The organism is Parasphingorhabdus marina DSM 22363, assembly GCF_900128895.1.
GTDB lineage: Bacteria > Pseudomonadota > Alphaproteobacteria > Sphingomonadales > Sphingomonadaceae > Parasphingorhabdus > Parasphingorhabdus marina.
Genome location: NZ_FSQW01000002.1, coordinates 969,939 through 1,198,129, shown reverse-complemented (window position 1 = coordinate 1,198,129; position 228,191 = coordinate 969,939). Strand labels below are relative to the sequence as shown.

The 228,191-nt window shown below is 58.0% G+C and carries 223 protein-coding genes, 2 tRNA genes and 1 riboswitch (3 of these 226 running past the window's edge); of the genes, 132 read left to right on the top strand and 93 right to left on the bottom strand.

Features of this window, described 5'->3' with window-relative positions:
- On the bottom strand, nt 1-4 hold the 5' portion of the coding sequence (locus BUQ90_RS15470) for an ImmA/IrrE family metallo-endopeptidase (protein WP_074206012.1). The gene continues 512 nt to the left of window position 1, outside the view; only the first 4 of its 516 coding nucleotides appear in the window; it begins with the start codon at nt 2-4; its stop codon lies off the left edge, out of view.
- Nucleotides 1-416: the 5' portion of a helix-turn-helix domain-containing protein gene (locus BUQ90_RS15465; RefSeq protein ID WP_074206011.1), read on the bottom strand. 7 nt of this gene lie to the left of the window's left edge; 416 of the gene's 423 nt are visible here — the first part of the coding sequence; it begins with the start codon at nt 414-416; its stop codon lies off the left edge, out of view. Before BUQ90_RS15465 ends, BUQ90_RS15470 begins: the two co-directional genes overlap by 11 nt.
- Nucleotides 417-1,393: 977 nt before the next feature.
- Here BUQ90_RS15465 and BUQ90_RS17630 point away from each other — a divergent pair.
- Entirely contained in the window at nt 1,394-1,573 is a 180-nt protein-coding gene (locus BUQ90_RS17630) for a hypothetical protein (protein WP_143182886.1), read from the top strand.
- Nucleotides 1,574-1,712: 139 nt separating this feature from the next.
- Nucleotides 1,713-2,117 (top strand): hypothetical protein, encoded by a 405-nt coding sequence (locus BUQ90_RS15450; protein ID WP_143182885.1) that lies wholly within the window; start codon nt 1,713-1,715, stop codon nt 2,115-2,117.
- A 160-nt stretch (nt 2,118-2,277) separates the two neighbouring features.
- Here the strand turns inward: BUQ90_RS15450 and BUQ90_RS15445 are convergent, their stop codons facing one another.
- Entirely contained in the window at nt 2,278-2,898 is a 621-nt protein-coding gene (locus BUQ90_RS15445; RefSeq protein WP_084192734.1) for a PEPxxWA-CTERM sorting domain-containing protein, read from the bottom strand.
- A gap of 482 nt (nt 2,899-3,380) precedes the next feature.
- Between BUQ90_RS15445 and BUQ90_RS15440 the strand changes: the two genes are divergently transcribed.
- Nucleotides 3,381-3,878: a hypothetical protein gene (locus tag BUQ90_RS15440; RefSeq protein WP_143182884.1), complete on the top strand. Its 498-nt coding sequence runs from the start codon at nt 3,381-3,383 to the stop codon at nt 3,876-3,878.
- A gap of 105 nt (nt 3,879-3,983) precedes the next feature.
- Here the strand turns inward: BUQ90_RS15440 and BUQ90_RS15435 are convergent, their stop codons facing one another.
- Complete coding sequence (locus BUQ90_RS15435) at nt 3,984-4,610, bottom strand: PEPxxWA-CTERM sorting domain-containing protein (protein ID WP_074206005.1); 627 nt, start codon at nt 4,608-4,610, stop codon at nt 3,984-3,986.
- A gap of 278 nt (nt 4,611-4,888) precedes the next feature.
- On the opposite strand from BUQ90_RS15435, the gene BUQ90_RS15430 reads away from it, so the two are divergent.
- From BUQ90_RS15430 to BUQ90_RS15415, 4 genes are all read left to right on the top strand, one after another.
- The gene (locus tag BUQ90_RS15430; protein WP_074206004.1) at nt 4,889-5,530 is read left to right on the top strand and encodes a hypothetical protein; all 642 of its coding nucleotides are present in this window, start codon (nt 4,889-4,891) and stop codon (nt 5,528-5,530) included.
- Between the two features lie 45 nt (nt 5,531-5,575).
- Nucleotides 5,576-6,406: a CPBP family intramembrane glutamic endopeptidase gene (locus tag BUQ90_RS15425; protein WP_159437121.1), complete on the top strand. Its 831-nt coding sequence runs from the start codon at nt 5,576-5,578 to the stop codon at nt 6,404-6,406.
- A gap of 71 nt (nt 6,407-6,477) precedes the next feature.
- Nucleotides 6,478-6,963, top strand: coding sequence for a GNAT family N-acetyltransferase (locus BUQ90_RS15420; RefSeq protein ID WP_074206002.1), 486 nt, complete (start codon nt 6,478-6,480; stop codon nt 6,961-6,963).
- Between the two features lie 331 nt (nt 6,964-7,294).
- On the top strand, nt 7,295-7,915 hold the full coding sequence (locus tag BUQ90_RS15415) for a PEPxxWA-CTERM sorting domain-containing protein (RefSeq protein WP_074206001.1): 621 nt from the start codon (nt 7,295-7,297) through the stop codon (nt 7,913-7,915).
- Between the two features lie 91 nt (nt 7,916-8,006).
- Here BUQ90_RS15415 and BUQ90_RS15410 read toward each other — a convergent pair whose 3' ends face one another.
- Nucleotides 8,007-8,510, bottom strand: coding sequence for a hypothetical protein (locus BUQ90_RS15410; protein ID WP_074206000.1), 504 nt, complete (start codon nt 8,508-8,510; stop codon nt 8,007-8,009).
- Nucleotides 8,511-8,771: 261 nt separating this feature from the next.
- On the opposite strand from BUQ90_RS15410, the gene BUQ90_RS15405 reads away from it, so the two are divergent.
- Entirely contained in the window at nt 8,772-9,287 is a 516-nt protein-coding gene (locus BUQ90_RS15405; protein ID WP_204244804.1) for a protein tyrosine phosphatase family protein, read from the top strand.
- 22 nt (nt 9,288-9,309) lie between these two features.
- Here BUQ90_RS15405 and BUQ90_RS15400 read toward each other — a convergent pair whose 3' ends face one another.
- Nucleotides 9,310-9,717 (bottom strand): hypothetical protein, encoded by a 408-nt coding sequence (locus BUQ90_RS15400; RefSeq protein ID WP_074205999.1) that lies wholly within the window; start codon nt 9,715-9,717, stop codon nt 9,310-9,312.
- Between the two features lie 109 nt (nt 9,718-9,826).
- On the opposite strand from BUQ90_RS15400, the gene BUQ90_RS15395 reads away from it, so the two are divergent.
- From BUQ90_RS15395 to BUQ90_RS15385, 3 genes are all read left to right on the top strand, one after another.
- Nucleotides 9,827-10,738, top strand: coding sequence for a sulfotransferase domain-containing protein (locus BUQ90_RS15395; protein ID WP_239447451.1), 912 nt, complete (start codon nt 9,827-9,829; stop codon nt 10,736-10,738).
- A gap of 138 nt (nt 10,739-10,876) precedes the next feature.
- Nucleotides 10,877-11,263: a glycine zipper 2TM domain-containing protein gene (locus BUQ90_RS15390; RefSeq protein WP_074205997.1), complete on the top strand. Its 387-nt coding sequence runs from the start codon at nt 10,877-10,879 to the stop codon at nt 11,261-11,263.
- Nucleotides 11,264-11,608: 345 nt separating this feature from the next.
- Nucleotides 11,609-11,983: a hypothetical protein gene (locus BUQ90_RS15385; protein WP_074205996.1), complete on the top strand. Its 375-nt coding sequence runs from the start codon at nt 11,609-11,611 to the stop codon at nt 11,981-11,983.
- Between the two features lie 180 nt (nt 11,984-12,163).
- Here the strand turns inward: BUQ90_RS15385 and BUQ90_RS17935 are convergent, their stop codons facing one another.
- The 3 genes from BUQ90_RS17935 to BUQ90_RS15370 all read right to left on the bottom strand — a co-directional run bounded on the left by BUQ90_RS17935 (nt 12,164) and on the right by BUQ90_RS15370 (nt 13,730).
- Complete coding sequence (locus BUQ90_RS17935; RefSeq protein ID WP_275425818.1) at nt 12,164-12,286, bottom strand: hypothetical protein; 123 nt, start codon at nt 12,284-12,286, stop codon at nt 12,164-12,166.
- Between the two features lie 249 nt (nt 12,287-12,535).
- On the bottom strand, nt 12,536-12,928 hold the full coding sequence (locus BUQ90_RS15375) for a hypothetical protein (protein ID WP_074205994.1): 393 nt from the start codon (nt 12,926-12,928) through the stop codon (nt 12,536-12,538).
- Nucleotides 12,929-12,953: 25 nt separating this feature from the next.
- Entirely contained in the window at nt 12,954-13,730 is a 777-nt protein-coding gene (locus BUQ90_RS15370) for an SDR family NAD(P)-dependent oxidoreductase (protein WP_074205993.1), read from the bottom strand.
- A gap of 273 nt (nt 13,731-14,003) precedes the next feature.
- On the opposite strand from BUQ90_RS15370, the gene BUQ90_RS15365 reads away from it, so the two are divergent.
- A complete protein-coding gene (locus BUQ90_RS15365) occupies nt 14,004-14,411 on the top strand; it encodes a glycine zipper 2TM domain-containing protein (protein ID WP_074205992.1) in 408 nt (135 codons plus the stop codon).
- Nucleotides 14,412-14,538: 127 nt separating this feature from the next.
- Here BUQ90_RS15365 and BUQ90_RS15360 read toward each other — a convergent pair whose 3' ends face one another.
- The 17 genes from BUQ90_RS15360 to BUQ90_RS15280 form a co-directional block, all read right to left on the bottom strand.
- The gene (locus tag BUQ90_RS15360; RefSeq protein ID WP_074205991.1) at nt 14,539-18,708 is read right to left on the bottom strand and encodes a hypothetical protein; all 4,170 of its coding nucleotides are present in this window, start codon (nt 18,706-18,708) and stop codon (nt 14,539-14,541) included.
- Nucleotide 18,709: 1 nt separating this feature from the next.
- Nucleotides 18,710-20,506 (bottom strand): hypothetical protein, encoded by a 1,797-nt coding sequence (locus BUQ90_RS15355; protein WP_420812026.1) that lies wholly within the window; start codon nt 20,504-20,506, stop codon nt 18,710-18,712.
- Between the two features lie 302 nt (nt 20,507-20,808).
- The gene (locus BUQ90_RS15350; RefSeq protein ID WP_074205990.1) at nt 20,809-22,809 is read right to left on the bottom strand and encodes a heme-binding protein; all 2,001 of its coding nucleotides are present in this window, start codon (nt 22,807-22,809) and stop codon (nt 20,809-20,811) included.
- Complete coding sequence (locus BUQ90_RS15345) at nt 22,806-24,221, bottom strand: multiheme c-type cytochrome (RefSeq protein ID WP_084192816.1); 1,416 nt, start codon at nt 24,219-24,221, stop codon at nt 22,806-22,808. Before BUQ90_RS15345 ends, BUQ90_RS15350 begins: the two co-directional genes overlap by 4 nt.
- Before the next feature lie 257 nt (nt 24,222-24,478).
- Nucleotides 24,479-25,918 carry an aldehyde dehydrogenase family protein gene (locus tag BUQ90_RS15340; protein WP_074205989.1) on the bottom strand — a complete coding sequence of 480 codons (1,440 nt, stop codon included), beginning with the start codon at nt 25,916-25,918 and terminating at the stop codon, nt 24,479-24,481.
- Between the two features lie 11 nt (nt 25,919-25,929).
- On the bottom strand, nt 25,930-27,576 hold the full coding sequence (locus tag BUQ90_RS15335; protein WP_074205988.1) for an acetolactate synthase large subunit: 1,647 nt from the start codon (nt 27,574-27,576) through the stop codon (nt 25,930-25,932).
- 170 nt (nt 27,577-27,746) lie between these two features.
- On the bottom strand, nt 27,747-28,694 hold the full coding sequence (locus BUQ90_RS15330; protein ID WP_074205987.1) for a D-2-hydroxyacid dehydrogenase: 948 nt from the start codon (nt 28,692-28,694) through the stop codon (nt 27,747-27,749).
- Nucleotides 28,691-30,154 carry a cysteine--tRNA ligase gene (gene cysS / locus BUQ90_RS15325; protein WP_074205986.1) on the bottom strand — a complete coding sequence of 488 codons (1,464 nt, stop codon included), beginning with the start codon at nt 30,152-30,154 and terminating at the stop codon, nt 28,691-28,693. Before cysS ends, BUQ90_RS15330 begins: the two co-directional genes overlap by 4 nt.
- Before the next feature lie 45 nt (nt 30,155-30,199).
- Entirely contained in the window at nt 30,200-38,143 is a 7,944-nt protein-coding gene (locus tag BUQ90_RS15320; RefSeq protein WP_074205985.1) for a hypothetical protein, read from the bottom strand.
- A gap of 46 nt (nt 38,144-38,189) precedes the next feature.
- A complete protein-coding gene (locus BUQ90_RS15315; protein ID WP_239447448.1) occupies nt 38,190-39,980 on the bottom strand; it encodes a ShlB/FhaC/HecB family hemolysin secretion/activation protein in 1,791 nt (596 codons plus the stop codon).
- Between the two features lie 106 nt (nt 39,981-40,086).
- Entirely contained in the window at nt 40,087-40,845 is a 759-nt protein-coding gene (locus BUQ90_RS15310; RefSeq protein ID WP_143182883.1) for a hypothetical protein, read from the bottom strand.
- A 25-nt stretch (nt 40,846-40,870) separates the two neighbouring features.
- Nucleotides 40,871-42,943, bottom strand: coding sequence for an adenylate/guanylate cyclase domain-containing protein (locus BUQ90_RS15305; RefSeq protein WP_084192733.1), 2,073 nt, complete (start codon nt 42,941-42,943; stop codon nt 40,871-40,873).
- The gene (locus tag BUQ90_RS15300) at nt 42,943-46,065 is read right to left on the bottom strand and encodes a CHAT domain-containing protein (protein ID WP_074205982.1); all 3,123 of its coding nucleotides are present in this window, start codon (nt 46,063-46,065) and stop codon (nt 42,943-42,945) included. Before BUQ90_RS15300 ends, BUQ90_RS15305 begins: the two co-directional genes overlap by 1 nt.
- 218 nt (nt 46,066-46,283) lie before the next feature.
- A complete protein-coding gene (locus tag BUQ90_RS15295; RefSeq protein ID WP_074205981.1) occupies nt 46,284-46,955 on the bottom strand; it encodes a nitroreductase in 672 nt (223 codons plus the stop codon).
- Nucleotides 46,956-47,384, bottom strand: coding sequence for a GNAT family N-acetyltransferase (locus BUQ90_RS15290; protein WP_084192732.1), 429 nt, complete (start codon nt 47,382-47,384; stop codon nt 46,956-46,958). It abuts the gene before it with no gap.
- A complete protein-coding gene (gene cobT / locus BUQ90_RS15285; protein ID WP_074206477.1) occupies nt 47,381-49,222 on the bottom strand; it encodes a cobaltochelatase subunit CobT in 1,842 nt (613 codons plus the stop codon). The genes BUQ90_RS15290 and cobT overlap by 4 nt, the downstream gene beginning before the upstream one ends.
- Before the next feature lie 102 nt (nt 49,223-49,324).
- Entirely contained in the window at nt 49,325-51,310 is a 1,986-nt protein-coding gene (locus BUQ90_RS15280) for a transglycosylase domain-containing protein (RefSeq protein ID WP_239447474.1), read from the bottom strand.
- A gap of 250 nt (nt 51,311-51,560) precedes the next feature.
- Here BUQ90_RS15280 and BUQ90_RS15275 point away from each other — a divergent pair, with 250 nt between their 5' ends.
- A complete protein-coding gene (locus tag BUQ90_RS15275; protein WP_074205979.1) occupies nt 51,561-51,806 on the top strand; it encodes an HP1242/YdcH family protein in 246 nt (81 codons plus the stop codon).
- A gap of 41 nt (nt 51,807-51,847) precedes the next feature.
- On the top strand, nt 51,848-52,180 hold the full coding sequence (locus BUQ90_RS15270) for a TraR/DksA family transcriptional regulator (RefSeq protein WP_074205978.1): 333 nt from the start codon (nt 51,848-51,850) through the stop codon (nt 52,178-52,180).
- Here BUQ90_RS15270 and cobS read toward each other — a convergent pair whose 3' ends face one another.
- Nucleotides 52,181-53,170 carry a cobaltochelatase subunit CobS gene (gene cobS / locus BUQ90_RS15265; protein ID WP_074205977.1) on the bottom strand — a complete coding sequence of 330 codons (990 nt, stop codon included), beginning with the start codon at nt 53,168-53,170 and terminating at the stop codon, nt 52,181-52,183.
- A gap of 54 nt (nt 53,171-53,224) precedes the next feature.
- The gene (locus tag BUQ90_RS15260) at nt 53,225-53,827 is read right to left on the bottom strand and encodes a J domain-containing protein (protein ID WP_074205976.1); all 603 of its coding nucleotides are present in this window, start codon (nt 53,825-53,827) and stop codon (nt 53,225-53,227) included.
- Between the two features lie 67 nt (nt 53,828-53,894).
- Here BUQ90_RS15260 and BUQ90_RS15255 point away from each other — a divergent pair, with 67 nt between their 5' ends.
- Together BUQ90_RS15255 and BUQ90_RS15250 are read left to right on the top strand one after the other, a co-directional pair.
- Entirely contained in the window at nt 53,895-54,179 is a 285-nt protein-coding gene (locus BUQ90_RS15255) for a BolA family protein (protein ID WP_074205975.1), read from the top strand.
- The gene (locus BUQ90_RS15250; RefSeq protein ID WP_204244803.1) at nt 54,176-54,556 is read left to right on the top strand and encodes a cupin domain-containing protein; all 381 of its coding nucleotides are present in this window, start codon (nt 54,176-54,178) and stop codon (nt 54,554-54,556) included. The genes BUQ90_RS15255 and BUQ90_RS15250 overlap by 4 nt, the downstream gene beginning before the upstream one ends.
- On the opposite strand, the gene BUQ90_RS15245 is transcribed toward BUQ90_RS15250, so the two are convergent.
- Nucleotides 54,553-55,029 carry a hypothetical protein gene (locus tag BUQ90_RS15245; RefSeq protein ID WP_143182882.1) on the bottom strand — a complete coding sequence of 159 codons (477 nt, stop codon included), beginning with the start codon at nt 55,027-55,029 and terminating at the stop codon, nt 54,553-54,555. The genes BUQ90_RS15250 and BUQ90_RS15245 overlap by 4 nt on opposite strands.
- Nucleotides 55,030-55,065: 36 nt before the next feature.
- Nucleotides 55,066-56,115 (bottom strand): DUF2332 domain-containing protein, encoded by a 1,050-nt coding sequence (locus BUQ90_RS15240; RefSeq protein WP_074205973.1) that lies wholly within the window; start codon nt 56,113-56,115, stop codon nt 55,066-55,068.
- A 52-nt stretch (nt 56,116-56,167) separates the two neighbouring features.
- Here BUQ90_RS15240 and hisG point away from each other — a divergent pair, with 52 nt between their 5' ends.
- The 11 genes from hisG (at nt 56,168) to BUQ90_RS15185 (ending at nt 66,345) form a co-directional block, all read left to right on the top strand.
- A complete protein-coding gene (hisG, locus tag BUQ90_RS15235; protein ID WP_074205972.1) occupies nt 56,168-56,818 on the top strand; it encodes an ATP phosphoribosyltransferase in 651 nt (216 codons plus the stop codon).
- A complete protein-coding gene (gene hisD / locus BUQ90_RS15230; protein WP_074205971.1) occupies nt 56,818-58,110 on the top strand; it encodes a histidinol dehydrogenase in 1,293 nt (430 codons plus the stop codon). The genes hisG and hisD overlap by 1 nt, the downstream gene beginning before the upstream one ends.
- A 142-nt stretch (nt 58,111-58,252) precedes the next feature.
- Nucleotides 58,253-58,780, top strand: a complete 528-nt coding sequence (locus BUQ90_RS15225; protein ID WP_074205970.1) for a DUF1993 domain-containing protein — start codon at nt 58,253-58,255, stop codon at nt 58,778-58,780.
- Entirely contained in the window at nt 58,777-59,223 is a 447-nt protein-coding gene (gene nusB / locus BUQ90_RS15220; protein ID WP_074205969.1) for a transcription antitermination factor NusB, read from the top strand. The genes BUQ90_RS15225 and nusB overlap by 4 nt, the downstream gene beginning before the upstream one ends.
- 84 nt (nt 59,224-59,307) lie before the next feature.
- Nucleotides 59,308-60,243 (top strand): thiamine-phosphate kinase, encoded by a 936-nt coding sequence (thiL, locus tag BUQ90_RS15215; protein WP_074205968.1) that lies wholly within the window; start codon nt 59,308-59,310, stop codon nt 60,241-60,243.
- Nucleotides 60,244-60,405: 162 nt separating this feature from the next.
- Nucleotides 60,406-62,523 carry a sodium-translocating pyrophosphatase gene (locus tag BUQ90_RS15210; RefSeq protein WP_074205967.1) on the top strand — a complete coding sequence of 706 codons (2,118 nt, stop codon included), beginning with the start codon at nt 60,406-60,408 and terminating at the stop codon, nt 62,521-62,523.
- Between the two features lie 166 nt (nt 62,524-62,689).
- The gene (locus tag BUQ90_RS15205) at nt 62,690-63,907 is read left to right on the top strand and encodes a GNAT family N-acetyltransferase (RefSeq protein WP_084192729.1); all 1,218 of its coding nucleotides are present in this window, start codon (nt 62,690-62,692) and stop codon (nt 63,905-63,907) included.
- A 5-nt stretch (nt 63,908-63,912) separates the two neighbouring features.
- Complete coding sequence (locus tag BUQ90_RS15200) at nt 63,913-64,776, top strand: transcriptional regulator (protein ID WP_074206474.1); 864 nt, start codon at nt 63,913-63,915, stop codon at nt 64,774-64,776.
- Nucleotides 64,777-64,874: 98 nt separating this feature from the next.
- Nucleotides 64,875-65,189 (top strand): putative quinol monooxygenase, encoded by a 315-nt coding sequence (locus tag BUQ90_RS15195; protein ID WP_074205966.1) that lies wholly within the window; start codon nt 64,875-64,877, stop codon nt 65,187-65,189.
- Nucleotides 65,190-65,277: 88 nt separating this feature from the next.
- Nucleotides 65,278-65,676, top strand: a complete 399-nt coding sequence (locus tag BUQ90_RS15190) for an MAPEG family protein (protein WP_074205965.1) — start codon at nt 65,278-65,280, stop codon at nt 65,674-65,676.
- Nucleotides 65,677-65,781: 105 nt separating this feature from the next.
- Nucleotides 65,782-66,345 (top strand): hypothetical protein, encoded by a 564-nt coding sequence (locus tag BUQ90_RS15185; protein ID WP_074205964.1) that lies wholly within the window; start codon nt 65,782-65,784, stop codon nt 66,343-66,345.
- Here the strand turns inward: BUQ90_RS15185 and BUQ90_RS15180 are convergent.
- Nucleotides 66,342-68,879: a TonB-dependent receptor plug domain-containing protein gene (locus tag BUQ90_RS15180; protein ID WP_084192728.1), complete on the bottom strand. Its 2,538-nt coding sequence runs from the start codon at nt 68,877-68,879 to the stop codon at nt 66,342-66,344. The two genes, BUQ90_RS15185 and BUQ90_RS15180, sit on opposite strands and share 4 nt — an antisense overlap.
- 221 nt (nt 68,880-69,100) lie before the next feature.
- Between BUQ90_RS15180 and infA the strand changes: the two genes are divergently transcribed.
- The 6 genes from infA to BUQ90_RS15150 are packed head-to-tail and all read left to right on the top strand — an operon-like array spanning nt 69,101 to nt 74,140.
- Nucleotides 69,101-69,319: a translation initiation factor IF-1 gene (gene infA / locus BUQ90_RS15175; protein ID WP_066742521.1), complete on the top strand. Its 219-nt coding sequence runs from the start codon at nt 69,101-69,103 to the stop codon at nt 69,317-69,319.
- 17 nt (nt 69,320-69,336) lie between these two features.
- The gene (locus BUQ90_RS15170) at nt 69,337-69,906 is read left to right on the top strand and encodes a Maf family protein (RefSeq protein ID WP_074205963.1); all 570 of its coding nucleotides are present in this window, start codon (nt 69,337-69,339) and stop codon (nt 69,904-69,906) included.
- Complete coding sequence (locus BUQ90_RS15165; RefSeq protein WP_084192727.1) at nt 69,899-70,909, top strand: ribonuclease E/G; 1,011 nt, start codon at nt 69,899-69,901, stop codon at nt 70,907-70,909. The genes BUQ90_RS15170 and BUQ90_RS15165 overlap by 8 nt, the downstream gene beginning before the upstream one ends.
- A 46-nt stretch (nt 70,910-70,955) precedes the next feature.
- The gene (gene maiA, locus BUQ90_RS15160; RefSeq protein ID WP_074206471.1) at nt 70,956-71,591 is read left to right on the top strand and encodes a maleylacetoacetate isomerase; all 636 of its coding nucleotides are present in this window, start codon (nt 70,956-70,958) and stop codon (nt 71,589-71,591) included.
- The gene (locus BUQ90_RS15155) at nt 71,588-73,687 is read left to right on the top strand and encodes a TonB-dependent receptor (protein WP_074205962.1); all 2,100 of its coding nucleotides are present in this window, start codon (nt 71,588-71,590) and stop codon (nt 73,685-73,687) included. The genes maiA and BUQ90_RS15155 overlap by 4 nt, the downstream gene beginning before the upstream one ends.
- A 9-nt stretch (nt 73,688-73,696) precedes the next feature.
- Nucleotides 73,697-74,140 carry a MarR family winged helix-turn-helix transcriptional regulator gene (locus BUQ90_RS15150; protein ID WP_074205961.1) on the top strand — a complete coding sequence of 148 codons (444 nt, stop codon included), beginning with the start codon at nt 73,697-73,699 and terminating at the stop codon, nt 74,138-74,140.
- A gap of 53 nt (nt 74,141-74,193) precedes the next feature.
- On the opposite strand, the gene BUQ90_RS15145 is transcribed toward BUQ90_RS15150, so the two are convergent.
- The 7 genes from BUQ90_RS15145 to BUQ90_RS15115 all read right to left on the bottom strand — a co-directional run bounded on the left by BUQ90_RS15145 (nt 74,194) and on the right by BUQ90_RS15115 (nt 81,305).
- Nucleotides 74,194-75,207: a type II secretion system F family protein gene (locus BUQ90_RS15145; RefSeq protein ID WP_074205960.1), complete on the bottom strand. Its 1,014-nt coding sequence runs from the start codon at nt 75,205-75,207 to the stop codon at nt 74,194-74,196.
- A gap of 16 nt (nt 75,208-75,223) precedes the next feature.
- Complete coding sequence (locus BUQ90_RS15140) at nt 75,224-76,195, bottom strand: type II secretion system F family protein (protein ID WP_074205959.1); 972 nt, start codon at nt 76,193-76,195, stop codon at nt 75,224-75,226.
- Between the two features lie 42 nt (nt 76,196-76,237).
- Nucleotides 76,238-77,521, bottom strand: a complete 1,284-nt coding sequence (locus BUQ90_RS15135; RefSeq protein ID WP_074205958.1) for a CpaE/TadZ family protein — start codon at nt 77,519-77,521, stop codon at nt 76,238-76,240.
- Nucleotides 77,521-78,123, bottom strand: coding sequence for a CpaD family pilus assembly protein (locus BUQ90_RS15130; protein ID WP_074205957.1), 603 nt, complete (start codon nt 78,121-78,123; stop codon nt 77,521-77,523). Before BUQ90_RS15130 ends, BUQ90_RS15135 begins: the two co-directional genes overlap by 1 nt.
- 21 nt (nt 78,124-78,144) lie before the next feature.
- Nucleotides 78,145-79,773, bottom strand: coding sequence for a type II and III secretion system protein family protein (locus BUQ90_RS15125; protein ID WP_074205956.1), 1,629 nt, complete (start codon nt 79,771-79,773; stop codon nt 78,145-78,147).
- Complete coding sequence (gene cpaB, locus BUQ90_RS15120; RefSeq protein ID WP_074205955.1) at nt 79,773-80,732, bottom strand: Flp pilus assembly protein CpaB; 960 nt, start codon at nt 80,730-80,732, stop codon at nt 79,773-79,775. Before cpaB ends, BUQ90_RS15125 begins: the two co-directional genes overlap by 1 nt.
- 75 nt (nt 80,733-80,807) lie before the next feature.
- Nucleotides 80,808-81,305 (bottom strand): A24 family peptidase, encoded by a 498-nt coding sequence (locus BUQ90_RS15115; protein WP_074205954.1) that lies wholly within the window; start codon nt 81,303-81,305, stop codon nt 80,808-80,810.
- 60 nt (nt 81,306-81,365) lie between these two features.
- Here BUQ90_RS15115 and BUQ90_RS15110 point away from each other — a divergent pair, with 60 nt between their 5' ends.
- The 3 genes from BUQ90_RS15110 to BUQ90_RS15100 all read left to right on the top strand — a co-directional run bounded on the left by BUQ90_RS15110 (nt 81,366) and on the right by BUQ90_RS15100 (nt 83,715).
- Nucleotides 81,366-82,328 (top strand): alpha/beta fold hydrolase, encoded by a 963-nt coding sequence (locus tag BUQ90_RS15110; protein ID WP_074205953.1) that lies wholly within the window; start codon nt 81,366-81,368, stop codon nt 82,326-82,328.
- Nucleotides 82,325-83,440, top strand: a complete 1,116-nt coding sequence (locus BUQ90_RS15105; protein WP_074205952.1) for an NAD(P)/FAD-dependent oxidoreductase — start codon at nt 82,325-82,327, stop codon at nt 83,438-83,440. Before BUQ90_RS15110 ends, BUQ90_RS15105 begins: the two co-directional genes overlap by 4 nt.
- A gap of 98 nt (nt 83,441-83,538) precedes the next feature.
- A complete protein-coding gene (locus BUQ90_RS15100) occupies nt 83,539-83,715 on the top strand; it encodes a YegP family protein (protein WP_074205951.1) in 177 nt (58 codons plus the stop codon).
- Nucleotides 83,716-83,739: 24 nt separating this feature from the next.
- On the opposite strand, the gene rnhA is transcribed toward BUQ90_RS15100, so the two are convergent.
- Genes rnhA through ispH form a run of 3 tightly spaced genes read right to left on the bottom strand, consistent with a single transcriptional unit; the run spans nt 83,740 to nt 86,110 of the window.
- On the bottom strand, nt 83,740-84,195 hold the full coding sequence (gene rnhA, locus BUQ90_RS15095; RefSeq protein ID WP_074205950.1) for a ribonuclease HI: 456 nt from the start codon (nt 84,193-84,195) through the stop codon (nt 83,740-83,742).
- Nucleotides 84,192-85,151 (bottom strand): homoserine kinase, encoded by a 960-nt coding sequence (thrB, locus tag BUQ90_RS15090; RefSeq protein WP_074205949.1) that lies wholly within the window; start codon nt 85,149-85,151, stop codon nt 84,192-84,194. Before thrB ends, rnhA begins: the two co-directional genes overlap by 4 nt.
- Nucleotides 85,151-86,110 carry a 4-hydroxy-3-methylbut-2-enyl diphosphate reductase gene (ispH, locus tag BUQ90_RS15085; RefSeq protein WP_074205948.1) on the bottom strand — a complete coding sequence of 320 codons (960 nt, stop codon included), beginning with the start codon at nt 86,108-86,110 and terminating at the stop codon, nt 85,151-85,153. Before ispH ends, thrB begins: the two co-directional genes overlap by 1 nt.
- A 26-nt stretch (nt 86,111-86,136) precedes the next feature.
- Between ispH and BUQ90_RS15080 the strand changes: the two genes are divergently transcribed.
- The 9 genes from BUQ90_RS15080 to tatC all read left to right on the top strand — a co-directional run bounded on the left by BUQ90_RS15080 (nt 86,137) and on the right by tatC (nt 93,528).
- Complete coding sequence (locus BUQ90_RS15080) at nt 86,137-86,928, top strand: hypothetical protein (RefSeq protein ID WP_338044544.1); 792 nt, start codon at nt 86,137-86,139, stop codon at nt 86,926-86,928.
- 75 nt (nt 86,929-87,003) lie between these two features.
- Nucleotides 87,004-88,725, top strand: a complete 1,722-nt coding sequence (gene argS, locus BUQ90_RS15075; protein WP_074205947.1) for an arginine--tRNA ligase — start codon at nt 87,004-87,006, stop codon at nt 88,723-88,725.
- A gap of 70 nt (nt 88,726-88,795) precedes the next feature.
- Nucleotides 88,796-89,425, top strand: coding sequence for an SPOR domain-containing protein (locus BUQ90_RS15070; protein WP_074205946.1), 630 nt, complete (start codon nt 88,796-88,798; stop codon nt 89,423-89,425).
- Between the two features lie 124 nt (nt 89,426-89,549).
- Nucleotides 89,550-90,557 (top strand): beta-N-acetylhexosaminidase, encoded by a 1,008-nt coding sequence (gene nagZ / locus BUQ90_RS15065; protein WP_074205945.1) that lies wholly within the window; start codon nt 89,550-89,552, stop codon nt 90,555-90,557.
- Nucleotides 90,554-91,342 (top strand): segregation and condensation protein A, encoded by a 789-nt coding sequence (locus BUQ90_RS15060; protein WP_074205944.1) that lies wholly within the window; start codon nt 90,554-90,556, stop codon nt 91,340-91,342. Before nagZ ends, BUQ90_RS15060 begins: the two co-directional genes overlap by 4 nt.
- Nucleotides 91,343-91,355: 13 nt before the next feature.
- Nucleotides 91,356-92,087 (top strand): SMC-Scp complex subunit ScpB, encoded by a 732-nt coding sequence (scpB, locus tag BUQ90_RS15055; RefSeq protein WP_084192814.1) that lies wholly within the window; start codon nt 91,356-91,358, stop codon nt 92,085-92,087.
- Between the two features lie 28 nt (nt 92,088-92,115).
- Nucleotides 92,116-92,337, top strand: a complete 222-nt coding sequence (locus BUQ90_RS15050; RefSeq protein ID WP_074205943.1) for a twin-arginine translocase TatA/TatE family subunit — start codon at nt 92,116-92,118, stop codon at nt 92,335-92,337.
- Nucleotides 92,338-92,371: 34 nt separating this feature from the next.
- Entirely contained in the window at nt 92,372-92,752 is a 381-nt protein-coding gene (gene tatB, locus BUQ90_RS15045; RefSeq protein ID WP_074205942.1) for a Sec-independent protein translocase protein TatB, read from the top strand.
- A complete protein-coding gene (gene tatC / locus BUQ90_RS15040) occupies nt 92,749-93,528 on the top strand; it encodes a twin-arginine translocase subunit TatC (protein ID WP_074205941.1) in 780 nt (259 codons plus the stop codon). Before tatB ends, tatC begins: the two co-directional genes overlap by 4 nt.
- A gap of 12 nt (nt 93,529-93,540) precedes the next feature.
- Here the strand turns inward: tatC and BUQ90_RS15035 are convergent, their stop codons facing one another.
- The 3 genes from BUQ90_RS15035 to BUQ90_RS15025 all read right to left on the bottom strand — a co-directional run bounded on the left by BUQ90_RS15035 (nt 93,541) and on the right by BUQ90_RS15025 (nt 96,066).
- A complete protein-coding gene (locus BUQ90_RS15035) occupies nt 93,541-93,666 on the bottom strand; it encodes an entericidin A/B family lipoprotein (protein WP_074205940.1) in 126 nt (41 codons plus the stop codon).
- Between the two features lie 83 nt (nt 93,667-93,749).
- On the bottom strand, nt 93,750-93,875 hold the full coding sequence (locus tag BUQ90_RS15030; protein ID WP_074205939.1) for an entericidin A/B family lipoprotein: 126 nt from the start codon (nt 93,873-93,875) through the stop codon (nt 93,750-93,752).
- Nucleotides 93,876-93,933: 58 nt separating this feature from the next.
- Entirely contained in the window at nt 93,934-96,066 is a 2,133-nt protein-coding gene (locus BUQ90_RS15025) for a TonB-dependent receptor (protein WP_074205938.1), read from the bottom strand.
- Nucleotides 96,067-96,209: 143 nt separating this feature from the next.
- Here BUQ90_RS15025 and BUQ90_RS15020 point away from each other — a divergent pair, with 143 nt between their 5' ends.
- From BUQ90_RS15020 to BUQ90_RS15010, 3 genes are all read left to right on the top strand, one after another.
- Complete coding sequence (locus BUQ90_RS15020; RefSeq protein ID WP_074205937.1) at nt 96,210-96,674, top strand: VOC family protein; 465 nt, start codon at nt 96,210-96,212, stop codon at nt 96,672-96,674.
- Between the two features lie 71 nt (nt 96,675-96,745).
- On the top strand, nt 96,746-97,924 hold the full coding sequence (purT, locus tag BUQ90_RS15015) for a formate-dependent phosphoribosylglycinamide formyltransferase (protein ID WP_074205936.1): 1,179 nt from the start codon (nt 96,746-96,748) through the stop codon (nt 97,922-97,924).
- 118 nt (nt 97,925-98,042) lie between these two features.
- The gene (locus BUQ90_RS15010) at nt 98,043-98,744 is read left to right on the top strand and encodes a glutathione S-transferase family protein (protein WP_074205935.1); all 702 of its coding nucleotides are present in this window, start codon (nt 98,043-98,045) and stop codon (nt 98,742-98,744) included.
- 25 nt (nt 98,745-98,769) lie between these two features.
- On the opposite strand, the gene BUQ90_RS15005 is transcribed toward BUQ90_RS15010, so the two are convergent.
- Nucleotides 98,770-99,627: a beta-keto acid cleavage family enzyme gene (locus BUQ90_RS15005; protein ID WP_074205934.1), complete on the bottom strand. Its 858-nt coding sequence runs from the start codon at nt 99,625-99,627 to the stop codon at nt 98,770-98,772.
- Nucleotides 99,628-99,814: 187 nt separating this feature from the next.
- Between BUQ90_RS15005 and BUQ90_RS15000 the strand changes: the two genes are divergently transcribed.
- The 23 genes from BUQ90_RS15000 to BUQ90_RS14890 all read left to right on the top strand — a co-directional run bounded on the left by BUQ90_RS15000 (nt 99,815) and on the right by BUQ90_RS14890 (nt 125,341).
- The gene (locus BUQ90_RS15000; RefSeq protein ID WP_239447446.1) at nt 99,815-100,495 is read left to right on the top strand and encodes an OmpW/AlkL family protein; all 681 of its coding nucleotides are present in this window, start codon (nt 99,815-99,817) and stop codon (nt 100,493-100,495) included.
- A gap of 102 nt (nt 100,496-100,597) precedes the next feature.
- Nucleotides 100,598-101,608, top strand: coding sequence for a cysteine synthase A (locus BUQ90_RS14995; protein WP_074206469.1), 1,011 nt, complete (start codon nt 100,598-100,600; stop codon nt 101,606-101,608).
- 17 nt (nt 101,609-101,625) lie between these two features.
- Nucleotides 101,626-101,979: a hypothetical protein gene (locus tag BUQ90_RS14990; RefSeq protein ID WP_074205932.1), complete on the top strand. Its 354-nt coding sequence runs from the start codon at nt 101,626-101,628 to the stop codon at nt 101,977-101,979.
- Between the two features lie 2 nt (nt 101,980-101,981).
- Nucleotides 101,982-102,740, top strand: coding sequence for a Gldg family protein (locus BUQ90_RS14985; protein WP_074205931.1), 759 nt, complete (start codon nt 101,982-101,984; stop codon nt 102,738-102,740).
- Between the two features lie 317 nt (nt 102,741-103,057).
- Nucleotides 103,058-103,552, top strand: coding sequence for a division/cell wall cluster transcriptional repressor MraZ (locus BUQ90_RS14980; RefSeq protein WP_204244802.1), 495 nt, complete (start codon nt 103,058-103,060; stop codon nt 103,550-103,552).
- Complete coding sequence (gene rsmH, locus BUQ90_RS14975) at nt 103,549-104,514, top strand: 16S rRNA (cytosine(1402)-N(4))-methyltransferase RsmH (protein ID WP_074205929.1); 966 nt, start codon at nt 103,549-103,551, stop codon at nt 104,512-104,514. Before BUQ90_RS14980 ends, rsmH begins: the two co-directional genes overlap by 4 nt.
- On the top strand, nt 104,511-105,116 hold the full coding sequence (locus BUQ90_RS14970; RefSeq protein WP_074205928.1) for a hypothetical protein: 606 nt from the start codon (nt 104,511-104,513) through the stop codon (nt 105,114-105,116). The genes rsmH and BUQ90_RS14970 overlap by 4 nt, the downstream gene beginning before the upstream one ends.
- Entirely contained in the window at nt 105,113-106,801 is a 1,689-nt protein-coding gene (locus tag BUQ90_RS14965; RefSeq protein WP_074205927.1) for a peptidoglycan D,D-transpeptidase FtsI family protein, read from the top strand. Before BUQ90_RS14970 ends, BUQ90_RS14965 begins: the two co-directional genes overlap by 4 nt.
- A gap of 3 nt (nt 106,802-106,804) precedes the next feature.
- On the top strand, nt 106,805-108,274 hold the full coding sequence (locus tag BUQ90_RS14960; RefSeq protein ID WP_074205926.1) for a UDP-N-acetylmuramoyl-L-alanyl-D-glutamate--2,6-diaminopimelate ligase: 1,470 nt from the start codon (nt 106,805-106,807) through the stop codon (nt 108,272-108,274).
- The gene (locus tag BUQ90_RS14955; RefSeq protein WP_143182930.1) at nt 108,271-109,677 is read left to right on the top strand and encodes a UDP-N-acetylmuramoyl-tripeptide--D-alanyl-D-alanine ligase; all 1,407 of its coding nucleotides are present in this window, start codon (nt 108,271-108,273) and stop codon (nt 109,675-109,677) included. The genes BUQ90_RS14960 and BUQ90_RS14955 overlap by 4 nt, the downstream gene beginning before the upstream one ends.
- The gene (mraY, locus tag BUQ90_RS14950; RefSeq protein ID WP_074205924.1) at nt 109,677-110,747 is read left to right on the top strand and encodes a phospho-N-acetylmuramoyl-pentapeptide-transferase; all 1,071 of its coding nucleotides are present in this window, start codon (nt 109,677-109,679) and stop codon (nt 110,745-110,747) included. The genes BUQ90_RS14955 and mraY overlap by 1 nt, the downstream gene beginning before the upstream one ends.
- A gap of 9 nt (nt 110,748-110,756) precedes the next feature.
- Complete coding sequence (gene murD, locus BUQ90_RS14945; protein ID WP_074205923.1) at nt 110,757-112,091, top strand: UDP-N-acetylmuramoyl-L-alanine--D-glutamate ligase; 1,335 nt, start codon at nt 110,757-110,759, stop codon at nt 112,089-112,091.
- On the top strand, nt 112,088-113,335 hold the full coding sequence (locus BUQ90_RS14940; protein ID WP_084192726.1) for an FtsW/RodA/SpoVE family cell cycle protein: 1,248 nt from the start codon (nt 112,088-112,090) through the stop codon (nt 113,333-113,335). The genes murD and BUQ90_RS14940 overlap by 4 nt, the downstream gene beginning before the upstream one ends.
- Nucleotides 113,332-114,516 (top strand): undecaprenyldiphospho-muramoylpentapeptide beta-N-acetylglucosaminyltransferase, encoded by a 1,185-nt coding sequence (murG, locus tag BUQ90_RS14935; protein ID WP_074205922.1) that lies wholly within the window; start codon nt 113,332-113,334, stop codon nt 114,514-114,516. Before BUQ90_RS14940 ends, murG begins: the two co-directional genes overlap by 4 nt.
- Nucleotides 114,513-115,919, top strand: a complete 1,407-nt coding sequence (gene murC / locus BUQ90_RS14930; protein ID WP_074205921.1) for a UDP-N-acetylmuramate--L-alanine ligase — start codon at nt 114,513-114,515, stop codon at nt 115,917-115,919. Before murG ends, murC begins: the two co-directional genes overlap by 4 nt.
- Nucleotides 115,916-116,830 carry a UDP-N-acetylmuramate dehydrogenase gene (murB, locus tag BUQ90_RS14925; protein ID WP_074205920.1) on the top strand — a complete coding sequence of 305 codons (915 nt, stop codon included), beginning with the start codon at nt 115,916-115,918 and terminating at the stop codon, nt 116,828-116,830. The genes murC and murB overlap by 4 nt, the downstream gene beginning before the upstream one ends.
- The gene (locus BUQ90_RS14920; protein ID WP_074205919.1) at nt 116,827-117,750 is read left to right on the top strand and encodes a D-alanine--D-alanine ligase; all 924 of its coding nucleotides are present in this window, start codon (nt 116,827-116,829) and stop codon (nt 117,748-117,750) included. Before murB ends, BUQ90_RS14920 begins: the two co-directional genes overlap by 4 nt.
- A gap of 10 nt (nt 117,751-117,760) precedes the next feature.
- Entirely contained in the window at nt 117,761-118,642 is an 882-nt protein-coding gene (locus BUQ90_RS14915) for a cell division protein FtsQ/DivIB (RefSeq protein ID WP_074205918.1), read from the top strand.
- A gap of 56 nt (nt 118,643-118,698) precedes the next feature.
- Nucleotides 118,699-119,958: a cell division protein FtsA gene (gene ftsA / locus BUQ90_RS14910; protein WP_074205917.1), complete on the top strand. Its 1,260-nt coding sequence runs from the start codon at nt 118,699-118,701 to the stop codon at nt 119,956-119,958.
- 104 nt (nt 119,959-120,062) lie between these two features.
- A complete protein-coding gene (gene ftsZ / locus BUQ90_RS14905; RefSeq protein WP_074205916.1) occupies nt 120,063-121,604 on the top strand; it encodes a cell division protein FtsZ in 1,542 nt (513 codons plus the stop codon).
- 141 nt (nt 121,605-121,745) lie between these two features.
- Nucleotides 121,746-123,512 carry an SPOR domain-containing protein gene (locus BUQ90_RS14900; RefSeq protein WP_074205915.1) on the top strand — a complete coding sequence of 589 codons (1,767 nt, stop codon included), beginning with the start codon at nt 121,746-121,748 and terminating at the stop codon, nt 123,510-123,512.
- A gap of 13 nt (nt 123,513-123,525) precedes the next feature.
- On the top strand, nt 123,526-124,689 hold the full coding sequence (locus BUQ90_RS14895; protein ID WP_074205914.1) for a deoxyguanosinetriphosphate triphosphohydrolase: 1,164 nt from the start codon (nt 123,526-123,528) through the stop codon (nt 124,687-124,689).
- A complete protein-coding gene (locus tag BUQ90_RS14890; RefSeq protein WP_074205913.1) occupies nt 124,682-125,341 on the top strand; it encodes an NAD(P)H-binding protein in 660 nt (219 codons plus the stop codon). The genes BUQ90_RS14895 and BUQ90_RS14890 overlap by 8 nt, the downstream gene beginning before the upstream one ends.
- A gap of 33 nt (nt 125,342-125,374) precedes the next feature.
- On the opposite strand, the gene BUQ90_RS14885 is transcribed toward BUQ90_RS14890, so the two are convergent.
- The gene (locus BUQ90_RS14885) at nt 125,375-126,307 is read right to left on the bottom strand and encodes a hypothetical protein (protein ID WP_074205912.1); all 933 of its coding nucleotides are present in this window, start codon (nt 126,305-126,307) and stop codon (nt 125,375-125,377) included.
- Nucleotides 126,308-126,479: 172 nt separating this feature from the next.
- Nucleotides 126,480-126,572: riboswitch (glycine riboswitch) on the top strand.
- Nucleotides 126,573-126,731: 159 nt separating this feature from the next.
- Between BUQ90_RS14885 and gcvT the strand changes: the two genes are divergently transcribed.
- The 7 genes from gcvT to BUQ90_RS14850 all read left to right on the top strand — a co-directional run bounded on the left by gcvT (nt 126,732) and on the right by BUQ90_RS14850 (nt 134,725).
- Nucleotides 126,732-127,874 carry a glycine cleavage system aminomethyltransferase GcvT gene (gene gcvT, locus BUQ90_RS14880; RefSeq protein ID WP_074205911.1) on the top strand — a complete coding sequence of 381 codons (1,143 nt, stop codon included), beginning with the start codon at nt 126,732-126,734 and terminating at the stop codon, nt 127,872-127,874.
- 23 nt (nt 127,875-127,897) lie between these two features.
- Nucleotides 127,898-128,269, top strand: coding sequence for a glycine cleavage system protein GcvH (gene gcvH / locus BUQ90_RS14875; RefSeq protein ID WP_074205910.1), 372 nt, complete (start codon nt 127,898-127,900; stop codon nt 128,267-128,269).
- A 113-nt stretch (nt 128,270-128,382) separates the two neighbouring features.
- Complete coding sequence (gene gcvPA / locus BUQ90_RS14870) at nt 128,383-129,741, top strand: aminomethyl-transferring glycine dehydrogenase subunit GcvPA (RefSeq protein WP_074205909.1); 1,359 nt, start codon at nt 128,383-128,385, stop codon at nt 129,739-129,741.
- Nucleotides 129,738-131,321 carry an aminomethyl-transferring glycine dehydrogenase subunit GcvPB gene (gene gcvPB / locus BUQ90_RS14865; RefSeq protein ID WP_074205908.1) on the top strand — a complete coding sequence of 528 codons (1,584 nt, stop codon included), beginning with the start codon at nt 129,738-129,740 and terminating at the stop codon, nt 131,319-131,321. Before gcvPA ends, gcvPB begins: the two co-directional genes overlap by 4 nt.
- A 130-nt stretch (nt 131,322-131,451) precedes the next feature.
- Nucleotides 131,452-132,432, top strand: a complete 981-nt coding sequence (locus BUQ90_RS14860) for a bile acid:sodium symporter family protein (RefSeq protein WP_074205907.1) — start codon at nt 131,452-131,454, stop codon at nt 132,430-132,432.
- Nucleotides 132,425-133,063 (top strand): DUF938 domain-containing protein, encoded by a 639-nt coding sequence (locus tag BUQ90_RS14855; RefSeq protein WP_074205906.1) that lies wholly within the window; start codon nt 132,425-132,427, stop codon nt 133,061-133,063. The genes BUQ90_RS14860 and BUQ90_RS14855 overlap by 8 nt, the downstream gene beginning before the upstream one ends.
- 81 nt (nt 133,064-133,144) lie before the next feature.
- Nucleotides 133,145-134,725, top strand: a complete 1,581-nt coding sequence (locus BUQ90_RS14850) for a long-chain-fatty-acid--CoA ligase (protein ID WP_074205905.1) — start codon at nt 133,145-133,147, stop codon at nt 134,723-134,725.
- A 65-nt stretch (nt 134,726-134,790) separates the two neighbouring features.
- Here the strand turns inward: BUQ90_RS14850 and BUQ90_RS14845 are convergent, their stop codons facing one another.
- Nucleotides 134,791-135,192 (bottom strand): GFA family protein, encoded by a 402-nt coding sequence (locus BUQ90_RS14845; RefSeq protein WP_074205904.1) that lies wholly within the window; start codon nt 135,190-135,192, stop codon nt 134,791-134,793.
- A 125-nt stretch (nt 135,193-135,317) separates the two neighbouring features.
- On the opposite strand from BUQ90_RS14845, the gene BUQ90_RS14840 reads away from it, so the two are divergent.
- On the top strand, nt 135,318-135,797 hold the full coding sequence (locus BUQ90_RS14840; protein WP_074206467.1) for a winged helix-turn-helix transcriptional regulator: 480 nt from the start codon (nt 135,318-135,320) through the stop codon (nt 135,795-135,797).
- A gap of 19 nt (nt 135,798-135,816) precedes the next feature.
- Here the strand turns inward: BUQ90_RS14840 and BUQ90_RS14835 are convergent, their stop codons facing one another.
- From BUQ90_RS14835 to BUQ90_RS14825, 3 genes are read right to left on the bottom strand one after another with little or no spacing between them, the layout of a single operon-like run.
- Complete coding sequence (locus BUQ90_RS14835) at nt 135,817-136,542, bottom strand: SDR family NAD(P)-dependent oxidoreductase (protein ID WP_074205903.1); 726 nt, start codon at nt 136,540-136,542, stop codon at nt 135,817-135,819.
- On the bottom strand, nt 136,535-136,945 hold the full coding sequence (locus BUQ90_RS14830; protein WP_074205902.1) for a tautomerase family protein: 411 nt from the start codon (nt 136,943-136,945) through the stop codon (nt 136,535-136,537). Before BUQ90_RS14830 ends, BUQ90_RS14835 begins: the two co-directional genes overlap by 8 nt.
- Before the next feature lie 26 nt (nt 136,946-136,971).
- Entirely contained in the window at nt 136,972-137,286 is a 315-nt protein-coding gene (locus tag BUQ90_RS14825; RefSeq protein ID WP_074205901.1) for a hypothetical protein, read from the bottom strand.
- A gap of 125 nt (nt 137,287-137,411) precedes the next feature.
- On the opposite strand from BUQ90_RS14825, the gene BUQ90_RS14820 reads away from it, so the two are divergent.
- Nucleotides 137,412-138,083, top strand: coding sequence for a glutathione S-transferase family protein (locus tag BUQ90_RS14820; RefSeq protein ID WP_074205900.1), 672 nt, complete (start codon nt 137,412-137,414; stop codon nt 138,081-138,083).
- A 63-nt stretch (nt 138,084-138,146) separates the two neighbouring features.
- Here the strand turns inward: BUQ90_RS14820 and BUQ90_RS14815 are convergent, their stop codons facing one another.
- Nucleotides 138,147-140,384, bottom strand: a complete 2,238-nt coding sequence (locus tag BUQ90_RS14815) for a TonB-dependent receptor (RefSeq protein WP_074205899.1) — start codon at nt 140,382-140,384, stop codon at nt 138,147-138,149.
- A gap of 126 nt (nt 140,385-140,510) precedes the next feature.
- Here BUQ90_RS14815 and BUQ90_RS14810 point away from each other — a divergent pair, with 126 nt between their 5' ends.
- On the top strand, nt 140,511-141,059 hold the full coding sequence (locus tag BUQ90_RS14810; protein ID WP_074205898.1) for a hypothetical protein: 549 nt from the start codon (nt 140,511-140,513) through the stop codon (nt 141,057-141,059).
- Complete coding sequence (locus BUQ90_RS14805) at nt 141,056-142,603, top strand: PepSY-associated TM helix domain-containing protein (protein ID WP_074205897.1); 1,548 nt, start codon at nt 141,056-141,058, stop codon at nt 142,601-142,603. The genes BUQ90_RS14810 and BUQ90_RS14805 overlap by 4 nt, the downstream gene beginning before the upstream one ends.
- Nucleotides 142,604-142,611: 8 nt before the next feature.
- Here the strand turns inward: BUQ90_RS14805 and BUQ90_RS14800 are convergent, their stop codons facing one another.
- Nucleotides 142,612-143,196 carry a TetR/AcrR family transcriptional regulator gene (locus BUQ90_RS14800; RefSeq protein ID WP_074205896.1) on the bottom strand — a complete coding sequence of 195 codons (585 nt, stop codon included), beginning with the start codon at nt 143,194-143,196 and terminating at the stop codon, nt 142,612-142,614.
- A 114-nt stretch (nt 143,197-143,310) separates the two neighbouring features.
- Here BUQ90_RS14800 and BUQ90_RS14795 point away from each other — a divergent pair, with 114 nt between their 5' ends.
- The gene (locus BUQ90_RS14795; RefSeq protein ID WP_074205895.1) at nt 143,311-143,628 is read left to right on the top strand and encodes a YciI family protein; all 318 of its coding nucleotides are present in this window, start codon (nt 143,311-143,313) and stop codon (nt 143,626-143,628) included.
- 38 nt (nt 143,629-143,666) lie between these two features.
- On the opposite strand, the gene BUQ90_RS14790 is transcribed toward BUQ90_RS14795, so the two are convergent.
- From BUQ90_RS14790 to BUQ90_RS14780, 3 genes are all read right to left on the bottom strand, one after another.
- The gene (locus BUQ90_RS14790) at nt 143,667-145,223 is read right to left on the bottom strand and encodes a long-chain-fatty-acid--CoA ligase (protein ID WP_074205894.1); all 1,557 of its coding nucleotides are present in this window, start codon (nt 145,221-145,223) and stop codon (nt 143,667-143,669) included.
- Nucleotides 145,224-145,259: 36 nt separating this feature from the next.
- Entirely contained in the window at nt 145,260-146,999 is a 1,740-nt protein-coding gene (locus BUQ90_RS14785) for an amidohydrolase (RefSeq protein WP_084192724.1), read from the bottom strand.
- 84 nt (nt 147,000-147,083) lie between these two features.
- Nucleotides 147,084-148,007, bottom strand: a complete 924-nt coding sequence (locus BUQ90_RS14780; protein ID WP_074205893.1) for a DMT family transporter — start codon at nt 148,005-148,007, stop codon at nt 147,084-147,086.
- A gap of 90 nt (nt 148,008-148,097) precedes the next feature.
- Here BUQ90_RS14780 and BUQ90_RS14775 point away from each other — a divergent pair, with 90 nt between their 5' ends.
- The 7 genes from BUQ90_RS14775 to BUQ90_RS14745 all read left to right on the top strand — a co-directional run bounded on the left by BUQ90_RS14775 (nt 148,098) and on the right by BUQ90_RS14745 (nt 154,986).
- Nucleotides 148,098-149,600, top strand: coding sequence for a CoA-acylating methylmalonate-semialdehyde dehydrogenase (locus BUQ90_RS14775; RefSeq protein ID WP_074205892.1), 1,503 nt, complete (start codon nt 148,098-148,100; stop codon nt 149,598-149,600).
- 160 nt (nt 149,601-149,760) lie between these two features.
- The gene (locus tag BUQ90_RS14770) at nt 149,761-150,759 is read left to right on the top strand and encodes a polysaccharide deacetylase family protein (RefSeq protein ID WP_239447445.1); all 999 of its coding nucleotides are present in this window, start codon (nt 149,761-149,763) and stop codon (nt 150,757-150,759) included.
- Nucleotides 150,760-150,804: 45 nt separating this feature from the next.
- Nucleotides 150,805-151,947: an acyl-CoA dehydrogenase family protein gene (locus BUQ90_RS14765; RefSeq protein WP_074205891.1), complete on the top strand. Its 1,143-nt coding sequence runs from the start codon at nt 150,805-150,807 to the stop codon at nt 151,945-151,947.
- A gap of 10 nt (nt 151,948-151,957) precedes the next feature.
- Nucleotides 151,958-153,001: an enoyl-CoA hydratase/isomerase family protein gene (locus BUQ90_RS14760; RefSeq protein ID WP_074205890.1), complete on the top strand. Its 1,044-nt coding sequence runs from the start codon at nt 151,958-151,960 to the stop codon at nt 152,999-153,001.
- The gene (locus tag BUQ90_RS14755; RefSeq protein WP_074205889.1) at nt 152,998-153,780 is read left to right on the top strand and encodes an enoyl-CoA hydratase-related protein; all 783 of its coding nucleotides are present in this window, start codon (nt 152,998-153,000) and stop codon (nt 153,778-153,780) included. Before BUQ90_RS14760 ends, BUQ90_RS14755 begins: the two co-directional genes overlap by 4 nt.
- Before the next feature lie 120 nt (nt 153,781-153,900).
- Entirely contained in the window at nt 153,901-154,782 is an 882-nt protein-coding gene (mmsB, locus tag BUQ90_RS14750) for a 3-hydroxyisobutyrate dehydrogenase (RefSeq protein WP_204244801.1), read from the top strand.
- Between the two features lie 6 nt (nt 154,783-154,788).
- Nucleotides 154,789-154,986, top strand: a complete 198-nt coding sequence (locus BUQ90_RS14745; protein WP_074205887.1) for a hypothetical protein — start codon at nt 154,789-154,791, stop codon at nt 154,984-154,986.
- Here the strand turns inward: BUQ90_RS14745 and BUQ90_RS14740 are convergent.
- Entirely contained in the window at nt 154,983-155,495 is a 513-nt protein-coding gene (locus BUQ90_RS14740; protein ID WP_074205886.1) for a hypothetical protein, read from the bottom strand. The two genes, BUQ90_RS14745 and BUQ90_RS14740, sit on opposite strands and share 4 nt — an antisense overlap.
- Nucleotides 155,492-155,863, bottom strand: coding sequence for a VOC family protein (locus BUQ90_RS14735; protein ID WP_074205885.1), 372 nt, complete (start codon nt 155,861-155,863; stop codon nt 155,492-155,494). The genes BUQ90_RS14740 and BUQ90_RS14735 overlap by 4 nt, the downstream gene beginning before the upstream one ends.
- A 71-nt stretch (nt 155,864-155,934) precedes the next feature.
- On the opposite strand from BUQ90_RS14735, the gene BUQ90_RS14730 reads away from it, so the two are divergent.
- Nucleotides 155,935-156,474, top strand: a complete 540-nt coding sequence (locus BUQ90_RS14730; protein ID WP_074205884.1) for a winged helix-turn-helix transcriptional regulator — start codon at nt 155,935-155,937, stop codon at nt 156,472-156,474.
- 3 nt (nt 156,475-156,477) lie between these two features.
- On the opposite strand, the gene BUQ90_RS14725 is transcribed toward BUQ90_RS14730, so the two are convergent.
- Nucleotides 156,478-158,019 carry a TadA family conjugal transfer-associated ATPase gene (locus BUQ90_RS14725; protein WP_074205883.1) on the bottom strand — a complete coding sequence of 514 codons (1,542 nt, stop codon included), beginning with the start codon at nt 158,017-158,019 and terminating at the stop codon, nt 156,478-156,480.
- Nucleotides 158,020-158,210: 191 nt separating this feature from the next.
- Between BUQ90_RS14725 and BUQ90_RS14720 the strand changes: the two genes are divergently transcribed.
- Nucleotides 158,211-159,131: a DMT family transporter gene (locus tag BUQ90_RS14720; protein ID WP_074205882.1), complete on the top strand. Its 921-nt coding sequence runs from the start codon at nt 158,211-158,213 to the stop codon at nt 159,129-159,131.
- On the opposite strand, the gene BUQ90_RS14715 is transcribed toward BUQ90_RS14720, so the two are convergent.
- The 5 genes from BUQ90_RS14715 to BUQ90_RS14695 form a co-directional block, all read right to left on the bottom strand.
- Complete coding sequence (locus BUQ90_RS14715) at nt 159,128-159,385, bottom strand: ATP synthase F1 subunit epsilon (protein WP_074205881.1); 258 nt, start codon at nt 159,383-159,385, stop codon at nt 159,128-159,130. The genes BUQ90_RS14720 and BUQ90_RS14715 overlap by 4 nt on opposite strands.
- 129 nt (nt 159,386-159,514) lie before the next feature.
- Complete coding sequence (gene atpD, locus BUQ90_RS14710; protein ID WP_074205880.1) at nt 159,515-160,960, bottom strand: F0F1 ATP synthase subunit beta; 1,446 nt, start codon at nt 160,958-160,960, stop codon at nt 159,515-159,517.
- Between the two features lie 25 nt (nt 160,961-160,985).
- Complete coding sequence (locus tag BUQ90_RS14705) at nt 160,986-161,861, bottom strand: F0F1 ATP synthase subunit gamma (RefSeq protein WP_074205879.1); 876 nt, start codon at nt 161,859-161,861, stop codon at nt 160,986-160,988.
- A gap of 90 nt (nt 161,862-161,951) precedes the next feature.
- Nucleotides 161,952-163,481 carry a F0F1 ATP synthase subunit alpha gene (atpA, locus tag BUQ90_RS14700; protein ID WP_074205878.1) on the bottom strand — a complete coding sequence of 510 codons (1,530 nt, stop codon included), beginning with the start codon at nt 163,479-163,481 and terminating at the stop codon, nt 161,952-161,954.
- 12 nt (nt 163,482-163,493) lie between these two features.
- Nucleotides 163,494-164,048, bottom strand: coding sequence for a F0F1 ATP synthase subunit delta (locus BUQ90_RS14695; protein ID WP_074205877.1), 555 nt, complete (start codon nt 164,046-164,048; stop codon nt 163,494-163,496).
- A 278-nt stretch (nt 164,049-164,326) separates the two neighbouring features.
- Between BUQ90_RS14695 and ada the strand changes: the two genes are divergently transcribed.
- Together ada and BUQ90_RS14685 are read left to right on the top strand one after the other, a co-directional pair.
- Entirely contained in the window at nt 164,327-165,364 is a 1,038-nt protein-coding gene (ada, locus tag BUQ90_RS14690; RefSeq protein WP_074205876.1) for a bifunctional DNA-binding transcriptional regulator/O6-methylguanine-DNA methyltransferase Ada, read from the top strand.
- Complete coding sequence (locus BUQ90_RS14685) at nt 165,361-165,897, top strand: hypothetical protein (protein WP_074205875.1); 537 nt, start codon at nt 165,361-165,363, stop codon at nt 165,895-165,897. Before ada ends, BUQ90_RS14685 begins: the two co-directional genes overlap by 4 nt.
- Before the next feature lies 1 nt (nt 165,898).
- On the opposite strand, the gene BUQ90_RS14680 is transcribed toward BUQ90_RS14685, so the two are convergent.
- Nucleotides 165,899-167,446: a trypsin-like peptidase domain-containing protein gene (locus tag BUQ90_RS14680; protein WP_074206464.1), complete on the bottom strand. Its 1,548-nt coding sequence runs from the start codon at nt 167,444-167,446 to the stop codon at nt 165,899-165,901.
- Nucleotides 167,447-167,502: 56 nt separating this feature from the next.
- Complete coding sequence (locus BUQ90_RS14675) at nt 167,503-169,719, bottom strand: primosomal protein N' (RefSeq protein ID WP_420812023.1); 2,217 nt, start codon at nt 169,717-169,719, stop codon at nt 167,503-167,505.
- 170 nt (nt 169,720-169,889) lie between these two features.
- Here BUQ90_RS14675 and fsa point away from each other — a divergent pair, with 170 nt between their 5' ends.
- A complete protein-coding gene (fsa, locus tag BUQ90_RS14670; RefSeq protein ID WP_074205874.1) occupies nt 169,890-170,543 on the top strand; it encodes a fructose-6-phosphate aldolase in 654 nt (217 codons plus the stop codon).
- A 19-nt stretch (nt 170,544-170,562) separates the two neighbouring features.
- Here fsa and BUQ90_RS14665 read toward each other — a convergent pair whose 3' ends face one another.
- Nucleotides 170,563-171,777: a penicillin-binding protein activator gene (locus BUQ90_RS14665; RefSeq protein WP_338044543.1), complete on the bottom strand. Its 1,215-nt coding sequence runs from the start codon at nt 171,775-171,777 to the stop codon at nt 170,563-170,565.
- Here BUQ90_RS14665 and rsmI point away from each other — a divergent pair, their 5' ends adjacent.
- From rsmI to gshB, 3 genes are all read left to right on the top strand, one after another.
- A complete protein-coding gene (gene rsmI, locus BUQ90_RS14660; protein WP_074205873.1) occupies nt 171,778-172,623 on the top strand; it encodes a 16S rRNA (cytidine(1402)-2'-O)-methyltransferase in 846 nt (281 codons plus the stop codon).
- Nucleotides 172,620-172,973, top strand: coding sequence for a YraN family protein (locus BUQ90_RS14655; protein WP_074206461.1), 354 nt, complete (start codon nt 172,620-172,622; stop codon nt 172,971-172,973). The genes rsmI and BUQ90_RS14655 overlap by 4 nt, the downstream gene beginning before the upstream one ends.
- Nucleotides 172,974-173,044: 71 nt before the next feature.
- On the top strand, nt 173,045-173,995 hold the full coding sequence (gene gshB / locus BUQ90_RS14650) for a glutathione synthase (RefSeq protein ID WP_074205872.1): 951 nt from the start codon (nt 173,045-173,047) through the stop codon (nt 173,993-173,995).
- 4 nt (nt 173,996-173,999) lie between these two features.
- On the opposite strand, the gene BUQ90_RS14645 is transcribed toward gshB, so the two are convergent.
- The 3 genes from BUQ90_RS14645 to hemW form a co-directional block, all read right to left on the bottom strand.
- Nucleotides 174,000-174,842 carry a TauD/TfdA dioxygenase family protein gene (locus tag BUQ90_RS14645; protein ID WP_239447444.1) on the bottom strand — a complete coding sequence of 281 codons (843 nt, stop codon included), beginning with the start codon at nt 174,840-174,842 and terminating at the stop codon, nt 174,000-174,002.
- Between the two features lie 80 nt (nt 174,843-174,922).
- Complete coding sequence (locus BUQ90_RS14640) at nt 174,923-175,840, bottom strand: tyrosine recombinase XerC (protein ID WP_074205870.1); 918 nt, start codon at nt 175,838-175,840, stop codon at nt 174,923-174,925.
- Nucleotides 175,841-175,885: 45 nt separating this feature from the next.
- A complete protein-coding gene (gene hemW, locus BUQ90_RS14635; protein WP_074206460.1) occupies nt 175,886-177,058 on the bottom strand; it encodes a radical SAM family heme chaperone HemW in 1,173 nt (390 codons plus the stop codon).
- On the opposite strand from hemW, the gene BUQ90_RS17625 reads away from it, so the two are divergent.
- Nucleotides 177,059-177,763, top strand: a complete 705-nt coding sequence (locus BUQ90_RS17625; protein WP_143182877.1) for a CAP domain-containing protein — start codon at nt 177,059-177,061, stop codon at nt 177,761-177,763. It begins immediately after the preceding gene.
- 21 nt (nt 177,764-177,784) lie between these two features.
- Here the strand turns inward: BUQ90_RS17625 and rdgB are convergent, their stop codons facing one another.
- Nucleotides 177,785-178,417, bottom strand: a complete 633-nt coding sequence (rdgB, locus tag BUQ90_RS14625) for an RdgB/HAM1 family non-canonical purine NTP pyrophosphatase (RefSeq protein ID WP_074205868.1) — start codon at nt 178,415-178,417, stop codon at nt 177,785-177,787.
- A gap of 102 nt (nt 178,418-178,519) precedes the next feature.
- A complete protein-coding gene (gene rph / locus BUQ90_RS14620; RefSeq protein ID WP_074205867.1) occupies nt 178,520-179,233 on the bottom strand; it encodes a ribonuclease PH in 714 nt (237 codons plus the stop codon).
- A gap of 114 nt (nt 179,234-179,347) precedes the next feature.
- Between rph and BUQ90_RS14615 the strand changes: the two genes are divergently transcribed.
- The 3 genes from BUQ90_RS14615 to grpE are packed head-to-tail and all read left to right on the top strand — an operon-like array spanning nt 179,348 to nt 181,886.
- Nucleotides 179,348-180,130, top strand: a complete 783-nt coding sequence (locus BUQ90_RS14615; protein ID WP_074205866.1) for an alpha/beta fold hydrolase — start codon at nt 179,348-179,350, stop codon at nt 180,128-180,130.
- A 39-nt stretch (nt 180,131-180,169) separates the two neighbouring features.
- Entirely contained in the window at nt 180,170-181,216 is a 1,047-nt protein-coding gene (gene hrcA / locus BUQ90_RS14610) for a heat-inducible transcriptional repressor HrcA (RefSeq protein ID WP_074205865.1), read from the top strand.
- Between the two features lie 58 nt (nt 181,217-181,274).
- Nucleotides 181,275-181,886, top strand: coding sequence for a nucleotide exchange factor GrpE (grpE, locus tag BUQ90_RS14605; protein WP_074205864.1), 612 nt, complete (start codon nt 181,275-181,277; stop codon nt 181,884-181,886).
- Nucleotides 181,887-181,895: 9 nt separating this feature from the next.
- On the opposite strand, the gene BUQ90_RS14600 is transcribed toward grpE, so the two are convergent.
- Together BUQ90_RS14600 and BUQ90_RS14595 are read right to left on the bottom strand one after the other, a co-directional pair.
- Nucleotides 181,896-182,765 carry a DUF1295 domain-containing protein gene (locus BUQ90_RS14600; RefSeq protein WP_074205863.1) on the bottom strand — a complete coding sequence of 290 codons (870 nt, stop codon included), beginning with the start codon at nt 182,763-182,765 and terminating at the stop codon, nt 181,896-181,898.
- Nucleotides 182,766-182,768: 3 nt separating this feature from the next.
- The gene (locus tag BUQ90_RS14595) at nt 182,769-183,998 is read right to left on the bottom strand and encodes an acetyl-CoA acetyltransferase (RefSeq protein WP_074205862.1); all 1,230 of its coding nucleotides are present in this window, start codon (nt 183,996-183,998) and stop codon (nt 182,769-182,771) included.
- A 126-nt stretch (nt 183,999-184,124) separates the two neighbouring features.
- Between BUQ90_RS14595 and BUQ90_RS14590 the strand changes: the two genes are divergently transcribed.
- The gene (locus tag BUQ90_RS14590; protein ID WP_074205861.1) at nt 184,125-185,075 is read left to right on the top strand and encodes an MBL fold metallo-hydrolase; all 951 of its coding nucleotides are present in this window, start codon (nt 184,125-184,127) and stop codon (nt 185,073-185,075) included.
- 89 nt (nt 185,076-185,164) lie between these two features.
- Entirely contained in the window at nt 185,165-185,758 is a 594-nt protein-coding gene (locus BUQ90_RS14585; RefSeq protein WP_143182876.1) for a PadR family transcriptional regulator, read from the top strand.
- Nucleotides 185,759-185,794: 36 nt separating this feature from the next.
- Here BUQ90_RS14585 and BUQ90_RS14580 read toward each other — a convergent pair whose 3' ends face one another.
- Both BUQ90_RS14580 and BUQ90_RS14575 read right to left on the bottom strand, forming a co-directional pair.
- Complete coding sequence (locus BUQ90_RS14580; RefSeq protein WP_074205859.1) at nt 185,795-187,723, bottom strand: sensor histidine kinase; 1,929 nt, start codon at nt 187,721-187,723, stop codon at nt 185,795-185,797.
- A 4-nt stretch (nt 187,724-187,727) separates the two neighbouring features.
- The gene (locus BUQ90_RS14575) at nt 187,728-188,381 is read right to left on the bottom strand and encodes a response regulator (protein WP_074205858.1); all 654 of its coding nucleotides are present in this window, start codon (nt 188,379-188,381) and stop codon (nt 187,728-187,730) included.
- Between the two features lie 188 nt (nt 188,382-188,569).
- Here BUQ90_RS14575 and BUQ90_RS14570 point away from each other — a divergent pair, with 188 nt between their 5' ends.
- On the top strand, nt 188,570-189,373 hold the full coding sequence (locus BUQ90_RS14570) for a nuclear transport factor 2 family protein (RefSeq protein WP_074205857.1): 804 nt from the start codon (nt 188,570-188,572) through the stop codon (nt 189,371-189,373).
- On the opposite strand, the gene BUQ90_RS14565 is transcribed toward BUQ90_RS14570, so the two are convergent.
- Nucleotides 189,370-190,725, bottom strand: a complete 1,356-nt coding sequence (locus BUQ90_RS14565) for a GntP family permease (RefSeq protein WP_074205856.1) — start codon at nt 190,723-190,725, stop codon at nt 189,370-189,372. The genes BUQ90_RS14570 and BUQ90_RS14565 overlap by 4 nt on opposite strands.
- Before the next feature lie 225 nt (nt 190,726-190,950).
- On the opposite strand from BUQ90_RS14565, the gene BUQ90_RS17890 reads away from it, so the two are divergent.
- From BUQ90_RS17890 to BUQ90_RS14550, 3 genes are all read left to right on the top strand, one after another.
- Complete coding sequence (locus BUQ90_RS17890; RefSeq protein ID WP_143182875.1) at nt 190,951-191,622, top strand: PEPxxWA-CTERM sorting domain-containing protein; 672 nt, start codon at nt 190,951-190,953, stop codon at nt 191,620-191,622.
- Nucleotides 191,623-191,741: 119 nt separating this feature from the next.
- Complete coding sequence (locus BUQ90_RS14555) at nt 191,742-193,136, top strand: MATE family efflux transporter (RefSeq protein ID WP_074205854.1); 1,395 nt, start codon at nt 191,742-191,744, stop codon at nt 193,134-193,136.
- Nucleotides 193,137-193,216: 80 nt separating this feature from the next.
- Complete coding sequence (locus tag BUQ90_RS14550) at nt 193,217-193,390, top strand: HP1242/YdcH family protein (protein ID WP_159437120.1); 174 nt, start codon at nt 193,217-193,219, stop codon at nt 193,388-193,390.
- Nucleotides 193,391-193,519: 129 nt separating this feature from the next.
- Here BUQ90_RS14550 and BUQ90_RS14545 read toward each other — a convergent pair whose 3' ends face one another.
- Nucleotides 193,520-193,993: a vgr related protein gene (locus BUQ90_RS14545; protein WP_074205853.1), complete on the bottom strand. Its 474-nt coding sequence runs from the start codon at nt 193,991-193,993 to the stop codon at nt 193,520-193,522.
- A gap of 15 nt (nt 193,994-194,008) precedes the next feature.
- Nucleotides 194,009-194,449: a copper chaperone PCu(A)C gene (locus tag BUQ90_RS14540; RefSeq protein WP_074205852.1), complete on the bottom strand. Its 441-nt coding sequence runs from the start codon at nt 194,447-194,449 to the stop codon at nt 194,009-194,011.
- A gap of 189 nt (nt 194,450-194,638) precedes the next feature.
- On the opposite strand from BUQ90_RS14540, the gene dnaK reads away from it, so the two are divergent.
- On the top strand, nt 194,639-196,585 hold the full coding sequence (dnaK, locus tag BUQ90_RS14535; RefSeq protein ID WP_074205851.1) for a molecular chaperone DnaK: 1,947 nt from the start codon (nt 194,639-194,641) through the stop codon (nt 196,583-196,585).
- A gap of 106 nt (nt 196,586-196,691) precedes the next feature.
- Nucleotides 196,692-197,840, top strand: a complete 1,149-nt coding sequence (gene dnaJ, locus BUQ90_RS14530; RefSeq protein WP_074205850.1) for a molecular chaperone DnaJ — start codon at nt 196,692-196,694, stop codon at nt 197,838-197,840.
- A gap of 32 nt (nt 197,841-197,872) precedes the next feature.
- Here dnaJ and BUQ90_RS14525 read toward each other — a convergent pair whose 3' ends face one another.
- The 3 genes from BUQ90_RS14525 to BUQ90_RS14515 all read right to left on the bottom strand — a co-directional run bounded on the left by BUQ90_RS14525 (nt 197,873) and on the right by BUQ90_RS14515 (nt 200,009).
- Nucleotides 197,873-198,742, bottom strand: coding sequence for a sterol desaturase family protein (locus tag BUQ90_RS14525; protein ID WP_074205849.1), 870 nt, complete (start codon nt 198,740-198,742; stop codon nt 197,873-197,875).
- Entirely contained in the window at nt 198,732-199,298 is a 567-nt protein-coding gene (locus BUQ90_RS14520) for a TetR/AcrR family transcriptional regulator (RefSeq protein WP_074205848.1), read from the bottom strand. The genes BUQ90_RS14525 and BUQ90_RS14520 overlap by 11 nt, the downstream gene beginning before the upstream one ends.
- Nucleotides 199,299-199,406: 108 nt before the next feature.
- Nucleotides 199,407-200,009 (bottom strand): 1-acyl-sn-glycerol-3-phosphate acyltransferase, encoded by a 603-nt coding sequence (locus BUQ90_RS14515; RefSeq protein WP_084192717.1) that lies wholly within the window; start codon nt 200,007-200,009, stop codon nt 199,407-199,409.
- 261 nt (nt 200,010-200,270) lie between these two features.
- Between BUQ90_RS14515 and BUQ90_RS14510 the strand changes: the two genes are divergently transcribed.
- From BUQ90_RS14510 to BUQ90_RS14500, 3 genes are all read left to right on the top strand, one after another.
- Nucleotides 200,271-200,909: a glutathione S-transferase family protein gene (locus BUQ90_RS14510; RefSeq protein ID WP_074205846.1), complete on the top strand. Its 639-nt coding sequence runs from the start codon at nt 200,271-200,273 to the stop codon at nt 200,907-200,909.
- A gap of 178 nt (nt 200,910-201,087) precedes the next feature.
- Nucleotides 201,088-201,696 (top strand): DUF6445 family protein, encoded by a 609-nt coding sequence (locus BUQ90_RS14505; protein WP_239447443.1) that lies wholly within the window; start codon nt 201,088-201,090, stop codon nt 201,694-201,696.
- 40 nt (nt 201,697-201,736) lie between these two features.
- Nucleotides 201,737-202,684 (top strand): MBL fold metallo-hydrolase, encoded by a 948-nt coding sequence (locus BUQ90_RS14500; RefSeq protein ID WP_239447442.1) that lies wholly within the window; start codon nt 201,737-201,739, stop codon nt 202,682-202,684.
- 23 nt (nt 202,685-202,707) lie between these two features.
- Here the strand turns inward: BUQ90_RS14500 and BUQ90_RS14495 are convergent, their stop codons facing one another.
- Nucleotides 202,708-205,065, bottom strand: a complete 2,358-nt coding sequence (locus tag BUQ90_RS14495; RefSeq protein ID WP_074205845.1) for a patatin-like protein — start codon at nt 205,063-205,065, stop codon at nt 202,708-202,710.
- A gap of 91 nt (nt 205,066-205,156) precedes the next feature.
- Between BUQ90_RS14495 and radA the strand changes: the two genes are divergently transcribed.
- From radA to BUQ90_RS14475, 4 genes are read left to right on the top strand one after another with little or no spacing between them, the layout of a single operon-like run.
- Complete coding sequence (gene radA / locus BUQ90_RS14490) at nt 205,157-206,521, top strand: DNA repair protein RadA (protein ID WP_074205844.1); 1,365 nt, start codon at nt 205,157-205,159, stop codon at nt 206,519-206,521.
- Nucleotides 206,522-206,530: 9 nt separating this feature from the next.
- Nucleotides 206,531-207,043, top strand: coding sequence for a CvpA family protein (locus BUQ90_RS14485; protein ID WP_074205843.1), 513 nt, complete (start codon nt 206,531-206,533; stop codon nt 207,041-207,043).
- On the top strand, nt 207,040-207,480 hold the full coding sequence (locus tag BUQ90_RS14480; RefSeq protein ID WP_074205842.1) for an iron-sulfur cluster assembly scaffold protein: 441 nt from the start codon (nt 207,040-207,042) through the stop codon (nt 207,478-207,480). The genes BUQ90_RS14485 and BUQ90_RS14480 overlap by 4 nt, the downstream gene beginning before the upstream one ends.
- A gap of 3 nt (nt 207,481-207,483) precedes the next feature.
- On the top strand, nt 207,484-209,256 hold the full coding sequence (locus tag BUQ90_RS14475; protein WP_074205841.1) for a monovalent cation:proton antiporter-2 (CPA2) family protein: 1,773 nt from the start codon (nt 207,484-207,486) through the stop codon (nt 209,254-209,256).
- A gap of 9 nt (nt 209,257-209,265) precedes the next feature.
- Here the strand turns inward: BUQ90_RS14475 and aroB are convergent, their stop codons facing one another.
- Nucleotides 209,266-210,366, bottom strand: coding sequence for a 3-dehydroquinate synthase (gene aroB / locus BUQ90_RS14470; RefSeq protein WP_074205840.1), 1,101 nt, complete (start codon nt 210,364-210,366; stop codon nt 209,266-209,268).
- Nucleotides 210,363-210,926 (bottom strand): shikimate kinase, encoded by a 564-nt coding sequence (locus tag BUQ90_RS14465; protein ID WP_084192716.1) that lies wholly within the window; start codon nt 210,924-210,926, stop codon nt 210,363-210,365. The genes aroB and BUQ90_RS14465 overlap by 4 nt, the downstream gene beginning before the upstream one ends.
- A 101-nt stretch (nt 210,927-211,027) precedes the next feature.
- Here BUQ90_RS14465 and BUQ90_RS17715 point away from each other — a divergent pair, with 101 nt between their 5' ends.
- The 5 genes from BUQ90_RS17715 (at nt 211,028) to BUQ90_RS14440 (ending at nt 216,595) form a co-directional block, all read left to right on the top strand.
- The gene (locus BUQ90_RS17715) at nt 211,028-211,165 is read left to right on the top strand and encodes a hypothetical protein (RefSeq protein WP_159437119.1); all 138 of its coding nucleotides are present in this window, start codon (nt 211,028-211,030) and stop codon (nt 211,163-211,165) included.
- Nucleotides 211,165-213,027, top strand: coding sequence for a hypothetical protein (locus BUQ90_RS14455; RefSeq protein ID WP_074205838.1), 1,863 nt, complete (start codon nt 211,165-211,167; stop codon nt 213,025-213,027). The genes BUQ90_RS17715 and BUQ90_RS14455 overlap by 1 nt, the downstream gene beginning before the upstream one ends.
- Before the next feature lie 51 nt (nt 213,028-213,078).
- Entirely contained in the window at nt 213,079-213,978 is a 900-nt protein-coding gene (locus BUQ90_RS14450; RefSeq protein ID WP_074205837.1) for a tyrosine recombinase, read from the top strand.
- 31 nt (nt 213,979-214,009) lie between these two features.
- The gene (locus BUQ90_RS14445) at nt 214,010-214,957 is read left to right on the top strand and encodes an acetyl-CoA carboxylase carboxyltransferase subunit alpha (RefSeq protein ID WP_074205836.1); all 948 of its coding nucleotides are present in this window, start codon (nt 214,010-214,012) and stop codon (nt 214,955-214,957) included.
- Between the two features lie 129 nt (nt 214,958-215,086).
- Nucleotides 215,087-216,595, top strand: coding sequence for a M48 family metalloprotease (locus tag BUQ90_RS14440; protein ID WP_074205835.1), 1,509 nt, complete (start codon nt 215,087-215,089; stop codon nt 216,593-216,595).
- An 82-nt stretch (nt 216,596-216,677) separates the two neighbouring features.
- Here the strand turns inward: BUQ90_RS14440 and BUQ90_RS14435 are convergent, their stop codons facing one another.
- Nucleotides 216,678-216,842, bottom strand: a complete 165-nt coding sequence (locus BUQ90_RS14435; protein ID WP_074205834.1) for a Flp family type IVb pilin — start codon at nt 216,840-216,842, stop codon at nt 216,678-216,680.
- 112 nt (nt 216,843-216,954) lie between these two features.
- A complete protein-coding gene (locus BUQ90_RS14430) occupies nt 216,955-217,131 on the bottom strand; it encodes a Flp family type IVb pilin (protein WP_074205833.1) in 177 nt (58 codons plus the stop codon).
- 92 nt (nt 217,132-217,223) lie between these two features.
- Between BUQ90_RS14430 and BUQ90_RS14425 the strand changes: the two genes are divergently transcribed.
- Complete coding sequence (locus BUQ90_RS14425; protein ID WP_074205832.1) at nt 217,224-217,646, top strand: (deoxy)nucleoside triphosphate pyrophosphohydrolase; 423 nt, start codon at nt 217,224-217,226, stop codon at nt 217,644-217,646.
- Between the two features lie 7 nt (nt 217,647-217,653).
- Here BUQ90_RS14425 and BUQ90_RS14420 read toward each other — a convergent pair whose 3' ends face one another.
- Entirely contained in the window at nt 217,654-218,514 is an 861-nt protein-coding gene (locus BUQ90_RS14420) for a methyltransferase domain-containing protein (protein ID WP_074205831.1), read from the bottom strand.
- Between the two features lie 40 nt (nt 218,515-218,554).
- On the opposite strand from BUQ90_RS14420, the gene BUQ90_RS14415 reads away from it, so the two are divergent.
- From BUQ90_RS14415 to BUQ90_RS14395, 5 genes are all read left to right on the top strand, one after another.
- On the top strand, nt 218,555-219,289 hold the full coding sequence (locus tag BUQ90_RS14415; protein WP_074205830.1) for a ComF family protein: 735 nt from the start codon (nt 218,555-218,557) through the stop codon (nt 219,287-219,289).
- A gap of 77 nt (nt 219,290-219,366) precedes the next feature.
- On the top strand, nt 219,367-219,624 hold the full coding sequence (gene grxC / locus BUQ90_RS14410) for a glutaredoxin 3 (RefSeq protein WP_074205829.1): 258 nt from the start codon (nt 219,367-219,369) through the stop codon (nt 219,622-219,624).
- 5 nt (nt 219,625-219,629) lie between these two features.
- Entirely contained in the window at nt 219,630-220,463 is an 834-nt protein-coding gene (locus tag BUQ90_RS14405) for a carbon-nitrogen hydrolase family protein (protein ID WP_074205828.1), read from the top strand.
- Nucleotides 220,460-220,954: a DUF1178 family protein gene (locus tag BUQ90_RS14400; protein WP_074205827.1), complete on the top strand. Its 495-nt coding sequence runs from the start codon at nt 220,460-220,462 to the stop codon at nt 220,952-220,954. The genes BUQ90_RS14405 and BUQ90_RS14400 overlap by 4 nt, the downstream gene beginning before the upstream one ends.
- Nucleotides 220,955-220,998: 44 nt before the next feature.
- A tRNA-Arg gene (locus BUQ90_RS14395) sits at nt 220,999-221,075 on the top strand.
- Nucleotides 221,076-221,088: 13 nt separating this feature from the next.
- Here the strand turns inward: BUQ90_RS14395 and BUQ90_RS17615 are convergent.
- From BUQ90_RS17615 to BUQ90_RS14365, 5 genes are all read right to left on the bottom strand, one after another.
- Nucleotides 221,089-221,715: a DUF6969 family protein gene (locus tag BUQ90_RS17615; RefSeq protein WP_143182874.1), complete on the bottom strand. Its 627-nt coding sequence runs from the start codon at nt 221,713-221,715 to the stop codon at nt 221,089-221,091.
- Complete coding sequence (locus BUQ90_RS14380; protein ID WP_159437118.1) at nt 221,700-221,939, bottom strand: hypothetical protein; 240 nt, start codon at nt 221,937-221,939, stop codon at nt 221,700-221,702. Before BUQ90_RS14380 ends, BUQ90_RS17615 begins: the two co-directional genes overlap by 16 nt.
- Before the next feature lie 265 nt (nt 221,940-222,204).
- Nucleotides 222,205-222,618, bottom strand: coding sequence for a holin family protein (locus BUQ90_RS14375; RefSeq protein ID WP_074206456.1), 414 nt, complete (start codon nt 222,616-222,618; stop codon nt 222,205-222,207).
- Nucleotides 222,619-222,693: 75 nt separating this feature from the next.
- Nucleotides 222,694-223,233, bottom strand: coding sequence for a glycoside hydrolase family 108 protein (locus BUQ90_RS14370; RefSeq protein WP_074205823.1), 540 nt, complete (start codon nt 223,231-223,233; stop codon nt 222,694-222,696).
- A gap of 138 nt (nt 223,234-223,371) precedes the next feature.
- A tRNA-Pro gene (locus BUQ90_RS14365) sits at nt 223,372-223,448 on the bottom strand.
- A 293-nt stretch (nt 223,449-223,741) separates the two neighbouring features.
- Between BUQ90_RS14365 and yajC the strand changes: the two genes are divergently transcribed.
- From yajC to BUQ90_RS14345, 4 genes are read left to right on the top strand one after another with little or no spacing between them, the layout of a single operon-like run.
- On the top strand, nt 223,742-224,071 hold the full coding sequence (yajC, locus tag BUQ90_RS14360) for a preprotein translocase subunit YajC (protein ID WP_074205822.1): 330 nt from the start codon (nt 223,742-223,744) through the stop codon (nt 224,069-224,071).
- Between the two features lie 56 nt (nt 224,072-224,127).
- A complete protein-coding gene (gene secD / locus BUQ90_RS14355; protein ID WP_074205821.1) occupies nt 224,128-225,732 on the top strand; it encodes a protein translocase subunit SecD in 1,605 nt (534 codons plus the stop codon).
- Between the two features lie 12 nt (nt 225,733-225,744).
- The gene (gene secF, locus BUQ90_RS14350; protein WP_074206455.1) at nt 225,745-226,728 is read left to right on the top strand and encodes a protein translocase subunit SecF; all 984 of its coding nucleotides are present in this window, start codon (nt 225,745-225,747) and stop codon (nt 226,726-226,728) included.
- Nucleotides 226,729-226,752: 24 nt separating this feature from the next.
- Nucleotides 226,753-227,133: an Mth938-like domain-containing protein gene (locus tag BUQ90_RS14345; protein WP_074205820.1), complete on the top strand. Its 381-nt coding sequence runs from the start codon at nt 226,753-226,755 to the stop codon at nt 227,131-227,133.
- Here the strand turns inward: BUQ90_RS14345 and BUQ90_RS14340 are convergent.
- Nucleotides 227,130-228,191, bottom strand: partial view of a glycosyltransferase gene (locus BUQ90_RS14340; RefSeq protein ID WP_074205819.1) — the 3' portion only. The gene runs 129 nt beyond the window's last position; only the last 1,062 of its 1,191 coding nucleotides appear in the window; its start codon lies off the right edge, out of view; its stop codon occupies nt 227,130-227,132. The genes BUQ90_RS14345 and BUQ90_RS14340 overlap by 4 nt on opposite strands.

The window sequence follows — 228,191 nt, the reverse complement described above, 5'->3', positions numbered from 1 at the left end:
CCATCTTTGATTGTATCTCTTTCTTTTCCAATTGCAGATACGACGCCTGCCAATAATTTCCTCTGCTCGACAGACAATTTTGTGCCTGAAACCTCGAAGCTTATTTTCCCAGTGGGTGCGCTCTCGGCCACGATGCTTACCGGCACGAGCTTGTCCAACGAATCAATCGACAACGCTCGAGCAATTTCGAGCACATGATGCAAATAGGCTCTTTGCCTTCCGGCTTCGATGTTTGCCAGAGATGCGCGGGAAATTCCGATCGCTTCAGAGAGATCTGCCTGCTTCACGCCACGCAATTCTCGCGCATTGGCAATACGCTGACCAAGCAGCTCGTATATCTCATCACCCTGCACAGGGGCCAAATGCCCCGAAAACTGAGCTTTGTCAAGCGAGCCTCTGTAACCTACAATAAACAATCAAAAGTTTGTCAGACAAACGTACATTTTGCAAATTGACATTTGCGGCCAGCTGTTGCAGAAAGAGGTCGGCCGATTCGGCAGCAATATGAAAGGTAAGTAAATGAAAAAACCAGGGAGCAATTCGGGCCGAAACGGCGGAATTTTCCAAGAAACGGGTCCACGCGGAGCCCGGTATGATAACTATGCAACGGTGCGCGACAATGAACGGATGCCTCCGACAACAGAATCGGGCCGCGGATGGACGCAAGTTCGCCGAACACCTGACAGCAAGCGCTAGGGAGAAGAACTATGCCTCACTTTATTGTGAATAAGAATGCGCAATCGAACGGCGATCATGAAGTCCATAACAAGACTGCCGGATGTAATAATATGCCATTGGCATCCAATCAGAAGGATCTAGGTTATCACACTAGTTGTTACGGAGCCGTCGCAGAAGCCAAAAAAACGTATCCTCAATCAAATGGCTGTTACTATTGCGCTAACGCTTGCCATACAGGCTAGCCCAGTACCATTTCGTCATCTCCATAGTGTTACCGGATGACGAAATGGTAATTGGAGGCTGTGCTTACCACCTGACATCTCCGGCCACCCTGCATCGCCTCTTCCCACCATCCAGCCAATCCGCTAGACTTCTCCCTGCGGTAGGCCAATTCCTGCCGTGGGGCTTTAGAACCTCAAAATTACGTTCGCCGGTCGTTGTTATAGCGGCCGGGTGGCCGTCACGCATGTCCAGGGTCCGCCTAAAGGTGGCGGCGCTCTGGACGAACGTACAGGGTTCTAAACACCCGGCTTTGCGACCGTTTCGGATCCGACCCTTGATCGCGCGCATTTGCTCCAAAAGCCGGGCTGCCTCTGGATAGAGATCAGGGGAGGGAGCCGATGGACTCTCGGACGTACGAAAAACTCATTCGCATCGCCTGCGCCGCGATGGTGCTGGCCGGTGCGCTGCTCTGGTGGTGGCTGGAAAGCCACAGATGACCCGCCGCCACAAATACCGCCCGGTCCGGCACCACCCGCGCAACCGTCCCCCGCCGGGTCCGCCCTCCGTCCGCGAACGACTCCTCCGCCTGCTCGTCTTCACCCTGTCCGCCCTGATCTGGTTCCTCCTGATCGCCGGCGTGGTGCAATGGTGGCTGGAGCAGGCGGGCAGTTAATGCCGAAAGCTGGAAAAAGGGGATTTTCTCATGCTTTGTTTCGAAGGGGGGAATTCGTTCGACGCTGGCGAAATCAGAATATGGGTGCGTTTGGTCCCGCATCGCCTTAACAATGTCGCGATACAGACAGGGGGCATGAATGAACGACACGGATTTTGCCGCAAGAGTGGAGCGCATGCCGGATGAGGATCTGGTGAGGATCGCGTTTTCCAAAGACGAAGAAGGGTTCGTTCCCGAGATGATTTCGGCGGCAAGGCAGGAGCTCGCCAACAGGGATGTTTCGCAAACGGACGTGGAGACCGTGATTGATCAGGCGGAACAGGAAAACAGCTATCTGGGAAACGAAAAAGAGGAGCCACTAAGCGATATCGCGTGGGCGGGCTTCTTTTTCTTCGGGAACATCATGATCGTTTCCATACCTTTTGTAGTGATTTTGCTTTTCTCCGGGTATCACAAAAAGGCACGACAGGCCGCTGTCGCTATCGCCGCAGGATTCATGTTTTGGTCCGCCTTGCTGTTTGTCCTGTTGCTCCTGTTCGGATGATCGGTGCAGATACTAACGTATCGATTCTTCACCCTGTCCACCCTGATCACGGGCGTGGTGCAATGGTGGCTGGAATGAGGAGAGGGGGCCGGCTCCCCAAAACAAAAGCCCCGCCGGATCGCTCGGGCGGGGCTCTCGAAATTTTCTGCTATGTGAAAATTCAGGCGTAGCTGACTTTCACATTGGCTTTGCGCGCCGTGTTTTTCTGGCGCCGCATCGCACCGCCAATGGCGCCAAAGCCGAGGATCATGAACGCCCATGTCGCCGGTTCGGGCACCGCGCCGCGCACGTTTCCGATAATGACCGTGATCGTGTCATTCGGAGCATTGTAGAGATAGGTGCCTTCGGTCAGGCCGAGGCTCGCCAGAGTCTCACCGGCAAAGGTGGACGACGACGAGATTGCCGAGTTGCTGGTATATCCGATCGGCACGAATACCCGTGGCGAACCGCTGAATCTGGGGTTGAAGGCGAACATGTCTCCGGACGATGAGGTCGCGTCGGTCAGTGAACCGGGGCCCCAGTTTGCCGGACCAGTGATGCCGGTATAAGCCTGAACAGCTCCATTCGAACCGCCCCCGAAATAGCCGGGCGTCCCGCGCACGGCCAAACGGATCGGAATTGTTCCCAGGTCCGTCAGTCCAGTCAGGTCCAGCGTGCCGGTCGCAGTTCCCACGACGTCCGATCCACTTTCCTGGATGTTGATGATGATCGCTGCATTGGCAGCGCTCGAAAGTGCGAAGGCGGCAGCCGAAAAGGCTATCGCGGACGATAAAATACGCATGTTTATGAAAACCCCATTTCGATATGTCGAACAAAAGGGCCGGGCCCAATTTTGCTCAAGATGATACGAACCCTGCGAAAATGGTTAACATAAACGGTCATGTGATCCAATAGTTTTCTGGCTGTTTTCGGCGGCCCAGGGGCAGATTTTCCGCTCATGCTGGTCTTCACCCTGTCCGCGCTGACCTGGCTCCCCCTGATCGCCGGCGTGGTGCAATGGTGGCTGGAGTAGGGGAGGGGCCTCAACACTTATCCATTCCATCGCATTCTTCGCTCTGGATTGACAGTAATGGACCGGATATTCACGCTCATGGTGTCTTCTTTCCGCTCCGCCAACGCGTGTTGTCGGCGGCGCACCCGGAAACAGACGGCCCTGTCGGCCCGACGCCACCCGCCGGAGAACCGGACATAATCCTGTAGCATCACCGGAATTCAATTTACGATGTCTGCTTAAGCCAGAAATGTCGCTACGGGGGAATGGACGTGAAGAGATTGCACATATGGACAGGCGCGTTTTCGATCGCGCTGTTGGGTCAGGCTGCTTCCGCACAGACTTTGCGCAGTTTTGAACTGCAGGGCCAAAGCGAGACCCGCGCCGTCGCGAAGGTCACGATCCCGCTTGGCGGGCAGCGCAGTTCTGCAGACAATACGCCAAGGCTGGACTTTGCCGTGCAAACGCACCGGTTTCAGCCAGTTAAATCTGATCCAGCGCTTCGATTCCGGGCAAATTGGGATGAGCAGACCAGTCTGCAGCATCAAACCAGCCTGTCTTTCACGCTCGAACCAGCCCCCAGGATGCTGCTGAATGGAAAGCAGCTGGCGAAATTTGGCCCGACCTTGCAGGCTGACCAGGCGGAGGATGAAGGAGGAGGCGGAAACACGGCATTATGGGTCATTGGCGGTCTTGTGGTTGCGGGAGCCGTCCTCGCGGTGGCGGTTACCGCTGATACTATCAACACCATTCAGGAGCTCGATGAATAGCATGTGCACGTGCGCCGGGTGCCCGGACCATCGCCGCCGCCAGAATCAAAAAGCCCCGCCGGATCGCTCGGGCGGGGCTCTCGAAATATTCTGTCAGGCAAAGGCTCAGGCGTAGCTGACTTTCATATTGGCTTTCCGCGCCGTGTTCTTCTGGCGCCGCATGGCCCCGCCAATCGCGCCAAAGCCCAGGATCATGAAGGCCCATGTGGCTGGCTCGGGAACCGCGCCGTTGACCAGCCGGCCTGAAAACAGGACGTCGCCTGCTGCATCAAAGCTCAAGGCACCGCCGGACGTGGCAATGTCGTCAAACTGGCTAAGCGCAAATACACCGCCTGTATTGGACAGGGGACCGAAACTCACCGCAAGATCCTGGTTGAATCCGATATCGAAATCGAACAGATCAATTCCGCCGCCGGCGAAACCAAAGAACACGACATTATTGCCGGTATTCTGACCCAGCCGCGTGGCGATCGAAAATGTTCCGGAACCGAGACCGTCAATATTATAGGAAGCGGATGCCAGCGGATCGATGTTCACGCCTCCTCCGATATCGACGAGATCGTCTGTGTCTCCGGCCAGTGTGAAGGAGAAGTTGGCATCGGTGAAAGTGGTGCCGTCCAGAACTCCGGATCCATTGCCTGAAATCGTATAAATGATCGCGGCGGCAGATGCAGGCGTTGCGAAGGCCAGAGACGCCGATGTTGCAAGCAATGCCAGTGACAGTTTTTTCATATGATATCCCCTCTTTACATATCGCGACAGTACTTGGATTGTAAATCACTGGCGCCGGAATGGTCAGTATTAACAAACTGATAACATCTTCTATCGACAAAACATAGCCATTTCCCGGGTACCGCAGAATGACGGATCCCGTATTGGGACGATCTCGCTGAACGTGGCTGAGCCAGGCCAGCCTCCAGCATCTTCTGTTTGGCATTCCATTGATTTAGTGTATTAATACACCGAGTCGGATATGCGGAAGCTGCGCAACATATACGGGAGGGAAAATCATGTGGAAAATCGTGCGGGTGCTGACCATTGTCCTGATGCTGCCGCTCCTCGTTCTGACCTGGCTGCCAAGCAACCGGGTGCCAATGGACGGCGAATCCTATGCCTGGGGGCTGCCGCTTCTCGGCATGGATCTGTCGGGGCGGTCGATCAATTTCGACTGGCTGGTGGTGTTGCTGTTCACGCTGCTGGCGCTGGCCACACTATGGTTTCTGGTTCGCGGCACCGCGCGCCAGTTCGGCTGGTGGGGCTGTCTCTATTTCGGGCTGTTCTTCCTGTCGGCCATCCTGATGGTGACGGGATCGGAGGAACCGCTGGTAATGCATGGTGATACACTGGGTGTCGAGATTCCTCTGGGCAGTCTGATCATCGGTCATACCGGCCTGTTGTGGCTGATCGCGCTGTCCGTGCTAGTCTGGCACCGGGCACCGGACGAGCGGCCACCGCTGACGCGCACGAACCGGGTGTTGCTGGCGGTGCTGTTTCTGGCCTGGTGTGCAAGTGCCGTCATGCTGCGCCTCGGCGGGAGTGAAAGCCAGCTGGATCAGGCGGGTGTGCTTTTGCTCATCAGCGTCGCGTTATTCCTGCCGGTTGCCCTGTTGCGTTTCAACAGTGCGGAGCCGGCACAGATGGCCACGGCCTGAGATGCACCCACCATTTGCAACCAAATGCCGAGGGAGCGGCCGGCAGTGACATCCATCTGGAAATCGCGAGCCTGGATTGTGATCGAGCCGATCATTCTGCTGCTGGTGTTCGGGCTTCTGGCGCGTGAGATTGTGGCACTTGTCAGCGGCGATCCCGGTGCGGCGGATCGGGCGCTGGCGCAACCTCCGCCGGACTGGGCTGCGCTGGCGTTCCTCGAGGGCCGGTCCCATCTGGTCAAATGGGGGCTGTTGCTTCTCGCCGCCGGGCTACTCGCGCGGGCACGCGGCTTTCGCGTGACCCGGCCATTGGGGAAGCGGGCATCGCCGCTCCCTTTCTGGCAATTGCTGTTGTTCGGGCTCGCCATTGCCATCCCGTTGCATCTGCTCAGCATCCTGCCCCGCTGGTATCACTTTACCATCGCTCCGCTCGGGGACACGCCTGCGATCTGGAACCTGATCTACGGATCGGAATGGACAGCGGAATTCTGGATCTTCATGGCGATCAGCAGTTTTGTCGTTGTTCCTGTCGTCGAGGAACTGTTTTTTCGTGGCTATGTTCTGGGCAGCCTTGGCCAGCGTTTTTCCCCGGTCTGGGCGATTGTCCTCTCCGCACTGATTTTCGCGATTGTTCACACGCAATATGTGCGGCCAGATGGCTTTGCCCTGTTCAACCTGGCTACGGTTTTTCTGGTCGGCGGCGTTTGTGCCTGGTCGGTCTACGCCACAAGGTCACTCATTCCTGCGCTGGTCAGTCATGCGTTCGGCAACCTCCCGCAGCCGCTGGAATGGGCCCCGTTCGAAAGCGCGCTGCTGATCCCGGCGGCGATGGTGCTGATCTGGCTATGGCCCCGGCTGCGGCTGGATCCGTCGGGGTGACACCCGGTTCCCGCCAGATTATCGGCCTGTCCCGTTGCCGGAGCATCCGGATGTGATAATCTGCTCCGGTGATGGTGACGCCCCTCTATGAATTTGGCAAGGCGACGACCGCAGATCTGGAGCTGCTGCTCGAATGGCAGGCGCCGCCGCATGTCAGCGAGTGGTGGGATACGGTGGAGCCTGCCGATGCCCGGGATCTGAATGATCCGCGGGTTGACTGCCGGATCGTTTCGCTTGCCGGACGGCCCTTTGCCTATATGCAGGATTATCGGGTGCATGGCTGGGACAATCACCATTTCCTCGCCCTGCCGGAAGGGACGCGGGGGATTGACCAGTTTATTGGCGAGCCGGACCTGCTCGCCAAGGGGCATGGCTCCGGTTTCATCGCCCAGCGTCTGAAGGCGCTTTTTGAAGACGGCGCACCAGTCGTGGCAACGGATCCCCACCCGGACAATAGCCGGGCCATTGCCGCCTATCGCAAGGCGGGGTTCAGCGAATCAGGTCCGCCGCAGGATACACCCTGGGGCTGGATATTGCCAATGGAGGTCCGGCCATAAACCTGTGAAGATCCGGCCGGTTCCTGTCCGTGCTCATGGGAGGTGGCCGAAAATGTCAATCCAAGCGCAAATCCCGCTGACCCGCCTCCAATAAGGGATAGCGCGTTATGCGCAGGCTCAAACAACCGTCCAGTTCATCCAGTTTTGTCTGGAGCATCACAGGCCCGGCAATTCAGAATCGCCAGGATCTGCAACCGGCCCATGTCCCGATTTGGAACAGAATTTACCGGACGAAACATTGATGCCAAAAGCTTTGATGGTTTATAAAGTCTAAAGGGTCTGTACTTCGGCGCGCAATGATTCGCATCGGAGCTAAAAACAGGGGTTTTTCATGCTTACCAAAAAAATGCTGCTTGGCGCAGCTGTTCTGGCGACAAGCGTCGCTCCAGCCAATGCTGCGATCGTGCTCAGCCAGTCTGATATTGGCGTTCTCGATCCCGGCGAAATCGTCGTTTGTGACGGCGTGTCCGATTGTGGCGGCGCTCTGACCGGCGATTATATCAATTTCTCTTCCACCCAGGGCAATGCCGCGGCCTTGCCCGGAAACAGCTCGTCCCAGATTGCCGTGCTCGGCGGCGACAGTGCCACCCTGCTGGTAAACCGTCTGGTGTCCGCTGTGTCCTTCGACTGGGGTAGCGTCGATACCTACAATACGCTGAATATCTTCACCACTTCGGGCAATTTCACCGTCACCGGCAATGATCTGCCACCGGCAAACGGGAACCGTATTGATCAGGGAACGAACTTCCGTTTCACGGCAACCTTTGATGCTCCGACTTTTCTGCAGTCCCTGGAGTTCGCAAGTTCGTCCAACTCGTTCGAATTTGATAATGTCGGGATTGCTGCGGTTCCCGAGCCGGCGACATGGGCGTTCATGATCCTTGGCTTTGGTGCCATCGGTGGGGCGATGCGGCGTCAGCGCAAGGCCAATGTGAAAGTCAGCTACGCCTGAGAAGCGGTAACAGGAAACAGCAAAGCCCCGTCAGAGCGATCTGGCGGGGCTTTGTTTTTGCGTCCTGCGACAGCTCGGATCGTTTTTGGCTTTAGCGAATCCAGTGGCCGCTGCCCTGTACCGTTCCGCTTCCGTCCTCGTTGAACTTGTAGAACGCGGTAACCAGGCTGGCATGACCATCCACGCTGCCACCTTTGCCTTCGAACATGCCCATGCAGCGCATGGTTGCCGGATCAATGTCGGGATTGCATCCCATGATCACGCTGCCCTTGCCGCCATCACCGTCGTCCATGTCGCAAGTGACATGACGTTCGAAGGGCCGGCGCTCCGGCTGGCTCATCCCCACGCACTGGGCCTTGACCGAGACCATATTGCCATTGGCAGTCTTGATCTTCAGCTCTTCGGACCAGGTTGCGCCGACATAAAGGTTCTTTTTGGGGCCAACGCCGCCAATCAGATCGGCCTTGATCGTTCCGGTAGAGCTGTAAATGGACGGCCCTTCACCGCCTCCGCCGGAATGATTGTCGGCTTGCGCCGTTCCCGAAAGGATCAAGGCGCCAAATGCCGCCGCTGATATCATACCAATTTTCCGCATCTTCTTCTCCTGTTCATGGTGAATGGCGACAGGAGTATCCCGCCGCACAGGTGCGGGGACACGGGACAAACGACAATATTTGCAGAGTCGCGCACTGGTCCTCCCCCTCGAAAACCATGGTCAAAGGCGCGACCCGCACGGTTTCCTCCCACTAGCCAGTCTACTCTTGACTGCGAAATTTGCAAATCGCCGTGCAAACGGAATGGGCAGGTTTGCGGGACACGCCTTTTCATCCGGGCGGCGAGCCGCTAGTTTTTGGTCATGAACCGCAATACGCTCCGCACCATATTCGGCTTTTGTGCTACCATGATCCGCAAGTTCACAGGGCTAAGCCTGCGCGGAAACCGCCCGGAAGCAGTCTATAACTATCGCCAGATCAACGAACAGCTCCATACTTCCGGTCAGCCCACCGAAGGTCAGTTTGTGGCTATCCATGCGGCGGGTTTTGATCGCGTGGTCAATCTTGCTCCGGCGGGAGCGGAGAATGCTTTGCCGGATGAAGCAGCCATATTGGAGCGGCTGGGCATCGATTACATCCACATCCCCGTGCATTTCAAACATCCTGCCGAAGAAGATTTTGCCCGGTTTTCCGCAGTGTTGGCAAAGCAGGGGGACAAACCGATCTGGATCCACTGTGCAGCCAACATGCGCGTTTCCGCCTTCGTCTATCGTTATCGCCGGGACGTTCTGGGTGAGGATGAAGCGACTATTGCGGCGGACTTGCAGGCAATCTGGGAGCCCTTTGGCGAATGGCGGACATTCCTGCGTTGGCGATAGGGATCGCAAATAAGGCAGAACTTTATCGTATAGGGTCCTGACCCGGCTTCATCCACAACGGCATGAATATAATCAGCAGCTGGCCTGCCAGTCCCATCGCTCCCGGCAATGTGGCCAGACTACGGAAGAAGAAACCGGGATCCTCGGTCATCAGAGCGATGGTCATTATCCATTCGCACAGCCACAATGTAATGAGCGCCATTCCGCCGAACATCAGCCGTGTGGAAGTGGCTGCGGAAATAGCGCCGCGCCGGACCCAGAATCTCAGAACGAACCAGGTCAGTGTCAGGATGACGGGGCCTTCGATCAGCACCGCCTGCCACGCAGGCATTTGCGGCACCAGCCACAGGGTCCGGATGATACCGAGTACAAAACCGGCTGCGAATATCGTCAGGCCAGCTAAAAGGCCGGTGACCAGAGTCTTGTTCATGGAATGACGAATAGCATCAAAGTTCGGCGCGGGCCAAAGGCTTTGCCGTTCTGCAACCAGCCTGTCATAATCGGCGGAACAACAAACATCTGGACGCATGGGACGGACAATGAAAACAGATAAGGGCCGGGCCCGGTCACTCGAAGAACTGGGACCGCTGATGGCGCGGATTTTCACGCCCCCGGAAGACCCCGCGTTGAAGCCGCCAAGGCCACAGTCCGGCGATGTGATGATTTCGCCCTATGGCAAGTCGGGCACGACAATGATGCAGCAGATGTTTCACCAGCTGCGCACCGGCGGAGACATGGATTTTGACGATATCAGCAGAGTCGTGCCATGGATCGAGACTGCACCGGTTCTTGGTCTCGACATCAATGCGGACCAGCGCGCCAAGCCCCGCGGTTTCAAAAGCCACCTCCACTACGGGGCCGCGCCATCGGGCATGCGTTATGTCATTCCGCTGAGGGCTGCTGGCCCCGTCTTTCTGTCCGCCTTTCACTTTTTCGAAGGCTGGTTTCTGGAACCGGGATCGGTGTCGCTGGAGGAGTTTTACGGCTTTTGGTCACGCTTGCGTGGGCCTGTCGATGCAGACTACTGGGATCATTTGCTGAGCTGGTGGGACCGGCGGGACGAGCCGGACACGTTATTGCTGTCCTATGATCATGTGGTTGCCGAAAAGCGGCTGGTGATCAGGAAATTCTCGTCATTCTGCGGAATCTCATGCGATGATGCGCTGCTGGATCTGGTCGAGGAGCGAACCAGCCGGTCCTGGATGCTAGCGCACAAGGATCGCTTTGATGATGCGATGATGCGGAAGGTCTCTGAAGAGCGGGGCGGGTTACCGCCTGGCAGCGACTCCGCCAAAATCCGGTCCAGCGATGCGCCTCGTAGATCCCTGCCACCCGAAATTGCGTCACGTCTTGATGCCGAATGGCGAAAGCGGATCACGCCGGTGACCGGCCATGCCGATTTCGCTGCGCTGGAAGCTGATCTGGTGCGCAGTCTGACCCGGGAAACCTGACCCGACCAGGCAGCTTGTCGTCCGCAGAAAACGTTTTGTCGGGTCCGCGCGAAATTGTCAGAAGGTGTCATGTGCCATTCAGTCTCGGGTGGCATTCTGGAGCGACAAGTTGATTCCCACTGATTGCAGGAGACTGACATGACCAAATTCTTCCTTTCCCTGTCTGCAGCAACCTTGATGCTGCCGGCTGCTCCTGCCCTGGCTACCGGAACAGACCAGATCGCGGAGGCGCATTTCACCCAGGTCGGTGACCGGCGCGGCGATCGCATTTATGATGATCGTGGACGCTATATCGAGCCGCGGGCACTTCGTCGCGATGACCGGGTCTGGAAAGGCCGGGACGGCCGTTATTACTGCAAGCGGGACAATGGCACGACCGGCTTGATTATTGGCGGGGCAGTAGGCGCTCTCCTGGGGCGCGAAATTGACGGGGGTCGCGACCGGACCCTGGGAACAATTCTTGGCGCAGCCGGCGGTGCCTTGCTCGGCCGGGAAATTGATCGCGGCGACCTGAAGTGCCGATAATCGGGGAATTCTGGCACTTGGGCACGATGTTCCCGGGTTCCGGTCAGGATTGACCCAGATCAATGATGCGTCCGTTGGACGCGACATATTCTTTCTCCGTTCAGCAAAGGAGAGGAAATATGTCCGAACATCTGATGCAAGGTCCGGTATTGCTGTTTATCGGAATGATGGCCGTCTTCGGGATCGGCCTGATCTATTGCACCATCATGGAGCAGTTTAGCGACGACTGACCAGAGTCCGGTGCGATTTGCGTCCCGGACCTCTGTCCTGTTTCAGCCGATCATGTTACGGCTGATCTTCGGTGCTCGATATGGCGAGGGAACAGTTTCAGGGGAGGGACAAGCGATGAAAGCAACCAAAACGATTTTCTGGGTTGCCGCCATATTTGGAATTGTCGTGCTGGTACCAGGTTTTTTCGGTGAAAGCCAGATTCAGCCGGCCTTGTCTCACCCGGAATTCTATTATGGCTTTCACGGTCTGGCACTGGTTTTCCAGATTATCTTCATCATGATCGCGAGGGATCCGGTGCGGTACCGATCACTGATCCCGATTGCCATCCTGGAAAAGGCGTCCTTTTTTGTGCCGTCTCTTGTCTTGTGGTCGCAGGGTCGACTGGCTGTCGGGGGTCCGTTTGTCGGCGCCATGATCGACGGCCTGTTCCTGCTTCTGTTCATTCTGGCCTGGTGGCTGATGCGCTCTGAGGGCAGGGGTCAGGGATAGATCCCGGACCAGTTGCCGGTCAGAGCGATCAGGCGATCAGACCGCTGTTGCTAACGGCGGGGCCAACACTGGCACCGACAAAGATGGCGGCGGAGAAGAGAGCTGCAATAGCGGCAATGGCGTGGCTCTGGAATTTGGGGGAGAACATGATGTTTTTCCTTTTGGTCTGGGGTTTCGGTATCAGGCGATGAACGACGACACGTTCTGAGCTGCGGGGCCGATGCTGGCACCAACGAAAACGGCGGCGGATACGATAGCGGCAAAAGCGGCGGCGATCTGGTTCTGGATATTTGCATTCAACATTTGGAGTTCCTTTCGTTTAAATCTGGCTTCACAAAGCTTGTTGCGAAGATGCCCAATGCTCTGCACAGGGCGTGCCAGTTTTAAAAAAAGCATATAATACAATAATTTAAGGAGAAATTTTGATTTACAGGATTTTACCCTGAACCGAAATATGGTGAAATATCCTAATATTTGGCTTCTCGGTTTGAGCGCACGGGCTTCATTGGCAATGTCAGCGGCAATGGCTCCGATATGCTTGATCCGCAGCTTTTACTTTGGCAGGCCAATCGTCTCGAGAAAATCCAGAGCTTCTTCTTCGCCGATGTTTCGGGTCCGTCGGACTCTTTCAACTGCTTCCGATACCGATCCCCGATGGAGCGCGGCGCGGACGTCCCGCATCATCAGGTCTTCTTCACTGTAGTCGCTTTCATGTTTGACCGTGCCGCGCCTTGCACCCCGAGACAGATCATCGGTGGACAAACCGGCTGTGTCCGGTTGCGACATTCGTGGTCGCTCGTCAGGCCTGGCCATCTGAACATCGGACTGCAGACCTGGGGGCGGGGCGGTCAGGTCCCCGCGCTGCTGTTTGGGCCAAAGCCGCCAGATCAGCAACAAGGCGACAACAAGTGCCGCAATGAGCAGTTCAACCAGGCCTATCGACATGCATCACATCCTTCCGGATCTGCTGCTAATATTGCGCGGTTCCGCCGTCAACGCTGAGCAGCGCGCCGGTGATGCCGGCTCCGGCATCCGATGCAAGCAGCAGGGCCATGGCGGCCACTTCTTCAACCGTGTTGGGACGTTTCAGGGCACTTTCCTGGGAAAACATGTCGATCATCTCGTCGAACGTCATCCCCATGCCGGCCGCTGTCGCCGGGCCGCTATCCATGATGAGGTCGGTCAGCACAAGTCCCGGACAGATGGCATTGACGGTAATCCCCTGGGTGCCGACTTCTTGTGCCACGGACTTGGTCATCCCGTTAATGCCATGTTTGGCGATTGTGTAGGGTGCGAAGGTCGGCTTGCCCATCTTGCCTTCGGTGGAGCTGATATTGATCACGCGGCCGGATTGCTGCTCGAGCATCGGTTTCAGTGCGCGTCGTGTCGCCCAGAATGTGGCGTAGATATTCCATTTCATCGCCTGATCAAACGACTCGTCACTGAGATCTGCCAGAGGTGCGAGATCTCCGGCTCCACCGGCATTGTTGACCAGAATGTCGACCGTCCCGAACTGATCTACTGTCTGATCGATAAAGCCTTCGACCGACTGTTGGTCCATAACATCCCCGGCAACGAACATGGCGCGATCACCGGCGTCGATTTCTTCCAGGACTTTCGCCCCTTTGTTCGGGTTGCGGGCCATCAACGCGACATTGGCGCCCTCCGCAAGAAATAGCTCGGCAATGCCTCTGCCAATGCCCGCGGTACCACCCGTGATTGCGGCTGTCTTGCCCTTCAATTGCATGCCTGTCTCTCCATTTTCTATTTGTCTGGCAGCTATCGGGCGCAGCTGCTGGCGACAATGATTGAAAAGATTAGGGGTACTGATTTTTGCTAGCAAGCGCCTGTGCTCAAAGCGAAACTTTCAAAGTGTTCATAAAACTACCCCTAAATATGAACCTCAGATAAAACCCGCATTCAGCATCGGGTCAATGCTGGTCGTCTAGAAACATTCTCGTCGGGCATTAATTGAGTCGGGTCCCGCTACATCGCAAGTGAGGCTCATTGGAGTAAGACAATGTTGAACAAGATTTTGGGTACAGTTTCGATTACCGCTGCTGCTGTAGCGGCCATGAGTTTCGCAACACCTGCGGAAGCACGGAGTGGCTATTACCAGGGTTATGGTGACGCCTATTTCGAACGGGTGGGCGATGATCGCCGCTATTATCGGCGCGGCGACTATTATCGTGGTGATCGCTATTATGATCGCCGGGACCGTCGCTACTATCGTGAAAAACGCCGCTATCGCAATGATCGCCGCCGTTACAGAGGCTGTGATCGCGGAACCGGCGGTACGATAATCGGTGCCATTGCAGGTGGACTGCTGGGCAACGAGATCGCCCGCCGCGGCGACAAGACCGAAGGTACCATTATCGGCGGCGCCGTAGGTGCCCTGGCAGGACGCGCCATCGACGGCAACTGCTGACAAAATTCCAGAACCCGTCCCGTTTCCGGACTTCCCCTTTAACCGGAACGGGAAAGAGGTTTCCCCGAGTTGCGTTTCGGGGAACGGGGATCGGCGTCTGTTTCAGACCCGGTCCCCTTTTTTTCGCTTATCGTCGGGCGATTTTTGGCGGGGCCTTGGCGCCGACCCAGTCCGCCATGTCCACCGCATCCTTCACGAAATAGGGCTTGCCCTGCTTGTTGAGATAGAAGCGCTGCATCTCGCTGCGGTTGAACGGACGCGAACCGATACGGCCAAATATCGCCATTTGCCCGCCGGTTTCGTCGACCGCGCGATCGCGGTCCAGCCCTTTGGACAGTGCCAGCGCCGGCTTGGGCGTGCGCGCGAAAGCGATCAGTTCTGGCACCGGCGGCGGTGAAAAGCCGTAATAATTGGGCTGGCTGTCCGGCGAGGTCAGCTGAATGACCTTCAACCCGTTGCGACCATCCGCAACATAGGCGAACAGTGTCGCATTGGTTGATCCGACAATCACGTCTTCGGCATCATTCATCTGTCCGCCAAATGTTTCCTTGCGATAGATAACCGGCGCTTCGGGCCTGGTAATGTTGGCGATCACCAGACCTTCGTTTTTTGCGGCGATATAGGCATAGGTCCTGGCGAGATAGAGTCGCTGGGCGTTGGCGAGCGGGATGGTCCCCGATTCAACCGCAACCGGGTTTTCCATATCGGTGACGTCAAACAGCTTCACGCCATCTGTGTCAGTGACCCAGAGATAACGGAACTGGATTGCGGAAGCCCGCGCATCGGTCATCGGCACAGTCGTGACATGACGGGGTTTCAGCGGGTCGTCGAGATCGATCACAACCAGGCCCGATGCCGCTGCGATGTAAGCATAGTGGCCGGCCAGCGTGATATGCCGGGCTCCGGCAAGAACATTGCCCTCATTCCATGTGGCGGCGCGCTTGAAGAAATTGTTCCGGAACTCGCCATCGGCCAGTGTATTGACATCCACCAGCACGAGACCCTCTTCGCTATCGGTGATCACGGCATAATTGTAGATCGGGTGGAATGGCTGTTCTTCATTTATCTCCCGCAGTTCCTTGGTGTTGCGGGTGGGTGCGATCGGCTGGTTGGTGGCCAGCGCCATGCAGGTCGCATTCTTGGTGTCGACATGCGTGTCGTGCCCCAGAGATGAGAAGGGCGCCTTTACGATCCGTTCGGAAAAGCCCTTGTTGCCGATCGAGGCCACATCGTAGGCGCGGAAGCCGCCCTTGCCCTCGGCGACAAACATGTATTCGCCGCGCAGCTGTAGACAGCGCACCGCATCACCTGTGCCCTGCACGACATTGGCAAATTCCTCGAGCGCCTTGGTCTCACCCGAGAGGTCACCATCCAGCGTCTTTCCGCGCACCCAGTTGATCAGCTCGCGATCATTGTCCTCGACATGCATGCGCCAGTAATCGGGATAGGCATATTTCTGGAGATAGGACCCGATCACCGCCTGCGGTTCATCCCACTCGGTGACGCGCACGGCCTCAAAGCCTTTTTCCAGTCCCACCCAGGCGTGGAGTCCGACAAAATTGACGAAATTCGTGCCTTGCAGCAGCAGCTGGGACATGATCGCATTATTGTCATTCGCTTCGCTCAGGTGACAGTCCGAACATTGCTTGGTTTCCGTTTTGCGAACGGTATGCGGGAAATGCGGGGCAAAGGCCTGAGACGAGTAACCGATGGCCGATATGGGCGGCTGTTGCACATAGATCCGTTCGCGGTTGATATTCGTCGAGGACAAGACCAGCGCCGAAGTGGAACGCACCGGGGCGATGATATTGCCCTTGGTGGTCTGATGGAGCCCGAGCTGGAACATCTGGTCCCGTGCAACCTGGGGATTATAGGTCGCATAATTTCGAGTGGTGCCGCCTTCATAGCGATGACTTTCCGCCTGCCAGTTGGCCTCAATCGGCAGGTGACAGCCACCACAGCTGGTCGTCCAGCTGAGATGGCAGGTGAAACACACCATATTGTCATCCTTGTGCGCGCGATCTTCTGCCGCGATACCGGTTCCGAAGCTGTACTTGCCGGTTTCCGAGGCGGTTTTCGACATCAGCTTTGACCGCGCCGCCTTCATGTTGAAGTCGGGGTGATCACGATCGACGCTGTCCTTGACCAGACTGACGCGCCAGCTGAGCTCGGGATCGACAATTGACCTCTGGATCAGCACCCGATTGCCTTGGGGATCCTGCATCCATTCAAAGCGCCGCTGTCCATCGGCATTGCGGAGCAGTGCCAGGTCCTTGCCTTTCGGACGGGCAGCGAGATTGGAGGTCTTCAGTGTCGGGTAGGCATCGGCGGTGCCGTGACAGTCCTTGCAGCTGATTTCCACCGCATTGGCGACCTCACCATAGATCAGGCCATTGCCATGACTGTCCTGGGCGAAGTGGCAGTCCGCGCATTGCATGCCGACCTCGGCATGGATGCTCATCATGTGCACGGATTTGCCGGGATTGATACCGGGTTTGACGAATTTCTCTTCCTCTTCGCGGCGGAATTTTTCGGGATCATCATTGTCGATAATATCGCCATCCGCGTCGAGCAAATTGCCTTCGCGATCGCGTTTCAGGATCGCCCGGAAATTCCAGCCATGGCCGTGATAGTCGGCAAATTGCGTGTCTTTCAGCTCGCTGTTGAGATCATAGACATTGCGCAGGAAATCGATATCCGCCCACAGCCCCTTGGGTGCTGCACCTTCCGGGTTGCGGTCCAGCACCTTGCGAACTTCCTCGGCGGTCGGAAATTTCTGCGTTTTGTAGATCTTCGCATATTCCTCGTCGCTCATGCCTTCGGGGCGCGGCGTCTTGTTGTCTGGGCCGGGCCACATGTAGGGCGCGTCGGATTCATAGTCCCACATCGTGTAGCCGAGATAACTGTTCAGGAAGATGTTCGGCTGGTGCATGTGACAGTTCATGCACTGGGCGGTGGGAATAGCGCGGGTAAAGGTGTGTTTGATCGGATGACCTTTTTCGCGTTTCGCCGGGTCGATATCGCCGGAATGATCATCGCCGTGGCCGTCATCATTACCGGCGGCCTTGCCTGCATGGTCATCCTTGCCGCCATATTTGCCTTTTTTGCCATGGGCGGCGTCATAGGTTCCATAGCTGCCGGTCCGGTGCTCGCCTTCTTTCAGATTGCGGATGGTGGGATCCACCGTCTGGGTCTGGCCATCACGGCCGTACTTCGCCCAGATCAGACTGTGCCGCGGTTCGCGGTCATTGGCGTAGACGACATGGCACCCGGCGCAACCGGACTGCCGGTAATCGCCGGGCTGGTCGTTGGTGCCCATGAACCACATGAACGGGTCGTTGAGGCGGGTCTTGTGAATGTTCAGTGCCGGAATGGCCACGCGGAGGCCGGTTCCCGGACCGCGATTGGACTGTTTCAGATCCGGTCGTCCGGGTTCTTCGAGGCGCTGGATGATGCCGCCGATATTGGGCAGGCCGATCTCGGGGAACTGCGTGTTGATATTGCGCCCGCCACGCTCGAACACACGGAATATATCGCCCGGCGGGATGGTGTGCCAGGTGGGCAGGGGATATAAAATGGGCAGGGCGCCGCGTTTTTTCTGTTCCTCGGTCACGGTGCCGTGCGGATTGCCCGGGGACTTGATCGTCGCGCCTTCGCCCTTGCGCGTATAGGCTTCGCCGAACACATAATTTTTGAACGGCACGATCCCGTTATTATAGGCAGCACCGCCCCACAGCATCGCGCCTGTGGCCATCAGCGACCGCTCCGACGCCTCGATAATTTCCATATGACAAGCGCCACAGGCCTCGCGGGCAACGCGGTAATCGGAAGGGTTCACAAACCGCACAAATTCCGGTGATTCCTTGTTGAGCAGGGCATAGCTGCGCTTGGGATTGGCCGAGGAAGGCCAGTGCCAGCTTTCCGGATATTTGGGCAGGACATGCGCTTTCTTGAGCGCATCCATATAGGCGAGGCTGTTCTTGCCCCAGCTATTGTCTCCGGTGACTGCGGCATCGCCACCATGGCAGTCCACACACCCCAGTACCACCGCCGGGGTTTCGTGCATGGTCTTCTGGTCGCTGTCGGTATGACAGGACACACAGCCCGAACTCTTTGCTTCGGCCGCATCCCATGTCTGGTTCTGCGGCGCGGGCGGAGTGAAGCTGTAATCGATTTTCTGCGGCTTTTCCTTGCCTGCCGCCATCAGCAGCGAGGCGGGAGCTGCCGTCAGTACCAGAGCTCCCAGTCCCGCGAGAAGCCATTTTTTCTGATGAAGAAGGGTCTGGATCAGCTGCATATCAGAAAGCCAATATTGCGTTGAAGAGGATGGAATAGTGGAAATCGCGTTTGTCACTCTGATCGAACAGATCCTTGAATCCCTTGCCCGGCAGCAATGCGGCGCCCGACAGCCGGAACACGAGATTCTGGTTGGCATTGGGGCGGTAGATCCCGGCCATGGAAAGATCCCAGCCAATATCTTTCGGTATCGACCCTTCCACTCGAAGCGCTTCCAGACTCTCGGTTTTGTGGAACCAGAGATGATTGGCGTTGGCGGACAGCCGGAAGTCCGGCGTCAGATCCGCATCGACGCCGACACCCGCCAGGATCGTACCCGGATTGTTGAAATTGCTCTGGCCCTGTTCCTTGGAGGAACGCAGGGAATTCAGGATGCCATTGCGACCGTTGATGCTGATCACGCGACCGCCGCCTGCGAACGGGATGGTCTGGCGGATCCAGTAGCTGGTATCGGCGCCTGCGAAAATCGGGTTTTCAAAAATCGCATCAAATCCGGCTTCGGTATTGTTATAGGGATTGCCATCCCCGCTGGCGAATAGCCCGGATGCACGGAAGCGCCAGAAATCGACATCATAGCTCGCTTCAGCCGCCGCAAAAAAGGCCTGGATCTTGGCTGGTTCGCTGGTGAAGAAGCTGTTCCGGTCTTCGCCGAATGCCCCGTAAAGCTGCCCGGTGACATTGATGCGCCCGATCCGCCCGTCAACCGCATAGCCGGGATAGACCACGTCATAGGCCCGGCCGCGCAGATCGCCGAGCAGGGCAGGCCGAACCGGGAAACCATTGTCGTCAATCTCGATATCGCTGCGTTCGCGGTTCATGTTGTAGGTCACGCTGAACTGGCTGGTCAGGCCGACAAAGGGCAGATCCTGGCGATAGAGATTGGCAAAGAAAATATAGCTTTCGCGCGGTGTCTGGAAGATGTCGTTGAGACCGCTGTTCGTATCTTTTTCCAGCTGCACGAAGGCGCCAAGATTATATTGCACGCGGTTATTGTCGCGCGTTCCGAACAGGCGGAAGCCCAGCTGATTGTCCTGAAACAGGAAGCCGCGGAAATCCGCCTGCATCGGCTGGATGCCGATCCGGAAGCTGTCAAAGTCGTAGCGGGCCGAGGTGTTGCGGATATGATAGTCGAAAAACGCTTCCTGCACACCGACGAAGAAATCCGTACGATTGGACGACCTGGACGGTTCCACGAACAAGACCCGGCGTTCGGGAACATCGACATGATTGACCTGGGTGGCCAGGGTCAGGCGATATTCAACATCAGGCGGCTTGTAGGCGGTTGAGCCCTTGATCAGCGCTACACCAGTGATGAATGTCTGGGCGAGGACGAGGGAGTTGGAGCGCCCAAAAACGTCGAGGCTATTGGCCCGCTCCGTGGTCTGCACACCAACCGGGATCGGAAAGCTGCGCGGTTCGACGACCGTGTCAGAAATGGCGTTGACCACGAAAAACCAGTCATCGCCCTTCAGGAAGCCGGGTTTCTTGTCGGCCGGAATCGGTTTGTCCCCCTTGAGCACGTTCTGGGCATAGGGGTTGAGTGTGCTGCTGCAATTGGCTCGCAGCGCGCCGAACAGCTTGTAGATCGACTGGTCGCCACCCTTTTGCGGGCAGAGCGACTGCATGATGCGCCAGCGATCCGGAACCGGAAATTCGTCGGTCGGAAAGGCTTCCGGCGGCGGTGCGCTCACCGCACCGGGATTATTCTGCACCACCGGATCCGGCAGTTCTTTTTGTACACCGGGCCGACGCCGGCCATCAATCAGCGCTTCGTCTGCTTCCAGTCCGTCAAAGTCCATTTCGAGCTGGACGGGCTCCGGGCTCGCGGTGTTCGCTGGTGGTTCGGCCCCGTCTTCCGCGGCCGGGGCAGGCGGTGAAGAAGCCTCTTCCTCTTCCGGTTCAGGTCCGCCGACCGCCAGTTCGCCAGCCGGTTCGACCGATTGGACAGGTCTCGCCCATTCAAAGCTCTCCCCGGCGAGCAAGGCGATCAGCGATGCTTCCATCTGCTCGGCCGTCGCCTGCTGCTGTTCCATCTGTTCGGCCTCGCCCGACATCACCGCCAGGATCGGGACAAAGGAAGAGGAGAGCGCAGCCATCGGTCCTACAGCCCCTGACAGACATTCTGGTCATCAGTGTCGAGAAACGGCGCGAACGGGCAATTAATGTAACGCAGCCGCACATTGGCATCGCCGAGGTCGACAACGACATTGTCCGCCCGGATGGACGTCGGCGCGTTGCCGATTCCACCGACCCGCTGGCCGGCATTGTGCAGACCGAGGAAGCTGATCATGTCATCCTGATCAATACCGTCACCCGACACGCCGATGCCGCCAATCAGCTGATCGCCGCGATAGATGGGCACGCTGCCGGGGAAGATCTGGATTCCGTTTTCGAGACGGTTCTGGCCCGGCGCGGCATCGGGCAATGTGGTGCATCTTTGCGGGGTGTCCGCTGCCATCGGATCACCGACAAAGGCGACGTGCGCACCGATATTGCCGATCACGAAATCGAGCTGCAGCCCGTTGTTGAAGGGGCTGAACTCGTCAATCGGCTGGGAAATCGGACCATGCGGCCGGCCGACTTCACCGTCGGGAAAATAGGGGCGGGCAAGATTGCCGCCGGAGCGGTCAGCAAAGGCCACTGTCCCGGTCAAAGCATTGGGATCGTTTAAAAAATTCCGGATCGCCTGGACATAGGGTGCGGCGGCCGGGGTCGCCAGCATCTGGGTGGCTGCCACGCTGTTGGAGAAAAATGTGGCGGTTCGTGCCTTTTGCAGGGACACGTCCGTGCCGAAAATCGGGGCGTCAGGAGACCGGACAATGCCCAATATTTCACCATGGGTATCGACGACCGAAATAGATACTTGTGCACGGCTGTCCAGCGGCTGCCGGATCTGGGCCCGGGCGCGGGTCATGACGATGAACGCCTCTTCCAGAATGGCGCGCACTTCCGGCTCGGTCAGCGGACCCGGGACGCTGGCGGCATCGGTTGCCGCGCGGACCGGAAAGCGGTTGGTGCCCGTTCCGTCGCTCAGCACAAAGGCATCGGTATTGCGGAATTCCGCCAGCGTAGAGGCGCGAATACCGGAGGCTTCAGTGCCATAGGCCGTACCGGCTATGATGGCCGCGTCATTATATCCACGAACTGCGACCAGCGCTCCGGCCGTGCCGTCAATCGCGGCGAAATTGTTTTGCAGCGGTGACAGATCGCCGACATTCATGTCGCTGAACCGCAAGGACGTGCCATCGACGGAGATCCGGTTGGCGGTGATCGAGGCCGGCGGTGCAAATCCCTGAATTCCGGCCAGCGCGATCGCTTCCTCATCATCCTTGTCGATATCGAGAATATTGCTGTCAAAGCCATAGTCGCCATCGCCCATCACGCCGATAGCGCCGACAACCACACCGTTTTTGTAAAGCGGCAGACCACCGGGATCGGCAGACAGACCGAGGGGAGAGCGTTTCGGTCCAATCAGACCGGCCGCGCCGCCTCCGGCCATGAATCGTGCCGAGAGGTCAGAGCAGGGCAGCTGGCTGAACTGCACGCCAAATAGCGGACCGCTTTCCAGTCCTACAGCCGTGGGCGCGGGCGGAAAGTGTTCCTGCACGATCTGACTGGCGGTCCGTGTCGAAAACGCATTGCCCGAGCTCGACAGATAGGCGCCGGTGACCGCCTTGGAAATTGCGGCAATCGTGGCCGGGACCATCGCGCCCTGCAATCCGGCCGGATTGGGGTTCGTCCCCTTGGGTGTCTCGGTACTGGCGGCTGCCATCGGCGCGGCGCCATTCATCTGGAAAACGGCCAGCACATTGCCGACCCTGTCGGTCACCGCGATAATCGAGGGCAGGCCACGTGCGGTGGCTTCACCAACGGCCTGTGCAATCACCGTCTGGACGTCGGTCACGGTCAGCGCTTCCTGCGCCGGAGCCACATATTCGCCGCCATCGCCATAAGTCGGCGGAGTGGGAGTCGGCGTCGGCGTGGGAGGCGAGGGCGACGGCGTACCGCCGAAATTGTTGCTGTCCCCTCCACCGCCACCGCAGGAGGTCAGAATCAGGGCCGCCGCAGAAATGGCAGCTGTCAGTCGCAGGTTCCGGATCATCTGAGCGCCCTTATGGTCCGGACGGCACTTCCCAGAGCGCGGCGGAATTTCAGCGGCTGATAGCTGTTGGGGTCATCAACTGCGGTATAGGCGGTATTGATCTGACCGCGCAGGCTGGTCGCCGCCGCATTGCTGACCTGACCGCTGTTCACCAGCCCGTTGAGCAATGTGTCGATTGCCATCACAGCCTGGACGCTGCCTTCATAATCCGTGAAGCGGGGAGAAATGGCTTCCCCGGCTATGGTTTCCATGATCCGGAAGGTCTGGTCCTTGCCGAAACTGGCGCGGGAAAAACGATCGGCCAGTGTGACCGCCGTCTGCCGAAGACGGGCGGCAGCCTCCAGAGCTGGCTTGCGACCCTTGGCCATCGCGGTATGGAACGCTTTCGACCGGGCATCAAACTGACCGGCAAGATCAGGAGCAGCCACCCGAATCGCGGCGCTCAGCATGATCATGTTCTCGTCATTATAGGGCGGCATGCCTTCCGGGATCGGGCGGCCCGGATTGTTCACCGATGTCGGCCGCGCGGTGGTTTCATCATAGATACGGCGATGACAGCTGTGACAGTCATAGAAGTAGAATTCCGGGAAAATGCCCTCTGTCGCGAGCGCCGGTTTGGAAAACAGGTTCAGCGACCGTTCGAGCGCCATCGACTGTCCGACTGCCCAGAACCGGACGGAATTGGTCCGGCCCTTGCGGCGGACATAGTCGACATCTTCGTCATGGTGTTGCTGCAATGTCGAAAACAGGTCGAGTTCGAAAGATATCCGCGGATGTCCGGCGGCCATGATACGGTGATCGACAAATTGTCCGGACTTGGCGCTGCCAAAGTGGCAATCGAGACAATTGCTGGCGCGCACCTTCGGGTTTTCAAGAGGCGTCAGGCCAAGGGACACATTTTTGGCGTGGTTCGCACCGACCGCATAATGGGCGGAAATCCACTCGGAGGATGCGCCGTGGCAGGCTTCACATCCAACGCCATCTCCCAGCTGAAACCGCGGGCCCTTGCGAGCAGCGGGCGTCGCATGGCAACCCAGGCACTGCTGGGACGACGCGGCATCCTTGATTCCGAGGCGCTTGGCGATCGCGATACTGCGCGGTTCCTTGAGCACCCGGAAAGCCCGGCTGTGGGCGCCACCCGGCGTCGATTCTTCCTGCCAGCGCATGATTTCATCCTGACGGACGATTTCTCCGTCGGCTTCCTGACGGCCATGACAGGTCGTCCCGCCACAGGTTGCAACGCCCAGATATGTGCCTTTGGGAAGCTCCGAAGCGGCTTCAACGGGTTCGGGAGCGGCCAGAGTGGAAGCGAAAAGCGCGACGCCGGCCAGCGCGATGCAAAATGCACCGGCTGCAAGAGCGGGAAGCCTGTTCAGCGTCCAGCCACGAATCCTGTAAAAGTCTATCCCCATCTGCATCGTTGCTCCTCCTGATCCGAAGATCAGGTCCCTCTGACAGCACGACGCGACCCAAGCCGTTCGATATTAACTATGTTCTAACTATCCATGTTTGTTTGCTCAATGCAATCGAAAAAGAGCCGAAATCTGTTGGATTTTAATGGTTTGGAGTCGGATCTGAAGGCATTTGACAGCGGACTGTGATGTAAACGCAACTATCCTGTGACCGCTTTGTCGCGGCTTATTCCGAAAACAGCTATATGTGATTCGCGCTAGTCGAGCTTGCGGCGAATGACGAGATTGCGGATCTCGGTCATGTCTTCCATCGCAAAGCGAATGCCCTCCCGGCCGAGACCACTGTCCTTGACCCCGCCATAAGGCATGTTGTCGACACGATAGGACGGCACGTCATTGACAACCACACCACCGACATCCAGCGTGTCCCAGGCATCGAGCGTCTTGAACAGATCGCGGGTGAAAATCCCGGCCTGCAGACCGAATTTGCTGTCATTCACTTCGTGCAATGCAGCATTGAAGTCACTGAATTTGGACAGCAGCGCCAGCGGGCCAAAGGCTTCTTCGCGATTGGCGTCCGCATCGGACGCGACATTTTCCAGCAAGGTGGCCTCCAGCATATTGCCTTCGCGCTTGCCGCCACAGAGCAGCGTTGCTCCGCCGGCAACTGCATCCTCGATCCAGCCATGCAGACGTTTCGCTTCGCCTTCCGAAATCATCGGGCCGATAAAGGTTTTGGGATCTTTTGGATCGCCGGCGACGAGGGTCGCGGTTTTGCTGACCAGCATGTCCTTGAACCGGTCATAGACCTTTTCATGGATGATGATCCGCTGGACACCGATGCAGCTTTGTCCGGACTGGTAGAAGGCGCCAAATATGATCCGCTCGAGCGCGTCGTCCAGATCTGCATCTTCATCAACAATCACCGCCGCGTTTCCACCCAGCTCCAGGACCACCGGTTTCTTGCCGGCCTTGGCCTTGAGATCCCAGCCGACGCCCGGCGAACCGGTGAAGGAGAGCAGCTTCAGGCGATCATCAACCGTGAACAAATCGGCGCCGTCGCGGCTCGCGGGGAGAATGGAAAAGGCGCCTTTCGGCAGGTCGGTTTCGGCCAGAACCTCACCCATGATCAATGCGCCGAGCGGTGTCTTGGACGCAGGCTTCATGACGAAGGGGCAACCAACAGCAATAGCCGGTGCCACCTTGTGTGCCGCCAGATTGAGCGGAAAATTGAACGGCGAAATGAAACTGCACGGACCGATCGGATAGCGCTTCCACATGCCCTGATAGCCCTTGGCACGCGCAGAGATATCCAGCGGCTGGACTTCGCCATAGTTGCGCACGGCCTCTTCGGCCGCGATCCGGAATGTGTCGATCAGCCGGCCGACTTCGCCTTCGGCATCATTGATCGGCTTGCCGGCCTCGACACATAATGCATAGGCGAGCTCGTCAAAGCGCTCCTTGAACCGGTCGACACAATGCTGAAGAACCGCCTGCCGCTCGAAACTGGCCATTTTTGCCATCGGTTCAGTGGCCTCAACGGCACCCGCAATGGCTTCCTCGATCACATCCGGCGTCGCGAGAGCGGTACGAAACGCCACTTCATTGGTGAACTTGTCCGTGACCTCCAGATCTTCGTTCGGCTGAGCCGCGACATTGTTCAGATAGAGCGGATAGACGTCTTGCAATTTGGTCATGCCATTTCCTCTCAGACCTTGGAGCTGAGGTCCTGGATTTCATGATTGAGAATACGATCATTGTCGGAATAATCGACCGGGCAATCGATCAGGTGCACGCCTTCCGTGCCGAGACAATGGTCGATCGTTTCCTGCAGATGCTTGGCGCTGGTGATACGATAGCCGTTGGCACCGTAGCTTTCGGCATATTTGACGAAGTCCGGGTTGTCATAGGTCAGACCCCAGTCCTCGAAGCCCATATTCGCCTGCTTCCAGCGGATCATGCCATAGCTGCTGTCATTGAGGATCAACACCGTGATGTTGAGCTTCAGACGGACCGCGGTCTCCATTTCCTGGCTGTTCATCATGAAGCCGCCATCGCCGCAGATCGCCATGACCTTGCGGTCGGGATAGACCATCGCCGACGCCATTGCCGAGGGCAGGCCGGCCCCCATGGTCGCGAGCGCGTTGTCGAGAAGTACCGTATTCTGCTGCCGCGCGTTGTAATTGCGGGCGAACCAGATTTTATACACGCCATTGTCGAGGCAGATAATCCCGTCCGCCGGCATCGCATCGCGGACGACCTTGACCATATGTGGCGGATAGATCGGATGGCGCATATCGTTGTCGAGGCTGGCCGTATGTTCGACTTCCGCTTTGCGGGCCTCATACATCTTGTCCCAGCTCCAGCTGCCGGACGGGACAATATCTTCCTTCATCTGCCAGATGGCGTTTCCGATATCACCGATCACTTCGATCTGGGGGAAGTAGACCGGATCGACCTCGGCATTGTTCATCGACACGTGAATCACGTCGGTGCCGCCGTCCTTCATGAAAAACGGCGGTTTTTCGATCACGTCATGACCGACATTGATGATCACGTCAGCTGATTCAATCGCCCGGTGGACAAAATCGCCCGCGGACAGCGCAGCACAGCCCATGAACTCGGGGCGGGTTTCGTCGACAACGCCTTTGCCGAGCTGGGTGGTGACAAAGGGGATGCCGGTTTTCTCAATAAACTGCGTCAGCATCCGGCCCGTTACGGTCCTGTTGGCGCCGCCACCGATCACCAGGATCGGGGATTTGGCCGCCTCAATCTTCTTTGTGGCGGCGCGGACAGCCTTTTCTTCGGCCGTGGGGCGCCGTGTTGTGCTGGGCGTGATCGGACGAGAGTTGGTTTGCTCATCGGCCACATCTTCGGGGAATTCGATATGGGTCGCACCTGGCTTCTCTTCCTCGGCGAGGCGGAAGGCTTCGCGCACCCGGCTCGGAATATTGTCACCGCCGGCCAGCTGGTGGGTAAATTTCGTGATCGGTCCCATCATGTCGACGACGTCGAGAATCTGGAAGCGGCCCTGTTTGGATTTCTTGATCGGCTTCTGACCCGTGACCATCAGGATCGGCATGCCGCCAAGCTGGGCATAGGCGGCTGCAGTGACCAGATTGGTAGCGCCGGGTCCGAGTGTCGCCATGCAGACGCCCGTCTTTCCGGTATGCCGGCCATAGGTGGCGGCCATGAAACCGGCACCCTGTTCGTGGCGTGTCAGGATCAGCTTGATCTTTTTGGAGCGCGACAGGCTGTCGAGCATGTCGAGATTTTCTTCGCCGGGAACGCCGAAGAGATATTCCACGCCTTCATTTTCGAGACATTCTACGAACAGATCGGATGCTTTGGTCATGTGGGTCCTTCCCTGATCCTCATGATCAGTCTGGGTTCGAGTGAACGGTAACGACCCCGGAAAAAGCCTTCTTCCCCTCCAGAAAAAGACTCAGCCCTACCCCTATGCTGTTGGTTGATAAGTCAAATTTGAGTGCGAGTCACGCCTCAATCGAAAAATATCCCGGCCGTCTAGTAACCGCGGTCCGGATCGGCCACGGCGATCATTTCTTCGCCGGACTGATAGCGTTTCAGGTTCTCGACAAAGCGGGCCGCGGCACGCTGAAACATCCGGGTCTGGGCCTGACCGGACAAATGCATGGTGATCATGCAATTGGGCGCGTCCCATAGAGGATGATCCTTGGGCAGCGGTTCGGGGTCAGTCACATCAAGCGCTGCGCCGCCGATGGACTTGCTGTTCAGGGCTTCGAGCAAAGCCTCCTGATCGATCAGCGAACCCCGCGCGACATTGATGAGCCAGGCCGAATCCTTCATCGCGGCAAACTCCTCGACCCCCAGCAGATGCCGGGTTTCGTCGGTTGCCGGGGCCGACACAAAGACCCAGTCAAATTCGCCCAGGCGAGCCCGCCAGTCATCCAGTCCGATCACCAGCGGATCATCGGTTGCTGTTCGCCGGACGGCGGTCACCTCGACATCAAAGCCTGCCAGCTTCTTCGCGATCTGCTGGCCGATGCCACCATAGCCGATGATCAGTGCCTTGCTGTCGTCGATTTCGGTCGTGCCCGGCGGCGTTTCCAGCCAGACATGGTCCCGCTGATTGTCGACAAGAACATCCATCCGTTTTGCGGCCGACAGCATCATCATGACGGCGAATTCCGCAATCGGGGCGCTGTTCAAACCGGCGCCGTTGGTCAGGATCGTGCCCTGCGACTTCAGCTGCTCGAGCGGAAAATGTTCCACACCGGCATAGATGCTGTTGAGCCATTTGAGGCTGGTTGCCGCCGCGATAATCGACGCCATCTTTTCCTTGTCATACATGTCGAACCAGCCGATTTCGGCATGTGGCGCGATTTCCAGCGCTTCTTCCGTACTGGTAAACCATGTGACGTCGAGGTCTCCGCAATGCGGTTCCACCAGAGGACGGACAAGGGAAGCCATTGCGGCGATCGGTTTCGTCATATCACTATTCTCCATTCCCAGCGTAAGGGATCACCATCCATCAGCTCCACTCCCTGTTCCGTCAGTTCATCCCGGACCGCATCGGCTGCAGCGAAATCCTTGTCTGACTTTGCCTGCTGCCGGCGATCCAGAGCGGCTTCGATATCTGTTTCTTCGATTGGGGCGTTCGCGGGCCGCACGCGCAAATCGGCGCGCTGGATCTTTTCCAGATCGAGGCCCAGAACGGCATCCATGTCTGCCAGCAGATTCAACCGCTGAGACGCGTTGACTTTCTTCAGCGAGAGCAGCTCTTCGAGCAAGGGGATGGCCTTAGGACTATTCAGGTCATCGCTCATCGCCGCATCCAGCTGGTCTCGCAATTCGGTGACCTTCGGATGTTCGCGGTCACCGGCTTTGGCGGGATCCATATCAGCGGCGCGTTGGCGCAGATTTTCAACGCCCATGACAATCCGCTTGAGCCGGGTGAGGGCTGCCACGAGATTATCCCAGGTGAATTCCAGCTCGCTGCGATAATGCGCCTGCAGACACATCAGTCGATAGGCGAGGGGGTGAATACCGCGGTCGACCAGCACCTGCAGCCGCAGGAAATCGCCCGAAGATTTCGACATCTTGCCTGCGCGGTCGATCAGAAAGTTGTTGTGCATCCAGATGTTGGCGCCTGAATGCTCCGAGCAGTTGTGCGCCTGGTTCTGGGCAATTTCATTTGGGTGATGGATTTCGCGGTGGTCAATGCCGCCGGTATGAATGTCAAACCGGTTGCCGAGATATTTCATGCTCATCTGTGAACATTCCAGATGCCAGCCGGGCGCACCCTTGCCCCACGGGCTGTCCCACTCCATTTGCCGGTTCTCTCCGGGGGGCGTCTTGCGCCAGATCGCAAAATCCTGCGGGTGACGTTTGCCTTCGACTTCGTCAATCCGCCCTTCGATGTCATCGCTTCTTGCACCGGCGAGGCGGCCATAATCCGGAACGGTGGTGGTATCGAAATAGAGCCCCGTTTCGCATTCGTAGCAATGCTTGTCGGCAATACCTTTTGCAAATTCGATCATTTCTTCCACATGATCCGTGGCGATCGTCCATTTGGCGGGTTGCCGGATGTTCAGCCGGTCGATGTCGGCCCAGTAGGCGTCGGTATAATATCTGGCGATATCCCAGGCGGTCTTGCCGGATGCCGCCGCAGCCTTTTCCATCTTGTCGTCGCCGGCGTCGGCATCGGACGTGAGATGCCCGACATCGGTGATGTTGATGATATGTGTGAGCTTCAGACCCTTCCAGCTCATTGTCCGGCCCAGCAGGTCGGCAAAGATATAGGCCCGCATATTGCCGATATGCTGGTAGTTGTAGACTGTCGGACCACAGGTATAGATGCGCGCTTCGCCATCATGAACCGGCACAAATTCTTCCAGTTGGCGTGTCAGGCTGTTGAACAGGCGCAGCGGATGGGCAGGGTATTCACTCATGCCCACCGCCTAAGGGCTTCCGCGGCAAAAGGTCAACCTGTCAATTCAGTTGCCAGCGGGTGACTGGTCTCCGGAACCAGAAGTTCCGGTTCCGCAGCCTTCGCCACTTTCCCCGGCTTCACACTCTTCTTCGCTTTCTTCCTCGCCGGACAGGCCGCCTATCCAGAGATCATCATTCCCCGCCCCGGTGACCGGTTCGTCAATCAGCGGATCCTCGACAACTTCCTCATTCTCCTTGAGTTCAATCAGATTGGATTCAAACGGATCCGAGTTAAGGTTCGTTTCCTCCGGGGTCACTTCTTCCTCGATGATATCCTGCACCGGATCCTCATCCGTCGGTTCGGGCGTCGGAGTTGGGGTCGGTGTTGGAGTTGGGGTGGGTGTCGGTGTCGGTGTCGGAGTGGGGGTCGGCGTTGGAGTCGGTGTGGGTCCACAACTGCTAGGATCAGCCAATATGCAGCCGTTGATCGTGCTGTCTGGTGCAAATCCGTTGCCGATGCCTACAGCAAGCAGCGCATCCACGCCGGTTGTGGCACCCACCGTACCGTTGATCACGATGATCGGAGCGGTGGCGTTGCGACCGTTGACTGTCACAATTTGTGCCGTGAATCCGCGGCGATCGTCGAAATCGGTGCCGCTGACGGTATTCTGTACAAATGCCGCACGACCGGCTTCGAACACAATTTCGTTGGCGCGGATTAATCCGTCTGTGATGTTCAGTCCGTCGTTGTTGGCGAGACGGCTGTCGATTGCCGCTGTGCCTAAACCGACAATGTCTGTTCGAGCCTGCTGGGTCCCGGCAAAGATATCGTCACCGTTCAGCGTGATCAGTCCCTGATATCCGTTATTGGCGTCAAGAATTTGCACAAGGCCAAGCGGGGCATCAACGAAGAGATCAGCTCCGGCGTCGATGTTGAGACCCGTGCCGCTATTGGCGTTGGTCAGGCTGAGCTGTCCCGCAACGGTGATCGACTGGTCAGCCAGCAAGTTCAAGGTGTTTGAAAGCCCAATATTGGCCGATTGCGGTCCCGAAACATTGTCTGCGACCACCGCGTCGAGATCCAGGACCGTCAGATCAAATCCGGTTTGTCCTGTATCGGCCGCAAAGATGGTCAGATCCCCGCCTGAGGCGATCCGGGCGAATTCCAGATTGTCCAGCGTGTACCCACCGAGATCGGTAACTCCGCCGAGCACCATCTGGGTGGTGCCGTTAGACTCGATCTCGATATTGAAGGTAGCATCTGTCCGTCCCAGCAGACCCTCCAGATTCATGTTGGCGCTGGTTGTGAAAATTTCTGCACCAATCGCTTCGCCCTGAATGTCGATCAGGGAACCAGCCGTGAGGAACAGGCCTTCGGGTCCGTAGGCTTCGCTGTTCAGCGCAATGTTCACAGCAGCATCCACGGTCAACAGGCCAGCTCCGAACGGGTCGCCGATCGAACTTCCACCGGCGAGAGTTGTACCGAGATCTATCGAACCGCCGGTGGATTGCAGGAAGATACTTCCCGTCGCATCTGTTTCGTCCATCAACAGATCACCAGCGGTCACTATATTGATATCGCCATTGCTGGCAGACGCGTCGGTAAACTCGAGGCTGCCGGACGAGGTGATATCGATATCACCACCAAAGGCCTCGACAACACCACCCGAATTCAGATCGCCGATGAGGATGGAGCCATCCGAGAACAGGCTGACATCTGCGCCGGCGGTCAGGACGCTGATATCGATGCTGCCGGGTCCGGACACCGAGACAAAGCTGCCCGCATCCAGATCAAATCCGAATACATTGTCTGCCGCATCAAGGTCGACATCATTACCCGCCGAGATCGAACCGAAATCGATATTGCTGGCAGATGTTGCGAAAACCTGATCATTTGCCGAAATATCGCCCAACAGGATTTCACCACCATCGAGAATGATATTCTCGGCACCGGATGTGCTGTCGATCGAGATCGTTTGTGGCGCCACCAGGTTGATGTCCGTTCCCGGCACCGAAATGCTGCCAAAGATGAAGTCCGCTCCGGCATCATAATTGACATCACCAGTTCCGACCGAAAGGCTGTCAACGATCATGCTGCCCGGCACCGAATAGAATCCTTCCGGCGCACCTCCGCGATCAGCCACGGTGGTCAGTTCACCACCGGTATCGATGGCTGCAGCGTTGATATCCCCTCCGACCGTTATACCAATGTCATTGTCGCTGATCAGAGAGCCGGTTCCCAGCAGACTGCCGGCGGCATCGACGCCAAGCAAATCGCTGTTGAGTTCGGCATCCATCAGATCGATATCACCTTCCGTGCTGTTCACGAACACTTCATCCGACCCGATGAACCGCGAAGGTATCCCATTGGTGCCCATCACAATGTCGCGGCGGGTGCTCACGAGTATGCGGTTGGCAATGATGTCGCCATTTTCAATGATCGCCTGTATCGGGAGGCCGTCCTGCCCGATGGAAACGATATTGTCCGCGGTCAGAACGCCGAGGCACAGATTGCCTTCGAGACATTGCGTGCTGAGCAGGCCGTTATCATCCGACTGCCCAAACATGGCGATATCGGCGTTGGATGGTGCGTCGTTGATGTCGGCGCTGATCGAACCGGCGCTGATCGTGCCTCCCAGGCCATCAATGGCATTGGCTGTCAGCAATACGGCGCTGTCATTCGCTCCCAGGTTACCGGCCGCGACAATGGATGCAATCGGCGTCAGACGCGGGCTGGTGAGCAGCAGATCCAGCTCGCCAGCGCGCAAAATCAGGTTGGAGCCGTCATTGAACGGGTCCAGCGGATTGGGCGCCGCCGCCGGATTGGCACCGGAGACGAGGCTGGCACCGCTTTCAATAATGATATCGTCACCGGTTTGGACGAGAAGCTGGTTATTGGCGGTGACATCGGTACCGGCAACGGCAATGGCATTGCCGCCAGCACGGATTTGAACATCGGTAAAGGAATTGATGTCACCAGTGACGCTGGCGTTGAACGCAGGGTCGAACTGTTCCATGCCCAGATTGTTGAAACTCAGGCCAGCATCAACAAAAATGCCGTCAAAATTCAGCGATCCCGACAGCGGGCCGGTCGTTTCGGCATTGTTGAGGGCTGCATTTTGACCGGCGGACAGATTGATCAGCTCAATTGCCCGCAGATCGTGCGCCGTTGCATTGCCTTCAGCCCGGATATCCAGCACCGAACCGGCCCGGATAATCGCATTGTCCGAGGACAGGAAATCGCGGGCCGCCGTGGCCTGGAACGTGCCCGTCACGTCCAGCGAGATGGTCGGCACCGCGTTATTGACATGGGTAAACAGGATATCCTGGCCACTGGTCAGCATTGCCATGCCGCCAACAGTCATCTGACCGGTGCCGTCAAAGGCATATTCAATATTGTCGGCGACATTGACCGTCAGATTGCCCAGCACCGTTATCGCATCACTATTGCCGCTCACGAAAAAGCCGCCAGTTCCGCCCAGTGTCGAGGTCAACGCTTCTGCAGTCAGGTTCCCGAAGGTGATCATCCCGGCTGGGTCGACTGATGTATCGGTGACTTCGATGCGGCCACCGCCGCCGGTACCGATGGTGATTCCCGCGCCGCCGACACCATTGGCCTGAATGAACGTGTCACTGAGCGTGATGATGCCCGGGCTGCCTTCCTGGACCTCGACGACAGGGTTGCCACCAACACCGTCGCCTCCGGCTCCGTCAAGGCCGAGTTGCATGGTAAAGTCCGTGCCGCCGCTACCCCCGGTTCCGCCGGCCCCGTTGCCGAGCAGATCGATGTCCTGCATTGTGATGGTGCCGCCCTGGGCGAGCAAGGTCGGCGATCCGCCAGTACCCGCGCCGCCGTCGCCGCCATCACCAGCGCTTCCACCGCTGAGCATGTCGACATTACCACCATCGCCGCCGCGTCCGCCTGTACCGCTGCTCGAAAGCTGGAATGTTGATGGCCCGGGTGTCGGTGTGGGGGTGAATTCGACAACACCGCCGGTACGGGCAATCACTTCCGAGCTGCCGCCGGTTCCGTTTCCGCCATTGCCACCGTCACCGGCCGTCCCGCCGATGAAATTGCCATTGCCGCTACCGCCATTTCCGCCGGTCGCATCGCTGTTGATCGTGAAACTGTTGTCGATCGGTACAAAACCATCCGTTCCGGTCACTTCCAGGCGCGCCGAACCGCCAAAGGCATCGCCGCCATTTCCGCCATTGCTGGCGTTGATACCATCACCAAATCCGCCATTTCCTCCGGTTGCAACCGCCAGAATGACCGGATCTCCCAGCTGCACCGAGACATTGTTGACATTCAGTGACGCGATCCCGCCGGTCGCGTCGCCGCCATTGCCCGCGAGCAGGCCTTCGCCGCCATTGCCGCCAATGCCATTTGCCAGAACGGAGTAAGCTGGAAAACCGTTTTCATCCTGATTGAGATTGATCGTTGCGGTGCCACCCGCGCCATCACCGCCGTCACCGCCCTGGTCAGGGGATTCGCCGACGGTGAAGCCGATACTGGCTCTGCCCTGACCCCCGGTTCCGATGGATTGGACCGTAAGCTGGTTGAAGCTGATTGTGCCGGTACTATTGTTGAATATCGCATCTCCACCTGTGCCGTTGCCGCCGCTGCCACCAGGCCCCGCGGGTACAAGCATGCCATTGTCGAAAGTGAGGTCACCGAAACCGCCGCCGCCGCCAAATGCGTCGGTGCTGACCACAACTACTCCAGCATTGATGGTCGAGGTTCCATCCAGGTTGAATATTGCCGTGCCGCCAACAGACACACCGCCATCGCCACCGGCTGATCCATCTCCGTTCCCACCCCGGCCGGCGCCGAACTGACTACCGCCATTGGCTTCAACTGAAAGCGTGTTATTGACGGTCAGCGTGCCTGAAATGGCATTGAACGTGGCGTTGCCGCCAAAGCTGCCGCCGCCGTCGCCACCCGAGGTTCCGTTGTTGAATTCCCCGCGACCTCCATCGCCGCCAAAACCGTTCGAAGTGACATCCAGATCGTTGACGGTCGCGGTGGTTCCGTCGAGGTTGAATATGACGTCGCCGCCAATTCCATCACCGCCTGTTCCGGCCTTGGGCCCGACATTTAAGGCCATCTGAGGCACGGGAGCCACGACAAGAAAGTCAGGCACTGGAGCCATGTCATCGCCCTGGGTGTCGCCACCCGGTCCGCCAAATCCGTCAGCCCCGACAGTGACTCTGTTGGCGTTGAATGTTCCACCGAGCAGATCAAAGGTCGTGGTGCCCCCGATACCATTGCCTCCGTCACCGTCAAAATCTTCAATACCGCTCTCAACATCGAAAAATATGGAACCGTCGGAACTGGTGAAGATGTTGTTGAACGACATTGATCCAGCGGCGCCTTCAACCCGGAATGTGGCCGAGCCACCGGTTCCGGAAGAAACAGATCCGTCTTCGCGTGTGCCCGTTGCTCCCTGGCCGTTGGCATTGACGAAAAGACTGCTGGAGAAACTGATCGCCCCGTTATTGGCGTTGAGAAGTACATTGCCGCCCGTGCCATCGCCCACTGTTCCGGTATTTCCGGAAGCGCTTGCGGAAATGACCCCAAATCCGCCAGAGAAAGTCCCGCCGTTGCGGGAAATAATAGTGACATCACCGGCCGTAAAATCCCGGCCGCGTTCATTGAATTCGAACAGGTCCGGGGCACCGTCCGCCCGGATGTCCAGCGAATCGAAGCTGAAGCTGGCATTGTCGACGGTAATATTGACATCGCCGGCAAAAGTGCTGCTTGTTGGCAATCCGCCGGAAGACTGTGTGTTGAGCTCCAGATCTCCCTGAATCTGCAAGTTGGCGGAATTCGTCACATTCAGATCAATATTCGCACTGTCACCCGGCGCGGTATCTCCGGACGTATTCACGCCGAGAAACAGCCGATTGGTGATGGTCACATCACCGCCGCTTACATTGAAAGCGGCGCTACCGCCGGTGGCCCTTCCGTCGACATCGTCACCGATCGCATCCCTGCTGGTTCCGGAAATCCCTCCGCCATTGGCAAAAATGCTCCTGATATTGTGCGTGCCGCCGGAAACATTGATGGTCAGGTCCCCGCCAAAGCCGTCATTGCTCTGCTGGGTACTGCTACCGCCTTCGATGCCGTTGCCGGTGAAATCGAGGATGATATCGCTGGCGGAAAACTGGCCATCCTGCAGGTCCAGCAGCAGGGTCCCGCCGGTACCGCTGTTCCCGATCGCGGCATCTGAAGTGTTGTTCAGGCCAGAAGCGGAAAGCGTGAGACCGCCGTTGAAATTCATTTGACCAGTCGCACCGGTGAGGGTCAGCGAAATGTCGCCGCCAGTCGAGCTGCCGGCCATGTCAGACCTGATGCCGCCCCTGGCATCGGCAATAAACTCGGCGGAACCGTCAACTGTCAGTTCGGCACCGTCAGATACGGCAATATTGATTGTGCCCCCGGTGGCATCATCTCCGTTACCCGCGATCAGTGGTTCGCTGATGCCAATTCCGCTGGCGTCGGTAGTGAAGCTCCCGTTGACAATCAGCTCGCCGATGGCATCGGCATCGAACGGATTATCTTCTGCCAGGATATTGATCGTGCCGCCGGTCTCGTTGTCGCCCGCCTGAATGTCGAGATTGCCGCGCACGCGCAAGGCCCCGCCATTGGCCGCGCCAACATCGACGCGATCTCCTGCGATAAATCTCGCATCATAATCCTGGAACTGGACCTCGCTGCCGATGGTCAGTGCCGTCGATCCGTCAATCAGTGCGTCGATCGTGTCGGCTGCGATCGCCGTCAGGTCTGCCCGAATGTCGCCGCCCGTAAATTCGATATTGGTGGGAAATGCGCTGACCGGATCATCCGCCAGAATCACCTGTGCGCTTTGCTCGGTCCCGCCAACGGATACATTGTAACCGGCACTCAATATGACTTCGCCATTGACGACACCCGCCGTGGTGGCCGGTTCATATCCGATGTCTCCGCCCACTAGCATGGTGATCGCGTCATTTTTGGGGACCGCGACGAGATAAATGGCCTGGGCATCGCGATTGGCTTCATTGATGCCCGGAGTTCCCATGTCATCTGCAATGGGCGCGGCGGAGGGTCCCGTGGTGATTCCCGTCTCCGTATGCTCTACCCCAACGGAATCGGCGGTGCCAACGGTGATGGCAATGTCAAACAGACCATTGTTGATCGTCAGATCTGCCTGTTCGGCTGCTACATAAGCGGCGGAGCCATTGACACGGATTTCCCCGCCCTGTGTGACTCTCGGGGCAACCAGCGCGAGATAGCTTCCGGAGTTATCGGCAGTGATGTCGACATTTTCCTGAATGGTCACTGCAGACAGGCTATCTGCGGCGCCACGAAATCGGATTTCTCCATTGCTGCCGAACAATCCGCCCGTGGTGTCAATATCATTGGTCGTCAGTATCAGGCTGCCGACGTCAAATGCTGCGGTACCGCCAATCAGAATGCCGCCCGGGCTGTAAAACCAGACATCACCGCCTGTTGCCCCGCCGACGCCCAGCCGGCTCTGAACATCGCCGCTGATCGCCACGCCGCGGAATTGACCCATCAGGTTGGCAGTCGGTACAATGCGATTGAGTACCGTATATCCGCCGACCGGCCCCTCAAAAATCAGACTGGTGCCGTCGGGCAGCAAATTGATCAGATCTGGGTTTGCATTGATGTCCGCGTTGTCGAGTGGTGACCAGTTGATGACGGTTTGCGCACTATTGATGGTCACGGTGTCGACATCCGTCGAGACCGAAACATTTCCCGTGCCCAGAACGAATGTGTCCAGAGCCTGGAATGCCTGGTTGGGATTGTTGCGTGGCGCTATGGCTTGCGCCAGCGCGGGAGCGGTAGCCATCAGACATGCGGCAGCCGACAGTGAGCCGCCAGCAAGCAATTTCAGTTTCCACGAGGAAGAGAACCGACGTGCGAAACCGGCAGCATTGCTGCGACCGGCTTTTTGCGATCTGGCATCGTCCGTCGGATGAACGTTCGTTGCTTTGGTCATTGTCTTGCCTCTAACTGTCTGTGACACATGCATGTGTTTCTTTGTCCTATCGCGTCCAGGGTGCGAGCTGCACCGTCAGCGTCAGCAGCGCACGTGCGCTGTCGCGGCGCGTCTGGAATGGTCCGCGCTTCAGCGGCACGACTGCCATCAGGTCCAGATTGGCCTGGCGCCCGATTGTGGCGCGGATGCCGCCGCCTGCGGAATAAATTCTCTGGGGATCGCCTGGGATATTCCTGTTCCACACGGCCATCCCGTCGAAAAACACATAGGGCTGCCAGGCGATGCCATCGGGAGAATCCGGGACCAGCGAGCCATAGCTCACTTCCGTCTGCAGGCCGTAGCCGCTGTCACCAATGATTGTGCCCGGATCATATCCGCGGCCGGTGGTGTAGTTGCCGCCCGAAATTTCCTCATAGGAAAACAGGGCGTTGGAAGAAAACTGAAACCTTGGCTTCAGCGTGAACGTCAGCAATGGATCGGGCCGATAGTCCAGCCTGGCCTGACCTCTGAGCACGAATGCTGTCGGGTCACCATCGATCCGGTTGGGCGTGACAGCTTGTCCGATGCAATTGACGAAACCGGCGCCACAACCTTCGCTGGCGCCAAGAATGTCAAGTCCCTGGCGGATTTCGAGCGATCCGGCGATGCCCCATTTGGGCTCGAAAGCCGAATAGCCGCCGCGCCCGGAAATACTCCCCGGTTCCACGGAATTGAAATCCACCCGCGCATAAGCGATGCTCAGTTGATCTTCGTTGGTGCGGATACCCAGCTGATCCGTTTTCTGGTCGATCAGTTCAAAACCAATCGTGCCGAAGATATTGTGGGACTGCTTCCGGACGAAAGGATAGGTCGCATAGGCATTGGCCACCAGCGTTTCCGACCGGATGTTGAAATTGCCCGGCAGTTCGGGCCGGGTCCAGGCATAGGTGAAATCACCCCCAAGTTTCAGGCCTTCTCCGCCAACCCGAAACTCATGGCCAATCTGAACGACCTGCTGTTCCTTGAAATCGGCGGTGGAATAGACGCTGATGGTCGTTTCATCCCCCAGACCGGTCAGGCCGTTGAAACGCGCGCGCAACAGGCCGCCGAACCGGCCAACTTCTTCGGAGCCGAAATTCTGGATATTGGCATCAACATAGACAGGGGTGCGTGTGACATTGAACTCGCCAACGACATCACCGGGCTGGCCGCCGGTCTCCGCTGAAACAGGACGGAGCGAAAGACGTACGTCGAGTCCCGGAATATCCCGTGCAAGCAGCAAATAGCGCTCGGCCACTTCGATATTGAAAACCGGTTCGTCGGTCAGCTGCCGGATATATTGCTGCAACAATTTTTCCGATGGACCCGCATTGCCCCGGACCTGTACCGATGTCATCCGCGCCAGCAGCACATCGAACTTCACGGTGCCGCCGGAGATTGTCTGGGGAGGGACCTGGACGGCGGCCAAATATCCGGCTCCGCGCAGGGTTGTCGCCGCGCGGTCACGGATATCGCAAACGATGGCAACGGGAACGTCCTGACCGACATATTGTTCGTAGGAGGAGCGCAATATGCTGGCATCGATTGCGCCGAGACCGGAAAATTCAACATTTTGCAAAGTGAAGCGCACGTCGGAAAATTCGGGATTGGCGAGGGGACAGGGCGAGCGTTCCACGTCTCCGTCAATGGTCACTGCCTGTGCCTGGCTGGCTTCGGCCTGGTCTCTCAGGCTGCGTTGAATTTCCTCTCGCGTGGGCGCGGCAACAGAAGACTGCGCCAGGGCCGGATGGCTGGTTGCGACCAAGGCTATGGCCGAAGCCGTGATGGCTGTTTTTGTCGTTACGCGCATTGGCGACATGTTTATCCCCGTTTGTTTCGGCATTCCTCGCGCGACCCCGATCGGACTGCCTCCATTGTTCACCCTGTCGGCCGGCCCTCAATCCGGCCGACAGGCGATTTCCCTGTTATCCCTGTTCCGGATCCGATCCGCCTCCCAATGTGTCGACGAGCAGGTCGAGCTGGCTCTGACAGTCATTTTCAATCAGCGCCACAGCGGCTTCGTCCAGATTTTCCGGTGTCTTGCCAAGCAATACGAAATTCACTTCAACCGCTTGCGGGACGTTGGATCCGATTACCTGATATTTCGCGCCGCTGCTGAGCGGTGCTTCTGCGGTTGGCCATTTTTTCAGCGGATTGCCCTTGCGCCATTCGACCTCGGTCACATTGCCGCCGGTGGGTTCGACGATGCTCGCCGTTGCGGACCCCGTATAGTCCGGCCGCCAAAGAACGAGCGTATCCGGATTGGCAACACAGAATTTGCCGCCCTTGGTCACGTCGAGAAACCAGAGATTCGGGTTTTTCGGAGCCGCGGTGGCAACTTCCACGCCCGCGCTGCGCACTGCTCCCGTCCGGGCGCGGCTGCTGCCGCGATTGGTGATGAACCGTTCCAGTCGCGCCGTCGTGGTTGCGTTGGCCCGGGTCGTCCGGTTGAGCGAGAATGTCCCCGGTCCGCGAAGGACGCGGGTCCCCGACTTGCTGAGCACGGTGACGGAGTCGAGATTTTTGAGCGTGATCCGGGCATTGTTGGCCAGCTTGGTACCGGCCGGGTAGCTGCTCGCCGAGGGTCCGGTCGAGCGGACCACCATGTTTTGCGCCAAGGCTGCGCTACTCAGGCCGGTTGCCAGCGCAACGGCCAAGGCCGCCTTGCCCAGGAATTTCGACATATTTGCGGACGGAACCGCGCTTTTCTTAACCGAGAGCATAGCTTTCTCCATGTTTTGTCTTTTCAAGTCGTTTTATCAGATTGGCGAGGCCGAGATCTTCGCCATATTGCTTGATCATGGCCCCCAGTGCCTGAACAGCATCATTATCACCTTGCTGGTGGGCTGCTATGACGGCGGTCACTGCTGCGCGATCTTTTTCTTCCCAGTCGGGCACAGGTTCAAACACATCGACCGGCGTCGAGCGGCCGCGCAGGGTGATCCGGCCCATTGGGCGATACCAGTCGAGTCCGGTTTTCTCCATGGCTTCCCGGCTGACCAGTACCTTGGTTTCCAGCGCCTTGTTCGCGGCTTCGAGCCGCGCGGCGGTATTCATCGCATCCCCGAGAGCAGTATATTGAATCCGGCCTTCACCCCCGAAATTGCCGACAATCGCATCGCCATAGTGCATGCCCACCCGGGTGCGACCGATGGGTGGCACCCCTTCCGGGACGTTTTTGCGGAACTCTTCACCTGCTTCATAGAGCGCAAAAGCCGCTTTTGCGGCTCTCTCGCCGTCATCCGCATAGGCAATGGGCGCGCCCCAGAAGGCGACCAGCGCATCGCCAACAAATTTGTCGATCGTTCCGCCATATTCCAGCGCCACGTCACTGAGACGGTCGAGATAGTCATTGAGCAGGGTCGCGACCATTTCCGGCTCGATCGCGTGACTCAATTTGGTGAACCCCTCAAGGTCCGTGAATACCGCAAAGATCTGGCGCTTTTCGCCGTGGAGGGCCAGTTTTTCCGGATCGCGAAGGATTTCGCCGGCAATCGATTTCGGCAGATATTTCCCCAGGGCATTCTGGGCAAAACTGCGCTGTTTGGAATTGATCGTCCGCGCCGCCGATCCGACCGAAGCGTAGCCCAGCAACCATCCCAAACCCCATCCAAAAGCAGGGAGGGTGAGTGTATCTATGCCGATATTGTGGAGCACAAAGGGGAATATGACGAAGAACAGGAACTGACTGATGAGGATCAGGGCAATCTTGATCGAGTTGCCGATCAACACGGCAGACAATCCGCCACATGCGGCGACGATCACAGCGGCAACCCAGAGGGCCCAGGTCGGAATAGCAGCTGGCTGGTCATCATTGAGCAACTGGGCCAGCATGTGGGCATGGACTTCCAGCCCGATCATCTTGGCGTCATCACTCTGGGTGCTGACATCATCCTGGCTGGTGGCGATGGAACTGATGGGTGTTTCGAACCGGTCACGGTCAATGAAATCGCCACCGATCAGGACATATTTGTCCTTGATAAAGCTTGCGAGCATGTCCGCCGTTGCCGGGTCTGCAAAGCTTTCTATCGGGAATTTGTCAAAGACGGGAATTTCGTCATTCACTCCGTTAAAATAGCGGATCGCCCCGGAATAGCTGGCAAAGGCCGGATTGGGTCCGGTCATCGCAATGGCCAGGAATGGCGGCGAACCCTCGGGCGGCGCGTTCCAGCGGCGCTGGACACCGTCGCCGTCCGTATCGAGCCGGATGGTTGTCGGTTTCACGTTGCTGTCGGCAAATTCCGTCAGATAGTCGTCGAGAAACTGCTGCTGGGCAAAGGTGATTTCCGGATTGGTCGCTGCATTGGCATAGGCCAGAAACGTTGGTGTTTGCATTGACCGGAACATGTTGATCAGCAACGGATCGTCATCCTGGGGCATGTCGAACAGGATATCGATCCCGATGGACTTCGCTCCGGCGGCATCGATGGTCTCGAGTGATTGCGCCAGGATCGTGCGGTCGACTGGTGATCGCTGTCCTGTCAGTCTGAGCGTCTCTTCATTGTAGACGATCATGACGATGCGATCGTCTTTCTCGACAACCGGGGCGAAGACCGATGCCCTCAGGTCATAAAGCGCCCGTTCGGCATCCTGGATCAGCGGAGTCTTCCAGCTGAGGCCGGCAATCAGAATGGCGAGGATCAGGAAAAACAGCGTCGACGCGAGGCGGACCGGGCCCAGCTGTGCGAAAATCCGGCGGATTGACTGCACGGCGCTCCGGGCTTCCTTTTCGACATCGCGGCCACCATTGGCCGGGTCCTGTGTGGTCGCTTCACTCACCATTATTTCAAGACATTTTCCCGCACCGGATTGTTGCTGTCTCCGCCAGTGGCCGCCGTCTGCTGGCCGGGAAGAAACGGTCTGGCTCCGTCACCGATGATCGCAAAACCGGACCAGTAATAGGGATGCGATGTGACCGGATCTTCCATCAGCTTGCGCTGGGACGTCCGCAGGGCTGTCGCCACCGACTGACCCTGACCATCTTCAAACAGGCCGCCAATCAGCCGCTCCGTGGCCTGAAAATCATCTGGCGCGGGCCAGTGGCTGGCCAGTACCGAGCGGCTGCCTGCGCCGATAAAGGAGCGGACCAGTCCGTCCAGAGCCGTGCCGCCCCCGCTGCTCACACCGGCTTCCCGTGTGGCCGAGATACTGGCTTTTCCGGCCGTATCGCAGGCCGACAGAATGACAATGTCCGCATCCAGTTTCAGTTCAAAAATCTCGTCAAAGGCCAGCAGCCCATCCGATTCAGACTCGCCGAAGGAGGTCAGCAGAGCGGGTTTGGCCGGGCAGGACGGATTGGGCGCCGTTACCAGGCCATGGGTGGCGAAATGCAATATGCGATATTCCGAGATATCATCCTTTGCGAGGATCCTGTCGTCGGTAAAGGCCTGGCCGGTCAGCAATTCCGACCCCGACTGGCCGATGATCGACCGGGCCTGCCGCAATTCGGCATCGGAAATCGGCTTGTTCCATTCGCTGAGCGACCATTGACAACTGGCATCACTCCCCTCCGCCTCCAGGCGGTCCTGCGCCACGCGCGCATCGGCGAGCACCGGATTGTTCTGACCAAGGCCGAGATATTCCTGCTGCGCCGTCGAAGCGGGCGCCAGCCGTGCATCGGTAAAGGCGCGTGCAGATACCGCTGTGCTGACATTGGTGTTGCTGCCCAGCCAGTTGACTTCGGTGAAATCGAACGGATCGCCATCGGGCTCTCCGGTGCGAGCCAGATATCCGGCGACCGACGCGTCATCGGCGACCAGAAGATTGATGGGCAGGCGCAGCAGTGCGCCGTCAGGCTCGAAAATCAGATGTTCGGTAGCCGCCAGCCTGGCCGCAACCGGCTCAAACAGGTCCTTGTAGAGGTCTCGCGCGGCTTCAATGTCAAAAGGATAGGTGACATATTGTCCGTTTTCGAGCGTGGATATCGAAGCGCGCAGATTGTCCACCTTGCTGTCCAGCTGGCTTTCCCGCAAGCCGACCTGCCAGGCGCGGGCGTCATTCTGGTCCGCATAGAACATGAAGATGTCGCCGCCGACAATTGCCATGCGCATATAGGCCTCGTCCGCCGTCATGTTCGAGCGGAGATCCGCCAGACTGATAAAGCGGCTGGCCACGGCCCGGTATTGCGGAAACTCGGCCAGTGCGACCTGGGTGAGTTGCTGGCTGCGTTCGAGCTGCTCGATTTCTGAAGCCAGATCATTGCGGGCCCGGCGGACCGAAGATGTCTGCTCCACCTTGCCGAGCGAGGAAAAGCGTATCCGCAGCCGTTCGATATTGCGCGCAAGATTGGTCGACTGCCGGAACAGCCGTGCCGCCTCGTCGGTCCCGCCGCTGAGCTCCCGGGCGAGCACCGCGTTGGTTTCAGCTACACCCGGGCGGATCAGGATCTGGGTCGCCTTGAAAAATTCCTCTCCGGCTGCCGGGTCATCTGCCAGCAAACGGAAATAGGGCGCCAGCTGGTTGTTCAGGCCGGTTACGGCGTTGCGTTTGCCCAGCGAGCTGTCGACAACTTCTGCGTAAATCTGCCGGGCCTCGGCCTGACGATCCTGACGCAACAGGAAAGAGGCAAGCCGCGCCTTCGCGCCATTGACCGATTTGGTTTCGGGATACTGGATCGAGAGCAGCTCCAGCCCGTCGCGCAACAGCTGCTCTGCGCGGGCCGCATTGCCATCTGCCTCGGCGATAAGTGCCAGTTCTGACAAGACCTGCACCCGCAAACGGGTGATCGATGTGACGCGACCGTCGCGCACGGCGATCGCCTGATTATAGGCCGTAATCAGATTGTTGCGCGCGGAAGCGCGTTCGCCGCGAATGCGCTGGGCCGTACCTACAAGCTGCAGGGCTTGCGCATCGATGATTTCGGACCGTTCACGATCTGTCAGCTTCAGATCGTCGGTAAAGCCCAGCAGATTGGCGGTGCGGTTGCTGCCATTGATCCGGGTGGAAATAGGGGAGGTGATCTCGAGATTTTCGAGCAGCGCCTTCTCCTGTTCGGCCACGGCATCCACAGGACGCATGATCAGTTCGACCGCCTCGTCAAAACGCCCTTGATTGAGCAGATGCATGCCCTGGAAGTTGCGGCGAAGTCGCTGGTTCACCGGATCACTGGATGATACCGCCAGGGACTGTTCGAACAGCCTTTCCGCCTCGGCAAACTCACCGAGATTGGATTTTTGCAGGGCGCGGTTGATGAGATATTCTTCCGGATCAATATCGTCACCCTTTTGCCCGGCCGTGCGTTGTTGCAAGGTTTCGAAAAATGCGGCAGCCTCCGCATAGTCGCCGCTGAGATTGCGCCGATATCCTTCTGCAAGAGCCTGTTCAGGTTGCAGAGTTGAAGCCTGGACCCGGGCGAAAGCGAACGGATCGGCAATTGAGGTCAGGGCTACATCAACCGAACCTTCGACAATTTCGTCGCTGATGATGGATTTGAGCGCCAGCAGCGTCGCGCTGTCATAGGCGGAAAGGCCTTCCGCCACATAGCTTGTATTGCCCTGCCGGCCTTCAAAAACAGAATAGGACACGGGTTCTGCGGAAAGCTGGCACTGGGTCTGGACGAAACCGTCTTTCTTTACCGGCCCGGATGTCGCGGGACAGACAACCGGCTCCTGACGGTGAGGTGCGATCCGTCCCAGCAATTGTTCGGTCGTGGAGCGGGAAGAATAGACATATCCGACTGGTCGGGCCGAATCCCGGCAGACCACCGCCCAGCTTCGGTCAAACATGGATTCCTTGGCCTTGTTGCTCAGGCTGCGGTCCTGCACCTGGCACAATATTCCGCCACTCTTGCCTATCGGAAAGCTGTCTCTCAAGGTGACCGGCGTGCCCTGGGCATGAGCGATGGTCGAGCTTGCGGCAAGAGCAGCAGCGATGCACAGCAGGCTTGCTTGTTTCAGACGGATCATATTCCCCCCACAGGTTCTAGCCCTGTCTGGCCCCTTGCTCAGACGGACTTTTTTGCGACCCGGAAATAACCCTCAAAACCGACATAAGCGACGATTTCGAGTCTGGTATAGTAGTTTATCGACTCTGGAGGCAACTTGTCGGTGACAATTGTCACTATGCGGGACAGATTCCCGGCAAATCCTGACGAAAACTCTCGGAATCTTGGAGTTTTTTACGGTTAAAAACCGCGAAACTCTACCGCTTCGTCCAGCGCTACCCGTGGAACGGAAAAATTGTTGATCGGCGCGTCCGGATCCCGATATCCGATCGCCATCCCGCAAAAGAAGATATGATCGTCGTCAATATTGAGCAATTCGCGCATATAGGTGCCGTACATGGCCCAGATTTCCTGGGAGCAGCTGTCCAGACCCTCTTCGCGGAGCAACAGCATGACTGTTTGCAGCCACATGCCCATGTCGGACCATTGCGGTGGCCCCATATATTTGCGGGTATAGGTGAACAACTGGACCGGTGCGCCGAAACTGTCCCAGTTTTTGAACATCTGTTCGATCCGGCCCATTTTGTCCTCGCGGGCGAGGCCGATGCTTTCAAACATGTCGCGGCCAACTGCACGGCGCTGGTCTTCATAGCGGCCTTCGAGTTCTGCGGGATAAATGGCATATTCCATGCCTTCTCCCATCGGTGCTTCCTTGGCCTTCGCCTTGATCTTGGCAGTTAGATCAACCAGCGCATCGCCGCCTACGACCAAGGCGTTCCAGGGCTGTGTGTTGCCGCCAGATGGTGCGCGCTGCGCGGTTTCCAGCACGCGTTCAATGATGGCCTTGTCGACCGGTTTGTCGAGAAAGTCCCTCACGGATCGGCGACTGGTGACGGCTTCGGTTACGTTCATTTACTCTTCCCATTCATATACAACTGATACGCGTTCAGTGGGTTCGCTCAGGCTGCGATAAAACGCGTTAGCCTGATCGTCATCGCCTTCGGCGGCAAGCCAAAGCGGAGTCAGCCCGCAAGAGCGCGCGAACGAAACAGCCTCAGCCATCAGCCGCGTCGCTATCCCCCGCCGACGATAGTCGTCGTCAATCCCCAATTCGTTGACAAAAATATGTGGCGACTTGTCCGGGTGAAGGAGAGTGGTTGCAGTCAACATTCCGACCGGCTCCTGACCAAGATAGGCGATCCAGATATGGTCGCGATCGCTTTCGAGGAAAGCCTTCGTCTGCTCCTTGATCGGCGGGTCGTCGAACAAGTCCGCAGCCGAATGGACCAACTCTATATCTTCGGGTCCGAGTTTGCGGATCGAAAGAGCTGTTTCTCTCACTTCTGCCCAGGCCCCTTCTCCTCGTCGAAAAGCCCGGCCAGTTGCTCGACCATTGTGCCACCCAGCTGCTCGGCGTCCATGATGGTCACTGCCCGCTTGTAATAGCGCGTAACGTCATGGCCGATACCGATCGCGACCAGCTGGACCGGTGAGCGGCCTTCAATCCACTCGATGACCTTGCGCAGATGGTTTTCCAGATAGGCGCCGTGATTGACCGACAGCGTACTGTCATCGACCGGAGCGCCATCGGAGATCACCATCAGGATTCGACGTTCTTCTGGCCTTCCAATCAGGCGGTTATGGGCCCAGAGCAGCGCCTCGCCGTCGATATTTTCCTTGAGCAGCCCTTCGCGCATCATCAGGCCGAGATTCTTGCGGGCCCGGCGCCAGGGCTCGTCGGCCTGCTTGTAGATGATATGCCGCAGATCGTTCAGGCGACCCGGATTGGCCGGGCGATCGGCCGCCAGCCAGCTTTCCCGGCACTGGCCGCCCTTCCAGGCGCGGGTCGTGAAGCCCAGGATTTCTGTTTTGACCCCACATCTCTCCAGGGTCCGGGCCATGATGTCAGCGCTGATCGCGGCAATGCTGATCGGGCGGCCGCGCATCGAACCGCTATTGTCGATGAGCAGGGTCACGACCGTATCCCGGAAATCGGTTTCCCGTTCGACCTTGTAAGACAGGCTGTGGGCGGGATTGCTGACCACACGGGCGAGGCGGGCGGCATCGAGCATGCCCTCCTCCTGGTCAAAGTCCCAGCTCCTGTTCTGCTGCGCCATCAGCCGGCGTTGCAACCGGTTAGCCAGTTTTGTCACGGCACCCTGCAGACTGGTGAGCTGCTGGTCGAGAAATGCGCGCAGCCGAACCAGTTCTTCATCGTCGCACAATTCGGTCGCGGCGATGACTTCGTCATATTTTTCTGTCCAGGGGGCATAGTCAAAGCCGGGCGGCAGGTCGGACATCGGCCGGTTGGGCCGGACCGGCATCATGCCTTCGTCGCCGGCATCCCCCATTTCCTCTTCCGCGCCTTCTTCCAGCTCTTCGGCATTCTGCTCGCTCTCGCTGTCCTGCGCATCGTCCTCGGACTGTTCCGAGCGCATGTCCTGCTGACCCTGGTCGCCGGTTGCCTCTTCATCGGCACCGTCATCTTCCTGGTCTTCGCTGTCCTCGTCGCTGTCGTCGTCATTGTCGTCGGCATCGGCCGGATCGTCATCGCTGCTGATCAGATCAAGATGCTCGAGCAACTGGGTGGACAGCCGGGCGAAACTGTCCTGGTCATCCAGCGTCAGATTGAGTCCCTCGAGATCCGCGCCGGCACTGTCCTCAATCCATTCGCGCAGCATGTCGAGACCCTTGACGGTGCCATCCGGCGGGGCCTGCCCGGTCAGCTTTTCGCGGGCGAGCAGGGCGAGTGCAGTGGAAATCGGTACCTCGTCCCGGTTCTGTGCACGGGAAATCGGATCGGAGCGCATGCGCATCTCCAGCGCCGCGTCCAGATTGCCGTTGACGCCTTTCATGTTGCGCGATCCCAGGGCGTCGGTCCTGACCTGTTCCAGCGCATCGAAACAGGCGCGGGCAACCGGCTCCTGCGGTGCGTTTTTCCGGTGGCTTGCTTCGTCATGATAGCGCAGCTTCAGCGCAAAACTGTCGGCAAAACCACGGGCCTCAGCGACCTGATCCGGTGGCAGGTCCCGGGCGGGCATCGGAACCTTGAGATGTTGCCCCGACTGGGACGGCGCTTCTGCCGTATAGGCCAGTTCAACCTCGGGTTCATGTGCCATGGCGCGCGCGGCGCCGCCGAGCACGTCTTTCAGGTCATCAAGTTTGGAACGGTCTGCCATGGAAGGGAAAGCCATAAGCGGAAAGAGAACGGGAATCAAAGCGATAAATTGATCGATTTTGACAGGGCTTCGCCCGCCGGACCAACGGCCTGGCGGATCCGGCTATTCGTCCCGCCGCTGTTCGATGCGGACACGGTCGCCGTCAAAATTGAGATCGACGGGGATCCCGCCCAGTTCGGTCCGCAAGGTCACGCCGTCCTCCCTGCCAATGCGGATTTCCGATTCCCCGAGGTCAATCGGAATATCGGGCAAGTCTGCCGGATCCGGGATGTCCAGTGGCCGGACCGGGCCATCAGGATCCGGTTTGCTTTCGCTCTTTGGTTCGCGGGCGGGTGCTGCGTCCAGTATCGCCTGTCGCATGAAATCGCGCCAGATCCGGGCCGGAATGCCGCCGCCCTGGACGCCTTTGAGCGGGCTGTTGTCATCATTGCCAACCCAGACGCCCACTACCAGATCCCCGGCATAGCCGACAAACAGTGCATCGCGGTTATTCTGGCTGGTGCCGGTCTTGCCGTAATTGGCTATCGACAGCTGCGCATTGCGGCCTGTTCCCTTGTTGACCGCATGGCGCAGCATGTCCTCCATCCGTTCATGGGTGCTGTTGCCATAGCGTCCGGGCCAGTCGAACAGCCAGTCGGACCAGCTTTGCTCTTTCTGGAACGCATAGGGTTTTGCAGGCCAGCTGTTGCCGGCAAGTCCGGCATAGGCAGCGGTCAGTTCCAGCAGTGTCATGGTCGAGGTTCCGAGTGCCAGACTGGGATCATCTTCCGCCAGCGGTGAGGTGACACCCAGGTTGCGGGCCTCACGGATTACAGCCTCATCGCCCAGCTGCCCGAACAGGCGGACAGCAGCGACGTTGCTGGACTTGGCGAAGGCCTCTTTGAGGGAGATTGTTCCGGCATATTTTTCGCCGGCGTTTTTGGGAAGGTATCCGCCCTGTGTGATCGGGCTGTCGTCGACCGGATCATCCGGCATCATGCCCGAACGCAGCGCCGCAAGCCAGACGAACAGCTTGAATGTGGAGCCCGGCTGGCGTCGCGCCTGGGTAACGCGATTGAAGGCCGATTCCTTGTAGTCCCGGCCGCCAATCATCGCGACCACCTCGCCATCCGGTCGCATCGCCACCAGGGCGACCTGCGCCTTGCCGAGCGGCGCCCGGCTGATCACGCGCCGGCCAATGTCCTGTAACCGGGCGTCCAGTGTTGTGGTCAACGTGAGCTTTTCATAACTCATGTCCGTCATCGCCCGCGCCCGCGGCATGGCCCAGTCGGCAAAATAGGTGCCGGTCGGAACAGTGCTCCGTGTCCGGACGTCAAGCACCGGGAGCGGCAGGCGGCTCGCTTCCGCCTCGTTCATATATCCGGCGCCCACCATCGCGGACCGGACCAGTTCAAACCTTTTGGCTGCCCGCTCCGGATTGCGGGTCGGAGCCAGTCGCGATGGCGCCTGCACAAGCCCGGCGAGCATCATCGCCTGTTCCGGTTTCAGGTTTTCCGGTTTGCGATAATAATAATGCAGGGACGCCGCGCGCAGACCGTAGACATTGTCTCCGAAATAGACGTTGGACAGATAGCGTTCGAGAATCTCGTCCTTGGTCAGCCATGTTTCGAGCCAGAACGCAATCAGCATTTCCCGCGCCTTGCGGGTCAGGCTTCGCTCCGGGGTGAGGAAGGTCAGTTTGGCCAGTTGCTGGGTGATCGTACTGCCGCCCTGCTTCATGCCGCTGCCGGTGGCGTTGCTCCACATGGCACGGGCCAGACCGCGCGGATCGACGCCCCAGTGGGAATAGAAACGCCGGTCTTCTATCGCAAGAAACGCCTCAATCACATGATCGGGCAGGGTTTCGGTGTCGACCGGCTCGTCAACGACGGCGCCATTGCGGGCGATCGGCTGGCCATCGGACGTCAGCAGCGTGATTTGCGGCGGGGCAATTGGCTCGAGTGATTTGGACAGCGGTGCCGTGATCGCCAGCCAGGCGATGAGCAGGATGAACAGGAACAGACCAGCAGCCAGTCCCCGGCTGAACCACCACCATTTGCCACGCCGTTTTTTCTGCAGCGCGGGAAAGGCCTCTGGGTCCGGCCACATCGGCTCGCCACTGGGCGGATAATATTCGGTTTGCACCTCTGCCTTCCGGCGAAACGGCCAGTACCATCTTCTGCGGGATGGCGGGGGAGGGGCAGGATCAAGCATGACTTCACTGTATTAGCAATATAATACGGCAATTGCGAGCCAAAAAACCGGGCTTTTGATCTGGCTCAATGCAGCACCAGCCGGAATTGGCAACATGACCGCGAACGGAGAGGCCGTTCCGCAGGAAAAACACAAGGAATAATGCATGTCACACACACCTCACGAACTCGCGGACGAATTTCCCCACGCGGTTGATATTCTGCACGAACTGAAATGCGACAACGGGCATTTTCAGACCTTGTCCGAGCAATATCACCACACAAACCGTGAGATTCACAGGATTGAATCAGGCGTTGATGCCGCCTCGGACGTGCGGATGGAAGATCTCAAAAAGCGGCGGCTTTCCCTGCTTGACCAGATTGGTGAAATGATCACCGCAACATCCGGCTGAAACCTCCAGCCATTCATCCATTTGACTACCGGAGCAAGGAAATGACCGAACAGCAAAACGCCGCTCTGGCGCCCGTGCGACATGCGCTGGTTCAGCGATCCGAGGAACTGCAAAAACGCCTCGGCAGGGTGGAAAACGAATTGTCCGGCCCGCACAGCAAGGGGTTTGCAGAACAGGCAACAGAGCGCGAACAGGATGAAGCCCTGAGCGGTCAGGAGCAGGTTTTTGAACGGGAACTGGCGCAGATCAGGGCCGCGATCGCCCGGATCGATGACGGGACCTATGGTCAGTGCATGCGGTGCGGGGAAGACATCGCGCCGAAACGGCTGGAAGTGCAGCCGGAAGCACCAATCTGCATGGCCTGTGCCGGCTGATCAGGCACCGACCACGCTTTCGGGCAGCTCCTCGCCAAACACGCGCTGATAATATTCGGCGACCAGCATCCGCTCGGCTTCGTCACATTTGTTGAGGAAGCTCAGGCGGAAGGCAAATCCGACATCGTTGAAAATGGCGGCATTCTGGGCCCAGCTGATTACGGTCCGCGGACTCATCACGGTCGAAATATCGCCGTTTACGAAGCCCTGACGCGAGAGATCCGCCACCTTGATCATGTTCTCCACCGTCTTGTCGTCGGTCTCCGGAACCTTGGCGAGAATGACCTTGGCTTCCGTCGCGGCCGGCAAATAGTTGAGGGTGACGACGATGTTCCAGCGGTCCATCTGGCCCTGGTTGATCTGTTGCGTGCCGTGATACAGTCCGCTGGTATCACCCAGACCCACGGTATTGGCGGTCGCAAACAGGCGGAAATTCGGATTGGGACGAATGACCCGGTTCTGGTCGAGCAGGGTCAGCTTGCCTTCTGCTTCGAGGACGCGCTGAATCACGAACATCACGTCCGGCCGGCCGGCATCATATTCGTCGAACACCAGCGCGGTTGGCGTCTGCAGTGCCCAGGGGAGGAGACCTTCCCGGAACTCGGTGACCTGCTGGCCGTCTTTCAGGACGATCGCATCGCGGCCCACCAGATCGATCCGGCTGATATGGGCATCGAGGTTGATCCGGATACAGGGCCAGTTGAGCCGTGCAGCGACCTGTTCGATATGCGTCGACTTGCCGGTGCCGTGGAAACCCTGGACCATCACCCGGCGATTGAAAGCGAAGCCTGCCAGGATTGCCGCCGTGGTGTCCTGATCGAATACATAGGAGGGATCGAGGTCCGGAACCCGCTCGTCCTTTTCGCTGAAGGCCGGGACCTGCATGTCGAGATCCACGCCAAAGATTTCGCGCGCATCGACGGTCTGGTCCGGAGCGTCCAGTACGGTTTCGCCACTGCCGTCGGGGTGGGTATTGGGTATGTCAGTCATGTCTGTCCTTCGTGCACTTCGGCTTCCCCTAGGAAAAGCAAAAAGCCGGAGCCACTATCTAAAATCCGGTGATTCCTTTAGCTGCGTATAGGCCGCGATCACATCTGCCAAGTCTTTCTCGTGACTTCTGTCCCCGCCATTGCGGTCGGGATGATATTTGCGGACCAGTTCGGAATAGCGCCGCCGGATATCACTGCGCCCTGCTTCCTCGCCAAGCCCTAGCGTCCTGAGCGCATCCTGATCCGCCTTGCTGATCGCAGGGCCGGGATTTTTGGGGCGGAACGTGTTGGCTGCAAATCTGGCACCAATGGCATCCAGCGGGTCCGTGAAATCGGCCCATGCCGGTCCTGCCGTCGGTCCGGCGCTGTAGATTCGGCGGTTGCTGTCCCATCCGTGAATCGGGTGCTGTTCGCGAAACACCTGTTCCTGATCCATGCCGGCGAAATAGTCATAGCCCTGATTGAACTCGCGGACATGGTCGAGGCACAGCCAGCGATATTCGCCCGGACCGTCAAAACCATGACGTGCACCATATATGGGCGGTGCCCGAAACTCTCCGCGTTCTTCGCAACCTTCGACCGCACAGGTCTGCCCTTCGGTTTCCACGCGTCCATGGAAACGGTTGGGCTTTTTCCTTTTGGGATCGGTTGAGGGCAAGAGAATATCCGGGCAGGGTTGGGCAGTTACTGTTCGCAAACGGGCGTGAAATTTCTATATAGGCAGGATGGAAACAGAATCAAAAGGGCCGGTGGCCACCGAAATTGAACAACGGCTGCAGGCGGCGTTCTCCCCGGACACGCTCCGGGTCATCAACGACAGTGCGAAACATCGCGGTCATGCCGGTGATGACGGCAGCGGCGAGTCGCACTTTACGGTGGAAATCACCTGTGCGGCCTTTGCTGGCCAGTCCCGGCTGGAACGTCAGCGGATGGTCAACCGGGCGCTGGGTGACCTGATGCGGGACAAGGTGCATGCGATGGCCATCAAGGCGCGGGCGCCCGGCGAATGAGCACGGAAACTCAGATTGAAAAAGTCCGCCTGGCAGATGCCTTTGCCAGTTTTTCGGACCACTGGTCGCCGAAAGTGGCGGGCGACATCAATGATATGCAGGTGAAGCTGGCGAAATTTTCCGGCCAATTCGACTGGCATCATCACGAGGATGAGGATGAGTTGTTTCTGGTGGTGTCGGGAACCATGCGCATGGGATTGCGCTCTGGCGACGTGGACGTCGGGGAAGGGGAATTCATCATCATCCCGCGCGGTGTCGAACATCGGCCCGAGGGACTGAACGGAGAATGTCACGTATTGCTGCTCGAACCAAACACGATCCTCAACACCGGAAATGTGGTGACCGAAAAAACCGTGTTGAAGCCAGACAGGCTCTAGGCGGGCCGCGCTTCGACCAGATCGATGCCAAATTCGCGGCGGATATCCGTGACCGGAACATCCAGATAGCGGTGGTACTCATTCCACGGCCACTTGCGCTTGAGTTTGCGTGCACGGATCGCAATCCGGACAGCCTGCGGCAGCGAAGCAAAGGTCAGGGCCGCCAGTTTGGGCCAGCCAAATTCATCGACCAGTTCCTGTTGTTCCGGCAGATCAAAATATTTGCGCAGGTCGGCAAATTTCGCGTCGGTCCCAAACAGGGTCCAGAAATCGGCCATGGCTTCCTGTCGAATGGAGGTGTCGAGTCCGAACAGGACATGGATGACGTCGTGCTTGTCCAGCAGGTCCCGGGAATCCGGGCCGGCTGCCGCAAATTTTCCATCAATCCCGGCATCTGCCCGGAATCGTTCCAGGGCATCACGCAAGGACAGATTCGGACTGGACTGGTGAGAGGAAAGAAACGCTACTGACATAAATGTATATTAGCGGAATTTAGCCCAAATTGCAAGCTATCCCAGCCATTTCACCCATGCGCCATGGGCATGGGCTTCGCCCAGTTTGACCGGCTCATCATTGCCTGGCCAGTGACGGACGATCAGCTCGTGGCGATAGGTTTCGCGATTGGCCTCCAGAGCCAGCCATGCGAGCGGCCGCTCGGCCGTTGCCTTCTGGCCCGCGGCTTCCATGGCTGCACGGACACGCTGGCGGCCGGCCCTGGGGATATATTGCCAGACGATCGAATGCACCAGCACCCGCGTAACTCCTGCCTCCTGGGGCAGTGTGAGCTGGGCTTCGGCCCAGTCATCGGCGCTGCCGCTGTCCAGCAACGGGGCTCGCTCGCGGATCATGGCAATTCCCGTTTCCATCCGCTCAAACCGCTGCGTATGTTCGGGCCAGATATAGGCCTTCAGGCGCCGCGCCTGCGCCGGATCCGCCAGATCCACGGGCGCAATGTCGCAGCCACGAATGGAGTCGAAGGAGAACGGCACATCAGGCGGCGGCGGGCCTTCCCACTCGGGCTGAAAAGACATGTCCGCGTCCGCTGATCCAACAGAAACACCTGACAAGTCATAGCGATAGCGATCTATCATCAGATTCAATCCGGCGCTGGAACCGATTTCCAGCAACTCGAAACGCGGCGGCAATCCGGCTGCGGTCAGCGCCAGCAGGCCGGCAATATAGGAAGAGGAACGACCCGCTTCATTGGTTTGTGGCGGCGAATTGAGCCAGGGCAGCAGTTGTCCTTCGTCGCTGGCGATGGTGGCGGACACGATTGCCTCTGCCCGGTCGATTGCTGCGCTGTCGCCCTCATATATGGCTGACAGTTCCGCGTGCTCGCCAGCCAAATGCAAGGCATGGAATCCGCCAGCGACGCGCAAGGGCAGGGCGTCGGCCAGCGGATTGCCCTCCCATTCGAGGACACGCTGCCCCAGCTCGGTCGTCATGTCGATGGCGCCGATAATAGCTTCGACCATTCGGCCGGTAATCGGCGCGCCATTGGACCGGCAATATTCGATCTGGTTGGCAAAGGCCGCGCGGACTTGATCTTGATTCGACATATTGCCCTTTCTCCATTGCCCTTTTTGCAGCACAGCATTAGAGCGCGCATCTATGGCCGAACCGCTGATCTTTGCAATCCCCAAGGGGAGAATACTGGACGAAGCCCTGCCGCTGCTCGCCAGCGTCGGGATCACGCCTGCGGGCGAGTTTTTCGACAAGGCGAACCGCTCGCTGATGTTTGCGACCAACCAGGCGCATGTTTCGATCATCCGTGTCCGGGCCTTCGACGTCGCGACGTTCGTCGCTCACGGCGCGGCCCAGATCGGCATTGTCGGTTCGGACGTGATCGAGGAGTTTGACTATAGTGAGCTTTATGCCCCGGTCGACCTCGGCATTGGACGCTGCCGGCTGTCGGTTGCGCAGCCGAAGGATGATGCCGAACAGGTCGGCAATGTCTCGCATCTCCGGGTGGCAACCAAATATCCCAACTTGACCAGCCGCTATTTTGAATCGAAGGGGATTCAGGCGGAATGTGTGAAGCTCAATGGCGCGATGGAACTGGCGCCGTCGCTGGGCCTGTCGCGGCATATCGTCGATCTGGTGGAATCGGGCAGTACGCTGAAAGCCAATAATCTGGTCGAGACGGACCGGATCCTCGATATTTCCGGTCGGCTGGTCGTGAACCGCGCCGCTTACAAGATGCGCAGCGCCGAGCTCACTCCGCTGGTCCAGAAGTTTCGTGAAATGGCCGGGCAAGCCTGATGCCCTTGCGTCTCGCTGCGAATGATGCCGGATTTGACACGGCTTTTGATGCGCTGGTCAATGCCAGACGCGAGAGCGACGCAGATGTGTCAGCCGACGTCACCGCGATCATTCAGGATGTGCGGGACAATGGCGATGAAGCCCTTGCGCGATTGACGCAAAAGTTTGACGGTCATGATCCCGAGTTTACCGGCTGGCAGATCACGCCGCTGGAATGCGAAGCCGCGCTCGAGAATCTTGACCCTAACCTGCGGATTGCCCTGGAGCTCGCCGCGCTGCGGATCCGCGACTATCATGAGGGGCAAAAGCCCGACAATCGCGACTATCGTGATGATGCCGGCGTCCGGATCGGTGCCCGCTGGAACGCCGTGGAGCGTGCAGGCATCTATATCCCCGGTGGCCGGGCGGCATATCCCTCTTCGGTTCTGATGAACGCGATTCCTGCCAAGGTCGCTGGCGTGGACCGGGTAATCATGGTGACGCCAACGCCGGGCGGAGAAGTCAATCCGCTGGTTCTCGCCGCCGCGCAAATCGCGGGCGTGGATGAAATCTGGCGGATCGGCGGGGCGCAGGCCGTGGCTGCGCTGGCCTATGGAACGGACAAAATTGCTCCGGTTGATGTTGTCACCGGCCCCGGTAATGCCTGGGTCGCCGAAGCGAAGCGGCAGGTTTATGGCGTTGTCGGGATCGACATGGTCGCCGGACCGTCCGAAATCGTCGTGGTCGCCGATGGTCAGAACAATCCCGAATGGATCGCGGCGGATTTGCTGTCACAGGCCGAACATGACCCAACCAGCCAGTCCATCCTGTTCACCGATGACGCGGCCTTTGCGGACGCCGTCGCCGAACAGATTGATACACAGCTAGCGGCATTGAAGACTGTCGAGACGGCGAAGGCCAGCTGGCAGGATAACGGCGCAATCATCCTCGTGGACCGCCTCGAAAAGGCGATGCCGCTCGTCGACCGGCTTGCCGCGGAGCATCTCGAGCTGGCCGTGGATGATCCGCAGCGCCTGTTCAACAAGGTCCGGCATGCCGGTTCGGTCTTCCTCGGCCGGCACACGCCGGAAGCAGTGGGGGACTATGTTGCCGGTCCCAATCACGTACTGCCGACCGGTCGCCGGGCGCGTTTCTCTTCCGGATTGTCTGTCACGGATTTCATGAAGCGCACCAGTTTTCTGGAATGCGATGAAAATTCGCTGGCGAAAATCGGACCCGCTGCCGTGGCATTGGCAGAGGCCGAAGGGCTGCCTGCTCATGCAGCAAGCGTGCAGAAACGGCTTGACCCATGACACCCGCGGCGCAGTTTACGCAGGTTTTCGGGCGGGCGGTAACTGGCCAAAAAACCTCTCGACGATCGCCAAGCCCGGCGGCATAGCATGGCGGTTCAAAAATATGCCGGAGTGATGCTCCGGAAGCAGAAAGAAACAATCCATGATGATCTCACTTTATGACGCCGTCATTCCATCACAGCTTCAGATCATTGATGCCGTGCGTGCGCTGGTAGACAAGGCCAGGGCGCATTGTGAAGAGACTGGAACGGCACGGGAAGAAATTATCGGAGCACGCCTGATCGCCGACATGCAGCCATTCTCTTACCAGGTAAAATGCTGCCGCGAACATTCGCTCGGTGCGATCGACGCCGTCAAGGAAGGCGTCTATACACCGAGCCTGGTTGCACCGGCTGACAGCTGGGAGGGCCTTTATGAATATCTCGATGAAGCGCAGGTGGGGCTGGAGGCGATCAGTACCGAGGAAATGGCCAGCTTCGTGGGCAAACCCATGGAATTCCGTTTCAAGCAAACCGTGATGCCATTCACGGCCGAGAATTTCCTGCTCAGCTTTGCCCAGCCAAATTTCTATTTCCATGCGACAACGGCCTACGATCTCCTTCGGGAGCGCGGTTTTGCGATTGGCAAGATGGATTTTGTCGGTCGTCCGAGAATTGCGAACCCGGCATGACCGCAAAATCCTCTTCCCGTTCCGCCGCCCGGCTGGCAGCCGTGCAGGCCTTGTTCCAGCATGACATGGAAAAGACTCCCATCCCGAAACTGCTGAAGGAGTTTCATGATCACCGCCTGGGCGCAGAGATCGAGGATGACCAGTATCAGGAGGCAGAGGTCGCGTTTTTCGATGATCTCGTCACCGGAGTGGACCAAAAACGCGACGAAATAGACGCGCTGATCACCGAAAAGCTGGCATCCGGCTGGTCTATGGGGCGTCTCGACAAAACCATGTTGCAAATTCTGCGCTCTGGCAGTTTTGAATTACTCATGCGGGAGGATGTTTCGACCGCAGTGGTCATCGACGAATATGTCGACGTCGCCCATGCCTTTTTCGACCAGAAGGAAAGCGGCTTCGTCAACGGATTGCTCGATGCAATTGCCAAAAAGGTGCGTGGCTGACATATTTCCCGTGCCTTCCGGCAAGGGGAATGGTTTTGTTGGTATCTGATGTGGGGCACATCCTTTTGTATTTAAGGGGCCCAATTGACTGAACTGGAATTTATTGACCAGCTGAAGAAGCTGGCCACTCATCCTGCTGCACGCGGACTATGTGACGATGCAGCCGTTATTCCCTTTGGCCGCCACAAGCTGGTCATGACCCATGACATGCTGGTCGAAGGTGTCCATTTTCTTCCCGAAGCCGATGCCGCCGATGTGGCGTGGAAGCTGGTTGCGGTCAATCTGTCGGATCTCGCGGCCAAAGGCGCCAAGCCGATGGGCGTGCTGATGGGTTACAGCCGCGGGAACGACGACATCTGGGACGCGGCCTTTGTCCGTGGGCTCAAGGAAGCACTGGCCAGTTTCTCGGTGCCCTTGCTCGGCGGCGATACGGTGTCTTCCGGTGAAAATGGCCGCCGGACCATGGGACTGACCGCTTTTGGCGAGGCACGCGGCCATATCGTACCCGCCCGTTCTGGCGCTGCACCGGGGCACAGTATCTACGTGACCGGGAATATCGGCGATGCCTGGGCCGGACTGCAGCTGGCATCCGGAACGGCACAAGCAGCAGATTTCGAGATTTCCGCTGCGCTTTTGAAAGCGCATAACCGACCTGCACCGCGGCTGGAGGACGGCCGGGCGCTTTCGCCGCTGGTCAGCAGCATGATGGATATCTCCGATGGCCTGCTGCTCGATGCCTCCCGGATCGCCGATGCGAGCAATGTCCGCATGGAGATCGATCTCGGTGAAGTGCCCTTGTCCGAACCATTTGTCGCGGTTTTCGGGGAGAGCGAGGATGCCCGCATGAAAGCCGCCACCGGCGGCGACGATTACCAGCTCCTCCTGACAGCCAGTCCCGAGACGGTATTGCCCACAAAACTGACGAAAATTGGCCAGTGCCGGGCCGGTTCCGGCGTTTCTCTGGTCCAAAAGGGAGAGGAGGTCGGCCTGCCCGCTTCTCTTGGCTTCGTCCACGCCTGACCGTTAGCCCCCTTTTTGCGGACGCGGCAAAGGTGGCCGACCTTGCGGTAAACCGTGAAAATCAGGGGTTGCACCGCTCCCGGTTCCCGCCCTATAGCCTTGCCGGTCGACGTCCCGATCAAACGGGGCGTTTTGTTATAAAAACCAGGGGGAGAGCAGCACATGAATGTTGTCACCATTTCAATATTATGTGGCTTACTGGCCGTTTTATACGGTTTCATTACCAGCCGCCAGGTGCTCGGGGCACCGGCAGGCAACGAAAAAATGCAGGAAATTTCCGGCGCGATTCAGGAAGGGGCACAAGCCTATCTGAACCGCCAATATACCACCATCGGCATTGTCGGTGTCGTGGTTGCTATTGTGGTTGGCCTGTTTCTGGGCGCCATTTCAGCCATTGGTTTTGTGATTGGTGCGGTTCTCTCAGGGGTTGCGGGCTATATCGGAATGAACATTTCGGTCCGGTCCAACGTCCGGACGGCGCAGGGCGCAGCGGAAAGCCTGCAAACCGGCCTGACCGTTGCGTTTCGCGCAGGTGCGGTCACCGGCATGCTGGTCGCTGGCCTGGCGCTTCTCGCTATCTCGATCTTCTACTGGGTCCTGACCGCGCAAATGGGCATGGCTCCCAATGACCGTGTCGTCATTGAAGCGCTAGTTGCTCTGGCCTTCGGCGCTTCGCTGATTTCGATCTTCGCCCGTCTCGGCGGTGGTATCTTCACGAAAGCCGCGGACGTCGGCGCCGACCTGGTCGGCAAGGTCGAAGCTGGTATTCCCGAGGATGACCCACGCAACCCGGCGACGATTGCCGACAATGTCGGCGACAATGTCGGTGACTGTGCCGGCATGGCAGCCGACCTCTTCGAAACCTATGTCGTGACCGTCGGCGCCACCATGGTGCTGCTGGCGCTTCTGGTTGGCGACCTGGTCGGTGCGGAGATGCTCGGTAACCTGATGGCGCTGCCGCTGATCATCGGCGGGGCATGCATCATCACCTCGATCATCGGTACCTATATGGTCCGGCTTGGCGGTGGAACCAACATCATGGGTGCGCTGTACAAGGGCTTCATTACAACCGCCGTGTTGTCGATCCCCGCGCTCTACTATGTGACATTCCGGACGATCGGTGACATGAACACCGTGATCGGTGTGGGTGTCGATGGCACGGGTGGCTTTACCGGCATGGCGCTGTTCTGGTGCATGATGGTGGGTCTGGCTGTGACCGGCCTGATCATCTGGATTACCGAATATTACACGGGTACCAACTATCGTCCGGTCCGTTCGATTGCGAAATCGTCCGAAACCGGTCACGGCACCAACGTGATCCAGGGTCTGGCGATCAGCCTGGAGTCCACGGCGCTGCCGACTCTGGTCATCGTGATCGGTATCATTGTGGCTTACCAGCTGGCCGGCCTGATCGGTCTCGGCTTCGCGGCAACCTCGATGCTCGCTCTGGCAGGCATGGTCGTGGCGCTTGATGCCTATGGCCCGGTCACCGACAATGCCGGCGGTATCGCCGAAATGTCCGGTCTGGATCAGAGTGTTCGTGACAAGACGGACGCGCTTGACGCTGTAGGTAACACCACAAAGGCCGTGACCAAAGGCTATGCCATTGGTTCCGCCGGTCTTGCCGCTCTGGTTCTGTTCAGTGCCTATACCGCCGATCTGGCGATCTTCTTCCCGAACCTCGAAGTCAGCTTCAGTCTGGAGAATCCTTATGTGATTGTCGGCCTGTTGCTCGGCGCGTTGCTGCCCTATCTCTTCGGAGCGATGGGCATGACCGCTGTGGGTCGGGCGGCCGGTGACGTGGTTGTCGACGTCCGGGACCAGTTTGCCAAGGACAAGGGCATCATGGACGGCACATCCCGTCCTGATTATGCCCGGACCGTGGATCTGGTGACCAAGGCGGCGATCAAGGAAATGATCGTTCCTTCACTGCTTCCGGTTCTGGCACCGATCATCGTCTATTTCGCGATCACGATGGTCGCGGGTCAGGCGAATGGTTTTGCCGCTCTTGGTGCCCTGTTGCTTGGCGTGATCGTCGGCGGCTTGTTCGTTGCACTGTCAATGACAGCTGGCGGCGGCGCATGGGACAATGCCAAGAAATATATCGAAGACGGCAATCATGGCGGCAAGGGCAGCGAAGCCCACAAGGCAGCCGTGACCGGCGATACGGTTGGCGATCCCTACAAGGACACCGCTGGCCCGGCCGTGAACCCGATGATCAAGATCACCAATATCGTGGCATTGCTGCTGCTCGCTGCTCTGGCGCACGGCGCAGTGTAATCTGACCGACATACTGGTTTGAACAAACCCCGCCGGAAGCGATTTCGGCGGGGTTTTTCTTTATTTGGCTGTTCCCATACGCCCGCCAATCGGCGTTAATCGGATATTACCCAATTTTTGCTAGCTGTTCTGGCTCGAAGAATTGCATTTTTGGGGCAACAATATCATGGATGCAGGCGGGTTTCAGGGCAGACCAGAAGCGACGGACATGTTTGCGCATGACAATCGCGTCTGCCTGATTTCCTCGGCCAGCGCCGAACTGCGCCCCATTGCAGAAATTGATGCGGCGCTCCGCCCGGCCTGGCAAAAGCTGGCTGAACACGCATCGGAGCCCAATGTTTTTCATGAACCCTGGTTGCTCGAACCGGCACTCCAACATTTTCGCACCAATCCCGATTTGCACATGTTCCTGTTCTGGGCCGGTGTTCCGGACAAGACCGATCTGATCGGTCTGCTTCCTGTGGGCCCCAGCCGTCTGTTTGGCCGCTGGCCGATTCCGCATGTCCAGAACTGGGTGCATCACAATTGCTTTCTGGGAACGCCGCTCGTCCGCAAGGGGTTCGAAAATCAGTTCTGGACCGCTCTGTTTGATCAGCTCGACAAGGTATCCTGGCCCGGGTTTTTTCACATTAATGGCCTGACAATCGGCGGTGCGGTTGATGACGCGATGCGGGCGGTATGTGCGCGTCAGAAGCGGCGCTGCGATCTGGTGCACAGTGAAGTGCGAGCCCTGCTGCAGAGCGATCTCGATCCGGACAGCTATTACGCCAGCACCGTGCGCGCCAAGAAGCGCAAGGAGTTGCGGCGGCAGGAACGACGGTTGGCCGACCAGGGAGACGTTCAGGTGATCCGTCATGAGGATGCAACGGATCTCGAGGCATGGATTGAAGAGTTTCTCGCGCTGGAACGTCGCGGCTGGAAAGGGCGTCAAGGCTCGGCGCTCGACAGCTGGGCGGAAACCCGGCAGTTTTTTGTGGAGACGTTGCAGGGAGCCGCTGCTACCGGTCAACTCCAGCGCCTGGACCTACGGCTTGATGGCAAGCCGCTGGCGATGCTGGTCAATTTTCACTCAGGGGAGGGCAGTTTCTCCTTCAAGACGACATTTGACGAGGATTATGCGCGCTTTTCTCCCGGCGTGCTGCTGCAGCGGGAGAATCTCGGAATTCTGGACAATCCCGCCATATCCTGGATGGACAGCTGTGCGGCGGAGGATCATCCGATGATTGACAGCCTGTGGTCCGGTCGGCGCCATGTCGGACGCTTTTCGGTGGAGCTGAAAGGCCTGTCACGAACCGCCCTGTTCCGCGGTGTGCGACTGGGCGAAGAATTCATGGCCCAGATCAAGGGCCGCAAAACTGGTGATCCGGCGGAGAAAAGACAGTGAACCAGATTTCCTCATCCGACCAGTTCCAGCGGCAGGTATTTGACGAGAAGGCCCGCAGCCAGTTCGCCCGATGCTATCCGGAGCAACCCCATTTGCTGGATCACCATCTGGCAGAACACAGCTTGCTGACGCTGGATGCACTGGCCAGACTGGGCACATCACTGCCCGGGACCAGCGTCGAGTATAATCCGGGCGATCTGCCGGTGGGCATTGCGCCGGAAGATGTTCCAGGCAACGGCATGACGATTGCCGACACCATCCTGATGATCGAAAATTCGGCCAGCTGGGCGGTGCTCAAGAATATCGAGCAGGTCCCGGAATATGAAGGGCTTCTGATGGCGCTGCTGGAGGAGATCCGGCCTCTGCTTGAGGCCCGGACGGGCAAGATGCTCAAGCCACAAGGCTTTATTTTCGTGTCGTCGCCGGGCGCGATGACACCCTATCATTTCGACCCGGAACACAATATCCTGCTGCAGCTGCGTGGTGAGAAGTGGATGACCACCTTTCCGGCTGGCGATCCCCGCTATGCACCCGATGAAGTGCATGAAGGCTATCATCTTGGCGGCCATCGCAATCTCGTCTGGCAGGACGCGTTCGAAGCCGAGGGAACCAGGCACCATCTGACGCCCGGCAACGCGATTTTCGTACCGGTCATGGCCCCGCATTTCGTCCGGGTGGGCGAGACGCACAGCATCTCGCTTTCGATCACCTGGCGCAGCGACTGGAGCTTCGCAGAGGCCGATGCACGGGCATTCAACGGCTGGCTGCGAAAGCGGGGGGGCTCGCCAACTGCTCCGGGGCGTTATCCCGAGCAGAACCGGGCAAAGGCTCTGGCATGGCGCGTGCTACGAAAGCTGGGGGTTGGTTAGGCGCTTTCGGCGGACTAGAGTTCGGATATGGCTCCTTGCGTATTCTGCAAACATGATATGTATGGCCTGACTTCAATGACGCGGGTTGCAACAATCTCATGATCATCATCTCGGCGACCATTTCCACCACCTCAGCCAATCGCGACGCGATCATCGCCCTTTGCAGAGAGCACAGCGCGCGGTCGCGTGCTGAATCGGGCTGTATCAGCCACCATATTCACGCGGATTGCGAAGATTCGTCTCGTCTGTTTTTCCATGAGGAATGGCAAGATGCTAAGGCCGTTGCGGCCCATTTTGCAGTACCGGAATCGCGGGACTTCGTGAAACAGCTGACATCCCTCGTCGGGCATCGGCCCGACATGCAAATCTGCCGGGCGGAGACGATCTCACCGGCCGATCTAGCTAGACCATGATTGCTCGCCTGTCCTTACCCGCGCGGTAATTGGTTCTGTTTCTCTGAAGGTTTAATCCACTCCGAAACACCGGAGGAGAAACCAGATCATGACGTTCGAACTCGCGGTCGCTGGCTGGCTGACCATCATCTACATCGCACTTGTCATGCTGCAGGGCGGGCTGGTACCGGGCCGGCAGGGTTTTGCCTGGGGGCTGGGCAGCAGGGACGAACTGCCTGAAAAATCCATATTCCAGCGCCGCGTTGACCGCACCGTCGCCAATCATGGTCAGGCCATGCTGATGTTCGTCCCGCTCCTCGTTCTTGGTGAACTTGCAGGTATTTCAAATGACATGACCCGGTTTGCAGCCGGGTTGTTCCTGACGGGCCGGCTATTTTTTGCGCCGCTTTATCTGGCTGGCGTGGCCTATTGGCGGTCGGCTGCCTTTGGACTGACCCTGATCGCGATGGTCATGTTCCTTGGTCAGTTGTTGCCGGCGATGATTTGATCGTCTTTGTCGAAAGCCATGGATCCTTGATCGTAGCGCCGTTGCGGGAGAGTTTGCGGCAAAGCATGCTGCAATCAGGAAAAACTGTCTGTTGGGGAGGCAATCATGAAAAACCAGTTACTGATCGCGATGTGCACGGTGGTGCTGGCCAGTCCCGTTCTGGCCAGCGACAAGGAAAAAGGCACGCTGGCCGATGTCGGAATGGACAAGACCGATGGCTGCATGACCGGGCCGACAGCACAATTTGGCCGCTATGTCGGAGACTGGGATATTGCCGACGAAACCCTGTCCCAGGATGGCAAGACCTGGACCAGGGGGCCAGGCGCCCGCTGGCACTTCACCTGTGTCGGAAACGGGACGGCCATTCAGGACTTCTGGATGCCCAATGGCGGTGGATTCGGCACCAATTTGCGCATGTATGACAAGGACAAGGGTGCTTGGGACATTGCCTGGACCAACAAGGGCAATACGGCCATGGCGCATATTTCCGCGGTTCAGAATGCCGACGGTCATATCGTGATGCATTTTGTTGCGCCAAAGCCGAACCCGGCACGCCGGATCACCTTTTTCCCGCCGGATGAAAATGGCTGGAACTGGCAGCTGGAAATATCCACCGATGGCGAGAAGAGCTGGCGCACAGTCTACCGGATCAAGGCAACCCGGCGCTAGAAGCGTTTGCGAAAGCTGATCTCGAAATAGCGGCCTACCGGATCGACAAAGCCGGGCTGATAGCTGAGCGGCACCACGCCGCTGGCGTCGCGAACGGTCTGGATGTCGTCGAACAGATTGTCGATCCGCAGGGCAATCCGGCTGTTTTGCAGAAATTTGACTTTTTCGGTCAAATTGCCGCGATCATTGAGATTGACGAACATCCGCAGATTCAGAGTGGTCAGGTCGGAGAAGCGCAGGTCCGAACCGGTCAGGCCACCATCCACCCGTGTGGAACTGACATGCTCGCCGCGTACCCGAAATCCGATGCCCTTGTTGAACCAGCCACCGGACAGCTCGAACTTGTGCCTGGGAGTCCCGCCATCCGAACCGGTTGCGGAACCGTCCAGCAAGTCCAGTTCCTGCACCCCGGGGCGGATCAGGATACGGTCTTCCAGATTGACCGTGTGATAGAGTGTGACGCGCCAGCGCCCGCCGGGTCTGCGACCTCCGGGCCGTCCGCCGCGCCCGCCCGGACGGGCATTTTGTTGCGGCCGTCCGGCGGAGCGGCTTTCGCTGCCGGGAGGTGGTGTTTCGTCCGCATTGGGTCCCCGTTCCCTGCGTGGCCGACCTCCTGGTCTGTTGCCCCGCCGCTGGCCGAAGCGTTTCGAAAATGTGAATCCGTAACGGATATTGTCGCTACGAACGGTGCTGTAACTCACGGGCCGCCGGTCAATCGCTATCAGTTGCCCGGTGCCGTCACGGGTCACCCGGTCCGGGAAAGCGGCTTCAATTTCCGGCGTGAGCAGCGGAAAGGACGACGCCACATTCGTGCTGTTGGTGCGATTATATTCCGCCAGCAGGGTGAGGTCATCCAGCCATTCCGGCCGATAGTTCGCGGCCAGCTTGATATCTCTCCGCTTCTCGGCAGGCAGCGCGAAATTCCCTCCGGTGGTGATGTCCACCAGGACCGTTTCGCCATTGGTGAAATCAAAGACCGTGACATTTGGCGTGACAATCAGCGGATTGCCGAGCTGGGTGATTTCGGGAGCTGCATCCTCGCCGATCGCGGTGGCACTAAACACCAGGCCATTGAGGGGCTCCCAGTTGAGGCCAAAGCCAAATTCGACCAGGCCGCCAAAATCGGACAGCTCGCTATATCCCAGATTGCCGTTGATCGAGAGTTCGCCAATCGCGTCTTTCACATCGATATTCTCGTCCGCCAGCGGGATATCGATATTGATCCCGGTGCTGAATATGTCGCGGCTCAGTTTGTTGCGCGTTACGATGCCATCCGTGATGTCCCGGCTGTCGAGCGAATTGCGGTCATACCCCCCACGCAATGTGGTTGTAAGGGGGCCAGCAGGCAGCATGAACAGCGTGCCGGAAGCGGTCGCTTGCGTATCAATGTCCCGGCTCACAGATCGCGCGCGATCCGTCCGGCCGGGGCCGAGCAGGGAACCAATGCCGTCGGCAAAGGGATCCACGGTACCGGCATCGACTGCGGCCTGCAGCGCGCCGGTATCCCCGGACTGGTCGGTGTCAGTATCCTCCCGCGTGTAGACATATTCGCCCGTCAACGACCAGCGCCAGTCCGAAACCGTGCCGTTGAGCGCGAAGCCTGCCTGACCGGTATGGGTTTCAACCCTGCGCCTTAAAGCCCCCAGTTCCGGGAAAAAGCGCTCGACGGTTTCATCTGCCGGAGAAACGGCAAAAGGACTGCTTGCCGGAACGGCCAGACTGGCACCGGCGAGCCCCCGCAAGGCTCTTGATTGTTCAAACTTATAGTCCCCGTTCACGGAAAGTGCGGTGCCATTTTCGAAGGTCCGGCTGTAGTTGCCGTTAAACTCCAGCGTCTTTTCTGCCGGAGCGAGCGTACGAAACTGCCCGAGATCGACGGCCGCGCCTGCATCGTCCTGAACAATACCGCGTTCGGCTTCGGTGATCGCCCCGTTTTGCTCATATTCCAGATTGAGATTGATCCGGCTGTTCTTGCCGATGCGGGTCAGATTTGACTCATATTCCTGATAGGTCTGGCCACCGCGTTCGGGCAGGCCGGCCTCGGCCTCGAGACTGAAGCCCGTATAATCCTCCTTGAGGATGAAGTTGATCACCCGCTGATCGGGCCGAAAACCATATTGGACGGCCAGTTCTTCGGGAAAAACCTGGACGTTTTTGATGGCCTCGGGCGGCAGATCGCGAACTTCCCGAAATCCGGAGGTGCGCTGACCATTGATCAGCACGACCGGACGTCCGCTGCCGCGTCCCCGGCTGGAACTGGTCTGGGAGGAAATGGCTTCCAGCAGGTCTTCCACCGAGGACGCCCCGAAACTGTCAATATCCCCGGCATCAAGCTCCAAAACCGGCGGGATGTCGGTGACAACAGAACCGCGCGGAAACTCTGCGATTACGACGATGTCATCATCCGGATTCACGTCATTTCCATCCGACTGCGCCAGGCCGGGTGACGGCAGAAAGGCGAGCGAGGCAAGGCCTGCGGCCTTCAACATCCGCCGGTCGACGATATCGGGAACAACGCTGGTGAATCTTGGCATGGGAATCAGTCAATACTCGGAACAGGTTGGGGCGGGATTGGTGATGCCTCAGGGTGATTTGCGGAACAATCCTTTCCTTGTAACAAATTGTCGCACTGCTCACCCGGAATGGCACGCAGTTCATCAAGTCCTTCCCTTTTTCCCGGTTTCGGTTTATGGCGCGCTGAAATAGTTCAAAAAGGCGGTGTTTCCCGCCGACAGACAAGGATAAACAGGGCCGAATGGCAAAAGAAGAGTTATTGGAAATGAAGGGGATGGTCCGCGAACTGCTCCCCAACGCTATGTTCCGCGTAGAACTGGAAAATGGTCACGAAATACTGGGCCACACTGCCGGCAAAATGCGCAAGAACCGTATCCGTGTGCTGGTGGGCGACGAAGTCCTCGTGGAACTGACACCCTATGACCTGACCAAGGGTCGTATCACCTATCGATTCAAGTAACCGGTTCGGGAGCACGCGTGCGGCTGGTTCTCGCCTCTTCAAGTCCGCGCAGGCGCGAATTGCTCAGCCGGCTCGGAGTCAAGCCGGACAGAATAGTTTCTCCCGATATTGACGAAACCCCGCACAGGGGAGAATTGCCGCGCGACTATGTGGTGCGGATGGCAGAGGAAAAAGCGACAGCGATTACCCGCGAGACAGATGAAATTCTTCTGGCCGGAGACACAACTGTCGCGGTGGGCCGACGCATTTTGGGCCAGGCCGTCGATCAAAGCGAGCAGCGCCGGTTTCTGGAACTGCTCAGCGGACGCCGGCATCATGTCCTGTCCTCTGTCTGTATCATCGACCGCGAGGGAACCGCCCGAACGCGGCTTTCCGACAGTATCGTCAAATTCAAGCGGTTTCACCCGCAGGAAATAGATGCCTATGTCGCGTCGGGCGAAGGCGAGGGCAAGGCGGGCGGTTACGCCATTCAGGGGCAGGCCGAGGCCCTGGTCCTGAAAATCTCGGGTAGCCATAGCGGAATCATGGGCCTGCCGCTCTACGAAACCCGTAATCTTCTGATCGCTTCGGGTTACCCGCTTGTCTGATCCCGATACATTCTGGATTTACGAATCCGGGATCGGCGAAAACCGGGCGATGCTGGTTAGTCAGGGCGTGTGTGCGAAAATCCGGATCGAACGACCAGGTGACGCTGCCCGGTCTGGTGATGTTCTGGATGCAAAATTCCTGCGGCAATGGGTGCCGGGCCAATCCGGAATCGCCGAACTGGATGCTGGCGAGCAATGCTTGCTGAGTCCCTTGCCCGGCGGATTGACCGAGGGCCGCACGGTCCGGATCCGGATCGTCCGGTCGGCCATGCGGGAACAGGCGGGGCAAGCCAAGCGCGCGCTGGCGCGTCCGGCTGAGCCGGGTACCGCGTTGATGCGCGGTCCCGATCTGCTCGAGCAGATCGATACCGACGATGTCGAGATTCGCCAGGTGGCCGCACATGATGCCGATTTGCTCGGCGCGCATGGCTGGCACGAAATTGTTGAGCAGGCCGAAACCGGCCGGGTCGCATTTGCGGGCGGCACATTGCTGGTATCACCGACTCCGGCCATGACCGTCATTGATGTAGACGGCACATTGCCCGCGGCGGAACTGGCGAAGAAATCGGCTGGCGAAGTGGCCCGGCTTCTGTCGCGGCTGGACATAACCGGTTCCGTCGCAATTGATTTTCCGACCCTCGAATCCCGGGCCAGCCGCGCCGAAGCTTTGGCGGAATTCGACCAAAACATGACTGAAAATTGCGAACGCACCGCCATAAACGGGTTCGGGCTGATGCAGGTCGTCAGCAGAAAAACAGGACCGTCCGTTCTGGAACTGCTGCAGTCCAACCGGACAATAAGCGCAGCGTTGCAGTTGCTGCGACTGGCAGAACGAACGGTTGGAACCGGTCTGCTGGTGTTGGAACTCCATCCCGCGGTTGCTACCTGCCTTCGCAGTGAAGATTCATGGCTGTACGAGTTGCAGAAGCGCACCGGTCGACCTGTGGAATTGCGCACAAGAGGGGAACTTCCCATTCATGGAGGTCTCGCCAGTTCCGGCTGACCGAACCGGGCTTGCAATTTCCTTTCCGCCTCTGCACAAGCCGCGGATGACCGATACCATTCTTTATGACTACTGGCGCAGCTCGGCGAGTTACCGGGTACGGATTGTCCTCAATCTCAAAGGCATTTCGCACCAGTTGCGCTCGGTGAATCTGCTGGAAGGCGAGCAGCGCGATGTGGCCTATCAGGCGATCAATCCGCAGGGCCGGGTACCGACACTGTCCATTGATGGCCAGGAAATCACCCAGTCACTGGCGATCATTGATTATCTGGATGCCACGCGCCCGGATCCGGCGATGCTCCCGGCGGAACCGGCAGATCGGGCGCAAACACTGGCACAAGCTCTCATCGTTGCCACCGATATCCACCCGATAAACAATATCAGTGTCGGCAATTATCTGAAAAGTGAATTTGGCGCAGATGGAAAAGCCGTGGTGACGTGGATGCAGCACTGGATGACAACCGGCTTTGCCGCACTGGAACAGCTGGCACCGGCCGATGGCCTGTTTGGGGGAGAACAGCCAAATCTGGCAGATGTATGCCTGATTCCGCAGATGTATAACGCGCGGCGATTTGATACCGACCTGACGGCTTTTCCAAAGCTGGAGCGGATTGATGCGGCCTGCAATCAGATCTCCGCGTTTCAGAACGCGCACCCGGAGGCAGCAAAGTCAGCCGCATGAAAAAACAACTTCTCACATTACCGCTTCTGGCGGCGAGCGCTCCTGTTTTGGCACAAGATGAGACGACCGCCGGAGCCGAAGTTCTGGTTGGGGTGCCGGAGAGCATCATCATTGTCGAAGGCCTGATCAGCACCTTTACCACCGACACATATTCCTCACAGACCATTGTTGTGGACCGCAATCAGCGGCTGGAAAACAGCCTGCGCCCGGTTCCGGGTCTGCAACAGTTTCGCCGATCTGATGCGCGATCAGCCAATCCCACGAGCCAGGGCATCACCTTGCGCGGGCTGGGCGGAAATGCCTCGTCACGGGCCTTGCTGCTGCTGGATGGCGTGCCGCAGGCCGATCCGTTTGGCGGCTGGATTTCATGGCCCGGATATGATGCGCTGCCCATTGCGTCTGCCCGGGTGCAACGTGGAGGTGGTAGCGGTTCCAACGGGCAGGGGGCCTTGGCGGGAACCATTGAACTGGTCAGCGCCGATGTCGGGGACCGGATCGAACTGGGTGCGGCCTATGGCAGCCGAAACAGCGTCGACGCCGACCTGCTTTTTGGCCGGGAGCTGGGCAGGGGACAGTTGACCATTTCTGCGTCCTATGCGCGGGGTGATGGATTTACGCCCATTGTTGCCAGTCAGCGTGGCACGGTTGATCGTCCGGCTGAATATGAGCAGGCAGGGCTGGCCGTGCGTTATGTTGCGCCGGTCAGCTACACAACCGAATTGCAGACCAGTGTGCGGGTTTTTACGGATGATCGCGAACGCGGATTTGCGTTCAGCGAGAATCACAATGACGGCGCGGATGCCAGTATTCGTCTGGTGAACCGGACAACGGGTGACTGGCAATGGTCGGCGCTTGGTTATGTCCAGATCCGCAATTTTGACGTCAGTTTCGGCGGCGTTGCGGCGGACCGGAACAGCGTCAACCGGGTTTTCGAGCAGTTCAATGTCCCTTCGATCGGTCTCGGCGGACGCTTTGAGGTGCGACCACCGGTTGGAGACAATGCGGAACTGCGTATCGGTGGCGACTGGCGCCACACGGAAGGGACAACCAACGAGAATTTCTTTTTTCTCGACAATGATACCCCGCGCCGGAGCCGCAGAGCTGGCGGCAACACCTCGACCTATGGCGCATTTGTCGAGGGCAGCGTCAGAGCCGCCGACAACTTGACGTTGACGGGCGGTAGCCGGATCGACTTCTGGTCAATTGATGACGGCTTCCGGCGAGAAATTGAACTGATCTCGCCCTTTCCGGGGTCTGTGCGAACAGATGCCAGTTTCGCCTCTCGCAGTGGCAGCGAGTTTACGGCGCGCGGGGGGATTGCCTTCAACGCGAACCGTCAAGTGACATTGCGGGGTGCGGCCTATCTCGGCTGGCGCCTACCAACGATCAACGAACTTTTTCGCCCGTTTCGCGTTGGGCCCGATGCCACGGCGGCCAACGAAATGCTGACGCCAGAACGCGTCAAGGGCGCCGAACTGGGGCTCGACTGGAATGACGGACGGACAAAGTTCGGAGTGACGCTGTTCTACAATCAACTGGACGATGCCATCGCCAACGTGACTCTCGACTCCGGGCCAGGCGTCTTTCCCGGCGTTGGTTTCGTTTCCGGCGCAGGTGTCTTCCGGCAACGGCAAAATCTGGATTCCGTGGAGAGCAAGGGAATTGAGATTGATACGCGCTTTGACCTGGGCGCCTTGGTGGAGAAGCTCTCGCTGCAAGCTTCCTGGTCCTATGTTGATGCGGAAGTGAATGCTTCCGGGCTGGCGGCCGCGGTCGATCAGCTGCGCCCGGCACAAATTCCGGAACATGAAGCAAGTGCATCGCTTGACTGGAGCCAGGAAAATGGAACGGCTGCGAGTATCTCCGTGCGTTATACCGGCAGCCGGTTTGAGGATGACCAAAACAGCCGGTCACTGGATGGTGCGTTCACAGTCGATGGCCGGCTGGCCTACGCCGTCACGGAAAAATTGTTGATCGAAGGACGGGTCGAGAACCTGTTTGACACGGAGGTGCAGGCGGCGGTGAGCAGCTCAGGAATTGTCGAACGTGCCTTCCCGCGAACATTTTGGGTTGGACTTCGGGCAAAAATTGAATAAATATTACCCATGGTCACCAATTTAGATGATTTTATTCCATACCAGCTGTCCACTGCGTCCAACGCGGTGAGTGACCTGATCGCGCGCGAGTATAAAAGCCGCTTCGGCCTGAAGATCCCTGAATGGCGTGTCATGGCAGTCCTGGGAAATCGCGGCAATGCCACGCAGCGACAGCTGGTGGAAGCCACCCTGATGGACAAGGTAACGGTGAACCGCGCGGTGAAGACGCTAGTCGACCGGGCTTTGCTCGGGCGCAGTCCGAACAGTGCCGATGGCCGTTCGCATCATCTCATGTTGAGCGATACCGGTCGTGACCTGTACGACCAGATCATGCCTGCTGCCGAGACAATGGAAAAGAAAATCATGTCTGTCCTGTCCGATGGGGAGCAAAAGCAATTGTCTGCCTTTCTCGGGAAAATCAAACAATCTGCTGACGATATCGCTTCCGGATAAAAAAAGAGCGGCTGTTGAAAGCCGCTCCCTTTTTGTTTGATTGCCTGTTTCCGCTAAAGCAGGGCGTCGGAGATCGAGCAGGCTGCCGGCCCGAGGATCACGATAAACAGCACTGGCAGAATGAACAAAATCAGTGGAATAGTCATGATCGCTGGCAGGCGGGCCGCTTTTTCTTCGGCGCGCATCATGCGATCATTCCGGAATTCTGCCGACAGGACACGCAGGGCCGAAGCCAGCGGCGTACCGTATTTTTCAGTCTGGATCATTGTTGTCACGACGCCTTTGACATGCTCGAGAGCAACGCGATAGGCGAGGTTCTCAAACGCCTGGCGACGTTCGGTAAGAAAACCCAGTTCGATGGATGTCAGCGAGAATTCGTCCGCCAGTTCAGGATAGGCATCACCGAGTTCTTTCGAAACCCGCGCAAATGCCGAGTCAACCGTCAGACCGGCTTCCGCACAAATGACCAGAAGGTCAATGGCGTCCGGCAGACCTTTGCGAATGAGATCGGTTCGCTTGGCAATGAGATTACCGACATAGACGTCTGCGCCCTTGTAACCGGCAATGGTGGCACCGGCGAAAACACCGAATTTTTGAATCGGCGAATAGTCCGGAAGATAACCAAGGCCATATATGGCCAGGGCCGCACCCCCGCCGAGCACGATCGGAAGAACGAGCCGGCTGAAAATGACTGCATAGGCCAGATCTTTGGAGCGAATTCCCGCCTGAGCCAGCTTTTGCTGGGCTTCGGACAGCTGGTCATCCTGCAGGACTTTCATCGACTGCAATATGCCGCGCATCCTGTCGGTGGTGTCATTCTGACGGACGATCTTCGCACGCTTCTTGGTAGTCGAGGCCGTGATTCCGGCCTTGAGCTGCTCGCGGCGTTCGTTCAGGGATTTGACCCGTTTGGCCATGGGATCGCGGACCGTGACGGCGGCATAGATTGCAAAGCAGACGGCCATCGTTGCGACGGCGGCCAAAATGGTTGCCACCCAGAGCACATCAATGCCCAGCAACGTTGGTCCACCCGTCGTAGCGGCAGCAGCAATAGCTAAATTTGTCATATTCCCTGCTCCCCGCCTAGATTTCGAAATTGACCATTTTGGCCATGATGAACACACCGATGCTCATCCAGGTGAGTCCGCCAAGTCCCGCGATGATCAACCGTTCTTCATAGAAAAAGCCGGCGATGTAGTTGGGATTAACCGACCAGACGAGGCCGAAAACGATGAATGGCAAGGAACCCACGATATAGGCTGAAGCCTTCGATTCCGAAGACATGGCCTTGATTTTCAGCTTCATTTGTCCGCGCTTGCGCAGAACATCGGCCAGATTGGACAGGGTCTCTGCCAGGTTACCACCGGTCTCGCGCTGGATCGCGATGGTGATGCAGAAAAACTTGAATTCCGGCGTGTCGAGGCGCTTGGCACTTTCCTGGAGTGCATCCTCCATGGTGTTACCGATCTTGATCCGGTCAACCACCTTCTGGAATTCTTCTCCGACCGGCCCCTCGATTTCTTTCGCAACAACGCCGATGGTCTCGGTGACCGGCAAACCGGACCGCAAACCACGCACCAGCAGCTCAATGGCGTCGGGAAAATTGGCAGTAAACCGGTTGACTCGCCGGCTGATCAGAAATCCGACCACCAGATGTGGCAGCCCGATGCCAACTGCCAGTCCGACAAACAGGCACAGCAAAAGGGGTGCACCGTTGACGAACAATCCTGCTGCGGTGAGCAGAAACAGACCCAGACACACATATACAAAGTGCGAGATTTGCCAGTCATTGCCAGTCTTTTCGAGCCGGATGGCCAGCGCTTCCATACGGGTCATGTTGTCGCCAACCGGACGCCGTTGCTTGCGACGCGCACTCAGCGCCTTTTTCATTTGCGCTTCAACCTTGACGTTGGCGCTGTCGGAGTGGCGGAACTTGACCTGATCGAGCCTCTTTGCCTGCGCCTTGGCCTGCGACGGACCGGCAAATGCAAAGATGAGCAGCAGCAGGCACGCCAGGGTTCCTGCTCCGATAATCGCTACCTGCATTATGTCCATTGCTTAGATCCCCAATTTCAAAAAAATGATGGTACAGGCCGCTTATTCAGCGTCCTGTTCCACCGCTTTTTTCTTGGAAGGCAGGAGCGACTTGATGTTCAGTTTGTCCATCAGCGACGCTTTTGCCTGTCCGCCTGTCTCGTCTTCATTGCCGTCAACGGCTCCAAGCACCTGATCAGCCAGTTCCACGATTTTCGCGGAAGCCTTGCTGGACTTGCCAGCTTCGACAAAGGCCTGCCCGAGCTTGGCCGCCTGTGCGGCAGTCTTCGGATCTGCAGGAATGACAATGTCAATCTTGCGTTCGATCGATGCTTCGAAATCCTGTCTGGAAATTTCGAGGCCACCCGACTGCACCTTGTTGGCAACCACGATCACCTTGCTTTGTGCAGCGTGTGATTTCAGCCAGGACAGGAGACGGATAGCGTCTCGTGCGGAAGCAAGCGTCAGCTCCGTCACGATGACGGTGGCATTCACATCACCCAGAAGGTGCGGATAACTGATCAGCATTTCCCGCGGGAGATCGATGACGGTGCATTCAAAAGCTGCCCGAAATTCTTCCTGCAGCTGGAAAAATGCCGTGCCGTCAGTCATCATTGGCGAATTAATCGGTGCCTCGGCGGAAAGCAGAGACAGTTTCTCATTTGCCTTGATCATGGCCCGTTCGATGAACAGCCCGTCAATCCGGCTTGGGTTGTCAATAGCATCGGTCAGTCCCCGGCCCGGTTCGAGGTCCAGCGCAAGCGCACCGGTTCCGAAATGGACGTCGAGGTCAAGAAGTGCCGTGAGACGTTCGCGATCCTGGCTCAGCAACCATGCGAGAGAGGTCGCAATCGTAGAGGCACCTACGCCGCCACGGGTTCCAATGACCGCCGTGGAAACATGGGGCTTCTCGCTTGCTACCTCATCCGTTTTTGGTGCGTTGAGCACGGCATTTGCCTGGCTCAGAACATCACGCAGCTGTTCGGGACTGAATGGCTTGAGCAAATAGTCCTGCAGGCCGCTGACGATAAGATCGCGGTACAACCGAACGTCATTGACCTGGCCCATGGCAACAACAACAGTTCCGGGTTCGCATACTTCAGCCAGCGAGTTGATATCGCTCAGCGGGTCACCTGATTCCGACAGATCGACCAGCAGGATGTTCGGACTTGCAGCGACCGACAGCGATTGCACGGCATTGCGAAGTCCGCCCTTGTGACATTTGTCCACGGGCCAGCCCATTTCTTCGACAACGGGCCGGAGAATATCCAGTGTATCGTCGTCGCATACATAGGCGGAGAACAGGTCCCGGCCGTTAATTGATCCTGGTTTCCAAGGAGCGTTCATTATTGGTCTCCCACTTTACGTTCGCGATAGGCCCGGATGGCTTTGGAAGCCTGGGTCTGATTGACGCCATCAGCCGCATTGCCGCGGACCAGATCTTCCGGATCCGCGATCATGGCAGCCATTGTGCTGTTGATACCGCAGCCGTAATTGGCACTTGTTCTGCCCTGAAAATCGGTATGACTGCGATGGCTCCAGTCGGGACATCCCGGCACGCTTGCCGTGGATCGCGAAACAACAACCCGGACGGTTCCGGCCGGCACATTGCCTTCGGTTACCGGTGCGAGATCATTGATCAGCAGACCATATTCTGCAGCCAGAGCTTCTACGGTGGCCCTGGCACTGGCGCTGGCGCCAAAACTGGGATCGTCAATAGATACGCGATCACCATATCCGAGTTCGAGAGCGTCAAACCAGCCAGCCAGCCGAGCCCTTTCGGACGCCGGGATGGAGCCCGCTCCGTCCATGTTCATGTCCAGCACGAAATGGGATCGTTCAACAACCGGTTGGTGAACGCTGTCAACCGAGCGATTGGCGGTTGTGCTGCCACAAGCCGACACAGAAAGTCCGACGGCGGTGACTAGGGCGATGGAAACAAAACGCATGATATCTTCTCCTGGTCGGACTTAGTTATCGAAGCTGAATCCTGGAGCTGCGCCCCCGGATTTGCCGTTCTTTTTGGCGGTTTTGGTTTTTGCAGGTGCTTCAAGACTGCTGATGGCCGGTCCGCTTTCGACGGGAGGAGCAACGGTCGGCTTCGGCCGGTCTCCGGTGCCCGTCGAGGTATGACGGTTCATGAACACCCGCTCAAAGTCGTTGGCCTGCTTGAACCCGTCTGTCGGCAAGACAATCTGATTCTCGCTGACCGGTTTCACCAGATATGGTGTGACCACGATCATGAGTTCGGTTTCATTTTTCCGATAACCGTCGGATTTGAACAGGTTGCCAATCACCGGAACGTCCGCGAGACCAGGGGTCTTGTCGACAGTCGAGCTGTAGCTGTTCTGCATCAGACCTGCGATCATGAAGCTTTCGCCTGATCCCAGTTCGACGGTGGTTTCCGCTTCCCGGGTGGAAATTGCGGGAATTTCAAAACCGTTGATCCGGACCGCACCAGCCGAAGACAGTTCCGAAACCTTCGGAGCTACACGGATCGAGATCCGGCCATTGGACAATACGGTTGGTGTATAGGAAAGGCTGACACCGAAATCCTGATATGTGACGCTAACTTCGCCAAAACCCGAAGATTGCGGGATCGGGAAACGTCCACCAGCCAGGAATGTTGCGGTTTCCCCGGATATCGTTGTCAGATTTGGCGACGCAAGGGTCGTAACCAGTCCAACGCGTTCGGAGATGTCGAGGGCTGTGGAGATATCAAGCCCAAAAAGACGTCCGGCAGCCTGAATGGTGTTCAAGCCCGAAGACTGATTAAAATTGAACTGCGTTCCGCCCGGCGTTACAAATTGTCCCGTGTTCGGGTTGAACGGCAGCGAAATGGATCCGGTGGGTAATCCGAAAAGACTCGATGCATCCAGATTCGGAAAAGCGCTGGTGTCGAAGTCCGTTATCGTGCCAAAGTTGCGGCCGCGAGACAGACCGAACAGAAAACCGCCGGTATTGTCGCGGGTCAGAACGTTGCCGTTGATTTCCTTGGCCAGCGTCCGGCTGACTTCGGCAAAACGGACCTTGAGGTTGACCTGCATCGGGGTCGCGGTTTTCAGTCGGCTGACCACGCGTGTGTCATCACCCACATAGGCCTGAACGAGGTTTTCTGCTTCTTCCGCGTCATCCGGATCGGCAATTGTACCGGTCAGCAGGACAAAATTATTGGTTGTGCTAACGGCAATGTCAGCGCTTGGCATGGCAAGCGAGAGCATCTGGTCGATGGAAGAGATTTCCGCACCGATCACTGCGATTTCAGCAGAATACACAACCCGGCCAGCGGCGTTTGTGGCATAAAAGCTGGTTTCCCCGCTCCTTTTGCCGAAGATGTACAACTGACGCGGCGAGCGTACCTGAACATCGGCAATTCCATTCTCGGCAATGAAGACATCCTCAACTGCAGCTGGAAGAGTGACCAGCTTGCCGCGGCTGACGGCCAGAGAAATCCGGGAGTTTGGCTCAGTGATCTTTGCGGACTGTGCCTGCACCGGAACCGCGCTGTTGGCAGCGAGGGCCATGGCCAGGGCTGCAGCAATTGCAGCACCAATGGCCTTTTTGGCAGGACGGCCTTGTGTGTTATAATGGATGGTCATTATTTGCCTCCGAACTCAACTTCAGTGACCGCGTTACCGCGTGACACCCGGACGACAGGTCCTTTTGGTTTCTGAGCCTCCGGCAACTGCGGAGGAGTGCGTGATTCAAAGCGAGAGACCTCACCGCCGGTAGAATAGGTTGATTTCTTCGCGGTAGGACGAGCGGCCAGCGACTTGATCAGCGCGGCTTCTTCGTTCGGGTCATCTGTTTCAGGCAGCTTGACCTCACCGGAAGCAATGGCCTGCTCAAGTTCCGCATGGCTGTCCGCCAGCGACCGGAGAGAAACGCTCAGCGTCCCCAGAGTCTGCGCGACAGCAATTTTCTCGGCAATTTTCGGTGTGGCTTCCAGCGTAACCAGCTTGGTTTTTGTTGCTACAGTTTGCCCAGCTTCATTGGTTCTGGAAGTGACCCGGTTATCGGTGGCAAGAACACGAACGTTTCGGATGACCGTTTCGGAAACCTTCATTTCCGGACCTTGTCCCTTAACAGTCTGAGTCAGCATCAGGTCAATACGATCTCCGGGAAACACGAAGCCGGCGACACCGGTCAGACCGGAAACCGGAATGGTGACGGCACGCATGCCTGGCCCAAGAGCCGCTGCAAGGAAGCCGCGGTCGCCCGGGCTGACAATTGCTCCGCGTGTCAGAGGCTGGCCGGCAGTGATGGCATTGCGAACGACAGTACCGTTCAATGCATTCACGTCTGTGCCTTCCTTCTGATAATAGGCCTCTTCAACCAGTTCTTCCGGCCAGGGCTGGAAGCGGAAACTTTCCGGTGTGATGATGGTGCCGACCGGGAGAGCCCGTGTCGCAACAAGTACCTCTTCACCGGCAATCTCTACCTTCTGGGCTTCTGCCTGAGGGGCTGATGCACCGGCAAACATGTTCCGGGCGAGCAAGGCCGTGACCGCAGCCACAACCAGCGCACCGATAAGTAATACTAGTTTCTTCTTGTCCATGACGTCTCACGCCTCCTGAATGCCCCACCTGTTTCGATCATTCGAAAAACGACCAGATGGCGGTAGATTTCTCTTTCAAGTAAAATGGTTAAAATATCGTTCGTATAGTTTTGTCGCTTGATCCCCCCAGATCACGAACAGACCCGCAAATGATATTGCGACTCCGTACGGCACCTTTATTGGACCAGGGGTTTTGTTGATTCTGTTGCGGATCATCATTAACGCGGTGAGGACTCCGCCGGCGATCGACATCACGATCAACATCTGTACGAGAGGGATCCAATGCAGCCAGAGGGCAATGGCTCCCAGCAGTTTGACGTCTCCGCCTCCCATCGCACCAAGCGCGAAGAATCCGGTAAATATGGTAAATATGATGGCAGCGATACCAATTTGTATCAGCATGTCTGGCCACAATTGCATTCCGCTTGCGATCCAGAAAACCGGCGCACCAAGTGCGATCATGATGTTCAATCGGTTGGAAATGGTCCGACTCTTTATGTCAGTGATCGCTGCGGTAATCAGCGCAATTGCCAATCCGACCCAGAGCAAGTAGATGAAATGTTCGCCATTCATGGGACGCGTTCTAGGAAAAATGACTTACCAAATAGTAACCATGATCTGTGGAGCGCGTTTTTGAGCAACAGCGAGGCTCCGGCGTTCGATCGACGCGCCATTCCCGATACTGCTGACGAGTTGACCTGGACCGCGTCAGACGGCTGGCCAATGCGACAACTGGAATGGCAGCAGCCGGAACCGCAGTGTCGCGGATCGGTATTGTTCATGACCGGGCGGGCGGACTTCTACGAGAAATATCTCGAGACTTTCCATGATTTCCATCGTCAGGGCTGGAACATCAGTTCGGTGGACTGGCGGGGGCAGGGTGGTTCCGGGCGGTGCGGACCGCACCCGCATGTCGGGCATATCGAGGATTTTGCCATCTGGGTTGATGACCTGTCGGCCCTGTTTGCCAGCTGGCGTCAGGACCGGCCCGGTCCGCATATCGTAATTGGGCACAGCATGGGCGGCCATCTCGTTATGCGGGCGCTGGCGGAACAGCGTATCCATCCTGATGCGGTGATCCTTAGCGCGCCGATGCTGGCGCCGGTCGGCGGAGGCATGCCGGAATGGACGGCGCAGCTCATTGCCAAAATCATGTGTACCTTTGGCAGAGCCAGAAGACGCGCATGGAAAGTCAGCGAAAAGCCCCTGGAACCGGAAGTTTTGCGGCAAGGCCTGCTGACCCACGATGCCGCGCGATATGCCGACGAGTTTTTCTGGTTTGCGCAGCGACCGGAACTGCGGCTCGGTCCGGCAAGCTGGCGCTGGGTTGAACGTGCCTACAGTTCTGCCCATCACTTGCGGGAACGGAAGAAACTGGAACAGGTGGATATCCCCATTCTGTTCCTCGCAACCGAAGTCGACAGGCTGGTCGATCACGCGACGATCATGCGCGCCGTACATCTCATACCCACGGCGGAGCTCCAGCTTTTTGGTGAAGAATGTGCGCATGAAATCTATCGGGAGAGCGATGCGGTTCGCAATGTGGCGCTAGAGGCGAGCTTCCACTTTCTTGACCGGGTGGCACCCGTTGCATGACCGACTTTGACGTCATCATCATCGGCGCAGGTATCGCCGGTGCCAGCATCGCTTCGGAAATTGGCGGCGAGCGGTCCGTTCTGGTTCTGGAAGCCGAGGATCACCCGGGATATCATTCGACCGGTCGCTCGGCCGCGTTCTGGACGGAAAGCTACGGTGGACCGCAGGTACAGCCCTTGACCACCGCATCATTTGATTTTCTCAAAACGCCGCCCGCTGATTTTTCCGATTCCGGATTTCTGACAAATCGTGGGGCCATCAATATCGCTCGAACGGGACAAGAGGGGCTTGTTGAGGGATTCCTCGCCGAATTTGCGGACAGCGGTGTAGCAATGGTGCGCTGGGATCAGGATGAAATTCGCAAGCGGGCTCCGCACATCGGTGACGACTGGGGGCATGCGATATTCGAACCGGATTGCTGTGACATTGATGTGGCCGGGTTACACGGAGCCTATTTGCGAGATGCGCGGCGCAAAGGCGTGGTCGTGGAATGCAGGGCCAGGGTCCATGCGATTGCTCATAACTCTGATGGCTGGAAGGTTGCCTTCCGGGGAAGCACGGTCTCTGCACCGACAATTGTCAATGCGGCAGGGGCCTGGGCTGACGGCATTGCCGAAATGGCTCAAGTTCAGCCGCTGGGAATCCAGCCCATGCGCCGCACTATGGTCCAGCTGCGTACGGATCCCCCATCGCGGGCCGATGATCCTCTGGTCGTGGCGCTCGACGGCAGTTTTTACTTCAAGCCGGAAACGGGAGGTTCATACTGGCTGAGCCCGCATGACGAAATCCCTGACCGGCCTGGTGATGTGGCACCGGAAGAACTGGACGTTGCGTTGGCCATCGACCGGTTCCAGTCTGCGGTTGATGCCGAGATAAAACAGGTGACCCGCAAATGGGCAGGCCTGAGGAGTTTTGCCCCGGACCGGTTGCCTGTTTACGGCTTCGACCCCGAGCGGCCGGACTTTTTCTGGTTCGCCGGACAGGGCGGTTTCGGCATCCAGACCGCCCCCGCCGCCGCCAGGCTGGCCAGGGCATTGCTGCTGGATGAGCCTGTAGCCGAAGACGATGCCGATATCCCTCGGGCGCTCTACGATCCTGCCAGATTTGCTTAGCAGATCGAGGTTTTACAAATTACCCGTTGCGTCAGTCTGGCGAACAGGCAATAAAAATTTGCCGGCAAAACCGGCGACCCTAGAAGGAGACATATTTCATGGCGCACAAGTTTGAAATCTATAAAGACAAGAAGGGCGAATTCCGGGTTCGCTTCAAGCATAACAGCGAAATCATGTTTTCGACCGAAGGCTATGCGAGCAAGGCCAGCGCCAAAAATGCGATCAAGTCCATTTTGAAAAATGGCCCCAACGCCGAGATTGAAGACAACAGCTAAGGTCAGCGATCACGCTGAAACCTTTCAGGCGCCGCCCCGGATCTGATCGAGGGCGGCGTCACTTGCCAGCTGGTCGGCGCGTTCATTGTCGGCGTCACCCGCATGGCCTTTGACCCAGACCCATTCAATCTGATGCCGTGCGACGGCCTCCTGCAAATCTTGCCAGAGATCTGCATTTTTTACAGGCTTCTTCGCAGCAGTCCGCCACCCGTTTTTCTGCCACCCGTGGATCCACTTGGTGATGCCATCTTTCACGTAGGTGCTGTCGATGGAGAGCCGAACGCGGCACGGGCGCTTCAGCGCGTTTAGCGCCTCGATCGCCGCTCGCAATTCCATCCGGTTGTTGGTCGTTTCCGGCTCGCCGCCGGAAATTTCCTTTTCATGCTCACCATATCTGATAAGTGCGCCCCAGCCGCCCGGTCCGGGGTTGCCCTTGCATGCGCCATCGGTCGCGATTTCGACAAATTGGGCTTCGGTCATGCGGAGAAGACATCCGGATGTTGCTGGTAAAAGGACAACCGGTTCAGAAAGGCCATCGGGTCCTTGCGGGTAACCATCGCTTCCGGTGGGGTGTTGATCCAGTCGTAGGCGCGGGTAAGCAGGAACCGCAATGCCGCTCCGCGTGCAAGCACCGGCAAGGCTTCCCGCTCTTTCTCCGGGATCACCCGGATGGCTTCATAGCCAGCGAGTAATGCGTCAGAAATCCGGGAGTCGAATGTCAGACCGTCATCGGAAAAACACCAGGCCGCGTGGGTAACAGCGATATCATAGGCGGTGAAATCGGTGCAGCTGAAATAGAAATCGATCAGCCCGGTAACTTCGTCTCCCAGCATCAGGACATTGTCGGGAAACAGGTCGGCATGAATTGCCGATATCGCAAGGTTTTGAGGCCAGTGCTCATCAAGAAACTCTAGTTCAGAGTCGACAAGTGCTGCGAGACCCGCATGAATCGCATTCAGTCCTTCAGGACCGCAATCCCTGGCCAGCTTGTGCCAGTCCGGACGCCCCATGTCATTTTGGCGGGTGGGCTCATAGTCGGCCGTCGACAGGTGCATTCTCGCGAGAGCTTTCCCGGTTGCTGCCGCTTGGGCCGGTGTCGGATGGCTGATCGACACGCCCGGCAGGAACTGGATCAGACAGGCGGTTTTTCCGGCGAGTTGTTGAATCTGTCGTCCCTCGCGATCACGGATGGCGGGCGGAACCGGCAGTCCGGCAACAACAAGATCATCCAGAAGCCCGAGAAAGAAGGGCAAGTCATCCGGGTTCACCCGCTTTTCGTACAAAGTCAGAATGAATCTGTCTGTTGTGGTTTCCAGCAGATAGTTGCTGTTCTCAACACCCTCGGCAATGCCCTTGGCCGACACCAGAGAGCCGGCGTCATATCGGGTCAGAAACTGTTCAATGTCTTCCGCGTCAACCCGCGTATAGACTGCCATCAGGCTGCTTCCAGGCCACGCGGGAGTTTGAACACCATCCTCTCGTCAGCTGTGCGGACTTTTTCTTCCGTGATATCGAAAAACTGCTTCAGATAATCCTTCACTTCAAGAACGAGTACTTCCGGTGCAGAGGCTCCGGCGGTGAGCCCGAGGGTGTTGACGCCGTCAAACCAGCTCGTGTCGATTTCATCGGCACGCTGGATCAGATAGGAAGTTGCCCCTTCGCGCTCGGCAACTTCGACAAGTCTCAGGCTGTTGGAACTGTTGGGTGCTCCGATAACCAAAACCAGCTCGCTGGCGCTCGCGATCTGTTTGACCGCTTCCTGCCGGTTGGACGTGGCATAGCAGATATCCTCTCCCTTCGGGCCCACGATGCCCGGAAAACGTTCCTGCAAGCCCTCGACGATTGCACGGGTATCATCGACGGACAGGGTTGTCTGGGTGAGAAATGCCAGCTGGTCGGGGTCGGCGGGATCGAGCGCCTCGACATCATCAAGGGTTTCCACCAGTGTCATGCGCCCTTCCTCGACCTGACCGAATGTTCCGATCACTTCCGGATGGTTAGCATGGCCGACAAATATAATATGTCGGCCGGCTTCCACCTGTCGCTCAGCCTGACGGTGAACTTTTGACACCAGCGGGCAGGTAGCGTCCAGATATTCCAGGCCGCGCTCTTCGGCCTTGTGCGGAACGGCCTTGGGCACGCCATGGGCGGAAAAAACGACCGGAACACCGTCTGGAACTTGATCAAGTTCCTCGACAAAAATGGCACCTTTTTCCCGAAGCTGATCGACGACGTAGCGATTATGAACGATTTCGTGGCGGACATAGACCGGCGCGCCATATTTTTCGATCGCGAGTTCGACGATTTTTATGGCTCTGTCGACGCCCGCACAAAAGCCCCTGGGGGCTGCCACAAGCAAGCTAATCTGCCGCTTTTTGGGATTTGAATCTGTCATGCTTCAAGCCTTAGGGAAAAACGTGGTTGTCGAAAAGCCCATCTGTTCATCTTCTGGACGGTTGCACCATATTAAAGGCCCGGATAAGGGTTGCGGAACCCGAAACCGGCACCCTGTCTCATATGGGTGTCGTGTGGGAAGAATTGCAAGGATCGAGCATGAAACGAAACGGCATTGGCCAGCCTTTATTTGTCGCAGGACTTGCGGCTCTTACTCTCGCTGGCTGCTCCTCGGATGGTGAAATCGATATCAGCTCCGGCGTGGGTGTCTCGGTTGTCCGGTCTGGCTGTCCGGCAGTTGCGGTCCCCAATCATCTTGGCGATGTTACAGTGTTTGATCCTGTGGGAAGCACCGATGCCAGCGCCATTGATGTGGTTGCCAACATTACCAACGTGCGTTCGACCTGCAACAGTGAAGGCGCCAGAATTTACAGCGAAGCGACTTTTGAAGTTCAGGCTTCACGCATGCGGCCAGGCGGTGCCCGGACTGTAACGATACCCTATTTCTCAACCGTGGTTCAGGGCGGCACCGCCGTTGTTGCCAAACGCCTCAACACGGTGACCCTGCAATTTGCAGACGGCCAGTACCGGGCGAGCACCACGGCAAAAGCCGGATCCTATGTTGACGCTGCGGCAGCGCGTTTGCCTGAAGAAGTGATCGAAAGGATCACGCGGCGTCGCAAACCCGGAGACCCGGATGCGGCGCTGGACCCTCTTGCAGATCCGTCGGTCCGGGCAGCGGTCGCTCGTTCGACATTCGAGATGCTGATCGGATTTCAGCTGACCGAAGCCCAATTGCAATATAATGTGACCCGATGAGATCCCGTTTTCATGAAATGTGATTCAGCTTGATTTGATCGGGCTGACAGGCCCTTTGACAAATTGAGTGAAACCATGCTTTTCCATAAATTTCAGAAACATGTGAACGATGCTTTGGACGCTTTGGTTGCTGACGGAGCGCTTCCAGCCGATATTGACCGGTCCAATGTGACCGTGGAGCCGCCGCGCGATCCGGCGCATGGTGACCTTGCCACCAATGCGGCAATGGTGCTGTCCAAAGCCGCAGGCAAAAAGCCGCGCGAGCTTGCAGAGGGCATCACGGGCAAGCTGACCGCGCTGGACGACGTGCACTCTGCCGAAATCGCAGGCCCAGGCTTCATCAATCTGCGGGTCAGTCCGTCTGTTCTGGTCAGCGAATTGCAGAAAATTGCCGAGCTCGGTGACAAATATGGCCAGTCTGAAATCGGCCAGGGTGTCACCGTCAATGTCGAATATGTGTCAGCCAATCCCACCGGCCCGATGCATATGGGCCATTGTCGCGGTGCTGTTGTCGGCGATGCCCTTGCTGACCTGCTGGAAGCCATGGGGCACAAGGTTATCCGTGAATATTATGTCAATGATGCCGGATCTCAGGTCGATACGCTCGCGCGGTCTGCCCATCTTCGGTATCTGGAGGCACTGGGCGAAGATATCGGACAGATTCCGGAGGGTCTTTATCCCGGGGAATATCTCAAACCGGTTGGAGAGGCACTGGCCGGGCGTTTTGGCGACCAGTATCGGAAAGCGCCTGAAAGCGAATGGTTGCTGACTTTCCGCAAGGCCGCCGTCGAAGGCATGATGGACATGATCCGCGCTGATCTGGCGCTGCTCGGAATCCGGCATGATATCTTCTCTTCGGAAGCGGAGCTGCATGCAGCCGGCAAGGCAGATGCCGCCGAAGCGGAATTGCGGTCCCGGGATCTGGTGTATGACGGCGTGCTGGAAAAACCCAAAGGCAAGACTGTTGACGATTGGGAACCTGTGGAACTGCCGCTGTTCCGTTCGACGCAATTTGGTGATGACCAGGACCGCCCGATCAAAAAATCTGACGGACGCTGGACCTATTTCGGTGGCGATCTGGCCTATCATTTTCAGAAGGCGCAAACGGCGGATGAGCTGATAGACATCTGGGGTGCCGACCATTCCGGAACCGTCAAGCGGATCAAGGCGGCTGTCCAGGCGCTGACTGAGGGCAAGACCAGATTTGATGTTAAGCTGGTCCAGATGGTACACCTGTTGCGCGATGGCAAGCCAGAGAAAATGTCCAAGCGTTCCGGTAACTTCGTGACGATAGCCGATATGGTGGAAGAAGTGGGGAAAGACGCAGTGCGCTTCACCATGCTGACCCGCAAGGCCGATGCCCAGATGGATTTTGACTTCGCGAAAGTGACCGAAGCGTCGCGTGATAATCCGGTTTTCTACGTGCAATATGCACATGCCCGTATCCAGTCGACGCTGCGCAAGGCGGCAGAAGAAGGGTTGCATCCGTCGAACGCGCATCTGACAAAGCTGCAGGACGAGGATCTGGATCTGATCAAGCAGGCTGCGCAATTCCCCAGAATTGTCGAATCGGCGGCCTCGAGTCGCGAACCGCACCGAGTCGCATTCTATCTGAATGACCTCGCAGCGGCATTTCACGCCTATTATAATCTGGGCAATGATCGGCCTGAGAGGCGGATCCTGATGGTTAACGACCAGGAAACCACGTCTGCCAGGCTTTTCTTGGTGAAAAATATCGGGCAAACAATTCGTAACGGTTTGGCGCTAATGGGTGTGGATGCTGCCGACAAGATGTAGGCCCGGGACATGAAACCGGAACCGCAAGGCCAGCAAACACCTGATAGTGTGGGGTTACGGGAGTTTTTGAATGTCGCAGGAAAATCATCAAAGCCTGGATCTTGATGACGAAGATCGCTTGCCATGGCTGGAATCAGCTGACGACTATGAGGATGAGGGGGAATATTCCCCCGTTCGGGTCGCGATTTTCGTGCTGTGCGGGCTGCTTCTCATCGGCGGGATTGTAGGCGGCATCTACTGGCTGCAAAACAGGGATGGCGATGGGCTCAGTGGCGATGGCGAGCTGATTGCGGCGCAGGAAGGCGACTATAAGGTCCGTCCTGATGATCCGCAGGCCCGCCAGTTTGAGGGCGAAGGCGATGCCAGCTTCGCTGCGAGCGAAGGCAAGGAAACTCCGGCAAAACTGGGTACGGCGGCTCCTGTCGAGGCACCGGTCAAGAAACCTGAAGCGCCAAATGCGCCAGGCAGCGCCATGATTCAGCTGGGTGCGTTCAGCACAGCCGCGATGGCGGATAGCAGCTGGTCCGGATTTGCGCGGCGCTTTGCCGATGTTGGAGGCCTGCCCAAGAAGATCGTGCGCGGTTCAGTAGAGGGCAGCACAATTTACCGGCTCAATGCCGTGGCCCCCAGCGCGGAGCGGGCACAGCAGATTTGCAACAATCTGAAAGCCGCTGGTGAAAGCTGTCTGGTCGTCCGATAACGGAACAGTGGGGGATTCGCTGTGGATAACGGCGCTTTCCCCTTTACCGGCAGCGAGGTTTTGCCCATTGTAGCCCAGTTATGTTTTACCCAGTTTCTCGGTGTGATCCGGCCATGGTACGCGCATGAAACCCGTCATATTCGGTATGTCGGGCTTGCGTTTGACCGATGATGAAAAGGCGTTTTTCCGGGACAGCGATCCGGCGGGATATATCGTTTTTGGCCGGAATGTCGAAAACAAGGACCAGCTGCGCGCCCTGACCGACGAGCTTCGGGACCTTCATGGTCGGGATGATTTGGCGATCCTGATTGATCAGGAAGGCGGCCGCGTGGCCCGGATGACCGAGCCGGTATGGCCGAGATTCCCGGCCGGCGGCCGGTTTGGGGAGCTTTACGAAAAAGCGCCAGCAACCGCTATCGAGGCCGCCCGGCTCAATGCCCAGGCGATCGCGGAAAGCCTTCGGGAAGTCGGGATTACGGTCAATTGCCTGCCTTTGCTGGATGTCCGCCAGCCGGAAACTGTGGAAGCGATTGGCGACCGGGCGATGGGATCGGATCCAGGTCAGGTCGCTGCTTTGGGCCGGGCGGTAATTGACGGCCAGCAACGCGGCGGCGTTGTCAGTGTGATCAAGCACATGCCGGGTCACGGCCGGGCTGTTGTCGACAGTCACCTCGAATTGCCGAGAGTTTCGGCCTCGCAGGAAGAACTGGAACTCGACATTGCCCCGTTCCGTGCATTGTCCGGTGCGGTCATGGGGATGACGGCGCATATTGTTTACGATGCCTGGGATGCAGAGCATTGCGCCAGTCTGTCCCCGACCGTGATCACCGACATCATCCGCGGGGAGATCGGCTTTGACGGGTTGCTGTTTTCCGATGATCTCGACATGAAAGCACTGAAAGGCGACGTGCCCACCCGGGCGAGAGATGTTGTGGCCGCGGGTTGCGACATTGCGCTGAACTGCTGGGGCCGGATGGATGAAATGGTCGCCATTGCCGATATTCTGGGTGAAATCGGACTGCAAGCGCGCCGCAGGCTGGATGACGCCATGGCGTCACTCGAAAGCGAAGGACACGAGGCGGAACTGGCAGAACTGTTGTCCCGCCGCGATGCATTGATGGCGGCGGCATGACCACGGAAACGACAGAACCGGAAAGCTTTTTCTTTGCTCCCCCCACCGGAGATGCAGAGGACAGTTTGACTCTCAATATCGATGGCTGGGAAGGGCCGCTCGATTTGTTGCTGGCTCTCGCCCGCAACCAGAAAGTGGATCTGCGCGAGATTTCGATCCTCGAACTGGTCCAGCAATATCTCAAATATATCGCTGATGCCCAGTCGCTGAAACTCGAACTCGCGGCGGACTATCTGGTGATGGCGGCCTGGCTGACCTACCTGAAGTCGGGTCTTCTGCTGCCCAAGGATCCGGAAGTCGATCCGTCACCGGAAGAACTCGCGCTCCGCCTGCAAATGCGACTGGAGCGCCTGAATGCCATGCGCGAGGCGGGATCCCGCCTGCTTGCCCGGGACCGGACGGGTCGCGATGTCTTTCTCCGCGGCGCGCCCGAAGGTTTGCGTGTGGTGAAAAACCGGCACTGGCAAGCAGAATATTATGACCTGTTGTCCGCCTACAGCCGGGTCAAGCTGCGCGGTGAGCCGGCGGTGCACATTGTCAAACAGCGCATGGTGATGACGCTTGAGGACGCACTGGCACGGGTTTCACTGATGCTCGGAGAAGCGATTGAATGGACCGATATCAGGGATTTTCTCCCGCCCGGCGCCCCGCCACAACTGCGAAAATCTGCTCTGGCTTCCAGCTTTGTGGCTGCTTTGGAACTGGCCCGGCAAGGCAAATTGCTGATTGACCAGGAAGAGAATTTTGCGCCGTTGAGACTGAAGGCGAATGAAAATGGACAATGATGTGGAAAATGCAATGGATGAAGACCGGAGCCTGATCATCGACGACAGCAACAGCGCGGTCGCTGAGGTTGGAGAAAATCTGCGGGCAGTCGAAGCGACACTATTTGCAGCGGAAACGCCGATGACGATTGCCGACATCAAACTGTATGTTGGCGAGGACATCGATATTCGCGCTACGCTTGAACAGTTGCAGGAAGACTATGCCGGGCGGGGCATTAGCCTGATCCGGACGGGTGACCGCTGGCATTTTCAGACGGCCCAGGACCTGTCCCACTTGCTGCGACGGGAGCGGGCTGAGCTTCGCAAGCTGAGCCGGGCGGGCATGGAAACCCTCGCGATTATCGCCTATCACGAGCCGGTCAGCCGGGCCGAAATTGAAGCTATTCGCGGCGTACAGGTGGCCAAGGGTACGCTGGATGTCCTGATGGAAGCGGGCTGGGTGCGACCGGCCGGACGACGCGAAGTGCCGGGGCGACCGCTGATTTATGCAACAACAGCCGAGTTTCTCACCCATTTCGGCCTGCAGAGCCGCAAGGATCTGCCGGGGATTGATGATCTGAAAGCAGCCGGTTTGCTTGATCCGGTCGATCTCGCGCTGGAAAAAATGGAAATGGAAGCCGGTGAATCCGCGGAAGATACGGATGAGGGTGAAGTGGACTCAGACGCAGAATCGTCTGATACACCTGCTGAAGAAAGTGGGGATGATCCCACGCATTCACTGGAAAATGCGGTCGAAAGCGCCTAAGTAGGGTGCAGAGATCAGGAGATTTGTGATGCAACCGAGTATTTGGCAGATTTTAATCGTGGCGGCCTTGGTGCTGATCCTGTTCGGTCGCGGCCGGATTTCGGAAATGATGGGCGACGTTGGCAAGGGCATTAAATCCTTCAAAAAGGGGATTAATGACGAAGAGGACACGCCAACGGCCAAGCTGGACAGCAAACCCGCCGAAGTGCCCGCTGACAAGAGCCCGACACAAGACAAGACCGCTGGCTGAACCGGTGGTCCGGTGAAGAGGACCGCAAAGGCCCATGTTTGATCTGGCATTTTCCGAAATCGCGATCATCGCGATCGTGGCAGTGGTCGTTATCGGCCCGAAGGAACTGCCGCGTGCGCTGGCAACCGCCGGCAAATGGATGGGCAAGGCACGCGGCGTGATGAACAATTTCCGCACCGGGCTCGATGCGATGGTCCGTGAAGCCGAACTCCAGGAAATGGAAAAAAAGTGGGCCGCGGAAAATGACCGCATCATGCGCGAGCATCCCGCTGGTTCCGACGAGGAACCCAAAATGGAAGCGCTGGACGCACCCGATCATGGTGATTCCGCAGTAGTTGAGACGGCACCGCCAGAAGATGAACCAGCAGCATCCAATTCCGGTGACCCGAATTCAGATGATGCAGCGAAATCATGAACAAGCCGGCCGCTCCCGATATTGATGACAGCAAGGCCCCGCTGATCGAGCACCTCATCGAGTTGCGCCAGCGTCTGTTATGGGCGGTGGTCGCGCTTGTGATCGCATTCGTTTTCAGCTTGTTCTACGCCGACGAGATTTTCGGCATATTGGTCGTACCGCTGACCGATGCCTTTCCGGCTGGTGAAGGCACGCTGATTTACACCAAGCTCTACGAAGCGTTCTTCGTCGAGATCAAGGTCGCCATGTTCGCCGCCTTTTTCCTCGCTTTTCCGATCATTTCCAATCAGCTCTGGGCGTTCGTGGCGCCAGGCCTCTACGCCAGCGAGAAAAAGGCGTTCCTGCCCTTCCTGATCGCCACTCCATTGCTTTTTACGGCTGGTGCAGCGCTGGCCTATTATATCGTGATGCCGACGGCGTTCCGCTTTTTCCTGGGGTTTGAAGGGGAAGTGGGCGGGCTGACACAGGAAGCTCTCCCGGCAATGGGAGACTATCTCTCGCTGGTCATGCAGTTCATTCTGGCATTTGGTGTGTGCTTCCAGCTGCCGGTATTGCTGTTGCTTCTTAACCGGGCAGGCCTTGTCACGCGCCAGCAGCTAAAGGGTTTGCGCCGATACATGGTCGTTGCGGCCTTCGCGCTGGCCGCCATCTTGACACCGCCCGACGTGGTCTCCCAGCTCATGCTGGGGATCCCCTTGATCCTGCTCTATGAAGTTTCTCTGGCGATCATGTGGTTCGGAGATCGCCGGAAATCCGCAACCAAAGAGGCGGACTGAGCCTGCCGGGCTCTAGTTGATGACCTCTTCGCCGGCTTTGCCGACAGATTCAATATCCTGTCCGACCCCTTGCACGGTGTTGCAACCGGCCAGGACCAGTGTTGATGAAATCAGCAGCGACGCAAATAGCTTGCGCATGTATAGTCTCCTCGATCTTTTGTCTCTGTCAGTTCGTTTCGTGCTTCAACGCACGGAACGCCCTCGGGTTGCTACGCGAAGCGTCAGTCGATCGCGCGTTCACCGGCCCGGCCGACAGACTGGATATCCTCGCCGACGCCTTGCACGGTGTTGCAGGCTCCGAGCAGAAAGGCTGAAGTCAGGCTGATAGCAGCCAGAAATTTACGCATGCAGGTCACTCCTGGTTTTCCGTCAGCAGACCGAAAACCAGCGATCTGGTCAATTCGGTCAGAAACTGAACTTTGCACTTACGCGAATATCACGTCCGGCAAGAGGTACAAAGTCTTTCGTGAACGAGGCATGACGACGCGCATTGACGTCGAAGATATTATTGGCGGAAGCCAGCAAGGTCACGCCGCCTTCCCGGCCAAACGGGCGCCATGCCGCCGAGGCGTTGACCATGGTGAAGCCATCGGTTGCGGTTTCGAAAGTGGTCACGCGATCCTGGTCATCGACCCATTCGACTTCCGCCCGGATATCGACATTGCCGCTCTGTGCCTCAAGTCCGCCCAGGAGTCGCAAGGGCGGGATGCGCGGAACGGGGCCGCCGCCATTGTCGATTTTCGCGCGGACATAGTCTGCGACGCCGTCCACAACAAAGTCAAATCCGCCGGATCTCGCGACAACCGCCGAAGCTGACGCCTCGATCCCGTAATAGGTCGCATCCTGCTGGAAAAACTGGAAGACCGGCAAGTCGTCCTCTTCTGCTCCGGTTTCTGTTTCAAAAATGAAATCGTCAAAAAGATTGGCGTAGAGAGTCACGCCCAGATTGACATTGTCGCTGTCCCACCGCGCATAGAGTTCGCCGCCCCAGCTTTTTTCGGTCGTGAAATTCGGATTGCCGATTTCAAAGGCCTGGGTGGCAATATGCGGACCATTGGACAGCAGCTCTTCCGCCGCCGGTGCGCGTTCGGACCGGCTGAGATTGGCGCCGATACGAAGCGCTTCGTCACCCGGAGAATAGGCGAAGCCCAATGCCGCTGAAAAAGCGTCAAAACTGCGGTCGAAATTGACAGAGTTTGCAGTGATGTCCGTTGTTTCAAAACGCAGGGCGCCTTCCACTTCATAGTCACCGAGATCAATTTCCTGGACCGTAAACAGAGCCCAGGACTCGATGTCATTCTGCGGAACGAAGGCTTCTGCCCCAATCGCATTGAAATCCCGGGTCAGAAATTGCGTGCCGATCACGCCGCGCCAGCCGTTGCGTTCGCGCTGCACCAGTTCGGCGCGGGCCTCGATGCCTTCGACCATGAACAAAGTTCCGATTTCATCGCCTTCAAACTCGGTATGTTCATAATTTGAGTAACCGGCCCGAAGATTCAGCGATTCGAAAAAGCCGTCAAAATTGACACCGCCGCGCAGATCCGCCCGGAACTGTTCCATTCCGATGGTGACCGGACCTTCCTCTTCCTCTTCTTCGCCGCCGTCATCATCACCATCTTCCTCACCGTGATGATGTCCGGCTCCCGGGCGTCCGGGTACACCATAGTCGCTGTCATAGTAGCTGACCGAGAAACCCAGATTTCCGCCTTCGTCAATGAAGGCCAGTCCTGCTCCAGCAGTCCAGGTCCGGGTTGCAGTGTTTTCCACGCGGCCACGCTGATTGGCGGCCTCCCGGAATTCTTCCGCTTCTTCCAGCTCACCTTCCGCTTCTTCTTCGGCGGCTTCTTCCAGAAGTTCTGCACGCAATTCCGGTGCAACGGCAAAACCGGGAATGCGGACATCATCGGTGTCGCGGAAGCTGCCATCGACATGCAATACCAGCTTGCTGGTCAGGGGGACATCCACGGAACCGGCAATGCTCCAGTCATCAGCAGCGCTGCCGAAACCGCCAAGCGCATCGATATGGACAGGCTCTTCCGGCACATCGCGTGGAATCCGCTTGTCAATAACATTGACCGCGCCGCCGATGGCGTCCCCGCCAAAGAGCAGCACGGCCGGACCGCGCAGCACTTCGACGCGCTGCGCAGTCAGGGGATCAATGGTCACGGCATGGTCAACAGAGGTGTTTGAAGCGTCCAGTGTCCCAATGCCATCGGTCAGGACCCGGACGCGCGGGCCCTGAAATCCGCGCAATACGGGGCGGGACGAACCTGGCGCGAAACTGGTTGAGGAGACGCCCGGCAATTTGGTCAGCGAGTCGCCAATCTGGCCCCGCAGGTCTTCGGCCAGATCTTCTCCGGACAGCGCGGAAGTGCCGGCCAGAATGTCGAGCTGATCAAGATAGGGAGCGGTGACAACAATCGCTTCACGATTGTGAAAATCATCGCCGCCAGCTTCTTCCTGCGCTGATTGTGCGAGGGCAGGGGAGAGGGGGGTGAGGACAAGAGCCGTACTGGTCAGAAGCCTTGAAACACGCATGGGAAGATTACCTTTTACACTGGAAATATGCAGTGCCAGATAAGAGATATGTTATAATATATCAAACGTTAATCCGGCGCGGTCGCCTTGCGACCTGATTTTTGCTACTCATTGTTGCAACAATATCACTGAGGAGGCCGAACATGGCGGATTGGAAAGAAGACGGATATCACAGTGTCACACCCTATCTCATAGTGGATGACGCGGCCGCGGCGATTGATTTTTACAAGGCAGCATTTGGCGCGGAGGAAGTGATGCGCATGCCGATGGGGGACAAGATCGGCCATGCCGACCTCCTCATAGGTGACAGCCACATCATGCTGGCCGACGAGTTTCCCGACATGGACAAGCTGGGCCCCAACAAGCGGGGCGGGGGCACCTGCAGCCTGATGATCTACGTCGAGAACAGCGATGCCGCTTTTGATCAGGCCGTCGCCGCAGGTGCGACGGCGGTCCGTCCGGTCGAGGACCAGTTTTTCGGGGATCGTTCCGGCTGGGTGAAGGATCCCTTTGGCCACGAATGGACATTGTCGACGCATATCGAGGATGTGAGTCCCGAGGAACTCAACCGGCGCATGGCCGAGATGATGGCGGGCGAGGGGGCCTGACCAGCACCGGGCAGCCGGATCCACGCCAGCTTCGGGGTGACGAATCCCTTTTCGCCCGATAGGGTCGCTGGATGACTTTTCCATGCAAGATACTTCTGCTTGGCTCCGGCGAACTTGGCCGCGAATTTGTGATTTCCGCCAAGCGCCTGGGCGCTTTTGTCATTGCCTGCGATTCCTATGAAAATGCACCGGCAATGCAGGTTGCGGACGCATCCGAAACCTTCTCAATGCTCGACGGAGACCGTTTGCGCGAAGTGATCACAACACACCAGCCGGATTATGTCGTTCCGGAAATCGAAGCGATCCGGACGGAGATCCTCGCAGAGATGGAAGCGGAAGGGGTGCATGTGGTGCCGTCCGCACGCGCGACCCAGCTGACCATGAATCGCGATGCCATTCGCGATGTCGCCGCGCTCGAACTGGGCCTCGCAACATCTGCCTATCACTATGCCGAAACTCTGCACGAGGTACGCGAAGCGGCATCGGATATCGGGTTTCCCCTGGTAATCAAGCCGGTCATGTCATCGTCTGGCAAGGGGCAGAGCAAGGTGGAGAGTGCCGACAAGCTGGACGAAGCCTGGAAGCATGCGGTTGGCATTATGCGCGGCGATCGCCAGCGCGTCATCGTCGAGCAGTTTGTGGACTTTGCCTACGAGATCACCTTGCTGACAATCCGGACTCGGGAAGGCGTTCTTTTCTGTCCACCCATTGGCCACCGTCAGGAACGCGGAGACTATCAGGAAAGCTGGCAACCCGCCGAGATGCAGGAGCAGTCCCTGGCAGACGCACAGAACATGGCGCGCAAAGTGGTCGACAATCTTGGCGGATACGGGCTGTTCGGGGTGGAATTTTTCGTGACGAAACAAGGGGATGTGATCTTCTCTGAACTCAGTCCCCGGCCACATGATACCGGAATGGTTACGCTGATCGGTCAGAACCTGAGCGAGTTTGATCTGCATGCCCGCGCCATCATGGGACTTCCTGTTCCGCATATCGGGCTGACGGCTCCGGCCAGCGCCAGTGCTGTCATTCTTGCCGATCGTGACAGTTCGGAGTTTCGTTTTGCCGGCACGGCTGAGGCACTCGCACTCGGCAAAGAAGGCGCGGAAGTGGATGTCCGGCTGTTCGGGAAACCGGTCACACGAACGTATCGCCGCATGGGGGTTGCACTGGCGACCGGCGAAAACACCGATGACGCCCGGGCGCTTGCGAAATCTGCCGCCGACAAGGTCACAATCCTCCACGACTGATCAGGCTCAACAGAAACTGAAGCGCTGATATCCGCCACTGCGACTTGATCCATCTGCGGGTTAGAGCCTATGCCGGGTCCTTCCCAACTCCTTTCAACAAACCGGAGCAACAATTTCCATGGCGGCAAATCTCATCATCTACGGTTCACCCCTGTCTCCCTTCCAGCGCAAGGTGGAGGCCGTCATGGGTGTCAAGGAGCTCGAATATGAGACAAAGGCCGTCAATCTGGGCAACCTGCCTGACTGGTATAATGAGCTGAACCCGCTGGGCAGTATTCCGACACTTCGCGACACCGACATTGCCGGGGACGGGTCCATGGGTACGATCCCGGACTCTTCGGCCATGTGTGCCTATCTGGAAAAGAAATATGCCAAGCCGGCCCTCTATCCGTCCGACCCGTTCCGGTACGGGCGGGCCCTGTGGATTGAGGAATTTGCCGACACGGCGATGGCGCGGGCCGGCGGACTGGGACTGTTCCGCCCAATCGCATTTGCGTTGTTTTCGGGAAAGGAACCCGATCTTGCAACCGCTCGCAAAACGTGGATCGAAGACCTGCCGCCACTGTTTGATTATCTCGAAGGCCAGCTGGATGGCGGCGAGTGGTTCATCGGAGACCGGCTGACGATTGCCGATATCGCAGTGGCCTGTCAGATGATGCAGACCGACATGCTTGTGGGACCACCGGATGCAGAAAAATGGCCGGCGCTTGTCAACCTGCTGAACCGCATGAAGGCGCATGCGGCCTTCCGGGCAAATCTCGGCGCGTGTGAAAAAATTCTCGGCAAGGTGATGCCGGAAAAATATGATTTGAACGTCTGATCAGGCGCCCGCCGGACCTCCGTGATCAGCTGTGCTGGCGGATTTCGTCAGGCGTGGCGAGCGGACGCTCCGACTGTTCGATCTTCCGCATCATGCGTTCCACCAGTTGCACATTGGTGTCAGCGGACCCCAGCGGCGCATCCTCCAGACCTGTCCGGACATGGCCGCCCATGGCGAGGGCAGGTTCGACAATGTCATCGATATCCGCATCCAGTCCGGAGATCATCCACGGCATGCCGGGAGCCGTTTCCGCCAGGTGCCGGGCATAAAATTCCAGATTGGCGCGGTCAGGCTTGAGTCCGAACAGCAGGCGATCAGAGAACATCAGACGGTAAACCGGCTTTTTCAGTCCTGCAAACCGATCTGCCCAGGCGGAACCCAGCCGGGCAAAACCCGGTTCGTAAATTGCAAAGGCCGGGCGCCAGCCATCCTGTTCCGCCAGACGAAGCCCCTCGCGAATATGCCCGTCGGGATTGGCATAGACGAGACCGTTGCGATCACCTGCGATCTGCGATTCATGGGTAATGTTGACGCTGCCGGGATCGATGACACCCATTTCCAGCAAGCCTCGAGCTGCCAGCTCCCGGATCGGAGCAAACCGGCTTTCGGCATCGCCAGCCAGTGCCAGCGTCGGATATATGATCGCATCGCAGCTTGCGCGAATACCCTCGATGATCCGGCTGTAGATATCGGTGTCCTCGACCGGGCGTCCGTTCTGGTCATAGGCATGCAGATGCACAATCGCAGCACCTGCCGCGACGCAGGCCAGGGCTTCCTCGACAATGTCTTCGGGTCGCACCGGGATATTGGGCTGATGCTTCTGACCCGAGCCGCCATTCAGGGATACTTCAAGCCATATGGGAGAGTTATCGGGCGTTGTCATGGACAAGGCTATCGTCGTTCATGGGGCTATTGGCAAGAGTGCGAGAATGTTTTCAAATAGATAAATTCTATCGAAACAACCTTTTTCTTTATAATATGAATATCATCGCTTGTCTCTAAATCAGATCGACAGATGGCCGCTCCAGTCGGGAGCGATGTCTGATTTGAAACGAGTAAAGGATTTCCAGGTGAAAAAAACACATGCTCTCAAGGGAGGTGCAGCGCTCGCTTTTGCAGCCATGCTCCCCGCCACGGCCTATGCAGAAGCGGGCGACTTTCAGGCGAAGCTGCTCGGAACACTGGTCGCACCAGATGCGTCCATAACAGAGGTCAAGGTTGACAATATCGGTTTGCCAGCTGGCAGCGACACGCGGGCCAATGACAATTTTGTTCCGACGGTCGCAATCGAATATTTCCTGACCGACAATCTTTCGCTCGAGACGATCGCCGGTCTGACGCAGCATGATGTGGATGGCGTCGGCGGTCTTGCCGGGGCCGAAACTGTTTCCGATGCGAAAATCCTGCCGGCCACGCTGACCGTCAAATATCATTTCGGCAATGCGGACGGGTTCAAGCCCTATATCGGGGCGGGCCCGACCTATTTTGTGTTCATCGATGAACAGCCCGGCACCGCGCTGGTCGCTCTGGGAGCGGACCGGTTGCAGCTGAATGACAAGTTCGGTGTTGCGCTCCAGGCGGGCTTTGATCTGGCGATCAATGATTCCGGTCTTGGTCTGAGTGTCGATGCAAAGCGCTATTTTCTGCGGACCGATGCGTCCTGGACGGACGCCACCGGGGCGGAACTGCTGCGGACGCGCCATGAAATCGATCCCTGGGTGATCAGCGCCGGTCTCGCATTCCGCTTCTAGATCGCGGCATTTGGCGCACCCGTCATGCGCTGAAAGAACAACTTGCGGCCTCCCAAGTCTTCTCGTCTTGCCGAGCAGCTTTGGGAGGCCTATCTGAATGCAATGATGATTGTTCCACAGACGCTCGACCTGATCGGAAACACGCCCCTTGTGCGGCTGGACGGACCCAGCAAGGAAGCCGGATGCGATATCTATGGCAAATGTGAATTTGCCAATCCTGGCGCTTCGGTCAAAGACCGGGCTGCTCTTTTCATCGTCAAGGATGCGGAAGAGCGGGGGCTGCTCGAACCCGGCGGCATGATTGTGGAAGGCACTGCAGGCAATACCGGAATCGGCATCGCGCTGGTTGCCAATGCCAAGGGATACCGGACGACGATCGTCATGCCGGAAACCCAAAGCCGGGAAAAAATGGATACGCTGCGGGCGCTGGGTGCCGAACTGATCACGGTCCCGGCGGCGCCTTATTCCAATCCGGGGCACTTTGTGCATACCAGCCGCCGGATCGCCGAAGAAACCGAAGGCGCTGTGTGGGCCAATCAGTTTGACAATGTCGCCAATCGGCGCGCGCATATTGAAACGACCGCGACGGAACTGTGGGAACAGACGGATGGCACGATTGACGGCTTCGTCTGTGCTGCCGGAACCGGCGGCACGATTGCCGGCGTCGGGATGGGATTGAAAGCCCGGAACGAGAATGTGAAAATCGCGCTGGCGGACCCTCATGGCGCGGCGCTCTATCATTTCTACGCGCATGGCGAACTGAAATCGGAAGGCAGCAGTGTTGCCGAAGGTATCGGGCAGGGCCGGATCACCGGAAACCTCGAAGATGCCCCGATTGATACCCAGTACCGGATTTCCGATGAAGAGGGGCTGGAATGGGTGGCCCGACTGCTCCGCGAGGAAGGACTGTGTCTCGGCCTGTCATCAGGGATTAATGTCGCCGGTGCTATTGCTTTGGGCAAGGAATTGGGCCCGGGCAGCAAGATCGCCACGATCCTGTGTGATACCGGTTTCCGTTATTTGTCATCTTTGTATAATGCAGAATGGCTGCGGTCGAAGAACCTCCCGGTGTTCCCGTGGCTGGAAGAGCAGGCGGATCAACTGGTCAGCTGAAGAACGAGGAATTCGGAATGAATGATCGTCAGGATACCATGCAGCGTATTCAGGTCGGCGTGGTTGGCCTTGTCGCCGTCCTGCTGCTGGTCAGTGTCGCCAATTTCGTTCTGCAGCGCGCCAGCGACGAGCGATCAGCCATCGAAGAAATTCAGGCCGAGTCCGCCGGAGCCGTGGGTGAACTGGCCCGCGAGCCCGAAGAGGCAGCGGCACCGGCCGAGCCACTGGCCGAGCTTGGCATAACGCCTGCCCCGGCGCCGGAAGAAGTGGAGGAAACGCCTCTGCTGGCTCCCGCGGGTTCCAGCGGTCAAGTCGTGCCCGATCTCGAACCGGATCCCAAGCTTGAAGCGCCCATGGATCAGGAACCATAAACATGCGGATGCTGACCGCTGGCCTGGTCGTTGCCGTCGCGGCGACGCTGGCCGTCTGGCAGTGGTCGGCGGGATCGGACCAGCAACCGGACTCATCCACTTCACATTCTGAAAACCCGCTCAGGGTTTCGTTGATGACAAGCCTGCCCATCGTCTGGGGTGAGGGCGCCACAATGAATGACATCATCGGTGGAAAGGCCACCCCGGCTCCGGTTTTTGTCCATTGGCAGGACCGCTATGACCTGCAGGCGGTGGATAGCTTCGAAGATCTTGACGCGTTGCAGCCAGATGTTGTCATTCTCGCACAACCTCGCGCCATGGACCCGGCTGACCTTGCGGCACTGGACCAGTGGGTCCGGGGCGGCGGCCGCATGGTCGTTCTCACCGACCCCGCGCTGACGTGGCATTCCCACTTTCCGCTGGGCGACAATCGGCGACCACTGGCCACGGGACTGCTCTCCCCCCTGCTGGAGCACTGGGGCCTTGAACTGCTCGCTCCCGAAGATGATGGCGCCGGCCTGGTGGAATTGCAGATGGAAGGTCTGTCCATCACAACCAGCGGGATAGGCACCTTCCGGTTGCACGACAAGAGCAGTTGCAACCTGAGTGCCGGGAAGATCCTGGCCGAATGCCGGATCGGGGAAGGGCGCGCGATTCTCCTGGCGGACGCGGATTTTCTCAATGCGGAACTTTGGGAATCGGAGTCTGAAAGTGCAGCGGCACAGCTAACGGATCGGCTGATAGCGCAGGTCACCAGATGATGCACAAAAACGACTCCACATATCCATCGAGGTTGTCTGCAAAGCTGACGAGTTCCGGACGGCGAGGCGAGAGGTGGACAACGGTAACCTTTCAAACTGTAGCGGCAAAAATAAAATACAATAAAAACAATGACATAGCAATACATGCCCTAAATTCCCCTTAAATTCCCGTAAAATCCCCTTCCATCCCCGGCTTTCCCCTGTTAACCCTGCTTGGTCATCGGGGAAATTTCCTGTCGGGAATCGGTATTTTCCGGAGCTGCTGAGTATGCACTTCCGGGGTCGGGAAAGCTTTGTCTTCGATGCAGGCGAGGGATTTGGCTGTGTCTGGTGTTTACGCATATTCAGGAACCGGAATATCCGCGATTGACGACAAGGGTCGTCTGTCGATTCCTGCTTTCCTGCGCAAGGACCTGGTGGCCAGCAGCGACGGCCGGACCGTGTGTATCGGCAAGCATGAAAAATGGGATTGCCTTGTCGGATTTGGACTGAGCCGCAAGATCGACATGCTCGCCGAAATTGATCGCGAGGAAAACAATGCCATTGCCCGCGGCGAAGACTATGATCGCGACCTTGCCAGCTTCAAGAAATTTCATTCGATCAAGGATCTGTCCTTTGACGCCAGCGGGCGTTTTGGTTTGCCCGACGGACATCGCGACAAGGGTCATTTGAAAGACAAGGTGATATTCTTCGGAACCGGATTGTCCTTCTGTCTTTGGGATCCGCAGGTTTTGCTGGACACAACCGTAGAGCTTCCGGTTGACCGTGATGAGGTCAAGCAACTGGTGGCTGACCTGGGGAAAAAGAAATGACCCCGGCAACCACCCCTGTCGCGCCATCCCCGCATGTCCCCGTTTTGATGGACGAAGTGCTCGACGCACTGAATATCCGCGTCGGGGAAACCCATGTCGACGGCACGTTCGGCGCCGGTGGATATACCGCAGCCATGCTCAAGGCTGGCGCCAGTGTCCATGCCTTTGATCAGGACCCGGATGCGATCAAGGCCGGAGAAGCACTGGTGAAAGCCAGCGGCGGCAAGCTGCATTTGCATCATGATGTCTATTCGCAGATGGCCAGTGTGCTGAAAGGTGAAGAGATAGACGGTGTTACCCTCGATATCGGTGTGTCCTCAATGCAGCTTGATCAGGCCGGACGCGGTTTCTCCTTCCAGAAGGATGGCCCGCTCGACATGCGCATGGCGCAGGACGGACCCAGTGCCGCCGATTTCCTGAACACGGCGGACGAATCCGAAATCGCCGATGTCATTTATCAATATGGCGAAGAACGCCGGTCGCGCAGAATCGCTGCGGCTATTGTCCGGGCACGTCCGCTGACGCGGACATCTGAGCTGGCACAAGTGGTTCGCAAGGCGCTGGGCTATCGGCCCGGAGACAAGAAAGATCCGGCAACCCGGACCTTCCAGGCCATTCGCATTCATATCAATCGCGAACTGGGCGAGCTGGAAGACGGCCTCGCTGCGGCAGAGCGTCTGCTCAAGCCCGGCGGACGGCTGGCAGTGGTCACATTCCACAGCCTTGAAGATCGCATCGTCAAGAATTTTTTGCGGAACCGGAGTGGCCAGCAGGCGTCCGGATCCCGTCATCTACCCCAGGTTTCAGAAATACGGTCGGCACCCACCTTTCATAAACCAGCCAAAGCGGTGCGTCCGACCGGGGCGGAGCAGGCCTCTAATCCCCGAGCCCGCTCCGCCACCCTTCGTTCCGCGGTGCGTTCCGACGCGCCGCCACAAACAGCGGCAGGTGGTGCGAGATGAAACTGGCAGCCAAAAGACTGGAAGGTATCGGCTGGCTGATGCTTGTCTGTCTGGTTGCCATCCTGCTTTACCCTTTGTCGCTGAGCGTCGCCTCCCTGCGAAGCGATCTGGCACGGACGGACCAGAAGATCGTCTCGGTCAAACGGGAAATCCGCTATCTGGAAACGGAGTTCGGTGCCCGGGCCAATCTTCGGCAACTGGAAGAGTGGAACAAGCTCGAATACGGGTATGTGGCCCCGAAAGCGGCGCAATATCTGGAAGGTGAGCGGGCATTGGCAAATCTGGGTGGCGAGCCCGCGCGCAAACCGGTGAAGATTGCCGTGGTCAACGCGATGGATGAGGTGCAGCCCGCCGGTATTATCGGTTCGGTTTTCGCGACCGCATCGGCGAAAACCCTGCCTGTGGATACGGAGCAGACTCTTGAGATCGAGGTATCCGAAACGCAGGAAGCGACAGACTCTTCTCCGCCAGCCGAGCTGACGCCGAGAAATAACCGCACCGAACGTGTGGCCAGCATCGAAAACAAATTGCTTGATGACGGACTGATCAAGGATCTGACTGTCAAGGCTGATCGGGAACGGACCCGGAGTAACGGGGGATGACCACACTCCTGGCGAGCAGCAGAAAAGTGCAGTTTTCCGGTAAAAACAAGGAGATTTCCGCCAGCGCCCACTTTCGGCTGATGGTTCTCCTGCTGGTATTTCTCGCGGGATTTACAATCGTCACCGGGCGTTTGATCAGCCTGACAATCCTCGAAGATGCGCAGCCGGTCCGGATGTCCAGCGCCACTTACATCCCGCCGCGCGGCGATATTGTTGATCGCAACGGTGTTGCACTGGCCCGGACCATTCGCGGTTATGCCATTCGCGTGGTTCCCGAGCGGATACTGGGCGACAAGCAGCAGCTGGCTCAGCAACTCGCTGCGCTTTTCCCGGATACCAGTGAAGCCGAATTTCTCGAAAAGCTTACGGGTTCACGACCGACCTATTTGCGCCGGCGGGCATTGCCCAATGAAGTGCGGCAGGTTCATGCGATCGGAGAGATCGGCATAGAGTTCCCGCGCGAGAATGAACGGCTCTATCCGCAGCGGGATCTGGCCGCACATATTCTTGGCTATGTCGATGCAGACAACAAGGGCGTCATGGGAATGGAACGCGCGCTGGATGAGCGCCTGACCGACGAGACGCTGCGTGCAGAGCCGAGTGTTCTGTCGATCGACACGCGTGTCCAGGCCGCCCTGGAAAGCGAGTTGTTCACCGCGATGACAGCGCATGAGGCCAAGGGTGCCGCGGGGATCATCATGGATGTCCGGACCGGCGAAGTCATGGCCCTGGCGTCGCTGCCCGTGTTTGATCCGAACAAGATCCGCCGCAACAGCATGAAGCATCAGGTCAATGAAGTTACGCAGAGTGTCTTTGAGCTCGGATCAACCTTCAAACCGCTCACGGTCGCCGCTGCGCTTGATGCCGGAACGGTGACCGATCTTGCCGTCCGCTACAATGCGACCGAGCCGATCAAGGTGGCCGGGTTCACGATCAAGGATGATCACAGCCAGGACCGTTATCTCAATGTGCCGGAGACTCTGGTGCACAGCTCCAATATTGTGACTGCCCGTATTGCCGACAATCTTGGCAAGGAAGGCATGGAAAACATGATCCGGCGGCTCGGATTTGATGAACGGCCGCATATTGAAATTGCCGAACGGGGCCGTCCGCTCTGGCCTCAGCGATGGGGGCGGGTCACCAACATGACCGTGGCATACGGACATGGTATAGCGGTCACGCCGCTGCACCTGGCCAGTGCCTATTCGGCTCTGGTCAATGGCGGTATCTGGCGCCCGGCGACGTTGCTGAAGGTCGAGGCGGGTGACGAGACCGAAGGGCGCCGGGTGTTCAAGGCGGCGACAAGCGCGCGGATGCGGCAGTTGCTTCGGATGATCGTGTCGAGCGGAACCGGACGCAATGCCGATGCTCCGGGATACCGGATTGGCGGCAAAACGGGCTCTGCCGAGAAACCTGCCGACGGCGGCTATAACCGGACATCGCTGGTATCCACGTTCGCCGCCGCTTTCCCGATGGACAATCCGCGATATGTTATCATCGCCATGCTGGACGAGCCCAAGGGGACGGCGGAGACAGGCTTTGCCCGAACCGCTGGCTGGACGGCCGCGCCGATCGTGCGCAAAGTGGTGCCCCGGGTTGGGCCAATGCTGGGTGTTGTTCCGGACGAGCATCGCGACGTCGATGTGTCGGAACTGACCCCCTTGTTATGGACGCCGAAAGGATAGCAGATGGATTTGCGTGCGCTTGTGGCAGGCATTGCGGAAGTTGATCTGACCGGCGATGCCGGCGACTCGCATGTGTCCGGTCTTGCGATCGACAATCGCAAAATTGCACCCGGCAACATATTCGGGGCGTTTCAGGGATCTGCTGCCAATGGAGAAAACTATATTGACGCTGCGATCCAGGCCGGTGCCATAGCGGTAGTGGCCCGGCCGGAGGCGATTGTCGAAGGTGTGGTACACATCAAGGACGACCAGCCGCGACGCCTGTTTGCGTTGCTCGCAGCGCGCTATTTCACGCCTTCGCCTTCCTGTGTTGCGGCGGTCACCGGAACCAACGGCAAGACCTCGACGGCAGAACTGACCCGGCAATTGTGGCGGATGGCCGGTTTGAACAGCGCCTCTATCGGGACACTGGGTGTAACAACGGCTTCGGAGCAAGTGAAAACCGGGCTGACGACACCCGATATCGTCACCTTTCTGTCCAACATGTCCGGTCTGGCGCGCGAAGGCGTCAGCCATGCGATATTTGAAGCCTCCAGCCACGGCCTCGCCCAGTACAGAACCGAAGGCTTGCCAGTGCAGGTGGGAGTTTTCACCAATCTCAGCCGCGATCATCTCGACTATCATGGCGACATGGAGAGCTATTTCGAGGCGAAGATGCGCCTCTTCGACGAGGTGCTCGATGCTGATGGAACGGCGGTGGTCTGGGCCGATGATGATGAATGGTCCAGCAAGGTTTCGCGCCGGGCCATGGATCGGGGGCTGAACCTCTTCACCGTCGGAGAAAAGGGTACGTCGCTTCGTCTCGTCTCGCGGATGCCGACCCAGCTCGGGCAGACGCTGATGGTCAAGGCCAACGGCAATACCCACCGGATCGCGTTGCCACTGATCGGATCCTATCAGGCCGCCAATGCGCTGTGTGCAGCGGGCGTTGTGCTCTCGACTGGCGGGACCCTGGACGATGTATTTGATCACATGCAGCGTCTGCAGCCCGTGCGCGGCCGGCTGGAACGGGCGGTCATTACGGCTGCTGGCGCACCGGTTTACGTCGACTATGCCCATACGCCGGACGGATTGCGGGCGGCGATCGAAGCGTTGCGACCTCATGTCAAGGGGCGGTTGATCACGGTATTTGGCGCCGGTGGGGATCGGGACAAGGGCAAACGCCCGGAAATGGGTGCTGTTGCTGCGGACATGTCGGATGTGGTGCTGATCACCGACGACAATCCACGCAATGAAGACCCGGTAGCGATCCGGGCGGAAATTCTGGCCGGGGCCGGTGATGCGCAGGAGGTTGCGGACCGCCGGGAAGCTATCCTGACTGCCATCACGCTGGCCGGACAGGATGATATCGTCCTGCTCGCAGGCAAAGGGCACGAGCAGGGTCAGATTGTTGGTGACCGGATCATTCCGTTTGACGATGTCGAAGTGGCCCGCGAATGCGCCCGCCAGGCCAGCAACGAGCAGGTGGCCTGATGGCGCTCTGGACATCTTCCGAAATAGCCGATGCCGTCGGCGGAACGATTCACGGAGACTTCCAGGTCAATGGTGTTGCTTTTGATTCCCGGGAAGTTGGCGAGGGTGATTTGTTTATCGCGCTCAAGGGCGAGCAGAGTGACGGTCATCTCTATATCGACAAAGCCATCAAAGCCGGTGCGAGCGGCGTACTGGTGTCTGAAGCAGTTGATGGCCCGCACGTCCGGGTTACCGACACGGCTGTTGCCCTCGACAAACTGGGCATCGGATCCCGCGCCCGAACCGGGGCGAAAATTATTGGCGTCACCGGATCGGTGGGCAAGACGGGCGTCAAGGAAGCGCTGTTCGCTGCCCTGAACCGGTCTTCGCTGGGAAAGGCGCACCGATCCCTTAAAAGTTACAACAATCATGTCGGGGTCCCGCTCAGCCTGTCCCGCATGCCACGAGATTCGCAATTTGGCATTTTCGAAATGGGAATGAACCATAGCGGCGAACTGTCGGCGCTGACCCGACTGGTCCGTCCGCACGCCGCCATCGTGACGACCATTGCGCCAGCGCATATCGGGCATTTTCCCGATGAAGAAGCGATTGCCGATGCGAAGGGCGAGATTTTCGAAGGTCTGGAAAAGGACGGAACAGCAATCGTGCCGTTCGACAACCGGCACTATCAGCGCCTTCGCGACAAGGCCGCCAGCCATTGCGAAAATATCGTGAGTTTCGGATTGCAGGAGGGCGCCGACGTCCGGGCGGTTGACGTGGTACCGGCACCAGGCGGTGGATCATTGGTCACTGCCAAGCTGGGTGATCAAAGTCTGTGCTTCACGATTTCCATGCCGGGCGAACACTGGGTGTCGAATGCTCTTGCGATTCTGGCGGCGGTGCAGGCGGTGGGTGGTGATCTCGCGTCGGCCGGGCTGGCGCTGGCTGAACTGGAAGGGCTGGCGGGACGCGGTCAGCGCCACAATCTGCAGCTCAAGGATGGCGGTTCTGCCCTGCTGATTGACGAGAGCTACAATGCCAATCCGGTTTCAATGAAGGCCACGCTGGTACAAATGGCAGAGGAAGCATGCGAAGGCCGGCGTATCGCAATTCTGGGTGCGATGGGTGAACTTGGTGACCGGTCTCAACATTATCATGAAGCGCTGGCTGATGATATTTTTGCGTCCGGAGTTGCGCAGGTCATACTGGTTGGCGACGAAATGGCGCACACGGCGGCCCGGCTGAAACAGGAAGCTGCGGCATCGCTTGATAATCCGCTGGAAATATCACATGTCGCCAGCGCCGCGGACGCACTGTCCGAAGTCGCTGAAATTCTGGGCGACGGGGATATCCTTCTGGTCAAGGGATCAAATTATCTGGGGCTTGCCAGCACGGTTTCCGGACTGGTGAGCGGGGAGTATTAATGTTTTACCTATTGGCACAATGGCTCGAGTTTGAAGGCATTTTGAATGTCTTTCGTTATTTGAGTTTCCGTTCCGGCGCTGCCGTTGCAACCGCTCTTTTCATCGGTCTGCTGATCGGACCGCGCTTCATCAACATGCTTCGCATGCGTCAGGGCAAGGGGCAGCCGATCCGTGAAGACGGTCCCATCACCCACCTGAAAAAGGCCGGGACGCCGACAATGGGCGGGCTGATGATCCTGATATCGCTAGTCATTTCCCTGCTGCTGTGGATGGATCTGACCAATATTTTCGTCTGGACCTGCATCTTCGTGACCCTGGGTTTCGGTGCGATCGGGTTCATGGATGACTATGACAAAGTCACCAAGGCCAGCCACAAGGGTGTCTCCGGAAAGGTCCGGTTGCTGATGGAATTTGCCATCGCCGCTTTCGCCACCTGGCTGATCGTGCGGGAAGTCGGAACCTCCCTCTATGTCCCGTTCTTCAGCGACATACAGATCAATCTCGGCTGGGCCTATTTCCCGTTTGCCATGTTTGTCATTGTTGGCGCCGGAAATGCGGTCAATCTGACCGATGGCCTCGACGGTCTGGCCACCATGCCGGTCGTCATTGCCAGCGCCACGTTCCTGATCATTGTCTATCTCTCCGGCAATGCGGTTTTTGCAGAATATCTGGGCATTCCGTTTGTCCGGGGCGCGGGAGAACTTGCCATATTCTGCGCCTGTATAATCGGCGCCTGTCTGGCGTTTCTCTGGTTCAATGCCCCACCCGCCGCCGTCTTCATGGGCGACACGGGCAGTCTCGCCCTCGGCGGCGCACTGGGTGCCATTGCCGTGTCCATTCATCACGAAATTGTGCTCGCCATCGTCGGCGGTCTTTTTGTTCTCGAAGCTGTGTCGGTCATCGTGCAGGTCTTCTTCTACAAGCGTACCGGCAGGCGGGTATTCCGGATGGCACCGATCCACCATCATTTTGAGCAGCTTGGCTGGTCAGAATCTACGGTGGTGATCCGGTTCTGGATCATCAGTCTGGTTCTGGCCTTGGCCGGTCTCGCAACACTGAAACTGAGGTAAGCGAAAGGGATGATCACCTCCTCCGTCTTTTCCGGCAAGCGCTATGCCATACTGGGTCTGGCCCGGTCCGGCATGGCGACGCTGGAAGCGCTTTCGGCGAGCGGGGCGGAGTTGCTGGCCTGGGACAATCAGGAAGATCTGCGGAATGCAGTGGCCGACCGGGCGGTGATCGCCGATCCGATGGAGTCCGATCTGGCTGGCTTTGACGGTGTCGTCGTGTCGCCGGGCGTGCCGCTCAACCGGCATCCGATTGTGGCCAAAGCCGCTTCTGACGGTGTTCCCATCATTGGCGACATGGAACTATTTGCACAGGCGAGGGGAGGCCTGCCGCCGCACCGGATCGTCGGTATTACCGGAACGAATGGCAAATCCACCACCACCGCGCTGATTCATCACATCCTGCAGAGCGCCGCACTGCCGACGCAGATGGGCGGGAATATCGGGTTGCCGATCATGAGCCAGAACCCGCTGCCTGCCGGGGGTATCTATGTGCTCGAACTGTCAAGCTACCAGATCGACCTGATGCAAAGCCTCGATTGTGACGTGGCCATGCTGCTCAACATCACTCCCGATCATCTCGACCGTTACGACGGTTTCGATGCTTATGCCGCGGCGAAGGCCCGGCTGTTTGACATGATGAGCCCGGACCATGTCGCCATATTCGCGGGCAAGGATGAAAAATCGCAACTCGCTCTGCGCGAAATCCGGGCCGAGGGCCGGGTAAGACACATTGTGGATAGCAGTCTGTCCGTCCTGGCCGGTCAGGAGAGCTGGCCCTCGCTGCAGGGTCCGCATAATCTGGAAAATGCGCGCGCAGCTGTCGCCGCCGTTGAAGCGCTGGGTATTGACGAGGCGCAGTGGCGGCCCGCCCTCGAGAGCTTTAGGGGTCTGGACCACCGGATGGAACGGACCGCGGAAGCAGATGGCGTCCTGTTTGTGAACGACAGCAAGGCCACCAACCCGGCGTCCAGCGGCCCGGCACTGGGGGCCTATCCCAGGATTCACTGGATACTGGGCGGCCTGCCCAAAAGCGATAATCTGGCGGAGTGCGAGCCGTTTTTCGGCAATGTGGTGCAAGCCTATACCATCGGCGAGGCCGGACCGCTGTTTGACGAACTGCTCCGACCAGTCATGCCCGTCGAGTCCTGCGAGATGATGCTGACCGCGGTGCAGCGCGCAGCGGCTAATGCCCGGCCCGGTGACACGATCCTGCTGTCTCCGGCTTGCGCATCATTCGACCAGTTCAAGGATTTTGAAGCGCGCGGCGAATGTTTCCGCTGTGCTGTCAAATCGGTGATTGAAAAACAACAGATCGGGACCGCAGTGGGGGACAATGCTGCATGACAGAAAACGCATCCAATAGCGCCATGCCAGAACTGGCTGCCGGTTTGCAGAAGAAGCGGTTTCAGCTGCAGTCACGTCTCGGACGCAGCGATCGTTCGCCGCTTTCTGTCTGGTTCTGGGAGCTTGACCGTGTTTTGCTCGCACTGATCGTGTCGCTTATCGCGATCGGGTTGATCGCGGTCGCCGCGGCTTCGCCTGTGTCTGCGCTCAAGCACAGCACCGACAAGGTCACGCTCGATCCGCTCTATTATTTCTATCGCCAGCTTGGCTGGGTGGCTGTTGGCATTCCGATCATGCTGGTTGTTTCCATGTTGCCCAAGGAGCAGGCCCGGCGCTTTGCGATTCTCGCGGCCATCGGCGCGTTCGGGCTGCTGTTTCTGGTGCCGATCATGGGCAATTCGGTCAACGGTGCCCAACGCTGGATCGGCTATGGTTTCGCAACCATCCAGCCCGGAGAGTTTCTCAAGCCCTTCTATGCTGTTTCGGTGGGCTGGTTGCTGTCGTTGCGGGTCAAGGATCCCTCGCTTCCCGTTGTTTCCCTGTCCTTCGTGCTGACCGGCGTCGTGGCGCTATTGCTGATGATGCAGCCCAATCTTGGGCAGACCATTATTTTTTGCGGGATCTGGTTCGTCCTGATGATGATTTCCGGACTGTCTGCGCGGATCATCGGAGGCATCAGCATTCTTGGCGTGGGGGGAATTGTTGCGGCCTATTTTTTATATCCGGTGGCGACACAGCGGATCAACAGCTGGCTGTTCGGTGGCGACGAGTTTGATCAGGTGATGCTCGCCCACAAGACCCTTGTCAGCGGTGGACTACTGGGCACGGGGCCAGGTCTCGGCACCGCGAAATTCAAACTGCCCGAGGCGCATACCGACTATATCTTTTCCGTGATTGGCGAGGAGTTCGGGCTGCTGGCCTGCATGGCCATTGCGCTGGTCTATTTTGCGATCATTGTGCGCGTTTTCCTCCGCCTGCTCGATGAAGAGGATAATTTCATCATTCTCGCCGTGGCCGGTCTCACCGCCCAGTTCGGTGGGCAGGCCCTGATCAACATGGCCGTGAATCTGCAACTTTTCCCCTCAAAGGGCATGACGCTGCCATTCATCAGCTATGGTGGTTCGTCCTTCCTGGCCCTGTCATTCGGAGCGGGACTCCTGCTGGCATTTACGCGCAGAAACCCGTATCTGGATCGTTCGCTTTATGTCAGAGAGTGGACGACAACAGGACAGACGAACAGATGAGTTTTTCGAAACATTTTGTACTCGCCGCAGGAGGCACGGGCGGGCACATGATTCCCGCCTATGCACTGGCGAAGGAACTGGTGCTGCGTGGCCACCGGGTGGCGCTGATTACGGATGAGCGGGGCGAAAAAATCCCTGGCATGGTTGATGACGGTCAGGTGCATGTTTTGCCCGCCGGCCGGATTACCAAGGATCCGCGTGGGTGGCTCAGGGGTGCGCGGGCAATCCTCAAGGGGCGCAGCATGGCGCTTCAGCTGTACCGGACATTTGAACCGTCCGCCGTGGTCGGATTTGGCGGCTATCCGGCATTCCCCGCCTTGCTGGCAGCGAACCGTCTCGACATCCCGACCATCATTCACGAGCAGAATGCGGTGCTCGGGCGTGTCAACCGGCTGGCCGCCCGCTCGGTCAACGCCATTGCGACATCCTATCCGGACATTTTGCGGCTCAAGCCGAAGCATGAGAAAAAGGTTCATCTGGTCGGCAATCCGGTTCGGGAGGAAGTCATCGCGCTGCGCGAGGAGCCTTACCCACCACTGACCGAAGACGGCATTTTCCGGGTGCTGGTTACCGGAGGCAGTCAGGGTGCGACGATCCTTTCCGAAGTCGTGCCCGATGCGATGGCGATGCTGCCAGTCCATCTGCGGCGGCGGCTCCAGGTGACCCAGCAATGCCGGGAAGCGGATATCGAAAAGGTCCGCGAGAAATATGCCGAGCATGACATTCCCGCGGAACTCGCAACCTATTTGCCCGATCTGCCGCAGCGGCTGGGCTGGGCGCATCTGGTGATTTCGCGCGCTGGGGCATCGACAATTGCCGAGCTGACAACCGCCGGGCGACCGGCCATACTGGTCCCGCTCCCGATCGCGACCGACGATCATCAGAGCTACAATGTCAAGGAGATGGTCGCTGCCGGCGGCGCCCGGGCGATAGCGCAGCCGCAATTCACCGCCAAGGAACTGGCGAAACAGATGCAGAAAATGGCTCTCGGTCCTGGCGCGCTGGAAAACGCAGCCCGCTTTGCCCGCAAATGCGGTCGGCCGGATGCTGTCAATGACCTCGCGGATCTGGTCGAGAGTATCGGCACCTCGCCGCTGACCAAACCGCTCAAGGTCAAGGAAGACACCAAGGCGCTTGCGCCCGGTGGCCGGGAAGCCCTTGCGCAGGACAGCGCTGCATGAAGGGTGTCGGGACCGATATCGGGACGATTCATTTCGTCGGGATTGGCGGTATCGGCATGTCCGGCATTGCCGAGGTCATGCACAATCTCGGCTATGAGGTGCAGGGTTCAGACATCGCGGAGAGCGCTGTCGTCGAAAGCCTGCGCGGCAAAGGCATCGACGTGAAAATCGGCCACAAGCCCGAGAATGTCGAGGGCACGTCGGTCATTGTCACGTCCACCGCGGTCAAGCGCGGCAATCCCGAAGTCGAAAAAGCGCTCGCGGATCGCATCCCGCTGGTTCGTCGGGCCGAGATGCTGGCAGAACTGATGCGGCTGAAATCTACCATTGCGATTGCCGGGACACACGGCAAGACCACAACGACGTCAATGGTCGCGGCGATGCTGGACGCAGGCGGCATTGATCCGACGGTGATCAATGGTGGCATCATCAACAATTACGGCTCCAATGCCCGCCTGGGCGACAGCGAGTGGATGGTCGTCGAGGCGGATGAGAGCGATGGCAGCTTCCTGCGGCTCGACGGGACGATTGCGGTGGTCACCAATATCGATCCGGAACATCTCGACCATTATGGCAGTTTCGACAAGATCAAGGACAGCTTTGTCGAATTTATCGAAAACGTCCCCTTTTACGGCGCAGCCATCCTGTGTCTCGATCATCCGGAAGTGCAGGCGATCCTGCCGCGGATCCGGGACCGGCGTCTGATCACCTACGGCTTTTCCGCCCAGGCTGATATCAAGGGCGTCAACGTCACGCCAATCCCGGGCGGAAACCGGTTTGATGTCGTTGTGCGCAACCGTGACGGCGAAACCCGCACTATTGAAGGCATCACCCTGCCGATGCCGGGCCGGCACAATGTCGAGAATGCTATCGCTGCGGTCGCGGTTGGGCTTGAGATGGGCATGAGCGATGATCAGATCGCGCGCGGCTTTGACCAGTTTGGCGGCGTGAAGCGACGCTTTACCAAAGTTGGCGAAGTCGACGGTGCGGTAATCATCGATGACTACGGGCACCACCCGGTCGAAATCCGGGCGGTGCTGTCGGCTGCGAGAGAAGGCGCGGAGGGGCGGATTATTGCGGTTGTGCAACCGCACCGATTCACCCGACTCCGTGACCATATGGAGGAATTCCAGCAGGCCTTTAACGATGCCGACATGGTCTATGTGACGCCGGTCTATGTCGCTGGCGAAGAGCCGATTGAAGGCGTTGACAGCGAAGCTCTTGCCGCAGGGTTGCGTCGTCGCGGGCACCGTGTCGCCGAAACTGTGGCCGATATGGATGATCTGGTCGGCCGTCTGGCCGAAGTTGCGCAGGCCGGCGACATGATCGTCTGTCTGGGCGCGGGCGATATCACCAAATGGGCAGCAGGTCTCGCCGATGCCATCGGGGAGGCGCGATCATGACGGTTGCGACAATGCCCCAGGTTCGTGGCAAGCTGACCGAAAACGCGGCGCTGGCCCCGCTGGTCTGGTTCAAAAGCGGCGGGACGGCCCAGTGGCTGTTCGAGCCAAAAGATCTCGACGATCTGCAACAGTTTCTCCGCGAGCTCGATTCCGGGATCGCGGTCTGGCCTTTGGGGCTAGGGTCCAATCTGATCATCCGCGATGGGGGCATCCAGGGCGTGGTGATCAGATTGGGCAAGGCATTTGCGGGCATCGAAACCGTGTCGAAGGGAACTTTCGATATCGACGATGCCTTGGTCTGTGGCGCCGGCGCGCCCGGCATTTCGGCGGCGAGCATGGCGCGCGATCACGGGATCGCCGGGATGGAATTTCTGCGTGGTATTCCCGGTACCATTGGCGGAGCGGTGCGCATGAATGCGGGCGCCTATGGCCGGGAAGTGGCCGACATTCTGGAAAGCGCGGATGTTGTGCTGCGCAATGGTGAACTTCGTACCCTCGCGCTGGCGGACGTGGGATATAGCTATCGCCATTCGCAACTGCCCGAGGGCGCAATCGTGGTCAGCGCCCGGTTGCGCGGAGAAAGCGGTGATCCGGAAACAATCGGCGCGGAAATGAAGCGCATTGCCGAAGAGCGCGAAGCCTCACAACCGCTCCGCACCAAGACCGGTGGCAGTACGTTCAAAAATCCCGACGGCAAAAAGGCCTGGCAGCTGGTCGATGAAGCCGGTTGTCGTGGTTTGCAGATGGGACAGGCGCAGGTGTCGGAAAAACACTGCAATTTCCTGATCAATCTGGGTGGAGCGACATCATCGGATATCGAGGCCCTCGGCGAAGAAGTGCGCAAGCGCGTGAAGGCCCATAGCGGCGTCGAGCTGCACTGGGAAATCCAGCGCGTGGGAGATGTGGCATGAGTGACAAACTCCATATTGCGGTTCTGATGGGCGGCTGGTCGGCGGAACGCGAAGTGTCGCTGATGAGCGGCAATGGCGTCGCCGCTGCGCTGGAGAAAAACGGGCATCAGGTCACGCGCGTGGACATGGATCGCAATGTTGCGATGGTGCTGAACGAGCTTCGGCCGGATGTTGTGTTCAATGCTCTGCACGGCTGTCCAGGCGAAGACGGTTCGGTTCAGGGGATGCTCGATCTGATGCAGATACCCTACAGCCATAGCGGTCTGGCCACATCGGTCATCGCGATCGACAAGGAACTGACGAAGCAGCAGCTGGTCCCGGCGGGTATCCCGATGCCGGAAGGCAAGATGATCAAATGCGAGGATATTTACCGGGCCGACCCCTTGCCACGACCCTATGTGCTGAAGCCTGTCAATGAAGGCTCATCGGTCGGTGTGGCGATTGTCACGAACGACGGCAATTACGGAAATCCGATCGGCAAGGATGTCGCGGGACCGTGGCAGGAATTTGATGAACTGCTGGCCGAACCCTTCATCCGCGGGCGCGAACTGACGACAGCGGTCGTCGGCGGGCGGGCATTATGCGTGACAGAACTGAAACCGACCCAGGGCTTTTACGACTATGACGCGAAATATACCGAAGGCCTGACCGAGCATATATGTCCGGCGGACATCCCGACGGACATCGAAAGGCTCTGTCTCGAATACGCCTTGCGGGCGCACGACATACTGGGTTGCCGCGGGACATCACGAACGGATTATCGCTGGGATGATGAACGCGGCGAGGAAGGGCTGTATGTTCTCGAAACAAATACCCAGCCCGGAATGACCCCGCTCAGTCTGGTGCCGGAACAGGCACAGCAAGTCGGGATCAGCTATGAAGAACTGGTCGAAATGATCATCAGGGAAGCTCTGCAGTGAGGAAGAGACAATGACGGCATCCAAAGTCAAGCGGACCAACAAGAAGGTCAAGGGCAAACCCCGCAAGTCCGGCAAGTCGAAGGTCCGTCAGGTCTCGATTTTCGACAAGCTGATCCGGGCCATGCCGGTAAGCGAAGCGCAAATCCAGAAAGGTCTGACCTGGGGGCTGGTTGGCGTGTTCATTCTCGGCCTGTTCAGTGTCGGTCACTATGCCGGGATCAATCAGAAAGTGGGTTCGGAAGTGGCGTCTGCCGTCGGTTCCGCAGGTTTTGAGGTGAAGCGGGTCGAAGTCACCGGGATCAACCGGATTGACGAACTGAAGGTTTATGAGATCGCGCTCGCCCAGAAGGACCGGTCGATGGCGGTGGTCGATATAGACCAGGTACGTGATGACCTGCTTGCCAATGGCTGGATCCGTGAAGCGCGGATATCCCGCCGGCTGCCCGAAACGCTGGTCGTGGAAATTCTCGAACGCGAACCGGCAGCCGTCTGGCAGCGCAACGGCCAGTTGTCGCTGATCGATGAAACAGGCTTTCCGCTGCAGGATATTGCACCGGAAGAATTGCCGGATCTGCCGGTCGTGGTGGGCCGCAAGGCCAACAAGCAGGTGCCGGAACTGACAGAACTGCTCGAAGCGGCTCCGGCGCTGCGTCCGATGATCACGGGTGCGACCTGGATCGGCAACCGCCGCTGGAATCTGGAGTTTGACAGCGGTGAAACGCTGGCACTTCCGGAAGGCCGCGATACCGCAGCCGCCGCCTTGCTCAATTTTGCGCGGATGGACGGGGTCAACCGGCTGCTGGGGCGCGGTGTGGTGCATTTTGACCTGCGGGACGAGGAACGGGCCTATTTGCGCATGCCGCCAAAGGCGACATCGGAACCGGAGAGCTGAGCACACAGGCCAGGTGAACAGGGCATGATCGAACAACAGGGGGTAGGCAAAGGAAGATGAGCGCAAGAGTAGAAAAAATATACACGGCACTGGATATCGGATCATCCAAGATCACGGCGATGATTGCCGGCCGGATGGACGATGGCAAACTCGCCGTTCTTGGCACCGGTCAGCGTGCGAGCACGGGGGTCAAGCGCGGATATATTGCCGATACGGAAAAGACCGAGCTGGACGTCCGCGATGCGGTTGAGCAGGCCGAGCGGATTGCCGGGACCAATATCGACGATGTCTGGGTGAGTTTTTCTGCCGGCGGCCTCACCAGCATGCTGACTTCGGTCGAGACGGAGCTGGGCGGACACCGTATCGAACAGGATGATATTGATCATTTGCTCGACGCCGGACGCAAGAGCATCGATCCGCAGGGCAAGATGGTTTTGCATGCCCAGCCGGCCCTGTACACGCTGGATGGGCTAAACGGAGTCAAGAAACCCAAAGGTCTGCATGCTGACCGGCTCGGCGTCGATATCCACGTCATTCTGGCCGATGGATCGCCGGTGCGTAATATCGACATGAGCGTCCGCGGCGCGCATCTTAACGTGAGGTCTATCGTGGCTTCGCCGATCTCCGCCGGCACCGCCTGCCTGTCGAGGGAAGAGCGCGAACTGGGTGTGGCTCTGGTCGAGCTGGGCGCAGAAGTGACCAACATCTCGCTGTTCGCCGGTGACATGCTTGTCGGCCTGCAAACCCTGCCTTACGGGGCTGCCGACATTACCGATGACATCGCTTCGTCGTTTGGCATGCGGCGGGCTCAGGCCGAACGGATCAAATGTTTTTACGGTTCCGCGACGACGAGCCCGCGCGACAATCATGATGTCATCAATATCGACGCCGAAACAAAAACCGAAGAAACCGATGAAGAAGGCCGGATTACCCGTTCCCAGCTGATTGCGGTGATCCGCCAGAGACTTGACCATTTGATGGGGGAAATCGGCCAGTCGCTCAAGGAACTGGGTTTCACCGGACCGGTGGGACGTCAGGTTGTTCTGACCGGAGGCGGAGCGGAACTGAAAGGCATTGCCGATTATGCCCAGTCGGCGCTCGGCCAGACTGTTCGCGTTGGGCGGCCCGTGGGACTGTCGGCTCTCCCCGAAGCTCATAGCGGTCCGGCCTTCGCAGGCCTGGCCGGACTGGTGCTTTATGCGGCGGAAGAACCGGTCGACCTCAGATCGCTTTCACCTGGCTATCAACCTGTGCACAAATATGCCGGGTCTGCGGTAATCGGACGGTTGATGTCAGCTATCCGCGGCAATTTTTGACATTTTACCAAAAAAATTAACTTTTCGGGTGATTCCGGTGACAAAAATGTGCAAAGCGTTACCCAAATGAGACACTACCATATTATGTCTGGGGAGACAGTGACATGAGCATCAATATTGGCCCGCCGGAAGTGGAAGAGCTGAAGCCGCGTATCGCCGTGATCGGTGTCGGTGGAGCTGGCGGAAATGCTATTGCAAACATGATTGCCGCCAAGGTCGAAGGCGTCGATTTTGTCGTGACCAATACCGATGCACAATCCTTGAACAGCTCGCCGGCAGAACGGCGAATCCAGCTGGGACCGGATATCACTCAGGGTCTGGGTGCCGGCTCTCGTCCGGAAGTCGGCCGCGCCGCTGCCGAAGAAACCATTGATGCGGTCGAACAGGCACTCGAAGGTACGCACATGTGCTTCATTGCTGCCGGAATGGGCGGCGGTACTGGTACTGGCGCGGCACCTGTAATTGCCAAGGCCGCGCGCGACCGCGGGATCCTGACTGTAGGTGTGGTCACAAAGCCGTTCACATTCGAAGGCACAAGGCGGATGAAATCTGCAGAAGCCGGGATTGAAGAGCTGCAGAAAAATGTTGATACGCTGATCGTCATCCCCAACCAGAACCTGTTCCTCGTGGCCAATCCCAATACCACGTTCAAGGAAGCCTTCCTGCTCGCCGACGAAGTGCTGCAGCAGGGCGTACGCGGGATTACCGACCTGATGGTCATGCCAGGGCTGATCAATCTCGATTTTGCCGACGTGCGCAGCGTGATGCACGAAATGGGCAAGGCGATGATGGGCACCGGAGAAGCCGAAGGTGACGGGCGCGCTCTGGAAGCTGCGGAAAAGGCGATTGCCAATCCGCTGCTTGACGGTGTGTCCATGCAGGGTGCGAAAGGGGTCATCGTGTCGATTACCGGCGGCGAGGACATGCGCCTGATGGAAGTCGATGAGGCGGCCAATCATATCCGTGAACTGGTCGACCCGGATGCCAACATCATCTGGGGCAGTGCCTTCAACGAAAATCTCGACGGCCGTATTCGGGTTTCCGTCGTGGCCACCGGCATCGATCATGACGGATCCGTGGCTGCTCCGGCACCGAGCTCAAGTTTTGCGATGAGTGCCCCGGCACCAACTGCCGAGCCGGTTGTTCCGTCCTTTGCCGACAATGAAGACGCACCGGCTGCGGAAGAAAGCCCCGAAGAAGAACCACTTGAGTTGGCAGAAACGGTAGCCGACGAAGAGCCTGAAGCGGTTGAAGAGGTTGAAGCTGCCGAAGTTGCCGAAGAGCCGGAAGCGTCTCCGGCGCCGGCTGCAACCTATGACGATGAGGCCGGAGGTGATGCAGAGCCGACAGTGCCTTCATTTGCCTCGCTTACGCCAGGAATGTCTGAAGACAAGGCGCCCGAAGAGGACGAGCTGGTTCTGGGGGACGAAAATACCCAGGCGGTATATGATGATGACGCGGCCGAACCGGCGGCGCCGGAAGCACCGGCTCCCCGTGTAGCCAGTGGCGGCGGGACATTGTTTGAGCGCATGTCCAATCTGACTCGTGGCGGAGCAAAGTCCGAAGACGAGAATGACGATGATGACGGCGAATCAAAGGATCCGCTGGATATCCCGCGTTTCCTGAATCGGCAGAATAATCAGTGAGCTTGCCGGCCCGAATCCGGCGGCGCGAATAGCTGTGTTACGGGGTCGCGGCACTTGTCCATTGATAAGGGCAGCTGGCCTCGCAATTTGTTTCGACTGCTTGAAATTTCGTCTTTCCGACCCTTTATCGGTCATGTGAAAATGAATTGGAAACATGCATCGCTGGCCATTCTTCCCGTTTTGATGGCGGGATTAACGCCAGCGCCAGTCTTCGCGCAGTCTGCTCCAGGCGCCGAACAGACCCGGCTCCAGGACGCCCTTCGGCGCATCGCCCGGAATTCAAATGACTCTTCTGCCCTTGCCGACGCGGGTTTGGCCGCGCTGGATCTCGGGGATACACGCGCTGCGATCGGCTTCCTCGCGAAGGCTGACCAGATTTATCCTCGGAGCGGGCGGGTCAAGGCGGGTCTGGCGCGGGCCTTGCTGAAAGAAAAAAATCCGTTCGGGGCGTTGCGCTATTTTGACGAAGCCATTGCCAACGGTTTTGCGGTCAAGGACATCGCGGCTGATCGTGGTCTTGCCTATGACCTGATTGGCCGCAATGCGGATGCCCAGAAAGATTATGCGATTGCCCTTCAAAATGGCGAAAATGATGAACTGCTGACCCGCTATGCGGTGTCGCTCGGGATCAGTGGTGACCTCGCCGGGTCGGAAGAAAAACTCTACAGTCTGCTGCAGAAAAGTGACCGTACCGCCTGGCGCAACCGCGTGTTTATCCTCGCGATGAACGAGCAGACCAAGGAAGCCAACAAGATCGCGCGGCAAACCATGACCAGGCGCATGGCTGAGGCGCTCAAACCGTTTCTGAAGCGTATGCCGAAACTGACGGCTGCGCAAAAGGCCGCCGCTGTTCATTTTGGACATTTCCCGGCCAGCGAAAATGTCGGAGTGGATGTGGCATCGGTGCGTTTCGCGGCCAACTCTGCGGTACGCGGTGGGGAAGGGGCTGATGCTGGTCTGATCCCGATCGGCAAGCCGCTCGGCGAAGATGCCAAAAAACCGCGGGTTCTGGCAATGCCCGATACATCTTTGCGCAGACGGCCGGGTTCAGTGGGAAATACAGCAACGGTCCCAGAGGCTGAGGATCGGGAGATAACCGTCCTCGAGGGTGCGCAAGAATTACCGCGTCCGGGCTCCCCGATTTCCGCGGACCGTTCCGCCGGAACTCTGATTGACAATCCGGCGCGCGGCAGCACGGAGTCTGCCAGACCCGGTTTTGAAACCGCCGTGACAGTTCCTTCCCAATCCCGTGAACAACCCAAATCTGCAGAAGTGGCAAAATCCCCTCCGGCGCTGGTATCGCAATCCGTCGAACGGAAAGTGGAAATCGCCGGCGTGCAACCGCCCGTCACAGGAAACCAGCCCGCCAGCAGCAGTGCGGAGAGCACTGGCAAAAAGCCCGTGCAACTAGTCAATTTTGATCTGGCGACCGCCGGGACCGGGTCTACCGGCGAAGCAGGTGCTCCCATCGAGCGCAAACCCCTTTCCGACATTATCGGTGCGATCAATATTCCGGAGCGGGAGAAGCAGTCTGCTGTGGTGCCGGTCGATCTGGCACAGATTACGCCGGCAAAACCGCAGTCCGCGGTTGAAAAAGCGGAAGAATCTGAACCTGTGAAGGCTGAACCGGAACATCCACGGCGGTTTTGGGTGCAGCTCGCGACAGGCTCCAACGCCAGCGCTCTCAAATTCGATTATCGCCGCTTCGCCAGGAAAAGTCCGGACCTGTTCAAGGGCAAGGAAGGATGGACATCTCCATGGGGGCGGATGACCAGGCTGGTTGTCGGACCGTTTGAGGATCTCGCAAGCGCGAAGAAATTTGAAGCAGATTTCCGCAAAGGTGGCGGGGACGGTTTTGCGTGGATCAGCGCAGACGGAACCGTGGTCAAACAGCTCGCCGCCAAATGAGCCGGAACCCCTGATGCCCCTTGCCAGCTATGCCTGCATACCTTCGGAAAGCCGGGGCCGCCTGCATGACGAGGGTCGTTCCTCGACGGGTCAGGTTACACGAGGGCCGCGCGATGACTTTCAGCGTGATCGTGACCGCATCATTCATTCGATTTCCTTTCGCCGCCTGCGACACAAGACCCAGGTATTTGTCTCACCTGATGGCGATCATTTTCGTGTCCGGCTGACGCACAGTCTCGAAGTCGCGCAAATCGGACGAACCATTGCGCGTGCCTTGGGCCTCAACGAGGATCTCACCGAGGCTTTGTGTCTGGCGCATGACATTGGCCATCCGCCATTCGGTCATGCCGGAGAAGACGCGCTCGAAGAGGCGCTGGCAGGATATGGCGGCTTTGATCACAATGCGCAGACAATCCGGACACTTGCGCGTCTGGAACGCCCCTATCCGCGGTGGAATGGGCTCAATCTCACGTGGGAAACACTGGAAGGGCTTGCAAAGCACAACGGTCCCGTGGCTGATGCACCCTGGGCCCTTGCGGAGGCGGATCGGGAATTCCGGCTCGAGCTGAACAGCTGGCCGTCGCTGGAGGCGCAGATAGCCGCCGTTGCGGATGATATCGCCTATGACAATCATGACATTGATGACGGGATCCGGGCCGGTTTGCTGACGATTGACCAGCTTCTCGAATTGCCTTTCATTCTGGAACGATGGGACGAAATTTGCGAGAACTTTCCCGACGTCCCGCAGGAGCGGCTGATTCCCGAACTGGTCCGGGACCAGATTGGCCTGATGGTCAATGATGTCATCCAGACCACCCGTGAGCGTATCGCGCAATCGGGGATCGTCAGCGTGGATGATGTGCGGGCTGCGGGCGTGATGATCGGCGGATTTTCAGAGGACATGGCCCGCAAGGAACGCGCTCTCAAAGGGTTTATGTACGCCAACCTGTATAATCATCCCGAGCAGCTCAACGCCGCGGAAAAGGCGCGTCTGGTCGTGTCTGATCTGATCGAGGCCTATAGCGCTGATCCGGCATTGATGCCAGCTGACTGGTCGTCCGGCCTGCCGGGGGAACAGCCGCACCGGATGCGGCATATTGCAGATTTTCTGGCCGGAATGACCGACCGCTATGCGGCAAATTGTCATGCCCGGATTTTTGGAAAAGTGGATGCCTGAGCGGATAATTGTTCTGGGCGCTACCGGTCTTACCGGCGGTTTGCTTGTGGATCGGCTATTGGAAGACAAACGCGCAGATGATCTGCATCTGCTGCTGCGCCGCCCGCCAGAAAAGGATTTCGGCAACGCGCAATTACATGTTTCTGACACGGCTGGCTGGCCGGAAGAGATTGCGCAGATCAAACCGGATATCCTGGTTTCCTGTCTTGGCAGCACGATGAAAAAAGCGGGTTCCAAAGAGGCTTTCGCTGCCATCGACCGCGACCTGGTTGGTGCTGTGGCGAAGGCCGGAAAACAGGCCGGCGCGAGGCACATGATTGCAGTTTCGTCCACGATGGCCGATTCCTCGGCCTCGTCCTTTTATCTGCGGATCAAGGGAGAGGCCGAAGATCTGATGCGGGCGCAAAAATTTGACCGGCTCGACATCATCCGGCCCGGACTGCTTCGTGGTGAGCGCACTGGCGATACCCGCATGAGTGAAGGGCTGGCGATTCTGGCAAGCCCGATAATGGACCGGTTGTTACACGGATCATTCCGGCGATATCGCTCGATAGCGGCGATGGATGTTGCTGCTGCGATGATGACGCTGATGGCGAAACAGGAACCGGGAACCTATGTCCACGAAAATGACCAGTTATGGAGCCTGAGCTGATCTCCACCGGGTAATCGCAGGTTTTTTTGGTCATCAGGGCAGGGCGAGCGATTTGCGCATCGACCTGATGATTTCTCCGCGCTGCTGCACCGATCGGGCGGCTGCGGTACTGCCATAAAGGCCGCGCAAAAACGCCATGTCCCACCTGGATAATTTTGTCGGCGGTTGAGCTTCTTCTCCAAGTGCCTGGAACAGCTGCAAAATTGTTTCTCCACCATCCGGTATCCTGCTGCCGGGGACTCCGGACAGCAAGCGCATCGCCAGATAGGAAGACAGGCCTTCAAATGTTGCACCATCGATCGCATGCACATCGACAACTGCAACCCCGGCTACGAAGTCTGACTTGACCGTGGTGCCGATCCGCGAGTTTCCAACGCCGCCACCCCGGACTATCGATTCGCTGATCCCGCCGAGAGCTTCCAGTCCGGGAGGAGGGGCTAGTGCGCCAGCGAAATGGATGGGTTGTCCGTCCTTGTTCAAATCCCGAGCTCCTAACAGAAGCCTGACCGGTTGATTGCCCTCCGTTGCGGCTCGGCGCTGACTGCGACTGAACCGGGTGAATATTCGCGGGGCAGACTTGCGGAGCTGATCAACAAATCTCTTGGGATCCGGGGAAAGGACAATTGCCATGTTCGGGCGACAGTCCGCTCCAGCCACGTCATGGCCAATCTCTCTGGTGAGTCTTTCGATCAACGATTTAACGTTAGCAGCATGCTCTTTTTGCCAGCCAATCATCTGCAGACAAAGCGGGGCCTCCCATCGGGCATATTGTCCGCCATATTCTGGAATCCGCAGCTGTTTCACAAAAGATCGCGTCGCGTCGCGGATATCCTGTCCGGTTACCACGATCGGTTCATTTGCCTGCTTTTCCTCGGCCTCGACCCCGGGGCGTTCAGGTTCGGTGGCGGTCGCCGGAAATGCGCTCAGGAGGAACAGGGGCAGAAGTGCACCAGATGCTGATTTCATTATCCAACCTCAAACATTGGGGGAATGCCATCTTATGCTGCAACAACCGGATTATCAAACCGCCAAATATGCGATCGGAATTTCGGGCCAGAGTCGATAGAATCATTGACTCTCCCGCCGCCCTCGGTCACTCTTCCGGCTGCTTTTGGTCAGCGCCATTTTGGTATCGACCAGAGACTGAGCGGGAGAGCGTCATCTCCAAAAAATGACCGCCGAAGGAGCAACCGCCCCGGAAACTCTCAGGCTACTGGACCGCAACAGTTTCACAGGCACTCTGGAAAGAGAGCGGACGGCCGTAAAGGCTGGCGTTCCACCGAAGGGGTAAATGGCACACGCGCCATGAAACTCTCAGGTTCCGTGACAGAGGGGGCAGTTTTGCAGGGGTTTTCTGCGAGCTGTGCCTTTATGTCGGAACGGAATTTTGATGAGCGAAACTAGCGACAACCTGAAACAATTGCCACTCGGTGACTGGCACCGCGCAGCTGGCGGCCGGATGGTGCCGTTTGCCGGCTATGAGATGCCGGTGCAATATGAAGGCGTGATGGCAGAGCATCTCTGGACCCGGGAAAATGCGGGTCTGTTTGACGTGAGTCATATGGGGCAGCTCAATTTGACCGGTGAGGGAGCAGCGGAAGCGCTCGAGGCGCTCGTGCCCGGCAATATCTCGGCTCTGGGTGTCGGCAAGATCCGCTATACGCTGTTGCTGGCGAAGGATGGCGGCATTCTGGACGACCTGATGGTCACCAATACCGGCCGGAACCTCTACCTGGTCGTCAATGGCGCGACCAAGCAGGATGACATTGCCTATCTGGAAGCCGAATTGCCAAAGGGGATTACCCTCAGTCATCTCGAAGACCTGGCACTGCTCGCCTTGCAGGGGCCAAAAGCAGCAGAGGCTCTGGCCCGCCTCGACATTCGTTCGACCTTTCCGGATGGCCCGGTTCCCGGAGACCTGTATTTCATGGAAGCCGGTCCATTCATGTGGAATGATATCCCGCTCGGGATCAGCCGGTCCGGATATACCGGAGAGGACGGCTATGAAATCAGCGTTTCCGCAGCCGATGCCCAGTCACTGGCCGAAGCCCTTGTCGCGTTGCCCGAAGTCCAGCCGATCGGGCTGGGTGCACGGGACAGCTTGCGTCTCGAAGCCGGCCTCCCGCTCTATGGTCATGACATGGATGCCGGGATTCTGCCGGTCGAAGCCAATCTGAATTTTGCCCTGTCAAAAGCCCGCCGTGAGGAAGGCAATTTTGCCGGTGCCGAGCGCGTGCTGGCGCAATATCCGCGCGGCGCGGCCCGGAAGCGGGTCGGTTTGCTGGTCGATGGCCGCCAGCCTGTTCGCGAAGGAGCGGCGGTTGTGGATGCAGATGGTGCTGTCATCGGGAACGTAACAAGCGGCGGCTTCTCACCGACATTGCAGCGACCGATTGCCATGGCTTATGTGCCGATGGAACTGGCCGGGAGCGGCACGCAAATTCTTGTTGAACAGCGTAAAAAGCAAATTACCTGCACCGTGGCGGACATGCCCTTTGTGCCACATCGCTATCACCGCAAACCAAAATTATAGCCTGGATGAAAGAGGACGAGACTATGAGCCGATATTTTACCGATGAGCATGAGTGGATCGATGTGGAAGGCGATACCGCTACGGTCGGGATCACAGACTATGCGCAGGAGCAACTCGGGGACATTGTTTTTGTCGAGACACCGGAAATCGGGGCAGAACTTTCCGCCGGTGACGATGCCGCTGTTGTGGAATCCGTCAAGGCAGCTTCCGATGTCTATGCGCCGATTTCCGGCACTGTCGTCGAAGCAAATGATGCGCTGGAAGAGGAGCCGGCGCTGGTCAACAGTTCGGCTGAAGAAGATGGCTGGTTTTTCCGGCTCACGCTCACGGACAAGGCGGAGCTGGACGATCTGATGGATGAAAAGGCCTACAAGGCGTTTGTCGAGGATCTCTGATTGAAAATGAACCCCTCCCGCTTGCGGGAGGGGCTGGGGAGGGCCTGAGACAAGGTCCTTTTCCCTCCCCCGACCCCTCCCGCAGGCGGGAGGGGAGAAGAAAGGAAAAAACAATGCGTTATCTCCCACTTACCCCCGAAGACCGACAGGATATGCTGTCGACCATTGGCGCGGCGTCAATCGACGATCTGTTCGTTGATGTGCCGCGGGAAGTGCAGCTGGACGGGCCGATCCGCGATCTTCCGATGCACGCGGGTGAAATGGCCGTTGAAGCGCATATGAAGGGGCTGGCAAAACGCAATCATGCGGCTGGCGACATGCCGTTCTTTCTGGGGGCAGGGGCCTATCGGCACCATGTCCCGGCCAGCGTCGACCATATCATTCAGCGCGGGGAGTTCCTGACCGCCTACACGCCATATCAGCCTGAGATTGCGCAAGGCACGTTGCAGACTTTGTTCGAATTTCAGACCCAGGTTGCGCGCCTGTTTGGTGTCGATGTCGCCAATGCCTCGATGTATGACGGGTCGACCGCATGCTGGGAGGCCATCACCATGGCCCGGCGGATCACAAAACGGGGCAAGGCGGTGCTGTCGTCCGGATTGCACCCGCATTATGTTTCGGTTGCCCATACCATGGCGCATTTTACGAAAGATCAGCTGGATCATCGGGCACCTGAGCTGACCGCCGCGACGGACTCGGATGATCTGTTCGACCGGATAGATGATGATACCAGCTGCGTTGTCGTTCAGTATCCCGATATACTGGGCCGGATTGCAGATATGTCAGCGCTGGCCGAAAAGGCGCATGCGCACAAGGCGTTGCTGATCGCCGTCGTCACCGAGCCGGTGGCGCTTGGCGCGATTCAGGCGCCCGGGGCTATGGGCGCGGATATTGTCGTCGGCGAGGGGCAATCGCTGGGCGTCGGTCTGCAATTTGGCGGACCTTATGTTGGCCTGTTCGGTTGCAAACAGAAATATGTCCGGCAAATGCCCGGCCGGTTGTGCGGAGAGACTGTCGATGCCAATGGCAAGCGCGGCTTTGTCCTTACACTGTCGACCCGTGAGCAACATATCCGCCGTGAAAAGGCGACGTCCAATATCTGCACCAATAGCGGATTATGTGCGCTGGCATTTACCGCGCATATGACCCTGCTGGGTGAAAAGGGACTGCGCGAACTGGCCATGCTCAATCACAAAAAAGCGGTGGCCGCGGCGGGGAAGCTGTCTCGGGTTCCGGGTATTTCGTTGATGAATACCAGTTATTTCAATGAGTTCACGCTGATTGTTGATAAAGACACACGCCCGCTGGTGCGCAAGCTCGCTGACCAGAGAATTCTCGCAGGCGTTTCACTGGGTCGGCTCTATCCGGAGGAAAGCGGTCTGGCTCACGGGTTGATCGTTGCGGTGACGGAAACGACCAGCGATGCGGATGTCGATCAGCTGGTGGAAGCGCTGGAAGGAGAACTGTCATGAACATGTTGTCAGAAGGTCGCCCCACCCGGCAGGATGAAAATATCAACACCGGTGCCAATTCGGCGCCACAGACCCATACCGGGAACCGCGCGCTGATTGTCGACGAGCCGCTGATTTTCGAAACCGGGTCGCCGGACCGCTCCGGTGTGGATTTGCCGGATGCACCGGATGTGGAAACCTGCCTGGGCGGACTGGAGCGGCATCAGCCGATTGCGATTCCCGGATTGTCGGAAGCGGAAACGGTCCGCCACTATACGCGCCTCAGCCGTCAGAATTACGCGATTGATGTTGGCCTGTTCCCGCTCGGCAGCTGCACCATGAAACACAACCCGCGGCTCAACGAGAAAATGGCGCGGCTCAAGGGCTTTGCCGATATCCATCCGCTGCAGCCCATGGAAAGCGTGCAGGGCGCTCTGGAGACCATTTATCAGTTGGCCGAATGGCTGAAAAAGCTGACAGGAATGCCGGCAGTAGCGATGAGTCCCAAGGCGGGCGCACATGGCGAACTTTGCGGGATCCTCGCGATCCGCTCGGCGCTGGAGGCACGCGGCGATGCGCGGGAAGTGATCCTGGTTCCGGAAAGTGCCCATGGCACCAATCCCGCAACCGCCGCGTTTGCCGGGTACAAGGTGGAAGATATCCCGGCCAATGCGGCAGGGCGTGTGGATCTGGATGCGCTGAAAGCCCGGCTGGGCCCCGATGTTGCCGGCGTGATGATTACCAACCCGAATACCTGCGGCCTGTTCGAACCCGACATGAAAGCCATTTCCGACGCGGTCCATGAAGCCGGTGGCCTCGTCTATTGTGACGGCGCGAATTTCAACGCGATTGTCGGCCGGGTGCGGCCCGGAGATCTGGGGATCGATGCGATGCACATCAATCTTCACAAAACCTTTTCCACCCCGCATGGTGGCGGCGGTCCGGGTTCCGGTCCGGTGGTCTTCTCGGATGCGCTGGCACCCTATGCGCCGTTGCCTTTTGTCGAGAAAAAGGACAACGGGCATTATTACCTGGTCGAGGAAGAAACGGCGGAAGACCATCATGACGTCAGCTTCGGCCGGATGGTCGCCTTCCATGGCCAGATGGGCATGTTCACTCGCGCGCTGACCTATATGCTGAGCCATGGAGCGGACGGTCTGAAGCAGGTTTCGGAAGATGCCGTGCTGAACGCAAACTATATCTTGCGCAGTCTGGAGGACACACTCGATGCGCCATTCGCCCATTCGGGTCCGTGCATGCATGAGGCTCTGTTCTCCGACAAGGGCTTTGCAGAAGGACTGTCGACTCTGGATCTGGCCAAGGGTCTGATCGACGAGGGCTACCATCCGATGACAATGTATTTCCCGCTGGTCGTCCATGGCGCGATGCTGGTCGAGCCGACCGAAACGGAAAGCAAGGCGGCCATCGATCAGTTTATCGGCGCGTTCCGATCAGTTGCCGAACGAGCCAAGTCGGGTGACGAGGCGCTGAAATCTGCCCCGCATTTCGCCCCGCGTCACCGGCTCGATGAAACCCGGGCAGCACGCAAGCCGATCCTGGTCTGGGAAGAGCCCGAAGAACTGGTGGAAGCTGCCGAATAAGCAAACCCTGACCGAGCCGGTTGCAAACCTGTCCGGACTCGCCCATCCTGAGATTGTCGATGGATGAAAAACGGGGGCTTGCATGCAATTCATGGTTCGACAGGCTCACCATGAGCGGAGTACGGACTGAATGATCCAGCGGCTGACCAGCCTTTTCGCGCTGTGGACGGTTTTGGGCACGGCGTGGGCGTGGCTGGTGCCCGAACATTTTCTCTGGGTCGTCGACGGGCGCTTTCAGCCCTTTGGCCAATCCCTGGTCAGTGTTCTGCTCGGGGTGATCATGCTGGGTATGGGCATCACTCTTTCGCTGGCGGATTTTCGGCGGATTGCGCAAATTCCGAAATGCGTGGGAGCTGGCGTGATATTGCAGTTCACGCTGATGCCGCTCGCCGGAATCCTGATTGCATCGGGCATGTCTCTGGAAGCGGGGCTGGCGGTCGGCCTGATCCTGGTGTCCTGTTGTCCCGGCGGAACCGCTTCCAATGTGGTCGCCTATCTCGCACGGGCCAATCTGGCGCTCTCGGTCACCATGACCATGGCCTCGACCCTGATCGCCGTCGTCGCCACGCCGCTGCTGACTGGCTGGCTGGCCGGCAAATTTGTCGAGATTGACCGCTGGAGCCTGTTCGTCAACATGGTCTCCATTGTCCTGATTCCGGTCGTTGCGGGAGTGGCGCTCAATCGCTATTTTCCGCGCATGACCGGACAGATCAGCAAGATTTCACCGCTCGCGTCCGTGATCGTCGTTGTGCTCATCGTCGGCGGTATCATTGCAGCATCCAAACCGCTGATTGAACAGCATTTCGGGGTTCTGCTGCTGGCGGTCCTGCTGCTCCATGCCTTCGGCTTTGCGCTTGGCTATCTGATCACCAGATGGCTGGGTTTCGGGACCGGTGAGCAACGCACGATCAGTATCGAGGTCGGCATGCAGAATAGCGGTCTGGGGTCCAGTCTCGCTTCGACTCCCAGTTTCGCTGCCCAGTTTGCCACACCGATGCAGGCGGCACTCGCACCCGTACCCAGCGCGATTTCGGCTGTCTATCATGTCGTGATCGGCAGTTTTCTTGCCGCGGTGTGGCGCAGACAACCGCTGGAGATGACGGATGAGTGAATCCGGTTCGAGACTGTTCCCGGAAAACGGGCCGAATGCCCAGCGCCATGCGCCAGCCACCTTGCGCAATCGGGATGCGATTGTGGAAGCTTTGCGGGATATCCTCCCCGAAAGCGGCACCATACTCGAAGTCGCAAGCGGGACGGGAGAGCATGCTGTCTATTTCGGGCGGACTTTCCCGCATCTCACCATTCAGCCCAGTGACCCGGATCCGGAAAATCACCAGTCGATCCGCGCGTGGACCGAGCGCGAAGCGCTGTCCAACATATTGCCGCCACTGGCACTGGACGCGCTTCATCCGGAATGGGATGTGGCGCAGCCTGCGGCGATCCTGTGCATCAACATGGTCCATATCGCGCCGTGGGAAGCGTCTATCGGCCTGTTTGAAAAGGCGTCCCGGTTGTTGCAGGCGGGTACGCCATTTTATCTCTACGGCCCCTATTTCCAGGCGGATGTACCGCCAGCAGAAGGCAATCTGGCCTTTGAACGCAGTTTGAAAAGCCGCAATCTGCAGTGGGGCATTCGCGATGTGGCGGATATGGATGCGCTGGCCGAAAAGACCGGCTTCCGGCGCGAGAAGCTAGTCAACATGCCGGCAAACAACATCTCGCTGATCTACCGTCGGCAATAGCGCGCCTGTCTCCCGGCATCTCCCTTGCCATGGTTCGGCCGTCCGCCTAACAATGCGGAAAACAAGGAAAATGGAGCGGGCATGACAGGTACCGAAAAACGCGTTTGCATGGGGTCGTCGATCGCCTACTGGGCGGAGCGGAATCCGGACAATATCGCGCTGGATGATCCGTCGGGGATATTGACCTATGCCGAGCTTGACCGGATCGTAACAGATTATGCCCGGGCGATGGCTGGCGCGGGACTGAAAAAGGGCGACCGGGTTTGCTGGCTGGGCAAGAATAGCGGTCTCTATTTCACCCTGTTTGCGGCCGCCAGCCGCGCCGGGCTGGTTATCGCACCGATTGGCTGGCGTCTGGCAGCGCCGGAAGTGGCCTATGTGTTGAAAGACACGCAGGCACCGCTGCTCATCTGCGAACCGGAATTTGCCGAAACCGCCCGAAATGCGGCGGCTGAGGCGGGAACCGTGCAAACAATACTCGCGGCCGGAGAGGCGGACGGTCTGCAGGCGCTGGACGAATGGCTGGTCAAGAACACCCCCGGCGACCTGCCGGAAACCGACACTTCCGAGGGTGTCCTGCAACTCTACACCTCGGGGACGACAGGCAATCCCAAGGGCGCCGTGCTGACCAACGACAACCTGTTCCGGCTGCGGCCGCTGGTCGAGAACAAGCCGGAACATGCCTGGATCGATATCGGTCCCGATGACAGCACGCTTGCCGTCATGCCTTGCGCGCATATTGCCGGGTCCGGGATCGGGCCGATTGCCTTCTATAACGGTGCGACGATGATGGTGATCCCGGAATTCACGCCGGACGGCGTGCTTGACTGCATCGACAAGGGGCTGAAACAGTTCTTCCTGGTGCCGACGGCGCTACAGATGCTGGTCAGCGTTCCTCGGGCCAGGGAAACCGATTTCAGCAGCCTGCGTTCGGTTACCTATGGCGCGGCTCCCATTCCGCTGGAATTGCTGCGCCAGTGTATCCAGACAATGCCACAGGCGCTGTTCTGCCAGCAATATGGCATGACCGAAACGACGGGCACGGTCTGCATCCTGCCACCGGAAGATCATGACCCGAACGGCAATGAACGGATGCGCGGAATCGGCATTCCGCTGCCCAGTGTCGAAATGAAGATTGTCAACGAGAACCGCGAGGAAGTGCCCCCCGGGACGATCGGGGAAATCGCGACACGTTCCGGCCTCAACATGCTGCATTATTTCAATAATCCGGAAAAGACGGCGGAGACGGTGGACGCGGATGGCTGGCTCTATACCGGCGATGCCGCGATCATGGATGAAGACGGGTATTTCTACATCAAGGACCGCGTCAAGGACATGATCATCTCGGGCGGCGAGAATGTATATCCCGCCGAAGTCGAGAACGCGATTTTCGGCCACCCGCAGGTTAATGAAGTTGCCGTCATCGGTATCCCGCACGAGAAGTGGGGCGAGGCGGTCAAGGCTGTGGTGTCGCCCAAGCCAGGCGTTGACGACGTGGATACGGACAGCGTTATCAGCTGGGCGAGAGAACGGATTGCCGGTTTCAAGGTGCCCAAGTCCGTAGATGTGATTCCGGAGTTGCCGCGTAATGCCAGCGGCAAGATCCTGCGCCGGGAGTTGCGTGCGCCCTATTGGGAAGGGCAGGATCGCGGGGTCAACTGAACAGACATTCTGTCCGAAGCTATCGAACCGCTTCTGGCCGACATTTTTCGTGGATGATGGAGCCTCTAGGCCTGAAACCCTTTTGAGTGCTGCTTGCCGTCGTCACCAATCTGGTCCCAATCCGCGCTTGAATCCACCCAGATGTGATGAGCGACCTTGAGATTTCCGGTCTCGCCTAGAACCAGGCCCGCAGGGACAAACATGGCCTGATCATCATTATTGCCGGGCAGGGCAGAGCCGCAATCACGACAGAACCAGCTTTGCCAGTCCGCTCCGGGTTTTTGCCAGCTGGCAATCCTGTCCTGTCCCGAAACCCAGCGAAACCGGTCATTGGGCACGATGGTGACCGCTATGCCGTTTGTTCCGGACCATTTCCGGCAGATTGAGCAGTGGCATATGTAGATGTCCGTCAGATCCATCGCGATTTCAAAAGATACCGCTCCGCAATTGCATTGGCCGTTCAACATGATGGCTGTCCCTCCCGGATCGTTCTGTTCCTATCGTTCGGATGACCGGACGACAATTGCAAGTGGTTGCAAAATCGCCCTATGCATGCTTTACAGTCCTATATCGCAACCAGATAGAGCAGGCCATGAAAACCAAGTCATTCTCGGACATGCAATGCTCGATCGCGCGGACGCTGGAACATGTCGGTTCCTGGTGGTCACTGTTGATCATCCGGGACGTGATGATGGGTGCGCGGCGCTTCAAGCATTTTGAAAAGTCGTTGGGGATCGCCAAGAACACCTTGACCGTGCGGTTGGCGCAATTGGTAGAAGCGGGCATTCTGGAAAAGGTGCCCGCGTCGGACGGGTCTGCCTTTGACGAATATGTCCTGACCGAGCGCGGGCGGGAGCTGGCGCCGGTGATGATCGCCCTGTCGCAATGGGGCGACAAATGGGTGCCGCACGAGAAGGGACCATCGACAGAGATTATTGACGGGCAGACCGGGGAGCGCCTGCCGCGGGTCTGGCCGCGCCGGGAAAATGGTGAAATGATGCCGCTCAACGAAGTCCGCATGCGACAGGCGGATGATGTGCCGCCGAAAAACTGGGCCAGGGACCAGGCCTGAACTACAAAAGGCTGGCGGCTTACCAGTTTTCCTTGAAAGGGCGGAGGTCCAGTTCATGGGTCCAGGCCGAGCGATGCTGTATGTGGACATGCCAGAACGCCTCGGCAATGGCTTCGGGCCTGAGGCACCCATCCTCCCCCAGTTGCTCCAGAAATTCGCCGAACCGGCTCCGCACCATGTCGCCGTCGATCACGCCATCGATGACGAAATGGGCGACATGGACGCCGTGCGGACCAAATTCGCGGGCGAGTGACTGGGCAAGCATGCGCAGTCCGGCTTTCATTGACGCGAAATGCGCGAAATTGGGCTTGCCGCGCATCGAGCCCGAAGCGCCGGTGAAGAACAGGCTGCCCTTGCCCTGATCCCTGAGTACCGGGATTGCCCGTTTGGCAGTCAGGAAAGCGCCGAAACAGCCGACCCGCCAGAAGTCTTCCAGGGTTTTCGCATCAAGCTGTTCGAAGGGAATGATGGCATTGTTGCCGGCGTTGTAGAGCACGGCTCCGATCGGTCCCCGTTCCGCAGCCAGAGCGAACAGGGCATCCTGATCTTCCTCGGACGTGACATCGACACGAACACCCTCGGCCGACCCGCCGTCAGCCGAGATTTCCTCGGCAATTTTCTGCACCTTTTCTTCGGTGCGCCCGGCGATGATCGCATGCAGGCCCTGGCTGGCGAATTGCCGCGCCAGTGCGCCGCCCACACCATTGGATGCTCCGGCCCCGACTATGATTGCAGACTCAGGCATTTTCTGCCGCCTTTCTGGCTTCATGCGCTGCAAACCAATCATCCTCTTCACCGGGTTCGGGCATGATATCACCGCCCTCCATCACCCAGCTGGCGGGCGTATCCCGGATCACGACCTGAATGTCATCTTGCGGCAGTCCAGAATGCTCGTGAATCGCCTGACGCATCTCATCGATGATTTGCGCCTTTTGTTCAGCGCTCCGTCCGGCCCGAATGCTGCCAAGCAGAAAGGCCGCCTTGCCGTCGAGCGGCATGTGCGGCGCGTCTTCCACAAAAAAAGCGTGGACAAAGGCGGGTGGGGCATCGGTGACATCACAGTGGATGCGGGTGATGTCTGTTGCGATCTTCTGCTTGGCGGCATCGGTGATCGCGCCCTGGACGGCATTGGTCATGTAAAGAGGCATGGGTTTCTCCTGCTGATATGTTGCGTTCAGGCGGGGTCGTTGATCACGCCGACGATTTCGTCGAGCGAACAGCCGGTCTCTGCCGACCAGAGGTCACACAGATCCCTGAGCATCGGGATGCGTTCAGACTGTTCCAGCGGCTTGTCAGCGGTCAGCGAGACAATGGACGAAGTGGACGGCTGTGTGGCGGTATAGCCGCTGCCGGGTGCAATCTCGACCCAGCCGATCTCCGCAGGGGACCCGAAACTGGCCTGGGAGAAAGCATCGAGACGTGACCGCAAGCCAGCCTGCGTTTCTCCGGATATCTGTCCGGCCTGCACGATACAATTGCATGTCGTCATGATCATTTTCCTCCTTCGCGCCAGGAAATCCCTCCTAGCATGGTTGCAATATAAGACCAAGTACGATAACTGGTCCTATATTGCAACTACTTTGCAGATGCGATTTCAGCAGCGGAGGAAAATTTATGAACGTCACCATTCACGGAACCATAATGTCCCCCTGGGTGCGCCGGCTTCTGGCGTTTTGCGAGGAAAAGGGGGTTTCCTATGACATCGTCAATGTGGTGCCGCTGGGTGATCCCGATCCGGAATTTCTGAAGATCAGTCCGCTGGGCAAGGTCCCGGTGCTCGAGATTGATGGACGTTTTCTGCCCGACTCACTGGCCGGCTGTGCATTTCTGGAAAGCGAGATTGCCGATCCGCCGCTATTCCCGAAAGACAGCTGGGATCTCGGGTGGATGCACTGGCTGTGCGACTATCTTGCGACCGGCCTGTTTTCGAAAGTGGAAGCCCCGTTGTTCATCCACCGTTTCGTCAATCCGGTGCTGCTTCAAAAGGAATCGGATCAGGCGGCGATTGATCAGGCACTCGCATTACTGCCGCGGCATTTCCACTATCTGGAAAGCCAGCTGGATGGAGACAAGTCCTTTCTGATGGGTGATGCCATGACGCTGGCTGACGTGACGGCCGGCAGCATTTTCATCAACATGCGGCATGCCGGTGAAGAGGTAGATGCCGGACAATGGCCCACTCTCGCAGCCTATGTCGATCGCATCCATTCCCGTCCCTCATTCTCCCGGATCATTGCCAGAGAGAGGGAAGCGGTGGGCGAAGTGTCGCCCATGTTTGCGGACTAGCTGACTCCGGTTCAGGAAAAGCGCTCCCACGCCGCTTGATTGGAATGGAACATCCATTGGCCGTTAAAAGTCGAGATCAAGTCGCACGGCAAATGTCCGTTCTGCACCAAGTCTGGAAAACTCGTCGCCCGGCGAGCCGACACTGAGCGACGTGAAATATTGCTCGTCAAACAGATTGCGGACATAAGCGCTCGCGCGAACGCCTTCCAGAATTTCGTAACCGATACGGGCATTCACAAGTACTCTATCGCCAAAATAATTCACTCCGAGATTTTCGTTCCCCTGAAAAACTTTTGACTGGAAATTGGCGTCTATGCCACCGAACAAGCCGAATTCGCTATTATAGGCGACGCCGGCATTGGCCGACCAGCGCGGTGCGAAGGGAAAACGGTTGCCCGCAAAATTGGCCTGATTGGCTTCGCTTTCCGGTAAAGCCGAGTCGAAGTTGCCGTTGGGAAAATCGTCAAATTCGGTGAATGCGTAACCCAGGCCGCCGTAGATTTCGAATTCGGGCGTGATTTCAAAGCTGATGTCTGTTTCAAACCCGTATAATGTCGACTGCCCCGCGTTCTGGGTGAGACCAAACGTCGGAAATGCCGGCACCGGAATACTCACCTGCTGGTCGGACCAGTCGGAATAATAGACATTGGCATTCCACTTCAGGCGACCGTCGAGCCAGGTGCTTCTCATGGCGATTTCGTAGTTCCACAGATATTCCGGTTCAAATTCGTTGATACTGCCGTCGACGACAAAAATCTGTGCGCCGCCAGCGCGATAGGCACGCTGTGCAACAAAGGACAGGTTGAAGTCTTCATTGGGAGACCAGCGAATCCCGCCTTTGGGCAACCAGGCTTCGAAGCTGGCCCCAACCTCCTGACTGGTGGTGCCCGCCTGACTGACGAGCAACTGTTCGACAAACGGGGGCAAGGCAGGGAGAGGCGGATTGGCAATTGCCGTGGTTGCCACTGCCAGCGTGTTGGTTTCTTCATTGTCATAACGCAGCCCGAACAGCAGATCGATCGTATCCGTCAGGGCAAACTCACCGTCCGTGAAAAAGGCATAATTGCGGGTATCAGCGGTATTGACCGCGGCGCGACTGATAAGGATGCTCGACGGGAAAATGGGTCCCAATATGCCGGCAGAGATGATGAAGTCATCATCGAAGACATTCTGGTTGTCGAAATAGTAGAATCCGAGGAGTGCCTTGATCCGGTCCGACTGATATTTCAAACGCAGTTCCTGGGAAAAGGTTTCGTCTGCTCCCTGCCGATCCAGAAAACCAAGCGAAGCGGGGCTGTTGTCAAAATCCTCCCGCCGCACATAGTCCGTGTCCTGATAGGTGCTGATCGATTGCAGATCGAGGCCGTCTGCCAGGCCGAGCTGGAGATTGATGGATTGAATGAACGTGTCCGTCCCTTCCAGTCCGGCAAAATCATAGCTGACCTCACGCGCCACACTGCCGGCGTCGAAACTGCCGTCGGCCTGTTGCCCGCTGAGAGGATTGACACTGTCTTCACCGGCAAAATTTTCGGTGTAGGAGCTCGTCGTGATGATCTTGAAATTGTCCGCGGGTTCCATCAGCAGCTTCAGCCGGATGGTTTTGAGCTCCGTGGCATCGGCCTGCTCGTCCAGGAACGTGTTGAAGATGAACCCGTCGCTTTCGCGGTAGTTTGCCGACACGCGGAAGGCCAGGCTGTCTTCCACGATCGGCCCGCCAAAGGCACCGGCAATCTGGCGCTGACCATTGTCACCAATTTCACCGCGCGCCCGGATATCCCATTCATAGGTCGGGTCCTGGGTGCGCACATATATGGCCCCGGCAAGTGCGTTGCGCCCGAAATTGGTTGACTGAGGGCCACGATAGATTTCGACCTGCCCCAGGTCCCAGCTGTCCAGCGGACCGAAGAACGTCGTTTGATTATCGAGAGGAGAATCGTCAACATAGATGGTCAGGGTTGCGCCACCACCCGCAATGCCACGCTGATCAATCCCGCGGATGGCAAAGCCCAGACCGCCAAAGGATGACGTCACATTGGGAATGCGATCCACGATATCATACAGGTCGGTAATCGGTTCGCGCGTGATGTCCTCGGCGGTAGTAACACTGACACTGGAAGTGACTTCCTGCAGGGATTGTTCAAACTTTTGACCGGTCACGATGATGATGTTGTCGTCACGATTCTCGGTATCCCCGCCCGACTGCTCCGTTTGGGCGGAAGTTGCATCGGCAGCTTGGGCAGAAGATGTGGCAGCTATTGCCAGCGTAATGACCGAAGCCGAACAGGCGATGATGTTTTTCATTGATGATCCCTCGTTTATTGATGCGAATGAGTCGCAACAATCGCGCTTGCTGATAATAATAATGATTCTCATTTACAAGAAGAGTCTGTGGAGTTATTCCAAAACTTCCATTTGAGGGGATGAGTCGTGTGGATTATTGGCGGTGTCGCCGTTCAGTCATTGAGCATCTTCAGTTTGCGCCAGGCCAGCAGCGATACCGGGGCAGCGAGGATCTGGCTCGTCGCAGGGCTGGTGCTGTTTGCGTTATCGATCTGGCTGATTGCCAATGGTCTTGGTTTTGAACTCGGCTTGACCTGGGGGCTGACCACCATCTCGGTCGTCGCCTATGCCCTGATCCTTGCACCCTTTTTCCGGACCAGTGCGATCGGACATGATCGCGTACCCCAACGCCAGAAAAAAATGCCGACGCCGCCATCGGGATCCAAGGCGCGACTGGCATTGCGGCTGTTTTCTGCCGGACCACTTTATCTGATCACGGCGCTGGCACTCAGCCTGATTGTCGCGACCAAACCCTGGGCGATCGAAATCACCCGGCTGTTCACCGGCGGACTGCTAACGCCGCTCTTCTGGTCTGTCGGCGCTCTGCATGCCACGGTCGATCCTGACCTGAAGCGGGTTGTCTGGATGCCGGTATTGCTGACTGCCGCTGCCGCCACCGGATATGTGCTGCTATGACATCCGAAACGAACATCGAAAGCACGGAACCGGAAGGCAGCAACAGCGGCTTTGTTCGCCGGATGATCGATTCGCATTCGGTGCTGGGTCTTGCCTTTGCCGCGCTGATCTACATCGTCAGTCTCTCCGGCGCGCTTACCTTGTTCGTGCCGGAAATTTCCCTTTGGGAAAACCGGAATACCGTCACATCCTATGAAACCACGCCTGCGGCGATTGCCACTGCGATGGAAAATGCGGAAGCCGAATTGCAGCCGGGCAACGAAATCCTCAATATCATCGCCTATGCGCCGGATGAGTTTAAGCCCTATCTCACCGTGCGACTGAATGAGCGAAAAGATCAAAAGTCCGATCTGATCAGCACCGACTGGGTAGCGGATCCCGAGACCGGAGCACTGGTTTCCGAAGCCCAATCGCCCTACGCCCATGTCATTGAAGATTTGCACACAATGCTGCATTTGCCGCGTCCCTGGGGACGCTATCTGGTGGGCTTGCTCGGTGTGGTAATGTTCACGCTGATCCTGTCGGGCATTTTTGCGCATCCGACGATTTTCAGGGATGCTTTCAAGTTGCGCCTGAAGCGTAATGCCCGGATCGCATGGACCGATGTCCATAACCGGCTCAGCGTCTGGGGACTGCCTTTCCATCTGGTCATCACTTTCACCGGCGCATTTCTGGGCGTGGCCGGGATCACCGTCGCCGCGCTCGCGATGCTGGTGTACGAAGGGGATCAGGAAGCCGCGATTCAGGTGATCCAGGGGCCGCAGGCGATTGAAGGTGCGCCGCCAATGCGTTCCTCCCCTGACTACCGTTCGATGCTGGAAAACTCGCAGGGCGAAGGCCGGACCTTTTCCCTGTTAATTGCCAATAATCCCAAAGACAGCGGCAACACGACAACCGTGGCCTACTATGAGGAGGGCATCCTGTCGATGCGGACATCGGATATTTACCGGAACAGCGGCGCGTTTCTGGAGAAATTCGGTGGCAGCGGAAGTCCGGCCGGCGCACGCGCATTCGGCATGGTGCAACCTCTGCATTACGGCACCTTTGGCGGCTATCCGATCAAGATTCTCTATTTCGTGCTGTCGCTGGCACTGACGTACATTACCAGCACCGGCATGATGATCTGGTTCAAACGCAAGAAGCAGCAAGGACAGCCAAAGCCCAAAAGCGAAGCGGCCTGGCGCGGGATGACAACCGGGCTTTCTCTCGGCCTGGCAGGAACCGCGTTGCTGGTCGCTGCCAATATCGCAGTGCCACTGGAACCGGTTTTCTTCGGGCTGTGGGGCCTGTCCATCGCGGCAATCTTTTTCACAAAAACTCCGGGCAAAGCAGTCCGCTTGCAATATTTGCTGATCGCTGTGATGCTGGCACTGGCCGCATTGCTCCACTTCCCGATCGCATTGTCCTCGGGCGCTGCCGCGCAAGGGATATTGATTGCAATCAATATGTCCTTGCTGGCCGGTGCGCTGGCTTTTGCCTGGATTGGGCTCCGGGGAAAAAAACCGGAGGCAAGTTCACAGGTCGAAATGGCGCCCGCCGAATAATCGCAGACTCAATCCAGCTGACTCAGCGCATAATCCTGCGCGGCGGTGCGCACTTCTTCTGCCAGTCCGGAATCCGGAAGCGATCGGGCGATGACCATACCGCCCACGCACAGCGCTGCGAGCGATAGCGCCTGTTGCCGCCGGTCCGTCAGGTCAGTTGCGAGTCCATTCTCAAACAGGCCAACCATGGCCTCCAGCAATTGCCGGTAGGATTCCTGAACTTGCGGATTGGCACGGGCAATATCCGAGGGCAGGGCGATCATCGGGCACTGGCCTTCAATATCGCCGAGATGTTCCGGCGACAGGTAACCCGAGATCATCTGGCGCATCATAACATGTCCGGGACTCTCGGGATCGACGCCGGCATCCCGGCGCCATTCTGCGCCCCGGCCATGGAGGAAGCTGGAGACGGCCGCCTGGTACAGTTCCTCCTTGTTGCGGAAATGGTTGTAGAATCCGCCGCGGGTCAGCCCGGCATTTTCCATCACCATGTCGATGGTGACGTCCTGAAACCCGTGCCGGTTAAACAGCATGCGGGCGCACTCGACAATTTTCGCACGAGTCTGGCGCTTGTGTTCGGCGCTGTAGGGCATGATGCTTCTCCTTCGGGCGCAATGTGGCAGAATTCAAAAAATGTTCTTTAACATATTTAGATTGCCGCAATAAGGAAATCCTCAGACACCCGCAAACACTGGAAGGACAAGGGAATGACCAAATATCTGCTCGCCTATCATGGCGGAAAAACCCAGATGAGCCCGGAAGAGGGACAGCAGCACATGCAGAAATGGATGGCGTGGATGGACGGGCTCGGTGATGCCGTGGTCGATCGCGGCATTCCGGTCAGCAACACCGTCACCGTGAGCAGCGATGATGTAACCGAGGGCGGGGGTGCCAATCCCTTGTCCGGGATCACCATCATCGAGGCGGACAGCCAGGAAGCGGCGATTGAAATGACCCGCAAATCACCGCATCTCGATATTGGCGGTACGATCGAACTGGCGCAGGCAATGGACATGCCGATGTAGGCTGTGTGGAAACAAGCCCCAGCCTTTGTTGCCTCACCCTAGCTGACGCTGCGTTCCTGTCCCTTCCAGTAAGGCGCACGCAATTCGCGCTTGAGAACCTTGCCGGCGCCCGACAGGGGAAAGGGCTCGGTACGAAAATCGATGGAGCGCGGGCATTTATAGCCGGCAATCTGGTCCTTGCAGTGGGCGATGATCGACTGTTCGTCGGGCGTGCTCCCTTCTTTCGGGATGACAATGGCGTGGACGGATTCGCCCCATTGCTCGCTGGGGATCCCGACCACGGCCACACCCGCAACATCGGGATGGGTGGAGATGGCGCTTTCGACTTCGGCGGAAAAGACGTTTTCGCCACCCGATACGATCATGTCCTTCATCCGGTCGACAATATAGACGAAACCCTCCTCGTCCTGATAGGCGCCGTCGCCGGTATGAACCCAGCCATCGATCAAGGTGTCGGCGGTCTGTTCGGGCTGTTGCCAGTAGCCGAGCATGTTGCCGGGGCTGCGCGCGGCGATTTCGCCCACCGTTCCTCTCGGCACTTCCTTGCCGTCCTCGTCGACAATCTTGATCTCGCAACCCCAGGCCGGACGTCCGGCCGATTTGATCTGTTTTGACCGGGGGCCTTCGAGGACATGGTCTTTCGGGTCGAGGATCGTCACCAGCGGGGCCATTTCGGTCTGGCCATAGGCTTGCGAAAAATCGACATGTGGCAGCAAACTCATCGCTTGCCGCAACAGGCCTTCCGGCATGGGAGATGCGCCGTAGAGATAGTTGGTGACGGATGCAAATTTTGCGACATCAAACTCGGGGTGCTGGAGCACCATGCCCAGCATGGTCGGGACGAGCAGCGCGTGGGTCACCTTGTTTTCCGCGATCGCATTCATCGTCGAAACCGGTTCGAATGAGGGCACATAGACATGAGTGCCGCCCGCCATCATCGCACCGCCACCAGCGGCGAGGTCAGCCATGTGGAACATTGGCGCGGTATGCAAATAGATCGAATCGCTTTTGAAATTCGCCTGCCCGCCGAGCGCGATATTATTGTACCAGAGCGCCTTTTGCGAAACCATCACCCCCTTGGGAAAACCGGTGGTTCCGCCGGTATAGAACAGGCCGGCCAGATCATCTTCGCTCCGCATGGCATCTTCACAGGGATCGTGCGCAGCGATCAGATCCTCAAAAGACAGCATGCCCTCCGGCGCGTTTTCTTCCAGATGCACAATGGTCCGGACGGTTTTTGCTTCATCTCCTATTTCCTGGATCATCGGCGCAAAATGACTGTCGACAAGCAGGATTTCCGCCTGGGAGTCGTTCAGCGAATAGGCGTTCTCCGTTGCTGACCAGCGGGTGTTCATGGGAACCACCGCTCCGCCAGCCCACCAGGTCGCGAACATATATTCGGTATAGCGATCGGAATTGAGCGCGAGTATGGCGACCCGATCGCCGGCCTTCATGTCCAGTTTCCGCAAGGCACCGGCCAGCCGGGATACCCGTTCCCGAACTTCCGCCCAGCTCTTCCGCCGGTCACCGTCGATTGTTGCGCAATGATTGGGCCGGGTATCGGCTGCGCTGTGAAGCATTTGAGTCAGGTGCATGGCGGGTCCTTTCCTGTAGTGGTGTCTGTTTCGGTTCTATTGCGCGGGGAACCAGCGGCCTTCGAATATCACGCCCTGGACCCGGATATTGCGTAACCCGGCCGCGCCGGCATCATGGGGATTGCGGTCGAGCACTGTGAAATCGGCTTTCTTGCCCGTCGCGATGGATCCGACCTGATCATCCATCCCGATCACCTGCGCCGCCTCAATGGTGATCGCGCGCAGGGCCTTGTCGAGCGACAGGCGTTCTTTCGGGGCTTTGACATTGCCGTCGAGCGAGATCCGGTTGCTGGCCACCCAGGCGAGATAGAGCGGGTTGATCGGCGCCATGTTGAAGTCGCTGTGCAGGCCGAGTGGCACATTTTTGCGTTCGAGCGAACCCAGCCGGCTCATCTGTGCCGCGCGATCCGGACCCAGTCCGGTTTTTGCGTAAGCATCCCCCAATATCCGGATATAGTTGGGCTGGGCAGAAACGAAGAGCCCGAGCTGTCCAATCCGTCGGTTCTGGGCCTCGGTCGAATAGCCGAGATGTTCCATGACGATATCCTGCCCGTTGCGCGGCGTCAGTTGTTCCGTGATTCCCAAGACCACATCCAGACCCTTGTCGCCATTGACATGCGTGTGGAGGTTCCAGCCGGCATCCCAGAAACGTTCGGTCTGTTTCAGCAATTCGTCCGGTTCGGTGAGCCATTTGCCTTCATGGCCATCGCTGTATCCCGGCGGGTTCATCTGCATATATTGTGCAAAAAAGGCCCCGTCGGCGAACAGCTTGACGCGATTGGAGAAAAAGAATTTCGCGCTGTCATATTTCGCTTTCATGTCTTTCAGCCAGACATTTGGATCACCTGTCACCAGCGGTGCGACCGGGATGGCGAGGATACGAGAGGGCGTCGTGGGCTGATCATACAGGCTCTTGAACAGCCGCGATTCCGCTTCCGGACCGCCGAACCCGCCAAATGCCAGATCGGCGCTGGTGGTCACACCATTTTCCAGCATCATCTGCCGCATTTCGGCCAGGCCCTGTTGTGTTTTTTCCGCAGAAAACAGATAGGGTTGCAGCTTCTCGACCCCATTGAACAGAGCGGTTTCGTGAATGACCCCGCTGGCAAAATCGGCGTGAGTCGGATCGATCCCCGGCTTGTTGAACTCGGCGACAAATTCGGCTTCCGTGCCAATGCCCAGCAGGTCCAGGGCCGGGGTGTTGACGATGATTTCGTGAAAACTGCGCTGCCAGATCACGACCGGCCGATCGGGCGCTATCCGGTCCAATTCCGCCTTGTCCATGTCACCATGGAACAGTTTGTGGTGGCCCCAGGTGATAAACAGCTTGTCATCGCTTTCGGCGAGCACTTCTCGCAGGCGCTTTTCATAGGCTTCCTTGCCGCGAATGGCCGGATAGCTTTTGCCCGGCAATTCCCAGCTTTCCGGGCTGATGAAAGGAATGGGCAGCATCATGATTGTCTGCATCGGGTGGATATGCGGTTCGACAAATCCGGGCATCAGAACATGATCAACAAACTCCCGGTTGACCGTGACGGCCCGACCTCGAGTCCAGGCGTCCAGTTCATCCAGTTCCTGTGCGAGACCGAGGATCAGACCATCGGCGGTGGCAACGAAGCGGGCTTCCGGATAACCCGGTTCCATGGTGATGATTTTCGCGGCCTCGTAAATCGTCACTTCGGCATAAGGGAGGGGTCCCTTGGTCTCTTCCGCCAGTGCCGGTGCACCGCCCATTGCCAGAACGACCATAACCCAAAGCCTGCTGATGAAACGCATGCAATCCTCCCTTTTTTTGAGGATGCTATGCGTTTTGTCGCGGCTTGCCAAGGAGCAAGCTTGGCGATTTCTCTGACGCTCCCGCTATCGGGTGGCCTTGGCCGCGCGAACATGCTCGCGCCAGGCGATGAACAGGCCGGAGCCGATAATCACCGGTGCACCGAGCCAGATCGACAGTCCCGGCCATTGGCCGAACACCATGATCCCGATGATCGTTGCCCAGAGCAGTGCGCTATAGTCCATCGGCATGATCGTCGATACTGGTGCAAATCGCAGCGACTGGGTGATCGTCAGCTGGCCCAGAGCCCCAAATATGCCGACCCCCAGCAGATAGATCCAGGTCTTTGCATCATGCCCGCCGCCATAGATCCAAGCGCAGACGGCGAGGCCTGGTAATGTGTAGACGGAAAACCAGAATATCGTGACGATGCTGGTCTCGGTCCGGCCGAGCATGCGGATGACGAGCGTCACCGAAGCTGTGACCAAGGCGCCGGCGAGAGCCACTGCAGCGCCGAAAGCGGGGATCAGGCTGCCGCCCGGCTGGATCACGATCAGCACCCCGACAAAGCCGATAAGGATGGCTGACCAGCGCCGAATACCCACTTTCTCGCGCAGAATCAGGGCTGCGAACAGAGTGGCAAAGATCGGTACGGTGAAGCTGATCGTCGTGGCGTCCGCCAGCGGTAAAAGAGTCATTGCCCAGAAATTCAGACCCATCGCAAAAATGCCGAGAAAGGATCGCAGCAGATGCAACCTGTGCTTGTCGGACCTGACCGCAGGCCAGCCCGCCTCGCTTCGCCAGATCAGAAAGCAGATCAGCGGCATCGCTGTCAGCTGCCGGTAAAACAGGCTTTCCGTGACATGGACACCCTGCTCGCCCGCCAGTTTGACGAAGGCAAACATGATCGCCAGCGACAGCATTGCAGCAAGCCGGGTGATGATTCCGGCAAGCGGCCGGTCCTGTCCCTGCACCGGCGGCGCCGCGACCGCGGCTTCGGTACTGCTCATGCCGGATTGCCAATAAAGATAGGGTCACGGGAGTTGTGCATTGCCGCGGTAAATAGCATATAGCCCGCAAAAGCAATCAGGAGTCTCACAATGCGCACCGTAACTCATGTCCTGGCAGAAGGCGCTTCGGCCGGCGGCGGACGTCAAAGCGATATTTTCGATCCCAATAATGGCGGAATTCAGGGCAAGGTCGATCTCGGTGATGCCGATGTCCTGCAAACGGCTGTGGATGCCGCACTGGCCGCACAACCCGCATGGGCGGCGACCAATCCGCAGAAGCGCGCGCGCGTCATGTTCCGGTTCAAGGAACTGGTCGAAGCCCATATGGACGAGCTGGCGGAACTGCTCAGCCGCGAGCATGGCAAGGTGATTGCCGACTCCAAGGGCGACGTGCAGCGCGGCCTGGAGGTGATCGAATTCTGCTGCGGCATTCCGCATGTGCTGAAGGGTGAATATACCCAGGGCGCGGGTCCCGGTATCGACGTCTATTCCATGCGTCAGCCGATTGGCATTGGTGCAGGGATCACCCCGTTCAATTTCCCGGCAATGATCCCGATGTGGATGTTCGGTCCGGCGATCGCGACGGGCAATGCCTTCATCCTGAAACCGTCGGAGCGCGATCCATCGGTTCCCGTCCGTCTTGTCGAGCTGATGCTGGAAGCGGGTCTGCCCGAAGGCATTTTGCAATGTCTGCACGGCGACAAGGAAATGGTCGATGCGATTCTCGACCATCCGGCAATTGGCGGAATCAGCTTCGTCGGCTCTTCCGATATCGCGCATTATGTCTATCAGCGCGGCGTTGCGGCGGGCAAACGTGTCCAGGCCATGGGCGGCGCGAAAAACCATGGTATTGTTCTGCCAGACGCGGACATGGACCAGGTGGTGAACGACCTGTCCGGCGCGGCTTTTGGTTCCGCAGGCGAACGCTGCATGGCCTTGCCGGTAGTTGTGCCGGTGGGAGAGGACACCGCCGATCGGTTGCGTGAAAAGATGATCCCGGCAATCGAAGCATTGCGGGTGGGTGTGTCTACCGATGAGGAAGCGCATTACGGTCCGGTTGTGAACCCGGCGCACAAGGAACGCGTCGAAGGCTGGATCCAGAAAGGTGTCGACGAAGGCGCCGAACTGGTCGTCGACGGCCGCGGTTTCTCGCTGCAGGGGCACGAAGACGGCTGTTTTATAGGGCCCAGCCTGTTCGACAAGGTCACCACCGACATGGAAAGCTACAAGGAAGAGATTTTCGGGCCGGTGCTTCAGATCGTCCGGGCGCAGAATTTCGAGGAAGCCCTGTCGCTGCCGAGCCAGCATCAATATGGCAATGGCGTCGCGATCTTTACCCGCAACGGCCATGCGGCGCGGGAATTTGCGAGCCGGGTCAATGTCGGCATGGTCGGGATCAATGTACCGATCCCCGTGCCGGTCGCCTATCACAGTTTCGGCGGCTGGAAGCGCTCGGCCTTTGGCGACACCAACCAGCATGGCATGGAAGGCGTGAAATTCTGGACCAAGGTCAAGACGATCACGCAGCGCTGGCCCGACGGCACCGCAGATGGTGGCAACAAGGATGCGTTTGTCATTCCGACCATGGGGTGATTGAAAGAACGCGTCCCTGTCTCGTCCAGTCTCGATTCAGGACAAGTCGCGAAAAACCGTGGTAAAACTGGCCATTGCTTGAAACAAGCTGTTGCTTGTCAGCAAGTGAGGGCAGATTGGACGGAATGTTCTGCGAAATTTCCACGAACCAGAGCGACCAGTGATCGGGCTGTCTCCCCGCAGCTTTGCCTTGCTGGCGCTGCTGGGCGCGCTGGTGTTTGTGCTGGCGACCTCGCTCCGGCTGGAAACGCCGTCTCGGGCCGAATCCGGTCCTGTTGCGGTACCCGAAACCACCACATCATCCGATAAACGTATCGCGTTCAGTTTCGACGATGTCCCGCGCGATCCGGGGGCGTTTTTGCGGGATGGTGAACGTCCGGGACTGCTGCTGGAAGCGTTGCGGCATGGCGGGATTGAGCAGGCTGCTTTTTTCGTCAATCCGGGGCGCATAACCGAGAGCGACGGCGATGCTGACACCGTGCTTAGGTATGCCGCAGCCGGTCATGTCCTGGCCAATCACACCGCCGATCACTCGAAACTGTCGGCTGTTTCGGCAGGCAGATTTCTGGCAGATATCGATGCGGCGCAGGTCTGGCTGGACGGCAAGCCCAATTTGCGACCCTGGTTTCGCTTTCCCTATCTCGACGAGGGCGGCACCAACAGGACCAAGCGCGATGCGGTGCGGGCGGGGCTGCAGAAACGGGGTCTGCTCAACGGTTATGTAACCGTCGACGCCTCGGACTGGTATATGGAAAATCTTGCACTGGCTGCGGCGAAACAGGGCAAGATCATGGACTGGAACGCCCTGCGCGATCTGTTTGTTGAATCCTATCTTGAATCCGCCAATTTCTCGGATGATCTGGCCCGGCGGACGCTTGGCCGGGCACCGGTGCAGATGATCTTGCTCCACGAGACCGATCTCGCCGCGATGTTCGTCGATGATCTGGCGATCGCGCTGAAAGAGGATGGATGGACCATTGTCACCGCCGACGAGGCTTATGCCGATCCGATGGTTTCGATGATCCCGGATGTCGAAATGGCCGACGGGACGCGGACACAGATGCTTGCGGCGGAACGTGGCGTGGGCAACCGCTGGTATATGCGCAATGATCAAAAAGTAGCAAAAAAGCTATTTGCGGAGCGGGTATTGCGGGAGTAAGCAGGCCGCTCGTTTCAACCTGTTTTCAAGAAGATTCTCCACGCCATGAATCAGTTCGCGCTCACCGACGACCAGATTGCCATCCAGGATATGGCGCAGAAATTCACGGCAGATGAAATCACGCCCCATGCCGCCAAATGGGACGCGGAATATATTTTTCCCCGCGACACCATCCAGAAGGCGGCGGAGCTCGGTTTTGGCGGCATTTATGTCAGCGAGGAATCGGGTGGAATCGGCCTCGGGCGTCTGGAAAGCGCGATCATCATGGAAGCCATGGCCTATGGCTGTCCTTCGACCAGCGCGTTCATCTCGATCCACAATATGGCCGCCTGGATGATCGATACTTTTGGTTCGCAGACGGTGAAGGATAAATATCTGCCCGACCTGGTGCCGATGGAAAAAATCTCCAGCTATTGCCTCACCGAGGCGGGGGCAGGATCCGATGCGGCTTCGCTGAAGACCAAGGCGGTTCTGGACGGCGATCATTATGTCGTGACGGGTTCCAAGCAGTTCATCTCGGGTGGCGGTGCCAATGAAGTGATGGTTACCATGACCCGCACCAGCGATGACGGCGCGCGCGGCGTGACATGTCTGGTGATAGACAGCGACATGGAAGGGGTGTCTTTCGGCGCCAACGAAAAGAAACTGGGCTGGCATTCGCAACCTACGGCGCAAGTCAATTTTGATGGCGTGCGTGTGCCGGTGGAAAACCGGGTGGGCGGCGAAGGCGAGGGCTTTCGCATTGCGATGGCCGGGCTCGACGGTGGCCGGCTCAATATCGGCGCCTGTTCACTGGGCGGCGCGCAACGGTGTCTCGATGAGGCGGTCAGTTATACGAAAGAACGCAAACAGTTCGGCAAGGCGATCGCCGATTTCCAGAATACCCAGTTCATGCTGGCGGACATGGCGACCGATCTGGAGTCGGCGCGGGCGCTGCTGTACATGGCGGCTGCCAAGGTGACCGAAGGCGCGCCCGACAAGACAAAGTTTGCGGCCATGGCCAAACGGCTGGCTACGGATAACGGATCAAAAATTGTCAACGATGCGCTGCAACTCTTTGGCGGCTATGGATATTTGCAGGATTATCCGATCGAGCGATTCTGGCGCGATCTGCGGGTGCATTCGATTCTGGAAGGCACCAACCAGGTCATGCGGATGATCGTGTCCCGCGAAATGCTGCGGCAGTAAAAGGACTCAAATGACCGACGATCTCATCATCAGGAAAACCGGTCGGGTCGGGCATATCAGCCTGAACCGGCCCAAGGTGATCCATTCGCTCAATCTCGACATGTGCCTTGCCATGACAGAAGCGTTACTCGAATGGCGCGAGGATGACAGCGTCGAAGCGGTGATGATCGATCACAGCGAAGGGCGCGGATTTTGTGCTGGCGGGGATATCGCCATGCTGCGCAATTCCGGGCTGAAAGACGGCAAGGAAGGCCGGGAATTTTTCTACAAGGAATATCAGCTTAACCACCTGCTGTTCGAATACCCCAAACCCGTGGTCGCATTCATGGATGGCATCACCATGGGCGGCGGTGTCGGCATTTCGCAGCCGGCGAGATATCGCGTGGCGACTGAAAATACCCGATTTGCCATGCCGGAAACCGGGATTGGGCTGTTCCCCGATGTCGGCGGCGGCTGGTACCTGTCGCGACTGGCGGGACGACTGGGACAGTTTCTTGCACTGACCGGAGCGCGTCTCGATGGGGCGGAGTGCAAGGAAACCGGCCTTGCGACTCACTATCTGTCGGCCGAAAGCCTGGCAGAAGCGAAGGAACGCATCGCCGAGAATCCCGGACGCATTGAAGGCATTTTGGGGCAGCTGTCGGCGGCCATGCCTGAAGCCCGGATTGCCGGGAATTTCGACAAGATTGACCGGTTCTTCGCCTCGGATGTCTATGAGGAAATTCTCGCCGCGCTGGAGGCCGATGAAAGCGAATGGGCGGCAAAAGAGCGCGACACGCTCGGCACCAAGAGCCCGCAAACCTGCAAGGTGGCGCTGCGCCAGCTGAAAGAGGGCGCGGCAATGGAGAGCTTTGCCGATGAGATGCGCAACGAATATCGTATCGGCTACCATGTGCTGGTGATGCATGACTTTCTCGAGGGTGTCCGGGCGCTGATCGTCGACAAGGATAATGATCCTAAATGGGATCCGCCGACACCGGAAGCGGTGACCGGCGAATGGATTGACAAAATTTTCGCGCCGCTACCGGCAGAAGAGGAATGGAAACCGCTATGAGCTACGAAACAATCTTGTCCGAGAAAAAGGGGCAGGTCACCGTCATCACGCTGAACCGCCCGAAAAGCCTGAACGCGCTCAACAGCGAGGTGCTGGATGAACTGATTGATGCCTTTGCCGCGTTCGAAGCCGATGAGACTCAGCTGTGCGCGGTGCTGACCGGATCCGGAGACAAGGCCTTTGCCGCCGGGGCGGACATCAAGGAAATGTATGAAAAAGCGGCGGCCGATTTCTATCTGGAGGATTTCTTTTCCAAATGGACCAGCCAGATTGTGAAGACCACCCGCAAGCCCTGGATCGCTGCGGTCAATGGCTTTGCCCTGGGCGGTGGCTGTGAGCTGGCGATGATGGCGGACTTCATCATCGCGAGCGACAAGGCGAAATTCGGCCAGCCGGAGATCAAGCTTGGTGTCGCCCCCGGCATGGGCGGCTCTCAGCGCCTGACCCGGGCAGTGGGCAAGTCCAAGTCAATGGATATGTGCCTGACTGGGCGGATGATGGATGCCGAAGAAGCGGAACGCTCGGGTCTGGTGGCGCGGGTGGTGCCGCATGATGCATTGCTCGACGAAGCGGTCAAGGCCGCGGGCACGATCGCGTCAATGCCGCCGATGGCGATCCAGGTGAACAAGGAAATGGTCAACGCGGCCTTCGAAACGATGCTCGATCAGGGCCTGCTCCATGAGCGGCGCCTGTTCCAGATCCTGACCGCCACCGAAGACAAGGCCGAAGGCATGGCCGCGTTTATCGAAAAGCGGGAAGGTAACTGGAAGGGGCGGTGATCACTTGTTCCCCTCCCGCTGGCGGGAGGGGTTAGGGGAGGGCAATCCCGACCCAATCGGATTCAAACATCAGGGAGCAGGCCCACCCCCGGCCCCTCCCGCAAGCGGGAGGGGAGAATTATGAAAATCGGATTTATCGGACTGGGCAATATGGGCGGCGGCATGGCGGCCAATCTGGCGAAGGCGGGGCATGAGGTGCATGCTTTTGACCTGTCGGGGGAAGCCCTGGCTCGCGCTGGCGAAGCGGGTTGTCATCCGGCCAGTGAAGCGGCGGCGGCGGTGAATGACATGGAAGCGGTGGTGACCATGCTCCCGGCCGGCGAACATGTCCGCAAGGTTTACGAATATGAGGTTGTCATCAATGGCGATCCGGGGACACTGGTGATCGATTGCTCGACCATCGATGTCGACAGCGCGCGTGACGTTGCGACCATGGCCGAAGCCAAGGGTCTGGTGCCAGTCGATGCCCCGGTCTCGGGCGGTATCGCGGCAGCCAATGGCGGTACGCTGACCTTCATGGTCGGCGGCAGCGAAGAGGGCTTCAAGCGCGCCGAACCGATCCTGTCCGACATGGGCAAGGCGGTGATCCATGCTGGTGCCAATGGCGCCGGACAGGCGGCCAAGATCTGCAACAACATGCTGCTCGGTGCGTCGATGATCGCGACCTGCGAAACCTTCAAAATGGCAGAGAAACTGGGACTCGATCTGCAGAATTTCTATGACATATCCTCCAAGGCCTCGGGTCAGAACTGGTCGATGACCAGCTATTGCCCGGTTCCTGGCGTCGGACCGCAGAGCCCCGCAGACAATAGTTATGAAGGCGGCTTCGCGGCAGCACTGATGCTCAAGGACTTGCGGCTGGCAATGGCAGCAGCGGAAAGTGCGGGGGCCGAAGTGCCGATGGGTGCGAAGGCCCAGGCGCTTTATGAGCAATATGCCGAGGCCGAAGGGCAGGGCGGCATGGACTTTTCCGGCATCATCAACATGCTGGGCAAGAACTGAGCTGTCATGCCGCCTCTGTGGATGATCGTCGCGGGAATTTCGGCGACCATTGCCCTGATCGCGGAAATTGCCAGTCGCCGGCGCAATAATCGCAAGGATATCGACAAGGTCGGCTTCATGCCCTGGCCGACGATCACTGCCATGTCCTTGCTGGCATTCGGAATTTCGCTGGCATTTGGCTTCGGCTTTATCGAGGCCGGCTAGGCGCAGTCGCCGGATCGCTTGTACCGGCCCGATGCGAATTGCCGGAAGTTTCCTTTTGCTTCCCTCACCCAGTCTGTGACAACCAGCGTTTCGGTCGCATCGAGGGCATAGCTGGTGCGACCGGTCTCCACTTCGGCATTGCGCCATATGGTCTCCAACGCATGGGACTCCACACGGGCATCAAGCTGGTGATTGACGCGGTTGCTGCCCACCCAGCGGCCTGACCAGCCCGACTCCTGATTCGGCCAGTACAGCGCATGTCCGGCAAAGATAATGGACACACTGGACGGGTCTTCGCCCCTGATCGCATAATCGAGCGCAAATCCCTGCTCGCCGGCTACCGGACAGATTTTGAGCTCCATCCGGACCGGATTGCCGAACAATTTTCCCGGCCCCGCCCAGTGGCCTGTCAACCAGCGGATTTCATCCGTTGGCTGGCCTGCCGGGTCCTGGCTGGTCGCCGGTTCCGTGGCGGTGGCCAGCAGAGCGGTGAGGAGCAGTTCGATCATGACCGATCATGCTCGAACAGCATCATCGCATTGCCATCGGGATCATAGAAAGTGAGCAGTTTGACCAGCCCCGGGATATGCTGGATATCGCCATCCAGCCTGACGCCATGCTGCTCCAGATGCGCTCTGGATGCCGCGATATCCTCGACTCCCCAAACGGGGGTTGCGCCGCCACCCTGCGGCACCTGTTCGACCTGACCCAGCCCGAGATTGACCGCGCTGAGCCCGGTTGACATTTCCGCCCAGGCAATATCGTCTTGCTTGTACAGCAGCTCGAAACCCAGCACTCTGGTAAACCAGTCGATCGCGGCATCCATATCGCTGACGCCGATCGAGCACGTCATTTCGTTGAGATATTTCAGAGACATGTCCCGGGTTCCTCCCATATTGCCGAATCGGAAATTGCTTTATAGTCAGAAATGTATATTACATATCAAATATGTCAAATGATGATCTCGCCACGACTGTCGCGCTGGCCCGGTATCGCTGGATTGTTCCGTTGCTGGCGATCCTCGCCGATCGCAACGGTGCGCGGTTTGCTGAGATGGCACGGGGTCTCGCGATTTCCGCCGACAGTCTGTCGAGCAGTCTGCAATATGTCATGGCGATGGGCTGGGTCCGGAAAAATCCGGGTCACGGCCACCCGCTCCGGCCGGAATATCTGCTGACGGACGAGGGCAGGGCCGTCGCCATGCGGGCACTGGCCGTGCACCAGGTGCAGGAGCGGCTCGATTGTGACAGCAGGGCGTTGAAGCGCTGGAGCCTGCCAATCGTCCATGTTCTGGGATCCGGAGTGCACCGGTTCAACGCCATTAACCGGACACTGGACGCGGCGACGCCGCGGGCCATTTCGCTCAGCATGAAAGCGGCACAGGAACAGGATCTGGTAAAGCGCAGCTTGCTGGACGGATTTCCGCCGGTGACAGACTATTCGCTCTCCCGGCGGGGAGAGGAGCTCGCTTCGGCGCTGGTGCGCTAGGCCTTAGAGGCAGGCTTCCAGGAGCGGCTGGTCAAACCCGTATTGCCGTGCTTTTTCCAGCGTGTACGGGCGCAGGCCGGAAGACACATAGTCACCAATGATCTTGCCGTCGGCATCCTCGTCCAGATACTGATATTTGAACAGTTCCTGGGTCACGATGACATCGCCTTCCATCCCGATCACTTCGGTGATGTTGGTTGTCCGACGCGAACCGTCACGCAGACGTTTCACCTGGACAATCAGATCCACCGATTCCGCAATCTGCCGCGAAATGGCTTCCTTCGGGATCTTGATGTCACCCATCAGGATCATGTTTTCCATACGGCCGAGACACTCACGCGGGCTGTTGGCGTGAAGCGTACACATGGAGCCGTCATGGCCGGTGTTCATTGCAGCGAGAAGGTCGAAACATTCTGCGCCACGAATCTCACCAAGAATGATCCGGTCAGGGCGCATACGCAGGGCGTTCTTCACAAGGTCACCAATGGTGATGGCACCTTCACCTTCAAGGTTCGGTGGCCGGGTTTCCAGCGGCAGCCAGTGCGGTTGCTGCAAACGAAGCTCGGCGGCATCCTCGATGGTGAGCACGCGCTCGCCGGGGTCGATCATTTTCGACATGGCGTTGAGCATGGTCGTTTTACCCGAACCCGTACCGCCGGAAATTACCACATTGAACCGGCAGGCACCGGCAATCTTGAGCGCCGTACACATATTGTCGGACATCGAGCCAAAGCCCTTCATCATGTCCAGCGTGATCGGCTTCTCGGAGAATTTACGAATGGAGATCGCGGTACCCTTGAGGCTCAGCGGCGGAACGATGACGTTCACACGCGAACCGTCTTTGAGGCGGGCGTCAGCCAGCGGCGTGGTCTGGTCAACGCGGCGGCCGACCTGGTTCACGATACGCTGGGCGATCTGGAAAAGATGTTCTTCATCGCGGAACTGAATCGGTGCGATTTCGAGCTTGCCCTTGATTTCGATGTAGGTCTGCTCGGGACCGTTGACCATGATATCGGAAATATCCGGATTCTGGAGCAATTCCTCCAGCGGACCAAAGCCGAGCAGCTCGTCGACCAGAACCTTTTCCAGCGCAAATTGCTCGCGGCGGTTGAGGGTCAGCTTGAGCTCGGTCAGCACTTCCATGATGATCGGGCGGAATTCTTCGGTCAGCTCTTCCTTGTTGAGCGTGGCTGCCGCTTCGGGATCTACCCGTTCCAGCAGTCGCGGAAGGACCTGTTCCTTGATCTTGTGAACAGATGCCCCAAAGCCTTCATCCTTGTCGGCTTCCTCGGGAATCGGATTGGAGCGTTCCGCCAGCCGTGACATGGCATCGCTTTGATCCGGAGCAGCTCCACCTTGCGAGTCTTCGCCGGGAAGCGGAACCGAATCTATCGGAGGAAACTGCTCTCCGCCTGCCTGGTTTTCCGGCGTTTCTGCAGCATTATCGTCTTTTGGGGCGGGCTTGGATCCGCCAGACATCGGTTTTGCAACACCAAAGGATGGACGACCGCCACCCAAACCGTTTTTCTTGCCAAATGCGCTCATGGTTCTCCGCCGGAAATAGTTGCATTACAATTGGACCCGCATCCTCTTTCCATGAAAATGGTTAATCTTTGGATAATGAACCCCGGCGAATGATTTGGTGCCGATTTGGCTATCTGGTTCAGAAGGCGGTTGTTTCCTGGGCAATAGCCTGCGAACAGACGACATAACGTGCAAAAATACTGGAAGCGGACTTGAACGCCGAAGCATCACGAAAATCCGCCTCTGCGGGCAGCGGCATTACACTGGCCCTGATTGCCTTTTCGGGATTCCCGATCGGAGACGCCATCGTGAAGTCAATGGCGCTCGACTGGCCGGCCGCGGCCGTGGCGGCGCTGCGCTTCACCATTGGCGCCATCGCTTTGGCGCTCATTCTGGCTATCCGGGAAGGCCGTCAAGGCTTCCGGATTCGCCGCCCCTGGCTGCATGCGGCCCGCGGGCTGGCCCTGGCGACCGGCACAATCACCTTCTTTTCAGCCATTTACGTAATGCCGCTTGCAGAGGCCGTGGCGATCGCCTTTGTCAATCCGATCATCACGGCCTTGCTGTCCGGCTGGTTCCTCAAGGAAAAAATGCGCCCGGCGACCTGGGTGGCCACCTTCATTGCCTTTGGCGGGGTTCTGATCATGCTGCGGCCCAACATCGCGGAATTTGGCTGGGTAGCGGTTTTGCCGCTGATTTCCGCCTGTGCGATGGCGGCGATGCTGATTCTCAACCGCATGGTGTCATCCCAGCGTTCGATCACAGCGGCACAATTCTACCTGTCATTCTGGACCGCGCTGTTTCTGATTGGTGCGGCGGCAGCAGGCCACGCTCTGGTCCCGGCCATGACGGTATCGGGCCTGCCGTCGTTCGAAGTCATCCTGAAATGCGCCTTGATCGCGTTTACCGCGACCTGCTGCCATTTTCTGCTGTTCATGGCGACCATGCGGACATCGGCGGCATCCGTGGCCCCGCTGGTCTACATCCAGCTGATCATTTCAGGCGCGATCAGTGTCTATATATTTGATGATCCGCTGGATTCCATCGCCATAGTGGGCGCAATGCTCATCCTCGCCAGCGGCTTGCTGCTGTGGCGGAGCGAAAGAAAAGCGGAAACGGTTCTGGAAGCCTAGGAAACGGCCTCGGCCAATACGGTCAGACCGGCTTCATTCACTTCAGCAAAGCCGCCCTGAACGGTGATGGTTTCGGGTGCCGCACCTTCACTGACATAGATCACCAGATCGGCATCACGGATGGTCGACATGACCGGTGCATGATCGGCGAGAACGCCAAAGTCACCTTCGGTGCCGGGAACAACCACCATGAATACATCATCCGACCGGACGAGTTTCTCAGGTGTGACGAGTTCAAAGTGAAGATTTGCCATCTGTTTGCCTCTTCCCCCCTCCCGTTCACGGGAGGGGCCGGGGGTGGGCCTGCTGGGGCCCGAAGTTCAACATAAAGGTGAGTGTATTCCCACCCCTAACCCCTCCCGCAGGCGGGAGGGGACTTTGAATTAAGCCGCTTCTGCAGCCAGCTGTTTGCCTTTTTCGATCGCTTCTTCGATGCCGCCGACCATGTAGAAGGCGTTTTCGGGAAGGTGATCATATTCGCCGTCGACAACGGCCTTGAACGATTTGATCGTGTCTTCCAGATCGACGAACTTGCCGGGGATGCCGGTGAAGACTTCGGCGACGTGGAACGGCTGTGACAGGAATTTCTGGATCTTCCGGGCACGGGCAACGACCAGTTTGTCTTCTTCCGACAGCTCGTCCATGCCGAGAATGGCGATGATGTCCTGCAGTGACTTGTATTTCTGCAGCGTTTCCTGAACGGCCCGGGCGGTGTCATAATGCTCCTGGCCAACGACGCGCGGTTCGAGAACACGCGAGGTGGAGTCGAGCGGGTCAACCGCCGGGTAGATGCCCAGCTCTGAAATCGCACGGTTCAAAACGGTGGTCGCGTCCAGGTGGGCAAAGCTGGTTGCCGGCGCCGGGTCGGTCAAGTCATCGGCAGGCACGTAAATGGCCTGAACCGACGTAATCGACCCCTTGTTGGTCGAGGTAATGCGTTCCTGCAGTGCACCCATGTCGGTGGACAGGGTCGGCTGGTAGCCCACAGCCGAAGGAATACGGCCGAGCAGGGCGGACACTTCCGAACCGGCCTGGGTGAAGCGGAAGATATTGTCGACGAAGAACAGAACGTCCTGGCCTTCCTGATCCCGGAAATATTCCGCCTGGGTCAGACCTGACAGGGCAACACGGGCACGCGCTCCCGGAGGTTCGTTCATCTGGCCGAAGACCAGAGCCACTTTGGAACCTTCGGACTGGGGATTGCCGTCGGCATCCTTGGCGATAACGCCCGCGTCGAGAAATTCGTGATAGAGATCGTTCCCTTCGCGGGTCCGCTCACCAACACCGGCAAACACGGATGTACCACCATGGCCTTTTGCGATGTTGTTGATCAGTTCCTGAATAAGCACGGTCTTGCCCACGCCGGCGCCGCCGAACAGGCCAATTTTACCGCCCTTGGCATAAGGTGCGAGCAGGTCGACGACCTTGATGCCGGTGACCAGAATTTCGGATTCGGTGGACTGGTCCACGAAGGCCGGGGCTTCTGCGTGAATTGGAGCGGTCGACTTGTTGCCGATCGGGCCACGTTCGTCGATGGGCTCGCCAACGACGTTCATGATCCGGCCAAGCGTTTCGGGGCCAACAGGCATCTGGATCTGCGAACCCGTGTCGGTCACTTCCTGACCACGGGTCAGGCCTTCGGTCGCGTCCATGGCGATGGTGCGGACCGTGTTCTCGCCGAGATGCTGTGCCACTTCGAGCACCAGCCGGTTGCCGTTATTGTCGGTTTCCAGAGCGGAGAGAATTGCCGGGATGTCCGAGTCAAAGGTCACGTCGACGACGGCGCCGATAACCTGTGAAATGCGGCCTACATTGTTGGTATTTGCCATTTTTCCGTTTCCTTGCGTACGTGCTTTAGAGCGCTTCTGCGCCAGCGATAATTTCAATCAGTTCGGTGGTGATCGCGGCCTGGCGGCTGCGGTTGTAAACGATGGTGAGGTTGTCGATCAGATCGCCGGCATTGCGGGTCGCATTGTCCATGGCGGTCATCGATGCGCCCTGTTCCGACGCCATATTCTCGAGCAATGCGCCGAAAATCTGGGTCGTCAGGTTGCGCGGGAGCAATTCGGCGAGAATTTCTTCTTCGTCTGGCTCATAGTCAACGGCGCCTTCAGCTTCGGAAACAGCGCCTTCTTGAACAGGTATCGGAATGATCTGCTGAACTGTTGGTTCCTGAACAAGCGCCGATTTGAATTTTCCGTAAAAGAGATGCGCGACGTCATATTTGCCGTCGTCGATCAGCGCAGTCAGTTCCGCGGCAATCGCCTTGGCTTCTTCAAAGCCCGGTGTCTTGACGTTCGTTGTATCGAAATGCTCGAGCATCTTGTCGGGATAGGCGCGCTTCAGGATCGGAACGCCTTTGCGGCCGATGGTATAAAACAGAACCTTATGGCCTTCCTTAAGCAGCTTTTCGGCCTTAACCTTGGCTTCCTTTACGATATTGGCGTTAAACGCGCCGCAAAGGCCGCGATCCGAAGTCGCTACCACCAGCAAATGCGTTTCCAGCTTGCCGGTGCCTGCCAGCAGCTTCGATGAATTTTCATCAATCGAAACCTTGGAGGCAAGGCTCGACATCACCTTTTCCATCTGCTCGGCATAGGGCCGCGCGGCTTCCGCAGCCTGCTGCGCCCGACGCAATTTTGCGGCTGCGACCATTTTCTTGGCCTTGGTGATCTTCTGGGTCGATTTGACCGACTCAATCCGATCTTTCAGTTCTTTAAGACTGGCCATTATCCTGTCTTGTCCTTCAATGTTGTTCCCCGGCGAAGGCCGGGGTCCAGAGTCTTTATCGACTGGCCTCCGGCCTTTGCCGGAGCACAATCAGCTAAACGTCTTGCCAAATGCTGCCAAAGCGCTTTCCAGCGATGCCTTGGTGTCATCGGCCAGATCGCCACTGTCCCGGATGGTTTTCAGAACATCGGCATGCTCGCTGCGCATGTGCGCCAGCATGGCTTCCTCGTAGCGGACAACATCATCAACCGCGACATCGTCGAGGTGACCGTTGGTGCCGGCATAGATGGATGCGGTCTGCTCTTCGAACGGCAGCGGCTGGAACTGTGCCTGTTTCAGCAACTGGGTCAGGCGTTCGCCGCGCGCCAGCAATTTCTGCGTGGAGGCGTCGAGGTCTGAACCGAACTGCGCAAAAGCGGCCATTTCACGATATTGTGCGAGGTCGAGTTTGATCGAACCGGACACTTTCTTCATCGCCTTGGTCTGCGCGGCGGAACCCACACGGGACACGGACAGGCCCACGTTAATCGCGGGGCGGATCCCCTGGTTGAACAGGTCGGTTTCGAGGAAGATCTGACCATCGGTAATCGAAATCACGTTGGTCGGGATGTAGGCCGAAACGTCGCCAGCCTGGGTTTCGATGATCGGCAGCGCGGTCAGCGAACCGGACCCGTTGTCCTCGTTCATCTTCGCAGCACGCTCGAGCAGGCGGCTGTGGAGGTAGAAAACGTCACCCGGATAAGCTTCACGGCCCGGAGGACGACGCAGCAGCAGGGACATCTGGCGATAGGCCACAGCCTGCTTGGACAGATCGTCATACACGATACAGGCGTGCATGCCATTGTCGCGGAAATATTCGCCCATGGTCACGCCGGTATAGGGGGCGAGATACTGAAGCGGAGCCGGTTCGGAGGCCGAAGCGGCAACGACAATGGAATATTCCATTGCGCCGTTTTCTTCCAGCTGACGGACGATCTGGGCAACGGTTGAGCGCTTCTGGCCGACTGCGACATAGATGCAGTAGAGCTTCTTGCCTTCATCGTCGGATTCATTGACCGTCTTCTGGTTGATGAACGTGTCGATGGCGACAGCGGTCTTGCCGGTCTGACGGTCACCAATGATCAGCTCGCGCTGGCCACGGCCAACCGGGACGAGGGCGTCGAGGGCCTTGAGGCCGGTCTGCACGGGTTCGTGCACGGATTTGCGAGGGATGATGCCCGGCGCCTTGACTTCCACCCGGCTGCGTTCCTTGGTTTCGATCGGACCCTTACCGTCGATCGGGTTGCCGAGGCCGTCGACAACGCGTCCGAGCAGTTCCTTGCCGATCGGAACGTCCACAATGGTACCGGTCCGCTTGACGACATCGCCTTCCTTGATTTCGGCGTCAGAGCCGAAGATCACGACGCCGACATTGTCCGCCTCGAGGTTCAGCGCCATGCCCTGAATACCGTTGGAAAATTCGACCATCTCACCGGCCTGCACCTGGTCGAGGCCATGAATACGGGCGATACCGTCACCAACAGCCAGCACGGTTCCCACTTCGGAAACCTGGGCTTCATTGCCGAAATTGGCGATCTGGTCCTTGATGACCTTTGAAATTTCTGCTGCGCGAATGTCCATTATATTCTTCCTTTAGCCTTTCATGGCCTGAGACAGGGTGTTCAAACGAGTTTTAATTGAGCTGTCGATCATCTGGCTGCCGATCTTTACGACCAGGCCGCCCAGAATATCCGGATCGACTTGTGTGGAAACGCTGACATCGCTGCCGACACGTTTCTTGAGCTGCGCCTTCAGCGCGTCAATCTGACTGTCCTCCAGCGGGTGCGCCGAAGTGACTTCTGCGGTGACTTCGCCGCGATGGCCGGAAGCCAGCGTTGTAAACGCGCGGACCAGCGCCGGGATCTGATCGAGCCGGCGGTTCGCCGCCAGTACGCCCAGAACATTGGTGGTCAGGTTGTCGAGCCCAAGGCTGGATGCGGCGGCGGCAATCGCCTTGCCGGCATCTTCCCGCGAAACAACCGGGCTGCTGGTAAGCGCCGACAGGTCTTCCGATTCGGAAATCGCCTGCTTCAGCGAGGCAAGGCTGGTTTCGACTGTGTCGATGGCCTTGTTTTCGGTGGCCAGTTCAAAAAGAGCCGTCGCATAACGACCCGCCAAACTTGCCCGTATACCGCTGGAATTCTCCACGCGTCTGTCACTCCCTGGCCTGTATTGCGGCCTTGAAAAATGGCTTGAAAACCGTTCCTGATGTGGTCCGTTCGATGGCCGAAAATCGTGCGATTCCGCCCACGGATGCGCGGCGTCTAGCAACCATTTTGCTGCGATGCAAGATCGGTTTCTGAATCATTTCACTCGCAACGAAAATGGGGAGTTTTCGGCGGCTTTCAATTACCTCCCGGATAATAATTTGCTTTGATCGCAAGATACGGGATGCGCGCCGTTGCGGAGGCTGGCAAAAGGTCATCATGATCAGGCACGAATCCACATTTGACGAGACCATTGGCTGGAAAGCCATGTCGGCCCGCGATCGCACCTTTGACGGCCGGTTTGTGACCGGGGTTTTCAGCACCGGTATCTACTGCCGCCCGTCCTGCGCCGCCCGCCATCCCCGCCGGGAAAACGTGCGCTTTTTTGTCACGGCGGAAGAGGCGGAAGCCGCCGGATTGCGGGCCTGTTTGCGCTGCCGGCCGAAAGAGGTTGCCCGGGACGAGGCCGCGGTCAAGTCCGTGATAGATGCCATCCGCATGGCCGAAAAAGCGCCGACACTGACGGAACTGGGGCAGGTGACGGGTTACTCGCCTTCCCATTTGCAACGGATATTCAAGCGCGACACCGGTTTGTCCCCCGCCGCCTATGCCCGCGCCCTGCGTCGCGAACGGGTCTGGGACGGTCTGCGCGAGGACGCGACGGTCACCGAAGCCTTGTATGACGCCGGCTATGGATCGGCATCGCGATTTTATGACGAAACGAAAGAGAGGCTGGGTATGCAGGCAAGCGCTTGGAAAAATGGCGGGGCGGGCGTGACGATCCGCTGGGCAGTGGTGCCGACCAGCCTCGGCGACATGTTGCTGGCCGCGACAGAAAAAGGTGTGTGCTGCCTTTCGTTCAACGAAGATGAAACGGATCTGCGACACCGCTTTCCGAAAGCGGACCTGCAATCCGGGGACGCGGCATTTGCCGCGCTGGCCCAGCAGGTTGTGCAATCTGTCGAGCATCCGGGAAAAGCCGCGAATATTCCCCTCGATGTCCGAGGCACCGCTTTTCAGGAAGCGGTCTGGCGCGAGCTGCAGAACATACCCGCCGGCGAAACCCGAAGCTATGCCGAGATTGCTGCGGCCATCGGCAAACCCAAGGCCGTACGCGCGGTTGGCAGCGCCAATGGCGCGAACAATGTGGCTGTCCTGATTCCCTGCCATCGCGTGATCCGGAGTGACGGGAGCATGGGCGGTTATGCCTATGGACTGGAGATCAAGGAGAAGCTCCTGGAGAAGGAAGAGGCTTGACCAGCGTTGATCCCCAGTATCACCGGAAGCTGGAGACTCGTCTTTCCGCTTTCGATGGCCGGGCAACAACCATTCTCGGTGAAATGGAAGCTGAACTCCAGCAGGATCGATCATATCATTCCAGTCTGATCGATCTGGCGGGAAGCAATGACAATAATGTTTCGAGCAGGGCAACATGGCTGATGAAGTCAGCGTTGGAGAAAGGAAAAAGCTTTTCGCCTGAACAGGTCGACCAGATTTTGGGCGTGCTTGGGAAGATAACGATCTGGGACGCGCAATTGCATATATGCCAGTCCGTGCAATATCTGTCATTCGGCAGGCAGCAGGCAAAACTCATGGTTTCCTGGCTCAGAAAACTGGTGGATCACAAGCGGCCTTTCCTGCGCGCGTGGTCGCTGGATGCATTGATACGCATTGGTCTGGATTTCCCCGACCTGGTGGAAGCGAACGAACTGATCATTGCGGCAGGCAATGACCCGGCTGCTTCTGTGAGGGCACGTGCCAGAAAGCTTTCCAAGGGCGCCGGGCTATAGATCACTCTGTTTTGGAGCACTCATAGACCAGCCGTTCATTGGCTTGCCCGGGCAATTCAACGCGGATGGCGCGGACCATGTCTTCGATATCGGACAGCACCTGTGCATCCGCCGTGCAGGCCTTGTTGCCGTATTTTTTGCGAATATCCCGGGCCCGGGTCATGGTCATCAGGTCGAGCAGATAGCGTTCGGTGATATATTCCGAGCGCGCGGGATCGAAGCTGCTGATCGTCACGGTCTGCTCTTCATTGGGCACGAATATCCGGGACCAGCGGCCGCCGTCGCGGGCATATTGCGTGCGTCCGTTCACACATCCGCCTTCCGCCCATTCAAACGGTACCTCGTCGAGTTGCGAAACGGTGATCCGGCTGCGGTCGGGATTGAGCCGGCAGATATATTTGCCCGGTTGGGCCTTGCCTGTTTGCGGGTTTTCCTCGTCTTCGTCCGGCATCTGTTCCTTCATCGCGACAGCCACCCGGTCATCGATTTCCGAAAAGGACGGCCGGGCGATAAAGACCAGAATGGCACCCAGGAAAAGCACACCAGCGCCAGCCGCCGCCGCCTTGGCCGGATTAATCTTCTGCTGCATCAGTAGCCAGGCTGCGCCCCCCAGGGCAATGAGCGAGAGGAACAGCATCAGTGCCGCCAGCGCCATCTGGTTTTCGCGTTCGACGATAATGTCCTGCGAGATCGAGGTTCTCAGGCTTTCTTCCAGCGCCTCCCGTTCGGCAGCTTCCGCCCGACGCGCGGCTTCGACTTTGGCGCGGGCGGCGAATTCCCTGGCTTGCTCTTCGCGGGAAATTTCTGCCGAAGAGCGGCAAGGCGTCGACGCCGCATTGGCGGCGACACCAGCTTTGCGCAAAAAGGCCATGATCTCGCGATTGGACACTGCAAAACCGAACTCGGCATCATTCCCGTCGGAAAGCGAACCAAAACTGTTGGCACCCAGCACCCGGCCACAATTGTCGATCAGTGGCCCGCCACTATTTCCGCTGGCAATGGGTGCCGTGTGGAGGATCGTGTCGAATTCCCGCGTCGAGCGGCCGCCGGAAACCGAGCCGCGCGTTTTGACTGGGGACATGGGATTGATCAGGTCATCGAGGTCCAGTCCTTGCGCCCGGTCGACCGAACTGGGGTAGCCGACAGCGATGACGCTGGCGCCATCGGCAACCGGTCCGCTGAACACGGTCATGGCCGGGATCCGCCCGCCATCCTGCACCTGGATCAGCGCGAGGTCGTTGCCCGGGGAATAGGCGATAACCTTGCCGCCGAAGCTCTTGCCGCCCTGCGACGGGATGATTCCGATGACCACCGTCGGCTCGTTGCGGGCGATTTCGACGACATGGGCATTGGTCACAATCTTGTCCGGTGCGACCGCAAAGCCGCTGCCATGACCGACAAAGGCGACCTTGTCCCCGTCCGTGGCTGCAAGAACCACCCGCACGACGGACCGGCTGGCGGCCTGGATGTCCGCAGGGTCTGCCTGGGCAGGCCCCGAAAACAGGCCGGTGACTAGCAGAGTGGCAAACAGAACCAGTTTTTTGATCATGATCTGCCCATGCGGGAAATCGGAAGTTTTTTCAAAATGAAATTGCTCAGTCATGGTCAAACAAAGCTGTAGGGATCCACATCAACGCCCACCCGGACCGCGCGCGGCCATTCCAGATCCTCCAGCCATTCGCGGACAAGTTTTTGCAGCTCAACCGAGCGGTGCGCGTGGATCAGCAAACGGTGGCGATGGCGGCCACGCAACATCGCCAAAGGGGCCGGGGCCGGGCCAAAGACGGCAAATCCTTCCGCACTGGGTGCCGTCTGACCGATCAGCCGTGCAGTCTCCATCGCCTCGCTATTGTCCTCCGAAGACACGATGATCGCGGCGAGTCGTGCGAAGGGCGGAGCCGCAGCCGCCCGGCGGGAGGCGATTTCGGCGGCGTAAAAGCCGTCGCGATCATTGTTGATGATGGCCTGTATCACCGGTGCATCCGGCATGCGGGTCTGGACATAGACATGGCCCGGTTTGCTCGCCCGCCCGGCGCGACCAGCCACCTGCGCGATTTGCTGAAAACTGCGTTCGGCGGCGCGCAAGTCGCCGCCTTCCAGCCCGATATCGGCATCGACCACGCCCACTAGCGTCAGATTGGGGAAATGGTAGCCCTTGGTGACCAGCTGTGTTCCGACGACGATATCTATCGCGCCGGCCTCCATCTTGGCGACAAATTCTCCGGCCTTGGCGGGAGACCAGATCGTGTCTGACGTGACAATGGCCGTCCGGGCTTCGGGAAAAAGGGCTTTCACTTCATCGCAAATGCGCTCGACGCCGGGTCCGCAGGCCACCAGCGAGTCCTCGTCTTCGCACTCCGGGCATTTCTCCGGCTGAGGCATGACATGGCCGCAGTGATGACAGGCGAGGCGCCGGGTCAGGCGATGTTCGACCATCCAGGCGGTGCAATTCGGACAATTGATCCGGTGGCCGCAGGTCCGGCACAGGGTGAGCGGTGCAAAGCCCCGGCGATTGAGGAACAGCAGCGACTGCTCTCCCTTGCCGAGATTGTCCTCCAGCGCGCGGACCAATGTGGGTGCCAGCCACGACCCGCGCGGCGGAATATCGCTGGTGAGATCGAGTGCTTCCACGTCCGGAAGACTTGCCGCGCCGAAACGGGCCGGCAGCTCAAGCAGTTCATAATTGCCTTGTTCGACCTGGTGCCGGCTCTCGATGGCCGGTGTCGCCGACGCCAGCACCACGGGAATTTGCTCGTTCAGTCCGCGCATGACCGCCACATCCCGGGCGTGGTAGCGGACGCCGTCTTCCTGCTTGAAGCTGACTTCGTGCGCCTCGTCGACGATGATCAACCCGAGATCCCGGTAGGGCAGGAACAGAGCAGAGCGAGCGCCGACCACAACTTTCGCTTGTCCTTCGGCCAGCGCCCGCCAGTTTTTCTTGCGTTCCGACTGTTTGAGTCCGCTGTGCCAGGCGACCGGTTCGGCGCCGAACCGGGTACGAAAGCGGTCAAGAAACGGCTCGGTGAGCGCAATTTCCGGGAGCAGGACAAGCGTTTGACGATCCTGACGCAAGGCCTCGGCAATGGCTTCAAAATAGACTTCGGTCTTGCCCGAACCGGTTACGCCGTCCAGCAGATAGGTCTTGTAGGCCCGTTGCCGGACCGCCTCGATCAGTACAGAGCCAACCCGGGCTTGATCTTCGTTCAGATCGATCTTGCCATGATCCGGATCAGGAAGATCAGTCGTTGCGAAAACGGGGACCTCAATCCGGTCCAGTGCTCCGGCCTTTTCCAGTCCGCGGACGACGGCAACAGAAACGTCCGCAATATTCGCCAGCTCGCTGACCGTTCCCTGTTCACCGGCCAGGGCAGCCAGGGCCTGTTCCCGTTGCGGGGTCATCCGGTCCGGTACCATTCCGTTCAACCGGTACTCGACAATCGGGCGATCATCGGCAAAGGCTGCGCCGCTCGACAGCACCATCCGCAATACGGCTGCCGGCGATGCCAGATAATAGTCCGCCGTCCACTCGACCAGTCGCCGCAGAGGTGCCGAAATGCCGACGCCGTCCCGGACTTCGCGCAGCGGGCGGAGGCGTTTGAAATCAATTTCCTCGGTCGGAAAGCGGTCCGCCTCCCAGACCACGCCCGGCAGTTTGCGAGGACCCAGCGGCGCCATGACGATCGAACCGGGCTCTGCGTGCATGCCTTCGGGCACCCGGTAATCCAGTGGCCCGAGAGCGGAGTTGAGAAGGATGACCCTGACACGGTCGGATGCACGATTCATGCGCCCGGTATAGGCAGGCATTTTCCGCACGTCATCCATTGTGGCCGGATCCATTGTGGTCGGGAAAAACAATCCCCGATCTGTCCCACAAATTATCCACAGATTTCTGCACAGTCGAACGTACCGGCAGTTTCACACTGATCGGAAAGGCGTTAGGCCGGTTCCGATATATTAGTCAGCCGGGCTGGCGCCGCCCAAGGAGCACAGAGATGAAGTTTTTCGTAGACACTGCCGACACCGCCGAAATTGCCGACCTGGCAGCGACCGGCATGGTTGATGGCGTGACCACCAATCCTTCGCTGATCAAGAAATCCGGCCGGGACATCATGGAAGTGACCAAAGAGATATGCGGGCTCACCGACGGACCGGTTTCGGCCGAGGTTGTCGCGCTGGATCATGAGAGCATGATGAAGGAAGCGGAAGTTTTGCGGAAAATTGCCGACAATGTCTGCATCAAGGTGCCATTGACGATTGATGGCCTGAAAACCTGCAAGGCGCTGACCAGCGACGGCACGATGGTGAATGTCACGCTCTGCTTCTCGGCCAATCAGGCCCTGCTCGCCGCCAAGGCCGGTGCGAGTTTTATCTCGCCCTTTGTCGGTCGTCATGATGACAATGGCTTTGACGGCATGAAGCTGATCGATGACATTCGGCTGATCTATGACAATTATGCCTATGAGACCGAGATCCTGGTCGCATCTATCCGCCATCCGGTCCATGTGCTGGAGTCCGCGCGGATTGGCGCCGATGTCGCGACGATGCCGCCGGGTGTGATCCGCGGTCTGTTCAAGCATGTGCTGACCGACAAGGGCATTGAAGGCTTCCTGGCCGACTGGAAAGACACCGGTCAGCAGATCGGCTAGGGCACTAGGCCGACGGGTGTCAGAAGCCTTTTGGCGCCGCGTCAATCACTGCGAAACTGCCCGAGCGGATCTCCTGCACCTCCAGTGCCCGTTCGGAAATCCCGTTGCGTCGGAAGCGGAATACGCCGTCCAGCCCGATAAAGCCGCCGGAGTCGGTCAGCTGATTGATCGGGAAAGGCGTTCCCACGCGCCAGTTCTGGGCAACCTTCACGGTCAGCAGCACCGAATCATAGCCGAGGCTCGAGAGACGGAATGGTGCCCGGCCGTAGCGGCTGCGATATTTGGTCGCATATTGACTATAGAGGCCATCGGCCACGCTGGCGAACCAGGCGCCGCGCATTGATGGTGCACCGGCGAGATTGCTGCTCGTATTCCACAGATCAGTGCCGAGGATTTTTGCCTTCTCGCTGGCATTCTTGCGGATCATCGGCGCCGCGCGGATCGCCATGGCACCATTGTCGGCAAGCAGGATGGCATCATATTCGCCATTCTGGTTGAGCCGTTTCGTGGCGGCTTCGACAGACGCGGAATCCCGGTTGAAATTCTGGATGGTGACCACGGTTCCGCCGGCGTCCTTGACCGACTTCAGCAGCGTGGAAGACGCCCGCTGGCCATAGACTCCGTTGGGGACCAGAGCCGCGAAGCGGTCCATGCCCCGGCCTTTGGCATAGGTGACAATCCGGTTGATCGACTGGGCCGGAATATGCCCCAGAAGGAACACGTTGTTCCCGGCGACCCCGGCGTCATTGGAGAAGCTCAGGATCGGAACTCCGGCTGGCCGGGCGATATTCGCGGTGGCCACAACATTGTCGCTGAGGAGCGGACCGATGATCAGCTTGTTGCCATCCGCAATCGCCTTGCGGGCGGCGGCGGTGATCCCCTTGGCCGTGTCATAATTGGTCATCCGGATATTCTGGGCCTTGGTGTCGAGCAGTGCCATGGTCGTGGCATTGGCCAGCGACTGGCCGACACCGGCATTCTTGCCCGTAAGCGGCACCAGCAGTGCGATGCGATGATGGGTCTGATCCGTCGGCAGCTGACCCGAAACCGGGGGAGGGGGCGCCGTCGGCGTTGTGGTGCGCTCGCCACCACGCGGAACGATCGACTGACAACCGGCGAGAAAAACCAGCGCGGCCATCCCGGCCCATCTTGCCAGGCGCCCGCGACTGGACTGTGTTTCGGCGGGCTGTGTTTCGGCTTGTCCAATTGTGCGCTTGTCTGCCATGACGGTCATATGTCTGCTCCCATTCAACCCGGTCTCTATATCGTTGCCACGCCAATCGGCAACCTTGGAGATTTGACGCGGCGGGCGGAAGCCACGCTGGCAGCCGCGGATCTGATTTTGGTCGAAGACACAAGAGTAACCGGTAAGCTGCTCAATCACATTGGAAAAAAGGCACGGATGATGGTCTATAACGACCATAAAGGTGCCCGGGAGCGCGCGGAGATTTTGGACGCCGCCCGATGTAAAATTGTCGCACTGGTCAGCGATGCAGGCACGCCGCTGATTTCAGACCCCGGGTATAAACTGGTCAGCGCAGCTCGGGCCGAAGACGTGCTGGTCAGTACCGTGCCCGGGCCCAGTGCGGTGATTGCGGCATTGACATTGTCGGGATTGCCCAGTGACCGGTTTCTGTTTGAAGGCTTCCTGCCATCCAAAACCAAGGCGCGGCGGGCGGCACTCGACGATCTGCAGAACTTGAAGGCGACTCTGGTATTTTATGAGAACGGGTCGCGCCTCGGCGCGATGCTGGGCGACTGTCTGGCCAGCCTCGGCGATCGCGACGCGGCCGTGGTGCGCGAAATCACCAAGAAATTTGAGGAGACGGTGACGGGTTCGCTGGCGGACCTAGCGGATCAGTACGCAAATGAAAAACCGAAAGGCGAGATTGTGGTTGTCATCGGGCCGCCCGGGGCGGCGCAGCCGGCGAGCCCGGAAGCTGTCGAAGCAGCGCTGAAATCCGCACTGACCCGTCTGCCCGCCGCCAAGGCCGCTGGGGAAGTGGCCCGCGAATATGGCGCCGACCGGAAGATGCTCTACGAGCTTGCAAGCAAATGGAAGGAAAGCGGGACGCCGTGAATCGCAAACAGGCGGAGCAGCGCGGGCGCAAGGCTGAGAAATTCGCTGCCACCTGGCTGCGGCTCCACGGCTGGCGGATCCTGGCAGAACGCGTGCGGACGCCGAAAGGCGAGGTCGACCTGATCGCCCGGCGCCGGAATTTGGTGGCCTTCGTCGAAGTGAAGGCTCGGACAAAACAGGCAGATCTGGACCTCGCCATTGATCAGCATCGCCTGAAACGTGTTGCCGCGGCGGCGGAAATCCTGTTTGCGGAATATTGCCGCAACGGCGAAGATGCGCGCATCGACGTAATTTTGGTTGCACCCGGACGCCTGCCGACCCATTTGAAAAATGTCTGGCACGGATTTTGATCTCAAATTCATGGTTCGACAGGCGCTTGCCGAGCCGGTATCTGGCGGTGAAACAACAGAAAGAATGACCAATGACCCGGAAAATTGCCGTCCAGATGGACCCCATGGAAAACGTCAATATCGCGGGTGACAGCAGCTTCGCGCTGATGATCTCGGCGCAGGAGCGCGGGCATGAACTGTTTCACTATGATGTGAAGGACTTGACCCTGACGGCAAACGGACGCCTGACAACGCCGGCGCACCCGGTCAAGGTGCAACCGGTCAAGGGGGATCATTATCAATTTGGTGATCCGGTAAAACTGGATCTCGGGCGGGATATCGATGTCGTGCTGATGCGGCAGGATCCGCCATTTGATGTCGGCTATATCACCGCCACCCATCTGCTAGAGCGGATCGAGAAAGAAACGCTGGTCGTCAACAATCCGGTATCGGTCCGCAATGCGCCGGAAAAAGTCTATGTACTGGACTATGCGGAATATATGCCGCCGACCCTGATCACCCGGGATCTGGACGAGATCCGCGCGTTCCAGGCCGAGCATGGCGGCGTGGTGGTCAAGCCGTTGCACGGCAATGGCGGCAAGGCGATATTCCTTGTGCCTGACGATGGCAGCAATCTGAGTGCGCTGACCGAAATGTTCAATCAGACCTGGCCGGAACCGCACATGATCCAGCCGTTTCTCCCCGAAGTGCAGGATGGCGACAAGCGGATCGTGCTGGTGGATGGCGAGGTCGCCGGGGCGATCAACCGCAAACCCGGCAAGGGTGAATTCCGCTCCAATCTGGCGCAAGGTGGCTATGCCGAAGCGGCGGGACTGACCGATCGCGAAAAAGAGATTTGCGCCGCCATGGGGCCGGATCTGAAGCGGCTGGGCCTGATCTTTGTGGGGATTGATGTGATCGGCGGCAAATGGCTGACCGAAATCAATGTCACGTCACCGACCGGCATCGTCGCCATCGACCAGTTCAACGGGACGGACACGTCCGGCATGATCTGGGATGCGATTGAACGCCGGCTGGGCTGATCGCCTAGAATTCCGTGTCGGCAATTGTCGTGCGGTGCAGCAGACGGTCATGGCCGTCATATCCTCCGGTTGCAGCATGCAGCAGTGACCGGTTGTCCCACATCACCAGCATGTCCTTCTGCCAGGGGTGAGAATAGACGAGATCTTCGGCGCTCTGATGCGCATAAAATTCCATCAGCAGCTTGTCGCTCTCTTCCTGCGGCATGCCGGCGAAGCCGATGATATAGGCCGCAGAACTGAACAGTGCCTTGCGCCCCGTCTCCCGGTGGGTGCGTACGAACGGATGTTCGTGGGTTTCGAGAGCCCGCTCGCTGGCGATGATTTTCATGCTGCGGCCCGATTCCTGATCCTCCGCATCATACATCCCGCCTGGTGCATAGCCGCGCCGGGCCGAGTGGATCGCGGTCAGCTCACCAGCCGTGTCCCGCAACTTGTCGGGGAGCCGCTCATAGGCCGCCACTTGGTCGGCAAACAGCGTATTGCCGCCATGGGGCGGAATGGTGATCCCGTAGAGCAGCGTTCCTGCTGGCGGTACATCCATGAAACTCCAGTCGGAATGGAAGATTTCCGCAAATATCGGCGTTGTTTCATCGGCATTGCGCTGAATGGCGGCGATATGCTCATGCCCCTCAATATGCCCGAAAAACGGGTCCTCGCCAAAATCCCCAAAATATTGCGTGAAGCGCTCGAGATCATCATCCGTCAGCTGCTGGCCCGGAAAGGCGAGGACCTTGTGTTCCACCCAGTGCGCGCGCAGTTCTGCCACGCAGTCGGCCGACAGATCCTGCGAAAGATCAATGCCGGTAATGTGCGCGCCACATGTGGAGCTGGTGGGTTCGACTTGCATGTTCATCCTGTCCCGTTTTTTCTTTGGCTGATAGAACAAACCGGGCGGTCAATCCAGAAATCCCTGATGATAGATTGCGTTCAGCCGGATCCGGCGCGCGGGTGGGCGTTCTCGTAGACATCGAGCAAGTGCGCAGCGTCGACCGCCGTATAGACTTGCGTGGAGCTCAGGCTGGCATGGCCCAGCAATTCCTGAAGACTGCGCAAATCCGCGCCGCCAGCGAGCAGGTGGGTTGCAAAGCTGTGGCGCAGCGCATGGGGAGTGGTCTTGTCCGAAATGCCCAGCTTCGTGCGTGCCTGTTGTACCACGCGGCGGACGATATTGGCGGACAGCGCGCCACCGCGCTTGCCGCGAAACAGCGGAAGCTCGGGCGACTCCGGATGCGGGCAGAGGTCGAGATAATGCATGATCGCATCCCGCACCTCGCCCAGCAGCGGGACGACACGGGTCTTTCCGCGCTTCCCGGTGACCCGAATCGTGTCGGACAGCGGCAGGATATCCGCCGTCAGATCCAGCGCCTCGCTGATCCGCAAACCGCTGCCATAGAGCAGCAGCAGGACCGCCCAGTCGCGGGCACCGATCCAGTCTTCGCTGGCGTTTGCCGCGATATCTTCCGCCATCGCCAGAATATCATCAGGAGCGGCAGGTCGGGGAACGCCCTTCTTCACCTTGGGCCCCTTGATGCGGGGCAGGGCCGGCGCCTCGCCATTTTCGGTCCGCAGGGCGAATTTGAGGAAACCGCGGATCGCGGACAATTCCCGCGCCGCGCTGTTGGTGGTCAGGCCACTGGCCCGCCGAAATGCCAGATAAGACCGGATATCTGCCTGTTTGAGGGCCGCCAGATCGGATGCGGTCACCGCCTGGCCCAGATGATCCGTCAGAAAGGCGCAAAACCGCTCGGCGGTGGTGATATAGGCGCGCACCGTGTGCCGCGATCGCCGGCGATTGTCGGCAAGTTCGCTGCGCCAGCTTTCAATCAGGGCGGTGGCCGTTTCCATTCGGGGAGCCTAGCAGAGGCCGGACTCCGGCTCAAACGCTCAGTTTTAGCGGATGATTTTCGGCAACAACGCGTCCAGCAGCGGCATGCCTTTTGCGGTTACCTGCAACCAGGATGCATCCGTTGTGACCAGGCCCAACTCCTGCAAGCGGCTGATGCCCTCAGCGTTCACCATCTCGTCCGCACCAAGCCCGGTTTTCTCTTGCAAATGCTCCAGATCAATTCCTTCGGACAGCCGCAAGCCCATCATCAGCGCTTCCGATGCCTGCGTTTCCGGGCTCAAAGGCTGTTCGCTCTGCAGACCATTGCCGTTGCGCTCGACGGCGGACAGGAAATTCTCGGGCTTGCGGTGACGCTCGGTGGCGGCATTCCCGCGCCGGCCATGGGCACCGGGTCCGACCCCCATATAATCGCCATAGCGCCAGTAGGTGAGATTGTGGCGGCTTTCCTGACCCGGACGGGCATGGTTGCTGATCTCGTAGGCCGGCAGGCCGGCTGCGGTGGTGATCTCCTGCGTCAGATCGAACAGATCGGCGCAATGATCGTCATCGGCGGGGATCAGCTCGCCCTTGCGGACGAGGGTTTCGAACCGGGTGCCGGGTTCTATGGTCAGCTGATATAGCGACAGGTGATCGGTCCCAAAGTCCAGCGATCGCTCCAGTTCCGCCTGCCAGTCGGCGGTCGATTGGCCGGGGCGTGCATAAATCAGGTCGAAACTGACCCGGTCAAATTCCCGGCGGGCAATTTCGAGTGCGGCCAGGCCTTCCGCGACGTCGTGCGCGCGCCCCAAAAATCGCAATGTTTCATCATCAAGTGACTGTAATCCCAAGGAAACCCGGTTCACACCCACCTGCGCCAGATCGGCAAAACGTGCCGCTTCCACCGACGAGGGATTGGCTTCCAGAGTGATCTCGCAATCACCGGTCAGACCCCATAGCCGGTCGGCCTCTCTGATGAGCTGCGCGACGAGCCGAGGGGGCATGAGCGACGGGGTGCCGCCGCCGAAGAATATCGAGCCCAGCCGGGTGTCCGGATTAACGGAATGTTCATGCCTTAGATCGAACACGAGAGCGGACAGCCAGATGTCCGGATCAATCTGATCGCGGACATGGCTGTTGAAGTCGCAATAGGGACATTTCGCGACGCAAAACGGCCAGTGGATATAGAGCGCCGAAACCGGGCGTGCCGACTGGGCCGATGAACGTGTGAGGGAGGGAATATGGGACACCGGAAATCCATTAGGCGCAGCGGCATCCTGCTGCAAGCATCAGCGGTTGTTGCTCTGACTGCCTGTGGCGGCGAACAGGCCGATCCACCGCCAGTGACGCTGCCGGGTACGCCCACACCGACCCCGACTCCCACGCCAACACCGACGCCGACGCCGACGCCGACACCGACACCGACCCCTACGCCAACGCCTACACCTACGCCCACACCTACACCCACGCCGACCCCAACGCCGACGCCGACACCCACGCCGACACCGACCGGCGATCCGATGCTGGATGTCATGCTTCAGTCGCACAACGAAGCGCGCGCCGAAGTAGGGGCCGCACCGGTGGTGCTGGATGCCGATCTCAACGCCCAGGCCAAGGCTTATGCGGAAGAACTGATCGCCAATGGACGGTTCGAACACAGCCCGCGCTCATCGCGGCCCAATCAGGGCGAAAATCTGTGGGCCGGGACCGCCGGATTCTTCTCGTTCCAGCAAATGGTCGACGCGTGGATCAACGAAAAGCAGTTTTTTGTGCCGGGCATTTTCCCAGATGTCAGCCGCAATGGCGAAGTGGTCGGGCATTATACCCAGATCATCTGGAGCACGACCAGCCGCATTGGTTGCGGGATCGCGTCCAATTCCCAGCGTGAAGTCCTGGTCTGCCGCTATAATCCGCCGGGCAATGTGATTGGTCGCCGGGTCCCCTGATCCCCCGGAAATCCGCCAAAATCAGCCGAAACAGGCGCTGACCAGCTTGCGAAACGCGTCGGCGCGGTGACTCATCGCGTGTTTTTCATCCGGATGCAGCTCGGCAAATGTGACGTCATGGCCTCGCGGCTGAAAAACCGGGTCATAACCAAACCCCATGGTCCCGCGCGGCGGCCAGACCAGTGAGCCATGTACCTTGCCCTCGAAAACTTCGCTGTGACCGTCAGGCCAGGCGAGGGCGAGCGTGCAGATGAACAAGGCACTGCGATCGGCATCGGGCCCGAGTTCAGCGAGTTTTCCCTCGACCTTGCCCATCGCCATATACCAGTCGCGGCCCTTTTCGCCCTCAAACCACTGCCGCTCGGCCCAGTCGGCGGTGTAGACCCCCGGCCGGTCGTCCAGTGCCGCGACACAGAGGCCGCTGTCATCCGCGAGAGCCACGCAATCCGCACCTTCCGCGCTGGCGCGCGCCTTGAGCAGCGCATTTTCGGCGAATGTCGTCCCTGTTTCTTCCGGCTCCGGCAGCCCCAGATCGCCGGCTGAGACCGGCTCAATGCCGAACGGTTCCAGAAGCGCACGGATTTCGCGCACCTTGCCCTGATTATGGCTGGCAATGATCAATTTGCCGGGAGCGAGTTTGCGGTGGGTTGTCATATTTGTCTCTCACGCGTCACCCCAGCGAAGGCTGGGGTCTCAGGCGTTATGAATAACCGCTCGAGATGCCAACCTGCGCTGGCATGACAATGGTGTTGGTGCCTATGAAACCGCCTTGTCCTGCGCTTCGAAAATCTGGCCGCAGCCGATTTTCGCGAGCCGGAGCAGGCGCATCAGGCCTTCCTCGTCATAGGTCGCACCCTCGGCTGTCGCCTGTGCTTCGGCGATATTGCCGTCGCCGGTCAGCACAAAATTGGCGTCCGCCCCGGCATTGCTGTCCTCGTCATAGTCGAGATCGAGCACTGGTGTGCCGTCATAGATCCCGCAGCTGATCGCAGCGATTTTCTGTTCGATCGGATCTTCGGTGATCAGCTTCTGTGCCATCAGGTCATTGACCGCCAGCCGCAGCGCGACCCAGGCGCCGCTGATCGAGGCGGTACGGGTGCCGCCATCGGCCTGGATGACATCGCAGTCGAGTGTGATCTGGCGCTCGCCGAGCTTTTTGAGATCTACAACAGCGCGCAAGGAACGTCCGATAAGGCGCTGAATTTCCTGTGTTCTGCCAGACTGCTTGCCGCGGGCCGCTTCGCGCGAGCCGCGCGTGTGAGTGGCGCGGGGCAGCATCGAATATTCGCCGGTGACCCAGCCCTCACCCTTGCCGCGGAGCCAGGGCGGGATCCGTTCTTCAACGCTCGCGGTGCACAGCACCCTGGTATCGCCAAAGCTGATCAGGCAGGACCCCTCGGCATGTTTGGTGAAACCGGTTTCAATGATGATAGCGCGCATCTCGTCCGGCGCGCGTCCTGAAGGGCGCATATGTGATTCTCCTGTGGCTTGTCAGTGCCTGGCACTATCTTCTGATTCGTGTGGAAGCAACGAAGCTATGGGGAAATTTGATGATATGGCGCACAAAGTCAGCTAACCGGTGCTATGGGCAGACGTCGCCAGATCGCATATTTTCATGGAGTTCCCGGATCACCAGCGGAACTTGATCTTGTAAGGTGCAAAAAACCGCATGAACTGGATGTTTTTGTTCCGGACAGACTTGTCTGCGGAACGGACCGGGACCTGTCCGAAAGTTTTCGGGCTGTGGCTGACCAGATTGAACAGCGATATCCGGATGGCAGGATTGAGATCATCGGCTTTTCACTGGGTACCTACTTTGCGCTCCAGGTTGCTCCCTTTCTGTCGCAGCGGATAGATGTGCTACACCTTGTTTCTTCGACTGCCCCTCTACAGTGGTCCGGCTATCTTGAGGATATGGCCGGCAAAGCCGTGTTTGGAATGGCGAGAGAGAATCCGGGTCTTTTCGGAGGGATGACGAGTATCCAGTCGTTCATGGCCCGATATTTTCCGAACATCCTTTTCAAGCTGCTGTTTGCCAGTTCACGCGGGGAAGACAGGAATCTCATCGGCGACAGCCGGTTCGAAAGTGTGCTTTCAGGCATACTGACCGACAGTCTGGGACATGGTTCAAGAAGCTACCAGGCGGAAATTATGGGATATTCAAATGACTGGTTGCCTCAGCGCAATTTGTCGGAAAAGAAAATCATTCTCTGGCACGGCCAGAAAGACAACTGGTCACCCGTTCAGATGGCTCATGATCTGCAAGCCTATTTCGGTGAGGGAACGGAACTGAAGGAGTTTCCTGGCCTTTCGCACTACTCGACACTGCAATATGCTCTCCATCAGATATTGTGCGATCATTCCTAGACGCTGGAATCCTGATCGGATCTATCTTATCTAGCCTGTATGACCAGCACACCCATCACCGAAATGAACGCACGTGCACAGGATATTTTCCGCGTGGTGGTGGAATCCTATCTCGATAGCGGCGCACCGGTCGGTTCCCGGACCATATCCAAGGCGCCGGGGCTGGAGCTGTCACCCGCCTCGATCCGCAATGTCATGCAGGATCTCGAGGAACTCGGCCTGCTCGCCGCGCCGCATACCAGCGCTGGCCGGATGCCAACCGAGCTCGGGCTGCGGCTGTTTGTCGACGGCATGATGCAGGCGGCGGAGCCGTCGCAACAGGAGCGGGAAGCGATTGAAAGTCAGATCAGCGAACGGGGCCCGGTCGAGGATGCGCTGCGTGCCACGACGTCGGTGCTGTCCGGCCTGTCTTCCTGTGCCGGTCTCGTCATGGTGCCGAAGCGCGAGCCGTTGCTCAAACAGTTCAGCTTCGTCAAATTGTCCGAAGGGCAGGGGCTGGCGATTCTCGTGTCACAGGACGGCGCGGTGGAAAACCGCGTGCTTGATCTGCCGCCGGGCGTCTCGGAATCGGCGCTGGTCGAAGCCGGCAATTATCTCACCGCGCGTTTCGCCGGATTGTCCCTGTCGCAGGCGCTGGCCCGGCTGGATCACGAGATCAGCGCGGGCGAGCTCGCGATCGACAAGGCATCGGAAGATCTGGTCAAGGCCGGTCTGGTGACCTGGAGTCGCGATCCGGCGGACCGTCCCGTGCTGATCGTGCGGGGGCAGGCCAATCTGCTCGACGACAGCAATCTTGATGATCTCGACCGTGTCCGGCAATTGCTCGACGAGCTGGAAGGCAAGCAGGAGATTTCCCGGCTGCTCGACAATGCCCGCGATGCCGAAGCGGCGAAAATTTTTATCGGCGCGGAGAACAAATTATTCTCGCTTTCCGGCTCATCTGTGATAGCGGCCCCCTATCGCGATGGAGAGGGCCAGGTGGTTGGCGTCGTGGGAGTTATCGGTCCGACACGGTTGAATTACGCCCGGGTCGTACCCATGGTAGACTTCACAGCGCAAACCCTCTCCCGTTTGCTGACCAAATAAACGAATTCTGGCGGACAAAATGCCGCCCAAATGATTGAAAACAGGTTGATTTGAACAAATGAGTGACACCAAGCCCGACGAGAAGAATGAAAATCTGGATGCCGCGGCAGAAGCGGAACTGGAAGGCGTGCCGGAAAGCATGAAACAAGGCGGCGAGGGCGAAAATCCGTCCGAAGAAGACGCCACCGGTGATGACAGCCTCGAGCGGATTGCAGCGCTAGAAAACGAGCTGGCCGAGACCAAGCAGGCGGTGCTCTATGCCCAGGCCGAGACGCAGAATGTTCGCCGCCGTCTGGAAAAGGATGCGCAGGACGCCAAGGCCTATGCCGCCACGGGTTTCGCGCGCGACATGCTGTCGGTGATGGACAATATGCAGCGGGCACTGGAAGCGATTCCCGACGAAGTGAAGAATGAAGAGAAATGGGGCGGTCTGATCGGCGGGATCGAAGCCACGGCGCGCGAGCTGGAAAAAGTTTTCGAACAAAATGGCGTGAAGCGCGTCGCCTCAATGGGGCTGCCGCTCGACCCGAACCAGCACCAGGCGATGGTCGAAATTCCGACCGAAGAGCATGAACCCGGCACGATCGTGCAGGAAATGCAGGCCGGCTACGTCATCAAGGACCGCCTGCTCCGCCCCGCCTTTGTCGGCGTGGCGAAGAAGCCGGAATAGCCGCTCGCATCACGCCGCTTTGGGTGGGCGCATCAGCAAAACAGGGGTGTTGTCGGCATAGGCCCGGTAGGCCGGGTCATCGCCCCATTTTTCCTCGGCATGGGCTTCCAGTTTGGGTATGCCGCTGATCCTGATCAGGAGCGTGGCGACGAAGATCGGGGAGATGATTGTGACCCATTGCCATCCGCTGAGGATCGGCAGCGAGGCGACCGTTATCCCGGTCCAGAGCAGGATTTCGCCGAAATAATTGGGATGGCGCGACCAGGCCCACAGGCCGGTGGAGATGAACTTGCCCTTGTTCTCCGGCTTCTTGCGAAATTCGCGCTTTTGCCGGTCGGACACGACTTCGATGCCAAAACCGGCCAGCCACAGGACGATGCCGATGATTGCGAAAATATCGATCGGCAGGCGGGTGTCGCTGGTGATGATGGCCAGCGCGCTGGCGGCGGTCAGCAGTACCCAGAGCGCCTGCAGGGTCCAGGTGAAAAAGAAACGCGGGGGCGAGACCTTGATCTTGTCAAACCGCTGATCCTTGCCGTCCGCCCGGATGCGCAGGAACAGGAAGGAGCCCAGGCGCAGCGCCCAGACCATGACCAGCGCGGCGATGATCAGTGCGCGATTATCCAGTGGCCCGGACAGCGCGCAGGCAACAGCCATGATCGTGACATAAGTGATCGACCCGGTGAGATCGTAGAATTTTTCGGTCTGCCAGATATTGGCGGGGATGAAGGCCAGCCAGTTGATGGCAAAGGCGAGGATGCCGCAGAGCAGGAACACCGGCATGGTACCGTACAGGGCGCCATTGTCGCTCCCGGCGAAGGCTACGCCGGCGCCAATCGCGATTGCAATGGCCAGCGGCAGCAAGATTTTCAAATTCACGAGTTAAACCCCCACAACAAAGGAACAATTGGTGGTGCCCGATCCGCCCACATTGAACGTGCCGACATTTCTGGCGCCCTCAACCTGATAGTCTCCGGCGGTCCCGGTGACCTGTTTCATCGCATCGAGCATCATCCGCACGCCGGTCGCGCCGACCGGGTGACCCATGCCGATCAGGCCGCCGGATGGATTGACGGGCAAACGGCCATCAAAGCCGATCACACCCTCTTCGACCGCTTTCCAGGCTTCGCCCGGAGCGGTGATCCCGAAATGCTCGATCGCCATATATTCGGTGACGGAAAAACAGTCATGGGTCTCAATCGCATCGAGCTGGTCCGGTCCGCTGATCCCTGAGCGCCTGTAGGCATCGGTAATCGCCTTGCGGGTCCAGGGCAGGACATAATCGTCATTCGCACTTTCCTGCAATTTGGTGCGCATCAGCATCGGTGCTGTCGTGTGGCCCCAGCCTTTGATCTGGGCGAGGCTATCCAGCGCGATGCCATGGGTGTCGGCATATTGCTTGGCCCGGGCTTCGGAGGCGAGGAACACGACCGCGGCGCCGTCAGACACCTGACCGCAATCCTGTTTGCGCATCCAGCCTTCGATCACCGGGTTATGCTGGTCATCCTGGGTGAAGCTTTTCTCGGTAAACTCCCAGCTGCGGGTCTGGGCATTGGGATTGCGCCGGGCATTGGCGAAATTTGTTTCGGAAATGGCCATCAGATGGTCGTGATTGAGGCCATATCTGCGGTCATATTCCTCGGCGAGGTCGGAGAACATGGCGGGCCAGATATAGGTCGCGTCCTGGCCTTCTTCGCCGACATAGATGGCAGCGCCGAGATTGTCGGCGGCCTGCTGCCCGGACACATTGCGCATCAGCTCGACACCGGCGACACAGGCGAGGTCATAGCGGCCGCTCTCGATATCTGCCATCGCGCCGAGAATGGCGAGCGATCCGGAAGCGCAGGCACCTTCGTGTCGGGACGACGGCATGCCGGAGAAATCCTTGTGCACATGGCCGAAAAAGCCGCCCAGCATGCCTTGTCCGGTAAACAGTTCCGCGACGAAATTGCCGACATGACCGACATCGATATCTTTCGCATCCAGCCGGGTTTTCTCCAGTCCCGTGCGGACCGTCTGGGAGAAAAGGTCGAAGAGGTCGAGATTTTCGCGCGTCCAGTTTTGCGCAAAGTCGGTTTGATGACCGCCCAGAACGTAGACCTTGCCCGACATGCTGTATCTCCTTCTCACCTTATACGGGCCAGCCTACACAGTGGATGAGACTCTGCAAGCCTGCGCCGGAGATTGCTTCGGAAAATGTCGCTGGTACGGATTGCGGGGAAAGGTTAGTCTGACGGCATGAAACGCCTGCTGCTCCTCGCCTTTGTCCTCATTCTGGGCGGTGCGATCTACCATTATGTACTGGATGGCTCACTGCCCGGTGAAAGCAATTATCCACTGGACATCGCAGAGATCCGGACATTGGCAGCGGCTCCCGAAGACCAGTTGCCGGTCGAAATTCGCACCGAGATATTGGCGAAAACGCCGGTTCCGGCCTTTGCGGTCCGCGCAGGGGCGGGTTTCGGCGAGGCACTGATGAACCGGAATATCTTCCAGATTGTCACGCCGGATGGCCATTATGCGCTGGAAGCGGGCATGGATCAGCGGCTGGCGGAAGAATATGATCAGGCCGACGGCTTCGATGCGCAGGTCTGGACGCGGATACAGGATGTGCTGTCCTCGGCCAAAGGGATCATGGTCACGCATGAGCATCTGGATCATGTCGGCGGCATCGTCCGTCACCGCAATCCTTCTGAGCTGGCGGACAAGCTGATCCTGACCCGCGAACAATTTGAGGGGATGCTGCGCTACACTTTGCGCGGGGAACTACCGCCGGAGTTTGACAGCAATGAGCCGGTAAAGCTGGAACGCCTCGTGCAGGTTGCACCGGGAATCGTCATGATCCCCGCCGCTGGTCACACACCGGGCAGTGTGATGGTCTTTGTCAAACTGGCCAGTGGACAGGAATATCTGTTCATTGGCGATATCGCCTATACCGAAGGCAATGTCACTGAAGGCGTCGACCGGACGCGGCTGGTGCGGTTGTTGATGGTCGATCCGGAGGACAGGGGCGCGGTGGTCCATCAGCTCAAGGCCATTCATGATCTGTCCCGGGCCGAGCCGGACCTGCATATCGTTCCGGCGCATGCAGACGGCGTCATCAATCGCCTGATCGACGAAGGCCAGATCCGTCTGGGTTTCTCGCTGGTGCAGCCTCTGGCTCAGGAAGAAAAAACCGACGCAAATTGAAGGGCTTGCCATTTTTCCCGCGGCGACTTCTTGTTTAAGTAATTTAAAGATATATCTTAGAAATAGTTTAGATATAAAGGAGAGATATTATGCGCTATGCACGTTATTCTGATTGCGGACCGGGTTCCCGGCGCGGTAAGTCCTGGGGTGCCATGGACGGAAAAAAATTTGCAAGAGCCTTTGCCGCAGCGGCATTTGAAGGGGCGAAAGCCAAACGGCGCGCCCGGATGTTCCAGCGCGGCGAGCTGAAACTGCTGGCGCTTCACCTGATCGCCGAAGAACCGCGCCACGGTTATGACCTGATCCAGAAGATCGAGGAACTGACCGGCGGCCATTATGCGCCCAGCCCGGGGATTGTCTATCCGACGCTGACCCTGATGGCAGACATGGATCTGATCGATGAAAAAGTCGATGAAGGCGGCAAGAAAATCTACTCGATCACCAAGGCTGGCGCAGCGAAGCTCAAGGATGAAGAAAAGCATATAGCCGATATTCTCGAGCGCCTCGAGGGCGTGGCCCAGATGGGGCAGGCATCCGACGCCGCCTCCATCAAGCGCGCGACCGGGAATCTGAAAAGCGCGATCCGGATCCGTCTGGCGGATGAGGAAAAGGGCTCGGACAAGATCCTGGACGTGGCGGCGATCATCGATGAAGCGGCCAGCAAGATCGAACGACTGAAATAACGGAAGCCCGTTAAGTCACATTTGGAAAAGCTGGATTTACCCGTCCAGCTTTTCCAGTTTCCGCTCCAGATCTGACGAAGGCGGCACCTGTGGCAGCCACAGGCTGACCGCAGTTCCGCCCCGGTTTTCGCTCTCGATCGTCAGCAGGCCGTGCAATATCGCGGCCCGTTCATACATGAAATTCAACCCCTTGCTGCCATTGCGGCTGCCTGGCTCAAAGCCGGTCCCGTCATCCAGAATCGAGATCCGCAAGCCGGCCTTGCGCTCGAAGGAATCGGGCTTGCAGGCGAGGGTTATGGTGGTCGCTTTCGCATGCTGAAGAATGTTGCTGAGCGCTTCCTGCAGCAGGCGCAGCAGGTGGAGACTGTGACTGGCATCCATCCACTCGAGCGGATCGCAATCCTCGACTTTCCAGATACTCGCAATCCCGGCTTCGGTGAGTTCCTGTTCCATCCGGTGGCGGATATTGGCGAGCAGGGTCACGACATCGCCTTCTACTGGTGCCAGCGAGTCCACCGTGATTTTGAGATCGCTGATCGCGCGTTGCAGCGTCTTGATCGTTGGCGCCGGATCATTGCGCTTGCGAGCTACCGCCAGAGCAGTGACGAGGCTGGAGCCAATCCCGTCATGCATCTCGCGCATCAGCCGCTCGCGCTCGGTTTCCAGCGCCCGGTCCACTTCCATTTCCCGTTGCGCTTTCTGGGAGGCCGCCAGGGCGTCGGTGGCTTCCGTCACGCTTTTCTCGAGATGGACATTGGTCTCCTCGACCAGACTGAGCGCACTCAAAAAGCGGCGGGCGAGCGACAGCATGAAGACCATGAACAGGAAAAAACCGATAAAGGGCTGGAAATGGAATCCGGCGCCCGTCCACCAGTCGATATTCGGTATTCGGCCAATGTCGTGAATGCCGGTGGTGGCTGCCAGTGACAGCAGGACAAGCAGCATCCAGCTTTCCGCCGATCCTGTGCGGATGGAGTGGCGGAGCAGAAGCACGAGGAAGGTCCCGAACAGGACCACGGTCATGACGCTGCTGGCCATGTCGGTGCGATCGGTGAGAGTCAGCACATAGCGGGATACACTCAGCAGCAGGCCGATCGCAAACATGGCAAAGATGATCTGTTTACGGTGCCGCAGTTTCAGGAACTCGGCGCAAAAGGCCAGCGAGCAGGCGACGGCGAAATAGACGGAATAATAGGTGATTTGCTGAAACAGGACCGGGTCGAAAGGCACCGTTTCCGCGAAAAAATGGTAGTTGCGCGCAAACCAGAGGATGCCGGTGAGCGAAAGCCAGAGCAGTTCCCGTTCCTGCCGCCGCCCCAGCCACATCACAAACACGAACACCGAGAGCAGCAACATGATCCAGTTCAGGGTTTTGGGCGCATCGATGCGGGCAAAATACTGGCGCTGGTAGATCGCTCCGACGGCATTTTGTGAGCCGATACTGATGGTTCCGATTCCCAGCGCGTGCTTGTTACCGGATTCCACCCGCAGCGCGATTTCATTTCGGCCGGGTTTGAGCAGTGCCTCGGGCAGGGGGATCAGATAGGGCTGGTTCCAGCCGAGCATGAGTTTTTGATCACTGCTATAGTTGCGAAAGATATTCACGCCATTGACGAAAACCGACAGTCGTTCCCGGTTGTCCTCGGTGAACACCGAAATCGCCTCATTGCCAAGGGATGAGCGGTCAAATTCCGCGCGAACCCAGGCCGACAGGTCGCCGTCCTGCTGCGCCCGGGCTTCGTCGGAAAGCCAAAGGGCAGGCAGGCCGCGTGCCGCCCAGCCCGAGTCCGGCACCGCGTCACTCCTGCTCAGCGAGATTTCGGCCCGGGAGAAGCGCAGGATCGGTCCCTCGGGATGATCTTCCACAATGACGGCCGGACCGGATGGCGTGGTCTGCGCCAATGCGGCAAAGCCCAGCGTCGCCGCGCATATCAGCACGAGCAGGCAGATCAGCCGTGCAATCAAGCCATCAGCTCCTCAAAATGCCGCGACTGGAAGCCTCGTACACGGCTTCGGCGCGCGAATTCACTTCCAGCTTGCGATAGATATGCTTCACATAAGTGGCGACGGTATGCGCCGAGATGTTCATGATTTCGGCGGATTCCGAATAGGAAAAGCCGCGCGACAGCAGATTGAGGGTCTCCAGCTCACGGCTGGACAGCGCTTCGGCGAGCTGGTCGACCGGCTCCGCCTCCGGCTGCAGCTGTTTCAGCACCAGGCGGGCGATGATCGGGCTGATGGGAGATCCGCCCGCACGAATTTCCCGGATCGCATCGACGCAGCTCTCCAGAGGCTGGTCCTTGAGCAGATAGCCCCGGGCCCCGGCGCGGATCGCGTTGAGCACTTTCTGGTGATCGGCGAACATTGTCAGGACCATGATATCGATGTCATTCTGGCGTTCCGATGCCATCCGCACGAGATCGGTGCCGTCGCCGTCCGGCAGGCCAAGGTCGCAGATCAGGACATCGAAGCCGCCGCCCGCGACCAGCTTTTGTCCCGCAGCGAAATTCGGTGCGGACCCGACCAGCTCCATGTCATCGGCTGATTCAACGACTGTGCAGATATCCGCGAGAACTGGTGGGTCATCCTCGACAATGGCGACTTTGGAAAATCCGGGTCGCATAAAAAACCTCCCAATGACCAAATGCAAAGGATGACCGGGATCCGGACTAGTCCAGATGGCCGGTCAAGGCATATCCCATGAACTGGGGATGGCATATTGCGCGCCATTTCTCCACTTCTCTCTCAAACGCGGCAGCCAGGGTCGGGCCCAGGTTTGGGCGGTGCTTTTGGAAAACGGAAGGATTACCGATGAAAACATGGATGAAAGTGGTGCTGGGAGGCGTGGCCTTTCTGGGGCTCTTGTTCGGACTGGTGTTCTGGATAACCGGCGGGGCTGCGGATGCCAGCGACGAGTTCTTTGCGAAAGTCCAGAACGGTGAAATGGATCAGGCTTATGAATTGCTGACCGAGGATTTTCAGGCCGGGACATCAAAAGAGCAGCTCGAGAGGTTTCTGTCATCCTCTGCGCTCGATCACGTCACGGAAACCAGCTGGTCTTCGCGGTCCATTGAAAATAATGTGGCCACCCTGAAAGGAACAGTCACCACCGATACGGGCGGTGTCATTCCGCTCACGGTAACACTGGTCAATTCGGATGCCGGCTGGAAAATCCAGGGTATTGAGAAAGGACAGTCGGGGATCTCCGGCGAATCTGATATGCCGACATTGCCGCCCAATGAAAAGCAACGCGAAATTGCCGGGGCCACAACCGATGTCTTTATCGACAGCGTTGAAGCCGCGGACATGACGGCGCTACATCAGGTGTCCTCGTCATTTCTCCAGGAACAGGCGACCGTCGAGAAGCTCAACGCGGCATTGCTCGATATTGGGGGATCCGATGGTGAGATGAGTGTTCTCAAGGGCAAGACACCCTTTCTGGCCGGACCTGCAGAACTGGACAAGGAAGGAACACTGATCATCAACGGCTATTACGACACTCTCCCGAACCGGTATGAGTTCCGCTACAAATATGTCTATGAAGACGATGATTGGAAGCTTCTGGGGATCAGCAACCGGGTGGTTCCTGCCACCACGACCTTCGCCTCCTTCTAGAATATCCCGAACAGCACCACGGCCATGATTGTGCCGATCACCGGGATAACCACGGTGAGTGCCCCGACCGCCCCATAGGCATCCTTGTGGGTCTCCCCGCACACCGCGCGGATGGTGGTGACAACATAGCCATTATGCGGCAGACTATCGAGCGCGCCGGACGAGATGGCGACCACGCGATGCAGCTCGTCGGGTTGCGCGCCGACATCGAGATAATGCGGTGCAATCAGGGGAAGGGCGATCGACTGGCCGCCAGAGGCCGAGCCGGTGAGGCCGGCGATAACGGTGACTGCTATGGCTGCACCGATCAGCGGACTGCCGGGAATATTCTGCACCATCACCAGCGCTTCCTGAAAGGCCGGAGACAGTTTTGCCACCGCACCAAACCCGACGACCGCGCAGGTATTGGTGATCGCGACAACGGCGCTGGTGGCCCCCCGGGAAAAGGCATCGGGCATGGCGGCCAGCTTCTTGAATCCCACAATCAGCGCCACGACTGCTCCGGAACCCAGAGCGGCCACCAGCGCCCATTTGTCCAGCGAACTCGCGGGCAACAGGGCGGAAAGGGGGCCCATATTCTGGGGATATTGAAAGATCAGGAACACGCCGAGCACGGCAACCAGCGGCAACAGACAGAGGATCGGAGCGGGCAATGCGCTATAGTCGGTATTGGTATCGTCGCTTTCCCGGCCGACAAAATGTTCGCCCCGGGCCACCGCGCGCTTGACCATCGCATTGAGCCAGAAATGCCCGGAGACGGCCATGAATATCGCGACGACCAGGCTGACTTCCCATCCGGCATAGGCAGTGGTGCCCAGAAACTCCATCGGGATCAGATTCTGGATTTCCGGCGATCCCGCCGTCGTCATGGTGAAGGTCACCGAACCAAAGGCGAGGGCGGCCGGAATGAATCGACGCGGCAAATTGGCTTCGCGAAACAGGTGCACGGCCAGCGAGTAAACCGAAAAGGCGACGATGAAAACGCTGACCCCGCCATAGGTCAGCACCGCACAGGCTGCGACCACGGCGAGGACCGCATGCTTGATGCCGATCTTCTCGACGATCCAGTGGGCGACGCTGGCGGCGGCTCCGCTGGCACTCATGATCTCCCCGAAAATCGCCCCAAGCAGGAACATGAAGAACCAGCTTTTGAAGAAGCCGACAAAGCCGTCCATATAGGCGGTGGCAAAGTCGGGCGCATCGGCTGCGGCGAGGGGTGGCAACCAGGCGATGCCGCTGGTCGCAGCCACGATCGCCGCTGCCACGGGACCGGCAATGAGAATATTCACGCCTCTGACCGTCATGTAGATGAGCAGCGCCAGTCCGCCAATCAGTCCGATTGCACTCAACATCTGTATGAAGTCCCCGACCCGTTAATTTTGTGAATGCGCGGAACTGCCAGAGGTGCGCCTGCTCAGGCAAGGGATAATTTTTGGCTCTGGCTTTGAAGCCCATGAGAACCGCAAAAACAGATGTCTCAAAACGGGACAAATTTTTAACAATATATTGATTTTTCGGACCAATTTGGCTAGTGAAGCGACAGGGTCGAGGAATTTCTGTCTCTCGAGGGGGTTTTTGTGAATAAATTGATGAAATATACGCTGGGTACAGCGATGGCCTTGGCTATTCCGATGGTGCCGGCTGCAGCACAGAATATTGACAATACCACTGGCGGTTCGTCAGGGAACATTCAGCGCTTCGGATCGACAAACACAGCAACTTATGGCCAGTTGTTCAATGCCGGCGGCAGCGCGATCAACAGTTTTTCGCTCTTTCTCGGCGATCGGGTAAGTGGTGCTGGTGATCTGGACTTTAAAGGTTATCTGGGAACCTGGGACGGGACGAAAGTCGGGTCCGTTCTTTACTCCAGTGACCTTCGAAGCCACGGAGATGCCGGGTTGACGGAATATATGTTCAACACCGGAGGCTTGGGACTCACCACTGGCAATACTTATGTGGCGTTTTTGAGCATTTCGGATCTCGGTGCACAGCCCGTGAGCACGTTCAACATGCCATTCGCCAATGATGACATTGATGGAAATTTTGTTTTCCTGAATAATGGTACGAATTTTGGTGGACTCACGACCAATACATGGAGCTCCAGAAGTTCCGACATCTTCTTCAAGGCGAACTTCGGCATGGGCGCAGTTCCTGAGCCGGCAACATGGGCCTTCATGATCTTCGGCTTTGGTGCTGTTGGTGCAGCGATGCGTCGCCGCAAGCAGAATGTGAAAGTCAGCTACGCCTGATTCTTTCCAGTCTGAAAAATTTCACAAGCCCCGCTGAAGCAATTCGGCGGGGTTTTTTCTTGCCGCTGGAATTGCGGGATTGGCTGGTATCGGCGGTCTGACTGGGCTAACGCGCCGCAATGACTCGCACAGTGCAAACCTTGACCGGACCGGCAGCATGGCGGCACGAGACCGGGGCGACGCTTCGTCTCGCCTGGCCGCTCATCCTGTCGAATCTGACGATGGCGCTGATCGGGGCCACGGATGTCCTGATGCTCGGCTGGCTGGGGGCGAGAGAGCTGGCTGGCGCCACGCTGGGTTTCAACCTGGCGATGAGCTGTGCCATTTTCTGCATGGGCCTGATCACGGCTTCTGCACCAATGATGGCCAGTGAAATTGGCCGCATGGCCCACAGCGTCCGGGATGTCCGCCGGACGTTTCGGCAAGCAATCTGGGCGGCGGTTTCGGTCATCGTGCCGTTCTGGTTCCTGCTGTGGAATACTGAGCAGATATTGGTCAGTTTCGGTCAGCAGCCTGATCTGGCCCGGATCGCAGGCACATATATATCCGCCTATATGTGGTCTGTGTTGCCGTTTCTGGGATTCATCATCCTGCGAAACTTCGTATCGGCGCTGGAGCAGCCGGTCTGGGCGCTGGTTGTCAGCGTCATTGGCGTTCTGGCAAATGCCTTGTTCAACTATGCCCTGATTTTTGGCAATTTCGGCGTACCGGCCTTTGGAGTGGCCGGGGCCGGTATCGGCAGCGTGATGACCAATGTGCTGATGTTTGCCAGCATGGCACTGGTCGTGATGTTGCACCCGCGCTTCCGGCGCTATCGGTTGTTTGGCCGCTTCTGGCGCAGCGACTGGCAACGTTTTCGTGCCTTGTGGAAACTGGGTCTGCCAATCGGCATTACCATGGGGCTGGAAGGATCCGTGTTCGGCATTGCAGCTTTGCTGATGGGACTGATCAATGCCGAGTCCGTGGCGGCGCATGCGATTGCACTGCAACTGGCCTCGCTGACGTTCATGGTGCCGATGGGGCTGGGGCAGGCGGCGACGGTCCGGGTGGGCATTCAATATGGTCGCCGCGATCACCCGGGCATTGCACGGGCGGGCTGGGTCAGCTTTGTCCTCGGCACGGGGTTCATGGCTGCCATGGCCCTGGTGCTGTTGCTCGCACCCGAATTCCTGATCGGTCTGTTCATAGATGCGGACGCGCCCGGGAATGCGAAAGTGGCCACCCTTGCTGTCAGCTTCCTCGCGATTGCGGCAATTTTCCAGATTGTCGACGGGGCGCAAGTGGTGGGTGCCGGCATGTTGCGCGGACTGCACGATACAACGGTTCCCATGATCTTCGCGCTGATGGGGTACTGGTTCATTGGAATCGGCGTCGGTGCCGGCCTGGCTTTCTGGCAGGGCTGGGAAGGCGTAGGAGTCTGGGTCGGGCTTGCCAGCGGTCTGGGCATCGTCGCTGTACTCATGCTGGCCAGATGGTCGATGCGTGCACGTTTGGGACTATTGCCCAACCCATAGAAGCAGCCTATCAATAGTTCAGACATCATTCGATTGGATGAATTCCCCGATTCTCCCTATTTCTGTTTCAGGAGATGCGAATGAACAATTATCTGAACAAGCTTTATCAACGTCACCGCCGGCTCAACCGGCTGATTGACAACTGCAAGGCCGCCAGCCGGCAGCAGGAATTGCGGCAACTCAAGAAAATCCGCCTGCGGATCAAGGACGAAATCGCTGCCGCTCGGATGAAATTGGAACCCGCCCGGCTATGACGGGCGTTTACCCAAGGCGCCGGCATATGCAATACTTCGGAACTTCTCCCTCCCTCAACACCCCCGAAATTGCATATGCCGGCCATTTTCCGTTCATGGTCGGCTGGACCGGTGACTATCTGGCAGCCGTCAGGCCGGAACGACCTGCTGAGGCCCAAAAGGAATCAGCCCGGCAAAATCGGCCAGCTTCGATCCGTTCTTGAGGATCATGCCCTTGCGCAACAGGAAGACGTGGCGGACGATTTCCGCCTGCTGTTCGACATTGTAATCCAGGAAATTTTTGCCGGGTATCAATTCATAGTCATAACGACAAAAAGGATGGCGCACGAGTGGCAGGAAAACCCCCTGCTGGTGCTGCCAGACATGGACCATTTCGTGAATGAACAGCCCCTGCAGGTTCAGGCCCGCGCCACAGAAATCTGCACAGAATTTGCCGCTGTCGGGGTGGAACCACAGGTTGCCATCGGGCGCCATGGTGATGTGCCTCGGCTGGAAGGGCCACCATTTCCGGTTGAAAATGCGAACCTGGCCATAGTCTATGGCATCACCAAAGACCGATTGGCACAGCGCAGTTTCGGCGGTTGAAAGTAAGCGTCCGGTCACTGCGATGCAGCCGGATTATTCCGGATCACCCATTTTCCGGACCACGGCGTCAAATTCGATGCGGTCATCATTCGAAAAAATGAAGATCATTTTCAGCGATCCGCGCGATATCGAACCATTGCCGATACCCCAGATCATCAGATGTTTGCCGCCGGGTTCAAAGCTGACTGTCTTTCCAGCGGGGACCGGAACTGACTTCACCGGCTGCATGACTGAAACACCGTTTTCTTCAACCGTCTCGTGCAGCTCGAGCCGCACGACGTCATCAGAAGTCACGCCGACAAGTTCGACATCTTCCGGGCCGCCGTGAACATCAAAATATCCGGATGAGGGATTGCCGTCGACCGGGGAGAGATTGACCACGGCCTCGTCCACATAGAGTACATCACCCTGACCGCACGCGGTCAAAGCCATCAACAGGGCACCACCAAAAATTACCGATAAGAATTTGTGCATAAGCCTTACAAATCTCCTGAATTTCTGTGCCATTTCGCTACTGTTACCAATGTAGGGGCTTCCCGTCTGGCTGCCAAGTCTTGTGCAGGGAAAAATGCCACCTATATCCCATTGCGAAGCTGTAACGGTGCCACTCGAAAAGGGCCGGGCGGCTATTTTGCTTAATATGGAAATTGAACTGAGGGAATTATGGCTAAAGTTATCGGTATTGATCTCGGCACCACGAATAGTTGTGTAGCCGTCATGGACGGCGGCAAGCCGAAGGTTATTGAAAATGCGGAAGGCGCCCGGACAACTCCGTCCGTTGTGGCGTTTACCAAGGATGGCGAGCGCCTGATCGGCCAGCCGGCGAAGCGCCAGGCCGTAACCAATCCGGAAAGCACGATCTTTGCGGTCAAGCGCCTGATCGGTCGCCGCTTTGATGACCCGATGACGAAAAAGGACATGGAACTCGTTCCCTATGAAATCGTCAAGGGTTCCAATGGCGACGCATGGGTCAAGGCCGGTGGTGAAGACTATTCTCCCGCTCAGATATCTGCCTTCACGCTGCAGAAGATGAAAGAAACCGCCGAAAGCTATCTTGGTGAAACGGTCGAGCAAGCGGTTATCACGGTTCCGGCCTATTTTAATGACGCCCAGCGCCAGGCCACGAAAGATGCCGGCAAGATTGCGGGCCTCGAAGTTCTGCGCATCATCAATGAGCCGACGGCGGCTGCCCTGGCTTACGGTCTGGAGAAAAATGACGGCAAGACCATCGCGGTATATGACCTCGGTGGCGGGACTTTCGATATCTCCATTCTGGAAATCGGTGACGGTGTTTTCGAAGTGAAATCCACCAATGGGGACACGTTCCTCGGCGGTGAAGATTTTGACGCGAAACTCGTCGAATATCTCGCCGATGATTTCAAGAAGCAGGAAAGCATTGACCTCACCCAGGACAAGCTGGCTCTGCAGCGTCTCAAGGAAGCTGCCGAAAAGGCGAAGATTGAGCTGTCCTCGGCACAGACCACCGAAGTCAACCTGCCGTTTATTACGGCCGATCAGAACGGACCGAAGCATCTGGTGAAATCGATCAGCCGCAGCGATCTGGAAAAGCTGGTCGGCGATCTCGTCAAGCGGACGCTCGACCCCTGCAAAAAGGCGCTCAAGGACGCCGGTATCAACGCATCGGAAATTGACGATGTGGTGATGGTCGGCGGCATGACCCGCATGCCGAAGGTGCGCGAAACCGTGCAGGAGTTTTTCGGCAAGGAGCCGCATGTCGGTGTGAACCCGGACGAAGTCGTTGCCATGGGCGCCGCCATTCAGGCCGGTGTCCTGCAGGGTGACGTCAAGGATGTCCTGTTGCTCGACGTGACGCCGCTGTCGCTGGGTATCGAAACCCTTGGCGGCGTGTTCACGCGGATGATTGACCGCAACACGACCATTCCGACCAAGAAATCGCAGGTCTACTCGACCGCTGATGACAATCAGCAGGCCGTGACCATCCGGGTTTTCCAGGGTGAACGCGAAATGGCCGCGGACAACAAGATGCTCGGCCAGTTTGATCTGGTAGGCATTCCGCCGGCACCGCGCGGTGTACCGCAGATTGACGTGACGTTTGACATTGATGCCAACGGCATTGTCAACGTCTCGGCCAAGGACAAGGGCACCGGCAAGGAACAGCAGATCAAGATCCAGGCCTCTGGTGGTCTCACCGATAACGACATCGACCAGATGGTTCAGGATGCCGAGAAATTTGCCGAGGAAGACAAGAAGCGGCGCGAAGAGGCGGAAGCCAAGAACAATGCCGAAAGCCTTGTCCACACCACCGAGAAGCAGCTGGCCGAACATGGCGACAAAATCGATGACGAGCTGAAAGGCCAGATCGAGGCGGCGCTGAAGGAAACGAAGGAAGCCATTGAAGGCGGTGATCCGGAAGCGATGAAGACCAAGTCGGAAGCGCTGGCACAGGTCTCGATGCAAATGGGTCAGAAGATCTATGAAGCCGAGCAGGCTGCTGGCGGTGACGCGGCGGATGCAGCGGCAGCCGATGCTGCGGCAAAAGCCGATGACGATGTCGTCGACGCCGAGTTCTCGGAAGTCAATGACTCCGACGATGCCGAGCCGGAAGACAAAGCCAAGGCCGCAGAATAATGAAATGGACGCTGCCCCCGCAAGGGCGGGCAGGGCGGAACACTGATTTCCACCCGTGCCACCTTTGCGGGGGCAGCGGTTTTCCGGCTTCGGGGGAAGCAGTGTAATGGCAACCGAAATCGACTATTATGAACAGCTTCAGGTCGACCGTGGATGTGACGGCGCGACCCTGAAATCATCCTATCGCAAGCTGGCGATGCAATATCACCCGGACCGCAATCCCGGGGATGCCGAAGCCGAGGCGAAGTTCAAGGCGATCAGCGAAGCCTATGACGTTCTCAAGGATCCGCAAAAACGTGCGGCCTATGATCGTTATGGCCATGCTGCCTTCACCAATGGCGGCGGAAACAATGCCGGCGGCGGTGGTTTTGCCGGTGCGGCGTTCAACGACATTGGCGATATTTTCGAGACCATTTTCGGTGGCGGCAATGGCGGCGGGTTTGGCGGCCAGCAGCAACGCGGTCCGGCGCGCGGCGCGGATCTCCGCTATGACATGGAAATCACGCTGGAAGAGGCATTCCACGGACAGCAAACCGAAATCGAGATTGATGTGTCGGTCGGTTGCGACGAATGTGATGGCTCCGGATCAGAGCCCGGAACCGGTTCCAGGACCTGTCACACCTGTCACGGACATGGCAAGGTACGCGCGCAACAGGGCTTTTTCGTTGTTGAACGCACTTGTGCGACCTGTCAGGGTCGCGGCGAAGTGATCGAGAGTCCCTGCCATGTCTGCTATGGCGAGGGGCGGGTCGACAAGCCGCAGACACTTGAAGTCGAAATCCCGGCCGGCGTCGACACCGGCACCCGCATCCGGCTGAGCGGCAAGGGCGAGGCCGGCGCGCGCGGCGCGGCACCTGGTGATCTCTATATTTTCATCCACCTGAAACGGCACCCGATTTTCGAACGCGACGGTACGACCTTGTTCACCCGCGCCCCGATCAGCTTCTCGGTCGCGGCACTGGGCGGCGAAATCACGATCCCGGGACTCGATGGCACCAAACATGACATCCGGATTCCTGCGGGTATCCAGAGCGGCAAGCAGATCCGCCAGCGAGGCGCCGGCATGCCCGTGCTGCGCGGCCGCGGCCATGGCGACATGGTGGTCCAGATTGACGTGGAAACACCAACCAGGCTGAGCAAGGAACAACGCCAGATTTTGCGGCAGTTCCAGGAAACCGAAACCGGCGCCGAAAGCCCGCAATCGGAAGGCTTTTTCTCCCGCCTGAAAGACGCCTGGGAAGATTTGACGGAATAAAGCGGGTGTTGTCCCCTATCTCTTCAATGGCTTCAATCGCGCTGTGAGAGATTTTCTGCATTCGGTTTCCATCCCGGCGGCCCAAAAACGAACATCAGCGCATCCCGCCATGACCGGGCGCCGGCAATATCGCGGAAGAATTGCGGCAGTTCGGAAAACCATACGACCAGTGGATTGACGCTTTGGAAATCCCGTTTCAGACCATAGTTTGGTGTTTCTTCTTCACGCTGGTAGGTCCCGAATAGTCGGTCCCAGACAATCAGGATGCCGCCATAATTGGTGTCGATATATTTGTCGTCGCAGCCATGGTGGACGCGATGGTTGGCGGGCGTGTTGAGGAAACTGTCCAGAACAGGCAGCTTGCCTATCAGTTCGGTATGAATCCACACCTGATAGGCGAGCACCGCGATGATGCCGAAAAAGACCAGTTCTGCCGGGAATCCAATCAATATCAGTGGCAAGTGGAGGATGGCAGAAATGACCCCCTCCAGTGACCCGAACCGGATCGCGACGGCGATATTCATTTCACGGGATGAATGATGAACCGCATGCTGGGTCCAGAAAAGGCGGACTTCATGTGCTATACGATGTTCCCAGTAATATACAAAATCAGCCGCCAGGAGCACCGCCAATATGGTCCAGATATTGACCGGCAATGTCCAGCTGATGAAATTGTCGCTGAGCAGAACAAACCCGGCATATACGAAAGACAGCAGGAAAGTTTCGGCGAGAATCGAGGGTATCTGTGTGGATATGCTGGCAAGGATGTCCAGTAGCTTTCGGCCCTTGAATCTCCCCGAAAACAGGGATTTCGCCATCTCGATCGCGAGCATGGCGATCCCGATCAGGAAGAAGCCGTCCTCCAGTGAATAAGCCAGTTTCATGATAGGATCATTGTCCATTTTTATTTGCTCCCAGTCCGTGAACAAGTGTTTGCCAGGCGAGGGTCGTGGCCTGCGACGGTGTTGTTTCCTCTGCCATCACGCTCTCCCATGCCGCGTATAAAATGTTGTCAAAACTGCGTGTGATCCAGTCGGTGGGTACCGCCGTATCAAACAACCCCTCATTCTTGGCCGCATCCACCAACTCGCGCATTTCATGTTGCTGTTTTTGGAACTCTGCGGCGATATCGGCATGGTCCTCGACCGGTTCGCGCAAAAGAAACTGGTAGCGATCACCCAGCGGGATCAGCGCACCCAGCATCTGGCGGATGGCATCGGAGTAAGAAGGCGACTCCGAACAGGCGGCCTCCACAGCCTGATCCATTTCACGAATGGCGGTCCACGCCATCGCCCGGATCAGATCTTCACGGCCGGAAAAATGGCGGTGCAGAGTGGCACGGCCCACCCCGGCATGGCTGGCAATTTCCGCCAGCGATGCCTTGGGGTTTTCGTTGAGCAGATCAAATCCCGCAGCAATGACGGATTGTTCGGCAGATGGGCGAATCATGTTTTTCATGAGACATATATGTCTCAAATGGGACTATATTGTCAAATCTGTCAAATCCGCTTTGGCGACCAATACGGATACAGGCGCTTTGGCTGCCAGCCGATGTTCAAACCTTTGCTATTGATTTTTCGGGTTAATTCCAAAGAAATTTGCATCCACAAAGCTCTTTATGGCTGCATTGTCTTCATCATTGTTCGTGCCTGTATATTCCCAAATCTGTTCATGCAGGACGACCTCTTTTGACCGCGCGTCGATTCCGATCAATGCGATCGGTACGCCCGCAGCCTTTGAGATCCGCAAGTACCCCTTTTTATATGCGCGCACTTTGCTGCGCGTTCCTTCCGGCGTGAGCCCCAACCAGACATTTTCGTTACGATCAAACCAGTTCACCATTTGAGATGTCACATTTCTTTGCCTCGAACGGTCAATCGGCACTCCACCTAAATATTTGAAGATGGTGCCGAGCGGCCAGCGAAAGGCTTCTCTTTTCATCATGAACGAAACTTTGAGTCCCACGGATTGCATGCATGCCATGGCAAGTATGAAATCCCAGTTGGATGTATGCGGCATGCCGACGATGATCAGCTTTTTTTCCGACGGTAGCTTTCCGACCATTTTCCAACCGATACACCGCAATATAAAGCGTCCCAGCCATCGCGTGAATCGATTTCCCATACGTGGACTTGATGCCGAAAGTATATTGTCATAGTCTGCTTTCATTCTCAAAATCCGGTTTCAAAAAATCTTGTCAAATCACGCGTTGAGACGAATGGGGCGGCGCCAGTGAACAACATTGCGTCAGTTATTGGGAAATGAAACATGTCGTGCTTAACTCGATTATGTCGCTCAATATCACTACGCGCAAATTGCGAAACTGGATCGCGCGAGAACGGCCATAGCGGGAAATTTTCATGTCCGGTTTTGTGACTGTAGCGGGCATCCAATTGCGTCCGATCGGAATGTCGAATACCATTCTGCGCAATGGGAAAAAAACCGCATCTCCATATCCACGGCACCGTCATTTCGACCTACACCCGTATCGTGCAGACGGTGGCGGAGGAGGCGGGCGTCAGCTGGGGGATAACGGCGACACCTGCGCAATCACCGGAAAACTTGCGCCGCCATCCGTTCGGGAAAGTGCCGACCGTCGAGATTGACGGGCTCAACCTGTTCGAAAGCGTCGCGATTGCGCAATATATCGACAATGCACATCATGGCGGGGCGCTCCAGCCGGATGATGCGAAAACCCGTGTGGAAATGGATCGCTGGATTGCGATTGCCAATAATTATCTGTTTCCGGTCTTCGAGCATGGCCTGATCATGCCCTATCTCGCGCATCACCATCTCCACACGCCGCTGCGGTCGGACATTATTGAAGCCGCGCTGCCAGAAATCGCGCATCATCTGGGAGTGGTGTGCGAACGGATCGAACATTCTCCACATTTCGCTGGTCCGGATTTCACGCTGGCGGATATCTTTGTCTATTGCGTCACCCGCCCGGTGCAACTGACGCCGGAAGGGGATAATCTGATCGGCCAGTTGCTGCCGCTTCGCCACTGGCTCAACCGCATCGGAAAACGGGATAGCCTGGTGGCGACGCGATGGCCCGCGGAGAAATGACTGTCCTACCTTGCCGGTCTGGCTTATGTTCCTGCGCGATGACAAAGCGCCCGGACATCGAAAATTTCGCCAATGTGTCACCTTGGTACTCTGGCCAGAAAACGGCTGAAATCATATGCATGCAGCCTGACCTGGCAGGGTTACACACTGTCACCTTTGTCACCCTGGGGATGGCCAGATGATGCTGCCTTCGCTCCTTGTGATTGATGATTTCCTCGCCGATCCGATGGCTGCCCGGAGAGTGGCTCTGGAGCTCGATTATGACCCGGACAACAAGCATGGCAATTATCCGGGGCATATTTCGACCGAGCCTTTGGTCGTGGAGGGGCTCAACGAACGTATCGGCAAGATGATCAACGCGCCGGTAAAGGCTGCAGAGAATACCAGCCACATGCACTGCCGCGTGACGCTTTCAGGGGACAAGGGGCGCAGCGGGGTGCATATTGATCCGGCTTTCTATTCCGGGATCCTGTATCTTTCCCTGCCCGAAGATTGCAAAGGCGGGACGGAGTTTTTCCGCCACAAGCGCACCGGGCTGGAACGGGTGCCCACCGATCTGCCGGCCATCCAGAAAGCCGGCTACACGGATATCAATGATCTGATCGAAGACGTGGTGAACAAGGATACCAACCGATCGGCGCAATGGACCAGGGTGATGACCGTGCCCATGCGGTTCAACCGGCTGATCCTGTTCAGCCCGTGGCTGTTCCACAATAGCGGCAAGGCTTTCGGGAAAACGCCCGAGGAGGGTCGGCTGGTACAGCTGATGTTTTTTGCAAAAGGATGATTGTCTGTTAGGTGGTTGCAGACTTTTCAGGAGACTGTCGATGAATATGATCCGTTCCCGCACGCTCGCCGCCGCTCTTTTGGCTGCAACCCCGCTGGCATTGTCCGGCTGCGCCCAGAGCAATGCCCAGGAGACAGACCGGTTTGCCGGCGTCGAGATCAAGACCGAACAACTGGCAGATGGCGTGGCGGTGATGTTCGGTGCGGGCGGCAATATCGGCGTGTCTTACGGACCGGATGGCACCGTGCTTATTGACGACCAGTTCGCGCCACTGACACCCAAAATCCAGGCGGCGGTTGCGGCGCTTGGGGCGGATCCGGTCAAATATCTGATCAACACGCACTGGCATGGCGATCACACGGGCGGCAACGAGAATTTTGGCAAGGCTGGTGCGCTGATCATGGCACATGATCATGTCCGGGAACGCATGCTGGGGATTCAGAAGACCGGTCGGGGCAATGATCCTGCGTCTCCGAAAGAAGCGCTACCGGTGGTGACCTATCATGACGGTCTCAAGCTCCATCTCAATGGCGATGAAGTGCATGTGAAGCACATGCGCCATGCCCATACCGATGGCGACAGCATCATCTTCTGGAAGAAAGCCAATGTGCTGCACATGGGGGATCTGTATTTCAACAAGGTCACCTTGCCTTTTATCGATTTGAATAGCGGTGGCAATGCCCGCGGGGTGCTTGCTGCGGCTGAAAAGGCGCTCAAGATGGGCGATGAAAATACCAAGGTCATCCCGGGTCACGGGCCGATGGCGACCAAGGCCGATCTCGCGGAATATCGCGACATGGTGAAGACGGTGATTGGCGCGGTGGAATCTGCCATGGCCGAGGGCAAGAGCCTGGAAGAGATCCAGGCGATGAAACCCGCGGCCAAATGGGACACCAATCCCAAGGCGTTCATCAAGGGCGACGCGTTTGTGGAAGCGGTTTTCAAAAGTCTGGAATTGCCGCCGCATGACGAGAGTCATCACGACTAGCTTGTCCGGAGCTCCTGGAGGAATCAGACCGGGATGGCGCGGGCGATTTCCTTGCGGAGGGAAGTGAATAGCGGACCAATGGTGGTCAGCCGTTTTTCTTCCTCATCGACAATCTTGCGAAAGATCGTCTTTTTGAATTCCAGGGTCATTTGCGCATCGGGCCGCTTGCCTTCCGGCACGGTCGACAACATGATATCAATCATCCGTTCCGCCCCGTGCAATCGGCCCCAGAGATAGTCATTCTCGCGATAGCTTCGGCTAAAAAACGCACCGAAGTTATTGAATTCTATGCCTTTTAATGTCGCTGCGACACCTCCCTTGCGAATGGCTTTCGCATCTTCCGGTGAAATCCGGTCGACCTTGATCGGATCAAATTCATCCAGTCCTTCGCCCTGGAGCAGGGGCAGGGTGGCGATGTCGTAGAATGGGAAGCCCAGGAACGCCAGAAGCATGGAACGCTTTTCCTTTTTCGGCAGGCCGATCAGGGCCTCGGCCAGTCTCTGGTCGACCGTGGCATCCGCAGAGGTCAGATCCCGTGCGCTGGCCAGCCCGTCGAGCATGGCTGCAGGCATGGTATCTGCCTGAGCCGCCAGCGCCGCAAAATCCTCGCCGAGATAGTCCACCGTTTCGCGCTCGATGTAGATGGCGAGGCAGTCGTAGATCACATCGTGCATCTTCTCGATCGCGACGTAATCTTCCGGTGCACAGTCATCCAGATCCTCGGCCAGGCGTCGGGCAAGGAACCGCAGACGCCGAATCCGGTAGCCCAGATCCTGTTCGCGAAAGAAATCAATGGCCGATTTTGACGGACCCGCTCCGGCTTTCTTGCCGACATTTTCCAGACCGCGTTTGTGGAGCTCGCTCCACAGGATATCCCGCAGAGCCTGCTGGTTCTGTGCCAGCGGTTCATTTCTGGCCCGGCGGACAGTTTGCACGATTTCCTCGACAATGGTGGTCAGCTTCAGGTGCCCATAGGCGCTATAGGAAAAGCCGGAGAGCTTCGCCGCCTTGTCGCGGGATTTGCGTCGCCATGTCGCGAGGCGGCTGGCTGTTGGCCGGTCCAGAAACAGCGTGCGCCCAAACAGGCCCTCGACGATTTGCTCGACCTCGCCACGCAGATTGTCGGTGATCAGTCGCATCTGGATGATCCGGTTTGATCGCCGTGCGATATCATCGAGATTGTCCCGGATCGGTTGCTCGCGGGGAATATTGGATATCGCTCCGAATATCGTGGAGAAGAAACCGGGCAGACTTTCATTCTCTTCGTCCTGGGCGGCCTGCAACCGCTGCATCGCCTTGTCGCTCTTGGCGACATCAAGATCGGGACGCGGATCGATATAGACAAAGCGCCGGTCGATTTCACGTTTGGCCGGGCGGTTTTTCAAGGCCTCAATGGCCTGTGCAAAAGGCGCGTTCGCCAGCACGGACCCGTCGATCAGGATGGTATCTTCGGCGGTACCGGTGCGGCTCTGATTGGGAAGCACGCGCCGAAGGAAATTCTTGCGACCGGACCAGACATAGCCCTTGTCTTTCAGCACCTCGTCCAGTTCCGCCACGGTAAAAGGCGGGAAGGCCCCCGGAAAACTGGCGGTGGCGCGGCCGGAGAACACCAGCTCGGCGGGGTCGGCAACATTCCTGCTTTTTTGTCCGCGAGTGGAAAAACCGATGGTGATCCGGTGCTCCATTTCCAGCGCTTCCGGCGGACTGTTGAGTTGCAATTTTTCCGGATGGCCGACGAAATCGGTGACGGTCACGAACAAATCCAGCGGTTGTTCCGGGGGCAGCAGGCGCGGACCTGCTTCGCTTTTGGTCATGGCCTCCAGTGCATCGAAGATGAGCGTCGAGAAGACTTTCCCGCCAAAGGGTGGAGCGAACCACCGGGCGCGGACGAAACGGGACAGCTTCATCTTGACTTCTTCGCGGGCTTCCTTGGAAACAGTCTGTTCGACCGCACCACCTTTGCGACCGAGGGCCAGCCAGGCAATCGGTTCTGCCCAGAATTTGGAAAAGCGGGACAGCGGACGGGCATCGGGGTCGAGCAGGCGATCAACATCTGCCGTATCGAGCCACATGTCGGTGAGCGGTTCCAGCGACTGACCGGAAATGATGGCCTGCGAGAGGAAGATCCCGTTTATCCCGCCGGCACTGGCGCCGGCAATAATATCGGGGAGAACCCTCAGCCGGATGCCGGTTTCCTGTTCCATCCATTCAAACATGTCGAAATAGATGCCGCGACTGCACTGGTCATTGCGTGTGCCATCATGAAAATCCCGGCTGGCCTGGGCAAGCTTCCAGATTTCCTTGGTGATCCCGTGCATGTAGATGGCGAGGCTTACGCCGCCATAGCATATCAGGGCCAGTCGCAATTCTTTTTGACGCATGAATCACGTGCCTACAGCAAGGGCAGGGCGGTGCAAGTGGGATTGGTCAGAAAATTCTGGCGTTCCTTGTTTGTTCTGGTAAGTGAAAGCCATGGCCAAGGCGAAAAAGAAATATGTCTGTCAGGATTGCGGGTCGATTTCCCATCGGTGGCAGGGGCAATGTCCCGATTGCGGAGAATGGAACACGCTCACCGAAGAAGCGGGAGAAACCGTATTTGCCGCCAAGCATAATTTGCAGACAGGCGGGCGCGCGGTGCGGCTTGTCGGACTGGACAGCGATATTGCCCTGCCTGACCGCAAGCAAACCGGCATTGCGGAATTTGACCGGGCGGTCGGCGGCGGCCTGGTTGCGGGTTCCGCGACGCTCATGGGCGGGGATCCCGGAATCGGTAAATCGACCCTCCTGCTGCAGGTTTCCGCTCGTCTCGCGGATCTGGGTCTGTCGGTGGCCTATATTTCGGGAGAGGAAGCGGCCGATCAGGTGCGTTTGCGCGCGCGGCGGCTCGGACTGGGGAAGTCCCCGGTCCAGCTGGCATCGGCGACTTCGGTTCGCGATATTCTCACGACCCTGCGAACCGATGCGCCTGATTTTGTCGTCATTGACTCCATTCAAACCATGCACAGCGATCTCATCGAAGGCGCACCCGGAACTGTCAGTCAGGTTCGTGCATCAGCACAGGAGCTGATCAAGTTCGCCAAGGAGCATGGCACGATGCTGATGCTGGTGGGACATGTCACCAAAGATGGCAATATCGCGGGTCCGAGGGTCCTCGAACATATGGTCGATACCGTCATGAGTTTTGAAGGGGAGCGCAGCCACCAGTACCGGATCCTGCGGTCGATCAAGAACCGCTTTGGCGGGACGGATGAAATCGGCGTTTTTGCGATGGAAGAGAAGGGCCTGACCGAGGTGCAAAATCCTTCGGCTCTGTTCCTGACGGACCGTAGCGAAGAAGTGACGGGGGCAACTGTGTTTCCGGCTCTGGAAGGCACCAGACCAGTGCTTGTTGAAATTCAGGCTTTGACCGTCCGTCTGGCCAGCGGGGCCACGCCGCGCCGTTCCGTGGTGGGCTGGGACAGTTCACGACTGGCGATGATTCTGGCCGTTCTTGAAGCGCGCTGCGGGCTGAGTTTTTCCGGTGCCGAAGTCTATCTCAACATTGCCGGCGGCTATCGCCTGACGGATCCGGCTGCGGATCTCGCTGTGGCCGCCGCACTGATATCCGCCCATGCCGAACGACCGATGCCCAGCGATGCCGTGATTTTCGGGGAAATTTCCCTGTCCGGGGAAATTCGCCCTGTCGCCAACACGCCGTTGCGGCTGAAAGAAGCCGCCAAACTGGGTTTCGACCGAGCATTGATTCCCGCCTCGGGAGAGAAGGGGGCAAAAGGCCCGAAACAGCTGCATTTTGCGAAGCTCGCCAATCTCGTTGACCATATGCTTGGCCGCGACTAGCTAGACAGCATGACTGCCTTGGATATTTTTGTACTCTTGCTGATGGGCAGCGGGGCAATTTTCGGTTTTCTGCGCGGGCTTGTTCAGGAAATTTTGTCGCTTTGTGTCTGGCTGCTGATCATTGTCGCTGTGCGTTTTCTGCATCCGGCGGCAACCGACTTTCTCTCGGGTCCGATCGGAAATGAGGGCGGCGCTTCGGTTTTGGCCTTTGCGGCCATTCTGATCGTCGTTTACGCTCTGGGCCGTTCGATTGCGCGGGCCATTGGCCAAAAATCGCGCAAATCGCTGCTCGGACCGGTGGACCGGGTGCTGGGCTTCGGGTTTGGCATGATCAAGGGACTGCTTGTGGCAACGCTTTTCTATCTGCTGGTGACCCTGGTTTATGACAGCTTTTATGGTCCGGAAGAGAACCGGCCGGAGTGGTTGACGGAGTCGCGAACCTATCCGCTACTCAATGCGAGTGGCTCCGCTATGGTCGATCTTGTAGAACAGCAACGCAGCGGTCAGGAAGCCGACGAATGAACCAGCCATTATATACACGTGATATATTGAGATTGGCCGTTTCGATTCCGCATGAAGGGCGATTGCCTGATGCGCACGGAAGTGCCGAGATTCGCTCGCAAACCTGCGGCAGCCGGGTTGTTGCCGATGTGCGTATCTCCAGTGACCAAAAAATTGAACAGCTGGGAGTCGAGGTCAACGCCTGCGCGCTTGGCCAGGCGTCCACTGCCATTGTCGCGGGTCAGGCAGTTGGCCGATCCAGCACAGAAATCAAGGCAGCACGTGAGCATTTGCAGGATTTTCTGGAAGGCAGGCAAGAAAGCCCGGGCACATGGCGGGATATTGATCTGCTGGCAACTGCCAGGGATTATCCTGGTCGCCATGCCGCAATTCTGTTACCCTATGATGCAATTCTGGAAGCCCTTGCTATTGCTTCTCAAGCGGATGGGGCCAGCTGACAGATGGATCATGGTGCCGCACATTTCGGGGATTTGCTGATAGCCGGTTTCATCATGCTGGCGGCTGCATTGCTGCTCGTACTTTTGTTTCGAAAGTTCGGCATCGGTGCGGTTCTCGGATATTTGATCGCGGGCGTGCTGATCGGTCCGCAAGGATTTGGTCTGATCAGCGAAGGCAGAACCATCCTCGAATTCTCAGAGATCGGGATCATCCTGCTGCTGTTCCTCGTTGGCCTTGAGCTTGCACCGGCCCGGCTTATGCGATTGCGACGGGCGATTTTCGGACTGGGGATGAGCCAGGTGATCCTTTGCGGCATCGCGCTGTTTCTGCTGATTTATCTCTCGTCCACTTTTACCTGGGGAGCGGCTTTGGCGATTGGACTTCCGCTCGCCTTGTCATCGACAGCCCAGGTGTTGCCCATGCTGCAGTCCAGCGGACGACTAAACACGCCTTCCGGAGAAAACGCCTTTTCGATTTTGCTGTTTCAGGATCTGTCGATCATTCCTCTGCTGACGATTGTCGGGGTACTTTCACGTGCTCCCGCGGCTGATGACAGCCTCCCGGGGTGGCTCACCGCCATACTCGGTGTGCTGGCGATTGGCGGGTTGATTCTCGCAGGGCGCTACCTTTTGCAGCCGTTGCTGAAACTGATCGGTCAGATCGCTGAACGGGAGTTGTTCATTGTGGCGGGCCTCGTCGCGGTCTTTGGCAGCGCAGCCCTGATGGAAGTTATCGGCCTGTCACCTGCTCTCGGTGCCTTTATTGCCGGTGTCATGCTGGCCAATTCGCCCTATCGGCACGAACTGGAGGCGGATATCGATCCGTTCCGTTCGCTGCTGCTCGGGCTTTTCTTCCTGGCCGTTGGGATGATGCTCGACCTGAGTGTGATCCGGGACAACACGGCGTTTGTCTTTACGGCCGCTCTGATTCTGGTCGCGACAAAGACCCTGATCATTTTCGGCCTTGGAAAGCTTTTCGGAATGGAGACATTGCCGGCTCTGGGCATGGGACTTTTGCTGAGCCAGGGCGGAGAATTCGGTTTCGTCTTGTTCGCCGAAGCGGAGCGGGCCATGCTGATTGATCCGCAAGCCAGCAGTTTATTCGGTGCTGTCATCACCGTATCCATGGCCACAACACCATTCCTGATGCTGATCGCGCAGAAATTTGGCACGACGGCTTCCCAGACTGATGTCGAACTGGATGATCCCTCGCGTGCCGAGCGTTCCTCTGTTCTGGTAGTCGGGCACGGGCGATTTGGACAGACCGTGTCGCAGATGTTGCAGGGTGCCAATGTGTCCGTGACTATCATCGACATCAAGCCACAACAAATCGATGTCAGTCAGCAATTCGGGCGCAAGGTCTTTTATGGCGATGGCACGCGAACAGATCTGTTGCGTAACGCGGGAGCGGACAATTGTGCCGCAATCATTTTCTGCATCGATGACCGCCAATTCGGGGCGGAAGCACTCGACAAGATTGCAATGGCGTTTCCAGAAACCAAGCTGTTTGTCCGTGCCTTTGACCGAGTGCATCTACTGGATGTGAAAAAGGCCAACCTGGCGGGTGTCAAGCGGGAGGTGTTTGAATCGGCCATCCATCTGGCCAAGCAAGCGATGATGGCGATGGATCTGGACGAAGCCCTGATTGAAGAGGTCGACCGCGAATATCGCCGTCTCGATTGTGACCGCCTCGAAGCGCAGCGTGCTGCCGATGACATGTTTGCCGGCCGGCATATCGGATTTGGTCTTTCCGGCAGCAAGATGAGCAGTGACTAGACCCCTCGCTCAGCGACAATTGTCCAGAAAATCCACTACATCCTTCAGATCGACGTCGGGCGCCAGAAATGTTTGACCAATTCCGTTTGCCAGAAGGAAAGGCAATCGTCCGGATTGCATTTTCTTGTCATGCATCATGTGGCCGACCAGGGCTTGTCCTGTAGCCTCTACCGATGCACTTGTCAGATCAAACGGGAGGCCGACCGCCTGAAGCGCGGCTTTGACGCGCCCGGCATCAGCGGCCGGGCAATGGCCGCGCCTTTGAGAATATCCAAAGGCAAGGGCCATGCCAGCAGCAACCGCCTCGCCGTGAACCAGGCGGGCGGAATATCCCGTGTCCGCTTCCAGCGCATGTCCGAACGTATGTCCGAGATTCAGCAGGGCCCGTGTGCCACTGAGTTCGCGTTCGTCTGCTGCGACAATCCGGGCTTTGGCTGAAACGCTTTCCGCGATGGCATGGACCAGCGCATTGCTGTCCCGGCCGAGCACCCTGGCGCCATTCTGTTCGCACCATTCAAAAAAGTCCGGCTTGTCAATCAAACCATATTTCAGCACCTCTGCATAACCGGCACGAAGTTCGCGGTCGGGCAGACTGTTCAATACCTCCGGGTCGATCAGGACGAATTCCGGCTGGTTGAAGCTGCCCACCAGATTTTTGCCGGCCTTGCTGTTGATCGCGGTCTTGCCGCCGACGCTGCTGTCGACCTGCGCTAGCAAACTGGTGGGAATCTGCACGAATTTGCAGCCCCGCTTGATGATCGCGGCGGCAAAACCAACCAGATCGCCGATCACGCCACCGCCGAGCGCAACCAGAATGTCAGACCGTTCAATCTGCTCCTCGAGCAGGCTCTCAACCAGGTCTTCAAGCATCTTCCAGCTTTTGGTCGATTCGCCAGCCGGCAAGATATGTTCTTTGTGGGCAATGCGCCCGGTGTCGAGAGACGCGCGTAGTGTCGGGAGAATATGGTTCGCGACATTTTCGTCCGTAACAATGAATACCCGCCCGTTTTTCACAAAGGGACCGAGATGATCGCCAGCTGATGCCAGGGCACCGGGCTCGATCAATATTTCATAGCTGCGTTCGGCCAGTTCGACGGGAATGCGTGTCATTGTGCAAGGGAACTCAAGATGCTGTTTACGGTGGTTTCGTGCGGTGAATCATTCCCGACGACATGAACGTGGGCCTGCGCATAGACAGGATTTCGTTCATTCGCCAGCTTTCGCAAAATTTGTTCGGGATCACCATTTTTGAGTAAAGGCCTGGTATCCCGTCTCGCCACCCGCTTTACAAGGATATCAATATCCGCGTCCAGCCAGACCGCGGTTGCCTGTGACAGGATGAGGTTGCGTGTTTCCGCATTCATGAAGGCCCCTCCGCCGGTGGCAATGACCTGCATGTGATCATCCAGCAATCTCGAAATCACGCGGCGTTCGCCATCACGAAAATAATCTTCGCCAAACCGGTCGAATATCTCGGAAATCGTCAGGCCAGCGGCTTTCTCGATTTCTTCGTCGGCGTCAACAAACGGCAAATCCAGTTTTTTTGCCAGCCGGCGGCCAACGGTTGTTTTGCCAACGCCCATCAGACCGATGAGAACGATTGGACGATCAACTTCCAGTCCGGTGCTTCCACCCGAATCTTCGGCAGGCTGATCAAAAGAGTCTTCCATGTTTTTGTTCATTGAGGCAAAGGCTATACATAGGTTGCCAAAGAGTGCCAAACTCAATGCATCCGGATTTGGGTTATGGTCGAAAAGAGTTGGGATTAGAGATGCCGCGCAGTCTGGTTGTCATATTGTTGTTTGTGATTCTGTTAGGTGCTGGCATGTATGGACTGGCTTCGATGGACGTGGAGCAGGAGCTCGCACCAGTCGAGAAACCGGTGCTGAATCCCGGGACATCCAGTTGATGCGTCGACAGATCAACAAACTGCTTCTTCCTTCCGCCGCAATCGGTGCGCTGATCATCAGCCTGCCGGCTCTGGGTCAGGACAATCCCGAATCCCTGTTGCCCCCGGGCTTTGGCGATCCCGATCCTGCACCTCCCGCAACGCCTGCACCGCCGCCTGCGACAACACCAGTGGCTCCGCCACCGGTTACCGGGCCATCTCCCGCGCAACCATCTGCACAACCGAGTTCCCCAGCTCCAGGCGCGCCTGGTCCTGCCAGCACTTCCGGTCTGGATTTGCCGTCATCCCTGCTCGACGAGGATGGCGAGCCGGATCTCAGTGAACTGGATGATTTGCTGCAGCCGCAATATTATCTTGCTGCGGGCGAGACGCGTCCGATGGATGAAATCGGTGTGCTTTCTCCGGAAACCGGAGGGCTGGCACCTGACGCATTTGGTGAGGAGGGCGGTCAATATCTGTCCAATCTGATCCGCAATCTGCGGGGGCCGATATTGTCCCGCTGGAGCTCGATATTGCTGAGGAGAACATTGCTCAGCAAGGTGGATAGCCCGGCCAATGCAAATCCTGCGGACTGGGTAGCGGAACGGGCCTGGCGGCTGTTGCTGATGGGCGAAGCCGATGCCGCAAGATCCCTGGTTTTGAAGGTGGACGGCGGCAATTATACGCCGCGGCTCTATGAAGTTGCGATGCAGGCCCATCTGGCAACGGCTGATCCGGCCGGAATCTGTCCATCGGTTCCCGGTGGCGACAAAGTCAGTGATGCACCCACCTGGACGATGTTCGGACCGATATGCGCCTCATTCTCCGGAGAGCAGAGCCGAGCCACATCTCTGCTCCGGCAGGCACGCCGGAACAAGGTTGCAACGGGCATCGACTATTTGCTGGCCGAAAAGACCGTGGGTGCAGGGTTCGAAGGCCGGCGAGCGGTCACCATTGACTGGGACGAAATCCAGTATTTCAACAACTGGCGTTATGGCCTGGGTGCCGCGACCGGCGTCGAACCCCCTGATCGCCTGTATCAACAGGCTGGCCGGCACGTGCAGGGCTGGCGCGCCCGGGCCCCGATGCTGGCGATCGATTCCCGCATGAAGGCATCCGCCATCGCTGCGGCCATTGGTGTTTTGTCAAACAAGGCCATCGTGGGCTTGTATTCTGCTGCTTATGACGATCCGGAAACGGGTGAGGACTGGAAAGTCCAGGCTTCGTTGCTGCGCTCCGCCTACAGGGCGCCGACGGCATCCGAGCGCATTGAAGCCATGCGGACACTGTGGAGCAGGTCCGATGCGCCGTTGACATCATATGGCGCGAAAATACTGACAGCTCGAGCCGCAGCCAAAATTGCTCCATCCAGCAGTCTTTCCGACGACAGCACCGACCTGATCGCCTCGATGCTCAGCGCCGGATTTGATCGGAACGCAGCAAACTGGTTTCCGGAAGTGGCTGCGGGCAGTGAGAGTTGGGGACTTCTGGTAGTCGGCATTCCCTCGAACAGTCTCTCGATAAACTATTCGGATCTGGACGAATTTGGCGACAATGACGGGACGGAGGATCAGCTCAAGAGCCAGTTTCTGCTGGCAGCGCTTGCCGGCCTGGACAGACTGGACCAGTCGGCTTTGCAGGATTTTTCGCAAGATATGGACCTGGACCTGGACCGGAGCAGCAAATGGACCAGGGCGATTGTTTCCGCCGCGCGCCGGCAACAACAGGGAACCGTGGCGCTGTTGACCGCGGTCGGCATGCAGGGGAGGGACTGGAGCGCCATGTCACCCCTGCACCTGTACCACATTATTCGCGCCCTGAAATCTGTCGGGATGGAGCCAGAGGCCCGCATGATAGCAGCTGAGGCGCTGACCCGGGTATAATGGCGCAAACCCGGTTTGCATTTGCCGGGAAGGCTGAGCTACGTTGGGCCCATGTCGGGAAGTGATGCATCTTATATCGACCGGTTCCTGGAAATGATGGCCGCTGAAACCGGCGCGTCGACCAACACTTTGTCGGCCTATCGATCTGACCTTGAGCAGGCTGCGTCCATGTCACCCGATCCCATAAGCGGCGCCGGCAGAGACAGCTTAAAAAAGCTGGCACAGGGATGGAGCAATCTTCAAAACAGCACCGTCGCCAGGAAGTCCTCCGCACTCAGACGGTTTTTCGGATTTCTGGTCGAAGAAGGATTTCGGGATGATGATCCGTCGGACGCATTACCGCGCCCTGCCACGCGCAGGCCGCTGCCCAAGATCCTGTCGCATGAAGAAGTGGAAAAGCTATTTGCTGCCATAGACCATCGGCTGAGCGCAAAGAGACCAAAAACATCAGATTTCCGCCTGTCGGCCCTCATCGAATTGCTTTATGGTTCGGGTTTGCGGGCCAGTGAACTGGTGTCGCTGCCAAGGCAATCTGTTGTCCGGGATCGTCCGTTCCTTATGATCAAAGGCAAGGGCGGCAAGGAACGACTGGTGCCCATTTCCGACCGGGCCAGGAAGGCAGTACAAGACTGGCTGGATCATGTGGCTACGGACCGGCCGTTCCTCTTTCCGTCCCGTACCGGTCATATCAGCCGGATCCGACTGTATCAGATTATCAAGGAACTCGCCGCGCAAGTCGGACTCAATCCCGCCAGGTTGAGTCCGCATGTTCTACGCCATGCCTTTGCCACACATTTGCTGGAGGGGGGAGCGGATCTCAGGACATTGCAAACATTGCTCGGCCACAGTGATATCAGTACCACTCAGATTTATACTCATGTGGACAGCGCCCGACTGGTGAAGCTAGTAAATGAACGGCATCCGCTGAGCCGGGCGAATCTCTCGCGTTGACGTTTTTCGCTCACGGTTCTAACCCGATGACATGACATCATTTCTTGATTTTGAAAAACCGATTGCCGCTCTGGAATCGCGGATCATAGAGCTTCGGGAAACGGCCGACGAAGGCTCGCTGGATATTGAGTCAGAAATCGCGAAATTGCAAACCAAGTCGGCTAACCTTCTTCGCGATACCTATTCCAGATTAACTCCCTGGCAAAAGACCCAGGTCGCACGGCATCCTGACCGACCGCATTTCAAGGATTTCGTCGCTGGGCTTTTTGAAGATTTCATGCCGCTTGGCGGTGACCGGAACTTTGGCGATGACCAGGCGATTATTGGCGGGTTCGCCACTATCGGCAACCAGAAAGTTGTGGTGATCGGACATGAGAAGGGCAGCGATACCGAGAGCCGGCTCAAGCATAATTTTGGCATGGGCAAACCGGAAGGCTATCGCAAGGCGATCCGGTTGATGGATTTGGCAGACCGCTTCTCGCTTCCGGTGGTCACGCTGGTTGACACTTCCGGTGCTTTTCCCGGCGTTTCGGCTGAAGAACGTGGACAGGCGGAAGCCATTGCGAGGTCGACAGAAAAATGTCTGTCGCTGGGCGTCCCCATGGTAGCAGTCATAGTGGGCGAGGGTGGTTCTGGAGGTGCTGTTGCGCTGGCAGCTGCGGAACGCGTCCTGATGCTGGAACATGCCGTTTATTCTGTCATTTCTCCCGAAGGCTGTGCGTCGATTTTGTGGCGGACTGGCGACAAGGCTGATGTCGCTGCAGATGCCATGAAGATTACAGCCCAGAATCTCAAGAAACTGGGTGTCATCGACCGGATCATCAAGGAACCGGTGGGTGGGGCACATCGCGACCCGGATTTATGCATTGCCAATCTGGGCAAAGCGATCGCCGAGGAACTAAAAGCCCTGTCAGACGTTCAGCGTCAGGAACTGCGGAAAATGCGGCGTGACAAATTCCTTGCCATGGGCGCATTGTAAGAAAGATCATGCCGGGGTGAAGATTGTCGTCGGAACCCCATCTGATCGTTCCGATAGACCTTTTTACATCAGCTTCCCTGTTGCTGCGGGTCGGCTTGTTGTAAACTGCCAAGCCAAGGAGAGTTTGACATGAAAATCACGCAGAAGCTTTTGGCCACAGCCGCCTTTGTCGCGGTAGCGAGTTGTACCGGGTCCGGAGCTGATGCTGGAGCGGTGGATTCAGCCGGAAGTCAGTCACGACCGCAGGGCGGCGAAGTTCGAACCATTTCGGCGGCCGACAAAAAGAAAGGTGCCGAAGTCCATCCTCAGCTGCTTCAGGAATTTGGCGGTCCCTATGACGGACCTCAAACTGCCTATGTTGTGCGTGTCGGTCAGGATATTGCCGTGCAATCCGGCCTGGGAGATGCGCGGAGTGACTTTACCGTGACCCTGTTGAACAGCCCTGTGAACAATGCTTTCGCGATTCCGGGCGGCTATGTTTACCTGACCCGCCAACTGATGGCCTTGATGAACGACGAAGCGGAGATGGCCGGCGTTCTGGGGCACGAAGTCGGACATGTTGCTGCGCGGCACAGTCAAAAACGCCAGAAAGCCGCCAGAAGGAACAGCATATTGGGAGCTCTCGGACAGATAGGCGCTGCCGTACTTTTGGGTGACTCCGCAATCGGCAGACTGGGCCAGCAAGTGTTTGGTACTGGCAGCCAGTTGCTGACTTTGCGCTATTCCCGCAAACAGGAATATGAAGCCGATGATCTGGGGATTCAGTATTTGTCTTCCGCCGGATATGACCCGCGCGCGCTGTCCACCATGCTGGCATCGCTGGCAGCGCAATCCGCCATTGATGCCCGCGTGGCCGGTCGCGATGCCCGGGGCGTGCCTGAATGGGCGAGTACCCACCCAGATCCAGCTCAACGCGTGGACAGGGCAGCCCGCAATGCCGGGCAATATGGTTCAAATGGCGGCAAACGCAACCGGGCGGAATTCCTGCGTAATGTCGACGGAATTCTTTATGGAGACGATCCCAAACAGGGCGTGATCGAAGGCAATGATTTCCTCCATCCCGATCTCCGCCTGAAATTCACCGTTCCAAACGGCTTCAAGATGCAAAATGGTGCACGTGCCGTTTCGATAAACGGTTCGGCTGGCCAGGGGCAATTCACCACTGCGGCCTATAATGGCAATATGACGACATATATTGCCAATGCTTTCAAAAGCCTCGCCGGTGAAAACCAGAGCATTTCTTATGGCGAAGTACAGCGTACAACCGTCAACGGCATCCCCGCCGCTTATGCGATTGGGACGGTAAACAACCGGAATGGCAGAGTAGATGTGACTGTTTTTGCCTACGAGTTTTCGAAAAGCAGTGCATTTCATTTTGCGACACTGGCGCCAGCCGGACGTGCCAGTGTCTTTTCGGGCATGTACCAGAGCGTCAGCAGGTTATCGTCTGCTGCAGCAGCGGCCATAAAACCCCGCAAGATTGATGTCGTCACAGTGAAAAGTGGTGATACCGTCAGCAGCCTGTCCAGCCGAATGGCCTATCAGGATTTCCAGATGGAGCGTTTTCTTGTGCTCAACCGGTTGCGCTCAGGTGACGGCCTCCGCGCCGGTCAGCAGGTCAAGATCGTGACCTACTGACGATTTTTCCGGATTGTTTCAGGCACAAAAAAAGACGGCAGCTTTTGCAAGCTGCCGTCTCTTTTTTGAACTAATCCGAAGATTAACCAGCCATCGAGTTTTCGACCTGGGTGAAGGTGTTGCTGAGGGTGTTACCCAGCTGACCCATTGCAACGATAGCTGCAACAGCGATCAGAGCAGCAATCAGACCATATTCAATAGCCGTTGCACCTTCTTCGTTCTTGAACATTTTACGTACGAGTTTCATGTTTGGTCTCCTATATTTGACAAACTTCACTTACCCTTTCGACCAAAAATTTCGGCCGATGTTTCTCAACTTAGTCAGCAATTCTTTACAAAAGTTTAAAGGCAACAACCCGTCAGGAGGAACTGTCGACCACCTGGGTGGCAACGTCATTCCACATGCCCGTGGTTTCATTAGCTACGCCGCTGATAGCCGCCAAGGCAGCCAGAGCAATCAACGCAACAATCAAACCATATTCAACGGCTGTCGCACCTTCATCGGAAAGGCAAATATTCTTCAGAAATTCAATCATATCCCTCTCAACTCTTTAAAAGTTCTGCTAGGTTGCGAACGAGCCGTTTTTCACAGGAATGGATTAACAAAATCCTTACATCGCAAAAAAAAATGGAAAATAATCCGACATATCTGTTTGTCGTTGCTGCGGCCCTGCAGGACCGGAATGGGAATTTTCTCCTGCAAAAACGGCCGGTTGGCAAGCCCATGGCAGGGCTCTGGGAGTTTCCCGGCGGCAAGGTCGAAGAGGGGGAGACCCCCGAGTCGGCTTTGACACGGGAACTGGAAGAAGAACTGGGAATCGTTGTGGATGCCAGTGCTCTTGAGCCTGTTGCCTTCGCCAGCGAGCCATTGGGCGACCGGCATCTGTTGCTATTGCTATATCGCTGTGAAAGCTGGGAAGGGACGGTTGAGACCCGGGAATCGGCGGAACTTATCTGGGTGGCCGCCCAGGAAATGGATGCGGCGGAAATGCCGCCGGCGGATGGGCCGCTTGTCGACCAGCTTAAGCTGCTCCACCCGATCTCGGCCTGACTAGCCGCTAGCCATCCTTGTCGAGGGCCGTGCGAAGCGATACCTTCCCGCTGCCGCGTCGGGCCGGCAACGGCTGGTCAGGATGAGGCGCCCACGCACAGATGTTGACGATTTCGAACATCTCGGAAATTTTGCCATCCGGTTCCGCCTTTTCAGAAAAACTCTTTTTGGCTCCCTGATAGATCGCACGAGACAAAGGCTTGTCATGACCGGCAAGAATATTGGATCCGCCTGCATCCCTCAGATCCGATATGAGCTTATCCATCCGGGAATAGCGGAGCTGATGCCGATCACTGTCGACTACTGCCAGTTTGTATCCGATTCGCGTGAGCAGGTCTCCCATCGTGCGAATATCGATTTGGGGATGGACATGGGCGGAAACGGCTGGTCCTTCCGCCAGCATCAATGATGCCTTGAGCGTTCCCAGGCTTTCTGCTCCCACAAATGCGCCCAGGAAAAGTCCGTCGGGTTTCAGCGCCCGCAGTTGCAATGCCAGAGCACCAGGAAGATCGTTCACACTGTCCAGCGTACCAATACTGATCGCCAGATCGAAACTCTGGTCGGCAAATGGGAGGCGATCTTCATCGCACTGGACCCCCTTTGCCGCCTGAGCCACCTGATAACTCGCATCGGCGACGATAACTGACATTCCTTTGTCCGCAAGTTGACAGGCCAGTTGTGGCGCGGCCAGGCCGTTCACCAGGCAATGCTGAAAGTCGCGTTTCACCAGGTCCAGATTGTCCAGAATCGCAGCGACCATCAGCTCGCTCAGAATGTCAGGACCATCGGCACGCTGAAACGCTCTGTCCCGGACAGATCGTCTGCGACGGCGGTCGAATATTTCACTCTGTCCGGATGGGTCAACCATGAGGTCTTGTGCCTTTGTGTTCGCCGACCGACAAGGAAAAATGGGGCTCGGAAGAATCCTGGTCAGAACTTTTGCAGATTTTGCGCTACCACCGCGCTGTCCGGTCTGCGGTGTGACGGTCGAGGAAAATCACGAGTTTTGCCTGATGTGCTGGCAGCAACTCGAATTTCTGGCCGGACCCTGTTGCATTCAGTGCGGAGAACCTTTTGCCTTTGAGCGATCTCCTGAAAGCAAATGTGGTCAATGCCTTGCAAAACCGCCGCATCTGGACGGTGTCCATGCGGTTGTGCGCTATGGTGATGTTAGCGCCAAAATCATCATCCGGCTGAAATATGGCGGAAGGCTCGGTATTGCGGAACTGATCGCGGGTCATCTGCATCGTTTGGTTGCCGAGGGGGATCCTGCGGATATGATCGTTCCGGTACCCTTGCACCGCTCCCGCCTGTGGTCGAGAGGATTCAACCAGTCTGTTCTGATTGCCGAGGCTCTTGGCCGGCGGATGGCGCGGGATGTCTCTCACAACCTGCTGATTCGCAAACGCCCAACACCGCCATTGAAAAAAATGAACAATGCTGAACGGTTTCAGACAGTGAAAGACGTTTTTGACGTGACCGCAAAAGGGCGATCATTGCTGTCTGGCAAAAAAATTGTGCTGGTTGACGATGTCTATACATCAGGGAGTACCGCCAATGCCTGTGCCCGTATCCTCAAGGCGGGCGGAGCACAAAAGGTCACCCTGCTATGTTGGGCCCGGGTGTGCCATTCCGTCGAATGAGAAGACCGGTTTAGTGACAGTTGCAATTTCGTTGTGGAGAACCCATCTGACAGACCAGAGCATATTGGAGCACAACGATGGCCAAGGTTGAAATATATACCAAATTTACATGCGGTTATTGCTTCCGCGCGAAATCCCTGTTGAGTTCCAGAAATGTCGATTTTGAAGAGTTCGATATTTCCATGGGTGGTGCCAGGCGCCAGGAAATGATTCAGCGGGCCAATGGTCGCACCACGGTTCCGCAGATCTTTATCAATGATCAGCATATTGGTGGTTCGGATGATCTGGCGGCGCTCGATGCCTCCGGGCAACTCGAACAGCTTCTGGCGCAATAAAAATCATGCGCGTCGCGCTTGCCCAAACCTGCACCGGTCTCGATCCGGAGCAGAATGCAAACACCCTGTGCAGCGGGATTTCGGAAGCCGCCGCAGGCGGTGCAGAAATATTGTTTACACCGGAAATGTCCGGCCTGATTGACCGGAACCGCTCTCGTGCAGCATCCAAGATCCGCACTGAATCCGGGGATATGGTCCTTTCTGCGGTCCAGAAACAGGCCGCGCATTGCGGTATATGGGTGGCACTCGGCTCATTGGCCTTGCGGAATGAACAGCGCGACGATGACAAATGGGTGAACAGATCGCTGCTGATCGATCCCGATGGACTGATCGTGGCAAGATATGACAAGATTCACCTGTTTGATGTGGATCTTGATGCAGAGGATTCCTGGCGAGAGTCGGCTGCTTACGCCAGCGGCGACAAAGCAGTGCTCGCACGCGCAGGTGGCGCCAGCATTGGTCTGTCGATCTGTTATGATGTCCGGTTTTCTCGGCTCTACGCGGCTTTGGCAAAGCACGGCGCCGATATCCTGACGGTTCCTGCAGCCTTCACCGTGCCGACCGGCAAAGCGCACTGGGAGGTGTTGCTGCGGGCACGGGCGATCGAGTCTGCGGCATTTGTTGTCGCTGCGGCGCAATGCGGGACGCATGAAGATAGCCGCCGGACCTATGGTCATTCGCTGGTCGTCGATCCCTGGGGCCGGGTTCTGCTCGACATGGGGGAGGAGATTGGTGTCGGATTCTGTGATATCAACCTGAAGGATATTGAGGAGGTAAGACAAAAATTGCCCGTGCTGAAGAACCGGCGGGACTTTGCGGATCCGGAGTTGCTGAAATGATCGTTTTCGACCTTGTTTGCGAGCCGCAGGGCCACACATTCGAAGGATGGTTCGGATCATCGGCAGAGTTTGAGGACCAGAAGGCCCGTGGTCTTCTGACTTGCCCCGCCTGTGGATCTCTGTCCGTGAGCAAGGGATTGATGGCACCCAATGTCAGTGCGAAGGGCAATCAGTCCTCCCGCGGCCCGGCCAGGGAGAAGGACGCCGGTTCCGCATCCTCCTCGGGCGGCGTGAGCAATGCCCCGGCAATTCCGCCCGAACAGGGCGAGATTTTGAAGCTGGCTGCGGAAGTCCAGGCAAAACTGCTCGAGCAATCGGAATGGGTGGGCGAGGAGTTTCCGGAGAAGGCGCGCGAGATTCATTATGGCGAAACGGATGAGAAATCTGTCCACGGCACGGCAACTCCGGATGAGGTGGAAGCGCTGGAAGAAGAGGGCATTGAAATTGCTTCACTTCCGTTTCCGCTCACATCACCCAAATCCCGAAATTGAAGCTGGCCTATCCGCAAGTCAAAAGCTAAACGGCTGTTGTTGAAGCGCCCGTAGCTCAGGTGGATAGAGCATCAGATTCCTAATCTGGGGGCCACAGGTTCGAATCCTGTCGGGCGCACCACAAGCTTCAGCGATCAGAGATCAAACGGGATCCGGGACATGATTTCCACGGACTTGTCTTCGAACACGGCGTGCCCGAGTTCTTCCTTTTGTGCGGCCAGTTCTACGTCGCGCGCATTCAGCATTTCGATGATCGGATCGTGAAAGCTGTGAACAGCGGCGGTCAGCCAGTCATTGACAAGCGGGTCGCCCCTGGCGCCGGTCATGTCAAAATTCCTGAGCCGCGCAGCGATGGCGTCTGCCGGCATGAAATACTCGTAAGTCACCCAATAGTTGGTCGTAAACCAGCTCATCGGCATCCCGTCCAGACCGAAGCTCAGTGCACCAAAATGCACAACTCCCTGGGTCGGTTTGCCATTGGGCAGTTTCTTGGGTGGATTATAGAGCGATTTGACGCCCTTGAACATTTCCAGCGGAAGGAACAGGTGAAAATGCCCGTGTTCGCCTTCCTCGCGTTCTTCCGGCTTGTGAGCATGGTAGAACCAGCGAGACTGATTGCCTGGCGCAATGCAGTCGCCTTTGGGATAATGTTGATATTGAACGAAAGGGGCGTCTGCCGGTACCACGCGGGGTACCAGCGAGACGCCCTCTTTGGCTATCTGGCCTGTAAGCTCAAACAGCCTTTCTAATGCATTTTCCAATGCAGCGTACTGATATTACTCAGCAGCGCAGGCAGCGGCGCAAGCAGCGGCACATGCGGCACAGCCAGCGGCTTCAGCAGCACAACCAGCAGCTTCAGCAGCGCAACCGGCGGCACATGCAGCAGCACAGCCAGCGGCTTCAGCAGCACAGCCAGCGGCGCAAGCAGCACATTCAGCGGCACATGCAGCACACTCAGCGGCACATTCAGCGGCTTCAACAGCATCGCCAGCCTGCTCGGAACATGCGGAAAGCGCCGGTACTGCCAGAGCCAGGCCGCCTGCTACGAGAAGCATTTTGCGAAGATTGGTTTCGTTAGACATTAAAATATCCCCTTTGGATGAACTAGACCTGCTCCTTTATCTGCAAACATACAGGCATGGCAAGCCTAATTGTCATATATTGCGGAAAATGGCGGAAGATGTCCATTTATTGGGCAAAAATGGTCGATAATGCCCATTTTTTCAGCGAGTAGAATGGCGGTTTTCCGTCTATTTATCGACCCCGCGGATTTTGCCCCACTGACGCGCCATGGTGTAACCGAGATAGCCCGTGCCAAATAACGCATAGAGCGGTTCGGGGATGCCGGACAAATAGCCGTTCATGCCTTCCGCAATAGCTTTCGCCGCTTCTGGCCGGAACGCAGCGATGAAACCCATTGGTATGGCCCAGAGCAGGAGGATGTACATGACGTACAGAAAAGAAGGTCGCGCCCGGCTGGTCCAAGGGTCCGCCGAACCGGCTTCGACAATGATGGCGGAGAGCTGGGTGCGTATTTCCTCCATTTCCCGGGAACTCTCCAGTTTCAACAACTCGAGTTTCGCTCGTTCTCTGGCCGTCTTGTCCGGCAATATCCTGTCGATGATGCTGGTGAGCGGCGGAATCAGGCTGGGCAATAATGACATGTTTTGATCCTTTTCCATCAATGCATGGTTCTTTTTGAGGCGCTTGAGGCCGGGTTTGGCAAATGTTTGCGCGTGTCAGGAGATTCTGTTGGCGAGCCAGCCATAAAGAAAGGCTTCGTTCGCCGGACGCTTTTCCGCCAAACGGATATACCGTGCGCCCTGCAGTGCCTCGACCGCCTTGAGTAACACGGCTTCTCCGGGCTTTCCGCGATGTTTCAGATAGGCCTGCAGCGCTCCGATAGTTTGATTGCCGAGAATTTTGTCGACCAGGATTTCGTTGAAGTCCCGCTCCTGGCGGTTGAGGGCATTCAGAGCCCGCTGGAGGAATCCCGTCGCGATTCCCGGACCCATGTTGATTCCGGTATCGAACAGTTCCACAGCCAGGTCCGGTGCGAATGCATGAACCCGATCAAATCCCGGCTGTGACCAGTATCGGCGCTTGTAGATCTCCTTTGCCACCGATTTTGGGAGGTGGCGCATATCGCCGACATATCCTTTTTGTCGGGCGATTTTCTCTGTAATCCCCCAGCGCGTGGGACCGCCGCGATCGGCCGGATGGTCCGAATAGCCTCCTTCAACGGCAATTGCGTTGTCAATGATCCGATCAATATTCACCGCATTCTCCCGGGTTTGCTGGAACCACGGGACAAGAAGTAACCTATTTGGTTATATGTAGGAAAGCGCCTTTTCCCTCGCCCGGAGGCGATCCCGAAACGGCCAGCAAAAAAGAAGAAAAGATGAAGTTTGAAAATCTGGTCGGGACGAGAGGATTCGAACCTCCGACCCCCACACCCCCAGTGTGATGCGCTACCAGGCTGCGCTACGTCCCGACCATTCGTCTGGCCAGAGGCCATTCGAGAAGCGGCATATATGGTGGTCCGGATCTGATGGCAAGCGGTTTGGACCATTCCGACCTGCAGGCGCTGTCCAATGTTCGAGGTTATTCTCTTGATCTCGACAACCCATGTCACCATCTAGCTAGCGGATTGGCCGACCGGGCTTTGCGATTGCTTTCATGTGGTCTGCGTGATAGGCGCGCGCATCGCAGGGACCGGCCTCCGTCATGACCGGAAGGCAGACGGTTTGTCTGCGACGGTGGATCAGTATTTTTGGGGATTTCCGAATGACGATTTTATGGGTTTCAGCGCAGGCAGCTTCCGGTGGGGCTGGTGGATTTCTTGTCTCGATCATGCCGCTTGTGCTGATCTTTGCGGTTTTCTATTTCCTGCTCATTCGCCCACAGCAGAAGCGGATGAAAGAACATCAGGCAAAAATCGGTGCGGTCCAGAAAAATGACGAGGTCGTCACAGGTGGCGGTCTGGTGGGCAAAGCGACCAAGGTCGATGATGAATATGTTGAAGTGGAACTGGCCAAAGGATTGCGCGTGAAGGCGGTCAAGGGCACGCTTTCGGATGTTGTGCCCCGGGGCAGCGGCAAACCGGCGAACGATTGATTCGTGGAAACAGTCTTGACCGGAACGGGTCGGAAATATTGGGATACTAGTCTGACATGTTAGATTTTCCGCGCTGGAAAGTGATTGCCATCTCCCTGTTGCTCGCTTTTGGCGTGCTGATGTCTCTGCCCAGTCTGTTTTTTGGAGAGAGCCACAAATACTGGCCGACTTTCCTTCCGGATGAAACCATCAACCTGGGTCTCGACCTGTCCGGTGGCAGTCATATTCTCCTTGAAGCGGATCCGGCCGATGTCGCCCGTACCCGGCTGGAGACGATGGAAGAATCCGTCCGCGCGGTCATGCGCCGGGCTGATCCCCGGATCAATATTGGCGACATCTCGCGGCAGGACGGGGTTCTGTCCTTCATGGTGCGCGACTCCACACAAGTTGATGCGGCGCGGGAAGAATTGCTGCCGCTGACTACCGGTGCCGGTCTGACCGGACAGAGGGACTGGGACATAGAAGTTCGCGATGATACGCGTTTTGTCCTGACCCCGACATCTGCCGGTCTCGAAACTGCGGTTGATAATGCCATGGATACGGCGACCGACGTGATCCGGCGCCGAATCGATGAAATGGGAACAAGAGAACCAACCATCATCCGGCAGGGTGATGAGCGGATTGTTGTGCAGGTTCCTGGTCTCGAAGATCCGGAAGCCCTCAAAGCTCTGCTTGGTCAGACGGCCAAGCTGGAATTCAAGCTGGTCGATTTTGAGGCCGATCCCAATGCGGTTGCGTCCGGTCGCGCGCCGGTTGGCAGCCAGATTTTTCCCTATCCCGACAATCCGACCGGTATCCCCAACATTGCGGTCAAACGCCTGGGCGGAATATCGGGCGACAAGCTGACCGATGCGGGGCAGGGCTTTGATCAGGAAACCAACGCACCGGTTGTCAATATCACTTTCGATACCGAGGGCGGGGCCCGGTTTGCACGTCTGACGCAAAACAATGTGGGCCGGCCATTTGCTATCATCCTGGATGGAGAGGTTCTTTCGGCGCCGAATATCAATGAACCGATTCTTGGTGGATCGGCACAGATTTCCGGGAATTTCACGGTGGAAAGCGCTAACCAGTTGTCGATTGCACTGCGATCCGGCGCGCTGCCCGTCGAACTGAAAGTGGTTGAGGAGCGAACGGTTGGTCCGGACCTCGGTCAGGATTCGATCGAAAAAGGCATGCTGGCGGCCATTATTGGCACGGTTGCCGTGCTGACATTCATGGTGGTCACCTATGGCCGCTTTGGTTTCTACGCCAACATGGCGCTGACGCTGAACCTGTTTCTGATCCTGGGCGTGATGGCGATATTCAACGCGACGTTGACACTACCCGGTATTGCGGGCTTCATCCTGACGGTGGGTTCGGCTGTCGATGCCAATGTGCTGATCAATGAACGCATACGCGAAGAGCGAAGGCGGGGCAGGCGCATTATCCAGGCCGTGGAAGTCGGCTACAAGGAGGCGTCCCGCGCCATTTTTGATGCGAATATCACCAACGTGATTGCCGGCCTGCTGCTGTTCATTTTCGGCTCTGGTCCGGTTCGTGGCTTTGCCGTCGTTTTGATCATCGGGATCTGTACGTCGGTGTTCACGGCTGTTGTCGTAACACGCATGTGGGTCGCCCTGTGGTTGCGCAGGAAGCGGCCGCAAGAGCTGGTGATATAGGAGGGAATGGTCATGAAACTTCTCAAACTTGTTCCCGACAATACCAATATCGGCTTTCTGAGATGGCGGAACATCGCTGTCGCGATCAGCGTGCTGATGATCATTGGTTCCTTCGCGCTGGTCGCGACAAAGGGATTGAATTTCGGCGTCGACTTTGTCGGCGGGCAAATGATCCAGGTGACGTTCGAAGATCGCGAGGAAGCTCCGGTCAGCGAGCTGCGCGAGAGTATCGGCGGTCTCGGCTATGGCGAAGCCACGATCCAGCGATTCGGCGAACCCAACCAGGTTTCGATCCGGATGCGCTTGCCCGATGAAGCGCAGGAACGTCCCGAAGCCGCCAATGAAATGACCGCCGAAATCGTCCAGCTGCTGAAATCGGACTATGGCATCGATAAACCGGACTCGGTCGATTCCGTGTCGGGCAAAGTGTCGGAGGAACTGCTCTCCAAAGGTGTGTGGTCACTGGTGGGTGCTTTGCTTGCCATCTCCCTGTACATCTGGATCCGCTTCGAATGGCAATTCGGGGCAGGGGCATTGTTCGCGCTGTTTCATGACGTCTCGCTGACGTTCGGATTTTTCGCGCTGACCCAGCTGGAGTTTAACCTCAACATCGTGGCAGCGCTGCTGACAATCATCGGCTATTCGCTGAACGATACGATTGTCGTCTATGACCGAATTCGCGAAAACCTGAAGAAATATCGCAAGATGGACATTGTTGCGCTGCTCGACCTGTCGGTGAACGAAACGCTGGCCAGGACCGTGATGACCAGCCTGACCATGCTGGTCGCGCTGCTGGCTCTGATTATCTGGGGGCCAGACGTCATTTTTGGTTTCTCGGTCGCGATGTTCCTTGGTGTGTTGATCGGTACTTACTCATCCGTCTACATGGCTGCACCGATACTGATCTGGCTGAAGGTCGGTCCGGACAGCTTCATTCCAGCCGATGCCGACAATGGTAAGGCCGAGAAGCTGGGCGGTCCGGAACAGGCCGGCTGATCGAAGTGACCGGATGGCCCGACCATGGTTGAACTGCGCAAGGATGTCGATTTTGAAGGACCGGTGATTACCGGGTTCACAGCGGACGGTTTCAAGGTGGGCACCGAGCGTATCGACAGCGGCTTGTTGATTTCGCCGTTTCAATCGCTCGCGTGGGACGCACCGGCTTTCGCAGATCTGAGTTTGAGAGATATTGTGGACAGCTTGCAACTCGATCCGGCTCCCGAGTTTTTGCTCTTTGGTTCCGGTCCCGCGATGCAGCAGCCACCGGCCGGTTTCCGCAAGGAAGCGGAAGCGATGAATATCGGCATCGAAGTGATGGACAGCCGGGCCGCAGCTCGTATCTGGGGTGTTTTGCGGGCGGAAGAGCGATGGATTATCGGGGCGTTGCTCCCGCTGTCCTAGTTGCCGATGCGCCCGTCCGAATCGATCCGCTGAAAATGGGCGAGTAACTGATCGCCATTGGATTCCCAGCTGAAACCAGAGACTGTGTCGCGCACCGCCTGCTGATCTGGCGGACTGGCCAGAATTGACCGGATCGCCTCGGCAATGGCGTCGGGATTTTCCTCGACAATTCTGCCAGCATCAGGGTTTGCAAGCAGCTCCTTCGCGCCGCCTGCCGCGCTGATCACGATCGGGGTACCGCATGCCAGCGCCTCAACCCAGGCATTGGCCAAACCTTCCGAACGCGAGACCAATACCGCTATATCGGCTGCGGCCGTCAGCGCAGCCAGCTTCTGATGCGGCACATTCCCCATGAATTGCACCTGACCGGCAACACCCAGCCTGTCGGCGAGGCGCCGGTAATTTGTCTCCTCGGGTCCCGAGCCCGCCAGAATGAGCCGGGCATTGGGAAAGGCGGTCATGGCTTTGATGATGAGCGCCTGGTTCTTGCGCGGGATCAGCGCGCCGGTACAAATGAGAAGCGGGCCGGCAATCCCCATTTCGGCTTTCATCTTCTCACGATTGACCGGCTGAAACTGCGACTGGTCGACACCGGTATAGTGGACTGTGATCCTGTCACCGATCATGCCCAGATCGATCATGTCCTGCTTGAGTGCGCACGACACAGCCAGCAGACCGGCTGCCTTGTCAGCGGCGGCCAGAATCTGATCCTGGCATCCCGGCTGGTTCCCCCAGTGATGAATATCCGCGCCGCGCGCCTTGATACTGAACGGAATATCCAGCTGTTCCGACAGCCGCATAGCCACTGGTCCGTCCGGGTAGAAGAATTCCGCATCGATCAGTTCAAAGGGATTCTCCTCATGGAGCTGGCGCACGAGCGGCAAGATGGCGCGGTATATGCGATCCGGATTGCTCTTCCCGCTCATTCCCGGAATCAGCGGGAAACGCGGACGAAACAGCCTGAGGCCATTCCACAATTCATGGGTTGCAAGACCAACCATGTCCCGGTACCGGGACAATTTGCTGAGCGGCCATGGCGGCAACCCGACCGGATTGAT

Bases quoted from the DNA above. Each gene is read 5' to 3' on its own strand.
- BUQ90_RS15435 (WP_074206005.1), bottom strand. From the start codon at position 4,610: ATGAAAAAACTGTCACTGGCATTGCTTGCAACATCGGCGTCTCTGGCC.
- BUQ90_RS14515 (WP_084192717.1), bottom strand. From the start codon at position 200,009: ATGAAAGCAGACTATGACAATATACTTTCGGCATCAAGTCCACGTATG.
- dnaK (WP_074205851.1), top strand. From the start codon at position 194,639: ATGGCTAAAGTTATCGGTATTGATCTCGGCACCACGAATAGTTGTGTA.
- BUQ90_RS17630 (WP_143182886.1), top strand. From the start codon at position 1,394: ATGACCCGCCGCCACAAATACCGCCCGGTCCGGCACCACCCGCGCAAC.
- fsa (WP_074205874.1), top strand. From the start codon at position 169,890: ATGAAGTTTTTCGTAGACACTGCCGACACCGCCGAAATTGCCGACCTG.
- BUQ90_RS14495 (WP_074205845.1), bottom strand. From the start codon at position 205,065: ATGCGTCAAAAAGAATTGCGACTGGCCCTGATATGCTATGGCGGCGTA.
- BUQ90_RS15030 (WP_074205939.1), bottom strand. From the start codon at position 93,875: ATGCGTAAATTTCTGGCTGCTATCAGCCTGACTTCAGCCTTTCTGCTC.
- BUQ90_RS14745 (WP_074205887.1), top strand. From the start codon at position 154,789: ATGCCGCCTCTGTGGATGATCGTCGCGGGAATTTCGGCGACCATTGCC.
- BUQ90_RS15005 (WP_074205934.1), bottom strand. From the start codon at position 99,627: ATGACAACGCCCGATAACTCTCCCATATGGCTTGAAGTATCCCTGAAT.
- BUQ90_RS14775 (WP_074205892.1), top strand. From the start codon at position 148,098: ATGCGCACCGTAACTCATGTCCTGGCAGAAGGCGCTTCGGCCGGCGGC.
- BUQ90_RS14445 (WP_074205836.1), top strand. From the start codon at position 214,010: ATGACATCATTTCTTGATTTTGAAAAACCGATTGCCGCTCTGGAATCG.
- BUQ90_RS14965 (WP_074205927.1), top strand. From the start codon at position 105,113: ATGACCACACTCCTGGCGAGCAGCAGAAAAGTGCAGTTTTCCGGTAAA.
- BUQ90_RS14780 (WP_074205893.1), bottom strand. From the start codon at position 148,007: ATGAGCAGTACCGAAGCCGCGGTCGCGGCGCCGCCGGTGCAGGGACAG.
- BUQ90_RS15445 (WP_084192734.1), bottom strand. From the start codon at position 2,898: ATGCGTATTTTATCGTCCGCGATAGCCTTTTCGGCTGCCGCCTTCGCA.
- BUQ90_RS14855 (WP_074205906.1), top strand. From the start codon at position 132,425: ATGAGTGAATCCGGTTCGAGACTGTTCCCGGAAAACGGGCCGAATGCC.
- atpA (WP_074205878.1), bottom strand. From the start codon at position 163,481: ATGGACATTCGCGCAGCAGAAATTTCAAAGGTCATCAAGGACCAGATC.
- mmsB (WP_204244801.1), top strand. From the start codon at position 153,901: ATGAAAATCGGATTTATCGGACTGGGCAATATGGGCGGCGGCATGGCG.
- BUQ90_RS14675 (WP_420812023.1), bottom strand. From the start codon at position 169,719: ATGGATGACGTGCGGAAAATGCCTGCCTATACCGGGCGCATGAATCGT.
- cobT (WP_074206477.1), bottom strand. From the start codon at position 49,222: ATGGCAGACCGTTCCAAACTTGATGACCTGAAAGACGTGCTCGGCGGC.
- BUQ90_RS15150 (WP_074205961.1), top strand. From the start codon at position 73,697: ATGGTCACCAATTTAGATGATTTTATTCCATACCAGCTGTCCACTGCG.
- BUQ90_RS14815 (WP_074205899.1), bottom strand. From the start codon at position 140,384: ATGAAAAACATCATCGCCTGTTCGGCTTCGGTCATTACGCTGGCAATA.
- BUQ90_RS14520 (WP_074205848.1), bottom strand. From the start codon at position 199,298: ATGAAAAACATGATTCGCCCATCTGCCGAACAATCCGTCATTGCTGCG.
- hisG (WP_074205972.1), top strand. From the start codon at position 56,168: ATGGCCGAACCGCTGATCTTTGCAATCCCCAAGGGGAGAATACTGGAC.
- argS (WP_074205947.1), top strand. From the start codon at position 87,004: ATGCTTTTCCATAAATTTCAGAAACATGTGAACGATGCTTTGGACGCT.
- BUQ90_RS14830 (WP_074205902.1), bottom strand. From the start codon at position 136,945: ATGCCTCTTTACATGACCAATGCCGTCCAGGGCGCGATCACCGATGCC.
- rph (WP_074205867.1), bottom strand. From the start codon at position 179,233: ATGCGCCCTTCAGGACGCGCGCCGGACGAGATGCGCGCTATCATCATT.
- radA (WP_074205844.1), top strand. From the start codon at position 205,157: ATGGCCAAGGCGAAAAAGAAATATGTCTGTCAGGATTGCGGGTCGATT.
- BUQ90_RS15450 (WP_143182885.1), top strand. From the start codon at position 1,713: ATGAACGACACGGATTTTGCCGCAAGAGTGGAGCGCATGCCGGATGAG.
- BUQ90_RS15240 (WP_074205973.1), bottom strand. From the start codon at position 56,115: ATGTCGAATCAAGATCAAGTCCGCGCGGCCTTTGCCAACCAGATCGAA.
- BUQ90_RS14565 (WP_074205856.1), bottom strand. From the start codon at position 190,725: ATGTTGAGTGCAATCGGACTGATTGGCGGACTGGCGCTGCTCATCTAC.
- BUQ90_RS14970 (WP_074205928.1), top strand. From the start codon at position 104,511: ATGAAACTGGCAGCCAAAAGACTGGAAGGTATCGGCTGGCTGATGCTT.
- BUQ90_RS15365 (WP_074205992.1), top strand. From the start codon at position 14,004: ATGTTGAACAAGATTTTGGGTACAGTTTCGATTACCGCTGCTGCTGTA.
- BUQ90_RS15035 (WP_074205940.1), bottom strand. From the start codon at position 93,666: ATGCGCAAGCTATTTGCGTCGCTGCTGATTTCATCAACACTGGTCCTG.
- gcvH (WP_074205910.1), top strand. From the start codon at position 127,898: ATGAGCCGATATTTTACCGATGAGCATGAGTGGATCGATGTGGAAGGC.
- BUQ90_RS14575 (WP_074205858.1), bottom strand. From the start codon at position 188,381: ATGCGACCCGGATTTTCCAAAGTCGCCATTGTCGAGGATGACCCACCA.
- secD (WP_074205821.1), top strand. From the start codon at position 224,128: ATGTTAGATTTTCCGCGCTGGAAAGTGATTGCCATCTCCCTGTTGCTC.
- BUQ90_RS14540 (WP_074205852.1), bottom strand. From the start codon at position 194,449: ATGCACAAATTCTTATCGGTAATTTTTGGTGGTGCCCTGTTGATGGCT.
- BUQ90_RS14485 (WP_074205843.1), top strand. From the start codon at position 206,531: ATGACTGCCTTGGATATTTTTGTACTCTTGCTGATGGGCAGCGGGGCA.
- BUQ90_RS15130 (WP_074205957.1), bottom strand. From the start codon at position 78,123: ATGCGTTTTGTTTCCATCGCCCTAGTCACCGCCGTCGGACTTTCTGTG.
- BUQ90_RS15210 (WP_074205967.1), top strand. From the start codon at position 60,406: ATGAATGTTGTCACCATTTCAATATTATGTGGCTTACTGGCCGTTTTA.
- maiA (WP_074206471.1), top strand. From the start codon at position 70,956: ATGACCGATACCATTCTTTATGACTACTGGCGCAGCTCGGCGAGTTAC.
- BUQ90_RS15400 (WP_074205999.1), bottom strand. From the start codon at position 9,717: ATGAACAAGACTCTGGTCACCGGCCTTTTAGCTGGCCTGACGATATTC.
- BUQ90_RS15335 (WP_074205988.1), bottom strand. From the start codon at position 27,576: ATGACCAAAGCATCCGATCTGTTCGTAGAATGTCTCGAAAATGAAGGC.
- BUQ90_RS15195 (WP_074205966.1), top strand. From the start codon at position 64,875: ATGATCATCATCTCGGCGACCATTTCCACCACCTCAGCCAATCGCGAC.
- infA (WP_066742521.1), top strand. From the start codon at position 69,101: ATGGCAAAAGAAGAGTTATTGGAAATGAAGGGGATGGTCCGCGAACTG.
- BUQ90_RS15145 (WP_074205960.1), bottom strand. From the start codon at position 75,207: ATGACAAATTTAGCTATTGCTGCTGCCGCTACGACGGGTGGACCAACG.
- BUQ90_RS14760 (WP_074205890.1), top strand. From the start codon at position 151,958: ATGACCGACGATCTCATCATCAGGAAAACCGGTCGGGTCGGGCATATC.
- BUQ90_RS15355 (WP_420812026.1), bottom strand. From the start codon at position 20,506: ATGGACTTTGACGGACTGGAAGCAGACGAAGCGCTGATTGATGGCCGG.
- BUQ90_RS14400 (WP_074205827.1), top strand. From the start codon at position 220,460: ATGATCGTTTTCGACCTTGTTTGCGAGCCGCAGGGCCACACATTCGAA.
- BUQ90_RS17625 (WP_143182877.1), top strand. From the start codon at position 177,059: ATGGGACACCGGAAATCCATTAGGCGCAGCGGCATCCTGCTGCAAGCA.
- rdgB (WP_074205868.1), bottom strand. From the start codon at position 178,417: ATGACAACCCACCGCAAACTCGCTCCCGGCAAATTGATCATTGCCAGC.
- BUQ90_RS14420 (WP_074205831.1), bottom strand. From the start codon at position 218,514: ATGGTTGACCCATCCGGACAGAGTGAAATATTCGACCGCCGTCGCAGA.
- BUQ90_RS14890 (WP_074205913.1), top strand. From the start codon at position 124,682: ATGCCTGAGCGGATAATTGTTCTGGGCGCTACCGGTCTTACCGGCGGT.
- BUQ90_RS14940 (WP_084192726.1), top strand. From the start codon at position 112,088: ATGACAGAAAACGCATCCAATAGCGCCATGCCAGAACTGGCTGCCGGT.
- BUQ90_RS15410 (WP_074206000.1), bottom strand. From the start codon at position 8,510: ATGCGGAAAATTGGTATGATATCAGCGGCGGCATTTGGCGCCTTGATC.
- mraY (WP_074205924.1), top strand. From the start codon at position 109,677: ATGTTTTACCTATTGGCACAATGGCTCGAGTTTGAAGGCATTTTGAAT.
- BUQ90_RS14920 (WP_074205919.1), top strand. From the start codon at position 116,827: ATGAGTGACAAACTCCATATTGCGGTTCTGATGGGCGGCTGGTCGGCG.
- dnaJ (WP_074205850.1), top strand. From the start codon at position 196,692: ATGGCAACCGAAATCGACTATTATGAACAGCTTCAGGTCGACCGTGGA.
- tatB (WP_074205942.1), top strand. From the start codon at position 92,372: ATGTTTGATCTGGCATTTTCCGAAATCGCGATCATCGCGATCGTGGCA.
- gshB (WP_074205872.1), top strand. From the start codon at position 173,045: ATGACCCGGAAAATTGCCGTCCAGATGGACCCCATGGAAAACGTCAAT.
- gcvPB (WP_074205908.1), top strand. From the start codon at position 129,738: ATGAACATGTTGTCAGAAGGTCGCCCCACCCGGCAGGATGAAAATATC.
- BUQ90_RS14915 (WP_074205918.1), top strand. From the start codon at position 117,761: ATGACGGCATCCAAAGTCAAGCGGACCAACAAGAAGGTCAAGGGCAAA.
- BUQ90_RS15070 (WP_074205946.1), top strand. From the start codon at position 88,796: ATGTCGCAGGAAAATCATCAAAGCCTGGATCTTGATGACGAAGATCGC.
- BUQ90_RS15300 (WP_074205982.1), bottom strand. From the start codon at position 46,065: ATGATCCGTCTGAAACAAGCAAGCCTGCTGTGCATCGCTGCTGCTCTT.
- purT (WP_074205936.1), top strand. From the start codon at position 96,746: ATGACTTTTCCATGCAAGATACTTCTGCTTGGCTCCGGCGAACTTGGC.
- BUQ90_RS14715 (WP_074205881.1), bottom strand. From the start codon at position 159,385: ATGGCAAATCTTCACTTTGAACTCGTCACACCTGAGAAACTCGTCCGG.
- yajC (WP_074205822.1), top strand. From the start codon at position 223,742: ATGACGATTTTATGGGTTTCAGCGCAGGCAGCTTCCGGTGGGGCTGGT.
- BUQ90_RS14665 (WP_338044543.1), bottom strand. From the start codon at position 171,777: ATGACCGTCATGGCAGACAAGCGCACAATTGGACAAGCCGAAACACAG.
- BUQ90_RS14475 (WP_074205841.1), top strand. From the start codon at position 207,484: ATGGATCATGGTGCCGCACATTTCGGGGATTTGCTGATAGCCGGTTTC.
- BUQ90_RS15205 (WP_084192729.1), top strand. From the start codon at position 62,690: ATGGATGCAGGCGGGTTTCAGGGCAGACCAGAAGCGACGGACATGTTT.
- BUQ90_RS15275 (WP_074205979.1), top strand. From the start codon at position 51,561: ATGTCACACACACCTCACGAACTCGCGGACGAATTTCCCCACGCGGTT.
- BUQ90_RS14960 (WP_074205926.1), top strand. From the start codon at position 106,805: ATGGATTTGCGTGCGCTTGTGGCAGGCATTGCGGAAGTTGATCTGACC.
- BUQ90_RS14765 (WP_074205891.1), top strand. From the start codon at position 150,805: ATGAATCAGTTCGCGCTCACCGACGACCAGATTGCCATCCAGGATATG.
- BUQ90_RS15010 (WP_074205935.1), top strand. From the start codon at position 98,043: ATGGCGGCAAATCTCATCATCTACGGTTCACCCCTGTCTCCCTTCCAG.
- hrcA (WP_074205865.1), top strand. From the start codon at position 180,170: ATGACCAGCACACCCATCACCGAAATGAACGCACGTGCACAGGATATT.
- BUQ90_RS15125 (WP_074205956.1), bottom strand. From the start codon at position 79,773: ATGACCATCCATTATAACACACAAGGCCGTCCTGCCAAAAAGGCCATT.
- BUQ90_RS14570 (WP_074205857.1), top strand. From the start codon at position 188,570: ATGAAAACATGGATGAAAGTGGTGCTGGGAGGCGTGGCCTTTCTGGGG.
- BUQ90_RS15025 (WP_074205938.1), bottom strand. From the start codon at position 96,066: ATGCGTGTTTCAAGGCTTCTGACCAGTACGGCTCTTGTCCTCACCCCC.
- BUQ90_RS14730 (WP_074205884.1), top strand. From the start codon at position 155,935: ATGTCAAATGATGATCTCGCCACGACTGTCGCGCTGGCCCGGTATCGC.
- BUQ90_RS14430 (WP_074205833.1), bottom strand. From the start codon at position 217,131: ATGATTGAATTTCTGAAGAATATTTGCCTTTCCGATGAAGGTGCGACA.
- BUQ90_RS15100 (WP_074205951.1), top strand. From the start codon at position 83,539: ATGGCGCACAAGTTTGAAATCTATAAAGACAAGAAGGGCGAATTCCGG.
- BUQ90_RS15250 (WP_204244803.1), top strand. From the start codon at position 54,176: ATGAGCACGGAAACTCAGATTGAAAAAGTCCGCCTGGCAGATGCCTTT.
- rnhA (WP_074205950.1), bottom strand. From the start codon at position 84,195: ATGACCGAAGCCCAATTTGTCGAAATCGCGACCGATGGCGCATGCAAG.
- BUQ90_RS15350 (WP_074205990.1), bottom strand. From the start codon at position 22,809: ATGATCCGGAACCTGCGACTGACAGCTGCCATTTCTGCGGCGGCCCTG.
- BUQ90_RS15375 (WP_074205994.1), bottom strand. From the start codon at position 12,928: ATGTCGATAGGCCTGGTTGAACTGCTCATTGCGGCACTTGTTGTCGCC.
- BUQ90_RS17935 (WP_275425818.1), bottom strand. From the start codon at position 12,286: ATGTTGAATGCAAATATCCAGAACCAGATCGCCGCCGCTTTTGCCGCT.
- cysS (WP_074205986.1), bottom strand. From the start codon at position 30,154: ATGAGTGAATACCCTGCCCATCCGCTGCGCCTGTTCAACAGCCTGACA.
- BUQ90_RS15405 (WP_204244804.1), top strand. From the start codon at position 8,772: ATGAACCGCAATACGCTCCGCACCATATTCGGCTTTTGTGCTACCATG.
- BUQ90_RS14510 (WP_074205846.1), top strand. From the start codon at position 200,271: ATGGGAAAAAAACCGCATCTCCATATCCACGGCACCGTCATTTCGACC.
- BUQ90_RS14985 (WP_074205931.1), top strand. From the start codon at position 101,982: ATGCGGATGCTGACCGCTGGCCTGGTCGTTGCCGTCGCGGCGACGCTG.
- BUQ90_RS15270 (WP_074205978.1), top strand. From the start codon at position 51,848: ATGACCGAACAGCAAAACGCCGCTCTGGCGCCCGTGCGACATGCGCTG.
- BUQ90_RS15280 (WP_239447474.1), bottom strand. From the start codon at position 51,310: ATGTGGCCGGACCCAGAGGCCTTTCCCGCGCTGCAGAAAAAACGGCGT.
- ftsZ (WP_074205916.1), top strand. From the start codon at position 120,063: ATGAGCATCAATATTGGCCCGCCGGAAGTGGAAGAGCTGAAGCCGCGT.
- ispH (WP_074205948.1), bottom strand. From the start codon at position 86,110: ATGACAGATTCAAATCCCAAAAAGCGGCAGATTAGCTTGCTTGTGGCA.
- BUQ90_RS14735 (WP_074205885.1), bottom strand. From the start codon at position 155,863: ATGTCTCTGAAATATCTCAACGAAATGACGTGCTCGATCGGCGTCAGC.
- BUQ90_RS15345 (WP_084192816.1), bottom strand. From the start codon at position 24,221: ATGGGGATAGACTTTTACAGGATTCGTGGCTGGACGCTGAACAGGCTT.
- BUQ90_RS14785 (WP_084192724.1), bottom strand. From the start codon at position 146,999: ATGCGTTTCATCAGCAGGCTTTGGGTTATGGTCGTTCTGGCAATGGGC.
- BUQ90_RS15330 (WP_074205987.1), bottom strand. From the start codon at position 28,694: ATGACGAAACCGATCGCCGCAATGGCTTCCCTTGTCCGTCCTCTGGTG.
- BUQ90_RS14375 (WP_074206456.1), bottom strand. From the start codon at position 222,618: ATGTCATTATTGCCCAGCCTGATTCCGCCGCTCACCAGCATCATCGAC.
- hisD (WP_074205971.1), top strand. From the start codon at position 56,818: ATGCCCTTGCGTCTCGCTGCGAATGATGCCGGATTTGACACGGCTTTT.
- scpB (WP_084192814.1), top strand. From the start codon at position 91,356: ATGGATGAAGACCGGAGCCTGATCATCGACGACAGCAACAGCGCGGTC.
- BUQ90_RS15340 (WP_074205989.1), bottom strand. From the start codon at position 25,918: ATGACCAAATTGCAAGACGTCTATCCGCTCTATCTGAACAATGTCGCG.
- BUQ90_RS14590 (WP_074205861.1), top strand. From the start codon at position 184,125: ATGAAACGCCTGCTGCTCCTCGCCTTTGTCCTCATTCTGGGCGGTGCG.
- BUQ90_RS14645 (WP_239447444.1), bottom strand. From the start codon at position 174,842: ATGCAAGTCGAACCCACCAGCTCCACATGTGGCGCGCACATTACCGGC.
- BUQ90_RS15390 (WP_074205997.1), top strand. From the start codon at position 10,877: ATGACCAAATTCTTCCTTTCCCTGTCTGCAGCAACCTTGATGCTGCCG.
- BUQ90_RS15395 (WP_239447451.1), top strand. From the start codon at position 9,827: ATGAAAACAGATAAGGGCCGGGCCCGGTCACTCGAAGAACTGGGACCG.
- murB (WP_074205920.1), top strand. From the start codon at position 115,916: ATGACGGTTGCGACAATGCCCCAGGTTCGTGGCAAGCTGACCGAAAAC.
- BUQ90_RS15360 (WP_074205991.1), bottom strand. From the start codon at position 18,708: ATGCAGCTGATCCAGACCCTTCTTCATCAGAAAAAATGGCTTCTCGCG.
- cpaB (WP_074205955.1), bottom strand. From the start codon at position 80,732: ATGGACAAGAAGAAACTAGTATTACTTATCGGTGCGCTGGTTGTGGCT.
- BUQ90_RS14995 (WP_074206469.1), top strand. From the start codon at position 100,598: ATGATGATTGTTCCACAGACGCTCGACCTGATCGGAAACACGCCCCTT.
- BUQ90_RS15105 (WP_074205952.1), top strand. From the start codon at position 82,325: ATGACCGACTTTGACGTCATCATCATCGGCGCAGGTATCGCCGGTGCC.
- BUQ90_RS15020 (WP_074205937.1), top strand. From the start codon at position 96,210: ATGGCGGATTGGAAAGAAGACGGATATCACAGTGTCACACCCTATCTC.
- ada (WP_074205876.1), top strand. From the start codon at position 164,327: ATGATCAGGCACGAATCCACATTTGACGAGACCATTGGCTGGAAAGCC.
- BUQ90_RS14795 (WP_074205895.1), top strand. From the start codon at position 143,311: ATGACCAAATATCTGCTCGCCTATCATGGCGGAAAAACCCAGATGAGC.
- murC (WP_074205921.1), top strand. From the start codon at position 114,513: ATGAAGGGTGTCGGGACCGATATCGGGACGATTCATTTCGTCGGGATT.
- BUQ90_RS15310 (WP_143182883.1), bottom strand. From the start codon at position 40,845: ATGTCGAAATTCCTGGGCAAGGCGGCCTTGGCCGTTGCGCTGGCAACC.
- BUQ90_RS14505 (WP_239447443.1), top strand. From the start codon at position 201,088: ATGATGCTGCCTTCGCTCCTTGTGATTGATGATTTCCTCGCCGATCCG.
- BUQ90_RS15190 (WP_074205965.1), top strand. From the start codon at position 65,278: ATGACGTTCGAACTCGCGGTCGCTGGCTGGCTGACCATCATCTACATC.
- nagZ (WP_074205945.1), top strand. From the start codon at position 89,550: ATGAAACCCGTCATATTCGGTATGTCGGGCTTGCGTTTGACCGATGAT.
- gcvPA (WP_074205909.1), top strand. From the start codon at position 128,383: ATGCGTTATCTCCCACTTACCCCCGAAGACCGACAGGATATGCTGTCG.
- BUQ90_RS14595 (WP_074205862.1), bottom strand. From the start codon at position 183,998: ATGTCGGGCAAGGTCTACGTTCTGGGCGGTCATCAAACCGACTTTGCG.
- BUQ90_RS14455 (WP_074205838.1), top strand. From the start codon at position 211,165: ATGCGTCGACAGATCAACAAACTGCTTCTTCCTTCCGCCGCAATCGGT.
- BUQ90_RS14615 (WP_074205866.1), top strand. From the start codon at position 179,348: ATGGGCAGACGTCGCCAGATCGCATATTTTCATGGAGTTCCCGGATCA.
- grxC (WP_074205829.1), top strand. From the start codon at position 219,367: ATGGCCAAGGTTGAAATATATACCAAATTTACATGCGGTTATTGCTTC.
- BUQ90_RS14450 (WP_074205837.1), top strand. From the start codon at position 213,079: ATGTCGGGAAGTGATGCATCTTATATCGACCGGTTCCTGGAAATGATG.
- murG (WP_074205922.1), top strand. From the start codon at position 113,332: ATGAGTTTTTCGAAACATTTTGTACTCGCCGCAGGAGGCACGGGCGGG.
- BUQ90_RS15050 (WP_074205943.1), top strand. From the start codon at position 92,116: ATGCAACCGAGTATTTGGCAGATTTTAATCGTGGCGGCCTTGGTGCTG.
- BUQ90_RS14680 (WP_074206464.1), bottom strand. From the start codon at position 167,446: ATGATCAAAAAACTGGTTCTGTTTGCCACTCTGCTAGTCACCGGCCTG.
- BUQ90_RS14345 (WP_074205820.1), top strand. From the start codon at position 226,753: ATGGTTGAACTGCGCAAGGATGTCGATTTTGAAGGACCGGTGATTACC.
- BUQ90_RS14740 (WP_074205886.1), bottom strand. From the start codon at position 155,495: ATGATCGAACTGCTCCTCACCGCTCTGCTGGCCACCGCCACGGAACCG.
- BUQ90_RS14500 (WP_239447442.1), top strand. From the start codon at position 201,737: ATGAATATGATCCGTTCCCGCACGCTCGCCGCCGCTCTTTTGGCTGCA.
- BUQ90_RS14895 (WP_074205914.1), top strand. From the start codon at position 123,526: ATGCCCCTTGCCAGCTATGCCTGCATACCTTCGGAAAGCCGGGGCCGC.
- BUQ90_RS14465 (WP_084192716.1), bottom strand. From the start codon at position 210,926: ATGGAAGACTCTTTTGATCAGCCTGCCGAAGATTCGGGTGGAAGCACC.
- BUQ90_RS14885 (WP_074205912.1), bottom strand. From the start codon at position 126,307: ATGAAATCAGCATCTGGTGCACTTCTGCCCCTGTTCCTCCTGAGCGCA.
- BUQ90_RS14480 (WP_074205842.1), top strand. From the start codon at position 207,040: ATGAACCAGCCATTATATACACGTGATATATTGAGATTGGCCGTTTCG.
- BUQ90_RS15305 (WP_084192733.1), bottom strand. From the start codon at position 42,943: ATGGTGAGTGAAGCGACCACACAGGACCCGGCCAATGGTGGCCGCGAT.
- secF (WP_074206455.1), top strand. From the start codon at position 225,745: ATGAAACTTCTCAAACTTGTTCCCGACAATACCAATATCGGCTTTCTG.
- BUQ90_RS14415 (WP_074205830.1), top strand. From the start codon at position 218,555: ATGGGGCTCGGAAGAATCCTGGTCAGAACTTTTGCAGATTTTGCGCTA.
- BUQ90_RS14840 (WP_074206467.1), top strand. From the start codon at position 135,318: ATGAAAACCAAGTCATTCTCGGACATGCAATGCTCGATCGCGCGGACG.
- BUQ90_RS14640 (WP_074205870.1), bottom strand. From the start codon at position 175,840: ATGGAAACGGCCACCGCCCTGATTGAAAGCTGGCGCAGCGAACTTGCC.
- BUQ90_RS15430 (WP_074206004.1), top strand. From the start codon at position 4,889: ATGTGGAAAATCGTGCGGGTGCTGACCATTGTCCTGATGCTGCCGCTC.
- BUQ90_RS15420 (WP_074206002.1), top strand. From the start codon at position 6,478: ATGGTGACGCCCCTCTATGAATTTGGCAAGGCGACGACCGCAGATCTG.
- BUQ90_RS15370 (WP_074205993.1), bottom strand. From the start codon at position 13,730: ATGCAATTGAAGGGCAAGACAGCCGCAATCACGGGTGGTACCGCGGGC.
- BUQ90_RS14990 (WP_074205932.1), top strand. From the start codon at position 101,626: ATGAATGATCGTCAGGATACCATGCAGCGTATTCAGGTCGGCGTGGTT.
- BUQ90_RS15320 (WP_074205985.1), bottom strand. From the start codon at position 38,143: ATGACCAAAGCAACGAACGTTCATCCGACGGACGATGCCAGATCGCAA.
- BUQ90_RS14550 (WP_159437120.1), top strand. From the start codon at position 193,217: ATGAACAATTATCTGAACAAGCTTTATCAACGTCACCGCCGGCTCAAC.
- BUQ90_RS14725 (WP_074205883.1), bottom strand. From the start codon at position 158,019: ATGAGCGCATTTGGCAAGAAAAACGGTTTGGGTGGCGGTCGTCCATCC.
- BUQ90_RS14860 (WP_074205907.1), top strand. From the start codon at position 131,452: ATGATCCAGCGGCTGACCAGCCTTTTCGCGCTGTGGACGGTTTTGGGC.
- BUQ90_RS14405 (WP_074205828.1), top strand. From the start codon at position 219,630: ATGCGCGTCGCGCTTGCCCAAACCTGCACCGGTCTCGATCCGGAGCAG.
- gcvT (WP_074205911.1), top strand. From the start codon at position 126,732: ATGAGCGAAACTAGCGACAACCTGAAACAATTGCCACTCGGTGACTGG.
- BUQ90_RS14705 (WP_074205879.1), bottom strand. From the start codon at position 161,861: ATGGCCAGTCTTAAAGAACTGAAAGATCGGATTGAGTCGGTCAAATCG.
- ftsA (WP_074205917.1), top strand. From the start codon at position 118,699: ATGAGCGCAAGAGTAGAAAAAATATACACGGCACTGGATATCGGATCA.
- BUQ90_RS14380 (WP_159437118.1), bottom strand. From the start codon at position 221,939: ATGCTGTTGAAGCCGCTGAATGTGCCGCTGAGTGTGCTGCATGTGCCG.
- aroB (WP_074205840.1), bottom strand. From the start codon at position 210,366: ATGACACGCATTCCCGTCGAACTGGCCGAACGCAGCTATGAAATATTG.
- BUQ90_RS14850 (WP_074205905.1), top strand. From the start codon at position 133,145: ATGACAGGTACCGAAAAACGCGTTTGCATGGGGTCGTCGATCGCCTAC.
- BUQ90_RS15415 (WP_074206001.1), top strand. From the start codon at position 7,295: ATGCTTACCAAAAAAATGCTGCTTGGCGCAGCTGTTCTGGCGACAAGC.
- BUQ90_RS14555 (WP_074205854.1), top strand. From the start codon at position 191,742: ATGACTCGCACAGTGCAAACCTTGACCGGACCGGCAGCATGGCGGCAC.
- cobS (WP_074205977.1), bottom strand. From the start codon at position 53,170: ATGACTGACATACCCAATACCCACCCCGACGGCAGTGGCGAAACCGTA.
- BUQ90_RS17715 (WP_159437119.1), top strand. From the start codon at position 211,028: ATGCCGCGCAGTCTGGTTGTCATATTGTTGTTTGTGATTCTGTTAGGT.
- BUQ90_RS14425 (WP_074205832.1), top strand. From the start codon at position 217,224: ATGGAAAATAATCCGACATATCTGTTTGTCGTTGCTGCGGCCCTGCAG.
- BUQ90_RS14800 (WP_074205896.1), bottom strand. From the start codon at position 143,196: ATGCCCTACAGCGCCGAACACAAGCGCCAGACTCGTGCGAAAATTGTC.
- murD (WP_074205923.1), top strand. From the start codon at position 110,757: ATGATCACCTCCTCCGTCTTTTCCGGCAAGCGCTATGCCATACTGGGT.
- BUQ90_RS15185 (WP_074205964.1), top strand. From the start codon at position 65,782: ATGAAAAACCAGTTACTGATCGCGATGTGCACGGTGGTGCTGGCCAGT.
- BUQ90_RS15155 (WP_074205962.1), top strand. From the start codon at position 71,588: ATGAAAAAACAACTTCTCACATTACCGCTTCTGGCGGCGAGCGCTCCT.
- BUQ90_RS14825 (WP_074205901.1), bottom strand. From the start codon at position 137,286: ATGACGACATGCAATTGTATCGTGCAGGCCGGACAGATATCCGGAGAA.
- BUQ90_RS14835 (WP_074205903.1), bottom strand. From the start codon at position 136,542: ATGCCTGAGTCTGCAATCATAGTCGGGGCCGGAGCATCCAATGGTGTG.
- BUQ90_RS15245 (WP_143182882.1), bottom strand. From the start codon at position 55,029: ATGTCAGTAGCGTTTCTTTCCTCTCACCAGTCCAGTCCGAATCTGTCC.
- BUQ90_RS14900 (WP_074205915.1), top strand. From the start codon at position 121,746: ATGAATTGGAAACATGCATCGCTGGCCATTCTTCCCGTTTTGATGGCG.
- BUQ90_RS14435 (WP_074205834.1), bottom strand. From the start codon at position 216,842: ATGAAACTCGTACGTAAAATGTTCAAGAACGAAGAAGGTGCAACGGCT.
- BUQ90_RS14845 (WP_074205904.1), bottom strand. From the start codon at position 135,192: ATGTTGAACGGCCAATGCAATTGCGGAGCGGTATCTTTTGAAATCGCG.
- BUQ90_RS15315 (WP_239447448.1), bottom strand. From the start codon at position 39,980: ATGTCGCCAATGCGCGTAACGACAAAAACAGCCATCACGGCTTCGGCC.
- BUQ90_RS14805 (WP_074205897.1), top strand. From the start codon at position 141,056: ATGACATCCGAAACGAACATCGAAAGCACGGAACCGGAAGGCAGCAAC.
- BUQ90_RS15385 (WP_074205996.1), top strand. From the start codon at position 11,609: ATGAAAGCAACCAAAACGATTTTCTGGGTTGCCGCCATATTTGGAATT.
- BUQ90_RS14440 (WP_074205835.1), top strand. From the start codon at position 215,087: ATGAAAATCACGCAGAAGCTTTTGGCCACAGCCGCCTTTGTCGCGGTA.
- BUQ90_RS14790 (WP_074205894.1), bottom strand. From the start codon at position 145,223: ATGCACCTGACTCAAATGCTTCACAGCGCAGCCGATACCCGGCCCAAT.
- BUQ90_RS15115 (WP_074205954.1), bottom strand. From the start codon at position 81,305: ATGAATGGCGAACATTTCATCTACTTGCTCTGGGTCGGATTGGCAATT.
- BUQ90_RS15135 (WP_074205958.1), bottom strand. From the start codon at position 77,521: ATGAACGCTCCTTGGAAACCAGGATCAATTAACGGCCGGGACCTGTTC.
- BUQ90_RS14585 (WP_143182876.1), top strand. From the start codon at position 185,165: ATGCGCTATGCACGTTATTCTGATTGCGGACCGGGTTCCCGGCGCGGT.
- rsmH (WP_074205929.1), top strand. From the start codon at position 103,549: ATGACCCCGGCAACCACCCCTGTCGCGCCATCCCCGCATGTCCCCGTT.
- atpD (WP_074205880.1), bottom strand. From the start codon at position 160,960: ATGGCAAATACCAACAATGTAGGCCGCATTTCACAGGTTATCGGCGCC.
- BUQ90_RS15140 (WP_074205959.1), bottom strand. From the start codon at position 76,195: ATGGACATAATGCAGGTAGCGATTATCGGAGCAGGAACCCTGGCGTGC.
- BUQ90_RS15225 (WP_074205970.1), top strand. From the start codon at position 58,253: ATGATGATCTCACTTTATGACGCCGTCATTCCATCACAGCTTCAGATC.
- rsmI (WP_074205873.1), top strand. From the start codon at position 171,778: ATGTCTGCTCCCATTCAACCCGGTCTCTATATCGTTGCCACGCCAATC.
- BUQ90_RS14525 (WP_074205849.1), bottom strand. From the start codon at position 198,742: ATGGACAATGATCCTATCATGAAACTGGCTTATTCACTGGAGGACGGC.
- tatC (WP_074205941.1), top strand. From the start codon at position 92,749: ATGAACAAGCCGGCCGCTCCCGATATTGATGACAGCAAGGCCCCGCTG.
- grpE (WP_074205864.1), top strand. From the start codon at position 181,275: ATGAGTGACACCAAGCCCGACGAGAAGAATGAAAATCTGGATGCCGCG.
- BUQ90_RS14820 (WP_074205900.1), top strand. From the start codon at position 137,412: ATGAACGTCACCATTCACGGAACCATAATGTCCCCCTGGGTGCGCCGG.
- BUQ90_RS14755 (WP_074205889.1), top strand. From the start codon at position 152,998: ATGAGCTACGAAACAATCTTGTCCGAGAAAAAGGGGCAGGTCACCGTC.
- BUQ90_RS15255 (WP_074205975.1), top strand. From the start codon at position 53,895: ATGGAAACAGAATCAAAAGGGCCGGTGGCCACCGAAATTGAACAACGG.
- nusB (WP_074205969.1), top strand. From the start codon at position 58,777: ATGACCGCAAAATCCTCTTCCCGTTCCGCCGCCCGGCTGGCAGCCGTG.
- thrB (WP_074205949.1), bottom strand. From the start codon at position 85,151: ATGGCAGTCTATACGCGGGTTGACGCGGAAGACATTGAACAGTTTCTG.
- BUQ90_RS15295 (WP_074205981.1), bottom strand. From the start codon at position 46,955: ATGAACGTAACCGAAGCCGTCACCAGTCGCCGATCCGTGAGGGACTTT.
- BUQ90_RS15060 (WP_074205944.1), top strand. From the start codon at position 90,554: ATGACCACGGAAACGACAGAACCGGAAAGCTTTTTCTTTGCTCCCCCC.
- BUQ90_RS15180 (WP_084192728.1), bottom strand. From the start codon at position 68,879: ATGCCAAGATTCACCAGCGTTGTTCCCGATATCGTCGACCGGCGGATG.